General features: G+C 34.7%; 202 protein-coding genes, 2 tRNA genes, 2 other RNA genes and 1 pseudogene (2 of these 207 cut by a window edge). 69 read left to right on the top strand and 138 right to left on the bottom strand.

Going from position 1 to position 230,686, the window contains the following annotated elements; all coding sequences use genetic code 11:
• The 25 genes from KF896_12760 to KF896_12880 form a co-directional block, all read right to left on the bottom strand.
• Positions 1–2,376, bottom strand: partial view of a T9SS type A sorting domain-containing protein gene (locus KF896_12760; GenBank protein ID MBX3044578.1) — the beginning only. It extends 4,200 nt beyond the left edge of the window; only the first 2,376 of its 6,576 coding nucleotides appear in the window; the start codon lies at positions 2,374–2,376; the stop codon falls past the left edge of the window.
• Between the two features lie 384 nt (positions 2,377–2,760).
• Positions 2,761–3,834: a hypothetical protein gene (locus tag KF896_12765; GenBank protein MBX3044579.1), complete on the bottom strand. Its 1,074-nt coding sequence runs from the start codon at positions 3,832–3,834 to the stop codon at positions 2,761–2,763.
• 219 nt (positions 3,835–4,053) lie between these two features.
• The gene (locus tag KF896_12770) at positions 4,054–4,869 is read right to left on the bottom strand and encodes a mechanosensitive ion channel (GenBank protein ID MBX3044580.1); all 816 of its coding nucleotides are present in this window, start codon (positions 4,867–4,869) and stop codon (positions 4,054–4,056) included.
• Between the two features lie 140 nt (positions 4,870–5,009).
• Positions 5,010–6,413, bottom strand: a complete 1,404-nt coding sequence (locus KF896_12775) for a c-type cytochrome (protein ID MBX3044581.1) — start codon at positions 6,411–6,413, stop codon at positions 5,010–5,012.
• 33 nt (positions 6,414–6,446) lie between these two features.
• Positions 6,447–7,373, bottom strand: coding sequence for a protoheme IX farnesyltransferase (locus tag KF896_12780; protein ID MBX3044582.1), 927 nt, complete (start codon positions 7,371–7,373; stop codon positions 6,447–6,449).
• Positions 7,348–8,016, bottom strand: coding sequence for a cytochrome c oxidase subunit II (gene coxB / locus KF896_12785; protein MBX3044583.1), 669 nt, complete (start codon positions 8,014–8,016; stop codon positions 7,348–7,350). The genes KF896_12780 and coxB overlap by 26 nt, the downstream gene beginning before the upstream one ends.
• 9 nt (positions 8,017–8,025) lie before the next feature.
• A complete protein-coding gene (locus KF896_12790; protein MBX3044584.1) occupies positions 8,026–8,352 on the bottom strand; it encodes a cytochrome C oxidase subunit IV family protein in 327 nt (108 codons plus the stop codon).
• Between the two features lie 10 nt (positions 8,353–8,362).
• Positions 8,363–8,959 carry a cytochrome c oxidase subunit 3 family protein gene (locus KF896_12795; GenBank protein MBX3044585.1) on the bottom strand — a complete coding sequence of 199 codons (597 nt, stop codon included), beginning with the start codon at positions 8,957–8,959 and terminating at the stop codon, positions 8,363–8,365.
• A 40-nt stretch (positions 8,960–8,999) separates the two neighbouring features.
• Positions 9,000–10,646 carry a cbb3-type cytochrome c oxidase subunit I gene (locus KF896_12800; protein MBX3044586.1) on the bottom strand — a complete coding sequence of 549 codons (1,647 nt, stop codon included), beginning with the start codon at positions 10,644–10,646 and terminating at the stop codon, positions 9,000–9,002.
• Positions 10,639–11,427, bottom strand: coding sequence for an SCO family protein (locus tag KF896_12805; GenBank protein MBX3044587.1), 789 nt, complete (start codon positions 11,425–11,427; stop codon positions 10,639–10,641). The genes KF896_12800 and KF896_12805 overlap by 8 nt, the downstream gene beginning before the upstream one ends.
• A gap of 12 nt (positions 11,428–11,439) precedes the next feature.
• Positions 11,440–12,381, bottom strand: a complete 942-nt coding sequence (locus tag KF896_12810) for a cytochrome c (GenBank protein MBX3044588.1) — start codon at positions 12,379–12,381, stop codon at positions 11,440–11,442.
• Positions 12,382–12,486: 105 nt separating this feature from the next.
• On the bottom strand, positions 12,487–13,584 hold the full coding sequence (locus KF896_12815) for a quinol:cytochrome C oxidoreductase (GenBank protein ID MBX3044589.1): 1,098 nt from the start codon (positions 13,582–13,584) through the stop codon (positions 12,487–12,489).
• A gap of 98 nt (positions 13,585–13,682) precedes the next feature.
• Complete coding sequence (locus tag KF896_12820; GenBank protein ID MBX3044590.1) at positions 13,683–14,825, bottom strand: DUF3341 domain-containing protein; 1,143 nt, start codon at positions 14,823–14,825, stop codon at positions 13,683–13,685.
• A gap of 2 nt (positions 14,826–14,827) precedes the next feature.
• Positions 14,828–16,147: a polysulfide reductase NrfD gene (gene nrfD, locus KF896_12825; protein MBX3044591.1), complete on the bottom strand. Its 1,320-nt coding sequence runs from the start codon at positions 16,145–16,147 to the stop codon at positions 14,828–14,830.
• A 73-nt stretch (positions 16,148–16,220) separates the two neighbouring features.
• A complete protein-coding gene (locus tag KF896_12830; GenBank protein MBX3044592.1) occupies positions 16,221–19,433 on the bottom strand; it encodes a 4Fe-4S dicluster domain-containing protein in 3,213 nt (1,070 codons plus the stop codon).
• Positions 19,434–19,619, bottom strand: coding sequence for a hypothetical protein (locus KF896_12835; protein MBX3044593.1), 186 nt, complete (start codon positions 19,617–19,619; stop codon positions 19,434–19,436). It lies immediately after the preceding gene.
• Between the two features lie 38 nt (positions 19,620–19,657).
• Positions 19,658–20,236 (bottom strand): cytochrome c3 family protein, encoded by a 579-nt coding sequence (locus KF896_12840; protein MBX3044594.1) that lies wholly within the window; start codon positions 20,234–20,236, stop codon positions 19,658–19,660.
• A 316-nt stretch (positions 20,237–20,552) separates the two neighbouring features.
• Positions 20,553–21,266, bottom strand: a complete 714-nt coding sequence (locus KF896_12845; GenBank protein MBX3044595.1) for a sulfite exporter TauE/SafE family protein — start codon at positions 21,264–21,266, stop codon at positions 20,553–20,555.
• A gap of 15 nt (positions 21,267–21,281) precedes the next feature.
• Entirely contained in the window at positions 21,282–21,734 is a 453-nt protein-coding gene (locus KF896_12850; GenBank protein MBX3044596.1) for a FixH family protein, read from the bottom strand.
• Between the two features lie 12 nt (positions 21,735–21,746).
• Complete coding sequence (gene ccoG, locus KF896_12855) at positions 21,747–23,225, bottom strand: cytochrome c oxidase accessory protein CcoG (GenBank protein ID MBX3044597.1); 1,479 nt, start codon at positions 23,223–23,225, stop codon at positions 21,747–21,749.
• A gap of 419 nt (positions 23,226–23,644) precedes the next feature.
• Complete coding sequence (locus KF896_12860; GenBank protein MBX3044598.1) at positions 23,645–24,211, bottom strand: c-type cytochrome; 567 nt, start codon at positions 24,209–24,211, stop codon at positions 23,645–23,647.
• Between the two features lie 2 nt (positions 24,212–24,213).
• On the bottom strand, positions 24,214–24,405 hold the full coding sequence (locus KF896_12865) for a hypothetical protein (protein ID MBX3044599.1): 192 nt from the start codon (positions 24,403–24,405) through the stop codon (positions 24,214–24,216).
• Between the two features lie 12 nt (positions 24,406–24,417).
• On the bottom strand, positions 24,418–26,580 hold the full coding sequence (ccoN, locus tag KF896_12870; protein ID MBX3044600.1) for a cytochrome-c oxidase, cbb3-type subunit I: 2,163 nt from the start codon (positions 26,578–26,580) through the stop codon (positions 24,418–24,420).
• 15 nt (positions 26,581–26,595) lie between these two features.
• Positions 26,596–26,760 carry a cbb3-type cytochrome oxidase assembly protein CcoS gene (gene ccoS / locus KF896_12875; GenBank protein ID MBX3044601.1) on the bottom strand — a complete coding sequence of 55 codons (165 nt, stop codon included), beginning with the start codon at positions 26,758–26,760 and terminating at the stop codon, positions 26,596–26,598.
• A gap of 227 nt (positions 26,761–26,987) precedes the next feature.
• Positions 26,988–27,812 (bottom strand): glutamate racemase, encoded by an 825-nt coding sequence (locus KF896_12880; protein ID MBX3044602.1) that lies wholly within the window; start codon positions 27,810–27,812, stop codon positions 26,988–26,990.
• Between the two features lie 170 nt (positions 27,813–27,982).
• Here KF896_12880 and KF896_12885 point away from each other — a divergent pair, with 170 nt between their 5' ends.
• The 4 genes from KF896_12885 to trpS all read left to right on the top strand — a co-directional run bounded on the left by KF896_12885 (position 27,983) and on the right by trpS (position 39,111).
• Positions 27,983–35,506, top strand: a complete 7,524-nt coding sequence (locus KF896_12885) for a T9SS type A sorting domain-containing protein (protein MBX3044603.1) — start codon at positions 27,983–27,985, stop codon at positions 35,504–35,506.
• Between the two features lie 178 nt (positions 35,507–35,684).
• Positions 35,685–36,536 carry an amino acid ABC transporter ATP-binding protein gene (locus tag KF896_12890; GenBank protein ID MBX3044604.1) on the top strand — a complete coding sequence of 284 codons (852 nt, stop codon included), beginning with the start codon at positions 35,685–35,687 and terminating at the stop codon, positions 36,534–36,536.
• Positions 36,521–38,014, top strand: coding sequence for an ABC transporter permease subunit (locus KF896_12895; GenBank protein MBX3044605.1), 1,494 nt, complete (start codon positions 36,521–36,523; stop codon positions 38,012–38,014). The genes KF896_12890 and KF896_12895 overlap by 16 nt, the downstream gene beginning before the upstream one ends.
• A gap of 86 nt (positions 38,015–38,100) precedes the next feature.
• Positions 38,101–39,111: a tryptophan--tRNA ligase gene (trpS, locus tag KF896_12900; GenBank protein ID MBX3044606.1), complete on the top strand. Its 1,011-nt coding sequence runs from the start codon at positions 38,101–38,103 to the stop codon at positions 39,109–39,111.
• On the opposite strand, the gene KF896_12905 is transcribed toward trpS, so the two are convergent.
• The 3 genes from KF896_12905 to KF896_12915 form a co-directional block, all read right to left on the bottom strand.
• Positions 39,112–39,846: an RNA pseudouridine synthase gene (locus KF896_12905; GenBank protein ID MBX3044607.1), complete on the bottom strand. Its 735-nt coding sequence runs from the start codon at positions 39,844–39,846 to the stop codon at positions 39,112–39,114. It abuts the gene before it with no gap.
• Positions 39,836–40,720: a bifunctional 5,10-methylenetetrahydrofolate dehydrogenase/5,10-methenyltetrahydrofolate cyclohydrolase gene (locus KF896_12910; protein MBX3044608.1), complete on the bottom strand. Its 885-nt coding sequence runs from the start codon at positions 40,718–40,720 to the stop codon at positions 39,836–39,838. Before KF896_12910 ends, KF896_12905 begins: the two co-directional genes overlap by 11 nt.
• Before the next feature lie 123 nt (positions 40,721–40,843).
• The gene (locus tag KF896_12915; GenBank protein MBX3044609.1) at positions 40,844–42,121 is read right to left on the bottom strand and encodes an NAD(P)/FAD-dependent oxidoreductase; all 1,278 of its coding nucleotides are present in this window, start codon (positions 42,119–42,121) and stop codon (positions 40,844–40,846) included.
• An 898-nt stretch (positions 42,122–43,019) separates the two neighbouring features.
• Between KF896_12915 and KF896_12920 the strand changes: the two genes are divergently transcribed.
• The 3 genes from KF896_12920 to KF896_12930 all read left to right on the top strand — a co-directional run bounded on the left by KF896_12920 (position 43,020) and on the right by KF896_12930 (position 45,866).
• Positions 43,020–43,778 (top strand): hypothetical protein, encoded by a 759-nt coding sequence (locus KF896_12920; GenBank protein MBX3044610.1) that lies wholly within the window; start codon positions 43,020–43,022, stop codon positions 43,776–43,778.
• Between the two features lie 15 nt (positions 43,779–43,793).
• Complete coding sequence (locus KF896_12925; GenBank protein MBX3044611.1) at positions 43,794–44,291, top strand: T9SS type A sorting domain-containing protein; 498 nt, start codon at positions 43,794–43,796, stop codon at positions 44,289–44,291.
• Between the two features lie 66 nt (positions 44,292–44,357).
• Positions 44,358–45,866 carry a T9SS type A sorting domain-containing protein gene (locus KF896_12930; protein MBX3044612.1) on the top strand — a complete coding sequence of 503 codons (1,509 nt, stop codon included), beginning with the start codon at positions 44,358–44,360 and terminating at the stop codon, positions 45,864–45,866.
• Between the two features lie 131 nt (positions 45,867–45,997).
• On the opposite strand, the gene KF896_12935 is transcribed toward KF896_12930, so the two are convergent.
• The 5 genes from KF896_12935 to KF896_12955 form a co-directional block, all read right to left on the bottom strand.
• Positions 45,998–47,275, bottom strand: coding sequence for an META domain-containing protein (locus KF896_12935; protein MBX3044613.1), 1,278 nt, complete (start codon positions 47,273–47,275; stop codon positions 45,998–46,000).
• A gap of 176 nt (positions 47,276–47,451) precedes the next feature.
• On the bottom strand, positions 47,452–47,913 hold the full coding sequence (gene tnpA, locus KF896_12940) for an IS200/IS605 family transposase (protein MBX3044614.1): 462 nt from the start codon (positions 47,911–47,913) through the stop codon (positions 47,452–47,454).
• Between the two features lie 517 nt (positions 47,914–48,430).
• Entirely contained in the window at positions 48,431–49,615 is a 1,185-nt protein-coding gene (locus KF896_12945) for a hypothetical protein (GenBank protein MBX3044615.1), read from the bottom strand.
• A gap of 8 nt (positions 49,616–49,623) precedes the next feature.
• Complete coding sequence (locus tag KF896_12950) at positions 49,624–50,175, bottom strand: RNA polymerase sigma factor (protein MBX3044616.1); 552 nt, start codon at positions 50,173–50,175, stop codon at positions 49,624–49,626.
• A gap of 343 nt (positions 50,176–50,518) precedes the next feature.
• Positions 50,519–51,853, bottom strand: a complete 1,335-nt coding sequence (locus KF896_12955; GenBank protein ID MBX3044617.1) for a UDP-glucose/GDP-mannose dehydrogenase family protein — start codon at positions 51,851–51,853, stop codon at positions 50,519–50,521.
• A 96-nt stretch (positions 51,854–51,949) separates the two neighbouring features.
• Between KF896_12955 and KF896_12960 the strand changes: the two genes are divergently transcribed.
• The 3 genes from KF896_12960 (at position 51,950) to KF896_12970 (ending at position 55,179) form a co-directional block, all read left to right on the top strand.
• Positions 51,950–52,465 (top strand): hypothetical protein, encoded by a 516-nt coding sequence (locus KF896_12960; protein ID MBX3044618.1) that lies wholly within the window; start codon positions 51,950–51,952, stop codon positions 52,463–52,465.
• Between the two features lie 100 nt (positions 52,466–52,565).
• Positions 52,566–54,827, top strand: a complete 2,262-nt coding sequence (locus KF896_12965) for a TonB-dependent receptor (GenBank protein ID MBX3044619.1) — start codon at positions 52,566–52,568, stop codon at positions 54,825–54,827.
• A gap of 25 nt (positions 54,828–54,852) precedes the next feature.
• The gene (locus tag KF896_12970) at positions 54,853–55,179 is read left to right on the top strand and encodes a heavy-metal-associated domain-containing protein (protein MBX3044620.1); all 327 of its coding nucleotides are present in this window, start codon (positions 54,853–54,855) and stop codon (positions 55,177–55,179) included.
• Between the two features lie 79 nt (positions 55,180–55,258).
• On the opposite strand, the gene KF896_12975 is transcribed toward KF896_12970, so the two are convergent.
• From KF896_12975 to KF896_13055, 17 genes are all read right to left on the bottom strand, one after another.
• Entirely contained in the window at positions 55,259–55,585 is a 327-nt protein-coding gene (locus tag KF896_12975; protein ID MBX3044621.1) for a hypothetical protein, read from the bottom strand.
• A gap of 133 nt (positions 55,586–55,718) precedes the next feature.
• Positions 55,719–56,084 (bottom strand): hypothetical protein, encoded by a 366-nt coding sequence (locus tag KF896_12980; GenBank protein MBX3044622.1) that lies wholly within the window; start codon positions 56,082–56,084, stop codon positions 55,719–55,721.
• Between the two features lie 3 nt (positions 56,085–56,087).
• Complete coding sequence (locus tag KF896_12985; protein MBX3044623.1) at positions 56,088–56,420, bottom strand: DUF5615 family PIN-like protein; 333 nt, start codon at positions 56,418–56,420, stop codon at positions 56,088–56,090.
• Complete coding sequence (locus KF896_12990; protein MBX3044624.1) at positions 56,417–56,641, bottom strand: DUF433 domain-containing protein; 225 nt, start codon at positions 56,639–56,641, stop codon at positions 56,417–56,419. Before KF896_12990 ends, KF896_12985 begins: the two co-directional genes overlap by 4 nt.
• A 52-nt stretch (positions 56,642–56,693) precedes the next feature.
• Complete coding sequence (locus KF896_12995) at positions 56,694–57,341, bottom strand: hypothetical protein (GenBank protein MBX3044625.1); 648 nt, start codon at positions 57,339–57,341, stop codon at positions 56,694–56,696.
• Between the two features lie 198 nt (positions 57,342–57,539).
• Complete coding sequence (locus KF896_13000) at positions 57,540–58,094, bottom strand: hypothetical protein (protein ID MBX3044626.1); 555 nt, start codon at positions 58,092–58,094, stop codon at positions 57,540–57,542.
• Positions 58,078–59,124 (bottom strand): hypothetical protein, encoded by a 1,047-nt coding sequence (locus KF896_13005; GenBank protein ID MBX3044627.1) that lies wholly within the window; start codon positions 59,122–59,124, stop codon positions 58,078–58,080. Before KF896_13005 ends, KF896_13000 begins: the two co-directional genes overlap by 17 nt.
• Positions 59,125–59,205: 81 nt before the next feature.
• Entirely contained in the window at positions 59,206–59,559 is a 354-nt protein-coding gene (locus KF896_13010; GenBank protein MBX3044628.1) for a type II toxin-antitoxin system PemK/MazF family toxin, read from the bottom strand.
• Positions 59,559–59,864, bottom strand: a complete 306-nt coding sequence (locus tag KF896_13015; protein ID MBX3044629.1) for a hypothetical protein — start codon at positions 59,862–59,864, stop codon at positions 59,559–59,561. Before KF896_13015 ends, KF896_13010 begins: the two co-directional genes overlap by 1 nt.
• A gap of 81 nt (positions 59,865–59,945) precedes the next feature.
• Positions 59,946–60,293, bottom strand: coding sequence for a hypothetical protein (locus KF896_13020; GenBank protein MBX3044630.1), 348 nt, complete (start codon positions 60,291–60,293; stop codon positions 59,946–59,948).
• Between the two features lie 107 nt (positions 60,294–60,400).
• On the bottom strand, positions 60,401–60,886 hold the full coding sequence (locus tag KF896_13025) for a hypothetical protein (protein MBX3044631.1): 486 nt from the start codon (positions 60,884–60,886) through the stop codon (positions 60,401–60,403).
• 27 nt (positions 60,887–60,913) lie between these two features.
• Positions 60,914–62,218, bottom strand: a complete 1,305-nt coding sequence (locus tag KF896_13030) for an RHS repeat-associated core domain-containing protein (GenBank protein MBX3044632.1) — start codon at positions 62,216–62,218, stop codon at positions 60,914–60,916.
• Between the two features lie 61 nt (positions 62,219–62,279).
• A complete protein-coding gene (locus KF896_13035) occupies positions 62,280–62,861 on the bottom strand; it encodes a hypothetical protein (protein MBX3044633.1) in 582 nt (193 codons plus the stop codon).
• A gap of 38 nt (positions 62,862–62,899) precedes the next feature.
• On the bottom strand, positions 62,900–63,103 hold the full coding sequence (locus tag KF896_13040; GenBank protein ID MBX3044634.1) for a hypothetical protein: 204 nt from the start codon (positions 63,101–63,103) through the stop codon (positions 62,900–62,902).
• A gap of 35 nt (positions 63,104–63,138) precedes the next feature.
• A complete protein-coding gene (locus tag KF896_13045) occupies positions 63,139–63,465 on the bottom strand; it encodes a type II toxin-antitoxin system RelE/ParE family toxin (GenBank protein MBX3044635.1) in 327 nt (108 codons plus the stop codon).
• A 90-nt stretch (positions 63,466–63,555) separates the two neighbouring features.
• Positions 63,556–63,726 carry a hypothetical protein gene (locus tag KF896_13050; GenBank protein MBX3044636.1) on the bottom strand — a complete coding sequence of 57 codons (171 nt, stop codon included), beginning with the start codon at positions 63,724–63,726 and terminating at the stop codon, positions 63,556–63,558.
• A 9-nt stretch (positions 63,727–63,735) separates the two neighbouring features.
• Entirely contained in the window at positions 63,736–63,888 is a 153-nt protein-coding gene (locus tag KF896_13055; GenBank protein ID MBX3044637.1) for a hypothetical protein, read from the bottom strand.
• A gap of 1,281 nt (positions 63,889–65,169) precedes the next feature.
• On the opposite strand from KF896_13055, the gene KF896_13060 reads away from it, so the two are divergent.
• The 6 genes from KF896_13060 to KF896_13085 are packed head-to-tail and all read left to right on the top strand — an operon-like array spanning position 65,170 to position 72,395.
• Positions 65,170–66,471 (top strand): T9SS type A sorting domain-containing protein, encoded by a 1,302-nt coding sequence (locus KF896_13060; GenBank protein ID MBX3044638.1) that lies wholly within the window; start codon positions 65,170–65,172, stop codon positions 66,469–66,471.
• Between the two features lie 12 nt (positions 66,472–66,483).
• Positions 66,484–67,785, top strand: coding sequence for a T9SS type A sorting domain-containing protein (locus KF896_13065; protein ID MBX3044639.1), 1,302 nt, complete (start codon positions 66,484–66,486; stop codon positions 67,783–67,785).
• A gap of 12 nt (positions 67,786–67,797) precedes the next feature.
• Positions 67,798–69,099: a T9SS type A sorting domain-containing protein gene (locus KF896_13070; protein MBX3044640.1), complete on the top strand. Its 1,302-nt coding sequence runs from the start codon at positions 67,798–67,800 to the stop codon at positions 69,097–69,099.
• Between the two features lie 12 nt (positions 69,100–69,111).
• Positions 69,112–70,413, top strand: a complete 1,302-nt coding sequence (locus KF896_13075) for a T9SS type A sorting domain-containing protein (protein ID MBX3044641.1) — start codon at positions 69,112–69,114, stop codon at positions 70,411–70,413.
• 12 nt (positions 70,414–70,425) lie between these two features.
• A complete protein-coding gene (locus tag KF896_13080) occupies positions 70,426–71,727 on the top strand; it encodes a T9SS type A sorting domain-containing protein (GenBank protein ID MBX3044642.1) in 1,302 nt (433 codons plus the stop codon).
• Positions 71,727–72,395 carry a hypothetical protein gene (locus tag KF896_13085; GenBank protein MBX3044643.1) on the top strand — a complete coding sequence of 223 codons (669 nt, stop codon included), beginning with the start codon at positions 71,727–71,729 and terminating at the stop codon, positions 72,393–72,395. The genes KF896_13080 and KF896_13085 overlap by 1 nt, the downstream gene beginning before the upstream one ends.
• On the opposite strand, the gene ispG is transcribed toward KF896_13085, so the two are convergent.
• The 6 genes and pseudogenes from ispG to KF896_13115 all read right to left on the bottom strand — a co-directional run bounded on the left by ispG (position 72,361) and on the right by KF896_13115 (position 80,335).
• Positions 72,361–73,515: a flavodoxin-dependent (E)-4-hydroxy-3-methylbut-2-enyl-diphosphate synthase gene (ispG, locus tag KF896_13090; GenBank protein MBX3044644.1), complete on the bottom strand. Its 1,155-nt coding sequence runs from the start codon at positions 73,513–73,515 to the stop codon at positions 72,361–72,363. The two genes, KF896_13085 and ispG, sit on opposite strands and share 35 nt — an antisense overlap.
• 359 nt (positions 73,516–73,874) lie before the next feature.
• A pseudogene (locus KF896_13095) lies at positions 73,875–74,519 on the bottom strand (rhomboid family intramembrane serine protease).
• Between the two features lie 219 nt (positions 74,520–74,738).
• The gene (locus KF896_13100) at positions 74,739–76,775 is read right to left on the bottom strand and encodes a cation:proton antiporter (GenBank protein ID MBX3044645.1); all 2,037 of its coding nucleotides are present in this window, start codon (positions 76,773–76,775) and stop codon (positions 74,739–74,741) included.
• Between the two features lies 1 nt (position 76,776).
• On the bottom strand, positions 76,777–79,419 hold the full coding sequence (locus tag KF896_13105) for a patatin-like phospholipase family protein (protein MBX3044646.1): 2,643 nt from the start codon (positions 79,417–79,419) through the stop codon (positions 76,777–76,779).
• Between the two features lie 78 nt (positions 79,420–79,497).
• Positions 79,498–79,776: an acylphosphatase gene (locus KF896_13110; GenBank protein ID MBX3044647.1), complete on the bottom strand. Its 279-nt coding sequence runs from the start codon at positions 79,774–79,776 to the stop codon at positions 79,498–79,500.
• Between the two features lie 7 nt (positions 79,777–79,783).
• Complete coding sequence (locus KF896_13115) at positions 79,784–80,335, bottom strand: DJ-1/PfpI family protein (GenBank protein MBX3044648.1); 552 nt, start codon at positions 80,333–80,335, stop codon at positions 79,784–79,786.
• A 279-nt stretch (positions 80,336–80,614) separates the two neighbouring features.
• Here KF896_13115 and KF896_13120 point away from each other — a divergent pair, with 279 nt between their 5' ends.
• The 5 genes from KF896_13120 (at position 80,615) to KF896_13140 (ending at position 85,353) form a co-directional block, all read left to right on the top strand.
• A complete protein-coding gene (locus KF896_13120; protein MBX3044649.1) occupies positions 80,615–81,322 on the top strand; it encodes an RHS repeat protein in 708 nt (235 codons plus the stop codon).
• A gap of 97 nt (positions 81,323–81,419) precedes the next feature.
• Positions 81,420–82,157: a hypothetical protein gene (locus tag KF896_13125; protein ID MBX3044650.1), complete on the top strand. Its 738-nt coding sequence runs from the start codon at positions 81,420–81,422 to the stop codon at positions 82,155–82,157.
• Complete coding sequence (locus tag KF896_13130; GenBank protein MBX3044651.1) at positions 82,147–83,286, top strand: DUF1624 domain-containing protein; 1,140 nt, start codon at positions 82,147–82,149, stop codon at positions 83,284–83,286. Before KF896_13125 ends, KF896_13130 begins: the two co-directional genes overlap by 11 nt.
• 4 nt (positions 83,287–83,290) lie before the next feature.
• A complete protein-coding gene (locus KF896_13135) occupies positions 83,291–84,475 on the top strand; it encodes a glycosyltransferase (protein ID MBX3044652.1) in 1,185 nt (394 codons plus the stop codon).
• A complete protein-coding gene (locus KF896_13140; GenBank protein MBX3044653.1) occupies positions 84,472–85,353 on the top strand; it encodes a glycosyltransferase in 882 nt (293 codons plus the stop codon). The genes KF896_13135 and KF896_13140 overlap by 4 nt, the downstream gene beginning before the upstream one ends.
• A gap of 123 nt (positions 85,354–85,476) precedes the next feature.
• Here KF896_13140 and KF896_13145 read toward each other — a convergent pair whose 3' ends face one another.
• The 15 genes from KF896_13145 to kdsA all read right to left on the bottom strand — a co-directional run bounded on the left by KF896_13145 (position 85,477) and on the right by kdsA (position 96,689).
• Positions 85,477–87,189, bottom strand: a complete 1,713-nt coding sequence (locus tag KF896_13145) for a tetratricopeptide repeat protein (protein ID MBX3044654.1) — start codon at positions 87,187–87,189, stop codon at positions 85,477–85,479.
• Positions 87,190–87,218: 29 nt separating this feature from the next.
• The gene (locus KF896_13150) at positions 87,219–88,139 is read right to left on the bottom strand and encodes a substrate-binding domain-containing protein (protein ID MBX3044655.1); all 921 of its coding nucleotides are present in this window, start codon (positions 88,137–88,139) and stop codon (positions 87,219–87,221) included.
• Positions 88,129–88,335, bottom strand: a complete 207-nt coding sequence (locus KF896_13155) for a hypothetical protein (GenBank protein ID MBX3044656.1) — start codon at positions 88,333–88,335, stop codon at positions 88,129–88,131. The genes KF896_13150 and KF896_13155 overlap by 11 nt, the downstream gene beginning before the upstream one ends.
• 183 nt (positions 88,336–88,518) lie before the next feature.
• Positions 88,519–89,313, bottom strand: coding sequence for an energy transducer TonB (locus KF896_13160; protein MBX3044657.1), 795 nt, complete (start codon positions 89,311–89,313; stop codon positions 88,519–88,521).
• Between the two features lie 2 nt (positions 89,314–89,315).
• The gene (locus KF896_13165; GenBank protein MBX3044658.1) at positions 89,316–89,879 is read right to left on the bottom strand and encodes a biopolymer transporter ExbD; all 564 of its coding nucleotides are present in this window, start codon (positions 89,877–89,879) and stop codon (positions 89,316–89,318) included.
• A gap of 55 nt (positions 89,880–89,934) precedes the next feature.
• Positions 89,935–90,444 carry a biopolymer transporter ExbD gene (locus KF896_13170; protein ID MBX3044659.1) on the bottom strand — a complete coding sequence of 170 codons (510 nt, stop codon included), beginning with the start codon at positions 90,442–90,444 and terminating at the stop codon, positions 89,935–89,937.
• 35 nt (positions 90,445–90,479) lie between these two features.
• Entirely contained in the window at positions 90,480–91,262 is a 783-nt protein-coding gene (locus KF896_13175) for a MotA/TolQ/ExbB proton channel family protein (GenBank protein MBX3044660.1), read from the bottom strand.
• 46 nt (positions 91,263–91,308) lie between these two features.
• Positions 91,309–91,647 carry an STAS domain-containing protein gene (locus KF896_13180; GenBank protein MBX3044661.1) on the bottom strand — a complete coding sequence of 113 codons (339 nt, stop codon included), beginning with the start codon at positions 91,645–91,647 and terminating at the stop codon, positions 91,309–91,311.
• A 178-nt stretch (positions 91,648–91,825) separates the two neighbouring features.
• Positions 91,826–92,680 (bottom strand): peptide chain release factor N(5)-glutamine methyltransferase, encoded by an 855-nt coding sequence (prmC, locus tag KF896_13185; GenBank protein MBX3044662.1) that lies wholly within the window; start codon positions 92,678–92,680, stop codon positions 91,826–91,828.
• 242 nt (positions 92,681–92,922) lie between these two features.
• Positions 92,923–93,246 (bottom strand): HU family DNA-binding protein, encoded by a 324-nt coding sequence (locus KF896_13190; GenBank protein MBX3044663.1) that lies wholly within the window; start codon positions 93,244–93,246, stop codon positions 92,923–92,925.
• Between the two features lie 220 nt (positions 93,247–93,466).
• Positions 93,467–93,967, bottom strand: a complete 501-nt coding sequence (locus KF896_13195; protein ID MBX3044664.1) for a phosphatidylglycerophosphatase A — start codon at positions 93,965–93,967, stop codon at positions 93,467–93,469.
• A complete protein-coding gene (gene pgsA, locus KF896_13200; GenBank protein MBX3044665.1) occupies positions 93,964–94,536 on the bottom strand; it encodes a CDP-diacylglycerol--glycerol-3-phosphate 3-phosphatidyltransferase in 573 nt (190 codons plus the stop codon). The genes KF896_13195 and pgsA overlap by 4 nt, the downstream gene beginning before the upstream one ends.
• 5 nt (positions 94,537–94,541) lie before the next feature.
• Positions 94,542–95,306 (bottom strand): triose-phosphate isomerase, encoded by a 765-nt coding sequence (gene tpiA, locus KF896_13205; protein ID MBX3044666.1) that lies wholly within the window; start codon positions 95,304–95,306, stop codon positions 94,542–94,544.
• Position 95,307: 1 nt separating this feature from the next.
• A complete protein-coding gene (gene lptC, locus KF896_13210) occupies positions 95,308–95,892 on the bottom strand; it encodes an LPS export ABC transporter periplasmic protein LptC (GenBank protein MBX3044667.1) in 585 nt (194 codons plus the stop codon).
• Entirely contained in the window at positions 95,889–96,689 is an 801-nt protein-coding gene (gene kdsA / locus KF896_13215; protein MBX3044668.1) for a 3-deoxy-8-phosphooctulonate synthase, read from the bottom strand. Before kdsA ends, lptC begins: the two co-directional genes overlap by 4 nt.
• Positions 96,690–96,881: 192 nt before the next feature.
• Here kdsA and KF896_13220 point away from each other — a divergent pair, with 192 nt between their 5' ends.
• Together KF896_13220 and KF896_13225 are read left to right on the top strand one after the other, a co-directional pair.
• Positions 96,882–97,631, top strand: coding sequence for a 2-phosphosulfolactate phosphatase (locus KF896_13220; protein MBX3044669.1), 750 nt, complete (start codon positions 96,882–96,884; stop codon positions 97,629–97,631).
• 640 nt (positions 97,632–98,271) lie between these two features.
• Positions 98,272–100,464: a DNA translocase FtsK gene (locus KF896_13225; GenBank protein ID MBX3044670.1), complete on the top strand. Its 2,193-nt coding sequence runs from the start codon at positions 98,272–98,274 to the stop codon at positions 100,462–100,464.
• A gap of 208 nt (positions 100,465–100,672) precedes the next feature.
• Here the strand turns inward: KF896_13225 and KF896_13230 are convergent, their stop codons facing one another.
• Genes KF896_13230 through KF896_13255 form a run of 6 tightly spaced genes read right to left on the bottom strand, consistent with a single transcriptional unit; the run spans position 100,673 to position 107,152 of the window.
• Positions 100,673–101,905 (bottom strand): ABC transporter permease, encoded by a 1,233-nt coding sequence (locus KF896_13230; protein ID MBX3044671.1) that lies wholly within the window; start codon positions 101,903–101,905, stop codon positions 100,673–100,675.
• 8 nt (positions 101,906–101,913) lie between these two features.
• Positions 101,914–103,119 carry an ABC transporter permease gene (locus KF896_13235; protein MBX3044672.1) on the bottom strand — a complete coding sequence of 402 codons (1,206 nt, stop codon included), beginning with the start codon at positions 103,117–103,119 and terminating at the stop codon, positions 101,914–101,916.
• A gap of 52 nt (positions 103,120–103,171) precedes the next feature.
• Positions 103,172–103,867, bottom strand: coding sequence for an ABC transporter ATP-binding protein (locus KF896_13240; GenBank protein MBX3044673.1), 696 nt, complete (start codon positions 103,865–103,867; stop codon positions 103,172–103,174).
• A 30-nt stretch (positions 103,868–103,897) separates the two neighbouring features.
• Positions 103,898–105,187: an efflux RND transporter periplasmic adaptor subunit gene (locus tag KF896_13245; protein MBX3044674.1), complete on the bottom strand. Its 1,290-nt coding sequence runs from the start codon at positions 105,185–105,187 to the stop codon at positions 103,898–103,900.
• 8 nt (positions 105,188–105,195) lie between these two features.
• Positions 105,196–105,804 (bottom strand): RDD family protein, encoded by a 609-nt coding sequence (locus KF896_13250; protein MBX3044675.1) that lies wholly within the window; start codon positions 105,802–105,804, stop codon positions 105,196–105,198.
• 10 nt (positions 105,805–105,814) lie between these two features.
• The gene (locus KF896_13255; GenBank protein MBX3044676.1) at positions 105,815–107,152 is read right to left on the bottom strand and encodes a TolC family protein; all 1,338 of its coding nucleotides are present in this window, start codon (positions 107,150–107,152) and stop codon (positions 105,815–105,817) included.
• A 253-nt stretch (positions 107,153–107,405) separates the two neighbouring features.
• Between KF896_13255 and KF896_13260 the strand changes: the two genes are divergently transcribed.
• From KF896_13260 to KF896_13270, 3 genes are all read left to right on the top strand, one after another.
• Positions 107,406–108,401 (top strand): dihydroorotate dehydrogenase-like protein, encoded by a 996-nt coding sequence (locus tag KF896_13260; protein ID MBX3044677.1) that lies wholly within the window; start codon positions 107,406–107,408, stop codon positions 108,399–108,401.
• Positions 108,402–108,576: 175 nt separating this feature from the next.
• Positions 108,577–110,616: a T9SS type A sorting domain-containing protein gene (locus KF896_13265; protein ID MBX3044678.1), complete on the top strand. Its 2,040-nt coding sequence runs from the start codon at positions 108,577–108,579 to the stop codon at positions 110,614–110,616.
• Between the two features lie 330 nt (positions 110,617–110,946).
• Positions 110,947–113,481, top strand: a complete 2,535-nt coding sequence (locus tag KF896_13270) for an aryl-sulfate sulfotransferase (GenBank protein ID MBX3044679.1) — start codon at positions 110,947–110,949, stop codon at positions 113,479–113,481.
• Between the two features lie 54 nt (positions 113,482–113,535).
• Here the strand turns inward: KF896_13270 and KF896_13275 are convergent, their stop codons facing one another.
• The 5 genes from KF896_13275 to KF896_13295 form a co-directional block, all read right to left on the bottom strand.
• Complete coding sequence (locus tag KF896_13275; GenBank protein ID MBX3044680.1) at positions 113,536–114,804, bottom strand: tetratricopeptide repeat protein; 1,269 nt, start codon at positions 114,802–114,804, stop codon at positions 113,536–113,538.
• Positions 114,801–115,220: an OsmC family protein gene (locus tag KF896_13280; GenBank protein MBX3044681.1), complete on the bottom strand. Its 420-nt coding sequence runs from the start codon at positions 115,218–115,220 to the stop codon at positions 114,801–114,803. The genes KF896_13275 and KF896_13280 overlap by 4 nt, the downstream gene beginning before the upstream one ends.
• A 92-nt stretch (positions 115,221–115,312) precedes the next feature.
• Positions 115,313–116,086 carry an MBL fold metallo-hydrolase gene (locus KF896_13285; GenBank protein MBX3044682.1) on the bottom strand — a complete coding sequence of 258 codons (774 nt, stop codon included), beginning with the start codon at positions 116,084–116,086 and terminating at the stop codon, positions 115,313–115,315.
• The gene (lipA, locus tag KF896_13290) at positions 116,073–117,017 is read right to left on the bottom strand and encodes a lipoyl synthase (GenBank protein ID MBX3044683.1); all 945 of its coding nucleotides are present in this window, start codon (positions 117,015–117,017) and stop codon (positions 116,073–116,075) included. Before lipA ends, KF896_13285 begins: the two co-directional genes overlap by 14 nt.
• Before the next feature lie 36 nt (positions 117,018–117,053).
• Positions 117,054–117,914 (bottom strand): sigma-70 family RNA polymerase sigma factor, encoded by an 861-nt coding sequence (locus KF896_13295; GenBank protein MBX3044684.1) that lies wholly within the window; start codon positions 117,912–117,914, stop codon positions 117,054–117,056.
• Positions 117,915–118,233: 319 nt separating this feature from the next.
• On the opposite strand from KF896_13295, the gene KF896_13300 reads away from it, so the two are divergent.
• From KF896_13300 to KF896_13325, 6 genes are all read left to right on the top strand, one after another.
• On the top strand, positions 118,234–120,348 hold the full coding sequence (locus tag KF896_13300; GenBank protein ID MBX3044685.1) for a T9SS type A sorting domain-containing protein: 2,115 nt from the start codon (positions 118,234–118,236) through the stop codon (positions 120,346–120,348).
• Between the two features lie 141 nt (positions 120,349–120,489).
• Positions 120,490–122,265: an ABC transporter ATP-binding protein gene (locus KF896_13305; GenBank protein ID MBX3044686.1), complete on the top strand. Its 1,776-nt coding sequence runs from the start codon at positions 120,490–120,492 to the stop codon at positions 122,263–122,265.
• A gap of 58 nt (positions 122,266–122,323) precedes the next feature.
• Positions 122,324–122,688: a transfer-messenger RNA gene (gene ssrA / locus KF896_13310) on the top strand.
• A 343-nt stretch (positions 122,689–123,031) separates the two neighbouring features.
• Positions 123,032–123,169 carry a hypothetical protein gene (locus KF896_13315; GenBank protein ID MBX3044687.1) on the top strand — a complete coding sequence of 46 codons (138 nt, stop codon included), beginning with the start codon at positions 123,032–123,034 and terminating at the stop codon, positions 123,167–123,169.
• 8 nt (positions 123,170–123,177) lie between these two features.
• Positions 123,178–123,630 carry a hypothetical protein gene (locus tag KF896_13320; GenBank protein MBX3044688.1) on the top strand — a complete coding sequence of 151 codons (453 nt, stop codon included), beginning with the start codon at positions 123,178–123,180 and terminating at the stop codon, positions 123,628–123,630.
• Between the two features lie 75 nt (positions 123,631–123,705).
• Positions 123,706–124,491: a C10 family peptidase gene (locus tag KF896_13325; GenBank protein MBX3044689.1), complete on the top strand. Its 786-nt coding sequence runs from the start codon at positions 123,706–123,708 to the stop codon at positions 124,489–124,491.
• 159 nt (positions 124,492–124,650) lie between these two features.
• Here the strand turns inward: KF896_13325 and KF896_13330 are convergent, their stop codons facing one another.
• Entirely contained in the window at positions 124,651–124,830 is a 180-nt protein-coding gene (locus tag KF896_13330) for a hypothetical protein (GenBank protein MBX3044690.1), read from the bottom strand.
• 181 nt (positions 124,831–125,011) lie between these two features.
• Between KF896_13330 and KF896_13335 the strand changes: the two genes are divergently transcribed.
• Positions 125,012–125,212, top strand: a complete 201-nt coding sequence (locus KF896_13335; GenBank protein ID MBX3044691.1) for a DUF2283 domain-containing protein — start codon at positions 125,012–125,014, stop codon at positions 125,210–125,212.
• 152 nt (positions 125,213–125,364) lie between these two features.
• On the opposite strand, the gene rimO is transcribed toward KF896_13335, so the two are convergent.
• On the bottom strand, positions 125,365–126,666 hold the full coding sequence (gene rimO, locus KF896_13340; protein MBX3044692.1) for a 30S ribosomal protein S12 methylthiotransferase RimO: 1,302 nt from the start codon (positions 126,664–126,666) through the stop codon (positions 125,365–125,367).
• A 257-nt stretch (positions 126,667–126,923) separates the two neighbouring features.
• Between rimO and ade the strand changes: the two genes are divergently transcribed.
• A complete protein-coding gene (ade, locus tag KF896_13345) occupies positions 126,924–128,555 on the top strand; it encodes an adenine deaminase (GenBank protein MBX3044693.1) in 1,632 nt (543 codons plus the stop codon).
• A 200-nt stretch (positions 128,556–128,755) separates the two neighbouring features.
• Here the strand turns inward: ade and dnaJ are convergent, their stop codons facing one another.
• From dnaJ to KF896_13365, 4 genes are all read right to left on the bottom strand, one after another.
• On the bottom strand, positions 128,756–129,913 hold the full coding sequence (gene dnaJ / locus KF896_13350; protein MBX3044694.1) for a molecular chaperone DnaJ: 1,158 nt from the start codon (positions 129,911–129,913) through the stop codon (positions 128,756–128,758).
• A gap of 18 nt (positions 129,914–129,931) precedes the next feature.
• Positions 129,932–130,654 (bottom strand): nucleotide exchange factor GrpE, encoded by a 723-nt coding sequence (grpE, locus tag KF896_13355; GenBank protein ID MBX3044695.1) that lies wholly within the window; start codon positions 130,652–130,654, stop codon positions 129,932–129,934.
• A 363-nt stretch (positions 130,655–131,017) separates the two neighbouring features.
• Positions 131,018–131,848, bottom strand: coding sequence for an SDR family oxidoreductase (locus KF896_13360; protein ID MBX3044696.1), 831 nt, complete (start codon positions 131,846–131,848; stop codon positions 131,018–131,020).
• A gap of 17 nt (positions 131,849–131,865) precedes the next feature.
• Entirely contained in the window at positions 131,866–132,678 is an 813-nt protein-coding gene (locus KF896_13365; protein MBX3044697.1) for an SDR family oxidoreductase, read from the bottom strand.
• 464 nt (positions 132,679–133,142) lie between these two features.
• On the opposite strand from KF896_13365, the gene mraZ reads away from it, so the two are divergent.
• The 4 genes from mraZ (at position 133,143) to KF896_13385 (ending at position 135,823) form a co-directional block, all read left to right on the top strand.
• On the top strand, positions 133,143–133,586 hold the full coding sequence (gene mraZ, locus KF896_13370) for a division/cell wall cluster transcriptional repressor MraZ (GenBank protein ID MBX3044698.1): 444 nt from the start codon (positions 133,143–133,145) through the stop codon (positions 133,584–133,586).
• Positions 133,587–134,540, top strand: coding sequence for a 16S rRNA (cytosine(1402)-N(4))-methyltransferase RsmH (rsmH, locus tag KF896_13375; protein MBX3044699.1), 954 nt, complete (start codon positions 133,587–133,589; stop codon positions 134,538–134,540).
• Between the two features lie 214 nt (positions 134,541–134,754).
• Positions 134,755–135,420 (top strand): DJ-1/PfpI family protein, encoded by a 666-nt coding sequence (locus KF896_13380; protein MBX3044700.1) that lies wholly within the window; start codon positions 134,755–134,757, stop codon positions 135,418–135,420.
• Positions 135,421–135,622: 202 nt separating this feature from the next.
• Positions 135,623–135,823 carry a DUF2283 domain-containing protein gene (locus tag KF896_13385; protein ID MBX3044701.1) on the top strand — a complete coding sequence of 67 codons (201 nt, stop codon included), beginning with the start codon at positions 135,623–135,625 and terminating at the stop codon, positions 135,821–135,823.
• A gap of 45 nt (positions 135,824–135,868) precedes the next feature.
• Here the strand turns inward: KF896_13385 and KF896_13390 are convergent, their stop codons facing one another.
• From KF896_13390 to KF896_13405, 4 genes are all read right to left on the bottom strand, one after another.
• Positions 135,869–136,027: a hypothetical protein gene (locus KF896_13390; protein MBX3044702.1), complete on the bottom strand. Its 159-nt coding sequence runs from the start codon at positions 136,025–136,027 to the stop codon at positions 135,869–135,871.
• Complete coding sequence (locus tag KF896_13395; protein ID MBX3044703.1) at positions 136,018–137,946, bottom strand: tetratricopeptide repeat protein; 1,929 nt, start codon at positions 137,944–137,946, stop codon at positions 136,018–136,020. Before KF896_13395 ends, KF896_13390 begins: the two co-directional genes overlap by 10 nt.
• A 584-nt stretch (positions 137,947–138,530) precedes the next feature.
• Positions 138,531–139,778, bottom strand: coding sequence for an Nramp family divalent metal transporter (locus KF896_13400; protein MBX3044704.1), 1,248 nt, complete (start codon positions 139,776–139,778; stop codon positions 138,531–138,533).
• Between the two features lie 6 nt (positions 139,779–139,784).
• Entirely contained in the window at positions 139,785–140,801 is a 1,017-nt protein-coding gene (locus KF896_13405; protein ID MBX3044705.1) for a DUF2851 family protein, read from the bottom strand.
• Positions 140,802–140,907: 106 nt separating this feature from the next.
• Between KF896_13405 and KF896_13410 the strand changes: the two genes are divergently transcribed.
• Entirely contained in the window at positions 140,908–141,096 is a 189-nt protein-coding gene (locus KF896_13410; GenBank protein MBX3044706.1) for a DUF2892 domain-containing protein, read from the top strand.
• A gap of 106 nt (positions 141,097–141,202) precedes the next feature.
• Here the strand turns inward: KF896_13410 and KF896_13415 are convergent, their stop codons facing one another.
• Both KF896_13415 and KF896_13420 read right to left on the bottom strand, forming a co-directional pair.
• Complete coding sequence (locus KF896_13415) at positions 141,203–143,452, bottom strand: S8 family peptidase (protein ID MBX3044707.1); 2,250 nt, start codon at positions 143,450–143,452, stop codon at positions 141,203–141,205.
• A 20-nt stretch (positions 143,453–143,472) separates the two neighbouring features.
• Positions 143,473–143,814: a hypothetical protein gene (locus KF896_13420; protein ID MBX3044708.1), complete on the bottom strand. Its 342-nt coding sequence runs from the start codon at positions 143,812–143,814 to the stop codon at positions 143,473–143,475.
• Positions 143,815–143,977: 163 nt separating this feature from the next.
• Between KF896_13420 and KF896_13425 the strand changes: the two genes are divergently transcribed.
• A complete protein-coding gene (locus KF896_13425; protein MBX3044709.1) occupies positions 143,978–145,333 on the top strand; it encodes an alginate export family protein in 1,356 nt (451 codons plus the stop codon).
• An 88-nt stretch (positions 145,334–145,421) separates the two neighbouring features.
• Here the strand turns inward: KF896_13425 and KF896_13430 are convergent, their stop codons facing one another.
• On the bottom strand, positions 145,422–145,808 hold the full coding sequence (locus tag KF896_13430; protein MBX3044710.1) for a DUF302 domain-containing protein: 387 nt from the start codon (positions 145,806–145,808) through the stop codon (positions 145,422–145,424).
• 250 nt (positions 145,809–146,058) lie between these two features.
• Between KF896_13430 and KF896_13435 the strand changes: the two genes are divergently transcribed.
• A complete protein-coding gene (locus KF896_13435) occupies positions 146,059–146,385 on the top strand; it encodes an ATP-dependent Clp protease adaptor ClpS (GenBank protein ID MBX3044711.1) in 327 nt (108 codons plus the stop codon).
• A 5-nt stretch (positions 146,386–146,390) separates the two neighbouring features.
• On the opposite strand, the gene lysA is transcribed toward KF896_13435, so the two are convergent.
• The 4 genes from lysA to prmA all read right to left on the bottom strand — a co-directional run bounded on the left by lysA (position 146,391) and on the right by prmA (position 150,824).
• A complete protein-coding gene (gene lysA, locus KF896_13440; protein MBX3044712.1) occupies positions 146,391–147,614 on the bottom strand; it encodes a diaminopimelate decarboxylase in 1,224 nt (407 codons plus the stop codon).
• A 3-nt stretch (positions 147,615–147,617) separates the two neighbouring features.
• Positions 147,618–148,994, bottom strand: coding sequence for a lysine-sensitive aspartokinase 3 (gene lysC, locus KF896_13445; protein ID MBX3044713.1), 1,377 nt, complete (start codon positions 148,992–148,994; stop codon positions 147,618–147,620).
• 65 nt (positions 148,995–149,059) lie between these two features.
• On the bottom strand, positions 149,060–149,971 hold the full coding sequence (locus KF896_13450) for a hypothetical protein (GenBank protein MBX3044714.1): 912 nt from the start codon (positions 149,969–149,971) through the stop codon (positions 149,060–149,062).
• Positions 149,964–150,824 carry a 50S ribosomal protein L11 methyltransferase gene (prmA, locus tag KF896_13455; GenBank protein MBX3044715.1) on the bottom strand — a complete coding sequence of 287 codons (861 nt, stop codon included), beginning with the start codon at positions 150,822–150,824 and terminating at the stop codon, positions 149,964–149,966. The genes KF896_13450 and prmA overlap by 8 nt, the downstream gene beginning before the upstream one ends.
• A gap of 86 nt (positions 150,825–150,910) precedes the next feature.
• Between prmA and KF896_13460 the strand changes: the two genes are divergently transcribed.
• From KF896_13460 to KF896_13470, 3 genes are all read left to right on the top strand, one after another.
• On the top strand, positions 150,911–151,438 hold the full coding sequence (locus tag KF896_13460; GenBank protein MBX3044716.1) for an HAD-IIIA family hydrolase: 528 nt from the start codon (positions 150,911–150,913) through the stop codon (positions 151,436–151,438).
• A gap of 14 nt (positions 151,439–151,452) precedes the next feature.
• The gene (locus tag KF896_13465) at positions 151,453–151,866 is read left to right on the top strand and encodes a YtxH domain-containing protein (protein ID MBX3044717.1); all 414 of its coding nucleotides are present in this window, start codon (positions 151,453–151,455) and stop codon (positions 151,864–151,866) included.
• Positions 151,867–152,031: 165 nt separating this feature from the next.
• Entirely contained in the window at positions 152,032–152,502 is a 471-nt protein-coding gene (locus KF896_13470) for a hypothetical protein (GenBank protein ID MBX3044718.1), read from the top strand.
• A 50-nt stretch (positions 152,503–152,552) separates the two neighbouring features.
• On the opposite strand, the gene KF896_13475 is transcribed toward KF896_13470, so the two are convergent.
• From KF896_13475 to KF896_13485, 3 genes are all read right to left on the bottom strand, one after another.
• Positions 152,553–153,023 carry a hypothetical protein gene (locus tag KF896_13475; GenBank protein MBX3044719.1) on the bottom strand — a complete coding sequence of 157 codons (471 nt, stop codon included), beginning with the start codon at positions 153,021–153,023 and terminating at the stop codon, positions 152,553–152,555.
• 127 nt (positions 153,024–153,150) lie between these two features.
• Positions 153,151–153,930, bottom strand: coding sequence for an ABC transporter permease (locus KF896_13480; protein MBX3044720.1), 780 nt, complete (start codon positions 153,928–153,930; stop codon positions 153,151–153,153).
• Between the two features lie 69 nt (positions 153,931–153,999).
• On the bottom strand, positions 154,000–155,232 hold the full coding sequence (locus KF896_13485) for a response regulator (GenBank protein MBX3044721.1): 1,233 nt from the start codon (positions 155,230–155,232) through the stop codon (positions 154,000–154,002).
• Between the two features lie 196 nt (positions 155,233–155,428).
• On the opposite strand from KF896_13485, the gene KF896_13490 reads away from it, so the two are divergent.
• Genes KF896_13490 through pbpC form a run of 5 tightly spaced genes read left to right on the top strand, consistent with a single transcriptional unit; the run spans position 155,429 to position 161,083 of the window.
• Positions 155,429–156,268, top strand: coding sequence for a 2,3,4,5-tetrahydropyridine-2,6-dicarboxylate N-succinyltransferase (locus KF896_13490; GenBank protein ID MBX3044722.1), 840 nt, complete (start codon positions 155,429–155,431; stop codon positions 156,266–156,268).
• A 6-nt stretch (positions 156,269–156,274) separates the two neighbouring features.
• Positions 156,275–156,541 carry a hypothetical protein gene (locus tag KF896_13495; GenBank protein MBX3044723.1) on the top strand — a complete coding sequence of 89 codons (267 nt, stop codon included), beginning with the start codon at positions 156,275–156,277 and terminating at the stop codon, positions 156,539–156,541.
• The gene (amrB, locus tag KF896_13500) at positions 156,513–157,754 is read left to right on the top strand and encodes an AmmeMemoRadiSam system protein B (GenBank protein ID MBX3044724.1); all 1,242 of its coding nucleotides are present in this window, start codon (positions 156,513–156,515) and stop codon (positions 157,752–157,754) included. The genes KF896_13495 and amrB overlap by 29 nt, the downstream gene beginning before the upstream one ends.
• Before the next feature lie 22 nt (positions 157,755–157,776).
• Positions 157,777–158,769, top strand: coding sequence for a YhdH/YhfP family quinone oxidoreductase (locus KF896_13505; protein ID MBX3044725.1), 993 nt, complete (start codon positions 157,777–157,779; stop codon positions 158,767–158,769).
• Positions 158,770–158,776: 7 nt separating this feature from the next.
• Positions 158,777–161,083, top strand: coding sequence for a penicillin-binding protein 1C (gene pbpC / locus KF896_13510; GenBank protein ID MBX3044726.1), 2,307 nt, complete (start codon positions 158,777–158,779; stop codon positions 161,081–161,083).
• On the opposite strand, the gene hpnE is transcribed toward pbpC, so the two are convergent.
• From hpnE to KF896_13555, 9 genes are all read right to left on the bottom strand, one after another.
• On the bottom strand, positions 161,070–162,407 hold the full coding sequence (hpnE, locus tag KF896_13515; GenBank protein MBX3044727.1) for a hydroxysqualene dehydroxylase HpnE: 1,338 nt from the start codon (positions 162,405–162,407) through the stop codon (positions 161,070–161,072). The two genes, pbpC and hpnE, sit on opposite strands and share 14 nt — an antisense overlap.
• A 6-nt stretch (positions 162,408–162,413) precedes the next feature.
• Entirely contained in the window at positions 162,414–164,648 is a 2,235-nt protein-coding gene (gene pnp / locus KF896_13520) for a polyribonucleotide nucleotidyltransferase (GenBank protein ID MBX3044728.1), read from the bottom strand.
• 82 nt (positions 164,649–164,730) lie between these two features.
• Positions 164,731–164,997 (bottom strand): 30S ribosomal protein S15, encoded by a 267-nt coding sequence (rpsO, locus tag KF896_13525; GenBank protein MBX3044729.1) that lies wholly within the window; start codon positions 164,995–164,997, stop codon positions 164,731–164,733.
• Between the two features lie 98 nt (positions 164,998–165,095).
• Positions 165,096–165,248, bottom strand: coding sequence for a YqaE/Pmp3 family membrane protein (locus tag KF896_13530; protein MBX3044730.1), 153 nt, complete (start codon positions 165,246–165,248; stop codon positions 165,096–165,098).
• A 47-nt stretch (positions 165,249–165,295) separates the two neighbouring features.
• Complete coding sequence (gene dnaE, locus KF896_13535; protein ID MBX3044731.1) at positions 165,296–168,766, bottom strand: DNA polymerase III subunit alpha; 3,471 nt, start codon at positions 168,764–168,766, stop codon at positions 165,296–165,298.
• A gap of 428 nt (positions 168,767–169,194) precedes the next feature.
• Positions 169,195–170,499, bottom strand: coding sequence for a TolC family protein (locus tag KF896_13540; protein MBX3044732.1), 1,305 nt, complete (start codon positions 170,497–170,499; stop codon positions 169,195–169,197).
• 6 nt (positions 170,500–170,505) lie between these two features.
• A complete protein-coding gene (locus KF896_13545) occupies positions 170,506–173,700 on the bottom strand; it encodes an efflux RND transporter permease subunit (protein ID MBX3044733.1) in 3,195 nt (1,064 codons plus the stop codon).
• 7 nt (positions 173,701–173,707) lie between these two features.
• On the bottom strand, positions 173,708–174,817 hold the full coding sequence (locus KF896_13550; GenBank protein MBX3044734.1) for an HlyD family efflux transporter periplasmic adaptor subunit: 1,110 nt from the start codon (positions 174,815–174,817) through the stop codon (positions 173,708–173,710).
• A 151-nt stretch (positions 174,818–174,968) separates the two neighbouring features.
• Complete coding sequence (locus KF896_13555; GenBank protein ID MBX3044735.1) at positions 174,969–175,451, bottom strand: MarR family transcriptional regulator; 483 nt, start codon at positions 175,449–175,451, stop codon at positions 174,969–174,971.
• Positions 175,452–175,706: 255 nt separating this feature from the next.
• On the opposite strand from KF896_13555, the gene KF896_13560 reads away from it, so the two are divergent.
• Positions 175,707–176,396, top strand: coding sequence for a uracil-DNA glycosylase (locus KF896_13560; GenBank protein MBX3044736.1), 690 nt, complete (start codon positions 175,707–175,709; stop codon positions 176,394–176,396).
• A gap of 4 nt (positions 176,397–176,400) precedes the next feature.
• Here KF896_13560 and KF896_13565 read toward each other — a convergent pair whose 3' ends face one another.
• On the bottom strand, positions 176,401–177,255 hold the full coding sequence (locus tag KF896_13565; GenBank protein MBX3044737.1) for a DUF4249 family protein: 855 nt from the start codon (positions 177,253–177,255) through the stop codon (positions 176,401–176,403).
• Between the two features lie 9 nt (positions 177,256–177,264).
• Positions 177,265–179,556 carry a TonB-dependent receptor gene (locus tag KF896_13570; protein MBX3044738.1) on the bottom strand — a complete coding sequence of 764 codons (2,292 nt, stop codon included), beginning with the start codon at positions 179,554–179,556 and terminating at the stop codon, positions 177,265–177,267.
• 558 nt (positions 179,557–180,114) lie between these two features.
• Here KF896_13570 and KF896_13575 point away from each other — a divergent pair.
• Complete coding sequence (locus KF896_13575) at positions 180,115–186,276, top strand: immunoglobulin domain-containing protein (protein ID MBX3044739.1); 6,162 nt, start codon at positions 180,115–180,117, stop codon at positions 186,274–186,276.
• A 63-nt stretch (positions 186,277–186,339) separates the two neighbouring features.
• Here KF896_13575 and KF896_13580 read toward each other — a convergent pair whose 3' ends face one another.
• Positions 186,340–186,819, bottom strand: a complete 480-nt coding sequence (locus KF896_13580; GenBank protein MBX3044740.1) for a hypothetical protein — start codon at positions 186,817–186,819, stop codon at positions 186,340–186,342.
• A gap of 161 nt (positions 186,820–186,980) precedes the next feature.
• Between KF896_13580 and KF896_13585 the strand changes: the two genes are divergently transcribed.
• Together KF896_13585 and KF896_13590 are read left to right on the top strand one after the other, a co-directional pair.
• Positions 186,981–187,769 carry a T9SS type A sorting domain-containing protein gene (locus KF896_13585; protein ID MBX3044741.1) on the top strand — a complete coding sequence of 263 codons (789 nt, stop codon included), beginning with the start codon at positions 186,981–186,983 and terminating at the stop codon, positions 187,767–187,769.
• Between the two features lie 33 nt (positions 187,770–187,802).
• The gene (locus KF896_13590; protein MBX3044742.1) at positions 187,803–189,860 is read left to right on the top strand and encodes an acetate--CoA ligase family protein; all 2,058 of its coding nucleotides are present in this window, start codon (positions 187,803–187,805) and stop codon (positions 189,858–189,860) included.
• A 646-nt stretch (positions 189,861–190,506) separates the two neighbouring features.
• On the opposite strand, the gene KF896_13595 is transcribed toward KF896_13590, so the two are convergent.
• The 4 genes from KF896_13595 to KF896_13610 all read right to left on the bottom strand — a co-directional run bounded on the left by KF896_13595 (position 190,507) and on the right by KF896_13610 (position 193,801).
• Positions 190,507–191,523 carry a hypothetical protein gene (locus KF896_13595; protein ID MBX3044743.1) on the bottom strand — a complete coding sequence of 339 codons (1,017 nt, stop codon included), beginning with the start codon at positions 191,521–191,523 and terminating at the stop codon, positions 190,507–190,509.
• A gap of 65 nt (positions 191,524–191,588) precedes the next feature.
• Complete coding sequence (locus KF896_13600; protein ID MBX3044744.1) at positions 191,589–192,635, bottom strand: flippase-like domain-containing protein; 1,047 nt, start codon at positions 192,633–192,635, stop codon at positions 191,589–191,591.
• A 122-nt stretch (positions 192,636–192,757) separates the two neighbouring features.
• Positions 192,758–193,177 carry a hypothetical protein gene (locus tag KF896_13605; GenBank protein ID MBX3044745.1) on the bottom strand — a complete coding sequence of 140 codons (420 nt, stop codon included), beginning with the start codon at positions 193,175–193,177 and terminating at the stop codon, positions 192,758–192,760.
• Positions 193,178–193,420: 243 nt separating this feature from the next.
• Positions 193,421–193,801: a VOC family protein gene (locus tag KF896_13610; protein MBX3044746.1), complete on the bottom strand. Its 381-nt coding sequence runs from the start codon at positions 193,799–193,801 to the stop codon at positions 193,421–193,423.
• Positions 193,802–194,078: 277 nt separating this feature from the next.
• Between KF896_13610 and KF896_13615 the strand changes: the two genes are divergently transcribed.
• From KF896_13615 to KF896_13625, 3 genes are read left to right on the top strand one after another with little or no spacing between them, the layout of a single operon-like run.
• Positions 194,079–195,113, top strand: a complete 1,035-nt coding sequence (locus KF896_13615) for a D-alanine--D-alanine ligase (protein ID MBX3044747.1) — start codon at positions 194,079–194,081, stop codon at positions 195,111–195,113.
• Positions 195,114–195,141: 28 nt separating this feature from the next.
• Positions 195,142–196,134: an adenosine kinase gene (locus KF896_13620; GenBank protein ID MBX3044748.1), complete on the top strand. Its 993-nt coding sequence runs from the start codon at positions 195,142–195,144 to the stop codon at positions 196,132–196,134.
• Between the two features lie 9 nt (positions 196,135–196,143).
• Positions 196,144–197,478: a hypothetical protein gene (locus KF896_13625; protein ID MBX3044749.1), complete on the top strand. Its 1,335-nt coding sequence runs from the start codon at positions 196,144–196,146 to the stop codon at positions 197,476–197,478.
• A 122-nt stretch (positions 197,479–197,600) separates the two neighbouring features.
• Here KF896_13625 and KF896_13630 read toward each other — a convergent pair whose 3' ends face one another.
• Positions 197,601–198,200 carry a M15 family metallopeptidase gene (locus tag KF896_13630; GenBank protein ID MBX3044750.1) on the bottom strand — a complete coding sequence of 200 codons (600 nt, stop codon included), beginning with the start codon at positions 198,198–198,200 and terminating at the stop codon, positions 197,601–197,603.
• A 212-nt stretch (positions 198,201–198,412) separates the two neighbouring features.
• Here KF896_13630 and KF896_13635 point away from each other — a divergent pair, with 212 nt between their 5' ends.
• The 4 genes from KF896_13635 to KF896_13650 all read left to right on the top strand — a co-directional run bounded on the left by KF896_13635 (position 198,413) and on the right by KF896_13650 (position 203,830).
• The gene (locus KF896_13635; GenBank protein MBX3044751.1) at positions 198,413–201,589 is read left to right on the top strand and encodes a hypothetical protein; all 3,177 of its coding nucleotides are present in this window, start codon (positions 198,413–198,415) and stop codon (positions 201,587–201,589) included.
• Positions 201,586–202,230: a response regulator transcription factor gene (locus tag KF896_13640; protein MBX3044752.1), complete on the top strand. Its 645-nt coding sequence runs from the start codon at positions 201,586–201,588 to the stop codon at positions 202,228–202,230. The genes KF896_13635 and KF896_13640 overlap by 4 nt, the downstream gene beginning before the upstream one ends.
• Positions 202,231–202,302: 72 nt before the next feature.
• On the top strand, positions 202,303–202,761 hold the full coding sequence (locus tag KF896_13645; GenBank protein ID MBX3044753.1) for a hypothetical protein: 459 nt from the start codon (positions 202,303–202,305) through the stop codon (positions 202,759–202,761).
• Between the two features lie 79 nt (positions 202,762–202,840).
• Complete coding sequence (locus tag KF896_13650; GenBank protein MBX3044754.1) at positions 202,841–203,830, top strand: hypothetical protein; 990 nt, start codon at positions 202,841–202,843, stop codon at positions 203,828–203,830.
• 46 nt (positions 203,831–203,876) lie between these two features.
• Here KF896_13650 and KF896_13655 read toward each other — a convergent pair.
• Positions 203,877–203,950: transfer RNA gene (locus KF896_13655), tRNA-Arg, on the bottom strand.
• A gap of 111 nt (positions 203,951–204,061) precedes the next feature.
• Between KF896_13655 and ffs the strand changes: the two genes are divergently transcribed.
• The 6 genes from ffs (at position 204,062) to KF896_13685 (ending at position 208,835) form a co-directional block, all read left to right on the top strand.
• Positions 204,062–204,158: signal recognition particle sRNA small type (gene ffs, locus KF896_13660), an RNA gene on the top strand.
• A gap of 119 nt (positions 204,159–204,277) precedes the next feature.
• Positions 204,278–205,171 carry a 4-hydroxy-tetrahydrodipicolinate synthase gene (gene dapA / locus KF896_13665; GenBank protein ID MBX3044755.1) on the top strand — a complete coding sequence of 298 codons (894 nt, stop codon included), beginning with the start codon at positions 204,278–204,280 and terminating at the stop codon, positions 205,169–205,171.
• 16 nt (positions 205,172–205,187) lie between these two features.
• On the top strand, positions 205,188–206,441 hold the full coding sequence (locus tag KF896_13670; protein MBX3044756.1) for a serine/threonine-protein phosphatase: 1,254 nt from the start codon (positions 205,188–205,190) through the stop codon (positions 206,439–206,441).
• A gap of 22 nt (positions 206,442–206,463) precedes the next feature.
• On the top strand, positions 206,464–208,239 hold the full coding sequence (gene aspS, locus KF896_13675; GenBank protein ID MBX3044757.1) for an aspartate--tRNA ligase: 1,776 nt from the start codon (positions 206,464–206,466) through the stop codon (positions 208,237–208,239).
• 50 nt (positions 208,240–208,289) lie between these two features.
• Complete coding sequence (locus KF896_13680; protein MBX3044758.1) at positions 208,290–208,664, top strand: STAS domain-containing protein; 375 nt, start codon at positions 208,290–208,292, stop codon at positions 208,662–208,664.
• Positions 208,665–208,752: 88 nt separating this feature from the next.
• Positions 208,753–208,835 (top strand) — tRNA-Leu (locus KF896_13685).
• A 61-nt stretch (positions 208,836–208,896) separates the two neighbouring features.
• Here KF896_13685 and KF896_13690 read toward each other — a convergent pair.
• Positions 208,897–209,763, bottom strand: a complete 867-nt coding sequence (locus KF896_13690; protein MBX3044759.1) for a hypothetical protein — start codon at positions 209,761–209,763, stop codon at positions 208,897–208,899.
• 392 nt (positions 209,764–210,155) lie between these two features.
• Here KF896_13690 and KF896_13695 point away from each other — a divergent pair, with 392 nt between their 5' ends.
• Both KF896_13695 and KF896_13700 read left to right on the top strand, forming a co-directional pair.
• Positions 210,156–210,401, top strand: a complete 246-nt coding sequence (locus KF896_13695; protein MBX3044760.1) for a type II toxin-antitoxin system RelE/ParE family toxin — start codon at positions 210,156–210,158, stop codon at positions 210,399–210,401.
• A gap of 114 nt (positions 210,402–210,515) precedes the next feature.
• Positions 210,516–210,722 carry a hypothetical protein gene (locus KF896_13700; GenBank protein ID MBX3044761.1) on the top strand — a complete coding sequence of 69 codons (207 nt, stop codon included), beginning with the start codon at positions 210,516–210,518 and terminating at the stop codon, positions 210,720–210,722.
• A gap of 74 nt (positions 210,723–210,796) precedes the next feature.
• On the opposite strand, the gene rocD is transcribed toward KF896_13700, so the two are convergent.
• The 7 genes from rocD to KF896_13735 all read right to left on the bottom strand — a co-directional run bounded on the left by rocD (position 210,797) and on the right by KF896_13735 (position 217,128).
• Positions 210,797–211,999 carry an ornithine--oxo-acid transaminase gene (rocD, locus tag KF896_13705; protein ID MBX3044762.1) on the bottom strand — a complete coding sequence of 401 codons (1,203 nt, stop codon included), beginning with the start codon at positions 211,997–211,999 and terminating at the stop codon, positions 210,797–210,799.
• A 29-nt stretch (positions 212,000–212,028) separates the two neighbouring features.
• A complete protein-coding gene (gene pyrB, locus KF896_13710) occupies positions 212,029–212,946 on the bottom strand; it encodes an aspartate carbamoyltransferase (protein ID MBX3044763.1) in 918 nt (305 codons plus the stop codon).
• 281 nt (positions 212,947–213,227) lie between these two features.
• Complete coding sequence (locus KF896_13715) at positions 213,228–213,569, bottom strand: GIY-YIG nuclease family protein (protein MBX3044764.1); 342 nt, start codon at positions 213,567–213,569, stop codon at positions 213,228–213,230.
• Positions 213,570–213,836: 267 nt separating this feature from the next.
• Positions 213,837–214,778: a carbamate kinase gene (locus tag KF896_13720; GenBank protein ID MBX3044765.1), complete on the bottom strand. Its 942-nt coding sequence runs from the start codon at positions 214,776–214,778 to the stop codon at positions 213,837–213,839.
• 1 nt (position 214,779) lies between these two features.
• Positions 214,780–215,700, bottom strand: a complete 921-nt coding sequence (gene argF / locus KF896_13725; GenBank protein MBX3044766.1) for an ornithine carbamoyltransferase — start codon at positions 215,698–215,700, stop codon at positions 214,780–214,782.
• Between the two features lie 94 nt (positions 215,701–215,794).
• Positions 215,795–215,938, bottom strand: coding sequence for a hypothetical protein (locus KF896_13730; GenBank protein MBX3044767.1), 144 nt, complete (start codon positions 215,936–215,938; stop codon positions 215,795–215,797).
• Positions 215,939–216,312: 374 nt separating this feature from the next.
• Entirely contained in the window at positions 216,313–217,128 is an 816-nt protein-coding gene (locus tag KF896_13735) for a tetratricopeptide repeat protein (GenBank protein MBX3044768.1), read from the bottom strand.
• A 97-nt stretch (positions 217,129–217,225) separates the two neighbouring features.
• Between KF896_13735 and KF896_13740 the strand changes: the two genes are divergently transcribed.
• Positions 217,226–217,606 carry a Rid family detoxifying hydrolase gene (locus tag KF896_13740; protein ID MBX3044769.1) on the top strand — a complete coding sequence of 127 codons (381 nt, stop codon included), beginning with the start codon at positions 217,226–217,228 and terminating at the stop codon, positions 217,604–217,606.
• A gap of 3 nt (positions 217,607–217,609) precedes the next feature.
• Here the strand turns inward: KF896_13740 and KF896_13745 are convergent, their stop codons facing one another.
• From KF896_13745 to KF896_13790, 10 genes are all read right to left on the bottom strand, one after another.
• Entirely contained in the window at positions 217,610–218,188 is a 579-nt protein-coding gene (locus KF896_13745) for a DUF1579 family protein (protein ID MBX3044770.1), read from the bottom strand.
• A gap of 23 nt (positions 218,189–218,211) precedes the next feature.
• On the bottom strand, positions 218,212–219,261 hold the full coding sequence (locus KF896_13750; GenBank protein MBX3044771.1) for an AI-2E family transporter: 1,050 nt from the start codon (positions 219,259–219,261) through the stop codon (positions 218,212–218,214).
• 10 nt (positions 219,262–219,271) lie between these two features.
• Complete coding sequence (gene alaS / locus KF896_13755; protein MBX3044772.1) at positions 219,272–221,815, bottom strand: alanine--tRNA ligase; 2,544 nt, start codon at positions 221,813–221,815, stop codon at positions 219,272–219,274.
• Between the two features lie 580 nt (positions 221,816–222,395).
• The gene (locus tag KF896_13760; GenBank protein ID MBX3044773.1) at positions 222,396–223,175 is read right to left on the bottom strand and encodes a VOC family protein; all 780 of its coding nucleotides are present in this window, start codon (positions 223,173–223,175) and stop codon (positions 222,396–222,398) included.
• Between the two features lie 81 nt (positions 223,176–223,256).
• Complete coding sequence (locus KF896_13765) at positions 223,257–223,943, bottom strand: alpha/beta hydrolase (protein MBX3044774.1); 687 nt, start codon at positions 223,941–223,943, stop codon at positions 223,257–223,259.
• A 2-nt stretch (positions 223,944–223,945) separates the two neighbouring features.
• Positions 223,946–225,202, bottom strand: a complete 1,257-nt coding sequence (locus tag KF896_13770; GenBank protein ID MBX3044775.1) for an SO_0444 family Cu/Zn efflux transporter — start codon at positions 225,200–225,202, stop codon at positions 223,946–223,948.
• 126 nt (positions 225,203–225,328) lie between these two features.
• On the bottom strand, positions 225,329–225,928 hold the full coding sequence (gene purN, locus KF896_13775; GenBank protein ID MBX3044776.1) for a phosphoribosylglycinamide formyltransferase: 600 nt from the start codon (positions 225,926–225,928) through the stop codon (positions 225,329–225,331).
• A gap of 120 nt (positions 225,929–226,048) precedes the next feature.
• Complete coding sequence (locus KF896_13780) at positions 226,049–227,431, bottom strand: sigma-54-dependent Fis family transcriptional regulator (protein MBX3044777.1); 1,383 nt, start codon at positions 227,429–227,431, stop codon at positions 226,049–226,051.
• Complete coding sequence (locus KF896_13785) at positions 227,428–229,404, bottom strand: PAS domain S-box protein (GenBank protein ID MBX3044778.1); 1,977 nt, start codon at positions 229,402–229,404, stop codon at positions 227,428–227,430. Before KF896_13785 ends, KF896_13780 begins: the two co-directional genes overlap by 4 nt.
• A 341-nt stretch (positions 229,405–229,745) precedes the next feature.
• Positions 229,746–230,686, bottom strand: the 3' portion of a protein-coding gene (locus tag KF896_13790; protein ID MBX3044779.1) for a hypothetical protein. It continues 181 nt past the right edge of the window; the window shows 941 of its 1,122 coding nt (coding positions 182–1,122); its start codon lies off the right edge, out of view; the stop codon is at positions 229,746–229,748.

The raw sequence follows: 230,686 nt of genomic DNA on the forward strand, positions 1-230,686 counted from the left end.
CATACTTGCATCAGCGAAATCAGCATCACCAATATTATCAATTGAGCTATACCACATTCCTGTTTCGCCAAGAATTGGAACACTGCCAAAAAGATTTGTAGTCAAACCGCAAACATTCTGGTCAAATCCTGCATCAGCAGGTGTAGGTGCTTCGCCTAAACCAAAAGATATGTCATCTGAATTTGACTCGCAAATACCGTTTGGATCTGAAACAGTCCATAGTAAAGTATAGTCACCATAAGAATCTGTCTCAAAAGTAGCGTCAGGGTATGTAGCATTATCAAAGTAATATTCAGCATCTTCAGGTGCTGATGTTACTGTCCACATGCCTGTACCGACTGTCGGTGGAGTTGCATTTAAAAATACAACTAAGTCACCACAATCATATTCTTCATAAGCTGCTACGGCGTCACTTATTTCAGGACTCCATGTAACAGTGACTTCATCATAAGTTTCAGGACATATAGTTCCTTCAAAGAACCACTCATCATATTCAGGATAGATAGTCCAAACAAATACATAAGTACCTTCTCCACCTTCAGGGATAGTTACTTCAGTATTTGGATCTTCATAATCTTCAAAAATAGCGTCATAAGAACCCGGACCAGAAATTTGTTCCCATTCTCCATATCCAATTTCAGGTGTATTAGCGTTTAAGAATACAGAAACATTGCCGCAAACTTCGATATCTTCGCCTGCATCAGCAACTGTTGGCGCTTCTTCGAAAATAACCATTATAGCTGCATAATTAGCATCATTGTATTCAATATCATATTCTTCATCATAGTAAATGTCATCGCAAGCACCACCTGAGCTAACACTCCAAATGAAATAATATAATCCATATCCAGGAACAGTTACAGTAACTTCAGGAGAATTTGCATTAGGTGAAAATGTAACATCTCCATCAATTTCACTTTCGAAATATGGAACTGCTACCCATGTTCCTGTACCTGAAGTAGGTGCTACAGCTTCAAGGTCTATAGTTAAGCTGTTACAAACTCCTGCAAAACCAAAAGGTGGACCCTCTTGAAACTCTTCATCGAACCAACCTGTTAAAATCTCAGCTTCTGAAGGTGGTTCAGTAAGTGTTATAGTAACATCATCAAAAGTAGGATTACATCCGTTTTGAGTAATTGTCCAACGGAATACATAAGTTCCGTAAGCATCTAATTCTATTTCATCATTGTATGCTAGCTCTTCCAAATCAACATCAGTTAAAGAAGAACCTGAAGGTTTAGAGATAATAGTCCAGGTACCTGTTGCCGGTGATGGATCATTACCTTCCATATCTACAAAATATTCTGTATAGTCGCACAAGTCCTGGTCAGGACCTGCATTAGCAATCGGACCATTTTGATAAGCATCAACAATAAATTCTACTCTGTTTCCAGATTCTAAACCTGTTTTATTGCTTACTGCGGCAATCCAGAATGATGTTTCGCCAGCTGCAGTTGGTGTCAAGTTAAGTGATAAATAAGCAAAGCCACCAAAATAAGCAGTACCGCCGATTTCAGCGTCATAAGCTCTGAATTTATGCTGGTCAGTACCATTACCCGGATTTGGTCCGGTAGGTGTTAAAATATGCGTATTTGTAAGACAAACTTCTGCAGATGTATACGGCAAAGTAGCATCCTGCGGTAAAGTCGTAACAGGTGCACCATTTCTCCATGCACTCTTTCCACCATTGAGAGTACTACGCACTCTGTAGTAATAAGTTGTGTTTGGCGTAATGTCTGTTGGGGGAGCATCTTCAATATCAAAATCATTAATATCGCCTATATCAAGATTAGTGTACCAAACTAATCCTGTAGCAAAAGTACTTGATAAAGATGCAGTTAATTCAAATCCATCCCAGTCACCTGATGGAGGATTAGTCCAATTCATTCTGAAAGAAGTGAAAGTAACATTATCAGCAAATACTGAAGCCGGTCTTTCAGGAAGCGTAGTGAAAGAGCGAGGATTATTGGTTACATCAGATAAGTTGTACCCATCTCCGTCAAATTCAAAAGCTTTTACGGTATATTCCGTACCGGGCTGAAGCCCTGTAATTGTTACAATTCTACCCGTACCGGTAGCCGAAAAAACAACTCTGGTATCAGAGCTTATTATTTCAGCTGAGCCAAAGTTTGCGTTTGCAGGTGAATAGAAATCATCAACATCAGTTGGGTTATCTGATATAGAATTTCCTTCTTCAATTACAATAATTCTACCATCACCATTACCTCTTGTACCAACAATAACTCTCACCGAAGTGGCAGCTATGTTACTAAAAGAGATGTTACTGGATTGGGTGGAAGGCTGCGCAAACAACTCTGCTGATGAAAGCATGACTAATAATAAGCCTGCTGTCAATATCGAGAGTAAACGTTGCATAATATAATACCTTTAAAAAAGTTAAACATTTATGTTAGTTAAAAAAAATCTATTTGTTTCACTTGTTCTTAACATATCCGAAATAATATTTTTCAGACATACTAAAATACAAATATATATTCAAATGACAAAATAATTTTTCAAATTCAGTAATTTTATTCAAAAATAATAAGTATAAATACCTAATTTCACACTAAATTCTCTACAGTCTGCGGCACTTCATGTACGCATGACTATACCCTTGTGTCACACTGAGAGAAGTCGAAGTGTGCTCTTTAGTCTTCGACTACGCTAAGACTGACATAAAATATCATAACATCAACCAAGTGTCACACTGAGAGAAGTCGAAGTGTGCTCAGACTGACAAATAACTTATCAAGCAATCTACAAATTGACAATGAACACTTCAGAATAATTAGATTCAAAATATTGGTTAGCAGATTTTATGCGTATATAATACGTTCTCTTTTGCTCCAATTCATCAAACTCAAATGCAGATAATTCTCCTACATCAATAGTGCCGTAAATTTCTTCAGGCTCCACAAAATCCTCATCCAGAGCTAACTCGATAATATAAGTACTTGCGGATTTGACTTTCTCCCACTCCACAACTATCTTTTGACTTCCGCCCTTTTGAGATTCAGCTTTTTTTTGTACTTTCACATTTTTTGGAGTTTCGAGAGTTGTTGCAATGCGTGCTGCATTAGCGAGCTTAGTAACTTGCGGGTTGTAATGAGTGCTTTTACCTTTACCGTTAAACTCATAAGAAGTAACATAATAATATGTTCCGGGCTCTAATCCGCTAACTTTGACAGACTTCTCATTATCATTTCCGGAATAAACAACAAACACTCCGCTTGAAGGTTCAAATCCTTGACCAAATGTACTGTTTGCAGTATATTCGGAGGCATTCGACGGAATAAAATCATTCGGAGAGCGACTAACAGTAAAAAGCGTTTTTTCTCCCGAGCCTGCCCGAGCATAAATATCAATCGAATTGTGAGTCTGATTTGACCACATTATTTTCTGGGCTTGCCTTTCGGGCATTTCGGCAAGAGTAGTGTGAGATACTTCAAATATCTTTTTGAAACTGTTTTTTTCCTTTTTATACAATATGAAATCATAGATTTGGTCAGGCTTAAGGTTGATTATGTTGAAATCTCCGGAGACTTTGCCCGAAAAAAATACTACATTGCCCTCACCTGTTATCGCAACAGAATCTGCTGAACTGTAGCTCAATGATGGTATATATGAAATATTTTGGGGAGGAACTGAAGCATATTCCGCTGATTTAACCACACCAATATATTCACTATTATTGCTTATTTGCATTGTTATATTTACACTTATGGAATTTTCCAGATGATTGGTTATTTTTACTGATTCATTCTGAGAAGAATAATTGCAGTAAAAAATAATCAAAATAGCTATGGTGACGACAGAAATATTTTTTATCATAATTAAATAGAAAATAGAATAAAAACAAGTCTATTAAAGTATCAGCTACTATAATATTGGATAAAATCTTTCCACAAATTCAAATTGAGTAATAATTAAGCATTATTAACAATAATTAATTAATATACGTAGCATTTAAAAAACACTACGTATTTATACTTAGTAATTAATACTTATTAGTGTGTTTTCTGTTAATAATTTGAATGAAAATCGCAAATTTTATTTAGAATTTTTAACATGTACATCCATTTGTGGAAATGGAATATTAAGTCCTTCCTTGCCAAATGTTTTGTAAATATTATCATTCATATCAAAGAAAACACCCCAGTAATCCGGGGAGTTCACCCAAGCCCTCACAGTAAAATTAACAGAGCTGTTAGCAAGAGCCGAAACAGCCACGAAAGGCTCCGGATCACCAAGAATTCGGGTATCTGCCTGACAGAGCTCAAGTATAACCTTTTTAGCTTTGTCTGTATCATCACCATAAGCTATGCCAAAAGTCCAGTCAACTCTTCGAATCGGTTCTTTTGTAAAATTAATCAATGAAGAAGTTGATAGTCCTCCGTTAGGAATAATAACAGTCCTGTTATCAACTGTTAAAATATAAGTACTAAATATTTGAATTTCCTTTACCGTCCCTAAAAAACCTTGGGTTTCGATGAAATCACCGACTTTAAAAGGCTTAAGAATAAGCAAAATTACTCCCCCTGCAAAATTCTGCAAAGTACCGGAAAGTGCCATTCCAATTGCTAAACCGGCAGCTCCGAGCATAGCAATGAAAGAAGTCATTTCCACACCTAACATACTAAGTACACTGACAATCAATAGTACTTTAAGCAATATATTGATTATACCTTTCAGAAATGGTTTTAAAGAAATGTCAAGGTTTTGGTTATCAAGGAACCTTTCTGTTGCTTTTGTCAAAATTACAACTACTTTCAATCCGATAAATAATACGACAATAGCACCAACTAACTTCGGTCCATATTCAATAACAATATCAGTTAATTTGATTAATATTTGGTCTGTATCCACTTTTCTCTCCTGTTATTTTATAAATATGAATAAAATATTACGAATAAATCATTCAATTATTTATTAATTCTCTATATTCAAAAAAAAACGAGGCAAAAACAATTGGTATTTGCCTCGTTTAAAATAATATAAAAGTAAATTTATTTTGATAAATAAGCAGTTACCGAATCAGCAGGAGCTTGGCTTTCATCTTTTTTATCACTGTATTTATCTAATAAATATTCAGTTACAGCAGTTACTTCAGCAGGTGTCAATCCCTGATTTGGCATCGGGGGCCATTTAGGATTAACCGGAACAGGATTACCGATAAATCTTGCCAGAGCCGCTTTAGGGTCTTCCTGGGCTAAATATTTAGCCATTATATTTTTATGAGCAGGTGCTGTGGGTGAATCTTCATCACGATGGCAAGCCATACAACGATTGTAAACTTCAGCTCCATCAACCGTTACAGTTGCAACACCCATAGAAGCTAAAAACTCTTCTTTGTGGATTTTGTATTCCTCATTTAGTACCAGTACATGCTCATGATTAGCAACACTGAAAGCAAGTTTTTCCTTAATTCCAAGCAAAGCAAAAGCAACTAAGAATATGAAAAATGCATATTTCGATAATTGAACATTCTTAGTTTTCAGTATTCCATAAACTGCATGTAAAACAGCGAAAATGGCAATTATACCCAATAGACTGCTTGCAAAAAACCATGGGCTGACTGAAGTCTTAGGAGTAGTGAAAATTCCTATTAAAAAGAATACCGGTAATATTATAAGGGTAACAATGCTCAACCATAAGTTGAAATTCTTTGCATACTCAGTATAATCTTCAGAATCTTTATTTTTGTCAGCATCCCAGTAATATTTCCGAAAAATAAAAGAAATTCCGGCTAAAGCTATTGATGCAATTAAAAATTGGAAAAATCCTAATATAGTCTTCCACGAAATAAGAATCGTTAAAATGCTACTGCCTTCCCAAGCGGCTTTATCAGTTGTGAGAGCAATTGCTCCAATAAAGAACCACATAGCAAATGACATCAGTATAATACCCCATGTTCCTGCAGAGCTTTTCAGCTCTCTTGCAGTAGTATTAATTTCATCAATTTCGGCGATCGTAGATTCAGGAACTTTACCAGTTATTTGCTCTTTAATATTAGAAAAAATACTGCTTAAGTGTAGTGAACTTTTATAATTAAACAAAGTCACCATACCTGCAATATACAGCACAAGAGCAACAAGTAAATATGAAACAACACCGACATCGGTCTTATGCAAAAGCTGAGCATAAATGAAAATTATGGACAGGAAAGAAACAATGCCTAATCCATAACCATAAGATTTTTTATCAGTAGCAACATCAGCGTAATCTTTAGTCATAAATGAAAAGTGATTATAGCCTTTAGCCTTGCCTCTGAAATATACCGACATAATCATACTTCCGTATAGTGCACCGGTATAAATAAAAAATATGGAAAGCCCAAGCATCAAAAAATAATTCAGCAGTACCAAATTATATTCGGGCTGTGGTATAACTAACTTGTCCAATAATTCCATATTATTAAGCCTCTCTCTGTAAATTTAATTTTCTTAATATACAAACTGATCAATTGATAATAAAGTAACCACAACTAAAACGTAAAGATTTATGTCAAGGAATGCAAGTTTAAAATTGAATCTTTCATCAAATTCAACAACAAGTGGTTTAGTTCTCCATATAAGAACAAAACCGGCAAATAACAATAAAAGATTTGTCAATAAATTATGCGTCAGTCCAAAAAGCGGAATCAGCATACAGCTTGCTGCCAATGCAACCACCCAAACATAAGTAATTCGTTTCAATTGAGTACTGTTAAAATACTTACTTAGTGTCGGAAAACCGGCTCTGCGGTAATCAACATCATACATTAAAAGCAAAAACCAAAAGTGTGGAATCTGCCAAACAAAGAAGAACATACCCAAAGCAAAAAGTTTCGGGTCAGTAATCATACCTCCTGCTGCAGCCCAGCCAATAGCAGGTGGCATAGCGCCAACAATTGCTCCCGGCATAATTGCAAATGCACTTACTCTCTTAAGTGGAGTATAAATTGCATTATAAGATATTAATGCTCCAATACCAAGCAAGAAAGCTGTGAAATTTGAAAAATACCAAATTAATGCTAAACCGGATAGAGACATTGCTATAACAGTAATAAGCGCAAAAGCAGAAGTAATTTTTCTGGTTGGAAGCGGACGGTTTTTAGTTCTAACCATCATTGAATCAGTATCAATTTCCTGATAATGGTTAAGCGCTGCCGAACCGCATGATAATATAAAGATACCGGCAAGTATTGGTACAATATTCCAATCAAGACCATTTCCGGCTAAAATATAACCAACAAGTCCTGAAATTGCAACAAAGAATGTAATTCTTACTTTTGAAAGCTCAGAAATAATTGAGAAGTAGCTTTTTAAACTATCCATCAAACTAATATTTGCAGTATGGGATAATTTATTTGGCATCAGCTTCCTTTGCATTATTTTCATCCAATTTTGCAGGCTCACCTTTAGCGGGTTCATCCAACTGACTAACCCATTGGTCAAAGGCATAATCCTCAAGTACATGAAGTTTTGTGTACATCATAGAGTGATTTAAACCACAATACTCTGCGCAAGCAACATCATAGCTGCCGGTTGATTTTGGAGTAAGAATCATATAGTGGTTCTTTCCACCAATAACATCCTCTTTCAATCGGAATGCAGGAACATAAAAGCTATGGTTAACATCTCTTGAAGTTAGAATTAATTTCGTCTTACGGCTAAGAGGAACATATAATGTATCAGTCTTTTTGCCGTTTGGATATTCAAAATTCCATCCCCACATAAATGCAAAGACTTTCACCTCATAAGCGTCATCCACATCAGCTCTGAGAGTTTGATAACCTTCAAAACCATACCAGAACATAACCATAACAAGTATTGTAGGTATAACAATCCAAATCACTTCCAAAATAACATTGCCGTGAATCTGCTCTGCAACAGGATGTCTTTTTCTATTGTAGCGATATACAAAATAAATCATCGCTACAGTAATTCCAATTAATAAAACTACTGATATACCGACTATAATCAGCATTACTAAGTCAACTGAATCGGCATAATTTGATGCTGAATTAAACATTTGCTAACCTCATCTGTAAAATACGTCAAAACCTGTCAAAACAAATACTACCAAAAGGACAAGTATGACAAGTATCAGAAAAATTTTAAAAAGCAGATCGTCAAACTTAATGTGCATAAAATAATTGATTACAAATGAGCTTTTAATAGCTGCAATCAACATTGCTACAAAAAGAGTGTACTCCCCTAAGTCAATACCTGCTACTGCTACAGTGATAACAGTCAGCGAAATTAAAATAAGCCATATCATCAAGTTCATGCCATATCTTGGGTCATGAGCATGTGCTATTTTTCCGTCATCTGCATGCGAATCGTGATTATGTGCGTGTTCAGACATTATCTACCTCTTAGTGTAACAAGTAAAATAAGGGGAATAAAAATATCCAGATAAGATCCACCAAGTGCCAGTATAAACCGGCATTTTCGAGTGGAACGAATCTATCGGGACGTACTTTTTTTCGTTTGAGCTGTATAAGCATGGCTGTCAGAAGTCCTACTCCAATTATGACGTGAAGCCCGTGAAGACCGGTCATGGTATAGTAAAGTCCAAAGAAAATTATCTCACCCTGAGATTTTTCCATTAAAGCCGGACCTTTTGGATAAATACCATGAGAAATCTTTTCAGACCATTCAAAATATTTAACGACCATAAATCCGAGAGCGAAGGCAATTGTTGAGATTAGCCAAAAGATTGAGCCTTTGACATTCTTTCTCTGTAGGGCAACAATTGATAAAACCATAGTCAAGCTTGATGTAAGAAGTATAATTGTATTAACACCTCCCATATAAACTTTCAATTCTTTTGCAGCTAACTGAAACTGCTGTATATATTCAACCCGATATGCCATATATAAAATGAACATACCGCCAAACAGCAATAATTCAGTAAACAGGAACAGCCACATCCCCATTTTTGCACCATAGTCATCGCGATGCACGTGCACAAGCCCTTCGGCATGTGCTGCATCAACTGTATGTGTAGTATTACTCACCCTTCATTACCTCCTCATAATGTTCATATTCATAAGGACCATATTTAACTGTAGGAATTTTATCAAAATTTAGTAGCGGTGGCGGGGACGGAACAGTCCATTCCAAAGTCATACCTCCCCAAGGGTTTGCAGATGCTTTTGCACCACGGCGAAGTCCAATAGCAAGATTTGTAAACATTAGCAAAATTCCTGCTATCAATACCCATGAACCAACAGTTGCAAACTGATGCAAACTCTGGAACTCGGGAAGATAATCGTAATATCTTCTCGGCATACCCATATATCCAAGTATAAAGAAGGTAAAATATAACATATTGAAACCTACAACCATAATTGCAAGTGCAATATTTGCTATTTTTGTATTATACATTCTACCGAACATCTTTGGAAACCAGTAATGCAAACCTGCAAAGAAAATAAATATCGTTCCACCGAACATTACATAATGAAAGTGAGCAACTACGAAATATGTATCATGAAGATGTACATCTGTAGCAAGTGCGCCCAGTACCAATCCTGTTAGTCCACCAATAGAAAAAAGGAAGATGAAAGCCATTACATATAAGAAAGGTGTTTCCGGTTTTATAGATGCCTTGTGCATTGTGGCCACCCAATTGAATATTTTTACCCCGGAAGGCAGTGCCACAATAAATGTCAGAAAGGAATAAATCCATCTGGCTTCATCACTCATACCCGATGTGAACATGTGGTGTCCCCATACAAGAGTACCAACAAATGCAATAGCAATTGAGGATACCGCAATTGCACCATATCCGAAAATAGTCTTTCTACAGAAAGTCGGTATAATTTCCGATACTACACCCATCGCAGGAAGTATCATAATATATACAGCCGGATGGGAATATATCCAGAATAAGTGCTGGAATAATATTGGATCACCACCGAGAGCAGGGTCAAATACACCAATACCAAAAGCTCTCTCTAGGATAACAAGAATAATTGTTATACCAATTACCGGTGTACCGATAATCTGAATCCAAGCTGTTGAATAAAGTGCCCATATAAATAGAGGAAGTTTAAAGAAACTCATTCCTGGAGCTCTCAATCTGTGAACAGTTGTAACAAAGTTTAAACCGGTCAAAATTGATGAAAATCCGAGAATAAATGCTGCTAAGAGCGGTAATATAACTTCTGTTCCGGTTCTTAAACTGTATGGAGCGTAGAATGTCCATCCTGTATCAATAGGACCTCCTCCAACAAATAAGGAAACTACAGCCATCAAACCGCCAATGGTATAAAGATACCACGATGTCAAATTAAGTTTGGGAAACGAAACGTCTTCGGCACCTATTTGAATAGGCAGAAAAAAGTTTCCAAAACCTGCCGGAATACCCGGAATTATCACGAGGAAAATCATTATTATGCCATGCAGGGTAAAGAGTGCATTATAAGTTTGCGGACCCATAATATCACGACCTGTGGACCATAATTCGAGACGCATAAAGAAACCAAGCGTCATGCCTATAAGGAAGAAAGTAATCATTGAAAAAAGGTACATAAGCCCAATTCTCTTGTGGTCAACAGAAAGAAGCCAGCCAAATATACCTGAAAATTTGCCCTTATAGTTATAAAAATCAACATAATTGCCGTTTCCGGCTACTGCTGAGTGGTCAGCCATTATTAACTCCTGAATTTGTTTTCTTTCTACCTTTTACAAGTAAAACCACAAAGAAGATGCCGACCCCGAGAAATATTGCAGTACCTGCAACTTTGTTGAAATTGAAAACGTACTTTTTTCCATCAGGATCATAACTAAAACAATAAGCAAGCAATTTAGTAATTGGCGGTGAAGCTATACCTTTGCTTGCTTCAATAATTGCCATTTTAAAATCAAAAGGTAAGTAACTCGTACCAAGCAAGTAACGGGTTATTTTACCTTCAGGGGAAATCATAATCAAAGCGCCGCTATGGATAAAATCATCTTTACCGTCTGATTTGTATCTAAATCCGACAGCATCAGTAATTTTAGCAACATTAGCACTATCGCCAACCATGAAAAGCCAATCTTCTTTATCAATAGCTCGTTCCATTGCATTCAGATAATTATTTTTCCATCGGGCAGCAACATCATAAGTTTCTCTTGGGTCAAAACTGATAGCAAGTACCTGATAATCTTTACCGGGCTTTATATCTGCCTTGTCAATCACTTCTCCCAAACTTGTCAGCAGTGGGCTACAAATTCCGGGACAGTGGTAATAAACTAAAGCAAGAACTGTCGGCTTATTGATAATATCACCAAGCTTACGTACATCACCTTCTGAATTTCGGAATTCCAAATCCATAGGTAACATCTGACCTAATTTTTTTTCATGTTCAATACCAATTTCAACGGGCTTATCTTCTTTAGCCGTTAATAATGTGATATTTAGAAGAATGAAAATTGTGAAAATTTTAATCATTATTTATCTTATCTAAATCTGAGAAAAAGTTCTTAATAAAAACTCGTGCATCTTTGCAATTTCACTTGAGTTAAGTCTCAAAACGCTTGCTTTTGCACCATTTGTATTTATATTGGATGCCAATTCACCGGCTAAAGCTTTAGAACTTGACCTCCATGAATCGCTTCTTAGAAGCGAAATAATCAGCTTGCGATTATCAATAGAATGTTCAAGAATTAGTTTAGCACCTGGTTCATTACGATAAAAAATCAAATTTTTCTCAATTTGACCCGCTTTTTCATTTACTGCTTTAAAATCATTTTCAACAGCAGCTTTTGCGTTACTGACAGGAATCTGGTTTGATGTTTCTTTGCCTTCACTAAGCCTGTAAGCAAGATCAAGGGCTTCAAGCTCGCTATCCGAATCTTTAGGAAAATCATTCATTAAAGAATGGATATAATGTATGAGTGCAAATCTATCCAAAACCGGGAGATAATCATAGGCAACCATACCACCACCGGCAATACCTTCTTCGAGTGTTTTCCACATTCCGGATATATTAGAGCCGTTTTTCCAGCCGTCATTTTGCTTGAAATTTCGTGGTACAGGATTCAAACCTTTTCCGGCTATTCCATTACCTTCACCATTATCACCATGGCAGGAAGAACAGTTTGCTTTATATAATTCCTCACCTTTTTTGACAAGCTCAGGAGTAGATTGGCTAACAACTTTGACATCCACACCTTCCATAATTGAACCGCTTTTCATTACCAATGGCTCTGCCACAGTATCTCTTTGCAATACAACAGGTTTAAGACTGTTTTTGTATGCCCAGTCAAGATTGTATACCCAATAAAGACCGCCAATAATTATCAAAACAGCAAAATAAGGATATACTATACCGAAAAGTCTCATAGGATTCTTCGGTAAATTCTCATATTTTATTTCATCTTCCGGTCTATTAATATTATTCATTTGATTACCTAATTTACATTAGCTTAACTAAAATTTAACCAATATTCAATTATTCAATAGTATTGACGAAAATGTCTGCAATTTAATGAGCATTTTCGCTAAATATTACAAGTGAAATTCCAAACTTCTTTTAAATTTCGGATCACCAACAGGCATTAAATTACGATTCTTTGACAATAGACCAAGTATCAGTAATATACTACCTACAACAAGAAATGGTGCTGATAATTCAGTAAGTCCGAAAACAGGAGCTTCTGCACCGCTACGTTTAGCATATTCGGGCATAATCATCCAGTATAAATCGTAATAATGAGCAAGGAATACCCAAACTGCAATAATTTTTAATCTGAAAGGATTGCTCTTGGATGGTCTTGTTACAAGAGCCAAGTAAGGAATACCGAATCTGATAAAAATTAAACCCAAAGAAAGAATCAACCAGCCGCCTTCACTTCTATCCATGTACCAAAGGGTTTCATCAGGAATATTTGCATACCAAATAAGTAAAAACTGGCTGAATGCAATATATGCCCAGAAATTTGTAAAGGCAAACATCAGACCACCGAGATTATAATAGTGGTCTTCTGTTATATATTTACTTAAGTAACCATTCTCTTTGAGAGTAATCACAACAAAAGTAAGAACAGCAAGTGTAGCAAGTAATGAGCCTGCAAAGTAATATACACCAAAAATAGTCGAAAACCATTTCGGCTCCAAGCTCATCATCCAGTCCATTCCAATTACAGTAATTGATATTGCAAAAATTGGAAAAAAGATTGCTGAAATCTTAGCTGAGGTTTTCGATGATTTTGGATTTTTGTTTGTATCCTGTTTAAATGAGCGGAATGTAAACAAGAAAAAGAAAACAGCCATTAATGCAAAAATTGCTACATTTCTAATAATAAAAAATGATTCATTCAAATATGGAGCTTTACCTTTTACATACTTATCAGCATTTAAAACTTCAGGATTCATCCATGTAAATATCTGGTCGAGATTTAAAAAGAGAGGAATAGCTATAATCGGCACAATGAAAACAACACCTGCCAATATTTCAGTTATGCGTCTGAAAGGAACACTCCAATCAGCTCCTACAATATGCTCCAATGCAACAAAAAAGAGTGCACCAAAACCAACACTGAATAGCCATAAGAACACAATTATCAAATTATATGATGCTCTGACCGAATCATTTGCAAATCCGATTCCGACTAAACCTATACCAATTGCAAGTAATGCAAGACCAATCAATAATACTTTAGCCGGTAGAGCTTTCTTTTCATATAAAACTAAATTTTGAGTACTCATTTCATATCCTCCTCAGTTGCATTCATAGCTCTTTGTAAAGCTCTAATATATGTAACAATCTGCCAGCGTTCTTTTTCTGTAATCTGCTGAGAGTAAGCAGGCATAGTATTTTGTCCGACGGTAATAATGTGGAACAATCTGCCATCCTTCCAATTCCTGACTTTATCAGTATGTAAACTCGGAGGATTTGGGAATTGTCCGTTTAATCTTGCATTGCCATTTCCATAATAATCATGGCATGGGCTGCAATAAGTATTATATTTAACTTTTCCAATTTCGAGATTTTCATCATTGACATCCAATGGATTTACCATCATCTTTTCGGCTAAATCAACACTGTCAGCATATAAATAAGGCATATTGTTCTTAGCAACTGTTCCGGAAACCGGTTCTCTCATTGAAAATCCATCTTTGAAGAAATCACTCGGTGACTGAGCCGCAATTCTTTGCTGCTTCATCATCCAGTTGAACGGCTCCATAAACATAAGTTTATTCAAAGCAAAATAAGTCAATGCCGATACTGTAATGGCAATAATTGCAAGTCCGGTCAAAAATTTTGGGTCGAAAAGATTAGGTTTAAATGCCAATTCCTCTTCGTCATAATATATCGGCTCGACACTTGCAGCACCAATTCGCTCGAAAAACGCTTTAACTTCATCAAAATTAAAATTCGGGTCATCGGATTCGATCACAGCGCCGTATTTATCTGAAGATACCTGCTTCATATAAGGTGTATCATGCAAAGGATGACTGTTATTCGGAAATCTGAAGAAAATAATAATCATCGCTGAAACTGTTCCGACCGAAGCCAATAATACCGTAACTTCAAAAGTAACAGGTATAAAAGCGGGCAATGGAAACAGAGGTTTACCACCGATATTATTGGGATAGCTTTCAACCATAGTACCATACATAAGAAGTAATGCCAGAATAGCACCTGTAACACCTAAAGCAAAAGCAAAATATCCAAGCGGTGAGCGTTTGACTTTCATAGCACCATCCATTCCGTGAACAGGATATGGAGTATGAATATCAAATTTTTTGTAACCAGCTTTGACAATTTCCTTAGCCGCATTCATTATTTCATCCGGCGTATTAAAAATTGCTGAGATTGAGTGTAAAATTTTATTATTATTCATAATTAGTGTCCCTCACCTGAATGATGTTCAAGACCATGATGAGTTGGCTGTGCACCTTCGACTACAGCCTTTACTTCAGCAATTGAAACTACAGGCATTGTACGTGTGAATATCAGTAGCAAAGTAAAGAACCAGCCAAAACTTCCGATTAAAATACCTATGTCATAAATTGTTGGAGTATAGTAAGCCCAACTTGATGGTAAATAATCACGCGATAAAGAAGTTACAGTGATTACAAATCTTTCAAACCACATACCAACATTAACAAATACTGCGATTACAAACATAAATGGTATATTTGTGCGGAGCTTTTTTATCCAGAAAAACTGCGGAGCAATAACATTACAGCTAACCATTATCCAGTATGCCCATGCATAAGGACCAAAAGCACGGTTAACGAAAGCAAAAGATTCAACTTCGTGTCCGCTATACCATGCGATAAAGAATTCCATACCATAAGCATAGCCCACCATCAGTCCCGTGAGTATAATAATTTTATTCATTTTTTCGAGTGTATCAAGAGTTATGATATGCTCTAAATCATATACTTTTCTGATAATTATAAGTGCATTTTGTACCATTGCAAAACCGGAGAACACAGCACCTGCCACAAAGTATGGCGGGAAGATTGTTGTGTGCCAACCTGGCATAATCGAAACAGCAAAGTCAAAAGATACAATTGTATGTACTGAAAGTACAAGAGGAGTTGCAAATCCGGCAAGCACAAGATACATCATTTCATAATGTGACCAGTGACGATTTGAAAATCTCCAACCAAGACTTAATACAGAATATATTGTCTTTTTGACTTTTTCAACGATTGTTGAATTAGCAAGGCGATCTCTCATTGTTGCAAAGTCAGGTACAAGCCCTATATACCAGAAAACAAAAGATACAGTAAAATATGTCGAAACCGCAAACACGTCCCAAAGAAGAGGAGAAGTAAAATTCACCCAAAGTGCATGCTGATTTGGATAAGGGAACAAGTACCCTGCAAGCCAGGGGCGACCAACGTGAATAAGTGGGAATATACCTGCAGTCATAACAGCAAAAATTGTCATACCCTCAGCAAATCGAGCTATACCTGTTCTCCATTTCTGGCGGAACAAGAAAAGTATCGCTGAAATAAGTGTACCGGCATGACCAATACCGACCCAAAATACAAAGTTGATAATCGCAAATCCCCAACCAACCGGATTATTAACACCCCACATACCCAATCCACGGTAAAATGACATACCAAGAGCTGCAGCACCTATACCAAGCATGGAAAGAGTTAGAGTAATTGCAACCCAAAATCTTTTATCGGGTAGATTATCCATTGGTTTAATAATAGATGCGTCAATGGATTTTAATGTAGGTCTTCCCTGTATTACAGAGGGTTCATGAGTTAATTCAATGCTCACCGTGTTTTTCCTCCGCTACAATATTTCTCAATTTTGATATATAAGTTACGTTAGGTTTAACGCTGATAGTTTCAAGGACATGATACCCAAGTGGATGCTCTCGCAATTTTGAAACTTTAGATTCAGGGTCATTCATATCGCCGAAAGTAATAGCTGACGCAGGACAAGCATCCTGACAAGCGGTAACAACATCGGTACCTTTAATCTTGCGTCCCTGTTTTGATGCTTCAGTTCTTGCTTCCTGAATTCTTTGAGTACAGAAAGTACATTTTTCCATTACGCCGCGTGAGCGAACAGTTACTTCAGGATTATGGAGCAGTTCCAATGTATCCTTGCGATAATAACCATCAGCAAAATCATTTCTGAAATCAAAGAAGTTATATCTTCTTACCTTGTAAGGACAGTTGTTTGCACAATAACGGGTACCAACGCATCTATTGTAAGTCATTTGATTCAAGCCGTCAGGGCTGTGAGTGGTTGCAACAACCGGACATACATTTTCGCAAGGAGCGTTATCACAATGCTGACATAACATTGGCTGGAAGCTTGTGATTGGTTCATCAGGGGTACCACTGAAATAAGTATCAATTCTCATCCAGTGCATTTCACGCCCTTTGGAGGCTTCTTCTTTTCCGACGATTGGAATATTATTTTCAACATTACAAGCTGTAACACAGGAGCCGCAAGCAGTACATTTGTTAAGGTCAATAGCCATAGCCCATTTTACATCTGTATAAACTTTGTCCGGTGTAATTGAATGGGTTTTGTACTCATGATGCCCTAACAAGTGTATTTTTTCAGATTTTAGTGCTTTTTTGTAAGCTTCCTCATCACCTGCATGCTCAGCTTTCAATCTTACTTTTGCAGCTGTATATTTCTGCTTGAATTCCTTATAGAAAGGAACTGTATATTCGTTAATTATATGACGTTTGAAATGGAAATCCTTGACATAGTCTTCATCAAGAGCATGATGTTCCTGGGTGGATACAAGTTCATAGGTTCCTTCAGTTTTTGTTACTGATGCACCTGTATAAATCCATGGTGAGACTCCACCTTTTGCAGACAAAAGCAATCCGGCATTAAAACCGATATTTTTGCCAACATCTCCGATAGTAGTCCTGCCGTATCCCAAGTCAACAGCAATAACTTTTTCTGCCATACCGGGCTGAATCATAACCGGTAGTTTCAAAGTCTTACCATTTACAGAAACTTCGACCATATCGGCATTGCGATTATGTTCATCTTCGCCGTAAGTTACATTAAGCTCTTTAGCGGTCGCAGGGGACATCATTGCATAATTATCCCAGACAGTTTTTGTTACAGGATTGGGAACTTCCTGAAGCCAGCCGTTATTAGCAAATCTTCCGTCCCCGATATAATATGACGGCTTAAGAATTACAGTAAATCCTTGTTTTGAAAAAGCAAATTTATTTGATACCACAGAATTAAAATTAAATGACAATTCTCCGGTATTTTCATATTGAATTGTTGCAATTCCATCATGAAGACAGGCAAACCAGAATTCTCTGAAACCGGCTACTGCGTTACTCATAGGATATATTACAGTTTCCCAGTGATTCATCAAGAATTTATGATAAATATCTTGCGAGTATAAAAGCGGGTCATCGTTCATCCAGTTGAGAAGTACAGCTTCCTTCTGTCTTGTATCATGAATAGGAGCAATTACAGGTTGTTGAAGACTGAAAATCCCGGTTCTCTGGTTGAAATCTCCCCATGATTCAAGAGCATGATTTATTGGAATAATGTATTGATTAGCTTCACATGATTCATTTGCTGATTCAACCATTGAAATTATCGTTGGTGCTTTTTTGTAAGCATCTGCATATCCTAAATCAGTTGGAAAATGATAAACCGGATTAGAATCAAAATGAATCAATACTGATATATTGCCGGAATTGAGACCACTAACCAAATTATTCAGTTCATCATTGGTACTGATTGGTCTCTGAAGCTCTTCATTATGATTGAAATCATAAATATTTCTGACTGAACCCAAAACTTCATTAAGAAGATTAACAGCCACATGAACTTGTTTTGGTTGAAGAATTCCGGCTACGGCAAGAGTTTTACTACCATGTGCCATAATATCTTTCAAAAGCTCATCAAGAACTTTTTGGTTGATACCATTTTGCTGAGCAAAATTCTTTAAATTATATCCTGAAAGTACGGAAGCAAGTGACTCATTTGAATAAGCAGATTTTCCTTTCGAATTAATTTCTGCGGCAATACTCATTATAAAAGCGTAATGATTCTCGGGAGTCAATCTGATTCGATAATCAGACATAGCTCCTGTTAGAGAATAATTGCCTTCAATCTGATATAATTTATTAAATCCTTCGGGATTGTCCATATCACGTCTTGAGCTGAATTGAGCAATCTGCTCAACAACATTGCCTTCAGAACCGAGGAAATCACATTCAAAAGACAGAATCACATCAGCTTCATTCCATTTTGTAGAGGGAATTGAACTTGAGCCGTAGGAATCAACCCAAGCCTGACGCTTTTGCGAATCATTAATCTGGTCATAAGAATAAATTTTAGCAGTAGGATATTTTTGCACAAAATCATTAAACAGCTTATTTTGAGTCGGAGAAGTTACCGAATGTGTAACAATCGCAATCTCTTTGCCATCCTGAGCAGCTTTTTTTAATTTTTCTACAATTTGATTATCAACCTTTTCCCAATCTGAGCGTGGCATATCATCTTTGTATAAAACCAGCTTACTGTCAGATTTTTTTATGGGAAATCTTAGACGGCTTGGGTCATACAAATCAAGAATAGCTGCCTGGTCAATAGTCGAGATTTTACCCTTTCCTACGGGATGCTCAGGATTACCGTCAATTTTGATTGGTCTTCCCTCACGGGTTTTGACAAGAACACCTGTGCCATTATTAAGAGAGGTGGCATAATGATTTGCCTGACCATAAGTAATGCTCGCAGGCTTTTTGTTATAGGTAATAATTTCGCCTTTGTCGTAATAATCGGAGCAGGCAGTTGCGGCAAGTGCTGTAGAAGCACCCATCAATGCAATGAATTTTCTTCTGGATTTATCCGGAAGTGCATTTACATCAAAATCATCCGTAACGCCTTTCACGAATTCGTGATGGGCTGATTCAACAGATGAAGGCTTTTGATTATACTGGTTTAAGCTTTTCCAGAATTTTGGTTTAGTATTTTCCATCTACTTATCACTCCGTTTGGTACGTGGAACAGCAAGAGGATGAATTATTACTTTTGGCTTATTTCCGATTTCGGAAGAAGTACCATCATTTCCGGCTAAAAGCTTAAACGGAACAAACTGGCTAGCAAATGCACCAACTGCACCTGCCCCAATAAGTCCGAAAAACTTTCTACGGTTTTGCTTCATAACTCTATTCATTTATTTCTTGATAAATTTCTTATTTCTTAACGATGACAAGCATTACAATTGTCAGGACCTTTCTGGGTAAACTCCCGGTTAGGCTGTGGAATAATTGTTGTTTCAGGGTTTCTATGGCAATCAAGACAACTTGCCATCGTAAATGACCTTACCTGACTTACAACTTCCATCTCCCGAACATCGCCATGGCAGTTTGCACAATCAATACCCTTAGTGACGTGAGATGCATGATTGAAATATGCATATTCAGGTACCCGGTGAATTCGTTTCCATGGAATTGGTTCTTCGTTTTTGTAATACTCGGTGAGTTTGATAATCTCGGGCTTATCTGTACGTGCAACTGTATGACAATTCATACAAATGCTTGCAGCAGGTATGCTGGCGTGGCGTGTTTTGGTAACACTTGTGTGACAATATTGGCAATCTATAGCCATATCGCCTGCATGAAGTTTATGCGAAAATTTAATCGGTTGCTCGGGTGCATACCCAACACCGTCTCGCTCAGGTTTTGCAATAAAATAGGTCAGAGCAAATGACATAAGTATTACAAATACCGTTACAGGTAGTTTTACCTTGAGTGCGTAATCCAGTATCTTTTTTTTCACTTTCTGCCTGTAAAAAGTTTCTAATTTAGTTTAATAATTATTTTTCGATTTGAAATACACTAAGCAAAATTAAGTTAAGTAATATGTATCGAATTCGTTAAAATTATATTTTACGAACTTGTGCATTTATGTAAGAAATATGCATATATGTACAAATGTAAAAATAACTTTTTTTAAAATTGCATTGCGTATCATTGCAAAATAACACTTAATTTTATTTTACACAACACTAATTATTATGTTATTTTTTTTATTGTAAGTAAAGTATGCTAATCTAATTTTACTATCTATATGTAAAATAAACTATCTAAAGTAATCAATGACAGCACTCAGGTACTTGTTCACTAATTACCTGATCTGTAAGTTTTGGACTGATATAAGGAATTCCAAGTGAAAGTCCGCGTAAAATCATTAAAACAGCAACAATTGCAACACCATAGGGAATTGCTTTTGTTAATTTATTTCTGAGACTAATTGTAAGAAGATTTTTTGAAAAATAAAGCAAAGCCATCATTGGAACAGTACCGACACCGAAAGCAGCCATATAAAGTCCTGCAGTCAATACACCATCTGCAGCAAAAGAACCTGCAAGGGCGATGTAAACCAGCCCGCAAGGGAGTAATCCGTTTAGTAATCCAAGTGTAAAAAGTGACAATATGCTTTTAGCTTTAAAAAATTCCTGAAACTTACTTTTAAGTCTTCCGACAATCTTACCAAAGAATCTCATGTCATTAACACCTTGATAATACTTTCGTGGGATTATCAAAAAAAGTAGCATCAAAAAGCCTGTAGCGATAGATACATATTCCTGAAAACCCGCAAGACGAAGGGGGGCTCCAACAAATCCAAGAAGAATCCCCATAGCCGTATATGTAGCAACTCTTCCAAAATTATAAACAAGACTTTCAGCTGCTACTCCGGCTTTTGTGGTGCTTCGGTGCGGAATTGCAATAGCAATTGGTCCGCACATTCCAAGACAATGGAAGCTGCCCAATATACCGAGTGCAAATCCTGCTCCTACTTCAATCATTTTTTCATCCGAAAATTAATTAATTACAAGAACCTGTTCATTATAATATGTCGTATCACCGACTGCCCAATCAACCTTAACTCTCCACATTCCCTTTTCAAGATTAGACGAGCCGACAACCTGAAAACCTGATTCATCCGGTTTTACAGGTAAAGTAAAATCAAGTTTTTTATCAGAAGGTCTGAAAAAAGTGATTTCACCGCTTATATCTCCTTGGTCAACACTTTTTGGATATGAAAACCGAACATAACTATCTGATGATTCTATAGACAGAGGTTCAGGTAATTTACCGGCTCTATCCATTTTATCTATTACATTCTGATATTTCAATTCCTTTTCATAATAATTTTCATCAACAAGTTCCACCCTGTTGAATCTGGTGAAAATTACAAACCCAACAAGAACAAGCACAAAAGATATATAAAATATCGCTATACTGTTACCCCAATGTAATTTGAATTTTGCCATAAAAATCTCCTATTATTTCATTCCGGGGGCAGGTCCGGTAAAGCCCGTTTTAACATTTTGAATCAGTTCGCCATTTGAATAAACGCCGATTTTAACATCATTTCTCGAGCCTTTTACAAAGCTCCTTGGTATTTCAAGTATAAATGTTGCATCTGTATATGTCTCTGAGCCTACATAAATACTATCTTTTCCTATTAGTTTGATACTTCCATCAGGAATTTCCAAAACCCTAAGCTCAATAGGCATAGGATTAAATGTTTTATTTATTATCGTAGCAGTATATACATTGGCAATCATGTCATTTTCAGTTACCTGATAAAGTGAACCCTTAGCTCTTAAAATAGTCGCTTCCACATCGGTTCGGTTAGCAATTAAGGTAGCAGATATACCAATAAGCAATGATAAAGCTAATGTATATAAAATTATTCTTGGTGTAATTTTAAATTTTTTGCCTTCATCAAGTAAATTCTGTGAAGCATATTTGATTAAGCTCTTTGGCTTATTGACTTTATCCATTACTTCATCACAAGCATCTATACAAGCAGTGCAATTCACACATTCAAGCTGAGTGCCATTACGGATATCAATACCCGTCGGACAAACTCTTACGCACGCACCACAATCAACACAATCCCCTTGGTCAGATGCTCCCTTTTTGAATTTTCCACGCGGTTCTCCCCTCTTAAAGTCATAGGCTACGACAATAGAGTTTTTGTCCAAAAGAACAGATTGTAATCTTCCATAAGGGCAAACAAATGTACATGCCTGCTCTCTAAACCAGGAAAATACAAAATAAAATAGTCCCGAGAATATCAGAAGTGCCACAAATGTCGAGCCATGCTGAAAAGGTCCGTCAGTTATCAGCATACCCAATTTGTCAACACCAACAACATAGGCTAAAAATATATTACTAATTATAAATGACAGGGCAATAAAAATTGAATGCTTAAGCCCGCGTTTGAAAATTTTTTCACTTGTCCAATCGCTATTGGCAAGTTTCATTTGTTGCTTATAGTCGCCTTCAATCCAATACTCAACTTTTCTGAAAACCATCTCCATAAATATGGTCTGCGGGCACGCCCATCCGCACCATATCCTGCCAAAAACCGCAGTAAACAATACTACAAAAATTACTATTGCAAGAAATGATATTGCAAAAATATGAAAATCCTGGGGCCAGAAAACTACACCAAAAAGAATAAACTTCCTTTGCAAAACATCAAGTAAGATGAATGGGTTTCCATTTATTTTGATAAATGGTGTTACAACCATAAGAGCCAAAAGAACAACAGCAACTACAGCCCTCCATTTATGAAACTTGCCCTTAGGTTTTTTCGGATGAATCCAAATCCTGTTACCTTTCTTATCAATATTCGAAACTCTGTCCCTGAAAGAAACACCGGTTTCGGTTATGAGTTTATCAGTATCCGAAAAAACTTCTTCGTTACTGCCTTTTATTTTTAGCTCCTTATAAGAACCTTCATTATCCATAAAAACACCTGAATCACACTGCCTTTGGCAGAAAAAATCTAAAAATCACAATTTCTATTGTATCAACCATACATCGTTTCTAACAAGCCAATTCTATCAAATTATAAATTTTACAAAAAATTCAGTTATCTAAATCTATCACATCTAGTATTTATTTAATTCTTTGAACTTTACCACATTTCGACTTCGCTCAATGTGACACTTGGTTGTTGTTATGATATCTTTTGTCAGTCTGAGCGTAGTCGAAGACTAAAGATTACATTTCGAATTCGCTCAATCTGACAAAATGTGTCATTGATTAAATGTTTCAGTGATTTCCAAATCAATGCGACAAATCATGTCATATATCATCTTTGCACTTTGAGTGATTTCAACCTAAATTTAAAAAGAACAAAAATTACTTTTCTTTTCCTAACAAATCAATTTTCCCAAACAGTTCCCTGAGGAGCCTTAGGATTTGGCGGATTAGTACCTGTCAATGTTAGAATATAACTGGAAACCATCTGAATCTCTTCAGGTTTAAGAAGCGGTTTCCATGATATCATACCCTTTTCCGGAACACCATTAATCACTACATTCATCACATTTTGAATTCCACCGCCGTGAATATAATAATTATCAGTCAGGTTAGGACCAATTCCACCTTCGCCGAAGGCACCGTGACAAGAAACACAATTAGTCTTATAAATTTGCTCGCCGGTTGCAAGACTTTCTTTATCATTTAAAACTTCAAACGATACATTAGCCCACATTTGGTTCATTTTCATAGCAATTTTTTCATACTCTTCAGAGCTCATTTTAAATTCTGCGGCATATTCAGCTTCCTGCCCCTGTCCCATACCGGTCATGTGATAATAAAACATATATATTACACTCCAAATCACAGTCAAAATAAACAGACCAACCCACCACCTTGGTAGTGGATTGTCATACTCTAAGATACCATCATAATTATGGTCTAAAATTTTATCTTGTTCTTGCGACATATTTATTCTCCCTTATTAAATTTTAATTGTAGTTCATCACTTTCCAAAGGCAAGTTACCCATGTAACTAACAAATTTTTTATCTAATCTGAATACCATAAATAATACAGATACAAAAAAGATAAAAAAGAACAGCATTGTTATTATAGGATAAATTTCTATACCCTGAAGTTGCGAAAAAATATTTCTAAACATAGTCTCTCTCTCCTATTTCATTGTAGAAGTTTCACCTTTAATATCTATACCCAATCTCTGAAGGTAAGCTATCAAAGCAATTATTTGTTTATCGGGAGTAGTAGTAATGCCTGCAGTAGCAAGCTCGTCAGTAATTTCCTGTGCCTGAGTAACAACATCAGCATTAGCATATTTGTCATAGTCATCAGGATAAGGAACATTTAATATCATCATAGTTCGGATTTTTGATGCAATCGTAGAAATATCGTAAGCATCCTCCAGAAGCCATGGATATCTTGGCATAATTGAACCCGGCGATATGGATTGCGGGTCATACATGTGCTGATAATGCCACGCATTCGGATACTTACCTCCTACTCTGTGTAGGTCAGGACCTGTACGCTTGGAGCCCCACTGGAATGGATAGTCATACACAAATTCGCCTGCTTTTGAATATTCACCATATCTCTCAGTTTCAGAACGGAATGGTCTGATAAGTTGAGAGTGACAAGTATAGCATCCTTCAGCAATGTAAATATCCCGACCGATTAGCTCAAGAGGAGTATAAGGTTTTACACTTGCAATTGTCGGTACATTTGATTTTATAACCTGCAAAGGAATAATTTCAAAAAGTCCACCAATCAAAACTACAATTAATGTTGCAATTATGAAAGGCACAGGCTTACCTTCTAGCCATCTGTGATTTGGCTTGTCTTTGCCCGGGTCATGAAGTGGAGCTGCTTTTACAGTTTCAAAAGCAACGAATGTACCCATCTTAGCTGTTTTAAGTAAATTCCAAACCATAATAATTGAACCGGTAAGGAATAACAATCCACCGAAAGAGCGAATCAAATACATTGGTACCAAATGGGTTACTGTTTCGAGGAAATTTCTGTAAAGCAAGAAACCTTCCGGTGAGAATTGTTTCCACATCAAACCTTGAGTAATGCCTGCCCAGTATACCGGAATAGCATATACTAAAATACCGATTGTACTAATCCAAAAGTGCATATTTGCAAGTTTCTTCGAGTAAATTTTAGTATTCCATAGTTTTGGAACAATCCAGTATAAAATAGCAAAAGTAAGCATACCATTCCAACCCAATGCACCAACGTGAACGTGTGCAATCGTCCAGTCAGTAAAGTGCGAAAGTGCATTCACTGATTTTATCGAAAGCATAGGTCCTTCAAAAGTCGCCATACCATAAGCAGTAATAGCAACAACCATGAATTTCAAAATCGGTTCTTCGCGGACTTTATCCCAAACGCCTCTTAGTGTTAGAAGCCCGTTTATCATGCCGCCCCACGATGGAGCTATAAGCATAATCGAAAATACTGTGCCAAGTGACTGAGCCCAGTCTGGAAGTGAAGAATAAAGTAAATGATGTGGTCCCGCCCAAATATATAAAAATATTAAAGACCAGAAGTGAATAATTGACAATTTGTAAGAATATACCGGTCTGTCGGCAGCTTTTGGCAGGAAGTAATACATTAATCCTAAAAACGGAGTTGTAAGGAAGAATGCAACTGCATTATGACCATACCACCATTGGACAAGAGCATCTTGTACACCAGCATAAATCGGGTAACTGTGCAAAAATCCAGTTGGAATAGCAAGTGAATTTACAACATGAAGCACTGTAACAGTAACCCATGAAGCAATATAAAACCAAATAGCCACATACATATGTTTTTCACGGCGTTTGATGAGTGTCATAAACATATTGACGCCAAAAACAATCCAAACAATTGCGATAGCAACGTCTATGGGCCAAATCAATTCAGCATATTCTTTGCCTTGTGTAAGTCCGAGAGGGAAAGTAATTGCAGCTGAAACAATAATAAGTTGCCAGCCCCAGAAATGAATTTTACTGAGAAGTGTACTCCACATTGCTGCTTTAAGTAGTCGGGGCATGGAATAATATATTCCAAGAAATATTGCATTTCCAACGAATGCAAAAATCACTGCATTAGTATGCAATGGTCTTAATCTGCCAAAAGAAAGCCAGGATATTCCTAAATCAAACCATGGAATATACGCCGGTGCATATAATTGAATTGCAATAATCAATCCTACCAGAAAGCCGACAACCCCCCATAGAACTGTTGCCCATGTGAAAAGTCTGACAATATTATTGTCATAACTGAAAGTATCGAGCTGAGTGCCTTGATTATTCACAGTATCACTTTGTGCCATTATAAATCCGGTTATTTATTTAACATTTGTTATTTTTTGTTCTTTCTCATCATTAAGTATTCTCATTGAAGGTGTAAAAGTATCTTCAAACTGGTCGCTGCGAATTGCCCATAAAAAAGCTATCAAGAAAATAATTGCTACTGACAAACTCGCCGCCATTAATACTATTATTACACTCATAATTTATACTTAGCTTATCTTATTTAATTTTTTAGAATTTACTAAAACATCATTTTTAAAAATTCACTTAAAGGCAAGTTTGAATGTAATAAAAAATCCTAATATTTCTATGCAGTAATTTAGAAATATTAAAAAAAAATGCATTTTTTTTTAATATCTTAAAATTTTTATTAAAAAAATGTATCTCCGACAGTGATAGTCTTATTTATAAATTTATAATTTAATTTTCAAAGACATATTAATTCGGGTTTATCAATCTCAATTCCGAGAAAATTTTTAGCTAATTCATAAAAATTTGACGGTAAATCTGTGATAAAAAAATTTATTCTTGGTTTATTGATAAACTCAATTCCGGGTTCTATCAATAATTTGTTCTCCGCAAGTAATCTTAATGCAGATACTGAGGCATGTTCACCGGAATCAATCAATGTAACATCCTTCAAAATTTCACTAATCAAATGTGATATAAGCGGATAATGAGTACATCCCAAAACAAGAGTATCCACATCCTCATCTTTCATAATTTTCAGATAATCTTCTGCAATTAATTTCGCAGCATTATGTCTGAGCATACCTTCTTCCACGATTGGTACAAAAAGCGGGCATGCCTGAGTAAACACCTGAATTTCGTTACTATTATCAATATAATTGATTTGATCAGGATATGCATTGCTTGTAATTGTAGCACGAGTTCCGATAATACCAATTTTACCGTTTCGAGTAGCTCTCAAAGCTGCATTGGCAGCCGGCTCAATCATTCCGATTACAGGAATTTCTCCGGCTACACTTTTTACCGCCTCCAATGCTACAGCTGAAACAGTATTGCAGGCTACTATGATAATTTTTACACCTTTCGACAGTAAAAATTCTGTAGATTCACCGGCATATTGTTCGACGGTCTTACGAGATTTATTTCCATAAGGTACTCTTGCTGTATCACCTAAATATATATAATTTTCAGCCGGTAGAAAACGAATAAACTGCTTCAGTACGCTTAATCCGCCTATACCTGAATCAAATACTCCTATCGGACTCTGCTTGGTTAATTCCATTTGATATAATTCAATAATTTAATTTAGCAATATGATATATTCAAAAATAAATTAATTTATCCAAAAAATCAAATATTAAAAATTGGTTTACGATACAATATTTACAATAATTTTACTACTTAAAAATATGTAAGTAACAAAATATACATAATTTTATTGGAGTTTACGGTATGAAAAATCCATACAGAATATTTTGGAGTATGGTAATATTTTTTGGAATGAATACTCTTGCTTTTTCACAAATTTGGCCCAATGGTGAAGACAAATTTAAAACTGATATTAACAAGAGATATAATTTCTATGAAATTCAGGAATCTTTCAACAAATATTGGGAGGGTAAAGAAATCAACCTCCAAACTCCAAAAAATCAGCGTGGCGGCTGGATGCAGTTCAAGAGATGGGAATGGTTCTGGGAGCAAAGAACATTTCCTGATGGAAATTTTCCCGACCCGATGCATACTTACAATGAGTTGATGAAACTACGAAATCAAAAATCAAGTGACAATGAGATTTTACAAGGCTCAGACTGGGAAAATATTGGACCCGAGACAAATACAGGTGGATATAATGGACTTGGCAGACTTAACTGTATAGAGGAAGATCCTGATTATGATGGCACTACTAACCGAACAATTTGGGTAGGGTCAGCAAGTGGCGGACTTTGGAAAACTACTGATGACGGTGCTACATGGACAACTAAAACTGACAAACTACCCTCGCTCGGAATAAGCGGAATATGTATCAATCCAAGCAACAAAAATATTATGTATATCGCTACCGGCGACGGTGATGTAGCTGACACTTACAGCGTTGGAGTACTTAAATCAACTGATGGAGGCGAAAACTGGAATACGACAGGACTCAACTGGACTATTCAAAATAACAGAGTCATTCGTAAGCTCATAATGCACCCTTCAAATTACGATATACTATATGCAGCTACTTCAATCGGGATATTCAAAACCACAAACGGTGGCAATAGCTGGACACAAATGAGCATTAGTCTTACCTACTCTTCCGGTTTTTGGGATATCGAATTCAAACCGGGAGACCCAAATACACTTTATGCAACAAGTACTTGGGAAATAGTAAGAACAACTAACGCAGGAACCAACTGGAGTATACTAACAAGCGGACTTCCATCAGCAAATGCAAATACTTACAGGGCTGAACTTACCGTATCAGCTCATGATGCAAATTATATTTATGCGGTATATGGTTATTATAACTGGGGTGGCGGTACAAGTGCAAATAATTATGGATTGTATGGAGTTTACAGAAGTACAAACAGTGGTACAAATTGGACTACCTTAAGTAACTGGGATAATGACCAGATAAATTTATTAGGCTGGGAAAGTAGTGCTGCAGATTCAGGTGGACAAGCTTTCTATGATTTAGATATTGTAGCCAGTCCTACAGATAAAAATGTTGTATTCATCGGTGGTGTAAATGTTTGGCGAACAACAAATTCAGGTTCCTCATGGTCTTGTGTGGCTCATTGGTATGGGCAAGGAGGAAGACCGGAAGTACATGCCGACCATCATCATCTGAGATTTGCAGGAACATCCAACAGACTATATTCAGGTCATGACGGAGGAATTGACAGAACTACCAATAATGGTTCATCATGGACCTGGCTTGGCTCTGGCTTGAAAATAACGCAATTTTACAGGCTTGGTGTTTCTCAGACAAATTCAAATTTTGTAATTGCAGGCTCACAGGATAATGGAACAAAACTGAAAAAAAATGCTGAATGGTTTGATGTAATCGGTGGAGATGGAATGGAATGTATAATTGATTATACCGATACCAATTATATGTGGGGAGCATTATATTACGGACAAATGAGACGCTCGACAAATGCAGGCAAAAACTGGTCAGGACTAAACAGACCTGAAACTAATGGCGCATGGGTTACTCCTTACGTGTTGCACCCTACGAATCCTCAAATAATGTATGCAGGTTACAGAAATGTATGGGTATCAACTAACAGAGGCACCAACTGGAGTTCTTTATCATCGTTTTCAAACGGAAGTCTGACATTGCTTCACGTTGCTCCATCTAACACCAACCACATTTATGCCGGCTATGGAAGCATCTTGAACCGAACAACAAATGGAGGTACCAACTGGTCATCAATTACACTTCCAACTTCAAGAAGTATTACATATATGGCTATTCATCCGGATAACCCAAATAGAATTTGGGCAACTTTTTCAGGATATACAAGCGGACAAAAAGTTTATTATTCTACCAATGGCGGTACAAGCTGGACAAATATAACAGGAAATTTACCAAACATACCTGTTAATACTATTGTATATCAGAAAAACAGAGATAACCGTGTATATGTGGGAACCGATTTAGGTGTATTCTATCGTGACGATAAAACAACTAACTGGATTGAATATAACCAAAGCCTTCCGAATGTTATTGTAAATGAACTTGAAATTCACCAAGCAGATGGTATTTTATTTGCGGCTACTTATGGAAGAGGAGTATGGAAAGTACAACTGCCGGGAGAGTATTTTACCTTAATTGCACCTACCTTAAACCACCCTCTGAATAATTCAACGAATATTCCTATTGCTGATACATTGAAATGGCAATCTGTTCAGGGAGCTGAAACATATCAGGTACAGGTTTCTATTAATTCATCGTTTGGAACAACTATAATTGATACATCTGTTACTGATACAACTTATTTTCTTTCTAATGCTTCTTTGAATTATTCAACAAATTATTACTGGAGAGTTAGAGCCAAGAGCACAGGACAGGACGGTCCATGGTCTAGTACTTGGTTATTTACAACTGAACAGGTACCTCTTGTAGCACCGGTTCTTACAAATCCTTCAGATAACGCTACAAATATTGATTTGAATATCAATCTCACATGGAATGCAGTACAGGGAGCGCAAGGTTATCAAATTCAGGTATCTCATACTTCAAATTTCGATAATCCATTTACTGATTTGATTTTAGGTAATATTTATCTGGCACTTCTAAGCATTAATCCTGAATACTCTACAACATATTACTGGAGAGTAAGGGCGCAGCGAGGACTTGAAAATGGTCCTTGGGCTAATCACCGACAGTTTACTACAAAACCCATACCGCTTGTAGCACCTGAACTGGTTTCACCGGCAGATAATGCATCAGATGTGACAATTTCTTCAGCATTGAGCTGGAATTCGGTTGCAGGAGCAGATAATTACACTATTCAAATTTCACCGAATTCAAGTTTTAATGAATTATATGCGAATATTACTCAATCAGGTTTAAATTATTCTATTTCTAATTTCAGTCCCGACTATTCCACAGAATATCACTGGAGAGTAAGGTCAAAAAGGGGCAGTGAAGATGGTCCATGGTCAGAAAGCAGAATGTTTATTACTGAACCTATTCCTCTCGTCGCTCCTGCACTAACAAATCCGGCAGACAATGATGATGATGTTGCATTGGATGAAAATCTCGCTTGGAACAGCGTTCAGGGAGCAGATAATTATCAAATTCAAATTGCTCTTAGTTCAAGCTTTTCATCTACACTTGCGGATGTTAATCAATCAGGACAATCGTATTCATTAAGTAATATTTCGCCTGATTACTCTACAGAATATTTCTGGAGAGTCCGAGCTAAACGAGGAAGCGAAAATGGTCCATGGGCTTCTTACAGGCAATTCACTACTATGCCGATTCCACTTGTTGCTCCTGTGCTGACAGCTCCTGATAATAATGCTACTGATGTTCAATTATCAGCAATATTGAGCTGGAATTCTGTTCAGGGAGCCGACAATTATCAGGTTCAGGTTTCATTAAATTCAAATTTCACTACAACGCTTGCAAATGTTACTCAAACAGGACTTAATTATGCAATATCAAATTATAGTCCTGAATATTCTACCACCTATTACTGGCGTGTGCGACCAAAACGAGGTAGCGAAGACGGACCTTGGGCAACTTACAGACAATTTACTACAATGGCAATTCCGTTGGTTGCACCTATTCTCAATAATCCAAACGATAATTCAACCAATATTCCATTGAACGAAAATCTCGCTTGGAACAGCGTTCAGGGAGCAGATAATTATCAAATTCAAATTGCTCTTAGTTCAAGCTTCTCATCTACACTTGCGGATGTTAATCAATCAGGACAATCGTATTCATTAAGTAATATTTCGCCTGATTACTCTACGGAATATTTCTGGAGAGTCCGAGCTAAACGAGGAAGCGAAAATGGTCCATGGGCTTCTTACAGGCAATTCACTACTATGCCGATTCCACTTGTTGCTCCTGTGCTGACAGCTCCTGATAATAATGCTACTGATGTTCAATTATCAGCAATATTGAGCTGGAATTCTGTTCAGGGAGCCGACAATTATCAGGTTCAGGTTTCATTAAATTCAAATTTCACTACAACGCTTGCAAATGTTACTCAAACAGGACTTAATTATGCAATATCAAATTATAGTCCTGAATATTCTACCACCTATTACTGGCGTGTGCGACCAAAACGAGGTAGCGAAGACGGACCTTGGGCAACTTACAGACAATTTACTACAATGGCAATTCCGTTGGTTGCACCTATTCTCAATAATCCAAACGATAATTCAACCAACATTCCATTGGATGAAAATCTCGCTTGGAACAGCGTTCAGGGAGCAGATAATTATCAAATTCAAATTGCTCTTAGTTCAAGCTTCTCATCTACACTTGCGGATGCCACTCAATCAGGACAATCGTATTCATTAAGTAATATTTCGCCTGATTACTCTACGGAATATTTCTGGAGAGTCCGAGCTAAACGAGGAAGCGAAAATGGTCCCTGGGCTTCCTACAGGCAATTCACTACTATGCCTGTACCACTTGTAGCTCCTGTGCTGACGGCTCCTGATAATAATGCCACAAAAGTAATGCTCGATGCAGACTTAACCTGGCAAAGTGTAAGCGGCGCAGAGTCTTACGAGTTGCAATTATCAAGGTTCAGCAATTTCAGCTCACATGTTATTAACAGTAATGTTGGAAATGTTTTATTATTTGATTTAGGGTCAGTATCAATGAACTTCAATACCCTCTATTACTGGAGAGTCAGAGCCATTCGCGGTAGCGATTCAGGACCATATTCCACGACTTATACATTCACAACTCGTCAGGTACTGCAAACCCCTGCTTCTTTGTATCCACCTCATCAGTCAAAGAATATTATGAACTCAGAGATTGCAAGGTGGTCTGAAGTCGAAGATGCAGAAAAATATCATGTTCAATTTGCGACAAGTTCAAATTTTTCAACAATTTTGTACGAAAATGCAAATTTGACAGATACAATGGTCGCAATTAGTTTACTTAATCTAAATATAAATCAGAATGTTATCTGGAGAGTAAGAGCAATAAATTCACTTGAAAATAGTAATTGGAGCACTCTCAGAACATTCTCAGCATATCCTTCTTCAGCATCTTGTGATGCTAAGGCTCTCGTTTGTGGTCCATATATATCAGATGTTACTTTTGGAACTTTGCAGTATCAAAGTGGTTGTGACTGGGGTTATGCAGATAATTATGCTTCACAAACTCTCAATGTAAACAAAAAGCAAACCTACCAGTTTTCAGCAAGTGGAACAAACACAACTGCCAATTCTTTATTCAAACTTTGGATAGACTGGAATGGAGATAATGATTTTGACGATGAAGGAGAGTCTTTAGCAATCATCGGCACACCAGGCTCTGGTCCATTTACGGCGAATATAACAGTTCCTTCATCGGCAATAACAGGCAAAGTAAGAGCAAGAATGGCTATCAGCAATGATAATATTAGCAGTTATTGTGGCATTATCCAAAATGGTGAATTTGAAGATTTCGCTTTGAATATTGCTCCTGCTTTTGTTGTGGCTCCGGATTTAATCTCTCCCCTCAATAATGCAAAAGATATTAAGCTTACAGCGGAGTTTGTTTGGGATGCTATTGAGGATGCACTGAGTTACAACATTCAAATTTCAGATGATCAACAATTTAATAATATTGTTTACCAAACAAACACAGCCTCAACTTCGGTTACACTTTCAAGTGGGATATTATCTTACCGCAAAACTTACTATTGGAGAGTAAATACAGTTGGAAGTCAGAATACAAGTGATTATTCTACTGCAAGAAAATTCGATTCAGAAAAAAGTGTACCCGATGACTGGACTTATATTTCTGATTCAGAAATAAGCAGTGTAGTAAGAGTTCCTATTGGTGCAGATATAAAAATTGGAAATCGTGATATAGATAAAGGTGATGCTATTGGACTCTTTTTTGATGATAATGGTACTCTAAAATGTTCAGGATATGGTATCTGGAATAATGAAACTCTGGATATTACAGTTTGGGGCGATGACACCAAAACTTCTGAAAAAGACGGTTATGATGATGATGAAGCCTACAAATTCAAGACTTGGGATTCACAGTTGGATTTAGTGTATCCTTCAACTGCAAAATTCGAATCAGGTCCAGAAGTATTCCAAAATGATTCTTTAAGCATACTTAGCTCACTTGAATCATCAATAAAATATCAAACTATTAGCTTAAGTTCGGGTTGGAATCTAATTTCCTCATATATTACACCGATAAATGCTTCTATGACAGATGTGTGGAATGATATAAAAGATGACGTTGTTATTGTTAAAGACGGTCTTGGCAAAACATATCTACCGGCATTTGATATAAACGGAATAGGAAATTGGAAACTATTCGATGGTTATCAAGTGTATATGTCTGTCGAAAATGACATTGTTATTGGAGGAAATCAGGCTATTCCTGAAAATGAAGATATTGAGCTTTCTTCGGGTTGGAGTTTGATTTCATACTTGCGTAATTCAAATATGAATGCTGTAACTGCATTCGCCACTCTTACAAACAGCAATAGTCTTGTTATAGCAAAAGACAACTTCGGAAGAACATATATTCCTATGTTTAATATTAATGGCATCGGAAATCTGCTTCCCGGTCAAGGATATCAGGTTTATTTGAGTAGCGCCGCGACACTTACTTATCCTGCAAATCAGCAGGGCAGAATTGCCCCTTTAAATAATTTTACAAATACTGCTGCCGATATCTTGGAGCCAGCTATCTCAAATACAGGTGATAATATGACAATTATTCTGGAGCTTGATAAATTCAACAGCAGGTTTGATATAGGAGTTTTCAATCAAGATAATTTGCTTGCAGGTAGCGCTAAAGTCATTGACAACCGCGCTTACATAACTGTTTGGAATTTCGACAAAAATAACAATTCCGAACATAAATATTTTGAATTGCGTGCTTATGATAAGCTGAAGCATACATATATGAATATAAATCTTGAATCGGTGAAGGACTTATTCAGTAATTCAGATGTAGATATAATCACTTACAGAACAAATTTTGTTTACTTTGCAAAAGGCAGTATTGATTTCGATTTTTCTTCGCCATCAATATCAGCTTATCCTAACCCATTTAATGATAAGTGTGAAATTGCTGTATTTTTACCTGAACCGAGAAATATAGAGCTTATACTATATAATTCAGCCGGCAAGGAAGTTTACAAAATTAATCATTCAGTATCAAGTTCAGGCTTATATAATTTCATAATTGAAGCCGGGATATTATCATCAGGTGAATACCTCGTAGTTGTTAATTACGGAAGTAAAACTTTGTCAGAAAAGATTATCTTAAGTAGATAAAATATCAGATATGCTTATTTTATTTGGGCTGGATATCAAAACAAATTATTGTTATGTAATTCAGCCCTTTTGCATAATTTTGCAGTTTTTGATTAATAATAGAAATAAAATAATTTTAATTTGTTATAATTTATTAAATTTGCTAATATTATTTATACAGATTTAACAACATATTTTAATGACTGATAATTCGAGCAATGGAATAATTTTAGAGGCTGCAAATGTGAAAAAATATTTCGGCGAAGAGTATGTTTTGCAAGGAATTGAACTTCAAGCCCAAAAGGGTGAGATAATATCAATTATTGGAAGGTCGGGTTGCGGTAAGACAACTTTTCTTCGTTGCATTAATTGTCTGAATATTATGAGTGAAGGAGAGATTCGTATAGGAGAAATTACTTTAAAAAGTGAAGAATTTAATAATGAGAAAGTCCATGACGATGCAAAAAAATCAAGTAAAGATAATTATCTGAAAGACTCTCTGCAATTTATTACAAATGATGAAATTCGTTCAAAAGTATTGAAAATCAGACAAAATGTTGGATTTTTATTTCAGAATCTAAATCTTTTTCCACATCTTTCAGTGATTGAAAATGTAATCCTTCCGCTAGAAAAGGTTTTGGGATATTCCTATGATAGAGCAAGGGCTGAAAGTGAATATTTACTCGACAAAGTTGATATGAAAATGATGGCTGAACGAAACTCTTCCAAAATATCAGGTGGTCAGGCTCAGAGGGTCGCCATAGCAAGGGCTTTAGCTGTAAATCCTGATATTATGCTCTATGACGAGCCAACTTCAGCATTAGACCCTGAGCTTGTTCTTGATTTTATAGAGATTGTAAGACAACTCAAAAAAGAAGGAATGACGCAAATTATTGTTACTCATTCACTTGGTTTGGCAAGGAATGTATCCGAAACAATTGCATATATGGATAAAGGTATAATTGTAGAAAAAGGTTCGCCAGATGATTTATTCCAAAATCCAAAAGATGAAAGAACTAAAGATTATATAAGCAAATTGCTATTAAATTGAAAAGAATAATCTACATATTAGTATTATTAATAACAACATCTTCCCTAAATGCAGAGAAGCTGAAATGGGCTGCTGATGCTGAAGGAAATGCTCCATATATTTTTCAGGACCCGCTTACTCCTGATCACCTCATGGGATTTGAAGTTGATTTTATTGATGCCCTTTCAAAATTAATGAATGTAACTCCTGAATTCATTCAAAATCAATGGGATGGTCTTATTCCCGGACTTTACCGGGGAGATTACGATATAGCTGTAAATGGGCTTGAAATTACAGAAGACAGAAAATCTGCAATACACTTTTCAAAACCATATTACGTAACTTATGAGCAGATAGTAACATTAAGCAAAAATCCCGATTATAAATCACTTATTGACTTGAGGAACAAAAAAGTAGGTGCTTTGAAAAACTCGCTTGCGGAAAGAATCCTTCTCTCAGAGCCTGCAATTAAAACACTTACTTATGAAGGTGAGGTCAATGCATTCGAAGATTTAAAGAACGGACGGCTTGACGCTGTACTTGTAGATGCTCCAATTGCTCTTTATTATGCTTCATGGAATTCTGATATGAAACTTACCGGACAACCAATCGGCAAAGTACTTTATGGAGCAGCATTCAGACTTAATGATATTGAGCTTTTAAGCAGAGTAAATAATGCTATTGATTTGATGATAGAAAGCGGTATTTTGAGAGAAATACTTGAAAGATGGAATCTTTGGAATCCACTGATGGCTGAATATACAGATGATTTTGAAGAATCGGAAACAAAACATGACAAGTATGATTATTATATACAGATACAAATCAAAGAAATCAGTTTAGAACAAAGACTCGTCCGCTATCTTACTTTTATGCCGATGATAGCAAGAGCGGCATTAATGACAGTTCAGATTTCAGTTCTTTCTATGATACTTGCGATTGTTTTGGGGCTTTTTATTGTAATTATCAGGCTTTATGCTCCGGTTCCTTTCAGCTCTCTGGCAATAGCTTTTGTGGAGTTTATGCGTGGTACACCTTTATTAATTCAACTATTTTTCATTTTTTATGCCTTGCCATCAATTGGAATAATGCTCTCACCTTTTCTTGCTGCTGTTTTGGGCTTGGGTTTAAATTATGCCGCTTACGAAGCCGAAAATTACAGAGCAGGTTTTAATTCAGTCCCAAGAGGACAAATGGAAGCCGCTCTTGCACTCGGAATGAAAAGGCGTCAGGCTTTGAGATTTGTAATTCTGCCTCAGGCATTCAGAATCGTTCTTCCTCCTGTAACCAATGATTTTATATCACTTCTCAAAGATTCTTCACTTGTTTCGGTTATTACGCTTGTAGAACTGACTAAGCTCTATAATCAGCTTTCAGCAACATATTTTGATTATATCGGAACAGGAATTCTGATTGCAGCGGTTTATTTATTGCTTGGATTGCCTTTTGTTAAGATATCACGCACTCTTGAAAACCGTCTGTTAAACAGAAACAACTGATATTTCGGAAATAATATCGAATTTACACAAAATCAGGATATTTATCGTTATTACGCTTTTAATTATTCAACTTGATACATTCAATTATGGAAAATCCAACAGATAAAAGAAAAGTCATACTTAGTGGTGTCACACCTTCAGGCATTCTTACAATGGGACATCTTGCCGGTGCACTTACAAATTGGGTAAAACTTCAGGAGCAATTCGATTGCTACTTCATGATCGCTGACCTTCATGCAATAACTGTTCGCCAAAATCCTGCCGACTTAAGAAAAAGAACTCTTGAAACTGCAGCTATGTTTATTGCTGTAGGTATTGATCCGGAAAGGAGCACCTTATTTATACAATCTCACGTTCCGGAACACGCTCAGCTTACATGGGTGCTCAATACTTTTACCGGTATGGGCGAATGTAGCCGTATGACTCAGTTTAAAGATAAATCCCAGCAACATTCAGAAAATATCAATGTCGGACTTTTCGATTATCCTGTTCTTATGGCTTCTGATATTTTGCTTTATCAGGCTGACCTTGTACCTGTGGGCGAAGATCAGAAGCAGCATCTTGAACTGACAAGAAATCTTGCTCAGCGTTTTAACCATAATTATTCAGATACTTTCATCGTCCCTGATCCATATATTCCTAAAGTCGGAGCCAGGATAATGAGTCTTCAGACTCCTGAGAAAAAAATGTCAAAGTCAGATTCAAACCAAAATTCGATTCTATTTCTTACTGACAGCGATGAAGTTATCAAAAATAAAATTAAGCGTTCGGTAACTGATTCAGGTTCTGAAATCAAGTACTCACCTGAAGACAAGCCCGGAGTTTCAAACCTGATTACACTTATGCACCTTGCTACAAACCAAAGTATTAAGGAAATTGAACAGAATTTTCAGGATAAAGGATACGGCGATTTCAAGCCTGCAGTGGCTGACGCTGTGGCTGATTATCTCAAACCAATAAGAGAAAAATATAATGAACTGATGAGTGACAAAGACCAGCTCATTGATATTTTAAAAACAGGCGACGAAACTGCCCGTCGCACAGCCTCGAAAACTCTCAGAAAGGTTTACAAAAAAGTCGGATTCGTTCAGTTTTAATCAGGCGTATTTGCGAAGCAATTTAATTAATACATCGAAATCCTTTGGATATTCAGATTCAAGTTTCATTTCCGCACCATCGGGATGGATAAATTTCATATACTTAGAATGTAGAGTAAGCCTGTTTATGACAGGCTTTTCTGTTTCATTCTTTTGCAAATTGAATTTTCTCTTAATTGAAGAGAGATAAAATTCCTTGACACCAGAATACATTTCATCAATGAGCAAAGGATAGCCTGTTGTACTACAGTGAACTCTGATTTGATGCTGCCTTCCAGTAATAAGATTACATTCTAAAAGAGTAGCCAATCGAAATTTCTCTTTCGGTCGAACAACAGTTATAGCATATTTACCGCGAGCTGACGGAACCATCCCACCTTTTCCGTTGGGATTTGCCATAATAGGAATGTCAATTTCCAATTCATCATGATTGAAAACACCACGAACTACCGCGTGATAGACTTTTGTAAGAGAATGTTCCATAAACTGCTCATTGAGAAATTTATGTGCTTCAGCATCCTTTGCGAAAATTATCAGTCCGCTTGTTTCCTTATCAATTCTATGCACAACAAAAATTGAGGGATAGACAGATTCCAAAATTCTGACTATACTTTTCGCCATACGGTCAAACCTATCGGGAAGTGTTAACATTCCGGCAGGCTTGTTCAGAGCGATAATTCTCTCGTCTTCATAAATTACATCTATTCCGTAGCTTTCAAGTGTTTTATGAGGCATAACGTCCTATGGCTGAATCGTAAGTATTTGACATAAGCATTGCAATTGTCATAGGTCCTACTCCTTTTGGTACAGGAGTTATTAAGTGCGATTTTGGAGCAACTGTTTCAAATTCTACATCACCAACCACTTTATAGCCCTTAGGCTTGCTTGGGTCATCAACACGGTTTATACCGACATCAATGACAACAACACCTTCTTTGACCATATCACCTTTGATAAACTCAGCAACTCCGATAGCAGCAACCAAAATGTCTGCCTGTTTAGTAAACACACTTAAATCCGGAGCAGCAGAATGGCAAAGAGTAACAACAGCATTAGCATTTGGAGATTTCTGAAGCATCAGATTTGCTATTGGTTTGCCGACAATATTACTTCTTCCGATTACTACAGCGTGTTTTCCTTTGAGATTTATTTCATATCTTTTGAATAATTCCATAATACCTGCCGGTGTGCATGGAACAAATCCCGGAAGACCGAGCATAAGTTTGCCGGCATTAACAGGATGGAAACCATCAACATCTTTATCCGGTGAAATTGAATTTAAGACTTTAAATTCGTTAATCTGTTTTGGAAGTGGGAGCTGAACTAAAATCCCATGAATTTCAGGGTTATGATTCCAATTGAAAATTATCCCAAGCACCTCTTCTTCACTTGCTGAATCAGGCAATCGCTCAATAATTGAATGAAAGCCAATTTCGCCACAAGCCTTGAATTTCATATTAACATAAATTTCCGATGCCGGATTATTGCCAACCAGCAATAGAGCCAATCCGGGCTTGATGCCTTTTTCGGAGAAAAGTATTTCCGATTTTACTTTAAGTTCCGACCTTATTTGGGCGGCTACTGCACTACCATCAATGATATTTGACATTTTATTTACATTCTGTTCAAAAATAATATTCACAAAAATAACAAACTTATTTCAAATATTAGAATAATTGCTGTAAATTATATTTTTTTTTAAACAGGCTCCCATCACTTACTGAATTATAATTTAATTTACTAAAGGATTTTGATTATCCGGCTTTTTACTGTAAACTATCAATCTTGCTCCCGGACGGTTTGTGACATAATACCAAATCCACTCAATCATAACGCGAAAACGATTTCTAAAGTCAATTAGAAAAAATACATGTATGAATGACCACATCAGCCATGCAAAGAGCCCCTTAAATTTCAGTGATCCAACCATTGCAACGGCTTTTGCTTTACCTATGGTTGCCATACTACCCTTGTCAAAATATGTGAACGGCTTTCGTTCTTTTTTGGCTAAAGATTTTGAGATGATTGCTGCAACATACTTTGCTTGTTGAATAGCAGCAGGTGCTATACCCGGAGTTTCCTTTCCATCGGGATTAATATGTTTTGCTGCATCGCCAATTAAAAAGACCCTGTCATTTCCGGTTATTGATAAATCCGGTTCAACGATAACTCTGCCGGAGCGGTCAAGCTCCACACCCAAGGTTTTAAGTATTGGTGAAGCTGAATTTCCGGCTGCCCAGATTATATTGTTAGTTTCAATTTTCTTGTCTCCAGCCATGACATAATCTTCAGCAACTTTATTTATTCGAACTCCGTTTAAAACTTCAACCCCAATTGATTGCAATGCAGACTTAGTGTAATTGGAAAGCTCGTTAGGATAAGATGCAAGTAAATTCTCACCTGATTCAACAAGTATAACCCTTATATCACTTTTTTTAATAATTGGAAAATCACGAAGCATAGTATTCCGTGCTATTTCGGCAATTGCACCTGCCATTTCCACGCCTGTAGGACCTCCGCCAACAATTACAAAAGTCAGATATTTGTGTGCCTTAGAAGTATGATAATACCTTTCAGCAAGTTCAAATGAATATAGTATATTTTCTCTGATTTTAAGTGCATCACTCAGACTTTTTAACCCCGGAGCGTAGTTTTCCCATTCATCATTACCAAAATATGAATGTCTTGAGCCGGGAGCAACTATCAGATAATCATACTCCAAACTGCCACTAATCATAATTACTTTTCGCTTGATGGTATCAATTGACAATACCTCATTCATAATAATATTCACATTTTTATATTTACTCAAAACAGAGCGGATTGGCACAGCAATTTCACCCGGGGATAAAGCCGATGAAGCTACCTGATATAATAATGGCTGAAATAAATGGTGATTATTCTTATCTATCAAATAAACCTGAACTTTACTTTTACTAAGACTTTTTGCCGCTTGAATCCCCCCGAAACCACCACCGATGATAACAACTCTTGGAATTGAAGTCTGCATTTGATTTTGTTCCTGAATTCACAATAATTAATATATGCTAAGAATATTATGTTATAATATTATTGTATATATTTTATAATACTATAATATATTTTGTAGAACGCTAAAATTATTGTCACTACTCAGGTGAAGAATATATTAGTGTATCTCACAAATTAATTTATGAAATTTCATTTCTTCCAAGCACTATTTATAATCCGCGAAATCTTTTAATCAGAATAATCCGCGATTCAGACAATAATTGGGAAAAAGGTGGAGAAATTTTCTGATAGTGAAAAAAATTCGTTTGCACATTATTTAAAAATTACTTATTTTAGTAAAAAGATAATGGTAACTAAGAAAAAATATGATTTTGATAGGTAAATATCATAAAATTTATAGTAACATTGCCCTATCTCTTGGGGCAAATATATATCTTTTTGCCATTTTGTTATCTGCATATTTCAAACGCTTTATCTCTCCTTTATTACTTCAGCAGAAAAAGAATTTTTGTTTAATAAATTTTGTCTCAACGAATTCTCAACGAATTCTCAACGAATTCTCAACGAATTCTCAACGAATTCTCAACGAATTCTCAACGAATTCTCAACGAATTCTCAACGAATTCTCAACGAATTCTCAACGAAAAGTATTTTCACAAAATTAAAATTTTTATTTTATTTGAGGAGCTTAAAATTCCCGGAATTACGATTTAGCGGCAGATAAGATTTACAAAATATAAATCATTTCTGTCGCAAAATTGGATGATGCTGGACTTAGGCATAATTATTTATGAGTCTTTATTTGTTTTCACTTCAACGTCTTAAGTTATGATTTATATATATAAAAATAAGAAATTTAAAAATGTTGAGGTAGATGTAGTTTTTATAATTTTTAAAAAATATTTAAAGGATTCACAATGTATAAATTAGAATTTATCAAATTAAAAAAAATATTATATAGTTTATTTTTCATAGTAATTGGATTTGCTTCAACTATTAACTTAGTAAAATCTCAGGATATAAATTGTACTGAATGGGATGCGAACTGCGATGATCCAGGAGGTTGGCAGTCATCTTTTAAAGATATAGAAGCTGATGGCTTTCCAGGATGCAGTCTGCGAGTAAATTATAAATGGAGGCAATGTATCGGACAAACGCCTCATACAACTCAATGGGTTATTGAAAGTGTTTTTATATTAAATGGGACAAGCTGTACAAATTTAATTTTATGGCTTACAAACAATGGTACTGGAATTACAAGTAATAATATCAGTGAATTAAAAAGGAGTATAATCAGACAGATAAGCCTTATTAATTTTATTGCCTGGTATGATAATGCTATACCCGCCATAAAAGCACAAGTGGAATGCGGAACCGGTTATCATGTTAAAACAACATATTATCAAAAAGTATGTGCAAAAGTATGCTTTTCTTCATTTGATATCGGTGGTGAACTTATATATAGTCTTGTTGAAGTCCCATGTATTGATTCACAAGGATGTTGCGGAATTACATATAAATATTGTATGTTGAATGGAGTGCCTCAGATAACTACAGAAGTTACCGGACATGAAATTAACTGTTACGTTTCACCTTTTCCGGACCCAAGTGGTTGTCCTATAAATACTGTTGACCAGGAAATCATTGATTGTCATGATAATTGTGTATCAGAATAATACGGGATTAATTAAATGAAAAATATAATTATTTTTATCATATTTATATTCTGCTTTTGTAAATCTGTAATGAATAGTCAGGAATTAAGCGCTGTTCTTACAAATTCAAAAGGAGAAGTTTTCAAGACGTATAATTCAGGAAAAAACTGGACTCAAGTTTTACCTGATAATTTAACTGCTGTACTAACGCGATCTAACGGAGAGAAAATTATTACTGAAAATACCGGTAAAAGTTGGAAACTTCTTAGGGAATCAACAACTGACATAGGTTATCCAATTTCTCTTTCTCCAAATCCAGCTTATGAAAAAATCACGATTGAACTACCGGCTATTTCTAAAAATTCTGAAATTATCATAGTCAGCCTACTTGGAAAGATAATGTGCAGATTGTCAACGAACAATTCTTCAACAATGATGTTGGATGTTAAACATTACCCTGATGGTATTTATTTTGTTAAAATCATGCAGGACAATAATTTACTTGGTTTAAATAGATTTATTAAGTCAAGATAATTTTTTGGGAGTGGTTTAATCTTTGAATTAAACCACTCAATTATTTTTTAATTTAAAAGGTGTATTATGAAATTTATCTTAACAGTGTTTATAATTGTTATTTTGAACATATTCAAAATATTTTCTCAGGATATTATTTCCGAAAATAATTACGATGTTTCTTTTGAATTCCCGAATGCATTATCAAAAAATGTTTTTTTTTCGAGTTTTTCCTATTACCAATGTATCAAAACCAATGATAACGGGTTATTATTCGTATTTGATAATTATTTCAATTATATAAATAATAATACTTTATCTGAGCTAACATTTCCATCAATAGCAAAAATTGATAATGAGCTAAATTTTCAATGGTTGACAGAGTTAAGAGGTTCAAATAATATTGTAAATTATTCTTTAAATTCAAAAGATGAAAATATTGAATTATATGGAAGTATCTGTACAAGGGGAGGTGCTGAAAATGGATGGGACGGGTGCTATCCTGTAGTTTTAGAACTTGACAAATTTGGCAATAAGAAATCGGAAAAATTTAATCTTAGCAGTTATAGTCTTAATCATTCAAGTACTAAATTTTGGATAATCGGAGATTATTTAAATACAATATATAGTGACGGGGAAAGAATGCTTCATGATATAATCAATAAAGATACTTACGAGTTAACCAAAAGAGATACTATTTTTAGTGACCCAAAAAATAATGAAAATAAGATAGATGTTTCTTATAATGTTAATGAATGGCAATTTATTGACGAAGAGAACATCATACTACATGGTAATACTATTAGATTTGAACAAGGAATTAAAATGCAAGGTTTTGCAATGATATACAACAAGTCTGAAAAATCATATAAATTTATAGAAAATGAGTTATTTGATTCCGAAGAATCTACATCATTTGTGTTTGTTAATGAGACCAAAATAATATTATATAGTAGGTCATACATTATCATTTTAGACAGAGAAACATTATCAGAAATAAGTTCTGTTGCGACAGTAAATCTTGGCATTCCAAATTCACAGCATTCTGGATTAAGATCAATTGATATTACAGAGCAGAACGAATTAATACTAAGTATTACAAACTACAATGCCAAAGATATTTATTATTCAGTTATCAAGACTGATATTGATTTTAATGTTATCTGGCGGAATGACTTTATAAATGATTGTCACTTAAGTTCATTAACAAGAATAAGAGCCCTGCCAAATGGGATTATAGCATTTGCTACAGTATGTAATGATTCACTCAAATTAAAAATTATTAAGGATAACACAGTAGGGGTTTCAGAAGAAATAAATCACAGCGGCAAATTATTGATTTCACCTAATCCCGCAAGTGATTTTATTACAATCAGTTTTAAAACTTCGGAAGTTTTGGAAACTTCCGAAGTTTCTTCTGTGCAAATATTCGATATGCTTGGTTTGGAGGTAGCACAGACGCCCTCGTCTGTGAATAATATGAAAAATACTCAGACGGGGGCGTCTGAGCTACTAAGAATTGATGTATCTCATCTGCAACCGGGCGTATATTTAATTCGCTTAGGCAACAGAATTGAAAAGTTTGTTAAGATGTAACATAGTTAAAAGTTAAATGTTATTGAGTTGAAAGTTAAATCCGTCTTCGCAACAAAGGGCTTCAGCCCTTTGCGATGGTAGGTGAAGCCAAATAAAGTTGCGCCACACTTGTGAGGTGTGGCACATTCTTCTTACTTCTTCCTGAAATACAAAACCGTATATTTGGGATGGTTGGTTACAATTGTTAGGTTAGTTTCACTTAGGTTATACTGATATGCGGAGCTTAAAGCCGATGTGTATTGAAGTTCCAAATCATCTCCACAATAAGCTTCTGTAATCACCATATCCTTAAATGATAAGTTATTATCTGATATTGAGTACATAAAACCGTAATTATTACAATTCAAGCGTCCGCTGCCGGTGTTTGAACCATCAAATTTCATAGTGTATTTGTTATTGTTTTTATATTCGGGTGTGAAGAATGCTTCCATTGCTCCAATAGAATATCCAAACCACTCCCAAGAAGTACTCTGCAATATGCTTTCAGATTCACCTAAATGAATTTCCTCTGTGTCGGCAAATTCGATTGGTTCATTTCGCTTTTCAAGTTTGACGATATGTACCGGATAACCGATATCATCTGTGCCGATATATGGAATATAATATTTGGAATAAACCGTAATTTTGCCATCTTTCAGCTCAATAGCCGGAATTAGTATGTAATTGCTACCGCTTGAGCTTGAGCCGTAATGTGCGATAATCACCATATCTTTGCTGTAGTCAATATCACCGATAGTAACAGGTATTTCATTACCGTTTCCGTCATAATTGTATGAACGCACTTTCGATAAAAATTCTGATTCATCTGCTTTACTTTTCAGAACTGTAAAAATTTTGTTTTCGGAAACAATTCCATGTGATTTATTGAAAATCGTTGTAAATGGTAGTAATTGGCTATCATCTTCTACTTCTTTCACAATTTTTGTTTCTGCAAATTCGACTGCACCCTCAGTTCTTTTAACAGCTACAATATGTATAGGGTAGCCAATGGACAAATCGCCAACTTCAGGATGAAATTCCCTTGATTCAACAAATAATTTATCCTGATTATTAACTATTCTTGTTATCTCAAAAGTAATACTGCTACTTGGCTTAGCACCTCTTGACATACATATCAACATGTCTTTTGAAAAATCAATTTGATTTACTCTAAATTTCAAATCTGAAAATTTTTCGTAATTAGCCATATCTTCAATAAAACTATTCATAAAAGTATTAAATTCTGATTTTGACCTAAATACAAAATTTACAGGTTCTTCAAACCGAAAACTATGGTTACCTTTGAACAATGTTTCAAAAGTAGTTTCCTGTGTCATTTTAAGATTATCATCTAATCCCACAGGGTCTTTGCATGCTCCTAAAAAAAGTAAGGTAAGCATTGCAACAGTCAAAAATATTTTCTTTTTCATTTTAATAATCTCCTGAATTATTTTTAAAATTTATTTTCTCGAAATTTAGTTACGAAGTAGCGTACCATTAATAGCAATAACAATTACTAAATTGTTTTAGCAGCGTAGCTGCATACCATTAATAGCATAATAAAACACGAATTCGGCGTAGCTACATAGTAGCGATCCCAAAAACATCAATCAAAAAAATCAAATAAATATTCTTCCTTGTAAACAATACTAAACTTCTCCAAAAACTCGACATATTCTTCTTTAAACGTCTTCTTCTTGTGATGCAGTTCCTGATTCAAAATGTACTTAACAACTGCATCAATCTGACTTATTGAGTATGAAAACGCACCATAGCCTACTTGCCATGAAAATTTTCCTCGCACCCATTTCATATCATTGATATGTTTAGATGACCCTGCCTTAATATCACGCATCAAATCAGATAATTTAATATCAGGGTTTAGGGATAATAATATATGAACATGATCTGGCATACAATAAATTGCTAATAATTTTTGATTTCTGTTTGACACAATACCTGTAATATATTTTTCCAATTCATTCCTAAAATTTTTTGTTATCAAGTTGTCTCTGCTACTAACGGAGAAGACAACCTGAATGTAAATTTGTGTGTATGTATTAGCCATAATTTTATTCCATTTTTAAAAAAAGGTCGCTACTACGTAGCTAAATAAAGACAATGTTTGAATTTTACATTCTATTAATTGGTCGCTACTACGTAGCTTTAGATAATTTAATGCAATCTTCTATTAATAGTTCGCAACTACGTTGCTTTTCCTTTGAATCATGTCGTATGTTATTAATAGTTCACAACTACGTTGCTTTATTCTTTGAATCACATCGTATGCTATTAATGGTTCACAACTACGTTGCTTTTTCCCTTGAATAACATCGTATGCTATTAATAGTTCGCAACTACGTTGCTTTTTTCTTTGAATCACAACGTATGCTATTAATAGTTCGCAACTACGTTGCTTTTTTCTTTGAATCACAACGTATGCTATTAATAGTTCGCAACTACGTTGCTTTAACATTCTTAATAGCAGCGTAGCTGCGTACCATTAATAGCAATAAAATTTACCAAATTGTTTTAGCTACGTAGTAGCGTACCAAAAACTCCTATTCATAGAACAATACAATCTATTAAAATCTATAACTTATGCCATAATTAAATCCGAATTTAGGTGAATTAAATATTGTGCCTTTGTAACTGTAAGTCATATTGCTGAGCTCACTGCTAATATTTAACATAAAATTATCACTAATCCGATAGCCCGCTCCTACCATCAGGCAGGAGACAGCACCAACCTCATTGCCACCGACAGAAACCTGTGCAAATGGTATGACCGGACTATCGGTATCATAATGATAAGCAAGATTTACTGATAAAGTCGTAAAGTTAGGTTGCTGCTCAATTATTGTATATTGATTTAATTCATCAAAGAAATCAAATTTCTGAAAAAATGTCTCTCGTCTTAAATCAGCACCTAAAGAAATTCCACTTTCGAAGTTGTATTTAATATCAATTGTCATATTGTGAAAATCAGCAAATTTTGAAGGTGTGATTGTAGCTGCCGGAATATTCCAGTATTGCGAATTTCTAATCTCAATACTAAGAGGCAAACCACTAATAATATCATCTGAGATTTGATTATATACGTTTTGTTCAATATGAACAAAATTATTTAAATGATTTGTTCTTTCAGATATATTAATATTCACTGCTTCATCTAACAAATACTGACTCTTAGAAATATTAATATAACTATTATCATTTTTTTCAAAATTGTGTGTAATAGAATTTTCTTTTCTCGTTTTCTCCTCCCTTGCTGTTGAAATCATACTAATTGATTTTGTGTCATTTGAATTTAAGTTTAATTTCTCAATTGTTGAATTTTCAGACTTATTTTTGACTGAATCAGGCATAACCCAAGATTCAACATTTGAACTGATAAGGGGTACTTTATTCATATCTGATTCTTTTTGAAATTTATATCCGGAAATATCAGAAATTCCAAATATCAATAATGCTGTTAAAATCGAAGCTGCAATTGGCATAAAAACAGGTGAAGATTTGATTGTTTGAAGTAGCCCAATAAAACCGCCGTTAAAACTTGTAATAACAACAGCTCCAAAAATCTTATCAGTGCTTGACTGGGGAATATAATAACCTTTTGAAATTGCAGAACTGGAGCGGTTAAGTGATAAAAGCTGCCTGAAGTCTTGTCTTAGTTCATCATTAGATGCAATTTCAAAAAATAAATCTTTTTCCTGTAATTCGGCAAGATTACCATCCAATAATTCATTTATTAATTCAAACTTTTCCATTTTTTTGCCTATTTAGATAAATCTTTCAAATATGGTTGCAGAATTTCAATAATTTTTCGTTTCGCTCTTAGTGTTCGTACTTTAGCGTTGTCTGCAGTAATACCAAGTTTTTCACCAATCTCGTTATATGATAGTCCTTCAAATTCACGCATCATGAAGCATTCCTTGTAAAGAGGTTCAAGTAAGTCCATAGATGATAAAATCAGTTCAATCATCTCATTTTTACCAATTTTATCATCATTTTCGCACAACATAGATTCATCAATTTCAATATTTCTTTTTTTTGTTCTTATATAATTCAGACACAAATTTTTCGACAAAGTAAGCAAGTATGCCTGAATATTCTGAATTTCCTTTTTTTGCGCGACATCAAAGAACTTAATGAATGTATCCTGAAAAATATCTTCAGCTGCATCGGCATCCTTTATGTAAGTTCCAATAAACCCATGAATCAAGCGACTATACCGCAAATAAATTTCTTTAAATGCTTCATCGCGGCTTTTTCGTTTGCCTTTCATCAATTCAATAAGTTCAATGTCGCTGTAATTTTTCAAATTCATAAAATTATTTTGTTTACTTTCTACTATATAGACACATTAACTTGAAAAAAGGAACAAATATTTTTTTAATAAACATAATTTCCTGAAATACTGTTTTAAAAAGTGAGATGTCTTACCTAATAAAATTTACTATATTGCAATTAGTTGCAAATATTTTTATTTATTAAATTAATTACAAAGTCGCATAATAATAATTGTTTCATATTTTTAATTGCTTATTCATGGAACTAAAATAATCAAAATTAAATATATAAAACAAATCCCGACTAATAATGGTAGCCGGGATATCTGTTTCATTTAACACCAAATTCTATCTTAACATTATTAATATTAAATTTTCAAACTAATCAACATATTTTCTGCCAATGCTGTAATAACTAAATCCTTCGGCTTCCATTTCTTCGATTGTAAATAGATTTCTACCGTCAAAAATGATATTATTCTTCAGAGATGATTTAATTTTCTCAAAATCGGGATTTCTAAATACTGTCCATTCGGTTACAATAATAAGCGCCTCAGCATTATCAACGCAATCATACATATTTTTATGATATGAAATTCTATCTCCGAAAATTAATTTGGTATTATCCATAGCTTCAGGGTCGTATGCATGAATTTCAGCACCTGCTTCGAGTAATCTTTCGATGATTCTGAAAGCCGGAGCTTCACGCGTATCGTCAGTATTCGGCTTGAATGCAAGTCCCCAAATGGCAAACTTTTTACCTCGCAGGTCAGTTCCAAATTTCTCTATAACGAGCTCAGCAAAACGTGCAATCTGATTCTCATTGACTCTATGAGCAGCTTCAACTATGCTTAGCGGTGTGCCTGCAGATTCAGCAGAGTACATTATTGCTCTTACATCTTTGGGAAAACATGAACCTCCATAGCCAACACCTGCAAATAAAAATCTCTTGCCAATTCTGGTATCAGAGCCGATACCAAGACGTATTGAATCAATATCGGCACCTACTTTTTCGCAGTATGCCGATAAATCGTTCATAAATGATATTTTGGTCGCAAGGAATGCATTTGCCGCATATTTCGTGACTTCAGCACTCTTTTCGTCCATAATGTAAATTGGATTTCCACTTCTGACGAAAGGCTTGTATAAATCCCGCATAACTTCAGCAGCTTTGAGATTACTTGTACCAACAACAATTCTGTCAGGCTTCATAGCATCTTCGACAGCAAAACCTTCTCTCAAAAACTCTGGATTGGATACAACGGAAACATTATTACCTGCTATAGCGTTATCAAAAATATCCTGGACAATTTTGGAAGTTCCGACAGGAACAGTGCTTTTGTTTACAACAATTTTTTCTGCTTTTGGATCCGTAGTTTTTAAGATTTCAGCTATATCTGCGGCTACTTTCTTGACGTGCTGCAAATCAGCTGAGCCATCTTCGCTTGGAGGAGTTGGAAGGCATAGGAAAATTATATTGCAATTATCAACAGCCTGCTTCAAATCAGTAGTAAAATAAAGTCTTTCATCACGAATATTGCTTTCAAGCATATTGCTAAGTCCCGGTTCATAAATAGGACATACCCCTTGTTTGAGCTTCTCTACTTTATTTTCGTCAATATCCACACAATAAACATAATTTCCGGTTGCGGCAAAACAAGTCCCCGAAACCAGACCAACATATCCTGTACCAATAACACCAATATTATAAGCCATTTTAAATCCTCATTTTAATCAAAATCAATACTTTAGAATATTCAAAAATAAGAAAATTTGAAATAAATTTCGTTAATTTTCGTATTTTTGTACATAATGAAAAGGTTATTTATAAATATCGTGTCATTTTCAATGATGATTGTAATGTTTTTTGCAGTCATGGGATTGCAATTGCATTATCATACTTGCGGAAAAACAGGAGAACGAACCTTTGAAATTATCGAAACTCCACATTGTGCATGCGAAACTGAATCAGTTGTTCATACTGAATCCTGCTGTCATAGTGGTGAATCAAATCATAATTCATGCTCATCGAACAAAATCAATGAACAATCCGGACTTTCAATTAGCTCAGTTGGATGTTGTCAGGATGAGATTTATGAATACACTCTCAAATCAGCATATTTAGGATCCATAGCAAAACAAATAAATATTCAAACAAATATACAATTTATTCATCATTTTAACAGCATAAAGCTTAAATATGATGAATATCTTTATAAATTGAATAAAACCAAAGAAATACTGCTTCTGCCCCGTGACATTGTCCTTGAAATAATCAGGATAATTCACTGCTCCGATAATCGCGGCAGCATACCGCTATCACTTTAATATTACCTCAAATCAAGGTATAAATCATTAATTCTGAATAAATTCAGAGTTATTCTTTGTATCATTTTTAGTTTTTTTAGAATATAAATCAGGTATTAAAGTGAAAAATTATATTATAACAATAGCGATGTTAATTTTCTTAGTATCAAACAGCTTTTCACAAGAAAATCTGAAGGGCAATGTGTTTGGATTAGATGAAAATGACAAAAAATCTCCATTAGTCAGAGCAAGTGTTCAGTGGCTTAACACAGGTAAAGGCGTTCTAACCGGCAAAAATGGAGAATTTTCATTACAAAAAATAAAAAGTACAAATAAATTAGTTGTCAGTTTTGTTGGTTATAAGACTGATACGTTAACAATTAGTTCAAATAGTCTTAGTGTCGAAATCAATCTTAAGCAAAGTCTTTCAACCGATGAAATTCGAGTCGAAGCCGAGGCTCCGCAAGCACTTATTTCAACATCATCAGTAGTAAATTCAGTAACAATTACTGAGGGTGGTTTACAAAAAGCCGCTTGCTGTAACCTTGCTGAGAGTTTCGTCACAAATGCAGCTGCAGATGTCGAATATTCAGATGCTATGTCCGGTGCAAGACAAATTATGCTTTTAGGTCTGAAAGGAACATATACACAATTACAAGCTGAAAATGTTCCTTCAATGCGCGGGCTTGCAACAGCATTCGGGCTTGGGTATGTACCCGGACCATGGATGGAATCTATTTCTATTTCAAAAGGTACATCTTCTGTTGTAAACGGATTTGAATCAATTACAGGTCAAATAAATGTGGAATTTAAAAAGCCTGAGAACAATAACCCCACTCATTTCAATGTTTATGGTGACCACCTTGGCAGAATGGAAGTAAACTCCTACGGCAACTTTGATGTAAACGAAAAACTAAGCACAATGATGCTTGTTCATGCAAATACTCATCAGTGGTATCATGACTTGAATAATGACAGTTTTATAGACCATCCTCAGGTCAATCAGGTTAATTTAATGAATCGCTGGAAGTATATCGGTGAGACGGTGGAATCAGTTACAGCTGCTAACTTTGTTTACGAAGACAGACAGGCAGGACAGCGGGAATTCCTGTTCAATAACGATCGAAACTACTACGGTATGGATATTCAGACTACAAGACTGAATGCATTTACTAAAAACGGCTTTCTTCTTGATGGTGAACGAGGTTCGAGTATCGGTACCATTCTAAGTTTTACTCATCACAATCAAGAGTCTTTTTATGGAATAAATACATTCAACGCTCAGCATAATTCAATGTATGCTAATGTGCTTTTTGCGACAGGCTTTTTTAAAGAATCTCATGACCATAATCACCATGAAGATGAGGATGATTGTGGTCATGAACCGGAAATATGGCACAAACTAACTGCAGGTGCGAGTTTTCAGTATGATAATTATTTCCATACTTTAAATGGAACTAATGGCTTTATAAATGAATATATTCCCGGAGTTTTTACTGAATATTCATTTATTGGAATCAAAGATGTAGTTCTGACGGGTGGTTTGAGAGCAGATTACCATAATCAATACGGTGAATTTTTTACACCAAGATTTCACGCCAAATACAGCCCTGATGACTTATTTACTCTAAGACTTTCTGCAGGGCGGGGCTCAAGGACACCCTATGCAATTGCAGAGAATTCATTTGTACTGGCAAGCTCAAGAGAAATTATTATGCTTGAAGATATCTTACGTGAGGAAGCAAATTCCTACGGCATATCATTTACTTCGCAATTCGATTTTCTGAACACATATTTTACTTTCAATGCCGATTTCTTCAGAACTGAATTTGTAAATCAATTAATTGTAGATATGGACAGAAATGCACAATCAATATATTTTTATAATCTCGATGGTGAATCATTCTCGAATAGCTTTCAGGTGGATTTGATTGCCGAACTTACTGACAACTTGATTATCTCAACTGCTTACAGATTTAATGAAGTTAAGATGACTATGAATGGCGAACTTCTGGATAAGCCATTTCAAAATTTTCACAAAGGGTTTTTCAACATTGCATACAGTACTGCAAATCAGGGATGGTCTTTTGATATGACAGTTGAATATAATGGTGGGGGCAGAATTCCTCATACACACATGAACCCCGAACAATACAGACTGCCAACAAGTTTCGATGCGTTTTATATGGTTCATGGACATATTACTAAAAGGCTTGATGCTTTGGAACTTTATCTTGGAGCTGAGAATATATTCGATTTCGTTCAGGCTAACCCTATTATTGCTGCGAATGACCCATTTGGCAACTATTTTGACAGTTCGATGATATGGGGACCTATTATCGGAAGGAAAATATATATCGGCGCAAGATATAATATTAAATAATTTTTCAAATTAAGGATAAAATAAAATGAAGTATATATTTGTAATATTAAGCATAATTGTTTTGACATATATAGCAGATTCGCAGGAAATCAAATCAACTATTGAAATCAAAACCTCTGCTATCTGTGAGCATTGCAAAGAAAATATAGAAAAGGCGCTAAATAAAGTAGCCGGAGTGGAAAAATCGAATCTTGATTTGGATACAAAAGTTGCAACCGTCAAATATGACAGCACAAGAACTAATGTTGATGAACTAAGAAATGCAATATCTAAAGCGGGATATAACGCAGATGATGTTAAACGTGACGGTAGAGCATACAAACGCTTACCAAAATGCTGCAAAGCAGATTAATTTTGTAACTAATAAAAAAAGCAATGGGGCTGTCACATAATTAAAAGTGCAGCCCCATTAATATTTAGAAACATCTATATTAGTTGTTAATAGGCTTGATTTCAGCTGTCTTAACTTCTTTAGTTTCCTGATTTGCAGCTTCTAATTTTGCATCTTTCTTGCTTGAGCAGCATTCAGATTTCACAGAAGCAGTCTTAGTAGTTGAGCAGCATTCTGACTTTGCAGAAGCAGTTTTAGCAGTCGAGCAGCATTCGCCTGATTTTTCGCCCTTAGCTGAAGTTTTCTTCATTTCGGTTGAGCATTCAGATTTTGCTGATGTTTTAGTCTTATCGCAAGCGATAGCTTCAGTTACAGTAAAAGCAAAAACAAATGCCAATGCTACTGCTAATATTTTTAATACATTCATGTTACAGAACTCCTTTTAATTAAGAAAAATAAAGTGTACACATTATAAGACTTAGTATAGGAATTTTTATTTTATTATAACAGAATTATTTTTTAGTTTCAAATACTAATTATTATAGAAAGCTATAAACATACTACTCTTTCATAGTTGAAACTCGAAAGCCGGTCAGGAATCTTAAAGGACCATTGATAAATTTTGGAGTAAGAACTATTCTTGCTTCGGGGCTAAATTCCAAATATGAAACCACTGCGTCCATTTTATTCTCAAGTGTAACAAATGTAGTTCTGCCCGTATTCTGGTCACGGGACTGATAAGTATTGCTTAAAGTCGAAACACAGCTTCTATCAGCAGGGAAGGCACTCCACAGCAGGTCAGGCGTGGTGAAACGACCCGTTTCGTTGTCGTACATACGGAAGCCCATCATCTGCAAATCGGATTCTGAATCATAAATACTGCCGTCGAAGTTATCACGGTTCATAGTGCCAGCTGATGTCCACAAAAACTATAATATTTCGAGAATACCAAAATCATCATTATTTCCAAATTCGATTATTGAATCAATATTATTTTGGATTAATTCTGCTAAGTGTATTTTACTGATGTTTCCAGTACGAATCCATACTACTTTTGGTGGATAATTATAATATGTAACAAAATTTCGAAAGTCTGAATCGTATGTTAATATTGTATAATTATTAATTTTAGCATATCTCCAAATTTCAAAGTCGCTTAATCTATTAGTAGATATACTGGTTATATGTTTAACATCTTCAAAATATTTTTCGATAAACTTTATTATCCTCCATGATATATTTTCATCAAGCAATACTTTCATACTGCATAAGCCACAATTCGTTCATTAAAGCTTGCATATTGAAGGCATGCTTTTATGTCATCAGATTTTAATTGTGGAAAATCCTCAATAATTTCTGAAATACACATATTATCTGCCAACATGCTTAATATATCTGATACTGATATTCTTGTACCTTTTATTACTGGTTTTCCAAACCTGATATCTGGTTTAATTTCAATATGATTATTATAATTTAACATACTAATATCCTTCAAAAATGTTTGAATATTAGAAGTATTAAACAAACAAATATTATAACAAGTTAAGAATTAAAATACCATTAATTATGATTTTTTCGATAACTTGATATATGATAGACGGATATATTATTATGTTTATCTCCTTCTCGGGTGCCAATCCCGTCGGGTCTCGATAAGTGAGAGGTGAGTTGTACGCATAATGGTAAGGCGTATGCGATGGGAAGGCAGACCACAGCAGGTCGGGCGTGGTGAAACGACCTGTTTCGTTGTCATACATACGGAAGCCCATCATCTGCAAATCAGATTCTGCATCATACGTGCTACCGTCGAAGTTATCTCGGTTCATAGTGCCTGCTGATGTCCACAAAGTATCACCAAATGGTTTATAATCAAAGTGTAAAGCATCAAAAGCCGTGCCATTCTGACGTACAACAAGCCGGACAGAGCCGTTATTTTCCGTGAAATTCACTTCTTTTGTCCCGTCGTGATGGTACAGCAGTTCACCACCTGCCCGGTAGCGATGCGCCCCAAGATATACTTTTCTCTCAGGTCCCATTCCAACATCCGCAGACGTCTGAAAACCTTTGTACTGCACAATCTCCTCTCCAAAAGCACCGGTCATATAGTACTCCCAAAGATGAGCGAATACTTTAATTCCTTCATCATCAATATCACCATCCCCATGCGGACTTGTAAGCAATCGCTTCTGCTCACGCACTCCGGAATGGTTATACTTATAGCCCCATGTCCATTTGTATTCGCTGTAAGATTCATCCTGTTGTATTTTTTCCTTAAAACTTGAACAAATTTCCGAAATATTGCTTTTTGTGTATTCTGTTAATCGTCCTGCTGTGTTGTAGGAGTATGAATAATTTCTGAATAAATAATTATTTTTCTTTTATGGTTTTTTTTTATCCAATAATTTCAGTAGATTCAAATATTCTTTACCTAGTAATTCATCATTTTTAATAAATGAAATTTTCTTATCCTTATAAGCCAATACTCCAAAATCTTCAAACTTAAGAATTTCATTAATTCTAATTTTAGAGGTAGTTTCCATTTTTTGTAAAAGTCCACTATTTAAAAATAGACTATCAGGTATGAAAATCCACAAAGTATAAATTGTATTTGAATCAACCAAAAACCAATTCATGGAATTAAGCCCACCTTCATACCAAATACTTCTAACGGTTGTATTGGTATTAAATGGTAAATATATACTTTTTAATGAATCATATAACTCTCTTAAAGTATATGTTCTATTTTCAGGCTTGTGAAAAGTTATATTTTCATATTCAATGCTGTTTTTTATAAAATCTAAATGATACTTCATCATATAGTTTACTATTCTTATTGAGTCATCTCCTACATATGCAAATTCTTCACATTTTAAGCAATTGGATGAAATTACAAAGAAATAAATAACCAACATAATTTTACTTAATTTTTCCATACCTTATTCCTGATTTTATTTGGTTAATCAAATATTGTAAAATGCTAAAAGCAGAATTGTAATCTCCATTAAGAAAATATGCGTCCATCCTATGATACTTACCATCCGGTCCTGTTACTGTCCAATTTTTCCAATTCGTACGGGAAAAATTGTTATTATACCATGACTGAAACAAACCAGCATCATAAATATGACCGTATGTCGTAACAGGTGATTTATAAATAGTTGTACAAAAGACTACAAATTGCATTTCAGCATTAAAAGGTCTTTTTCCCAATAAATAATCTCCGACACCAACACCAATCCAATTAAAGTCCATCGGTTCTAATGGTTGATTAGAAAAATGAATATGGTCAAAAGCAACAAATTCTTCATTCAATGGATTATAATCATCCCATCTAACTTGCATATTGTGTTTATCAAATCCAATCAATAATTTTCCAGCTCTGATATTTCCAGTTTCAATATTTCGATAAATCGGGAATCCTACTTCTTTATCAAAACTCTTTCCTGCAGAAATCATTTCTTGCCTTCTGTCAACGGTTTGAGAAAATAGATAATGTGGATTGAGTCCACCTCCAAAACCACCACCCGAACTAATCATTGGTCCACCAGTCGGTCCAACATTAAGACTTTGTGCTTGTAAGGATTGAAACATTGAAGTAAGTGCATTATCTCCTGCGACCATCATTCTACTACCTCCAACACCACTTCCACCATCTCCCAAATCATCAGGTGCACTACCTTCATCAGCTGGTCTAGCACCATTGGAAGATTCTGGTTGAGGTGAATCCGCAACAGCTCCATTATCAACTTCAATTTTTTGTCTTGCTAAGATTTCGCTACCACATTCAGCAAGTTCGTTGCTCATCAACTCCTCTCGTTCTTTCTCCTTCTCAGGTGCCAGTCCAGACGGATCGCGATAAGTCAGCGGTGAGTTGTACGCATAGTGGCAAACAAATTGATAATGGATAATTGACAGTTGACAATTATTTGTTATGATTAGCACAATATTTTTATTTGATTTCATTTTCAATTGTCAATTGTTAATTGTAAATTAGATAAGTACTACTTGTTTGATAAATAACAATATAAATCAATTCAAAATATTTTAAAGGCCTATACAAAAACCTACTGCATTTACTATTTCTACGACGTCATCAACAGCCAATTTACCTATTATTTTTTTTATCCTCGTTTTACTTACAGTTCGGATTTGATAACAATTGACTGTGCTAACCTTATCTAAATGATTAGTTTCGTCAGGTAAAATTTTGTATAGCCAAGAAATTCTTGAAAAATCTTCTTTCCAGCCAGTGATTGGCAATACGATAAATAAGTCCAGATTATTTGAAAAGTTTCGGTTGATAACAACAGCCGGTCTCAATTTTTGGATTTCATTTCCTTCTGTTGGGTCAAAATTTACAAGCCAAATTTCTCCTCGTTGTGGATTTGACTCCTTCATCACTCAATTCCATCATCTAATTGGGGTAAATCGGTCAATTCTTTGTTGCTTTTCAATACTTTTTCAGCGAATACAATTTGTTGATTCCAGTAAAATTCCTGCATATCGGGAGATAATTTTCTAATTTCAGAAGGTTTAAGTTCTTTGCTAAATTCATCATTAATTATCTCAGTTATCAGTTCTGAAGCTGATTTATTCTTTGCTTTAGCTAAAAATTTAAACTTTTCCCTGTCTTCTAAGTTAACACGAAAAGAAAGGAATACTTCTTTTTGATTTTCTACTATTTTGCCTTTTATTGCTTCCATATTTATATAAGTCCTTATGATATACATAATAGACTTTCACATAATATTAATATTGTGCATAATATTAATTTTGCGCACAGTCTATTCTATTTCATGAAAATGAACTTCTTTACCATCTTTGTAAACCCCCTGAATTGGATATCTTGTCATAGTAAACTTCTTATTGTACAATAGTGTTACTTTTCTACCCTTGTTTTTCTCTAAAAAGCTTACAACAGCAATGTAAGCAGGCGTATTATTAAAGAAGTAATTACTCACCTCTGCATCATAAAATTTTGAATTTTTAATAATACTATCCATTGCTTCAGGATTGTTTATTATTTTATTTAATAACTCAATCTTAGCATTACTATTATCGAATAAGTGGACATTTATTGCTTGGCATCCTCCAAGTAAAGCAATAAATATTATTACTACAGATTTCTTCACCATTACCTCCTTGGCTTATTATTTAACAACCTTAACCAATTTACTCGTTTTTCAGCAAAGATTTCTCTGCTATTAGATGTGATAATAGCTCAATAATAATATAATTATTAGTACAATCTATCTAATTGCTCTTTTGTCCATTCTCTTAAGCCTATAAAACACCATTTAGTGTCACGAAACTCAAAACTAATCATTAATACATTATCACCATCATCTACTAAATCTGATTCACCATCTTCATAAATAAATGAAATTTCGTGATAGTAAATATCTTTTCCATTTTCATAAACATTTTCAACCGGATATTCTGTGATTGTAAACTTCTTGTTATATAATAAACTTCCTTTTTTTCTTTGATTTTTCTTTAAAAATTCTACGACGTTGTTGTAGTTTGAAGTATTCTTAAAAAAATAATCACTTAAAACAGCATGGTAAAATTTTGAATTTTTAATAATACTATCCATTGCTTCAGGATTGTTAATTATTGTATTAAATAACTCAATCTTAGCATTACTACTGTCAAATAAGTGAACATTTATTGCTTGACATCCTCCAAGCAAAAGAACAATTAAAGTTAATACAGACTTTTTCATCATAACCTCAAAAATTACTAAACTCCATTAAGGATAAATAGATCTTGGCTTATTACTTAAAAATCGTAACCAATTTACGCGTCTTTCAGCAAAAATTTCTTTAGCTACATCTCCGATTATACCGCTATGATCATACAATTCTCTCCCATAATTTAGTAAATCCAGTTCGTGTGCAACTTCATGTGCAAAGGTGTCCCACACTTGAAGACGTGAGCCACGACCAAATTCATTAGTATACCTATAATCCTTATCACCACCATCCTTAAACACTTCTTTTGCTAATCTAAAAGTTGCAGAATTGTCCCCATGTGATGTGTGTAAGCCTGCTAAATGAGTAAAATTCTTACCATTTTCTGAATTATGGAATTTAGCAATTTTTGCTCCACTCTCAATAATTATATTATAATTTCCCCCCATCATTGGGTCAAAATAGGAAATGTCAGCACTCAGAATTTTCATTGCAGATGCTTTTAGATTATTCATATATCCATCCATAGTTTCTTTTATTTTAAATAAATGTTTACCATCAGACTTATCTACTGCTATTGATACCGGCATATTTAATACTTTTTTATCAACAGTAATTTGTAAAGTATAATTAAAGAATACACCTGCGGGTTTTCCATCAAATCCCATACTTATTGAAACACCATTAAAGGAGTAGGATGCACTTGCTGTTCTAGCACTAATATAAATAAGTTTATCAACTTCATCTCTACGTCCATCAGGTATAGCAGATGGCGAATAAACACTTGAGCTCTTTATAGCAGAAATAAATGCTGCATAAATAAGGTTACCAATAATTAAATCGTTAAGTGTAATCATATGTTGCAACTCCTCTCGTTCTTTCTCCTTCTCGGGTGCCAGTCCAGTCGGATCTCGATAAGTGAGAGGTGAGTTGAAGGCATAGTGGTATGGAGTTTGAGCAGGGAAGGCACTCCACAGCAGGTCAGGCGTGGTGAAGCGACCAGTTTCATTATCGTACATACGGAAACCCATCATCTGCAAATCCGATTCTGCATCATACGTACTGCCATTGAAGTTGTCACGATTCATAGTGCCTGCTGAAGTCCACAAAGTATCACCAAATGGTTTGTAATCAAAGTGTAAAGTATCAAAAGCCGTGCCATTCTGACGTACCACAAGACGAACAGAGCCGTTATTATCCGTAAAAGCCACCTCTTTTGTCCCGTCGTGATGGTACAGCAGTTCACCACCTGCCCGGTAGCGATAAGCCCCAAGATATACTTTTCTCTCCGGTCCCATTCCAACTTCCGCCGTCGTCTGAAAGCCCTTGTATTGCACAATTTCCTCTCCAAATGCACCGGTCATATAATACTCCCAAAGATGAGCAAGTGTATCAGAAATATATAGAATAACATGATCTTAAATCCTATTTACATGCTTCAGGAAAATATTTTTCATAATATAGCATACCTTCTTTAGCTAAATCAGAGCTATCTCTTAAATAGTAATTTTTTAGTTTGTTATGTCTTACCTTAACATTTAATATTACTGCATCTAATGCAAAACTATCTTTCTTCAACATAATATCTAATGCTAAAGAATCATTTTCTTCTTTGAAAATATCTTTACGATTAACAAGACATCCTTTTAGTTCGATAGCAGTGGAATCATCCTTTTTAAAAAAAAACGAAAAACTTGTTCTTGTAAAATAGTGCTCAGGTTTTAGTTTTTCATTATATGAATAAGTTCTTGATTCTAATAATTCAAATTTACATGACATATCTTTAACAATAAATTCTAATGTTTTGTTAGCATATTTTGATGTATCAAAATCTTGATAATACTTATATCCTTCCCATACCTCATAATAAAAATCAGGTGTTAAACAGTCATTGCGTAAATTTCCAGAATAATTGTTTATTAATATCATTGGTTGCATATTTCCTGAGTGTGAATTCAAATTGACCATCAGAAATATCAAAATTGCGGATATAACTATTATTTTCATACAACTTTATAATTCTTTCATTTAAAATAAAAAGTTAGCTATACAGCTAATTCTTCAATATACTTTCTGAGCTTAGCAGTTCGCCTCTTGATAGTACTTAAGGAACTTTGTTTAGTTATTGCCTCGTCAACTGAATCAAGCAGAAGTTCTAATTTCAGTTTTTCTTTAGCAATTAAATATTTTGCTTTAAGTACAGGGTCTTGCAACCTTTCATCTCGATATTTTTCATATTGAGTTATCACATTTATTCCTCCTTTGATAAATGATACTTTTTCAATTAGCTCGCCTTTTCAATTTCATTGATTGGTGTTCTCTGCGTTTTCTTGATAAATCCATTTGTAAAATATATTTTCTTTCCTTTAACAAAAAAATATAAACACCGAGAAATTCTATTAAAGTGTTTTACTCTTAACTCGAAAATTCCATCTTTCAAACTTTTCGATAATTTTTCGGGTATTCTATTATTATTATTCAGCATTTCTATCAAAATATCAATTGATGCATAAACTTCAACTTCTTCATCATCATTGAGAATCTCAAGGAATTGTTTAAAGGGATATTTCCCTTCATACTCAACATATTCTGCACTATACTTATCACTCACTGATATTCACATTTTATAATAATAATCATTACAAATAAACGCTTCATAATTTGTAAAATTTTATTTACAAACCACTTTAATTTGATATCTTCAAAAGTAAACGGCTAAGCCGCTTGGGTCTCTGTAGGTCAGGGGTGAGTTATACGCATAGTGGCGAAATAATTGACAATGGATAATTGAAAATGAGCTTCGCAGGTCTCCACTTCGTTCCGGCTGACAATTATTTGATATGATAAGCACTATATTTTTATCTGGTTTCATTGTCAATTTTCAATTTTCAATTTTATTAGTGCTACCGTCGAAGTTATCACGGTTCATAGTGCCTGCTGAAGTCCACAAAGTATCACCAAATGGTTTATAATCGTAGTCCACCGGATTTCTGCTTACCGACATGTTCGGTGACGGTTCGATAATTAAAGCCATCTCACTTATCTACGAATTCTCAATAAATGATTTACAAAATTATCTAAATTAATCCAATTAAGCAAGAAAATAATTATAATATTAAGCAAACTGAAACATTAATCGTTTATTCGCTACTGATTAACTATTCATCAAGTAAATACCTGCGTTTCAAACAGTTCTTGCTTGCAATTGATTTGTATTCTGATGACAGGTAATTATCAAATATCCTTCTAAAACCGCAATAGAATGGATTTTGGAAGTCATTATTTTAAGTAGCTTGACAAAATTATCCGAATGCTTTCTCCAGTGCAGGTCTTGAGCAGTATATTAATCAAGGTACTATTAAACTATTAAAATAATATTTATTCACCCACAATGACTTCTTCGTATATTATTCAACATCATACAGATAATTTCAAAAATTGTTGGAAATATATATAGTAACGTAACATTAATTAAAAAAAGTTTTTTTTATTTAATTAAATATTGTTAACTTACAATCGGCGACTGCACAAATTTAAAAAAAATTCCTGAGGTGGCTTATGACATAACAAACCGCTTGAATTGCACCCCGAAATGATGCGATGATATCCTCTTGCTTTTATGGCTTCCTGCCGAAAAGTTGCGTATTTGTTCTTTATTTAACCAGCGTCTGGCAGAAAAGTATTCAGTTTCAAAATAATACAGCTAAATGTCACACTGAGTCCTTCGACTTCGCTCAGGATAAACTTAGTCGAAGTGTGCTATTACATCAATTTAGAAGCATAATGAACACATTTCGACTTCGCTCAATGTGACACGACTCGCTCTATGTGACACTGGGTTGTTGTTATGATATGTTTTGTCAGTCTGAGCGTAGTCGAAGACTAAAGAGTACATTTCGACTTCGCTCAATGTGACACTGGGTTGTTGTTATGATATGTTTTGTCAGTCTGAGCGTAGTCGAAGACTAAAGAGTACATTTCGACTTCGCTCAATGTGACACTGGGTTGTTGTTATGATATGTTTTGTCAGTCTGAGCGTAGTCGAAGACTAAAGAGTACATTTCGACTTCGCTCAATGTGACACTGGGTTGTTGTTATGATATGTTTTGTCAGTCTGAGCGTAGTCGAAGACTAAAGAGTACATTTCGACTTCGCTCAATGTGACACTGGGTTGTTGTTATGATATGTTTTGTCAGTCTGAGCGTAGTCGAAGACTAAAGAGTACATTTCGACTTCGCTCAATGTGACAAAAAACAATTTAATTTTACTTTTCTGCCAGACACAAACTAATTTTCAAAATTAAAGGAGTCTTTTTATGAATTTTACAAACAGAATTTTTAACATCAGAATAGCATTATTTGCAGTTCTGTTAATCGTGGCGGGGTATTTATCGCCGCCTGCAAATGCCGAGGAGGATGAATGGAAATTTTTCCTCAATGACAGACCCGAGTTATGGGATGGCTACCTCGCTAGTTGCTTCATCGAAGATGGTGAGTATATGTGGGTTGGTACTAACCGCCAATTGGTATTCAAAATCTTTAAGGAAACATTGGAAGCTGTTGATACTCTAAATTTTTCTGCGGCTGATATGGCTTATGACAGAGAAGGGAATATCTGGATGGTTGGCTCAGGTCTTAAAAAATTAGTTGGTGACACTCTAATTGGCTGGGACCAAAACAACTATCAGGAAATAGGTTTACCGGGACCATCTATCCATCATATTAGTGTTGACAGTACCGGAATTTTTTGGCTTGGATTTGACGGTGAAGGATTAGTACGATTTGATGGTGAATCATGTATTTTATATGATGAAACTAATGCTCCATTTAAAAGAGTACATCCTTTTCAGGTTGCAATTAATTCAATAGCAGTTGACAAAAATAATAATGTGTGGGTTACAGCCGCAGGTGTATCAGGTGTAATAAAATATGATCATCAGAATTGGACTGTATATGATAGTACGAATACTTCATTAAGAGCATATTATTATGGTATTATTGTAATTGACAAAAAAAACCATATCTGGGCTGGCTCTACAATAGGTCTTTACAAATATGACGGTACTGATTGGTATCTTTATAATGATGACAATTCTCAAATTAAAGGTATTGTTGACAAAATGGCTTTCGATAATGACAATAATCTTTGGTGTTCTACAAATAATCACATTGGTTTAGTCAATTATGATGGTATTAAATGGAGGGTATTTAATCAGTCAAATTCTCCGATTCATGGTAATCGAATTTTTAGAATTTATATTGACAATAAGCAGAATGTTTGGTTAGCAGTTACACATGAAGTAATAAATGGAGAAGTATGGAAACAAAGAGGTGTAAATATTTACAGAAAGGGAGGAGTGATGCTGAATATTAATGACGGAGTCAGATATAATCCACACGTCAACATTTTTCCAAATCCTGTTAGTGATTTTCTTACAATTAATTCTGAAGTTGAATACAATACTTATGAAATAATTGATTTGAGAGGTGTTTCAGTAGTTTCCGGCTCATTCAATTCTGATTATTCAATTAATGTCAGTTCATTGGTATCAGGTACTTACTGCCTGAGATTAATAAACGGACAAAGTTTTAATACAGTATTTTTTATAAAAAATTAAAGGAGTCTTTTTATGAATTTTACAAACAGAATTTTTAACATCAGAATAGCATTATTTGCAGTTCTGTTAATCGTGGCGGGGTATTTATCGCCGCCTGCAAATGCCGAGGAGGATGAATGGAAATTTTTCCTCAATGACAGACCCGGATTATGGGATGGATATCAAGTTAGGTGCTTCATCGAAGATGGTGAGTATATGTGGGTTGGTACTAACCGCCAATTGGTATTCAAAATCTTTAAGGAAACATTGGAAGCAGTTGATACTCTAAATTTTTCTGCGGCTAATATGGCTTATGACAGAGAAGGGAATATCTGGATGGTTGGTTCAGGTCTAAAAAAATTAGTTGGCGATACATTAATTGGATGGGACCAAAATAACTATAAGGAAATAGGTTTACCGGGACCATATCCCAGTTATATAAGTGTAGACAGTACCGGAATTTTTTGGCTTGGATTTAACGGAGAAGGATTAGTACGATTTGATGGTGAATCATGTATTGTATATGATGATACGAATGCACCTTTTAAAAAACATCATCTTGGAGGAGTAATTATATATTCAATTGTAGTTGATAAAAATAATAACATTTGGGTAACTACTGCATTGGTAAACGGTATTATGAAATTCGACCATAAAGAATGGACTGTTTATGATAGTACTAACACAGTTATAAAAAACGTTCCTTTCAAAGGCTTAGAGATTGATAAAAATAACAACATTTGGGCTGGCTCTACAATAGGTCTTTACAAATATGACGGTACTGATTGGTATCTTTATAATGATGACAATTCTCAAATTAATGGTCTTGTTGACAAAATCGCTTTCGATAATGACAATAATCTTTGGTTTTCTACAAATAATCATATTGGTCTAGTCAATTATGATGGTATTAACTGGAGGGTATTTAATCAGTCAAATTCTCCGATTCATGGTAATCGAATTTTTAGAATTTATATTGATAAAAAGCAGAATGTTTGGTTCCAAGTTACTCATGATCCCGAATCAGGAGAAGTCTGGAAAGGTCAAGGTGTAAATATTTACAGAAAAGGTGGAGTAATACTAAATATTGATGAAAGAATTAAAGGTATTTATCAGGTTAACACTTTTCCAAATCCGGTTTATGATTTTCTTACAATTAATTCTGAAGTTGAATACAATACTTATGAAATAATTGATTTGAGAGGTGTTTCTGTAGTTTCCGGCTCATTCAATTCTGATTATTCAATTAATGTCAGTTCATTGGTATCAGGTACTTACTGCCTGAGATTAATAAACGGACAAAGTTTTAATACAGTATTTTTTATAAAAAATTAAAGGAGTCTTTTTATGAATTTTACAAACAGAATTTTTAACATCAGAATAGCATTATTTGCAGTTCTGTTAATCGTGGCGGGGTATTTATCGCCGCCTGCAAATGCCGAGGAGGATGAATGGAAATTTTTCCTCAATGACAGACCCGAGTTATGGGATGGCTACCTCGCTAGTTGCTTCATCGAAGATGGTGAGTATATGTGGGTTGGTACTAACCGCCAATTGGTATTCAAAATCTTTAAGGAAACTCTGGAAGCTGTTGATACTCTAAATTTTTCTGCGGCTGATATGGCTTATGACAGAGAAGGGAATATCTGGATGGTTGGCTCAGGTCTAAAAAAATTAGTTGGCGACACTTTAATTGGCTGGGACCAAAACAACTTTCAGGAAATTGGCTTACCGGGACCATATCCCAGTTATATAAGTGTAGACAGTACCGGAATTTTTTGGCTTGGATTTAACGGTGAAGGATTAGTACGATTTGATGGAGAATCATGTATTGTATATGATGATACGAATGCACCTTTTAAAAAACATCATCTTGGAGGAGTAATTATATATTCAATTGTAGTTGATAAAAATAATAACATTTGGGTAACTACTGCATTGGTAAACGGTATTATGAAATTCGACCATAAAGAATGGACTGTTTATGATAGTACTAACACAGTTATAAAAAACGTTCCTTTCAAAGGCTTAGAGATTGATAAAAATAACAACATTTGGGCTGGCTCTACAATAGGTCTTTACAAATATGACGGTACTGATTGGTATCTTTATAATGATGACAATTCTCAAATTAATGGTCTTGTTGACAAAATCGCTTTCGATAATGACAATAATCTTTGGTTTTCTACAAATAATCATATTGGTCTAGTCAATTATGATGGTATTAACTGGAGGGTATTTAATCAGTCAAATTCTCCGATTCATGGTAATCGAATTTTTAGAATTTATATTGATAAAAAGCAGAATGTTTGGTTCCAAGTTACTCATGATCCCGAATCAGGAGAAGTCTGGAAAGGTCAAGGTGTAAATATTTACAGAAAAGGTGGAGTAATACTAAATATTGATGAAAGAATTAAAGGTATTTATCAGGTTAACACTTTTCCAAATCCGGTTTATGATTTTCTTACAATTAATTCTGAAGTTGAATACAATACTTATGAAATAATTGATTTGAGAGGTGTTTCTGTAGTTTCCGGCTCATTCAATTCTGATAATTCAATTAATGTCAGTTCATTGGTTTCAGGTACATACTGCCTGAGATTAATTTACGGACAGAGTTTTAATACAGTATTTTTTATCAAAAATTAAAGGAGTCTTTTTATGAATTTTAGAAACAGAATTTTTAACATCAGAATAGCATTATGTGCAGTTCTGTTAATCGTGGCGGGGTATTTATCGCCGCCTGCAAATGCCGCAGAGGATGAATGGAAATTCTTCCTCAATGACAGACCCGAGTTATGGGATGGCTACCGCGCTAATTGCTTCATCGAAGATGGTGAGTATATGTGGGTTGGTACTAACCGCCAATTGGTATTCAAAATCTTTAAAGAAACATTGGAAGCAGTTGATACTCTAAATTTTTCTGCTGCTGATATGGCTTATGACAGAGAAGGGAATATCTGGATGGGTGGCTCAGGTCTTAAAAAATTAGTTGGTGACACTCTAATTGGCTGGGACCAAAATAACTATCAGGAAATAGGTTTACCGCGACCATCTATCCATCATATTAGTGTTGACAGTACCGGAATTTTTTGGCTTGGATTTAACGGAGAAGGATTAGTACGATTTGATGGTGAATCATGTATTTTATATGATGAAACTAATGCTCCATTTAAAAGAGTACATCCCTTTCAGGTTACAATTAATTCAATAGCAGTTGACAAAAATAATAATGTGTGGGTTACAGCCGCAGGTGTATCAGGTGTAATAAAATATGATCATCAGAATTGGACTGTATATGATAGTACGAATACTTCATTAACAGCTTATTCTTATCCAAAATTAACTGTTGATAATTTAAATAATCTGTGGGTAAGTTCATCCAAAGGGTTATACAAATTTGATGGTACAACATGGGAATACTTCGACATAACGAAAATTGGAGTTAAAGATCCCATTCTAAATGTGGTTGTTGATAAAGAAAACAATGTATGGTGCTCAACAGGTCATTCTACAGGTTTAATAAAATTCGATGGGATTGAATGGACAATCTTTAATCAGTTAAATTCACCAATTCACGGCAATCAGGTTTTAAGAATTTATGTTGATAAGAAACAGAATGTTTGGATTCAAGTTACACATATACCCGAATCAGGAGAAGTATGGAAACAAAGAGGTGTAAATATTTATAGGAAAGGTGGAGTAATACTGAATATTGATGATAGATTCAGACATAATCCACAAATCAACATTTTTCCAAATCCTGTTATTGATTTTCTTACAATTAATTCTAAAGTTGAATACAATACTTATGAAATAATTGATTTGAGAGGTGTTTCTGTAGTTTCCGGCTCATTCAATTCTGATTATTCAATTAATGTCAGTTCATTGGTATCAGGTACTTACTGCCTGAGATTAATAAACGGACAAAGTTTTAATACAGTATTTTTTATAAAAAATTAAAGGAGTCTTTTTATGAATTTTACAAACAGAATTTTTAACATCAGAATAGCATTATTTGCAGTTCTGTTAATCGTGGCGGGGTATTTATCGCCGCCTGCAAATGCCGAGGAGGATGAATGGAAATTTTTCCTCAATGACAGACCCGAGTTATGGGATGGCTACCTCGCTAGTTGCTTCATCGAAGATGGTGAGTATATGTGGGTTGGTACTAACCGCCAATTGGTATTCAAAATCTTTAAGGAAACTCTGGAAGCTGTTGATACTCTAAATTTTTCTGCGGCTGATATGGCTTATGACAGAGAAGGGAATATCTGGATGGTTGGCTCAGGTCTAAAAAAATTAGTTGGCGACACTTTAATTGGCTGGGACCAAAACAACTTTCAGGAAATTGGCTTACCGGGACCATATCCCAGTTATATAAGTGTAGACAGTACCGGAATTTTTTGGCTTGGATTTAACGGTGAAGGATTAGTACGATTTGATGGAGAATCATGTATGTTGTTTGATGAAACTAATGCTCCTTTCAAACGATTACATCCCTTTCAGGTTACAATTAATTCAATAGCAGTTGACAAAAATAATAATATTTGGATTACAGCAGTTGGAGTTCCTGGTTTGATTAAATATGACCATCAGAATTGGACTGTTTATGATAGTACGAATACGTCATTAAGAGCTAATTCTTATCCAATTATTGTAGTTGACAAAAAAAACCATATCTGGGCTGGCTCTACATTCGGGCTTTACAAATTTGATGGTACAACATGGGAATACTTCGACATAACGAAAATTGGAGTTAAAGATCCTATTCTAAATGTGGTTGTTGATAAAGAAAACAATGTATGGTGCTCAACAGGTCATTCTACAGGTTTAATAAAATTCGATGGGATTGAATGGACAATATTTAATCAGTTAAATTCACCAATTCACGGCAATCAGGTTTTAAGAATTTATGTTGATAAGAAACAGAATGTTTGGATTCAAGTTACACATATACCCGAATCAGGAGAAGTATGGAAACAAAGAGGTGTAAACATCTATAGAAAAGGTGGAGTCATTCTTAATGTTGATGAAAATCATAGTTTAATTTCTCAAAAAATAGTTTTTCCAAATCCGGTAAATGATATTTTGACCATCATTTCAGAGATTGATTACAATTTCTACGAAGTTATAGACCTAAAAGGTTTTATAATTTTATCAGACAAATTTGATTTTAATAAATCAATTGATGTCAGTTCTCTTAATTCAGGTACTTATTGCCTACGACTAAATAATGATTTCATTTCTAAAACAGTATTTTTTATAAAAAATTAATGAGGTTATTTTATGAAAAACGATTTAACAAAAATCGGCTTAATAACAGTTTTAACACTGACTGTTTTTTTATATCTTTTCAGTATTCCAAATCTCAATGGATACGTAATGGTAGTTTTGAGAATCATAAAGACACAACTTATCCAAATGGCTTAAGTGGTCCGGATGATTATGATTATAATAAACTTATGGAATGTATTGGTTTTTGCCATAGTTACCCTGCTGATTGGCCTCCTTCTTTGATATCGAGTTATCCAGACAGTGCTTATAACTGCGATTATTATATTGGACAACCCTTTGAAAACGGTGGCTGGTATTGGGCAACAAAGTATGCCTCACCGGACTATTTCCATAGGGGTGGCAGTTCTACAGCAAAAGTACCGTATGTGAGTGTGCATGGCTACACCACTTATCCAAATATTAATCACAATCTATGGGAAAAGCGCTACCCTCACCCGGTAGTGGATAGCGCCTATATCGGATTGAGACTTGTGCCTTCATATCTCGATGCAAACCAATTAGAACCAAATTTTCAGTACTATAAAGAATATGTTCAATCATCGCTGAAAGCTCCACTCGGACCGGGTGCATACCGTGTTTCTTTTTATGTTAGTCGCTCAAAATATAGTAAAATCAGCTTTCAGGGACAAAGGCATGAATTTCTTTAAGAAGTTCAGTAACTATGTCTTCCTCAGGCACATATCTTAGTGGTACACCTTTTCTGAATAAAAGTCCTTTACCTTTTGCTGCAGCCACACCCAAATCGGCTTCACGTGCTTCACCGGGACCATTTACAGCACAACCGAGAATTGACACAGTCATAGGCTTTTTGATATCCTTAACAGCATCTTCAATTTGCTCAGTAATTTTGAATAAATCCACATCAAGTCTTCCGCAAGTCGGGCATGAAATAATTTCTACATTCCGCTGGGCATAACCCAAAGTCCGAAGAATTTCCTTGCCCACTTCCACTTCCCTTTCGGGTTCATCAGTCAGTGATACGCGAATAGTATCTCCAATTCCTTCGGCAAGCAGTGTACCAATACCTACTGCTGATTTGATTGTGCCGACCCGAATTCTGCCGGCTTCTGTCACACCTAAATGCAGCGGGAAATCAGTTCTTTCGGCAATAAGTCTGTAAGCCTCAATCATAAGCGGAACAGAAGTAGATTTAACTGAAATAATCAAATCCTCAAATCCAAATTCCTGCGAAATCTGAACATGCTTCATAGCAGACTCAAATAACGCTTCAGCTGTTGGATAGCCATGTTTATCAAGAATTTCTTTTTCAAGCGAGCCGGAATTTACACCAATTCTAATAGGAATATTTCTTTCCTTAGCTGCCGAGAGAACTTTCTGAATTCTCTCAACCTTCCCGATATTACCCGGATTTATTCTCACTTTCGCAACACCTGCTTCAATAGCTTTCAAGGCAAACATATAATTGAAATGTATATCTGCAACAATCGGCACATTCACACGCCTGACAATCTCACCAATTGCTTCCGAAGCTTCCTTATTATTTACGGTAACGCGGACAATATCCACACCGGCTTCCTCGCAACGTTTGATTTGAGCAACCGTCGCCTCAATATCGGAAGTTTTTGTTTTGGACATTGTCTGAACCGAAACCGGCGCCCCACCACCAATTGGTATGCCGCCTATCATAACCTGTCTGGACTTTCTCCTCGGATATCTGTCAGCTGCTCTGACGATATCATCTTTACTATGTCCATTGCCGCTTCCATTTATAATCGGCAATTCCAAACCATTATTAATCAAATCCATAATCTCACTAATTTCAGTTAAATAAATTAAAGTTTTTTGCTCAATTCAGTAAGGATAAATTTCTCTCTTTCAGTTAAATTTTGATAACCTGAAGCAGAAATTTTGTCCAGTATAATATCAATCTTAACTTGCGTAATTTCTTCCCCATCAATTACATACTTCTTTGAATGAGTTTCTTGTTTGTATTCAACAGGTGTTTCCTTTACAGTTGTCCATTTTGCCTGAAAAATCGGTGCTTTGGGACGCGAATAATTGCTTTCACCATAACCTCCAATCGTTCCACCAGTATTGAAACTATTATCATAATATTGTCCCCCGGAAACCCAGGAAACAAGTTTTTCAAAACCAATCTGACGACCAAACTTAAGCATAATAAGTCCTGTCAGAGCACCTCCAAGATGTGCAAAGTGAGCAACACCACTTACTCCGCTCACTCCGTTGATAAGCTCCAATCCTGCAAATATCATTACAAAATATTTTGCAGGAACAGGAATAAACAGCGGAAACATAAAAATCGGACGGTTCGGATAAGTTAATGCAAATGCCAGCAAAATTCCGTAAACAGCTCCCGAAGCTCCAATAGTAGGTCTTACTTCTCCAAAAAACGGAGTTATCATCATGTGAATTATCGCTGCACCGATTCCGGCAAGCAAATAGTAAAGAATAAATCTTTTGCCACCCCATTTATTTTCAAGCTCACTACCGAACATCCATAATGCAAACATATTCATTAGCAAGTGCCAGAAATCAGCATGCATAAACTGATAAGAAATAACTTGCCATGGATAAAACTGATAATCAGCAGCAAAAGGAATTAAATTATCAAAATTAATCTGCCAGAGTGCAAAATATTGTATGAATACTCTTCCAAGCGGAACTCCGCCGAAAGTTAAAGTTCCAATAAAAAAGTGCTGCAATAAAAATATTGCAACATTTGCAATTAATAAAGTCTTTATAACAGGTGGAAACATTTTGCCACCACCTAAATTTCCAAATCTACTCATAAATTATTCATTCTTTTATTTGTGTGATGGTATAGACGAGAATATTTACTTTGAATTGCTAATTGAGAAATATCTAGTTATTAGCATAAATAGTTCGTGAAAGATTAATCTTGATCAGACAATTTGTTAATTTTAAGGTTCTTTTAGCTCACAAATTGATTTTTGGTGCTGCCACAAAGGCAAAATGACTCTTTTGTGGCAGGAAATGTATTAAATTTTTTATGTCGAAATTTTATCATAAAATTTTCTTATATCCTCTGTTTTTCCAAGTACATAAAGTATATCGTCTTTAAGGATTTGCGTATTCTGGTCAATTCTTTCTAAAAATTCCTCGTTTCTTCTGATAGCAATAATATTAACTCCAAATCTATTACGTACATCTATTTCTGAAAGACTTTTACCAAGTAAAGAACTGCCCGTTTTTTGGACAGTAAGTATAACAATATTCAGATTCGGTAATTTAAAATCATTAGCAATATCTCTTGATTTATTAAGCTGACTGAAAATATTATAATTATCCTGCCTGATTTTTTCCGTGATTTCTTCAATTGAATCTATTGGCACAAGATATTTATGCAACACAAGCGAAAAAATTTCAATAGAAGTTTCAAATTCTTCAGGAATTACTTCATCAGCTCCGATTTTCATGTGCTCTTCAATATCATTAATAAATCTTGTACGAACGATGATATGAACAGACTTGGTTAATGCTCTTATGCCGGCAATAACTCTGTTAATTGCAGCAGTATCAGAAATTGCAACAACAACTACCCGTGCATTTTCAATATGTACCTGCTCAAGTATATGCGGACTAATTCCATCACCATAGATAATTCTCTCACCTTTTTCAAGTTCATTCTTTACTGTGTTGGCATTCATCTCAAGAATGATGTAGGGAATATCAAGATGTTTTGCGGCTCTTGCTACATTTCTGCCATTAAGTCCATAACCTATTATGACAATATGGTCTTCCAAATGTTCCACAATATCGTCAATATTTTCTTTTGAAGCAGGTGTGTTTCGTAGTTGAGATATTTTTTGAGGAATTTGTGTTCTGATAATAAAATTACAAATAGCATCACTTTTTGTAATTAGAAATGGAGTTAGTGCCATTGTCAGTATTGATACAGCTATAAAATACTGGTAGTACTCACCGGAAAGCAGTCCGGCACTTACGCCGCTCTGCGATAAAATAAATGCAAATTCTCCGACCTGAAAAAGCAAAAGTCCTGTTAAGATTACCGTTCTTGTTGGAAATCCGAGAATAAGTGCTGCTAAACCCGCAATTGCAAATTTCATCACAGCTACTGCAATTGTCAAACCAAGAATTATCAATATATGCTCAAACAAAAATTCAAGATTTAGAAGCATACCTATCGAAACGAAGAAGAAGCTCGTAAATACCTCCCTGAATGGCAGGATATTACCTGTTGCCTGATGACTGTAATCCGATTCTGAAATTATAAGTCCTGCCATAAATGCACCCAATGCAAGCGATAACCCTGCCTGATTGGTAAGCCATGCAGTTGATACACAAATAACGACAATTGTAAGTATGAACAACTCCTGACTTTTAGTTTTTGCAACTTCATAAAGAAGTCTTGGTACCAAATATCTCGCACTTAAAATTAAAATAATAACAATTATGATTACTTTTGCAGCAAGCAAAATTAATTCTTTTGTAACATTGTCAGATTGTCCGGCTATTATCGGAGTGAATAAAATCATCGGCACAACAATAATATCCTGAAATATCAAAATTGCTATTGATATTTTTCCGTGAGGACTATTCATTATACCTCTTTCCTGCACCATTTTCAGAACAATTGCGGTACTGCTTAATGAAAACAAAAAGCCAAAAAATACAGCATTTGCAATCTCAAAATTGAATATTATAAGCAGAAGGGCAGTTATAATAATTGTGCCTCCCACCTGAACCAAACCACCTAAGAGTACAGTCCGTTTGATTGCCGATAAACTTGCAAGAGAAAACTCCAGACCTATTATAAAAAGCAGCAGAATAATTCCGATTTCTGCCATCATTTCAATTTCGGTCGTGCCGCTCTGAATGTTTAAAGCAGATGGACCAATTATTATTCCAGTTATCAGAAAACCTAATATTGAAGGAATATTTAATTTCTTACAAATAAGAACTACAATAACAGATGCCCCAAGAATTACGAAAATATCGTAAAGCAGAGGAATTTCTACTGCGGCTCCAAGTAAAGTAAAATAATTATGTAGAAAATTTTCCATATTATAGCAAATTAATTCCAATTACAAAATAAAATTCGGTCGGTCCAAATTTAATATCATTGGGATTTTGTGTAAAATAAAAACTTTTACCCAAAGAAAAGCGAGCCGGACCAAGCGGAGTATCAAACGCTAAGCCGGAGCCGGCACCATGCATAAGTCCTGCTAACTTGATATCATCAGGATTAAGCCAAACAGCTCCGATATCATAGCGACCATATAAATAAGTATCAAAATAAAAATCAAAAGGCAATTTGTAAAGATAACTCATACTTCCGCTAAAAATCTGCCTTCCGCGATGCTCCTCTTCTCTCATACCAAAGAAACTCCACTCACTTCCCAGCGTAAAAAATTCCAAAAAAGGTGTTGTAATATCTGCCATGCCAAAAAGAAGTGATGGTGTAATAGTCAAATTGCCAATATTGAAATGGCTTAAGTATTGAAATTTTGCTTTTGAAAAACCCGGATTATCTCCATCCTGAATGATGCTTGATTCCAATGAAATCTCAATCAGTCTTCCATTGGTTGCAAAATACGGACGATTGCGACTGTCAAAAAGTGTCCCAAATTTTGCAGTAGTTAAGCGGTTAAAACCCTGCATAGTATTTTCTTGTCCTATATAATATCTTTGAAACTCATGCCTTAATTCCAAAAACAACCTGCCATTTTTTTCGAGCTGAGTACCGAACAATGACTTGACTCCGGCTCTTTCAGAAAAAATATTAAATTCTCGTGTATTGCCAAAACGCTTACCAAAGCGGGTTTCATCTATTGTATATTCATACATATCGCGATTGACATAATATAAATTTAATCCTGAGCTGAATTTAGATTTAAAAATCCTTGTATTCTCCAAATTTAAACTCGTTTGAAAATAGGATGAAGAAAACACTCCCCTAAGAGTAATTCTGGCACCATAATTATTGAAGTTTTCTTGCACGAAATCAACGCCGGCTTGAGCGTTCCGCTCATTATCAATTCTACCTCCTAATCTCAAGGTTTGATCCGGAGCAGGCTCAGTTCTCACGTTAATATTAATACCATTTTCGGAATTAATTTCAGGAATAATTTCTACATTTTCAAACAAAAGAGTTCCATTCAAATTATCAATTGATTGTAGCAAATCTTTAGCTGTTGCTGTATCTCCTACTGCAAATTCAAGTTCTCGCATTATTAGAAAATCTTTTAAGTTACCATTTCCAGAAAAATGTACTGAATCAATTCTTCCAAGATTACATTTGATATTAATAATACCCTTAGAATTTGTCAATTCTTTAAACGAAGCAAACGAATATCCTTCACTATGCAGATATCTGAGGATTGACTCCTTAAATCCTTCAATTATATCGGGCTTTGCAGGTAAATTAAGGAATTTTTCCGTTAGTCTTTGAAGATTGTCTGAAATGTGGTTTGGCAGATTGCAGTTTATTTTGCTTATTATGTCAAAACTATCTGCATAAACTGTAATAGTATTTTCATTTATATGAATTTTAAAATTTGAGTAATAATCTTCATCAATCATATAAAGATAAAGTATTAATTTGGACAATTCCTTCTTGTTTTCGATTGAAGGAAATACTTCTTCAAGATAATTCCTGTGCAGTTCTGTGAATCCATCATATTTAACAATAAATATATTTTCTTCATTTGGTAAATACACATCATCAATTATTTGCGATATTTTTTTGTAAATTACATCCGTAATTTTACGGCGAATTTCATTTAAACTTTTTTCAAATGATTTCTTTCCAAGCAACACCAAATTATTGATATCATTAAAATTATCATTTGAATAATTTCCCAATTCAGGACGGATGACAACATCGGCATTCATTTCATTTTCAGCTATAAACTTTTCCATAGCAATTGAAAGAACCTGATCAGCAATAGCCCAGGCAGAGCTGAGTTCATTAGCATCGTAAATTGGTGATGTAGTATTGACTGCAATAACAAGCTCGGGCTTGAACTCCATTGCTTGTTTAACCGGCAAATTTGAAAGTATTCCACCATCTACCAAAATCATAGAGTCCATTCTAATAGGTGAATATCTCAGTGGAATTGTAGCACTTGCCCGAACGGCTTTAGACAGGTTACCATTATTAAGGGAAGCAGATTTCCCCGAAACCAAATCCGTTGCAACAGCACGAAATGGAATTTTTAATTTATTAAAATCAGTTACAGGTTGATATGTACCATACCACAATAGCTCTTGAAGAAATTTATCGAAAGCTGTACCTTCTGTTGCTGCTTCCGGAACTACAAAGTTGAATTTATTGAATTTTAAGGTAATGAGACTTCTGTCATAAATCTGCTTTTGGTCTATAAACAACTGCTTTCTTATGTGCGAATTTGATAGAGCTGCAGCTTCCTTCCAATTTGCTGAACTTAGGATACTCTCAAGCTCATCAGGTGTGTAGCCACTTGCATAAAGCCCTCCAACTATAGCACCTATACTTGTTCCAACTAAGTAGTCAAATTTGATACCATTCTGCTGAAATCCCTGAAGAACTCCAATTTGAGCTAAGCCCCTTGCCCCACCACCACTAAGTACCAAAGCAGTTTTAGGCAGCAGACTGTCACGATGCGGAAGTTCAAAAAAAACTTCTGATTTAACTCTGCTACTAAATAGAATAAAACTAATAAACAAGATAAAAAATCTTGTAAAATTTATATGACAAAATTTTGATATTATAATATTATTTTTCAATTTTAAAATGACCGCAAATTACCTGATTGAGAAATTATCAAAAACTTCAAATTCAATAAGATATTTTAAATGCTTGTCAATTATACCGGACCTTGGAGGTCCTTTTGAAGCTATTTGGAATATTAGTTGAATCTGTTCATGAGTTCCGACTGCATATATAAATACTGAACCATCAGGCATATTCCTGACATAACCCTTAAGTCCAATCGAAATAGCATTCTTGTAAACATAATGTCTGAAACCTACACCCTGAACTAATCCATGTATAGTTATTTCGGCGCATTTCACATCGTCCATTCTCTTATTATCTCCCAAACATAATATCATCTGCTACTTTTTCAGCGACAGATTTTCCGAATAATTTATCAATAAGCTCAAGCGAAAACTCAAAAGCAGTACCTGCACCACGACTTGTAATAAAATTATTGCTTACAACAACAGTACCCTCAGAGTAATGTCCGTGTGTAAACTTATCTTTTACTGCCGGATGAGATGTGATATGGACATCATTTGAGAGGAGTCCAAACCTGTCAAATATCAAAGGCGCAGCACAAATCGCAGCTAAATATGCTCTGCCTTTATTTGTTTCAATTATCTCCCGCAAACGAGTACATTCCAGAAGATTTTCAACTCCTTTCATACCTCCGGGAATAGCAATCATATCAAATTCGTAATCATCCTTGATCCTGTCAATCAGAATATCTGACTTTATTTTAACATTACGTGAGCATTTCGCTGTATCAGAAATTCCGGCGATTGTTACTTGAGCACCCGCTCGCCTAAGCATATCAATTATAATTACAGCTTCCATTTCTTCAGTTCCGTCTGCAATCGGAACAAGTACTAATTTGTTCATACCCTTCTCACAATAATAAATTTAAAATTATCTTTCAGAATTATTACATAAATAATACTTATTCAGCTAATTATCAAATTTAATTATAAAAAGCTTAAGTATTTTTGTTATTTTTTTATCACCTCTTACCATTTTGTTTAAAATAGCTTCATATTTTATAATAAAAATTAAAAATAATTTGGTTATTTGCAATATTATAGTTAATTTTCAGATTATAAAAGTGCATTGTATAAATATTTTTTAAAAATTTTGACTACAAAATTCAAATATTGCATAATTTTGTCTCTGGCTTTGTTAATAGCTGGATGCGACGGAGTTGTTAATCCTGTATCAAGTCCTTCGCTTATAATTAAAAGTCTTTCAAAATGGAAAGTTGACACTCTATCAGATGTAAAACTTTCCAGAGTTATGTATAAAGAATTTGATATTAGTGGCAATGTTATAATTCAGGAAGACTTCTCTGATGACGGAATAATCATTTCTAAATCAACTTATTCTTACGAAACGAATGTCGGAGTTGAGTTTAAAAGCACATTTGATGAAACCGGAGAAAAAAAATCCGAAAAAAAAGTAGAATATGAGTATGACAAAAACAGGCGTGTTATCAGGCAAACTAATTATAATACAAACGGTTCAGTTGAGAATGTTTTCACTTTCACTTATGATGAATTTGGTAATGTAATCAAAAGAACAATGACTAATGGCAGTTCTGTTGACGATAATCTCAACATTGATTATAGTTACAGCCAAACCGGTGAACTTATCGAAAAAGTTACAAAAAACGATGCAGGCAACCTCTCAAGAGACAGTATTTCTTATATTTCAACTTTAAGAGTGGTCAATATTTTCAAATTTAATTCACAAGGATTATTGACTAATATAATAACATATCATTATAATTCACTTGGCAATATTACTGAAGAATATATATATACCGGTGAGAGAAAGTTATTGAAGAAGTTTATCTACGAATACGTTTTTTTCTAAAATAAAGTTTTTTTTGTGCTTTAGTTACCAAAATTATGGTTAAGACGTTTCTTTAGTGGAATGTCTTATTTTTTTTATTATCTTCGAAAATTTAATATTGCAATATCGCATTTTAATATATTTAATTTTAGCACTTCTTACCCTGAGTTGCTCACACTCAGGCAAGAAGGATTATACCAAAAGGCCCTTAAGAATTTTATTCATAGGCAATAGTCTCACTCATTACAACAGTGGTCTTGACAACATGATGAAAAAGCTTTTTGAACAGTCACAACCGGAAATGCTGATATATTCCGAAAAAGTAGCACCTGGTGGAGAAAGACTTTCGGGACATTTTTCAAAGGGCAAGGCACTAAAGAAAATTCGTGAAAAAAAATGGGACATAGTCGTTCTTCAGGAATATAGCAATGGTCCTATTGTTAACACAGAGGATTTTTATAAATATTCCAAATTATTTGTAAACGAGATTCGCCGCAATGGTGCAAACGCTATATTTTATATGACTTTCAGCTACAAAGACAACCCCGAAATGGGACCGATAATATCGAAATCCTATATGACAGTAGCATCAGAATTGGGATGCGATGTTGTACCGGTTGGTATTGCCTGGCAAAAAGTGATTTCTCAAAAACCTGAAATGGAAATGTATACTGATTTTAAGCACCCAAGCCCGAATGGGACATATCTGGCGGCTTGCGTTTTCTATAGCTTTCTAACCGGTCAGTCCGCATCTAATTCGCATTTCATAAATAATCTTGATGCTGAGGATGCAGCTTATTTACAGGATGTAGCATGGAAAACTGTATCAGAATGGAAGGATTTTGATGCAAAATAATCAAACTACAACATTAGACCACAGCAAGCAATCCAGCAGACTTCTGTTTATTGATGTTATGCGTGCATATGCAATCCTTATGATGATACAGGGGCATTGGGTTGATGCAATGATAGAACCTGCACTCCGAGACAGCTCCAATTGGATTTTTGCTTGGTGGGACCATATGCGGGGAATTACAGCACCTGTGTTTTTCTTTTCTTCGGGAACTATTTTTTCATACTTACTACTAAGAAAAAAACTACCAATTGCTGAAAATGATCGATTTTTCAAAGGTATCAAAAGAGTATTCCTACTCCTGCTGATTGGCTATTTACTTAGATTTAATCCAAGTATGCTTTTTGATTTGGATAATTTCAGCTTTACTAAATATTCAAATTCATTTGCCGTTGATGCTTTGCATTGTATAGCATTCGGACTGGGACTTGTCATCATCAGCTATTTATTACATAAAATTACAAGAGTATATATTTGGATTTACTTCTTTATTTTTGCATTTATGTCATTTTATTTGTATCCTGAATTCAGATTTTTCGACTGGTTGAATATTTTCCCGCTGCCAATAGCAAATTATTTTACAAAAGAGTATGGCTCCGGCTTTCCAATAGTGCCATGGGCTGGATTTGTGCTTTGGGGAGCTTTGCTTGGATATTTGCTTTCCAAGCGGGTAAATATAGCATTTAACAGAATTTTTGCCCTTGTTATGCTTGCACTTGGATTATTACTCAGATATTACAGCGGTTCGATGCTCGATTTTCTCTTTAATATCACAGGAGATTCAAATTTTCATTATTTGCTTCATCACAACTTTTTATACTTTCATCTTGGAAATACGTTTATAGTTTTAGGCATTCTTGCATTAATTTCAAATTATATCAAAATACCGCCAATTCTGTCATCCGTCGGTAAGAAAACAATGATGATTTACGTAATTCATATTTTTGTTATTTACGGTACAGCTTATAATCATGGTTTTCAATATTATATTGGAAAATCTCAAAATTACACAGAAGTTATTATATCAGCAATCGGAATTGTATTATTTTTCATTTTACTTGTTTATGTTTGGGAAAAAGTAGAGAAATTACTTGTGATTAAATATCCAAAATATTTCGGAAAAAAGTTATAATTATATGGGATTAGTCGGGAAGAAAATATTATATGTCTGGAAAAGCCGATTCCCATGGGATATTCGCATTGATAAAGTATGCAGTTGCCTTGCTGATACCGGAGCGAATACTACTTTACTTGCCCTTCATAATGAAGAAGAAAAAGAAAGAGAAAATTATAAAAATTTCAACATTATAAGGAAGGGAAAGGGATTGAGTGGAATCAAAACTCTGCCTGTTCCATTTAATCCATTTTGGTACAATGCTGTTTTGGAATCTGCTAAAGAGATTCAAGCAGATTTGATAATAGTCCGTGAGATTATGATAGCAGAGCAATCTGCAAAAGCCGCCCAAAAGCTTGGAATTCCTGTAATTATGGATATGGCGGAAAATTATCCTGCACTAATGAGACTTTGGAGAAAATACCGCACAGGAATCCTTAACCGCTTTCTATTTCATTTTTTAGGTGTAGCTGAATGGACTGAAAAATTATCTGTAAAGCTGATGGATGGGATCATTGTTGTCTGCGAAGAGCAAATTCAAAGGCTGAATTCAACTTATAATTTCCCAGCCGAAAAGATTTCCGTTGTGCACAATACACCACCAAGATCGTTTGGAGATTATTCACATAAATCAAAAAATGATAAAAATAAAATTGCAATCTGTCATCATGGTTACCTAACTGATGAGAAAAAAATTACACCGTTTTTAAAATCTTTACTTTTAATAAACAAGCATCATACAAAATTCAATTTCGTAATTGCAGGTACAGGTGAATCACTTGATGAACTTATTCAAATTCATCAATCAGCAAGTGCTCCAAAAAATATAATATTTTCAGGAGCTTATGATTATACTTCACTACCTGAAATCATTTCTAATTGTGATTTTGGAGTACTTCCTTACGAGCATAATGATTTCAACAACTTCACAATTCACAATAAAATATTTGATTATTTTGCTTTCGGTAAGCCTGTAATAGTTTCGGATGTGCATCCTTTGAAGCGAATAATTGAGGAAACCGGTGCAGGAATTGTAGTAGATTTCAGAAATATTGATTCTGCTGCTGAAACTATTTCGCAAATTGATACATTAGATTACTCAAGAATGTCCGAAAATGCCAAAAGTGCATTTAATAACAAATATAACTGGGATTACGATTCTCAAATTTTAATTGATTTTATAAATAAATTTCTGAATAAAATATGAACATAAGTGCAGCTATAGTTACATACAACAGATTAGACTTTCTAAAAAAGCTGATAATTGCTCTAAACAATCAATCCCGAAAACCTGATAGAATTATAGTAGTAAACAACTCCTCAACTGACGGTACTTCTGAATTTCTTGAAACTTGCGACGGAATAGAAGTCATAACACAGCCAAATTGGGGAAGCTCAGGCGGGCAATTTACATCAGCAAAATATTGCTACGAAACCGGCTCTGAATGGATTTGGCTTATGGATGATGATGTCATTCCGAGAACGGATGCACTCAAAAATTTGCTTGCCGCTATTGACGAAAATCGTATTCACGTGCCTCTCAGGCTTAATCCGGACGGAAAAGTAAATCAGGGCGATACATTGGAGCTGAATTATTCAAATCCATTCAAAAGTATCTGGAAAAGGATAATTGATGCTGAAATTCCAACCGAAAGAATAATCCCTGCTGAAGGGATAACATTTGAAGGACCGCTCTTTCATCGGAATTTAATCACCGATATCGGACTGCCAGAATTTGGATTCTTTATCTATGCCGATGATACTGATTTTTTTTCTCGTGCAGTTAAAAAAGGATACAAGAGTTTCATTATCTCAAACGCTGTTTCGGACAGACTGCTTCCTGTGGGCGAACTTGGCAGGTTCGATTGGAAAACATATTATATGATAAGAAATCAGATTGCCCTCGATGTACTCAATGCACCTTTTGAAGTAAGAGTTATGAGACCATTTGGCTACCTTATTTCGTGGCTTAGTCGCGCTAAAGGATTATCCGAGTACAAAACAGTATTAAAAGCATTTTTTGATGGCTATTTTTATAAAAAGCATGACAAAAATATTGAATTTGATTTGAAAATTAATGGATGAGTTTACTTCATTTACTTAATATCAATAAAAATTAAACCCACAATCATAAAAAAAATGTCACTCTGAGCTTTAGCTTCAAAATGACATTTTTTCAAATTCAAATTTCAGAACTTTATTCAGCAACTATTGACATTGACCTGCATCTTCGAGAGATTTCAAATTTTTAGATGCACTGGCATTTTTTGGATCGAGCTTTAATACTTTTCTGTAATTTGTGCATGCCAGTTTTCCGTTGCTTAAATTATGATAAGCAATAGCAGCATAAAGATAAGCAAAAGGTTCATTTTCGTAAACTTTCGCCCAGTCTTCAGCAATTTTTGCCACTTCATTGAATTTCTTCATATCCAAATACATACCGGCTAATTTACTGTAAGCCTGAGTAAGAACAAAACCATTATTAGCAGTATCTCCTTTAGCAATTTCTATAGTACTTTTAAAAATGCTGTCAGCTGCATTGAAATTTTCGAGCGAAGCAAACGCATCGGCAAGTGATATTCTGGAAAATAAGAATTCGTTGTTGGCTTCAATTGATTTTTGCAAAGGTTCAATTGCTCCCTGAGCATCACCGGACTGAATATGCGATAAACCCAAATAATAATATACTATATGCTGATATTCGTCTGTACAAGCTCCAACATTAATTCTTTTGTTTAGTACAGCTATTGATTTGTCATAAATTTTCAATTTTTGATATAGGATACCCATTTGATTCATAATTCTGCAACTTGCTTCCGGGTCAACTTCCACAGCTTTTTCCCAAATTTCAAGTGCTTTCAGAGTATCATCAAGCAGTAAATGAGCTTGTCCCCAACGTTGAATATCAATTGCCGGTAAAGCTGTATCTTGCGAAATAAATTCAAACTGTTTAACTGCTTTGTCATATTGCTTTGTATCAAATAAGCACAATGCTTTTAAATAATTTGCTTGTTTACGAACTGAGTCAATCTCGCCTGCTACAATATCAAGGTGCTTAATAGCAGAATCACAGGCACCAATTTTCTCAAGTGATTGAGCTAAATACCATCTGCCAAGTGAGCCGGAAGGACGCAGTATTACAAAATTATTTAATGATTTAGCTGCATTTCCATATTGACCACCAAAGAATAGCAAACGACCTTGCTCATAGAATGCACGTGCATTATTTGGGTCTTGTTGAGTAATTTTGTTCCACTCGTCAAGAGAGCGGTTATAGAGTTCATTCATCAATTCCTGGTCAGTTTCCTGATTTCCAAGCCTGAAATATGCAATAGCAAGCTTTACGCGGGCATCTACATTTTTGTCATCAAGAAGAAGAGCTTCTTCAAAATTCATTCTTGCAAGCTCAAAAACTCGCTGACGAAGATATAAATCCCCTAAAGCAATGAATGCGGCAGGTGACTTCTTGTCAAGTTCACGTGCCTGAGTAATTAACATTTCTGCTCTATTAAGTGAATCTGTACGCAAATAAGCATTGGCTAATTCAAGATATACAGATTGATCTTTTTGATTTTTTTTGACACCTTCGATAAGAAACTCGATAGCTTCATTGTGCTTCCCTGACATAGATAATGCTCTGCCATATTTATTGAGGGCATTGATATTCTTTTTATCTGAATTATACGCTTTCTGGTAGGCATCATAAGCTTCATTCAATCTATCCATTTCTATAAAAACATCGCCGGCAAGCAGCAATATTTCAACATCTTTTGGATTTTCTTTTACTGCATCCACAGCATAATTCACAGCACTTTCGTAATCACGTGCAGATACGGCTTCTTTCATCTTGTTTGCTGATTGCGTAAATGCATCAACTGTTGCAAAAATTAAAATTGCCAGTAATACTAATTTAAATTTCATCTTTTAACTATACCTTTTAATAAATGTTATTATTTTTCTTGTCTAAGTTTGAATTTGGCATATTCAGGAACTATGCCTTTATCCAATAAATACTTCTGTACAACTGCCTCTTTGGAAAGATATGAAGCAAACCAAAAAAATGGGGCAGTTTTATTATCTTCTTTAATATAAACTCTGATTTTGGAAATATAAGGATACTTTCCCTGTACGATAAATCCCTGATGAACTACCTGCGGAAAAATCCTTGTTCCATTTTGATTAATAAAACCAATTTGAAGCATTTTGAAATCACTGTTTCCATAAATTTGGGATAAATATCCAATTCCTATTACATTGGAACTTTGAGATACATAATCCATAACCGAGTCAATTCCATTAAAGGTATTGATATATTTTATTAACTCATTGCCCTTTAGTACTAAATTTTGCAGATTTGCAAATTCTGAGGAATTTGTAATATTTGATGCAAATTCAGGTTCTTTATTTAAAACAGGGAAATAGTCGATTAATTTTTTTCTGCCGCTGAGCACTCCAACAAGTTGCTTGTCGTTTAAAGTATCGAGCGGAAAATCATTTTTGACAAAGAAAACAAGAGCATCAGAAGCGATTATCATCTCAGGTCTGTCAACATCGTATGCTTTCATCAATGAATCTTCGTCTTTAAGGAATGACCTTGCAGTTATAATTGCATCGGTTTCTCCTGAAAGAAGAAGAGCCATTGCTCGGCGGGCGTGCAGGACTTCTAATTCAAGTTCTATTTTCGGATAGGCATTTGTATATAATGTAAAGGCAGAATCCATCAGCCCGTAAAGTGATTCATCACAGACTACATTAATTTTACCCGCGTTAATTGAGCCGTATCTCTCTCCTGCCATCTCCTCACGCTCGACATTACAGGATAGAAGGGATGTCAAAGTTAGCAACATTATTATGAACTTTTCAGTTTTCATCATCTTCCTCATCTAAAAATTTGTATCTTTTCTCTTGAGAGTAATACATAGTAAGACGATATAAACCAAAAAGTATAAACACTGACCCGAAAACAATTCTCATTTGAGTGTCAAAATCTTCTAAAATGACACCAGTGGCGATTAAAATTCCCAGAACGACAATCAAACCGCGTATAGAGTAATTAATGATTCGCATCAGCATATTTTCAACTTTATTAAAATGTAAAGAGGTATTACAATGCCTGATTTTCCAATTTTATTATAACTTACATCAATGCACTAAAGCATTTTTCTGTTAAAGTCATTTCAAAATGGCAGTAAGCCACTGTAATACCTCTTAATATTATTTAAATAGATAACATACAAACTTTGATAAATTTTATCTTAGCCTGAAAGTTATCGGAATACTAACCCAGCAAGTAATTGGTTGTCCATTCTGAATAGCAGGTGTAAACAGACCATAATCATTAACAGCTTTAATTGCGGCATCGTTGAGCATGACATTATCAGAATCTTCTATAACAGAGCGGCGGACTTTACCGTCAGCACCAACAAGAACTCTGACAATTACTCTTCCCTCAATACCGGCACGTCGAGCCATATCAGGATAAACAATACTTTTCTGCAATTTGGCAAGGTCAACCTGTGGGTCTTTTTCAACAGCGATGAAGGCATCAATATCAGGCTCTTCTTCAACTTGCTTTTTGATTTCCACTCTTGCGTTTCTATCCAAATCAATATTACCTGCAAATCCACCAAGGTCAATACCATCACCGCCGACCGATGACGCACGGGATAGCTCGTCCATTTTCGCAAATTCTTTCATATCTGCAGAAATCTGGGCATCAGGTACAGCGATTGGAGTACCTGCGCGCGAAGCAGGACCTGTTTCGTAAATCATCTGTGGAGGAGGTGCAGCTTCTAAAGCCTCAGCATCCTGCGGTGGAAGATTTTCGAGACTGAGTTTGACAATTGGAGCCATAAGAGGTACCGCATTTCGTGCAGCCTCCTGACTCTTTGAGATAAAATAATACGCTAAAAGTAACAATATTACAATTGAAGCAGTAATTATGAATCCTTTATAGGTATTCTTTTCAATCCACGCTTTAAGTTCTACGGCACCATAACCGGATGGCGTAGGGATTTCTACTGCGATATTTGCTGATTTTGACATAATTATAACTCCGCTATTTTTGCTATTTCGTCTTCATTCATAGGAGCAATCGTAAATCTGCGTTCTCTTTCAGTAGGATTACCGTTCTCATCAATTTTCTTAGCAACTTCAGCAGTTATAGCAATTTCAGCAAGGTTCAATTCATCAAGAATGCTTACAACAGTACCATAACTTGCATTTTCAGATGGCTTGAGAGCGGTAATTAATTTATTCATTACATCAGGCTTAAGATTTTCCCTTTCGGCAAGACCTTTTAGCTGTTTAAGCTCAATTTCAGTCGGGTCTTCCTGCCCGTGGGCATAGAAAAGCTTATTATCATCCCTGACAAAAATCGTAAGAAGCATTGACTCGCCAACTTCGATTTCTGTTTTTTCAGGTGGTACCGACATCTCCATAGTTTGAGGAGTAGCCATTGTAGTTGTAAACATAAAGAAAGTCAAAAGCAGGAATGTAATATCCACAAGTGGAGTCATATCCAAGTGGAAACCTACTCTTTTTAGTTTCTTTCGTTTACTGGCTTTGCCTCTTTTAGATCTTTCAACTTTAAGTTGACCACCACCGGCCATTTTATTATCTCCTTAATTATATTTTAATCATAAGACGATTAAATCAATAAATTAGTTACTGTTTTTTCTCGGTTACATAGTCAAATTTTGTAGCAAAATTACTTCTTAGTACATCCATAGCATCACTTATCCATTTGAAGCGAAGTTTTTTATCGGCATCAATTGCAAATTTTGTTTCAGGACGAATCCTTTTTGTATTTTCAATTAATGCATCAAGTACTTCAAGCGAAACTTGAAGCTGAGCTTTTCCTTTTAGCTCTTCAGGCACCGCTGCAGTAGCAGCCCAGATTTGCTCTCTATCAGCTTCATTAGCAACTTCATAGTAATAAGTAGTATCTGTAGTAACCGAATCAACAGCTATTTTTATAATCGCAACATCACGGTCCGGTACTTTGGAAGTATCGGCAGTAACTTGTGGTCTTTCAATTACGAATTTCTGCTCACTTTCAGCTTGTGACTTAAATTTTGCAGTAAACATAAAGAAGGTCAACAGCAAGAAAGTGATGTCCACAAGCGGGGTCATATCAATTACAAACCCCGTTCTTTTTGGTTTATTTTTAGGCACAGAGTCATCTCCTTCTGTGTTAAGTTATGCAAAATTTAGCTTTTAATTCTTACAGTGAAAATCTGAGTAATACTTAAAATCGCTTCGTCAATCATATAAACAAAAGAGTCAACTTTAGTTGTGAAGTAGTTGTAAGCTACGATTGATATGATAGCGCCTAGGAGACCACCTGCAGTATTATAAAGTGCTTCAGAGATACCAATCGAAAGCTGAATAGCTGATACAGTACCGGAAACGGCAAGTGCCTGGAATGCACGAATCATACCAAGTGTTGTACCAAGAAGACCTACAAGTACAGCAACAGATGCAATAGTTGATAGAATTACAAGGTTCTTTTCAAGAAGAGGTGTTTCGAGGTTCATAGATTCGTCAATAGCTCTCTGAACTTCAGAAACTTTTTTCTCACCCGGAAACTCAGGGTCATTCTCAATTTCTTTAAATCTGATAATTGCTGACCTAAGGACATTAGCCATAGAGCCGCGTTGTTTATCACATTCGGCAAGTGCTGCTTCCAAATCTCCTTTTGCAAGAAGGTTAGTAACATTTTTTATGAAGTTGGCAGGGTTTCCTTTACCTTTGGCTTTACCTATTGAGAAGGAACGCTCAAATGTAAATGTTATAGAGATTAGCACGAAAGACAACAAAAGACCTACAAGAGGACCACCGGTATATATTGTACCGTATATATTGCCATTCTTTGGCTCATGCTTGATTTCGGGATCATTAAAATTGTCAGGATTACCTAACACAAAGAAATAAATCATGTACGCTACAAAAAGCGAAAGTGCTATCACTATAGCATTAAATAAGTTTTTCATAGAAACAAACTCCGTTTAGAAAAAAAAAATATTTGGTTTCAAAAAATTAAAAAAGTTTCTTAGCATCTTCAAGAGTATCTGCAATTGTAAATACAAGTGTAAGCTTGGTTATTACAAAAATATTTTCTATTGATTTACTGACATTACAAAGGATAATTTTTCCTCCGCGTTTAGTAAAATTTGCATGGGAGGAAATAAGCACCCCAAGTGCTGTCGAATTAAGATAAGTAACATTATCAAGATTGATAATCAAACTGTTATGATTAGCTTCTGATAAGTTTTGCAAGTGCTGCTTTAATTCATCTGTTTCTGCACCGCCTATAAATTGCCCTTTCAGGTGAAGGATTGCTCCACCCATTTGCTCTTCCAATCTAACTTGTGACATATTCAACTCCTAAAAAAAAATATAATTTTTCAATTTTGAAAATTAACTAACTTCAAAATTAGTAAATTTTTGTCAATTATCATATTACAAAAATACTTTCAATATATTTTATGGCAAAGAAATATTTGTTATCTTATAAAATACTTTACTTATTTCGTTGTAAAATATTATAATTTAACTATTTCTTAACACAACCTTCTACAATTCTCAAGTGTCCTGCAAAATCCTTATGAAATTGCAAATCATAATCAGCTTCAAATATTTCTTGTATATCAGCAGCCTGATTATAAGCAATCTCCAAATAGAATCTGCCATCTGATGTCATCATATCTTTAAAAACTTCAGCAAACTTCCTGTAAAAAAGTAATCCGTCACCATCATCAGTCAAAGCCACTCTTGGTTCGTAAAACAACTCTCTTTCATCACTCTGTTCAAATTCTTTTTTTGAAATGTACGGAGGATTTGATACTAAGACACACCAATTACCTGAAAAGTTACAATTTGTTAAGAAATCTTTTTTTTCAAATCTTATGTTCTTTACACCATTTTTAACGGCATTATGCTTTGCGACTGCAATGGCACTATCTGATACATCAATTCCAAGAACTTCGGAGTCATCCAAAAATTTTGCCAGAGAAATAGCAATCGCTCCGGAACCTGTTCCAATATCTAAAATTTTAAGTGGTTTTTTATTATTGTGATTCTGCAAAATCAAACTAACAAGCTCTTCAGTCTCGGGTCTTGGTATAAGTACATTTTCATTAACATTAATTTCCAAACCCATAAAAGAAGTAGAGCCAAGAATATATTGGAGAGGTTCATGCTTTGATCTTCTTATGACCATTTCTCTGATTTTAGAAAGTTCATCCGGCTGAAGGGGCAAATCATATCTTGTGTAAAGGTTCACTCTATCGCAATTAAGTGCTTTGCCTAAAATCAGTTCGATATTCAATCTTGGTGATTCAATGTCTTTATTGGCAAAATAATCTTTACCCCAATTGATAATATCTATTATTTTCCAAATCTTTTCCAAATGATTTGATTTACTTTATTTTCAAATTTATATAATATTTGTTATACGATTTTTAGGTATTATAATTGTTAATGTTTTATTTTTTTATTTGAAATAAATTTATGGGATGAATCATTTCGCTTTTTGAAATAAAAAAAATGAAAATATTTAAAACTCAACAAAGTGGGTAAGTACAATATTATAATATAAAAAAGGCTGATGCATTTACGCAACAGCCCTTATAAAGTTCTGAAATAAATAACTTATTTCTTCTTAGCCGCTTTTTTCTTAGCAGCCGGTTTTTTAGCAGCAACAGGGTTTACAGATTCTGCAAGGGCTTTGCCGGGTTTAAACTTGGCAACTTTCTTAGCAGCGATTTGGATACTAGCACCTGTTTGAGGATTCTTACCGGTTCTAGCCTGTCTTTCGAAAACTGAAAATGAACCAAAACCAACTAAGGTAACATTTCCACCACCTGCCAATTCTCCTGAAATGGCGTCAATGGTTGCTTTGATTGCTTTTTCAGCTTCGACTTTCTTTAAGCCTGAGCCTTCTGCAACTGCGTTAATAAGATCTTGTTTGTTCATAGCCATAAGCACTCTCCTGATAGTGAATGAAACAAATTATGTTAATAAAAAAAACTAAATTAAGGCATTTCGATTTAATAAATTTCAGCAAAAATCTGTCATAATTTCAAATCTATTTGTATTTATTGTAGTTACGCACAAATTTCAAACGTGAAATTAATAAATTTTCTAAATATACACAATATTTTTTTGCATTTTTTTATTTTTTTTGCAGTTTTTTTTAAATTATTTCAAAAAAAGTCAGAAAAAAGGGAGAAATTCGGTATCCCAACTGCAAAAGTTGTAAAATTACCATCGTAAACACACCTGCAAGGACATCATCTAAAAGTACAAATATTGCACCTTTTTTTTCATTAAGTTTGTTAATTGGATATGGTTTTAAAATGTCGAAAATCCTGAATAAAATAAATGCAGAAATCACCCAAAACGGACTGATTATAATAAAAGGATTTGCAAATGGTATCATCATTCCGATTACTTCATCAATTACTATTGATGAATGGTCATTTCCTTTCAGTATCTCATACCTTTTAATTGGATTTATTGAAATCCCAAATAAGAGCACTAACAAAATAACCGCTGCCTGCCAAATTAAATATTCCGGCAGGAATAAAATCAATAAACCGCCCATACTTCCAAAAGTTCCAGGAGCATACTTGATTTTACCAACATAGAAGAACGTTACAAGCAACTCTTCGGTAATATTTTTATATTTTGTCAAAACGGTCGTTTGTTTTGTTTGGAATAATCAATCAAAGTCCACAAAGTAAGTACTACTATAACCATCATTGAATAATAAACAAAATCTGAATATAGAAAAGCAACAAGATTTTCTGGATTAAAACCATTCATCGGGCAATTTATAAATGTAATAGTTAGTAGAATAACAAAAATAAATATCATCTGAATAAAAGTTTTAATTTTTGCAGGTTTGGAAGTAGTAATTGACTGATTTCCTGATTGCGGCATAAAACGCATAGCGGTTGTAAGAATATCGCGGAATATGATTATTAATACCATCCAGAGAGGAACTATACTGAGCACAGCAAAAGCAAGAAATGCCGCACCGGTAAGGAATTTATCTGCAAGAGGATCGAAAAACTTTCCAAATCGCGAGATTGCTTTCATTCTTCGAGCAAACCAGCCATCCAGATAATCGGAAATGGCACCAATTATAAATAATGGTAATGATAAACATATCAAAGTTGGATTCTCCGAAATTAACATTAGGAAAAATATCGGAGAAATCACAATTCTGAGCAAGCTCAAAATATTTGGAAGTTGCTTCATAATAATTAACTGTTTTCTTCAGATGATTTAATTATTGAGTAGAATGCTTCTGCTTTAAGACTTGCCCCACCGATAAGTCCGCCATCAACGTCTTCTAACGCAAGAAGCTCACCGGAATTCTTGTCATTCATACTACCACCGTATAAAATTCTGATTGATGCCGGCTTATGTCCATAATTATCAAGAATAAACTTTCTGATTTTTGAATGAGCATCACCTGCCTGTTCAGTAGTTGCAGAAACTCCGGTACCAATAGCCCACACAGGCTCATAAGCAATGACTACTGAAGCTAAATCATCTTCAGATAAATCGTTATATGCACCCCTTATTTGCCTTTCGAGAATGTCATAAGTCTTGCCGGCATTTCTTTCTTCAATAGTCTCACCAATACAAATGATTGGAGTAATACCACCTGATAGTGCTGCTTTTAATTTAAAATTCACAGTTTCATCTGTTTCATAATAGTAAGTTCGCCTTTCTGAGTGACCAATAATTACATAGCTGCAACCGACAGATTTGAGCATATCAATCGAAATTTCTCCGGTATATGCTCCTGATGTGTGAAAATCGCAATTCTGTCCGCCGACTTTGATAGAACTTCCTTCTGATTCAGAAACTGCGATTTGCAAATTTGTAAAAGGCGGACAAACCAGAATTTCTGATTTCAATTCCTGATTTCCAATTAATTCTTTAATTGATTTTATAAGATTTCCGGTACTTTGAATGTCCGTATTCATTTTCCAGTTTCCCGCAATTAGATTTCTTCTCATATTAATTATTCCTGTAACTGATTCCACTAACTCTATTAATTTTATAATTTTCAAGATTCTGGTCAGACTCAAAGCCATAACCTGTAATTATTTCATTTCTTGTTGATATTTTGACGAATTCATTCGAATATATCTTCTGTGTTCTATTATTCCACTCAAGTATCTGGGTTTCGAGTTTATTTCCGGTGCTGTCAGATATTACAACGACATTTCCGCGTGCAAGCATATTTTTGGTAACATCATCAATTCTGGCGCTGTCAGCTATCAGATTGCTGATTCTTGCCCCTGAAAATCTGGAGTAGAAATCAACATTAACCATATCATCTAAAAATGTTTCCTGATTATCTTGGAAAACTCTGCCTTTTTTTGCTTTTAATTTAGCTTTCGTATATCCTGAATCAACAAAAAGTACTTCAATATCAGTACCGGACTGGTCAGGCTCAGGGAAAACATAAGTAGAATCAACCGGCTTTGCGATTTTTGAATCAAAAATATCGCAAGATGTAACTGATGCTAATATCCACATCACAAAAAGAGATATGAAAACTATTTTTAAATATTTAATATGATGCTTAAATTCTATCATTGATTTTTAAAGAAATTATGTATTCGAAGAATAGAGTCAATAAAATCACCTGCTTTGTCGAGCGGAAGCTGTGTAGCAGAATCGCTCAAAGCATTCTTAGGGTCGGGATGTGTTTCAAAAAATATCCCGTCAACACCAACAGCAAGCGCCGCTCTGGTGAGTTTTTCGATAAATTTGGGACTTCCGCCGGACTGCTCCCCGATTGAAGGCTTTTGAACCGAATGAGTAGCATCAAATATGACCGGATAACCTGACTCAGCCATAATTACAAGCCCACGATAATCTACAACTAAATCGTGGTAGCCGAAAGTAGTACCTCGCTCAGTAAGCCAAATTTTCTCATTACCTGTGGATTTTACTTTTGCAGCAGCTTTGTGCATATCTTCGGGTGCCATAAATTGCCCTTTTTTGATATTCACAAATTTTCCTGTATCACCCGCTGTAAGAAGTATATCGGTCTGACGTGCCAGAAATGCAGGAATTTGAAGACAATCTACATATTTAGCTGCGATTTTAGCTTCTTCAGCAGAATGAATATCAGTCAATGTCCTAAGATTATATTTTTCTGCCGCAGACTTAATCCAGCTCAGTGCCCGTAAGTCTCCCATACCGGATATCGAATTAATGCTCGAACGGTTTGCTTTTCGGTATGATGCTTTAAAATAAAATTCAATACCTGCATTCTGAGTGAGTGAGGCAAGTGTTTCCGCTGTCTCATTAATTACAATTTCGGATTCCGCAAGACAAGGTCCGGCAATAATAATTATTTTATCCAATATGTTTTTTTCCGAATTCAGTTTTCAATACAATCAAAAATAAAACTTTTTTTGCAATTATTACGGTATTCGATATGAGATTTCAATTATTTGCAGTTCTATTTGAAAAAAAATTATTAAGTTTATATGCAGCAAAAAATACATTTTGAAAAATCTGTATTTTGAAACGATAAAAATTATGTCAAAAATAATAAGATAAAGAGGAAAACAGCAATGTCAGTTTTGATAGATGCTTATCTAACACCATTTTTTCCCGAGCACGAAAGCTTGTTCGAAGATGCGGCAGTTGTAATGATTGACGTTTTGAGAGCAAGTTCGACCGTAGCTTATGCTCTCCAAAGCGGAGCAAAAGAAATTGTACCTGTGGACGGATTGGATAAAGCAGTAAAAATATTCAGTGGATTAAGTAAGGAAGTCAGGTTTTTAGGTGGAGAACGAAATGGTGAAAAGCCCTCCGGATTCGATGCAGGCAACTCACCTTTTGAATATTCTCCCGAAAAAGTCAAGGGAAGAAGTGTCATTCTCACAACTTCCAATGGAACAAGGATTTTTCAAAAAGCCAAACAAGCAAAATTACGACTGATAGGCTCATTAGTGAATCATAAAGCAACTTTGAATCATCTTATTAATGAATATTTAATTAATAGTGACATAACCAAGAAAGTAATATTTCTTTGTGCGGGCAATGACGGAAGGCTTTCTTACGAGGATATGCTTTGCGCCGGTGCATTCATAGCTGAATTAACAAAAATATTGCCGGATTTCAAAATTTCAGACCCGGCTATGGCATCAATGCAACTTTACAACATCCATAAGAATGATTTGAAAAGTTTTCTGAGTACAAGAGACCACTCTCAACGTCTTAAAGAACTCAAACTTTTTCATGATTTAGATTTTTGCTTGTCAATGGATGTGTGCCACGTTGTTGCTATAGCAGAAAGTGCAAGCATTAGAAAATATTAAGTTACACCCGATACGACGAATTAAACCAAAATTAAAATAATTAAGTAATTAACACATTTATAATTCAGAATATTAACTAATTTATTTGAAGTTAAATATGAAGTCCAACAAAAGTAAAAGTGAAAAGCCAAGAGTTTACGATAAGCAATACAAAGTAATGTCAATATTACTTTTTTTCTTTGCAGTGCTGCTACTTCTGGCTCTTATTTCCTATACTCATAAAGATGATGAGAATGCCCGAGTTTCTCTTATGGAACTTTTCGGATTGCTTACCGGTGACCCTATTGTTGAGGCAAAGGCAGCAACAACACGCAACTGGTTAGGGCTTTTCGGAGCCTGGATTTCATATATAATCTATAATAAAACTGTTGGATTTGCATTTTTACCAGCGCCGCTTTTTTTAATTGCATGGACAAGATACATCTTTACGGGAAATAAAGTGTCTGATATTTTAATTAAATATACTACAGTATATCTAATTATGACAGTTCTCTTTTCGGCAATGATGGGCTCAATGATGACATTTGAAAATTTCTCCGGATTATCTCGTGAATGGAGTGGCTCTATAGGGCAATTTCTGGCAGCAGTATTTTCAGGATTATTAGGTTCGGTCGGTGCTGTGATATTATTTATCTGCGGAATGCTCATTACTTTATACCTTGGAACTGATATTAAGTTTGAAACAATTTATCAGAATATTATGGAATTTTTAGGGAAAGCAAAGTCCGGTATCACTGAAGCATTTGGTGACGACTCAGATAATGAGAATGATGAAAGCCAAACTGATGGTCATAATATTTCCAATGCAAAAAAAGTTAATGTTGACAGCAAAGTTGTTCAAACAACACAAGTTACTGCTCAAGCCAATACTGAGCCTGCTCGAGATATTCAGAGAAAACCTACGGTTATAATTAACAGAGCAACTATTAAGGATAGTGAAAACCAACAAAATCCATTTCAAAATATCAAGATCAAAAAAGTTGATGATAATCAGGAACCAATTTCTGAAATAGTGCCTGAAATAAAACCTGAAATTAATTCTGATGAGACTATTAAAGAGGTTGAAATTCCGGAATTTAAACCCAATTTCAAAAATATCAAGGAAAAAAGTTTCACAAGTCTTGATGAAATAGAAGAGGATAAATCAAAAAGTGAAACAGTTTTAATTGAGCCAATGCAGATTCAAGATGAAAATTCTACAAACCTGACTCTAAACAGCGAAAATTCCTTCATTGACAGTAAATTAAGCGATGAGGATATCTCTGAAAATACAAAACAATTAAATATTACACTCAATCGCTCCAAGACAATCGAAAAAGAACCGGTAAATTTGATTGGGACTGCTGTACTCGACGAGGAAATTAATTATAAATTCCCCGGTACTGAATTTCTGAATACAGAAAAAGCTAAATCATTTGTTGATGAAGCAGAACTTGAGATGAATGCACGGATATTGCAGGAGAAGCTCGAAACATTTAAAATTTTCATCGAAAATTTAAGTGTTACTCCCGGTCCTGTGGTAACTCAGTATGAGTTTGTACCGGCTGCCGGTATCAAAATCAGCAAAATTGAAAGTCTGAGCGATGACCTTGCAATGGCACTCAAAGCAAAAGGCATCAGAATAATTGCACCAATTCCCGGCAAAGGCACTATCGGAGTTGAAATTCCGAATGCAAATCCTTCGATTGTTCGTTTCGGTGAAACTGTTGAATCTCCAAAATTCAAAAATTCAGATTTCAAACTTCCGCTTGTAATGGGGAAAACTATTTCCGGCGATACTTACATAATTGATCTTGCCAAGATGCCGCACCTATTGATAGCAGGCTCCACAGGTTCCGGTAAATCAGTGGGTATCAATACAATTATTAGTTCTCTTGTCTATAAATTACACCCCAGTGAGCTGAAATTTGTAATGATTGACCCTAAGAAAGTCGAGCTTCAGTCTTACAGTAAGCTTAAAAATCACTACATGGCTGCTTCACCTGAGGTCCATGACACAATTGTTACTAAACCTGAAGATGCCGTAACAATTTTGAAAGCAGCAGTCGCCGAAATGGAAATTCGTTATGACATCCTTGCATCAGTTCGCCAGAGAAATATTGCCGACTATAATATAAAAGTGCGTCTTGGCGCTTTTAATGATAATAAGGATATGTCACATAAACCTATGCCATATATTGTCGTAATAATAGACGAGCTTGCTGACCTTATGCTTGTTGCATCGAAGGAAATTGAAGAGCCTATTACAAGGCTTGCCCAAATGGCACGCGCTGTTGGCATACATCTTGTTGTAGCCACTCAAAGGCCATCTGTTGACGTTATAACAGGTGTAATTAAAGCAAATTTCCCTGCAAGAATTGCTTATCTTGTAGCTTCTAAAATTGATTCAAGAACCATTCTTGATATGCAGGGTGCCGAACAGCTTCTTGGGCAGGGCGATATGTTATGCCTGCCTCCCGGTTCTCCAAAACCAGTTAGAATTCAAAATTCATTCATCAGCACTGATGAAGTGGAGGCTTTGTGTGACTTTATCGGTGACCAGAAGGGATATTCCGAACCGTATTACCTGCCAAGCATAAACGAAAAGTCGGAATCTGCCGGTTACTATGACCCTGAAGATCGTGACCCACTTTTTGAAGAGGCTGCAAGACTGATGGTACAGCATCAGCAGGGCTCTGTATCTCTTATTCAAAGGCGGCTTAAGGTTGGATACGCCAGAGCAGGAAGGATAGTTGACGAACTTGAAAGAGCCGGAATCATCGGTCCATTCGACGGTAGTAAAGCAAGGCTTGTATTAATTGATAACTTGGCTGATTTAGATAGAATTTTATAGCACTATAAACGGAATGAAATTATATGAAGCAATAAAGTAGCAACAATTATACGGTAATTAAATCACTGTGACATTCTAAGCATTTAATGAAATTTTCAATTATTTCTGGATTTATTTGCTTTTTCTGGTCTGTTATATTATAAAAATTTTCTACAAAAAGATTTATTATTCTACAAACCCAGTCATCTCTGATTAATACAATTCTGTTTTATTCATATCTCAGTGCATCTATCGGGTCTAAATTAGCAGCTTTCCATGCGGGGTAAGCACCAAAGACCACACCCAATACTGTACATATTACAATGCTGAATATTATCCAGTCAACAGGTATTGTTATGCTGAGTCCCAGCAAATTGCTGAATAATGCCGCCAAACCAAGTCCCATTCCAATTCCAATGAACCCTCCTATCTGGCTTAATGTAATTGTTTCGGTAATAAACTGTGACATAATCCAGAATTTCCTTGCTCCGAGTGCTTTTCTTATGCCGATTTCGCGAGTTCTTTCCTTGATTGTAACAAGCATTATGTTCATAATACCAATACCTGCGGCTATTAGGGCAATTATTCCTGATACAAAGCCAAATATTGATAAAAAACCGGTTATACTTTCGAATTGCAATGCAAGCGATTCGTTAGTTTCAAGCTCAAAACTATTCATTTCCCAGGGCTGCACATCGCGAATCCCACGAAGAATACCTATTGCTTCATCTATTACTGTTCGTAATTCATCTTTGCTTCCGGCTTTGACATTTATGTTAAGTGATTCTTCCCATCTTTCGGAGTAATATTTTAAAAATTGTGTCAGCGGAATAATTACATAATTATCCTGGCTTTTTCCAAGAATTGCACCTTTTGCTTCTGTTATGCCAACTACAGTATATTTCTGCTTGCCGATAATGATATCTTTTCCTATCGCATTACCACCGGGAAAGAGTAAAATCGAAATATCATTTCCGATAATTACAACATTTCTGTTAAAATCAATATCACCTGAATAAAATGACCTGCCATCAGCAATATTAATATTATTAGTAATGAAATAATCAGCATCTGTTCCAATAAGTGAAACATCAGGGTTAGACTCACTATTCATATATTTTATAGTATGTCCAGTTGATGTCGAATTGGCACTGATTGCAAAAGCAGATGTCATTTGTTTTTTGAAATCCTCTGCCTGACGATAAGTTAGTGGTTTACGGTTGCGGTACATTCTCCATGCATTACCACCAAGTTGAATTTTAGGTACTCTGAAAACTGAAAAAGTATTTTCGCCAAGTTCAGCCATTTGATCACTTACTGTTGTATTGATAGACCTTACAAGTCCCATTGCAACAATTATTGCAAACACTCCTATTGCGATACTTAGCAAAGTAAGCCCTGCACGGAGTTTATTTACTCTGATTGAATCTAATGCTATTAATATACTTTCGTAAAAATTCATTTAATTTCCTATTCAAATCTTAATGCTTCGACCGGGTCAAGATTTGCTGCTCGTATAGCAGGGATTAACCCCGCAAGAATACCAACAAATAATGAAACAAGCGATGCTATAATCAAAAGCTCAAGCGGTAAATACGGTTTTAGAAATTCAGCTTGGGGCTGATATTTCGGAACTATTGTTGCCACAGCATATACAATTCCACTACAGAATATCAGTGATATAAATGCACCCATTAAACAAAGAGCAGCAGCTTCAGAAATTACCTGAAATAATATCGAACGTTTTTTGGCACCAATTGCCTTACGGATACCAATTTCTTTTGTTCTCTCAGCAACCGACACAAACATTATATTCATTATCCCAATAATTCCGACCAAAAAGGACAAAACAGTCATCCCGATTCCAACACCCCATACGTATAATTTGATTGTTGCAGTCTGACTTTCGAATGCTTTTGTTTCGTTGATTGAAAAATCATCTTCAGCAAGTGGGTCAACATTGCGAATACTTCTCATAATTCCACGCGACTCGGCTCTTACTTCATCAAGCATATCTTCAGAGCCTGCTTTCACTCCAATTGACACGCTACGTCTAATCTTGCCGAATATTTGTATAAATGAACCCAATGGCATAAACGCCTGATTATCAATAAAATCGAAGAAACTTGTTCCCTGCTTTTTGATAACTCCAATAACCGTAAATTTATTCCCCTGAATTTTGATTTCCTTTCCAACTGCATCGCCATTAGGAAAAATTGTTTCGGAGACTTTACTGCCGATTACGACAACATTAGCTTTAGTATCTTCCTCAAATTTTGTAAAATGTCTTCCGTTAGATGTTTCTCCTGCGGGAGTCAAGCCATGATAATACGTAGTTCCGATAATTGAAATTCCACTGTAATTATTGCTTCCATACTTGATAGTACCAGCCCAGTCACGTATTGAGGGAAAAATAATTTCAGCTGAATTTACAGTATTCATAAACTGTTCTGCTTGCTCGAGAGTTATATTTTTTCGATTGCGAATTTCTTTCCAGTTTTTGCCGCCAGCCCAATCCCATTTATCAAGGTAAACCATATCCACCCCAATAATCCTGAATGTATCATCCATAGCAGATTGCAAACCGGACAAAACCCAGCCCATAAGTATAACTGTCGAAATTCCAATCAAGACACCAAGAGAAGCAAGAAATGATCTTACTTTATTGGATTTCATTGAATCCAAAGCCAGTTTTACGTTTTCATATATTTCGGAAAATGTCATAATTTTAGTTGTAGCTTACCTGATTTGGATTGATAGTATCACTTTCTATAAGTCCGTCTCTTAGTCTGATAATTCTATTAGCGTGAAGAGCAATTTCTTCTTCATGTGTTACAATTATTATTGTATTGCCTGCTACCCACAAATCGTTAAAGAGTTTCATTATTTCTTCACCTGTTTTTGAATCAAGATTTCCGGTTGGTTCGTCAGCTAAAATTATCGATGGATTAGTTACAAGAGCCCTTGCAACAGCGACTCTCTGTCTTTGTCCACCTGAAAGCTCATTTGGTTTGTGTGTAATTCTGTCTCCCAACCCAACATCTTCCAATGTCTTCTTTGCCTTTTCATATCTTAGTGAGCTCGAAACTCCTGCATAAACCAGCGGAAGCTCGACATTTTTGACTGCTGTGGCTCGGGGAAGAAGATTGAAAGTCTGAAAAACAAATCCAATTTCCTTATTGCGTATTTCAGCTAAATCATTATCATCCATATTTGAGACATCTTCATTTGTGAAGAAATAATGACCGCTTGTTGGAGTATCCAGGCAGCCGAGAATATTCATAAGAGTAGATTTACCCGAGCCGGAAGGTCCCATTATTGCTACGTACTCATTTTTTTTAATGTCAAGAGTAACATCACGAAGAGCATAGACTTTCTCTGCGCCCATATCGTATATTTTTGCAATATTCTTTATATCAATTATAACATTATTGTCATTCATAGTAATTTTTTCTTACTTTCTTGGAAATTTTTTGGTTGATAAAGTATCAATTGTTATTTTAGCACCATCAGTCAAATCCTTGCTAACAGCCAAATAGCTACCTGAAATAATCTCATCGCTATCGCTGAGACCTGAAGTAATTTCAATAAAACCTTTATCACTAATGCCGGTCTCGACCTGCACCATTTTTGCTGTACTATTATTATTTACAAAAACGACAGATGGCGGTCTTGAATATTTCTGAGATTTAATTTCAGCAGTTTTTTGTCCCGGACCCGAGCCGTTATTTTTATCTACATCGGGTGCTCTGTCAGCCTGTACATCTCTGACTGTTACTGCCTGAAGAGGAACTGCTATTACGTTATAACGTGTTTCGGTATGTATATCTACATTTGAGCTCATTCCCGGGCGTAATCTTGGTTCATTATCAATTAATCTTACTTTTACTTCAAAGTTGATTACCTGATCTTGTGTACCAAGAAGACTTGATTTTGCAGAATGCCCAATTTCATAAACTGAACCCATGACTTTTACATCATCAAGAGCATCAATTTCAATATATGCGGTATCACCTTTTTTAACAAGAATAATATCATTCTCGTCCACATCTACAACTGCATTCATCACAGATAAATCAGAAACTCTCATAAGCTCAGTACCAGCCATCATCCCTGTACCAACGACTTTCTCACCAATTTCAACTGAAAGCAAAGTAATAACACCGTCAATAGGTGAATAAATTGAAGCTCGGTCGCGTTCACTTTCAATTTGACCAAGCTGAGCAAGTGATGCCTGATAACGCGATAATGCCGCTTGATATGAGCTGATTGCTCTTGAAGCAGTAGCTTTAGCAGTTTCAAATTCCTGCTTGGAAATGAATTCTTTTTTATAAAGTTCAGCAATTCGCTTCATATCAGATTCTGCACGTTCTTTTTCAGCTTCGGTTATACTGATTTCCATTTTTGAGGCATCGGCTGCAGCCCTCATTTGCTTAAGCTGAGGCTCTATAAGATCAGGCTTGATTCGTACAAGTAACTGCCCTTTTTTTACATTATCGCCTTCTTTAACTCCCAAGAAAATTATTTCTCCTGATACCTGAGAGCTGATTTTTACCTCAGTCTCCGGCTGAATCTTGCCTATAGCTGAAACTGTCTGAGTTATAGTCTTTTTAGAAACCTTAGTGGTTGTAACACTTATAGCTTCATTCTTCTTGCCGGACATAAAGAATGATATTCCCACCACAGCGATAATTATAATGCCTAAGGTAATCCAAAGTCCTGTTCTTTTCTTTTTCTTTGCCATTTTAAAATTTATTCCTGATTAATATTATTATTGTCAATTAATTCATTTGTATAATAGACAGCAGTAGCAGAAAGCATATCATGAAATCCCTGTGAACGTCTTCCTATTGTAAACAAAAATCCAATATATATTACAAACTGCAAAAAGTCGCCTGCAAGGTCAATTACTAAAATTGAAACAGCAGAACCTATTAATGCAAATACTACGCCTATATTTTTGAGTATATATCTTGCAAATAGCTTAGTAAACGGCGCCGGATATCGGTCATCACTGCCTATTCTAATACTCAGAAGCAATTTTCCAAGGCTTGCACCAAGAAATAACTCGCTTGAAAAATAGAGTAATGTAATAACACCTGCTATAGGAACAACTCCTAAGGCTACATCCATAAGCTCTTGCTTATTAAATGTTTTCCAAATATTCATAGAGGCATCCATAAGCTCATCAGCCTGCCCTGTTGCAAATATGGCGATTGTAATTAGTAATGAAATTAGCACATAATCAATTATATAAGCTGCTAACCTTCTTAAAAAACCGACTCTATATTCGTACGGATCCGGCTCAGAATAATCTGGTACAAAATCCGCAAAATTTCTTGTATTCATTTCGTTTGCCATTATTTCTCCTTTACCTCATATTTCCTGTAGCGAACTCTACTTCTCTCATTGCTGCTAAATAGTTATATACGGCTGTAATTCTATTAATTTGTGATGTTATAAATTGCATATTTGCAAGAGTGTAATCTGTTATGTTTGCTGCTCCCTGACGGAAACGCTCAGAAGTTACTTCAAAATTCTTTTCTGATGCTTTTAGTGATCTTTCAGATATTTCAAGTTGCTTTTCAGCAGCTTCCAAGTTTAAAAGTGAATTCTGAACTGCCTGCTTAATGGCTAATTCTATTCTTTGTTTTTGGATTTCTGCCTGACTAACCTGAAGTTTTGCATTTTGGATTTGGAGATTTGTCCTGAAATTATCAAATATTGGCATCGAAAGCGAAAGCCCGGCAAATGCCCTTCCAAATTCCGAAAATTTTTCAAATTCAAAATGATTCCATCTCCAGCCGCCGGAAGCAGATATTTGCGGTATATAGCCGGAATTTGCTATTGTTATTTGAGATTTTGATGCTTCTAATGCAAGTTCGCTTGCTTTTAAATCACTTCTGTTTTCGAGAGCAATTTTCATTGCGGATTGCAAAGTGCCAGTACGTCTGCGAAATATTTCTATATCAAGTGGGTCAATTGTAGTAGGCAGGCTTGATTCAAGAAATTCTGATTCAAAATCAGGGTTAATTCCCATTGTTGACATCAGCGTGGTTTTGGAGATATTTAGTCTGTTTTCTGCATCAATAATTTCGATTTCTCTGTTTCCCAGTTCAGCTTCCTGTGAATAAACCACATTTACAGGTATGAATCCGGCATCATACTGCGCCCTGATTCTATCCAGCTCCTGCCTGCCCTGATTGAAATTTTCTTTTCTGATTTTTACAAGCTGAGAATTGCGAATGACATCAACATATTGCAAGTATACAGTAAATCTGACTTGTTGAATTGTTTGATCAAGACTTAATTGATTTGCGCTCAGTTGATCTTGGGCTCTTGAATAATTAGCTTCACGGGCAAATCCGTCAAATATGCTGATTCCGGCTCCTGCATTCATAAAATATGAATTAGGGTTTGTTCCCGGTGTTTCTATAATTACTCCACCGACATTTACTGAACGCTGCCCCTCGGGATTAAGAATCCTCTGATAACCCATATTAAAATCAATCTGAGGTAGATAAGCTCCAAATGCCTGAGTTATATCTGCTCCTGATGTGGCAACCTGTGCTTCGCTGAGTATGACATCAAAATTCATTCGGGTAGCGATATCAAGGCATTCCTGCAAGGTATAAGTTTTTCTGACGCCCTGTTGTGCAGTTAGATTCCCGAAACTAATTATCACTAACAATAATACTATTTTTTTCATTTACAAAATCCTGACAAAAATCTAAAGTCTTTCTCATTTTTTTATACGAGACTTTATTAACAAAAGTTACAAAATATTTAAAAATATTTAATATTAACGATTTTGAAGCCTAAAAATTTATCAATTGATAATTTATCATATTAAAATGGCAAAATGTTATAATTAATTATAAAAAAAGGATTCTTTTTCATATTTTTGTTTTTTTGAAATTATTACAATTTGATTATTTCTTTTTTAATACAAAGGTATAAATATGGCTGACTTATCAACAAAGTACTTAGGATTGAGATTAAGAAGTCCTATAATAGCTGCAAGTTCAGGTATGACACGTACATCTCACCTGCTTCAGGAACTCGAAAAAAAAGGCGTGGGTGCTGTAATCCTTAAATCAATTTTCGAAGAGGAAATTACCGCCGAGCTAAATGCACAAATGGCAAATTCCAACAGACCATCAACAATTTACCCTGAAATCTATGATGCTTTCGATTATTCTGATATGGAAGACAGCGTCTCGAAATATCTTTTCCTTATCGAAGAAGCTAAACGCACTCTTACTATTCCTGTAATTGGCAGCGTAAATTGTGTTTCATCTCATGAATGGACTTTATTTGCCAAACGAATCGAAGAAGCAGGTGCCGATGCTTTAGAGCTTAATATGTTTATTTTGCCTTCCGATTTCAATCGTACAGGTGAAGACAACGAAAAAGTTTATTTCGAGGTTATTGAGAAAGTGAAAAAAGTGGTTTCTATACCGGTTTCACTTAAAATTAGCTACTACTTTTCAAATCTTGGCAGTATGATTCAGAGACTTTCCAATACAGGTATTGATGGATTAGTTCTATTCAATCGCTTCTTCAGCCCCGATATTGATATTGACAATTTGAAAATCGTACCGACAAATATTTACAGTACACCTGCTGAGCTTTCTATTTCATTGCGATGGATTGCAATTATGGCTCAGCGTGTTGGTTGTGATTTAGCCGCTTCTACAGGTGTTCACGACGGATCTGCTGTCGTCAAGCAATTGCTCGCAGGTGCTAATGCAGTTCAGGTCGCATCTACACTTTACAAAAACGGTTTTGACAAAATTACTGAAATGAATAATTTCCTTACTGAATGGATGGAAGAACATAATTATTCTACAATTGATGATTTCCGTGGCAAAATGTCCCAAGCTTCAACTAAGAATCCTGCCGCTTATGAGCGCGTTCAGTTTATGATGCACTTTGCAGGTAAGGGCGTGAATTAAAAAAAATATAAATTCTCACTATAAAAGTGGTTTCGTCTAATAAATTATTAGCGACACCACTTTTTTTTAAACTTTTTTTGGTAAAAGTGTGACAAAATGCATTTTGATTTGTCTTACTGTTATGTGATTATGCAATTTTGAAAATAGTTTTTTAAAATTTATAGAGGGTTTCAAGATGAAAAGTTTTGTACTAAGTTTATTGCTTATTATTTTCACGGCAACAGTTGCCGAATCGCAACTTGTCAATAAATGGGAATCAATTGACAACACAACAAGAAATTATACTTATCAAATGCGTACAAAAATTATGGATGCACTCGATAAAGACAAGTTGATTTCTTTTGATAGTGATGTTGCAAATACCGGATGGTTTGTCAAATATACTACAGATGGAGGCAAGACATTTGATAAAATACTGCAAACCACAAGTTTTCAATACGATTTTCACTCATTGTCATTTCCGGCTGACGAACATTTTTATATTGTAGGTGATTCAACCGAATATCTTACAATGGTAGGGTTTAATGATTATTACAAAAGAACTGCGATACTATTTTCCAGTTTTGACGGTGGTAAGAATTGGAATTATTTCAAGTTTGATTCAAATTCAACTATTAGAAATATTGATATGGCTTCCGCAAAATTAGGTTTGGCATCAAAAATGACCGTTGGAAACTACTACAATAATACTGTAATCAGTTATGGCGACACGCTTTTATGGACAGATGACGGATTTCAAACAATTCAAAAAATAACATTGCCCGTTGAAAATATGCTTGTTGCCTCAATCAAAATGTTTGATGAAGATAATTTTGTAATTCTTGTGCAAAAAAGTTCCCAATCAATTAGAAAATATATCAAAACAAGCGACAGAGGCAAAACTTGGGTAGATTTTGCAGATGCTCAAAGTACAAGAATTATCGAATTTGTTGACCAAAATACTGCTTTCAGAGTTGATGACAGACGTAAAGAATCTAATCCCGACCAATGGGAAACATTAATATCCAAAACAACAGATGGTGGCAATAGCTGGCTCGGGCTTTTTACGCCAACTGATGAAAAATGGACTGATTACAGAGCCCTTACAATATCCTGCGCCGATGAAAACAATATACTTATCGGCGGATTATACAGTATGATTTATAAAAGTACAGATGGTGGCATAACATGGCTTAAGCATAATTTACCAAACGGAGTAGATGGCGGTATTGATATGGAGTATGATGCTGTAAGAGAAGTCATGTATCTGGAAAAAGATGTGGCTTATGCAATTGCAGCAAGGTTGATGTTCAAAATGGGAACTGAGATGAATTTAATGAGACCTTACCTCTTTGCTCACAGTAACAGAGTATCACCAATTGATTTAAAAGTGAGCTGGACTTCTGTCGAAGGTGCATTAAGTTACCGCTATCAGTTAGCAAAAGCAACATCGAATAATGTCTATAGCTATGAGGTATTTAATAATCCTGTCTTAGATACCATTGTTGACAGTCTCGAAATAATGCTGCCTGATCTTGATTATGACCAATGCTACTATGCTCGAGTAAAAGCATTAGGCGAGGGAATAGAAAGCGACTGGTTTATAAGGGCAAGTCATTTCTGTACTTTTGTTGATAATAATTTTGTTATTCCACCAAAATTTATCAAACCGCTTTCAGGTGAACGAATCAAAACAAGTGAAATTGAATTTATCTGGACATCTGTTTCAGGTGCCGAACTCTACGAATTTCAGCTTAATAATATGCCATACTTTCAATCAAATTTATTGTCTGATGAAACTACGACAGACACAAGCATAACTATTCCAACTCCTTCTTATGAAAATACCGACTTTGTAGCAAGAGTCAGAGTAAACGATGGCAAAATTATTTCTGAATGGAGATACTTGACCTTCAGATTAGCCGACCCATTAAGCATAAATGTAAGTATAAGCGAATCAGGAATCGAAATTTTCCCCAATCCCGCAAGCGATTTCATCACAATAAATATGGAAAGCATTAGAGCTTGCTCCAATGGAAATAACAATGGGGCAAGCCCCATTGCTTCCATTGAAATATTCGATATGCTCGGTTTAGAAGTAATGAACGTAGGGACAGGGCTTGAACTGTCCACTCTAAGAATTGATATATCCCACTTGCCCGCAGGCATGTATTTCATTAAAATTATTGGAAGCAATGGAGCTTGCTCTATTGTTGAGAAATTTGTGAAGTTGTAGAAATACCGTAGGGGCAGGTTCGGAACCTGCCCCTACTTTATATATTAATCCGTGAAATCATTTAATCCGAAAAATCTGCGATTCTGACGGGAATGCTGAATATATTCTCGTACCAAGACTAATGTATCCTCACAATGATAAAGTGTTTAATTATTTCAGAAATTATTTTTGACATCACTTAATTGAAATCATCAGCTCTTTAAAATTCTGGATAAATTTACATTTTAAAATGCAAACAACATTAATAATGAAATTATTATTTGTTTATTAACAAATAATTAAATATTTTTGTATAAATAATGAATTGATATTAACAAAATGGAGGCTGTTATGTTTCAACATTTACACAGAATAATAACTTTTGTTGTTATTTTTACCTTTTCAACCCAATTACTATTATTATCATCTGAGTTAAAACAAGAAGATAAAAGACCATTCAACAAAGTCAAAAACCCAATTTTATTGAATTTGCCAGATGACTTTCCCGAAATGATTATTGATACAGTAAATAATCCAGCTAATGGAAATATCCTAATGGAATGCTTTCAGGTATCATCGCCGGACGCTAATTATATTATGATACTTGACAATGAGGGAAATGTAGTTTGGTATGATAAGCCTGAGAATCAAGGGATTGATTTCAAAGTTCAACCTAATGGCAGGTATTCTTATGCTTCCAGAGTTGAGATTGGAGACAAGTATCAGGCTGGACCACTAACAGTTCAGAATCTGTATGTACAGCATATGATTATGAATGAAGAAAAGCAAATTATTGATTCAGTTCAAATGCAAAATGAGTATCTGGCAGATATTCACGAATTTAGAATTTTACCTAATGGCAATTATTTACTAATTGCTTATGAAAGAGTGCCAATTGATATGAGCGAAGTAATTCCCGGGGGTGATCCAAATGCTACAATAGTTGGTACAGTTATTCAAGAATTGGACAAAAACAAAGAATGTGTTTATCAGTGGCGCAGTCTGGATTTTATTCCGGTTTTAGCTACTAAGGATGATGTAAGAAAAGCAATATTTGAGCATGTTCATGGAAATTCATTATTTATGGATAGAGACGGGCATGTGATATCAACATTCCCTACTACTTTTGAAATTGTAAAAATTGATATGATTACCGGAGAGTTGATTTGGAGGCTCGGTGGCGACAATAGCGATTTTGAAATTACAGGCGAAAATGAAATTGATAAGCCATATTATTTCCGAATGCAGCATGACGCAAAAATACTTCCAAACGGAAATTTGCTTTTTTACGACAATGCTGTTCAGAAGACATCAGGATGGAGTTCCCGTGCAGTTGAATACTCAATTGATGAAGCAGGAAAGACTGCCCACCTTGTATGGGAGTACAAGCACAATCCTCCAATTTCTGCATTTGCGATGGGCTCAGCTCAGAGATTAGATAATGGTAATACCTTGATTAACTGGGGTCTTATGTTCACCGGATTAAGCAAAGGTTTGACCGAAGTTACACCAGATAAAGATAAAGTATTTGAATTGACACTTCCGAAATTAAATTTCAGTTACAGAGCCCAAAAAATAGAACTTCCTGCCTGCCAGCCTATTGCAAGTGTTGACCGGTTTGAAATGATGAAAGGCAATACATATAAGTTTGATATCGGAGACAATAAAACAGGGATAGAAATTTATTTCAAAGAACTTGATGCATTTTTATATAATATGATGAGTGTCAAAAAATATAATTGTGCTCCTTTAGATCCTGAATTTGAAGGCGAGGCTCCTGTTCTGCTTGATGGTCGCTATTTTCTTGAGCCACAATTGATATATTCATTTACCAGTGAAGTCAGATTCGATTTGAACTCTATAGCTCCACATATTTCAGCCGATAAATTAATTGTTTTTTCGCGAGACAAGGAAGGTGAAGGTATATTTATACCTCATGAAACCCGAGTTGATGCTGCAAATAATAAATTGATAGCCAATACTTCAAAATTTGGAGAGTATGTTATTGGATTCTTACGTGATGCTGAGTTTATTCTCGAGCCAAGACTGATGTATCCTCACAATGATAAAGTATTTAATAATGGAGATACTGTAAGAATAGTTTGGTCTTCAACCGGAAGATTTGATGATTTCCAAATTCAAATATCCAATGATAATAGTTTTTCAGAAATTATTTTTGACAGCGTGCAAGTGAAATCATCTGTGCTATACAAAGCTGATTTTGAAGAGAATAAAGAGTACTTTTGGAGAGTAAAAACAAGTTATCGTGATTTGGAAAGTGGTTGGTCGTCAACAGGAAAATTTAGTTTTTTTGCACCATTCTTGTCAATAAATTATCCTGCCGGTGGTGAGATTCTAAAGAAAGATACTACCGTAAAAATCAGCTGGAATACTAACAGTTCAGACTCGTTGTCTCTTGAACTATTGTTGGACGGAAGTCAGGAAGCTCTGATATCCGAAGGTATTTTCAGCCATTTTAATGCTATGAACTGGAAAATTCCAAATACATTACCTAACGGAGTGAATTATACTGTAAAAATAACTGATAAAATCTCCGGTATAACCACTGAAAGTAATTCATTTGCAATTCAGGGCGCTGTTAGTGTTGATGAAAATACAAACGAACTTCAAGCCGATTTTAGAATAACACCGAATCCGGCTAACGAATATGTGCAGATTTATTTCAACCTACCAAACGCCGAGTATTTGAATATTGCAATTTATGATGTCATGGGCTTCAAGCAGCAGACAATATTAAATACAAATTTAAATGAAGGTGCTTACAGCTTACCAATAAATATAACCAATTATCCAGCAGGTGTATATTATTGCATTCTTAAAACAAGTAATTATACATTAACTCAAAAAATAGTTGTAATTAGGTAATTGAATTGAAAATCTGATTTGAGAGGTTATTCTTGGAGAGTAGCCTCTATTTTTTTATTCTCTCGAAGAACGCTTAAGAGATTCCACTTCCTTCATAACACTCTCGACATAGCGGGCGTAGGAATGGTCATTTTTTGCAAGAGTGATAAATTTATCATAGTCTTTCAGGGCAGCATCAATATTACCTAAATTTTTATATGCTCTACCACGATTATAAAATGTCTGTAATGAGTTCGGGTCTTGCTTTATAGCTTGTGAGAAATCTTTGATTGCTAAATCATATTTCCCTAAATTGAAATAACAGTTGCCACGACTGAAATAAAAGTCTGAACTTTCAGAAATTGCAAGTAATGCTGAGAAATCTTCAACGGCTTTATCATACTTTTTGGCTTCGTAAAGTATATTTGCCCTGTTGTTTAGTGCTTCAACATCTGCAGGAGCCAAACGAAGTACATTGTCATAATCTGATATTGCTTTCTCAATTTCGTCCATTTCGTAGTAAATTAACCCACGATTGAAATATGCTATCTTATTTTCTTCAAGACTTAAAACGTTTGTATAATCATTTAAAGCAAGCCTGTCATCACCTAATGCCTGATAGGATAAGGCGCGGTTAAATAAAGCATTGATATTGTTATTGTCTTGCTTAATTACGTATGAGTAATCATCAATTGCTTCTTCAAAATGCCCTGTTTTTTGCTTAATTGGTCCGCGAAGTTTGTAAGCATCAGTAAATTGCGGATTGATTTTGATTGCTTCATTTAAATCTTTTAAAGCATCTACCAAATTTTCAATCTCGTAATAGCTCATAGCACGACTGTAAAAAGCTCTTGCATTCTTAGGGTCAATCGCAATGATGATGCTGAAATCCTTGATAGCGTCCAAATGTCTTCCAAGCTCAGCATAAAATATTCCCCGACTGTAGTATAATGAAGTATTTTTTGAATCAATGTCAAGTGCCTTGGAAAAATCACTCATTGCACGGTCGAAATTTTTCATTCTTGCGAAAGTATTGGCTCTGTTGATGAGTGCATCTGGCTTTTCGATTCCGAGTCTGATTGAATTGGAGAAATCTTTTATCGCTTCTTCGAAATTATCAAGTTGGTAATTCACAGTTCCGCGAGCATTGAAAAATTCTGAAATTGTGCTGTCAATAGCAATCAGGGCATTTAGTTCTGAAAGAGCATCTTCAAATTGACTATCGTTATATTTATTCAAAGCGGACTGATAAAGAGAATCAATATTGATTTCATCACTTCTTAATTCTGAATTGCAAAGCAAAAAAAATGTTGAAAAAATCAATATGTAGTAAGTCTTAATCAATTTTCAGTCTCCGGTTCAATAAATTTGTGCACAATTTCAACTTCACTTGAAAGGCTTCTTGAAACAGGACAAGTTTTGACAACATTTTTCAGAATTGCCATTTCTTTTTCGTCGAATTTTCTTGCAAGAAAGAAATCAAGTTCAATTTTTGAAATTCTGCGGTATGGCTCATTTACCATGTGTTTGTAAGCAGAAATTTTTAAATTGCCTATATCAAATCCTGAATTCTTAGCTCTGATTGCCATAATTGTGGCAATGCATGAGCCAATCGAAGCAACAGTCAAATCAGTAGGTGATATAAATTCACCTTTACCTTGATTATCAGTGGGTGCGTCAGTAATAAAAGTCTGTCCTGAAGGCGTATGTGTTACCTTGCAATGCAGATCTCCTGTATATTCTATATCAATTTGAACCATCTTTTTTAATCTCTCATCTTTTAAGTCATATACCAACTAATTAATTATAAATTTATTGTTAATATTTAAAGAGCGATATAAATTAATTTATGTTACAGCTCAAATTTTGTGCCATCATAAGCAATAAATACATTTTCAGGCAAATTATTTTCTGTATCCTGATGCAAAATATGATGAGAGATGTGTGTCAAATATGCTTTTTCTGGTTTTAGTATGTCAATTATATCAAGTGCTTCATTGACTGAAAAGTGAGTAGGATGAGGAGTGAATCTCAGTCCGTCTATGACCAGAACTTTAAGTCCTTTGAGCTGCTCCAGTGATTCTGGGGGAATATAATTTGTATCAGTGCAATAAGCAAAATCACCAATTCTAAATCCAAGAACCTCGAGATTGCCATGAAACATACTGATTGGTATAAAATTTATATCACCAATATTGAATGAATTTCCGGAAATCTCAAAAATATAAATCATAGGAACTCCGCCACCAAGCTGCTCCGGTGGAGAGAAAGCATATTGATATATTCGCTGCAGATGACATAATGTATTTTCAGTTGCATATATCGGAAGAGGCTTATCCATCACAAAATTAAATGCTCTGATATCATCAAATCCACCGATATGGTCAAAATGATGATGAGTAAATACAACTCCATCAAGTTTTTTTACATTATAATTTAGCATCTGTTGGCGAAAATCAGAAGATGTATCTATTACAACGTTTGTTTTTTCTGATTCTATGAGCAGAGAGCATCGAAGTCTTTTATCTCTTGGGTCAACTGATAAACAAACAGGGCATTCGCAACCAATGGTTGGAACGCCCGTCGAAGTACCTGAGCCCAATATAGTAAATCTATTTTTGGGCATTAACTTTTAAATGTTCATGTGCGTGATAAGAGCTTCTTACAAGTGGACCGGACTCTACATGAGGAATTCCCATCAATTCACCAATACGCTTAAATTCTTTGAACTGCTCAGGTGTGACGAATCTGTCTACAGGAGAATGGTTAACAGATGGCTGAAGATACTGACCAATTGTCATAATATCAAGTTTTATTTTCACTAAATCTTCCATTAAAGTAAAGACTTCATCATCAGTTTCCCCAATTCCAACCATAATACCTGATTTTGTCTTCATTCCTCTACTTTTGCAATATTCCAGAACATCGAGCGAACGCTGATATTTAGCCTGTGGTCTGATTTTTTTGTATAATCTCGGAACCGTTTCGATATTGTGATTGAGTATTTCAGGATTTGAGTTGATTACTCTGTCAAGACAAATTAAATCACCCTTGAAGTCGGGAATCAGAACCTCAACAGTTATTCCCGGATTTAATTCTTTCACTCGTAAAACAGTATCAGCCCAAATTGTAGAACCCTGATCTTTAAGTTCATCACGATTAACAGAAGTAATAACTGTATGTTTTAATCCCATTTTTTTTACTGCCATAGCAACATCCATCGGTTCATGGCGGTTAACAGTCTCGGGAATGCCTGTTTTAACAGCGCAAAAACTACATGAACGAGTACAGGTATCACCCAAAATCATAAATGTTGCTGTTCCGTGACCCCAACATTCACCGATATTCGGGCAATTAGCTTCTTCACAAACAGTATGCAGGGATTTCGAGCGCATAAGTTTTTGAATATTTTGGAAAGAATCACCACCGGGAGCTTTTACTTTAAGCCATTCGGGTCTTGTCCCGATTGTAGTTTTTAGCTCAGGATTATTTCGTTTAGCTTTTTTGTTATGCGGTTTGAAATTTTGATTTACTTCGAGAAGTTCAGTATTAGATATATCGTAAACAGTATTATGCACTTTTTTCCTTTAAAATTAACCTAAATATGTTCTTAAAGACTTTGACCTTGATGCATGACGCAGACGTCTGATAGCCTTTTCCTTAATTTGCCTTACGCGTTCACGTGTAAGATTGAATTTTTCGCCGATTTCTTCGAGAGTAAGAGTTTGACCGTCAAGTCCGAAATATAATTTAATAACTTCAGCTTCCCTTTGAGAAAGAGTAGTCAATACCTGCTGCACTTCCACTCGGAGAGACTCTCTGATAAGTTCAGAATCAGGTGGTGGCTGCATTTCATTTGGTAATACGTCAAGAAGTCTGTTGTCTTCGCCCTGAACAAATGGAGCATCTACGGATAGGTGGCGTCCTGAAATCTTAATTGTTTCAGAAATTTCATTAATGCTCATATTCAACTGCTCGGCAAGTTCAGCAGCAGTAGGCTCACGTTCGAATTCCTGCTCGAGTTCCGAGAATTTTTTCCCAATTTTGTTAAGAGCACCTACACGGTTTAGGGGCAGACGAACAATTCTTGACTGCTCAGCAAGAGCCTGAAGAATTGACTGACGAATCCACCAAACAGCATAAGAGATGAACTTAAATCCGCGTGTCTCATCAAACCTCTTGGCAGCTTTGATTAAGCCTAAGTTCCCTTCATTTATAAGGTCACCAAGAGAAAGACCCTGATTTTGGTACTGTTTTGCAACAGAAACCACGAATCTCAAATTAGCTTTTACGAGTCTCTCCAAAGCTCTGATGCCTTCTCCACTTCCTCGCTTAATTGCCTGGGCTAACTCAACCTCATTTTCAGGAGTAAGCAGTTCAACTCTTCCAATCTCCTGTAAATATTTGTCAAGCGACTGACTTTCGCGGTTTGTATATTGTTTAGTAATTCTCATTCAATAACCTTAGATTTCATTTTGCTCAAAATTATTAACATAAAAACGTTAATTTTATATTAATATTTGATTTTCATAGTCAATAAAATTCATTACTATTCAAAAGGTGAAATTTTGGAAAAAATTTCAATATTTAGTCAGGAAAAAATAATTTGTAACTTTTTGAGCAATTAATGTGTCTATGATTTATACAGATTTGCAAAAATAATTTTTTTATGTATGAAAAAGCAGTTAAATTTGTTTTTTGAAAAAGATGTAAAATAAAAAAAGTTAATTTATTGTTAATTTACAAATATTGTAAAAATTTTGGAGATTTAAAATGAGAAACGTGTACTTGTTATTAGTACTTGCAATGATGCTCCCAATGAGCATATTCGCTGATATAGCAGATTTCAATGCTGCTATAAATAAACCACATCAAATGATTGATGTTAGTGAAGTTACAGTCACTCCAAGTGATGTTGTAAATGTCAAAATCGGAGACTATCCGGCTCCTCAAATGGCATTTAATGTTTTGACCCAAAATACAGAATATTTTTGGCAGTCATATTGGGGTGGTGTTACTCCTATAGCTTACGAACCTAAGTCAGGCACTTTAGTGTATATATCCACTGACAGAGAAAGAGTAGAATTAGAAGGTGGTGCAGTAACTACTCATGCTCATGTATATTTACACTTCTCGAATGATGGTGGAAAGTCATGGACAAATGAAAGAGTTTACACATTGGAAGATGCTATGTTGTTTTTCCCTTCTGTAGCAGTTCTTAACCCAACCGGAACAACTAATCCGATAGATTTTAAATATGTTGTTACCGTTACAGCATTCCTTCCTGAAGAAGGTCCTCAGGGCTTGATTTACCGTGGTAGAGGAAATTATTATCTCTATTTCTATGGTGGCGGTTGGGATCAATTAGAATTTCAACAGCAACTTGCACCTCAGAGCAATAACCCCGGTGGTGGACAGCAGTGGAATGTGAACAACCAGCGTATGGCTGCTGTATCAAGTGCTAAAGGAGATCATTTCTATGTTTATGGAACTTTATCACCTCAGGACGGCTACCAGTATGGTGCTTATGGTATTGCATATATTGATTTCACTGGTGATGCTAATCCTGCATCACAAATTCCTGAAGCTTGGAATTTAAATCAATTCCGTAGAGCAGAGCAGCTTACAAGCTCTTGGAATGCTCCTATGAGATTGGATGTTGACGTAGAAGGTAATGTTTATGCGTTCTTCTTTAATATGTTCGCAGATAACGAAAATTACAGATGCCCTGCATTCTCAAAATCAACCGACAACGGCAGAACTTGGTCAGAGCTTGTTAGAATGCCTGAAGGTTTGATTAATGATTTTGTGTCAGCTTATAATGCTAATGTTCAGTTGGGTATTAACTCTTATCCATACACAGATTGGGATGTTGTAGTTACCGGAGTAGATGAATTCTCAATGTTCCAAAGATATGTAACAGCAGAGGGAGCAGCTGCAGAAACTGCAAACTGGAATGGCCATATAGTTGAATTTTCTTACAAAAATAATAACTGGCAACCTGTTAAAAGAGTTGGAGATTATTTTGTATTCCAGAATGGAAATCAATACCCACCTGTTGCAATACAAATCAATACTGAAAATGACCCAATTTTCTCCGATGAATTTGTGGCTAACTTCAGATATCAGGAATTGCAAGCAGCTAAAACTGCTGACGGCAATGATATTGTTGTAAAATGGATTAATTATCCTGCTGACAACATTGCTGTTCTTGCTACACCACATCAGCTCTATAATAACTTTATGGAAACTGTTGATACACTTATGACTACTGATATCATGATAGCAACTCGTGGTGTTAATGAAAATCAATGGGGACAATATAATATCACTCAGGACTTGTGGTATAATAAAGGTACTTATATTCCTGATGTAGTTCCATCAGCAAGCATAATTCCTGTAATTGAAACAATTACTCAACAAATCACAAACCCTGAAAACGTTAGAGTTAACTATCCTTACTTTACTCAGAATATCATTGGTGACAGAACTCAAGGTACTATAATTTCAGGTACTTTATATACTGTTGCAATAGCTATTTTTGACTCTGAAAACCCTTCAGTTGTTCGCAACGATAACCTGCAACGCCCTGGTGGATTAGTTGGTGTTTCTGTTTTAGAACAGATGCCTTTTGCATTGGAAAATATTTCTCCAAACCCTGCAAATGACGTTGCATATGTTAACTTTACATTAGAAAATGCTGCAAACGTTAGAATTGACATCGTTAATTCAATGGGTCAAAGTGTTAAAACTGTAAACTTGAATAATGTTCAGGCTGGTCCTCATACAGTTGATGTAATTACAAATCAATTGCCTGCAGGTGCTTACTTCTATACCATTACAGTTAATGGAAAATCACAAACTAAATTATTAAATGTTGTTCGTTAATATTTATTAGTTGGTTTAGTTTAAAATTTGAACAGGGTTGTTTTTAAAACAACCCTGTTTTTTTTATCTTAAAAATGATAACCCGAATAAATTCGTCTTTATTTAATCAAAACTAAATTTCAAAAATAAAATCAATTAAATATGCGTGGCGATGCTTTCGGCTCTGAATATAAATCTATTGACTATAAATTAATCAAGCGACTAATCAAATTTTTAAAGCCGTATAAAAAGTTAGTTTTTATGGCGGTATTTTTTACATTGTTTGTTGCTGCACTCGGACCTCTAAGACCATATTTGAATAAGGTAGCAATTGATGACTATATCTCAGCAAGTGATAATTTAGGCTTGCTCAAAATGATTGTTATTATATTTGTTTTGCTTGTTATAACAGGTGCTCTCAGAGTTGGAATGACATACATAATGCAGTGGGTGGGTCAGAGTGTGCTAAACGATATCAGAACAAAACTTTTCGAGCATATTCAAAAACTATCATTGTCATATTATGACAAAAATCCTGTGGGAAGACTCGTTACACGCGTCACGAATGATGTTGAAGTCCTGAATCAGCTTTTTTCATCCGGCTTAGTGATGATGCTTGCAGATATAATGCTAATATTCTGGATTGTCGGATTTATGTTTTATACTAATACAGAGCTTGCTCTTCTGGCTCTTACAGTATTACCACTGCTTCTTTTGGTGACAACATTTTTTCGAAAAAAAGTAAGAGTTCTATTCAGAGATTTGCGAACGGAAGTATCTAAAATGAATACATTTCTCAATGAATTTATCTCCGGAATCACCACTGTCAAACTTTTTACTCAAGAAAGAAGATTATCCGAAGACTTTAATCAAATCAATTTAAGAACCCGTGAACTCAATATACGTACAATATTTTATTATGCTGTATTCTATCCGGCTGTCGAAATGATTAGTGCTATAGCTCTCGGATTGATACTTTGGTATGCCGGTGGAAACATTCTAAGTGGAGTTATGACAGTTGGTATGCTGATAGCGTTTATTCAGTATGCTGAAATGTTCTTCAGACCAGTCAGAGACCTTAGCGAAAAATATACTACGCTTCAAAATGCAATGGCATCAAGTGAAAGAATTTTCTCGCTCCTTGATACTGAAGAGTTCCTTCTTGATAATCCTGATGCTCTGAATATAGATGAAATCAAGGATAATATCGTATTTGATAATGTTTCCTTTACTTATGATGACGAAAAATGGGTTCTTAAAAATATTAATTTTGAAATTAAAAAAGGTGAAACAATCGCAATTGTTGGTGCTACAGGCTCCGGAAAAACTTCTCTCATCAACCTTTTGTGCAGGTTTTATGACTACCAAAAAGGAAAAATTCTGATTGATGGAAAAGATATCCGAAATATCACCCAGAAATCACTCAGAGAAAAAATTGCAATAGTAATGCAGGACGTCTTCCTTTTCTCAAGAACTGTATCTGAAAATATTTCGCTTGGTAATGAGGAAATCAAAACAGATGATATCCGAAATGCAGCGAAAGCCCTCGGTGCATTGAATTTCATAGAAAATCTTCCCGATAAGTTTTCAACTGAAGTGTCAGAACGCGGACAGACTCTTTCTGCAGGACAAGTTCAGCTTATATCATTCTGCCGCGCCTATGCAGCAAATCCCGAACTACTTATACTTGATGAGGCAACATCAAATATTGATACAGAAACCGAAAAATTAATTGAAAAATCACTCGAAATCCTTCTCAAAGACAGAACTTCAATTGTAATAGCTCACAGACTTTCAACAATACAAAGGGCTGACAGGATAATCGTCCTACACAAAGGTGAAATACGCGAAATCGGCTCACACGAGGAACTTCTGGCAAAACAAGGACTCTATTCAAAACTCTATCAATTACAGTACAAAGAGACCTTTGCAGCTTAAATTCTTAACTGAAATTTTAAAATATTTTGATGTATTATGCGTATTAAGTTGGACTATTGGGGATGTAACGGATTCGACGGGGTGTCGGATTGTTGACGTCGCATGTCGTGCTCAATCGGTGGTGCACGTAAATACAACCGGTATTGCAATAAATGCAGAAAACAACTACGCTTTAGCTGCCTAATTAAATTACGCAGCTCATCTTACAGAGAATGTGCCTGTTCATTTTCTGTCGGGTGTCGCAAACTGACAGGATAACTCGGAGGGGTGTACTTGACCAAAGAGTGAGATCTCTAAAGTAATCGGATTCGGATGCCTGTTTGTCGGCTAACCCAAATCTTAAAAAATCAAAGACAAACTAAACATGTAGTGGCTCAGCGTGAAGCTCTTCGGACGCGGGTTCGACTCCCGCCATCTCCACAAACCAAACTTGAAAACCCTGACTGTGTCGGGGTTTTGTGTTTAAGAAGATGAAAATTGTATCAACTCATGATCCTTTCTCTCTAATTTTCCATGCAATTATTCAAATCAATATTCGTATGTTTGCATTATTGTAATATTAGTTTATATTTTATAAATATTATGCCTTCATTTTGATTTGATTTAAAGGATAATGTAAGTATAATTGATAAAGCCCAAAAAGGCGAACTGACAAGCGAAGGAAGTAATGTTATTATTTTATAAATATTTAGGAGATTTGCAGATGAAAACCAAAAAGCAATATTGGTTCATATAATTAGCTATTCTTGGACTAATTATCGGGCTTATGAATACAATTTTTATTAAACCTGAAGATGTTGGAACTTGGAGGAATTATATCGGCTACGGCTTTCTTTTACTTGCAATTGTCAATACGCTATTAATAATCAAACATCTTTTTATTAAAGAAAAATCTGAAAAGTGAGAGACATCATGTTTTCTGATTATATTCCTTTTATTCTTATGCCATTTATTTGGTGGGGTGTAAGATATAAGTTAAAAAAGGAGGATAAATATACTCCATTTAAGAGAAAAACTTTGTTTATTGGAATAGTTTCTTTCTTTTTAACTGAAATTGCAAGGAGCTTCTATGGACCCTACATTTATAAGAATGATATTTTTGATTATTACTTAGCTGATACTCTTGGTAATTCTTTAGGGACAGTAACAGCAATTTTTATGGTTTTGTCATTATCCGGGAAAAGTACAAAAAAGGATTGGAAAATAATGGCTATAATTATTTCTGGATTAGTCGGCTATGAGTGTTTGAATTTTATAACGGGCTATCCTTTTGATTTTAGAGATGTATTAGCTACTTTAATTTTTGGAGGAATTTCTATTGCTGTTTATTTTCAATTGCTTCAAAAATATAAAAAAAATCACTGATTAAAATTTAAAAGATGCATACATCATTTTTTGTGTGAAACTTAATACTAAAAAGAGGAAATAGAGAAATTTATTATGAAAAAATATATCTATATAATAGTTATAATAGTTGGTTTTTTGATTATTTTAGAGATGATTGCTAGGTATTTGACTAGTCCAAATATTATCGAAGTGCCAGAAAGTAGGAGTTATTTATTAAATACAAGTTGGAATCAAATAGAAGAATATTCAAAATATGTTGAATACGACCAAGATGCAGGTTGTTGGGGTGTTGCAATAGCACAAATCGCACATTACCATAAACTTAACCCAAGAGGGAATATTAGCTATTTAACTTCTAATGGAGATAGTATTAGGGTTAATCTAAATGATTTTGATTTCCAACATCATAAGTTTGTTTCTTCTATTAATGAAAATACATCAAATGAATCCAAATATCAGGTTGCCAAATACATCTATTACATTGCATCGCTTATATACACCAATTACGGTTCTTCAGGTTATATTGAAACTGAAACGATGATGGATAGAATCGAAAAACATTTAGGTTTTTCGGTCAACTTTTATGAATATAGTAAAGAAGACTTTTTATCAGCAAAGACAGAAATTAAAAGATTGATTACCGAAGAAATTGATAATAAACGACCATTGATGTTCTATTTTGATAATGGAGATGATTTTGGGCATGCTGTAGTAATTGACGGATATACAAATGTTGATAATTTATTTCTCGTCCACTTGAATCAAGGTTTGGGTGGTAAACATAATGGGTGGTATAATCCATTCAAGAAGATTTACGGCTTACGTAATGACTTAACAAACAGATTTTTAATTTCATTTAAGCCTACATTTGACAATTAAAATTAGATAATAAATTTGATGAAAACAGCACACAAGATTGTAAAGGGGAAATGAATTTTTTTCTATGGGATGAAATTATATAATATCTTTATTCCTCTTCATCTTTCGGTAACAAACTCCCGGTTTCATTTAGAGGTCTCAGTGTTGTATCAATCTGCTTCATCTCGGGAATTTCATTTTTTGAATTTTATTATATGCCTCACTTCCTTCGTTTCCACTTGCTTTCAATGCTTGGAGTGCTAACTTTTGTTTTACAACTAATTGTTCTGTTTCTTGGCGTGCTGATAGGAAAGATTCGGCAAGTTTTCGGGCTTCTTTGTCAAACTTAGTTGCATCCATTTCTTTAAGTACTTTTCAATGAAAAATAATGATGTGGCTAAATCGTTTTGTTGATTGAGGTAAACGGTATGAAATATACAAAATATTTTGAATTTACAAAATTTAGACCGGATAGATCTGAGATTAAAGAAGAATGGATAGCCAAAGCTTTTTTTGACCGTTCATTTAAGGAGAAATTATAATGCAAATCAAATATTTTCAAGATACCGACACATTATTGATAACTTTCAATGATAATTTGATTTATGAAACAAAGGATATTAATGAAAATACTCTTGTTGAACTCGATGAAAACGGCAATGTGGTAAGCATGACTTTTGAACATGCAAAAAGTATTGCTAATATCGATGATATTTCATATCAACAATTAGCGATGGTTTAATTCTAACGATTTCCAGCCCTTCCACCGAAGGGCTTTCCCTTTATATCAAAATGCTTGGACAAGTAAATCTTTACAGGTATTGAATGGTAAAGTTTAGGGTGCAGGGATATTAGTATTCATTAACAAAAGCCAAATATCCGATAATTTTTTGCCTAAACAGCCTCACCAAATAAATCGTATTCTTCAGCTTTTGAAATCATAACGTTAACAAAATCACCATTGTTGAGTTTGCTATTTGAATCAAAATAAACCAGATTGTCAACATCAGGAGCGTCCTGTTCGGTTCTACCAAAATAATGACTTTCATTTTGTCCGTCAACCATTACTTTGAATGTCTTGCCAACTTTTGCATTATTTTTTTTGAGTGAAATATTTTGCTGAAGAAGCATAAGTTCGCCTCGTCTTTCTTCTTTGACTTTCTCGGGTATTGGATCCCCCAACGGATATGCAGATGTGCCTTCTTCGTGAGAGTAAGTGAAAACACCAACGCGGTCTAACTGCTGCCTTTCTATGAAATCCATAAGCATTTTGAAATCGGCATCAGTTTCGTTCGGATAGCCAACAATAAAGGTTGAACGCAGAGTCACATTCGGAATTTTTTCGCGAATAGTATCAAGCAAAGATTCAATTTTTCTGAGCTTGATTCCACGTTTCATAGACCTTAGCACTTTGTCAGAAGCGTGCTGAAGTGGCATATCAATATAGTTGCAGATTTTGGGGCTGCTTGCTATAACATCAAGAATATCAACAGGGAATTGTCTTGGATAAGCATACATCAATCGAATCCATTCGAGCTTTTCAATATTTGAAATTCGCTCGAGAAGTGATGATAAAGTTTGTTTTTTTGTGGCATCTTTTCCATAATAAGTACTGTCCTGAGCAATCAATACCAACTCTTTGGTTCCTCTGTTAGCGAGACCGGCAGCTTCACTTACAAGTTTATCTTCGGGCTCGGTGATGTGTTTTCCACGCATCAGCGGTATTGCACAAAACGAGCATTTTTGATTGCACCCTTCTGAAATTTTCAGATATGCATAATGTTTAGGAGTAAATAGCATTCTCTCACCTGTGAGAGTATATTTCTGGTCACCTGAAAGAATTTTTAATATTTTCTTATCAGAATTAATACCCAGGAAAAAATCAACATTCGGAATCTGCGAACTTAATTCTTTGTTGTATCTTTCAGAAAGGCAACCGGTTACAATAAGTTTCTTTAGTTTTCCTTTGCGACGCTGCTCAGCTGCTTCAAGAATTACCTGAACATTTTCTTCTTTTGCAGATTTTATAAAGCCGCAAGTATTGATTACCATTGCATCAGCATTATTTGCATCTGTAAATTCAAAACCATTTGAAGCTAAAAGTCCGCTGAAACGCTCAGAATCAACTAAGTTTTTTGCACAACCCAGTGTTATAACCGAGATTTTATTTATATTATTATTTTTTGATTTGCTCATTTTAATAATTTGATTTTTTGGAATAATTATATATTAACGTAAATTGTATCAAAATATTCTGTATTATTTAATTTCTTTATATTTGAATTTTATAAATCACCAAAGATTTTTTTACAAAAGGACAAATAATTTATCAAAACATCAAAATTTCATTGTTTGAAAAAGAAATTACTTAAATAATCTTTATAATAAAACACATGCAGTTGGATTTTCGTCTAATAAATACATAATAATGAACAATCAAATAAGGAAATAAAATGAAGCGATTTGAAATTAATGGTAATATTGTTGATGTCGTGGCAAGAAGAATATTTGCAGGAAAAATTATTGTTGATGACGGATTCATTGAATCAATAGAAGAAACCGACGAAGTATATAGTAATTACATAATGCCCGGATTTGTAGATGCACACGTGCATATCGAAAGTTCCATGATGATTCCTTCTGAATTTGCTCGTCTTGCCGTACTGCATGGAACAGTTGCTACAGTATCTGACCCTCACGAAATTGCTAATGTGTGTGGAATGGAAGGTATTCGTTTTATGATTGATAATGGTAAACGCGTGCCTTTTAAATTTTACTTCGGTGCACCCTCCTGCGTTCCAGCTACTACTTTTGAAACTGCCGGGGCAACAATAACACCCGATAATATTAGAGAACTCTTGAGCGACCCCGACATTAAATATCTCAGCGAAATGATGAATTTTCCGGGAGTTCTGTACGAATTTCCTGATGTGATGGAGAAAATTAAAATTGCACACGATTTGGGTAAAAAAGTTGATGGACACGCTCCCGGATTACGTGGTGAGCAAGCAAAGAAATATATTTCAGCTGGCATCTCGACTGACCATGAGTGTTTTTCTTTAGATGAAGCACTCGAAAAAATTTCATACGGCATGAAAATTATTATACGCGAAGGTACTGCCGCTAAGAATTTCGAAACACTTAATTCACTTCTCACATCACATCCTGATATGTGTATGCTTTGCAGTGATGACAAGCATCCTGACGATTTAGTTATAAGCCATATAAATAAAATTGTTAGCCGCGCAATCGAAAAAGGACATAATTTGTTCGATGTGCTGAGATCAGCAACTTTCAATCCTGTCAAGCACTACAATCTTGAAGTCGGCTTGCTTCAGAAAGGTGACCCTGCTGATTTCATTATAGTCAATAATTTATCAGAATTTATTGCAGAGAAGACCTATATCAATGGTGATTTAGTCGCATTGTCAGGTAAAACATTCATAGAACCGGTAGAAACAAGCGACATTAATTTTTTTAAGGCAAACACGAAAAGTCCTGAAGATTTCAAAGTTCCTGCCAATAACATCGAAATGCTCAATGTCATTGAGGCAATTGACGGTGAGCTTGTTACCCGTAAATCACATCAAACCCCTAAAATTCAAAATGGATATATAATAACTGATATTGAAAATGATATTTTAAAAATTGCGGTTGTAAACCGTTATGATGATGTCCCTCCTTCGCTTGCTTTTATTCGAAATTTTGGCTTGAAAAATGGTGCAATTGCATCAAGTGTCGGTCATGATTCGCATAATGTTATTGCAGTCGGGACAAGCGATGATTCACTCTGCAAGGCTGTAAATGCCGTAATTGAAAACAAGGGGGGCCTGTCTGCTGTATCTGATGATTTTGTATTCACTCTTCCTCTTCCTGTAGCAGGTCTGATGAGCGCCGAAGACGGAAGAATTATAGCAGAAAAATATCACAAAATTGACCTTGTTGCCAAGGAATTAGGAAGTACGCTTCACTCGCCGTATATGACACTTTCGTTTATGGCTTTGCTTGTAATTCCGAGTATTAAACTAAGCGACAAGGGGCTTTTTGACGGTGACAAATTTGAGTTTATTCCGGTAGGAAATTAATTGTTTCTTTCTCATAATTCATTAAGTCATCTTTATACAAAATAGAAAAGTATAACTCAAAATATATGAAATTCTTTTTTGAAAAATAGAGAGAAATCTAAGAATCTAGAATTAGTTTGAAGAAGTTCTTAGATTTCTCTCGTTAAATATTATGACGCTATCTCAACAGTATAATCATTTTAGATATTATCAATAATCTGTTAAAACAAATCTTTAATTTTATCAAAAAAATCTTTTTCTTTTTTATGGTGCTTACTATCGGGTTGAATATTATTAGATTCAGCAAGCTCTTCAAGAATTTCCTTTTCGCGGATACTTAATTTTTTGGGCACATGTACCGTTATAATTACAATCTGATCGCCTTTTTGATAAGAATTCAGAACAGGAATACCTTTATCTCGCAATCTTATAACAGCTCCATTCTGAGTTCCTGCTTCAATTTTCACCATTTCATTGCCGAAAAGTGTAGGAACTTCAATCTCGTCACCAAGAGCAGCAGCAGGAAAACTAACTTTTAGTGAATAAATAATATCATTACCGTCACGTCGGAATTCTGGATGCCTTTTTTCTTCAATGATTATGATTAAATCTCCCTCAGGACCGCCCATTTTGCCGGCGTGTCCTTTCCCACGCATAGGAATATAATTCCCTTCTTCGACACCGGCAGGAATTGTAACTTTAATCTTTTCCTCATCCATCACACGCGACTCACCATTGCATGCAGGGCATTTATCAACTATTATCTCACCTGTACCGCGGCAGCTTTGACAAGCAGAAATATTGACAAACTGACCAAAAATGGAGCGGGATACCTGTCGAACTTCACCTGTACCATTGCAATGTGAACAAGACTTTTTGCCGGTTCCTGATTTTGCTCCGGTAGCACCACAATCCTTACACTCTACATAATGCTTGATTTTTATAGTTTTAGTAACACCTTCAGCAATTTCTTCAAGTGATAAAGGTAGCTTTATTCGGATGTCTGCGCCGGGCTCGCCTGAATGTCGCTGTCTTGAGCGTCCACCACCCATATTAAAGAACTCGTCGAATACACTGCCACGTCCACCAAAAACATCACCAAAAGATGAAAATATATCATTAATATTTGAGTATGTGTGATAATCCTGACCGCCTCGTAAGCCCTCATGTCCATAGCGGTCATAACGTGCACGTTTATCGGTATTGCTGAGCACTTCATAAGCTTCAGCGGCTTCTTTAAAAAGATTTTCGGCGTCAGGATTGTCTGGATTCTTGTCGGGATGATATTTTAATGCTAATTTTCTGTAACTTGATTTAATTTCATCCTGTGACGCTCCTTTACTTAATCCAAGTACTTCGTAGTAATCTCTTTTAGACATTTTATTTTAGTTTTCCTCTTAGTTATTTGAAATACCGGATGAAGTAATAACCTTTGCGTGTTTCAGAACTTTATCCCTGTAAATATATCCATTCTGAAGTGTCTGCAAAACAGTACCTTCGGGCTTGTCTGAAGGTGCCATCATCAAAGCTTCATGGTAATGTACATCAAATTCTGTATCTTCATTAAATTCCATTTGTTTAACTCCTGCTTCATCAAATAGCTTTTTTGTTTTGTTATAAATCAATTCCAAACCTTTTATCACTGAATCAGTATTTTCAGCGCTGGTTGAGCTATTAATCGCAGCAGTTAGGTCATCGAGAATTTCTACAAATGAAGCTAGCAACTTTTCGTTTGCATATTCAATTAAATCTGATTTTTCTTTGATGCTGCGTTTGCGGAAATTCTCAAGTTCAGCAGTTTTTCTTAATGATAATTCTTTTAACTCAGTATTTTCTTTTTGTAAGTTTTCCATATTTGAGTTCGCTTGTTGTAATTCAGAACTTAAAAACTCAATTCGTGTCTGCATTTCGAGAAAAGCTGAGTCATCAAGTGAATTATCAACTCTCGACTCATTAACTGAATTTTCAGTAACCTGCTCATCAATTGAATCACTTTCAGAATCGCTTATAGGAATATTTTTAGTCTTATCATTCTTAACATAAGTTTCATAAATATCTTTTATTTTATTTGAAGTTGTTCGGCGCAGAGGTTTCTGCTGATTTAAATTATTGTCTTCCATTTTTATCTCATGGTTAATTTTACATTATATAATTGACTATTGACGAAATTTTGTTAATAAAATTATTTTTACAATTTATATTTAGTTGATTTGTAACAGTATTTGATTAGAATTTATTTTTTTAAAATAGTTTTTGTTAATAGGACACAAAAATATGAAACCAAAAATGTTTCTATCTTAAAGAATTTATATATTAATTGAATTAATCTCTGAGAATTAGGTATCATAAAAGAAATCATCAATCCCGGATATAACCATAAAGAAATATAATTTCAAACTCATGCCCCTTAATTTCACTAAAAAAAACGCCGACAAAAAAATCGGCGAATTTGAATTAAAGGAACTACTAAAGAATTATGATTATTAATTTTCACTTTCTGCGTTATAGTAATCGGGAAGGTATGTAAATATTCCTTGTCCACCATCAACATTGATTACCTGACCGGTAATCCAGTCGGACTCTTCACCAGCCAATATACCGATAACTTTTGAAGCATCTTCGGGAACAGTATTTCTTTGGAATGGATTATGCTCTTTAGCAAATCGAAGCATTTTTCCGAAATCAGGAATTTTTGAAGATGCAGGAGTAGCAGTTGCTCCAGCCATAATGGAGTTAGCAGTAATTCCATAAGGGGCAAGCTCGAAAGCAAGCTGACGAATCAATGATTCGATTGCTGCTTTTGCCACTGATACTGGACCGTATTTGTTTGTAGCTACTCTTGCACCGTTACTCGACATAGCAAAAATGCGACTATGTTTACCAAATAATTTGGCATGGAATAAATCTTGCACCCAATAAAGCAAGCTATTTGCCATTACATTTACAGACATCTCAAGTTTTTTTTGATTAATTTGCTTTTCGGGATTTTCGTCAATAAACGGACCTAAAGCACCAAAAGCAACTGAATGCATAAATACGCCAAGTACAGAATTATCATTTCTAAGGGATAAAATTTTAGAAATACTATCAATTACATTATTTCTGTTAGTTTCATCAGCAATATTAGTATTGAAAAATTGAGAATGAACACCAATGGCTTCAATTTCCTGTCTCAATTCTTCGGCTTTTATCTTTGCAGAACCCAGATCCAGATGTGCACCGTAAATATTATAACCTCTGCGGGCAAGTTCCAAAGCCGTAGCTTTTCCAAATCCGCTTGATATGCCAAGAATTAGAGCATTATTCCTATTCATAAAACCACACCTGATTATTAATGTGTCTCAATAAAATTCATGATACTTTCACCACCGTCAACTCCAAGGACTTGTCCTGTTATCCAATAGAATTTCTCATCTGCCAAAAGTGCAATTGCTTTGGCGACATCCTCAGGGACAGTGTTTCTTCCGAATGGATTATGTTCTTTTGCATGAGCCAGCATTTTACCAAATCCCGGAATTTTATTGCTTGCAGGTGTATCAGTCAAGCCTGCAAGAATTGCATTTGCAGTGATTTTATAAGGTGCAAGCTCAATTGCAATCTGCCTGATGTATGCTTCAAGGGCACATTTTGCTGCTGATATAGCTCCGTAATTATTCATTGCACGTGTATTTCCGATGCTTGTCAGTCCGAAAATTCTGGAATTTTCAGCCAGTAAATTACTGACAAATAAGTCCTGAACCCAATAAACAAGGCTGTTTGCCATTACATCCATTGTCATTTCGATTTGGCGCTTGTTGACTGCATTATCAGGATTTTTGTCAAATAGAGGTTTGATAGCTCCAAAAGCGAGTGAATGTATCAATACACGAAGGACATTATTCTCGCCGTTATCGAAATCATTTTTTATGTAATCAATAATTTCCTTGCGAACTGAATCATCAGCTCCATTTGCGTTAAAGAACTTTGCCTTTACACCCAAAGCTTCCAGTTCCTGTCTCAACTCCTCAGCTTTAACTTTATTTGAGCCTAAATCCAGATGAACTCCGATAATATTGTAGCCCATACCTGCAAGTTCGATAGCACAGGATTTGCCAAATCCACTTGATACACCAAGAATCAGGGCATAGAGGTTGCGTTTTTCCATAGTAATAATTATAATAATTGTAAAAAATAAAAAAGTTTTTCTGAAATTGCATAATTACAGAATTTAAAATTACGCAATTTTTTTAACTAAGTAAAATGAAATTTTCATATTTTTGATTTATTAAATAGTTTAGAATAAATTTGAAGTATTTGATGTGATAATATTTCATTTCTTTTTCGATTTTTTATATTTGCAAAAATTATAACACCCACTTTTTACCACATTTCAATATTAGCAACATTAATATGCATTAAATCTGATAAAACAAGCATTTTTAAATTTTGCCAAGAACAAAATTAGTTCAATAAGTTTTTCATTTGTAAAAAAATTTGACAAAAATTGACAATTTATAAAAAAAAGTTTGCTGTTTGTGGTAAAAGTGTTACTTTAGGTGTGAGAAAGTGGGTAGAAATGGGAAATGATTTCCCAAATTTACCAAATATTTTTATAATCAGGCATTTACAATGGCATTTTTCAAAGGACAGGAAACCTACTCGATTGACAGCAAAGGCAGAGTGAATATACCTGCCAAGATGCGAAAGAGTATTTCCCCCGAAGCCAATGATACTTTCACGGTTACAAGGGGGCAGGAAGAGTGCATTGTAGCTTATCCGCTTGATGAATGGAAAAAATACGAAGAAAAGTTTGTAGAGTTAAATCAGTATGATTCAAAAAACAGATTTTTCTTAAGAAAATTACTGATGTGGAGTGAAGAAGTAAATCTCGACGGACAGCAGAGAATATCACTCCCCAAAAAATTGCTTGATTTTGCAGGTATTGAAAATAAGGTGGTAATCGTAGGAATGGTTGACCACATCGAATTTTGGAATCCTGAAAAATTTGATGAGTATTTAAGCAGATTTGATGAATCTTATGAAGATGTAGCGGCAAATGTTATGGTTAAGTAAATGAGTAAAAAGCACAAACCGGCTAAGCCCCATAAGAGCGAATATGCTCCTGCGGAATACGATTATCACTTGCCGGTGATGCTTGATGAATGTATAGATTTTCTAGTTCTTTCAAATAAAGGCATTTATATAGATGGTACACTCGGCGGCGGTGGGCATGCAGAGCGGATATTATCTAAACTCAGTTCCGGGGGGAATTTGGTTGTGTTTGATAAAGATCCGGGTGCAATAGCACATTGTAAGAGGAAGTTCAATGATTTATTATTGGAAAAATCCGCCCCGAATGTAACATTCTATAATGAGTGCTTTAGTGCTATCTGCAGCAAAGCTGAGTATGATGGACTGATAAACGGAGTATTGCTTGATTTGGGCGTTTCCTCAAGGCAGCTTGACTCTGATTCAGTCGGTTTAAGCTATCGCTTCGATTCCCGTCTTGATATGAGGTTCGGAAAAGAGGGCGTTACGGCTTATGACATAATCAACAAAGCGGAGCCGGCAGATATCAAGAGGATTCTTTACCAGTATGGTGAAGAACCCAAGGCAGGGCTTATTGCACGGCGTATTGAAGAAAGGCGCCGTGCGATTCCTCTTGAGACCACTACCGACCTGAAAAATCTAATCGAGGAACTTGTCTCTCCCATTCAATTATTCAAAACTCTTTCGCGTGTATTTCAGGCATTTCGTATTGCAGTTAATAACGAACTTGAAGTACTTGAAAAAGCACTCCCATGCTTTATTAAAATGCTCGCACCGGGGGGTAGAATTGTCATAATGAGTTATCACTCACTTGAAGACAGAATAGTTAAAAATATTTTCCGCGATTTTGCAAGGCCTAACGATGGTGAGCCAATTCTGAAAATCCTAACCAATAAACCAATTGAAGCAAGCGAAGGTGAAATTATCAGAAATCCCCGCGCCCGTAGTGCTAAATTACGTGTTGCGGAGAGAACTTGAACCCATTTTTTGTCTTCAATATGTATTAAAGAAGTAATGACTAAAAATTCAACCCGACAACTCGAAGTAGTAGGATGAATATCAAACAATTACCAATCGGCATTTCTTCATTCAAATAGGAAATTATTCAGAAATATTTATGGTGGTGTGATGCGTATTATGTATTTTTGCAGTATTATAGTAATCTGATTTTTGATAATAGAATAATGAGGTCATGATGTATATTTTAGGTTTGTTCATCCTTGCTTTTTCTGTTTTAACTACAATTGATGCAGCCTCAAAACCTGCTGATAAAAAACTTAGAGTTGGAATTTTGGTTTATGATGATGTTTATTTACTTGACTTTACAGGTCCACTCGAAGTGTTTTTTGATACTGAACTTGAAGATGGAAGCAAGGGGTTTGAGGTGTTTTTGGTGGCTCCGGAAAATAAGAACATCAGGGCTCATACCGGAACATTAATTTCGCCTGATTATAATATTGATAATTGCCCACCAATAGATATATTGGTTGTTCCTGGTGGGAACTTGAATTTATCAAATCAAAATCCAAAAGTTTCTGATTTTATTCTTAAAACTGAAAAGCAATGCCAAATATTGATGTCTGTATGTACAGGTGCTTTCATACTTGCCGATTTGGGGATTTTGAATGGTAAAGAAGCAACAACATGGTATGGAGCGAAACAGAATTTACAGAAGAAATACCCTGAAATTAGAATATCCGATAGTAGGTTCACAGATAACGGAAAGATAATTACTACAGCCGGAATTTCTGCAGGTATTGACGGAAGTTTGTATGTTGTAGGCAGAATTTTTGGAGAAGCAATTATGAAGAAGACAGCAAAATATCTTGAATGGGAACTAAAAGATAGTACCAATTGAAAAAATAAAAGATTAATTTCTTGAATTGATAATTTCTTATTTTTAAGATATTGAATTGTTAGTTGATAATTAATAAATATTATACCTTCATTTTGATTCGATTACAATGATATTGTAAGTAAAATTGTCAAAGCCCAAAAAGGCGAACTGATAAGCTAAGGAAGTAATTAAATTAATTTATATAATTTTAGGAGATTATATAATGCAAATCAAATATTTTCAAGATACAGACACATTATTGATAATCTTCAATAATAATTTGATTTATGAAACAAAAGATATTAATGATAATACACTTGTTGAACTCGATGAAAATGGTAATGTAGTAAGTATGACTTTTGAACATGCAAAAAGTATTGCCAATATCAATGATATTTCTTATCAACAATTAGCAATTGCATGATTCTGATATTAACCAGCCCTTCCCCCAGAAGGGCTTTTCTACTTTTTATAAAAGCCAGGATGCTAACTTTTCTTTTGCAACAAATTCTTTTCTTTCTTGAAGTGCATTCAGGTAAGATTTTCGTGTAATTGTAAACCCGAGAGACCAAATATTTTGCGATTCAATTCTTGTAAATCCCTTACTTTGAAATGTTTTTAATAACATAATTCTTTGATATAGTCATTAGCAAAACTAATTCCCATAGACAGAGCTTTTTTCAAGTCTTTACAAGCAAGTTCCTTCTCATCCAACGATAAATAAGCAAGGCCCCGTTTGAAGTAAAAATTTGCTCTATTTGAATTAAGTTCAATTGCTTTATTATAATCATCAATAGCAAGTTTAAAATCGTTTTCAAAAGAATTTGCACATCCTCTGAAAAAATATGCTGTATGCGAATTTGGATCAATACTAATAGCTTTATCAAAGTCTTCAATTGAATCAGAAAATCTTTTTAATGATATTTTAGTATTACCCCTGCCTAAATATGCTTTAAATAGATTTGGATTCAAATCTATAGCTTTCGAATAATCATCCAAAGCCCCTTGGAAATCACCAATATCGAACTTTGCATCACCCCTATTTGTAAATGCTAAAACAAAATCAGGTCGAATTTCGATTGCTTTATCAAAGTCTTGGATAGCACCTTGATAATCTTTTGAATCCAACTTTACTGATCCGATATTGTTATATGCTAAATGAGTATCATAATTAAACTCAATTACTTTTTCCCAATTCCAAATTGCACCACTTAAGTCTCCTAATTGATGTTTAATATTACCTCGTGTATGATAAACCCCTGGCAAATTTGGATCTAATTCAATTGCTCTGTTAAAATCTGCTAATGCTCCAGAATTATCGCCTAAACTTCTTTTTGATTGTCCACGTAAAAAGAAGGACATAGTATCAATTGGATTTATCTCAATAGCTTTGTTGAAGTTATGAGTCGCGGCTTGAAAATCACCTAACTCATAATTTATCATGCCTTTAAATCTATATGCGATGTAAAAGTTCGGCTCTAATTCGATTAATTTATCTAAATCGTAAATAGCATTATGCTTCATATTTAATATATGATAAGTTTTGGCTCTGTTGTAATAGGAATTAATATTATCAGGATTTATCTCAATTGCTTTGTTCAAGTCATCAAGTGCTTCTTGGTATTCACCAATTTCAAACTTAGCAGCTCCACGATTGGCGTATCCCATAGAAAAATTTACATCAAGCGCTATTACTTTGTCATAATCAATAATTGCGTCAAGATAATCTTCTAATTTAAATTTTAGATATCCTCTGTTATAATATGTCAAGTAATAATTTGGGTCTAATTCAATCGCTTGATTATAATCATTCATAGCGTCTTGATATTTACCTAATTCACTTTTAGCATTCCCAAGATTTATGTAAACTCCTGGATTGACAAAATTTAATTTAATTGCTCTCTCAAAGTCTTCAATAGCACCTTGATGGTCTTTCAACTCACTTTTAACATTACCACGATTGTAAATTGCAGAAGAAAATTCAGGGTTGATTTCTAAAGCTTTGTTAAAGTCAAATAAAGCATCTTCAAATTGCCCAATCTCACTTTTTGCATTGCCACGATTGTTATAAAAATCAATCTCATTAGGGTCTAATTCAATAGCTTTATTGTAATTTTCAATAGCAGTAACAAAATCTCCCAAATCAGATAAAACATTACCTAAATTGTAGTAAGCTAAAATATCTTTCGGTTTAAGTTCAATAGCTTTTTTAAAATCCTTTATCGCTTCTTCAAATTCTCCCATTACATACTTAGCACTTCCTCGATTATGAAATGCCTGAGCAAAATTTGAATATAATTCAATCGCCTTTGTATAGTCTGCGATTGCATCCTGATAGAAGCCCATAAAATACTTAACATTACCTTTAACGAACAATAATTCGGCTTGAATGTAATCCTGTTCGATTGATTTATTTAACTCTTGCTTAATATCCTGATAAACACTTGATTTTGACTTTGAAAAGCCACTCTTAAAATGATTCAAAGTGGTTTTGCTTAATGTTAAGTTAGATATCAGCATTAAGAAAATTACTGTTAATATTTTCATTACTATCATACGACTTCATTTTTTTTTAATTAGAAAAGTAGATTTACAAAAATAGCAGTTTTATGTAAAAAATCAATAAATAATAAAATAAATTTTCAAAATCCTAATTAAAAGTAATCATAAAATTGGGGTTAGCTTTCGTAATTAACGAACCCTAAAGTTCTGAAATAAAGTTATCTATATACTGCAAGAAAATAAATTATAAATATTTGATTCTATATTACTTTTGTGCAGTTTTTATCCCGATAGTTGAGTAAAAATTGAGAATGAGAAAAAAATAAATTGACCTACTTATTCATCCGATGATTGCGATTAATCGGTTGAATGTTAGGTATCTGCAGGCAGGAGTATATTGCATCAGAATAACTTGTAGCAATGGAGCTTGCTCCATTGTTGATAAATTTGTGAAGTTGAACGAATTAAAAAAAATTACCGAAAAATAATTCGTTAATTTTTATTTATGAATAATTAATTTGTTAATAAATTATATTCATTGATTTTAAAAAAAGGTTTTAAATGTCATATTTTATTGTTTTCTTATTGAATCACATCAAGTGTAATTTAAAACTCATACTTTAAAAATATTAAAGCACAAATAATGACCACAGATAAATAAAGCTGAAGCCTGACAAGAAAATAATACCTGCAATTGCCAGCAATTTCAACCATAATTTTGGTCTGTAGCTATCTGGAAAATCCTTCGCTGTTACAGTCTTATAGTTAATCACTGCAAAAACCGGAGCAGCAAGAAATGAAATAACAGTTGCCAAATCTATCATCATTTTTAGATTATGAATCAAAAAACTGACTATTATTAATGCTACAGCAGACATAGAAAGAGTTAAAATCTCGTGCAAACGAACTGTTTCATGTGTTTTCTCCCGCAAGGAAAGAAATATAGCACTTGTTATTGATCGCGGATAAGCATCAACAACTGTAAGTAGCGAACTAAAAATTGTTATAAATGCCACTGGAGCTAAAATTACTTTACTCCAATTTCCTAACAATGTGGCATAAATATCAATAAGCTGTTTGGAAAATTCCGTACCGTTAGACGAAAAGCCGATGCCGGTTCCGAACATTGCCCTCGCTCCAAGTACGAGAAAAAATACAGCCAAAACAGTGGTTATAATATATCCGATATGAAAATCAATCAATGATTCTTTTAGAGTTGGGATATATTTCTTCTGCTTTTGCCTTCCGACAGACCATAAAGATGTCCATACAGATGCTTCGATCGGTGTTGGCATCCATCCCATAAGTGCAATTATGAAAAGTATTGATGAACGCTCAAAAATTTCCGGCGAATTGAATCCTTCAATTGGCGAATTATTAACTGATAGCGACATAAAAAAAGCAATTGTAGTAAAAATTCCAAGCATAAATACCATAAATTTCATTGCTCCATCAAGCAAAGGATATTTACCGATAAGAAGAATCAATATACATAAAGTTACTAATCCTATACTTAAATATAAGGGTTGCACTGCACTACCAATAATATATCCAAGAAGTCCGCTTGCACCTAATGCAAGAGCAGCAAGATTGATAATTCCTGTAATAATTGAAATAATCAGAAAGCTCCAAATAGCCCATGAGCCAAGTTCCTGATAACCCTGCAATAGTGTTTTGTTCTTAGCTGATGTATATCTGTAGCTGAATTCAAAAAAAGGATATTTGAATAAATTCACAAGTAAAATGACAATTATTAATGAATATCCGTAGTCAGCTCCGGCTCTTGTGGATTGTATAAGGTGTGAACCTCCTATGGCTGCACCGGCAAATAAAATACCCGGACCAATTGTTTTGACAATACCTTTTAAATCTCTCATAATAATTTAATTCGATTCAATATCAAGTGGTAATCTTCCTAATTTATAAAAAGATAAAATTTCAGCAAAGCCATATTCCTTAAGTGCTTCCGAAGCAACATTATTACGGGATCCAAATTCCCTGATGTATTCGAGCATTCCTTGTTGCTGCCAAAGAAAGTTCTGAGGAAGGTCAGGAAATTTCCTTTTGAGCATACCATATTGATTAAGGCATGGAATAGACCAGTACCATACAAAAAGATTGATTCTTGCTTCATCATCAGCTATTGCAAGAGCTATCGGCAAAATAGAATTAATCAACAATTCGCGTCTCAAATGAGCTCCTTCTCCTGTAAGTGTCTTTTTAACAAGTCGCAGCAATGCTTCCTGAACATCAATTTGGTCATTTGATTGAAGAGACTCCAAAAATTCCATAGCATAGGAGTTCAATATATCTTCTACTAATTTTGCAAGCCTATCCGGATCATATTTGTGGCGATTTCTCTTCTTTTCATATCGGTCAATATAGCTTGAAGTCATCATCGAAAGAGTAATTTTCAAACTATTTTCGATTAATAATTTACTTGCTTCACTTGTTTTCCTTAGAAGCCTGTGAAGAGCAAAATTTTGAAGTTCTTCAGCCGAAAAAACAGATTCCGGAGATTTAGATTCTAACTTTAATATTTTGTTTGATAGGCTGCTGTAATCCAAAACTAATGTTTCAAATTTATTTTCAATTGTAGTATCAATTTCTAAAACAATATGCAGGATTACATTTTTATAAGCAACATCATCATCGTGTTTATGATTTATCCAGTCGGAGCTTTTCTTATGAATTTCAGCATCACCGATAATTAAATAACCGTTTAGCAGCACTGCAATATCCATCAGGTCAGGACCTGCGTGTACGTTGATTCTACCCGGAGATATAATTTGAAGCCTTTTGCCTGATTCTGTTTTGTATATACGTGAAGGCTCGGAAATATAAAAGTGTATTTCCTTTTGTATAAGCGTTTCACTAATATTCAAAATTGCTTTTTCCATCAATGCAAATATAATTATGTTTATCAAATTAATCAAAATAAATTATAAATTGTTGCGACTTTATCTATATGAATAAGTAGTTATATTAATTAATAAGGTTTGAATTATGAAGAAGAATGTCGGCAAAGTGGATATGATAATCAGGCTTGTAGCAGGATCTGCAATCGCAATTTGGGGTATAATATCAGGAAGCTGGCTTGGACTAATAGCAATTGTTCCGATTGCAACTGCTCTTACGGGTTTCTGCCCTGCATTTACACTGTTTGGAATTAGTACTTGTAAAATTAAAGAATAAAAATAATTACATATTTCAAACTAAGTATAAGTAAATTTAAGTAGTTTTCTATCAATAGCTCCATTCCACCGATTATTGAACCGATGGAATGGAGAAATTATTTATGTTATTTTACTGCAAACCTGAATTTTGCCGGTTTATTGTTATAAATACATTCAACGTTATAAACACCTGTTGGAAGATTATTTACGTCAAGAATAATATGAGTAGAATTTCCGGAACTAAATGATTGGAATCCGGAGTTACTAATAACTTTCTGTCCATTTATATTATACACATTCAGCACAGGATTTTCAATAATCTCATCAATTTCAAAATTGATAATACTTTGGGCAGGGTTTGGATAAACCCTTGTATCATCTATCATAACATAGTTAACACCGGTTGAGCTTAATATATAATTGATTGCACCCTGAACATCAATTTTACCATATCCGAAAGCAATATTAGGTTCATCTCCTGTATATTGGTCTTTCATTGCAGTAGCTTCAAGTACTTTTTCAATATCTGAAAATGTCAGATTAGGTTTTACCTGAAGCATGAGTGCAACTGCTCCAGATACATGAGGTGCAGACATACTTGTTCCGCTTAAACCAGTTAGCAAATCGCCTTCAAGAACAGTCTGGTCAGAAGTACGGCTGTCCTTTGATTTTGCAGCGAATATCACCTGCCCTGGACCTGAAATTATTGGAGATAATCTCAAATCACGTCTTGGACCTATCGAAGAAAAAGATGATAAGCTTCCAATTGCCCAATCTCTGTTATGCTGAGTTTGATTTTTATCAACCCATGAATTCCTTGAAATAAAAGAGGCAACACTAATTATACTGTCACCATCACCAGGAGTTCCAATTGTCATTAAAACGTCACCTGAGAAATAGTAATCACCATAGAGAGGCATAAACGGAAAACCGTCCGGCATAGGAATCCCTGCCCAAATATCTACAGAACCATCTTCAACTATATCAAGAGCCAAAGACCAGATGAAATTATCAACGATAATTCCCTCTTGTCCTCCATTATGAATCTGAATCATAAGATTTCCGTCACCATTAATATTGAGCTCATTAGTATGCATATAAGTCAAAAAGCCAAGTGGAGTTCCGCTATTGCTAAAAATCATCTGATTTTCTACCGGATTATTGAAATTAAGCTCACTTTCAGATACAATTTCAATTCCAGATTCAGATATTCCGTATGCAATAAGTTTTGCAGAGCCAATTATACCGCTTGTGTACCATAAATCTCCTGCGGTGAGGAAAAAATTGGGAATGTCCGGACAAAAATTTTCAAAAATATCACAAACATTTATTGGATAAATTGGAAATTCTACCTTATCGCCAGCACTTACATAATCTCCTGCGTGTATTGGCATTTCTCCGTTATTTCCTGCTGAAGCAACTATAATTCTACCTTCACCGGTAAGTGATGAGAGCGCTGTTGCAAGTAAACCTTTACCATCGTGAGGTCCGATTGGTGAACCAAGACTTAGATTTACTACAGAAGGACGTCCCAAAATAGCCGCTTGCTCAAAGATGTAGTAACAACCATTAATAATATCGAAATCTGAAAATGTATCTTCACCTTCACGATAACCTTTCACAATAATCAAATCTGAATTATAAGCAACACCCCTAAACCTTTCATCAGCATTGCCATTACCTGCAGCCGTACCTGCCACATGAGTACCATGACCATCTTCGTCAATTTGTTTAACAGAATTTGGGTTATTATCAATATCAACTTTTGAATATTCTTTCCCATATCCAAAGCTTTCAGGACCGTCTTGTGCAGGATCTGAGATATCCCAAAGTTTGAGAATTCTTGTACCATTATCATTTTTAAAATCAGGATGAGTTATGTCAATTCCTGTATCAAAGATACCAACTATTACTCCCTCACCTGCCAGAATTTGAGGTAATCCTCCATCATTTGCAGCTACTCTTTTTGCATTGATCAGGTCAAGACTTTTATCCATATTCAGAGAATAAAGACTTGATAACTCAGCTGAAGTGACAGAATTAAGGTTTAATACTTCTGAAACTTTGTCGGCAGGTAGCTTAACAGCTATAACATCACCAGCTTTTACAGAAATTGTTCCACCTGATTTTTGAATAAAATCAGTGGCATCATTAGAATTTATTTTAATAAGCATATTAACAAAGAGTCTTTCGTTAACAATGCTGTATGGATACTCGGGTTTATATGTACTTAGAAACTCTGCACCGCTTTTTTTGTAATGCTCAGTCGGTTGAAGTTTGATTTTAGAAGAAGCTGAAATCTTGTTAGCAAAATCAGCATAAGAGATACTGTAAGTTAAAATTACAGCTAAAAGAGTAATAAAATATTTATTCATAGAAACACCCTATAAATTAGTTAGATGGAAGACTTTTTATTAATTTCGATAGATTTGATAAAGTGTAATTTCAAAATTTCACGTACTGCATCAGGCTTGGCTTTAGCTGTCAATATTTTACCGGTAACTGCAAATATTTTGACATTTTTTTCCTCAATCGAGATTTTATAATCATCGTTAAGTTCGTCACTCAATAAAATTACTATATCCATTTCATTTGGGATTTCTTTGGATTCTTCATTTAAAAGAATAATTTTTGACTGAGCATCAAGTTTATTCAAAGCAACATCATTATTATCAGTTGATTTACATGATACAATCAAAAAACTTATTAAAATTACATATAATGCAAATAAATTCATAACATTACCTAAAAATATTATTAACAATTTCTTAACACGTTAGACAAATATAATTATTTAAAAAAATTTAAAAATAATCAATACAATAAAAAAAATAATCAGACATATTTATCCTTTTTTATTATTTTTGAATAAATTGTATTTTTAATAATAGGATTATTTTATGAAATTTATAAACACTATTCTTACTTTTTTAATTGTATGTACAACAATTAGTATAACAGATTATACATTTGTTTCAGCTCAGGCTGACTCTTTCACACCTACTGTGAAAGTTGGGGGGCAGGTCAGATATCGTGGAGAAATAGATATGCGATTCTTTGATATGAACGCCAAGCCACTATTTATAAATATGCTGAGAACAAGACTTGATGCAAAAGCATTTGTTTCACCAAATATCTCAGCATTTATTCAGTTTCAGGATTCACGTAATTTCGGAGAAACAAATTCCAGAGCTTGGCGTGGAACTTTGGACGGTTCTTCAGATAACATTGATTTACATCAGGGTTATGTAGAATTTAACGACCTTGGAATAGAGAATCTGACAGTTCGGGTGGGTAGGATGATGTTTAATCTCAATAATGAGAGATTAATCGGAAGTCTCGACTGGCATAATATAGGGCGTGGGTTCGATGGTGGTTTTGCTGCATATAAATTTGCAGACGGATGGCAAGCAAGAGCATTTGGATTTGTACTTGGTTCGCAGGAACTTTTAATGACAAGTTCCGCTCCTCAAATTCCTAAAATGCTTGGAGGTTTTGACTTCAATATTCCGTACATCCCTTCTATGAACGCATTTATTTATTATGACCAGAATGACAGAGCAATTTCAGGTCTTGGTCCCGGCATAGTATCGAGTATGCCGAAACTTTCGAGATATACTATCGGCTTCTATACTAAGAATGAATCAGAAGGATTTATTTGGGAGCTTGAATCAGCATTTCAATCAGGTTCAATTGACACATTGCCAAGACTTGCAAATAACACAAGCAGCGATATAAGTGCATATATGGTTTCAGCATTTGGTGGCTGGAAAAAAGGGAACTTTACAATTGGAGGCGGTTTGGACTTAATGACTGGCGATAACCCTGAAACAGATGAATTTGAAGGTTTTGATCATCTTTTTTCAACTATCCATAAATTCTATGGCGGAATGGATTTATTCCCATTTTCGGTATTACCGAATGCAGGTATAAGACCTGCTCCTGAAGGTACAAATAAAGGCATTTTAATGCCAAATGTCCGACTGACCTGGTCGCCTGACAGCCGCTGGAAACTTGATGCCCATATTATGAACTTACGAACTTTTTCACCATATAAATTTGAAGATACAGACTTATTTAGTCTCGGCACTGAAATTGATTTGGTGGCTACCTGCAACGTTGCAAAAGGCGTGTCGGCACAGTTTGGTTCATCTTTCTTCTTACCCGGAGAAATTTTAGAGAAAACCAACGGGTCAAAGGGTATGGGAACTGACCCGGCATATTGGGGCTACACGATGATTATAGTGAATTTCTAAATTTATCAAATACTGAACGAAGAGAATAAAGTCCACATTATTCTCTTCGTTCGGAACTATTATCAATAAAATCCAATTAAACTTTTGGCTATTCGCTAACTTCTTTAAGTATATTTTCCATATCACGGAATGCATCTGTCATAACTTCCTGAATTATACCTCCGGCTTGCCCGGCCATTGCTTCAGCATTCATTCTCGAAAAATATGTTTTTCCATCTGATTTTTCATAAACGGAAATTCTGCATGGCATTGTGTTTGAAGCAATTCTCTCATCGTCTTGAGATAATATTTTGTAAGCATGGTTTGGATTGCATGTTTCAATTACTTTCACGCTTCTAACATCTTTACCATTTTTTTTCATAGTTTCCTGCAAATCATGAACTGTTATTACTTTCCAGCCATTTTCAGCTATAAGCGTGCTGATTTGCTCTACAGTTTCTTCAAAATTAAGCTTACTGCGATTTTCGATAAACATTTTTGACTCTCCTGATTGTGCAAAATTATTAAATACTTGTAAAAATAATCCAAAAAATAGAATTACTATAAATTTCATTTATTTCTCCTTTATATTACCAAATAGCAATATTGACGACTAAAGTATATTTTAATGTAAATTAAATTAAAAAAGTCTGAAAGAAGAAATTTTCAAAATTCTTTAGCAATATTTTTTTAGAAAATTTGTTATTACATATAAAAATGAAAATCACTAAAATATTGAATATTCTATGATTGATAAAGATTTAAATTTTCTTAAAAATATTGATTTGACAAACACTTCAACTTTAGAAGAGGTTGATGAAGAGATTGATGTAACAGATGATATAGTAAATGCCTGTAAAGTTCTTTTATTTAATGATGAGTGGCATACTTTTGATGAAGTAATATATCAGATAATAAAGGCAGTCAGATGCACTTATCATCATGCTGAGACGCTTACATATGAGGTACACGAGAAAGGAAAGGCACTTGTATTTTCAGGCGATTTGTCAGAGTGCCTCAAAGTTAGTGGCGTGCTCGAAGAAATCGCCCTTCATACACAAATTGAAATGTAAATAATTTATATTTCGTAATATCTTATCATATCATCGAAAGTTTCTCTTCTTCGTATAAGCTCGACTTTAGATCCACTGACCATAATTTCAGCAGGTCTTGGGCGATTGTTATAATTTGATGACATTACAAATCCATAAGCTCCGGTATCTCTGATTATTACGTAATCTCCTTCTTCGACAGCAGGAAGAAATATATTCTTTGCAAAAATATCTGAATTTTCGCAAATCTGACCGCATAAATTTACATTCCATTCAGGGATATCTTTTCCGTAAACATAGGTTCTGTGTTTTGCGCCATAGAGAGCAGGTCTTATAAGGGTACTCATACCTGCATCCACACCAACAAAATGTTTGTATGAGTGCTTGATACCTGTTACTTTTGAAATAAGCCATCCTGCATTACCAATTAAATATCTGCCCGGTTCCATAAGAAGTTCAGGCTGTCCAAATCCATATTTTTCACACTTTTCGATGAAAATCTCAGTTACAAGCTTTGCTGTTAATTCTATATCGAGAGACTGGTCATCGTCTTCGTAAGGAATACCAAAACCACCACCAATATCCACATACTCAGGAACAGTGCCAAGTTTCTCAAAAATACCTGCTGCTATCATCATCAGCTTTTCCACTACCTGAGCAAAATAATATGGCTCTAAATTATTCGAGCCTGTCATCATGTGAATACCAAATCGCGTAAAACCCTTATCTTTCGCATTTTGATAAGCATGATATGCCTTTTCATAAGGTACACCGAATTTAGCATCTGTACCGCCTGTTGTAATTCCTTCGTAACCACCTTTACCAATTCCTGGATTGATTCTGAAAGAAATGATTTCAGGTTTATACATTTTAATCATTCTGTCAAATGATGTAACATCATCAAGATTTACTTTGATATTATAATCAGTCATATAGCTGAAATCGCTGAGACTTTCGTAGTTTCCGGTATATAATATTCTTTCATCAGGAAATCCTGTACGTTTTGCAAGTAAAAGTTCGAACGGAGATGAGCAGTCAGCTCCGCATCCAATATCATTGAAAACTTGCAATACATTAATATTGCTGTTAGCTTTAACACTAAAATGAACTTTAGTTTTTTCGTAATATTTTTTAAAACTTGATAGCAGTTTATTGTAGTTGTCCTGAATTATATTTTTATCATATACATAAAGCGGTGTGCCATAGTCGAGTGCAAGTTCTTTTATATCGAAATTACCTATTTTTTCCATAATTTAATTATCCTCATTTAATTTAACAAATAAATCAGGTAGATTTTCATTTTCAAAAAATTCTTTGTGAAGTAGTTTTACTGATTTTTCTAAATCCTTTTCAGAAACAACAATACTGAGATTGATTTCTGAAGCTCCCATACTTATCATATAAATATTTACACCATTTAAAGCAACAAAAAACCTTGAAGCTATTCCTGCAGTATCTCTTATTCCTTCGCCTACCACGGAAATTATTGCTCTTCCTTTGTAAACATCAGTAGTTGCAAAGTGACTTAAATCTTTTATAATATTATCAAGATTGCCATCATTATCAATTGTAAGAGATATACTTACCTCAGAAGTAGTCACCAGGTCTACAGAAGTTTCATTCAAGAGAAAGACATCAAACACTTTAGCCAAAAAACCGTAAGCTCCCAACATTCGATTTGAAGTAACATTTATAATTGTAATATTTTTTCTGAATGCAATTGCTTTAATGATATTAGAATATGGAGAATCTTCAGTGATTAAGGTTCCATTTCCATTCGGCTTGAATGAATTAAGTACATAAACCGGAATTTTAGCATTAATTGCAGGATAAATTGTCTTTGGATGCAGTACTTTGGCTCCAAAATAAGCAAGTTCTGCAGCTTCCAGATATGAAATTTCCCGGAGAAGCATTGCATTTTGAATCATTCTTGGGTCAGAAGTCAATATTCCATCAACATCTGTCCATATTTCAAGAACATCAGCTCCGAGCGACTGAGCTATAATTGCTGCTGAGTAATCAGATCCACCTCGCCCGAGAGTTGTCTGATTACCGTTTTTATCTTCAGCAATGAATCCACCGCAGATAGCTACATCAAATTTTGATGTTTTATCAAGAAAATTATTTACCTGCTTGTTTGTCTGTTCAATATCAACTTCTGCATTTGTGAAATTGCTGTCAGTTTGGATTAATTTCCCTGAATCAATATGAATTACATTATCTATAATATTTTTTGCATATTCAGCTACAATAAAAGAAGATAAAATCTCTCCCGATGCTAAAATCATATCCTTTGATTTGGAGGAAACTTCGCCTATGATATCCAGAGCGTAAACTATTTTGCTCAAATTATCACAGACAGTATTGATTTTATGTGCTACATTAATAGTAATTCCTAAGTCATCGGAAGCTAATAAATGTCGCATTTTTATGCTACCAATTATATCATTTGCGGTATCATATTGATGCATATGGATAGAATCAATCAACTCAACCAGACTATTAGTAATGCCTGCAAATGCAGATACAACTACAATTGACTGCTTCCTGCGTGATTTAACTATTGATACGGTTCTTTTGATGGCTTCAGCATCTTTGACTGATGTGCCACCAAACTTCATTACTATCATAAACTTTATAAATTCTTAATTTGTAAATTAGAATAAACTACAAAAATAATCAATTCAAGTCAATTTCAGAAATGTTTGTTAAAATAATCTACAAGGATGCCGTATCTCAATCCTTTTGAGCTGACAACTATTTCCTGTATTTTAAAATATCTTACTATTGTCCTCATAATAAGTGATCCGGCAAGAATCAAGTCGGCTCTTCTCGGATGAACGCCGAATTTTTTAATTATATCCTCTACTGTACAACTATGATACAGTTCAAAAATTCGTTCGATTTCTTCATCGGTTAAGATATGCCGGTCAACTTTATCCACTTCGTGGTCTGCAAGCCCAAGAGCAGTTGTTGCAAGTGTAGTTGCGGTTCCTGCCACAGCATATACTTTTTCAATTTTTTCGAAAGATTTTATTTCAGAAAGCATATACAGAAGTTCTTGTTCAGCAATTTCGATACTGGAATCTTCGGGAGGATGAGAAGAAGAAAAAAATCTCTCAGTCATCCTCACAGCTCCCATCTGAAGGCTGAATTTATCATGAATTGCTCGATTTTGACCAAGAATTAGTTCAGTGCTGCCACCACCTATATCAATCACAAGTGCTTTACTATCGCAAGTTACTGTACCCAAATAGCTAAGCTCAGCCTCTCTGATACCGGGAATCACCTGAATCTCTGTTCCAAGAGATTTATTCAGAGCTTTGATTGCCTGATTTGAATTTTGAGCATCTCGAAGTGCTGATGTACCGACTGCAAGTATTTTTTTTACATTCAGCTTATCACAGATTTGTTTATTTTCTGCAAGAATTTCTGCCGTTCTTTCAATTGCATTTTCACTTATTATACCGGTTTTATCCAGTGATTCTCCTAATCTTGCCACAGCAAAATTTTCTTTAATTTTTTTTATTCTTTTATTTTGATATTCAGCAATAAGCATCAATACAGTATTTGTTCCAATATCAATTCCGGCAACTCTCTCAATCATTTTTGTCTCCAATTTTGAAGTGGAATGCAGCCCATTCATCTTCAGTAAGTTTATTTATAAGCTTTAAATTGTGCTTTTCAGCTTCTTTTAATAGAATTTTTTCATCATAAATCATAATGCCGGAAATCAACAAATCTCCATCATGCTTTTCGATAGATTTTTTGAATTTTTCTAATGATGGTACAGCCAAATTTAAAAATATATTTGCAGCTATACCATTAGTATCATACAGGTTAGAAGAATCAATATCAGCAAGTTCAAGGCTAATATTACTTTTGACATTATTTTTTTCGATATTTTCAACAGCATTTTCTATAGACCATTCATTATTATCAAAAGCATAAATGCTTTTAGCGCCGAGCTTTGATGCAAGTATTGCAAGAACACCCGTACCAGTTCCGACATCAATCCAGTCAGAGCCGGGCATGACAAGATTTTCCATTAGTTTACACATTAATCTTGTCGTTGTATGGTGACCTGTACCGAAACTCATTTTCGGGTCAATTATGATTTTGATTTCATTATTAAATTCACTAGCGTGATGAGTCGGGGTTATAACAATTTTTTCTGACACAATAACAGGTTGAACGTGCCGCTCCCATTCTTCGTTCCAGTTTTTATCGGAAATTTTTTCAATTGATATTATTTCAGATTCGATACCCAATTCATTCAGTGAATTTAGAATATCATCTGTATCAAGCTTTTCAAATTCTGCTATATCAAATGTAACTGTAAGTTCATCAATGCCTTCTTCGATACCGCAAAAGTCATAATCCTGAAATACAGCCATGGATAAATCAAAGTATTCTTCCAATATTTTGATTTTAATGTTAATATAATCATGTTTTACCAATTTTCCATCCAATAATTTTAAGTCTAATACTTTTATATAATTAGTTGTGTGCTAAAATAAGAAATAATTTTCAGTTAATTTTATAAATGGTTAAAGACGCCCTTATATCGCAAAAATTATCAAAGATTAAACTTCTTGCTATGGACGTAGATGGTACATTGACAGATTCTGCTATGTATTACTCCCAAAATGGCGAAGAGCTTAAAAGATTTACAACACGCGATGGTATGGGTATCACGCTTCTTCATAAGGCAGGTATCAAAACCGCAATTATCACAAGCGAAAATTCAGCTATAGTATCAGCTAGAGCAAAAAAATTATCAATCGGACATGTTATATTGGGTTCGAAGGATAAATCATCTGCAATCAGGCAGATATCCGCTGATACACAAATTTCTCTTGATGAAATTGCATTTATAGGTGATGATGTCAATGATGAGCATATAATGAAACTTGTTGGAGTTTCGGCTTGCCCATCGGATGCAGTAGAGGTTATTTTAAAAACAGCTGATATAATATGTAGTAAAAAAGGCGGTTACGGTGCAGTCAGAGAGTTTTCAGAAATGATACTGAGGGCACAGGACAAACCGATTTATATTCAAGAACAATGGTAATGGAGGATTTAGATATGACAAATTCAAATGAACAAGGAAATTTCGCACGCGGTTTTATTATCGGTGCAGTTGCAGGCGGGTTAGCAGGTGCAATAGCTGCATTGCTTATGGCTCCTAAAACAGGTGCAGAACTTCGCAAGGATATAGCTGACACATCAGTTGACTTGTATGACAAAGCTCAGGACTATTTTAAACATGTTGAAGAAGATGTTGCAAATATGGTCAGTGAAGGTAGAAATAAGGCTTCAACAATTTATGATAGCGCCAAAACTAAAGCTGAAGGTTTGCTTCACGATGCTGAAAATGTATTGAAAGATGCAAGATTTAAAGCTTCGCAAACTAAAGAGCAAATTCAGAATCGTATTGACCATATTAGAGATGCGGCTAAAGCCGGTGGCGATGCTTTCAAAGAAGAGCTTAATTCATAATTAATTTCTGTAAGACTGCTCTTTCGATTTTTTAGTCAAAATGAGCGAAGACAAATTCTGCTACAAGTCGTATTTCTTCTTCGCTCAATGTTGACTAATCTAAAATTATTTTATTAAGATGCAGCTATTTTTTTGAATATTAACCCTATAAGGAGTTGGTTTATAATGATTATTGCAATTCAAGTATTAGGCATAATTGCACTCCTTTCATTTATTTTTTTGGCGTTTGTAGCAGTTTCGGCTTTATCACAAATGAAACAAACCGTTGAAAATGCTGACAAAAAAATAGACAAGTTGACACGAGATTTTGAGGAAATCAAGTCCAGAACAAATTTAGCACTTGAGTCTGTTATTGAGCTTAAATCTGAACTGAGCACAACCCTAACAGGAATAAATGTAATCAGCACAAAAATTTTAGGCTCAATTGATAATTTTAATGATATGAGCATTCAAATAACTTCATCTATTAATTCATTGCATCAAACCGGAAGCAAAATTGTTGATTTAATAGAACCTATGGAAACTGTCATACAATCAGCATTTGTAAAAGTTATGCCTTCATTAAATGCTGCATCAAGATTAATCTCTGCAATATCTAAAGGCTTTAATGCATTTTCCGGAAAAATTAAATCCTGATAAATAAAAAAACAGCAAGATGTTTTAACTTGTCTTGCTGTTTTTATTACTTAATCTCCTTTGAAAAAATACTCGCTTAAGTCATCAAATTTAATATTAGTTACAATCCAATCTTTTTCTGGGGATTTATAAAAAGTGAATATCCATCTCACAGGAAAATTTCCGTGAAGACCAAGATATCTCAATCTGATGTAAGATGAAGTAGCTATTTCTGCGCTTACAGCCTCATAACCGCTCAACTTACCGTAAATATTAAATGCTCTGTTGGTTTGAGAATGAAGATTATCTAAATCTGCTTTTTGGCGACTTATCGGACTTGAAGAAAGAATATTGTCATAAGCTTTTTTGACATCATCTTTCATAAGCTGTCCAAAAAATACTTCTACACGCGTTTTCAAAATTTGAGGGACTTCAAGAAATGAAGTTGGTTCTTTTGCTCTTTGGGCTGAAGGAAGTCCGTCCTGAGCATTTACCAGAGTAAAACTCAAAAGACATAATAAAAATATGTATAAAAATTTCATTTTAATATTCTTTGTTATTATGGGTAAAAATAATTATGTAAAATTACTAAAAAAATAATTAAATAAAAAATATTATCGTTATTATTTAATAGTGTATTTGATTTTTTTAATCAATAAATAATTAAAGTTACCAAAGATATCCGAATAAGGCATCAATAATCAGTATTGCAGCTGCAGAAAGAGTAAAGGAACGTACAGTACTTTTACCAACACCTTCAGCACCACCCGTAGTAGAAAAACCTACATGGACACCAATTAAAGCTGTAACACTTCCAAACACCAGTGATTTAGTCAATCCAAGCATAATATCCTCAACAGCGAAAAATCGCTGCACAGAATCAAAAAATATCCAAAAACTGAAGTCAAATTTAATTGATGTCAGCACATAACCGCCAATAAGTGCAACCACATTTGAAAAAACAGCAAGCACAGGCATCATAATCAAAGTTGCAATTGCTCGTGGCATACCGAGATAACGATTTCTGTCAATAGCCATCATTTCGATTGCATCAATCTGCTCGGTAACTTGCATCGTACCAAGCTGTGCAGCCATTGAGGCGCCTACTCTGCCGGCTATTACAAGTGCAGTCAATACAGGAGTAAGTTCGGTAAATACCACTGTAGCAATTGAACTGCCTATAAATGGCTTGGCAATGCCTACTAAATTAAATTTATCAAAAAGGTTTGTTGCTTGAAGTGCAGCAATAGCACCGGTAAATGATCCGATTAATATCACAAGTGGAAGGGAATCAGAACCGACAATTGCCATCTGGTCAATTACAAGTTTTCTGTCCTTAATAACACGCGGAAAATATCTGGTGACTCTGGCTGCAAGTAATATAATCTGACCAAATTCACGGAAAAAATTTAATACTTTCCTTCCAACAAAAGCAAATATATTTAGCATTTAGTTATGGATACTTTAAAAAAATAGTAACGCTGAATGTGCAATAGTATTGATTTGTAATGTAAATAATTACTTGGAGGGGGATATTGGTATTGATTCAATTTTAATAAAAATATGCCCCAAATATGCCTCAGCCGATTTAGCTTCCTGAATTTTTTTGATTGCATCATCGTCAAGTTTTGCACCCTCGTTTAAAAGTTTTAATCCGGACACTGTAACTATGCTTCTTGAAGTTATCATTCCTTTGGAAAGAACAAAAGGATTGACAACCGCTTCTGTTGCTCTTTTTGCCTGATTTGAAAGGGTGTTGAGATAACCAAGATATTGCTCGTAAAAAGCCAGTACCCTGAAATCATAAACACGATTAATCTCGCCCCACATCAAAGGAATAATTTTATCAACATTCCTTGGGTTCCTGGCATAATAAGATTCAAAATCAATAGCTGCTCTTAAAATTCTTGAGCCAAGAGGAATTGCCCAAGCCTTTACTTTTTCAGGAATGCCCGAACCATCGAAATTTTCATAAACGCTTCTTAATATTTTCTGAACATCTTCGAAACCGCGAAAACCTGTAAAGAGCTTATCAACAAACTCAACATAGTTCGCCATAATTTGATTCTGAACAATTCCATTTATCATAACCGGCATTTCTACATACTTATCTCTGAACAAGCCCTTAGGCAAATAACATAGCTCGGCTGCTTTGATAATTGCAGCTATCTCTTCTTCATCATTTGTAAGCTGTTTGGCTATGAACTTACAAGCTGATACTATTCTTGCAATTTCACTATCCTTCTCACCTGTGCGTACAGATTGAATATACTGAAAAAATTCCTGTAGCCTTTGAGCTAAAGGTTCGAATTCAGCTAATAAATTATTATAATCTTCTTCAAGTTTGGCATTTTTATTTTGAAGGTTTAAGAACCTGGATGTATTCTTGAGCTTTAAAATAAACTGGTCCAATGATACCGGTTTTTGCATAAAATCATCTACGCCGGTTTGAACAGACTTAACGAGAATTTCGCGATCAGTGTTAGCAGACATCATTATAAAATATGTATCTCTAAGACCTTCAACACTTCTGATTTTCTTTAGAAGTTGAAGACCATTAATACCCTGAATATCATACTCACAAATTATTACTGCATCAAGCTTTTCTTTCTCCAATGATTTATATGCTGAAAAGCCATCATTAAAGCGTTTAACATACATTGTTGGAAATACTTTTGTAATAAGACTTTGTAAAATTTCAGAAGTCTGCTCGGAATCATCTATTATATAAAATACTAATCTTTTGCTCATATTGTGTGCCGGAAAAGATATAATCAAAAAAAACAAAATTACGTAGAAAACAACTTACAAAATTAAGTATAATTACGGATATATTCAAATTATAACTTTATTTTTTTCATAAATTATATTATTGATTCCATATTGCATTTTGAATAAAACATAATTTAATAAAAATAGTCTTTAATATTTTTTAATTAAAATGAATATGAATAACGAAGTATTAATTGCTCAAATCGAAAAACTCTATAACAAGCAAACTGAGTTGTCACAACCTCAGATAGAGTATCTAATCAAAAGTTTTATCAATAGTCTTAATAATGGTGAAATCAGGGCTGCCGAGCCGGATGGAAACGGAAACTGGACTGTAAATTTATGGGTAAAGCAAGGTATATTGCTGATATTCAGATATAGCAGTATGGTGGATATGTCCCTTGGCTCAATGAAATTCTTCGACAAAGAGGCTCTGACTTTAAGAGATTTCACGCTTGATGATGGTGTAAGAATTGTGCCCGGTGGCTCCGGAATTCGTTCGGGTGCTTATATTGCTCCCGGTGTAATTTGTATGCCTCCAATGTATATAAATATTGGATCTTATGTAGATAAAGGCTCGATGATAGACTCTCACGCTTTGGTCGGCACTTGCGCCCAGATTGGCAAAAATGTGCATATTTCCGCTGCTGCACAGGTTGGTGGTGTGCTCGAACCGGCAGGGGCTAGACCCGTGATTATCGAAGACAACGTTATGATTGGTGGTAATTGCGGCATTTATGAAGGTGTAATGGTTCGGGAAAGAGCCGTTTTAGGCTCAGGTGTTATTCTCACTGCATCAACAAAAGTTTATGATTTGGTTAATGAAACTGTGATTACTTCAACTCCCGATAATCCTCTTGTGATTCCTCCTTCAGCGGTTGTGGTGCCCGGAGCAAGGACGATAAATTCAGATTTCGGTAAAGAGAATGGTTTATCAATTTCCACTCCGGTGATTGTTAAATACCGTGACGATAAAACCGATGCAAGAACTGCATTGAACTTCGACTTAAGGTAATATTATATGTTAAATGAATATAAAAATATTGATGTTTCCAAAACATTGAGCATTCAGGAAAATTTAAGAAAATCAATTGTTGTAACAACCGGTTCATCATTAATTGCAGCATTTATTTTCTTGTTTGTATATGTAATTACTAAAAATATTTGGATGCTTTCTCTTGGAATTATTTTAGCTATATCGGGATTTGCATTTATGTTTGTAATCAAAAATCTACAGAAAAAATATGCTGATATTTTGAATGATGAAAAGGGCAGCAGAAATGCCTGAGGAATTAATTCCCACACTTCGGAATAATTTACAGCTCCTCTTGATGGAGGAGGATGGACAAAGATTTGTGTTGATGAATGACAATCATGGATATGCCGAAGATGAAATTGCCGTTTCAATTGAGTTTTATAATCTTTTAATTTCACTCGGCGGCAAAACAAAATATTCTGATTTGGGTGAGAAACTGAAAATTAATGACTTAATGATTCTAAATCAAATCTTACAAAATATTAAAGATCTCGACGAAATGGGTTTTTTAAACAGCTCATCATTCAAAATCAAAAAAAGTCAAATTGACCAAGGGTATTTTGAGCTTGTTGACAGACCCTATGTATGCGCTCAAAATTCTTATCCCGAAGATGTCGGTGAGTTAAATAATTTTCTTGCTCAAATTTTCAATTCTACAAATTCTGAATCATCCAAATCAAATAGCTCTGCAATCATAGTACCTCATATAGATTTAAAACTAAGCGATATTTGCAGTAAAATTTATTCATCAGGATATCATTCGGCAAGAGAAACCGATTTCGACTTACTGGTAGTTCTTGGAACAGCTCACTATGATTCATCTGATTTACTTATGCCGACAAAGAAAAACTATAAAACTCCACTTGGAACTGCAAAAACTGATACTGATATTCTCGAACTTTGGGAAAGTCATTTAGGTGATAAATTGCCATATAATGACCTGGCACATAAGCCTGAACATTCGATTGAATATCAAATTCTGCTAAGTCAGTATTATTTTATAAATCGCAATTTTACAGTTCTTCCAATTCTTGTTGGTTCTTTTGGTGAGTTTGTTTATTACAACTCTGTACCTGAAAGTTCTGAAGATTTCAGAAAATTAATAAGTTCGCTAAAACTTGCAATTGAGGAATCCGGCAGAAAGGCATTATTTATAGCAAGTGTTGATTTTGCTCATATTGGCAGAAAGTTCGGTGATGATTATGATGCAGAGCCAATACTTGATTCATTGAAAAATGAAGACAAAATATTGATTGATGCATTGACCAATTTAGACAAACACCGCTTTTTTCGTAAAATTTCTGAAGATAATGACAAATACAGAATTTGCGGAACATCACCTATATACAGCCTGATGAGTCTTAAGGATTTCAAAAGATGCGAATTCCTTGATTATGCTCAGTGGAATGAAACTCAGACTAAATCAGCAGTATCTTTTGCTTCATTAGCATTATTTGATGATTAAAATTTTATAAGGATTAGTTAATATGATTAAATTTCAAGCATTAGTAGTTGAAGAAATTGAAGATGGCAAATTCATTCGCTCAGTAAAGGAAAAAGAAATCAGCAGCATACCTGAAAATCATCTGTTAATTAAGGTAAAATATTCATCACTGAACTATAAAGATGCACTCTCAGCCCGTGGACACAAAGGAATATCAAGAAATTATCCTCACACCCCTGGAATTGATGCTGCCGGCATTATTGCTGAAAGTAAATCAGATATTTTTAAAAGTGGTGATGAAGTAATTGTTACTGGCTATGACTTAGGTATGAATACAAATGGTGGTTTCGGACAGTACATAGTTGTACCGGCTGATTGGGCTGTAAGGCTTCCTAAAGGCTTATCACTTGAGGAATCTATGATTTACGGTACGGCAGGATTTACTGCCGCAATTTGTATCTATGAACTGCAAAAGCATGATATAACACCTGAAAAGGGCAAAATTCTTGTTACCGGTGCAACAGGAGGAGTCGGCTCGATGGCTGTAGGGTTGCTCGCAAATTTAGGCTATGAAGTTACTGCATCAACAGGGAAAGCAGAGCATCACGATTTTTTAAAATCCTTAGGAGCAACAGAAATTATTTCAAGAGAGATGATTGACGATAATTCCGGAAGACCACTACTTTCAGGAAAATGGATTGGAGCGGTTGATAATGTTGGTGGAAATACTCTTGCAACTGTTATCAAATCTATAGGTCAGCATGGGTGTATATGTGTACTTGGAAATGTTGCAGGCGACAAATTTACAAGCACTGTATATCCTTTTTTACTTCGTGGAATAATACTCGCAGGTATTGACTCAGCTTCAAGACCGATGGAATTACGGAAAATTCTTTGGGAAAAATTAGCAGGAGATTGGAAATTTCATAAACTTAATGATACTTACAAAATTGTGACTTTAGATAAAATCAATGATGAAATTGATAATATTTTAAAAGGTGAACAAGTAGGAAGAGTTGTACTAAATCTTTGGTAATTATACGATGAAAATTAAGATAAAATTATTACTCAGATTTTTTTTTATTACAATTGGAGTAATGATTTGTTCTTTTTTGGTTCTTGACAAAATTTTTCCTGTTGATACAACTATCAAATACTCAAAGACTATAAAGTCGAGAGAAGGAATTATTCTTTCATCATTTTTAAGCAGTGATGATAAATGGCGTTATTACTTCAAAACAAATGAAATATCCGAATATTTCAAAAAGAGTATCATTTTCAAAGAAGATAAATACTTTTATTATCATGCAGGTGTAAATCCTGTTTCCATTATAAGGTCATTTTCTAATAATTTGAAAAGTGGTAAAATCACATCAGGTGCCTCGACAATAACAATGCAAACTGCCAGACTTCTTGAACCTAAAAAAAGAACATATATAAATAAAATTATTGAAATTTTCAGAGCTTTTCAACTTGAACTTCATTATTCAAAGGATGATATATTAGAAATTTATTTAAACAAAATTCCTTTTGGAAGTAATATTGAGGGTGTTGGAGCCGCTTCGGTCTTATATTTTGGCAGGAATCCGGATAAACTTAGTCTTGCTCAGGCTACAGGGCTTGCGGTCATACCAAATAATCCCAATAAATTAAATATCAAAATTGAGGGGAATTCAATAAACACAGAAAAAAATAATCTACTTAAAAAACATAAGTCTAATAAACTATTTTCTGCAGATATTGTTGACGACGCTATAAATGAATTCATAAAACCGGAAAAGCTACAATCACCTGTTTTGGCAAGGCATCTAAGTTTCAGAGCTGCTAAAGAATTTGCGGCAAGAAGGAATATTGAAACAACTATCAATTATACTATTCAATCAAGATTTGAAGATATTATCAAAGGATATGTCACGGAAATTGCTAGATTTGGTATAATGAATGCAAGTGCCTACCTTATAGATAATTCTACAGGCGAAGTATTAGCATATATAGGCTCAAATGATTTCAACTCCGAATATTCAGGGCAGGTTGACGGTGTGACATCAATTCGATCTCCCGGTAGTACACTTAAACCTTTCCTCTATGCTTTCGCAGTGGATAAAGGCATGATTACACCCAAGCTTTCTCTATTAGATGTCCCAATTTTAAACTCTGAATATTCTCCCGATAATTTTGACGGACTTTTCAGAGGAAGAGTAACAGCTGAATCCGCATTGGCATTATCATTGAATGTTCCTGCTGTAAATCTTCTGAATGAATATGGCTTATCAAATTATATCAATCAAAGGACTCAATTTGAGTTTAAATCAATTTCAAAATTTAGACGAAAATTGGGTTTATCATTAATTTTGGGTGGAGGCGGTGTAACGCTTGAAGAGCTTTGTAATGCATACTCATCACTTGCTTCTGACGGGTTTTTCAGAAAATCTTATTACACCTTATCAAAAAGCAATATAAAGCCTAAAAGGTTGATAAGTCCTGAAGCGGCATACCTGATCAGCGAAATTCTCACCAAACATTCAAGACCTGATATGCCGGCACACTTCAGAACTAAGAAAGGTTTGCCGAAAATCGCATGGAAAACAGGTACATCTCAGGGGCGGAGAGATGGCTGGGCTATTGGTTACAATAAATTATACACTCTTGGGGTTTGGACAGGCAACTTCTCAGGAAAGCCGAATTCTATGATTTCGGGAGCTGACATTGCTGTTCCGATGCTTTTTGAATTATTTAGCACACTTCCGCATCAGGTTACTGAACAAATTTTTAGCAAACCATCAAATATTGATGAGCGTTTGGTTGATGCTGTAACCGGACTTTTACCTTCAGAATTATCTGATAAAATCACGACTGATTATTATATACCTGAAGTATCATTAAGCAAGAAAACTGATCATCTTGTGAAAATTTGGGTATCAAATGATGAGAGAATTTCATACTGTTCGGATTGCATGCCATCCGAGAATATCAAATCACAAATCTACGAAATTTATCCGATTGAACTAAAATTATATTATAATTCAATTAATTTCAAAACGCAATTTATACCTCCTCATAATCCTGATTGCACTGCCTTCCAGCCGGGTATGAATCCATTAATTACAAGCCCACTTAAAAATTCAGAGTATATTCTGGAGAAAGATTCTAATGATGGAATTCCTCTTAAAGCAGGTCTGGATAAGGATGCAGGCAAATCATATTGGTTTGTAAACGGTAAGTTCCTTGAAAGTACTAATTCTAATCAATCTACAATTTGGAAACCTGAAGTTAGTGGTAAATATTCCATTACTTGTATTGATGACAGAGGTCGTTCAAATGATGTGAAAATATCTGTTAAGATATATTAAGATTGTCAATTATCATTTCTGCAGCAATTTTTCCGCTTAGTGATGCACCTTCAATTGTAGCAGGTAGTTTGGTATTTGTCCAGTCACCTGCGAGGAAAAAATTATTAATGTGAGTTTTAGCAAAAGGTCGAATTTTTTCAGACTCAGGATCTGCTATAAAAGTAGCAAATTTTTCGGTAATAATTCGATAATGTAATATGTTACTCTGAGAAAAATCAGGAAACAGCTTTTTTATATCCTCAGTGATCATTTCAATTACTTCGCCCTGTTTTAATTTTGATAATTCAAATGCCGAACTGACTGTGATAGAATATGAGAATGGATAAGTTTTTGAAAGCCCTTCTTTAATTAATTTGTTACGGTTAAATATCCATTGAATATCTGTTCCTAAAGCCGATATGAAATCCTCTGAAAAAATTTCCACATCAGTCCAAATATATGCAGATAATATTGGAGAGTATTTAAACTTTTCAAGATAGGCAAATGAAGGTTTCAGCTCTTCAGGTAAAATTTTAAAAAGTGAAAATGGCTGTAATGCTGAAATGATATAATCTGCCTGATAATTTTCTCCGTTTGTGGTTGTCACTGAAAGAGTTGATTCATTTGAAAAATAAATTTTATCAATCTTTTTCGAGGTAAATATTTCTACACCTTGCGATTTTAGTTTATTTATTAAGGGCTCCAATAAATATTTAAAATCTGATTTTGGGAGAATTAATTTTGAGTTATCAAGGTTTTCTATGAAAGCACGTTTAAGTATTTTAACCAAAATTTCTGCCGATGCTATTTTAATCGGACAGTTCATCGTTGCAATAATGAAAGGTTCCCAAAATCTTATTATAGCTTCATCAGTTTGATTGTATTTTTTAAGAAAACTCAGGCAAGTCAAATTTTCAATATCATTAATTTGATTATTCTCGATTTTGCGAATTAGTTTTATGATATTAATTTTTGAATTTATACTCAAACCGCCAAGCATAAGAAAACCAAGAATAAATCCTGCTTTTCCGGGAAGAAAACCTGCAAAAAGTCTGGATTTATTTTGATTTGTATCATAATAAACAACTTCAAGAGATTTTTGGATATTGAGTAAATTTAGAGTATCGCATTCTTTAATCAGCTCAAGGAAAGTATGATATGCCGTCATAAGCGCATGCTGACCATTATCAATCATATCGCCAGATTTAGAATCAAAAAGGGCAGTTAACCTGCCCCCTAAATTATTTACAGCTTCAAAAATTTTGACCTGAAATCCTGCTTTAGAGAGATTAAATGCCGCTGTTATTCCGGCAATACCACCTCCTACAATAAGCACAGATTTCATATCAGTTTACCTTCTGTCGCCTCTTCTGTCACGGTCGCGACCGCCTCTGTCATTTCTGCCACGGTCGTTTCTGTCTCTGTCACGATTGTCAGAATCAGGTCTTGGAGTCCATTCTCTTTCTTCCGGCATACCGGCAGGACGTTCAAGAAGTGCCTTGCGACTTAGTCTGTATTTTCCGTCACGTGTAATTTCAAGTAATTTTACTTCGAATTTATCACCTGCTTTTACAACATCGGAAACATTTTCAATTCTCTCGTGAGCTACTTGAGAAATGTGAAGTAAACCTTGAGTTTTTGGCAAAAATTCCATCAGAGCACCAAGTCCTTCGCGAACTTCTTTGACGGTTGCCATATATATTTCACCTTCCTGTGGTTTTTTGGTCAGACCTCTGATAACAGCAATTGCCTGTTCGCTTGCTTCTTTACTTGCAGAAGCAACAAGCACAGTACCATCATCTTCGATATTGATTTCCACTCCATAATCCTTACAGATGCCGCGAATAGTCTCACCACCGCTGCCAATTACTGCACCAATTGTATCTTGTGGAATTTGAATAGATGTAAATCTAGGAGCGAATTCGGAAATGTCTTCACGTTGGGCATTTAATGTTTCGTTCATTATACCGAGTATATGCATTCTGCCTTTAAGAGCCTGCTCAAGAGCCTCAGCCATGATACTTGTTGAAAGGCCTTCTATTTTGATATCCATTTGACAAGCTGTAATACCGTCAGCAGTACCTGTAACTTTGAAGTCCATATCGCCTAGAAAATCTTCATCACCAAGAATATCGCTGAGCACAGCTACTTTTTCATCTTCTTTTATCAAGCCCATTGCAATTCCGGCAACCGGCTTTTTAAGTGGTACGCCGGCATCGAATAATGCAAGAGTACCTGCACAGACAGTAGCCATAGATGATGAGCCGTTTGATTCAAGTATATCTGAAACGATACGTATTGTATAAGGGAATTCAGTTGCTTCGGGCATCATTCCTTTCAAAGCTCTCCATGCAAGATTTCCATGACCAACTTCACGTCTGCTAACTCCCATTCTGCCAACTTCACCGGTCGAAAATGGCGGGAAATTGTAATGCAGGAGGAAACGCTCAGTGTACATAGGCAGTAAGCCTTCAATCATCTGTTCATCACGGTTTGTACCTAATGTAACAGATGTCAGACTCTGAGTTTCACCTCTTGTAAATAATGCAGAGCCGTGATTTCTTGGTAGTAATCCAACTTCGCAGGCAATCGGTCTGATGTCGCGGGTTGTTCTTCCGTCAAGACGTTTGCCTTCTTCGAGAATCATATTTCTCATATATTTTTTCTCGAGACTGCTTACGATTTTTCCGGTAATTTTTTCAAGTCTGGGTGCCCATTCTTCATTTTCGCCGTGAACTTCAGTAGCTTTTACAAGAGCTTGTTCTAAAATAGCGGAGCGTTGCTCATTGCGTTCTTCTTTGGTCGAAACATTATGCACATAAGAATGAAGTACTTCATGAATTTCATTCTGTATCAGTTCTTCAATTCCTTCAGGTATTGAATCAATTATTAATTCGCGCTTAACCGGAGCACCATCTTCGATTAACATTCTTTGTAATGCATTTAATTCTTTGACTTTATTATGACCGAATTCCAAAGCAGCAATAAATTCTCCTTCAGAAATTTCTTTCGATTCACCTTCAACCATTAAAATGGCGGAATCACTTCCGGCTACAGTAATATCAATATCTGAAAGTTTTAATAATTCATAAGATGGATTTGCAACAAATTCACCATCAATTCTTCCGACCTTTACTTCAGAAATTGGTCCGTTGAATGGTATATCGGAAATGAGTAAAGCGGCAGAAGCTCCTACAGCGCCAAGCGTATCAGGATCTACTCCGGGATCGGCAGAGAATACATTAGCAATAAGTTGTGTCTCGTAAGTCCAGCCTTTAGGAATGAGTGGACGAATAGGTCTGTCAATCAATCTGGCTGAAAGTACTTCTTTGTCAGTAGGTCTACCTTCTCTTTTGAGAAAACCACCCGGGATTTTACCTGCGGCTGATGTTTTTTCGCGATATTCCACCTGCAATGGCAGGAAGTCAATATCTGTCTTCGGCGTTTCGGCGGCTGTCGCAGTTACTAAAACCATTGTATCTTCGCATCTTACCATTACGGCACCATTTGCGAATTTTGCGAATTTACCCACTTCAAGTGAGTATTCTTTACCGTCGAAATTAATCGAAACTTTTTTGTGTTGCATATTACTTCTTCATTATTACATTAAATTTCAAACAAAAAACGGCGTCAGAAACGCCGCTTACTCATTAAATGATATTTGTTTATTACTTTCTTAGTGACAATGCCACCAACACTTCACGATAGCGTGTTATGTCGTTATTGGCAAGGTAGGTAAGCAATCTTCGACGCTTTGAAACAAGCTTAATGAGACCGCGGCGGCCATGGTGGTCTTTTTTGTGCGTATCAAGGTGTCCTGTCAGATAATTAATGCGTGTAGTCAGCATTGAAATCTGTACTTCGGAACGACCGGTGTCAGCACCGCTTGTACCAAATCTTTTTATTGCTTCTAACTTTTGATCTTTAGTAATCATTTATTACTACTCCAAATAAAAAATTTTGCAGAATTACGAACTTTAAAAATAACACTTTTTTACGAAATAAAAAAATATTTTGTGCATAATTACATTATTTAATCACGATTTACTATCACTAATGCTCCTATTACTCCAGGAATCCAACCCGCTATTGTAAGGAGAGTTACAATAATTATGGAACCACATCCTTTATCAATAACTGCTAAAGGTGGAAATATTATACACAATATAACTCTGATAATGCTCATATATTATTATTGAAGTAACGAATTAAATATCAATATATTATATGATATTACAATTCAAATTGCACTCTGTGATTACCAAATAATTTGCAAAGCATTTGAGTTGTATGCATATCAAGCGGTAAATTTGCATCCATTGAATAATATGTTTTCTTTACAGTTTTGTCTTTGCTTGAAACGTAGCATTTTAGTCTGACGGTTTTTCCATTTGAATTAAGCAAATCCTTCTTAACAGTTTCGAGGTTTGAAAGGTCGTTTTCATCAAGATTTATCCACAATTTGTAACCTTTGATTCCTGAATTAATTAAATTATCAACAGGCTGAATATCATTGACTACAATTTTGATAACATCATCTTTTTCGCTAAGTTTTCCACTTACATAGACAATTGCATCTTCTTTAATTAAATGTTTGAATTTTGAATAAGTATCAGACCAGATTAGCAGTTCAGCTTTTCCGCTGAAATCTTCAACAAAGCAAAATGCAATTTCATTTTCTTTCTTATCCCGTCTTATGCGTAATTCAGAAAGCATTCCGCATATTTTTATCTCTGAGGGTGCATCGTCAACACTTAAAGTCAAATCAATATTTGAGAAAGACCTGACAAAAGGCGAATATTCATTCAAAGGATGTCCGCTAACATAGAAATTCAGTATTTCTTTTTCGCGTTCAAGTCTTTCTCTTTCGTCCCATTCAGTAACATCCGGTACTGAAGGCTCTGAAATAATTGAATCATCAACCTCACCTAAAAATAAGCTATCGGTAAAACTGCTGTCGTCTCCCTGCATCTTTTTACCGAAATTCAGGGCAACATCTATTGATTCGAATAAAGCTCTCCGCTTTCCGTTTTCAATTAAATCAAAAGCCCCAGACAAAACAAGTGCTTCGAGTGTCCTTTTGTTGACTAAATGACTATTTACTCTTGCTATGAAATCAAAGAATGATTTGAAAGGTTTGCTTTCTCTAATTTCAACAATACTATCAACAGCAGCAATACCTACATTTTTGATACCTGCAAGACCAAAATAAATAGTATCGCCTTCAGCTGTAAATTTTGCAAATGAGCGGTTAACATCAGGTGGATACACTTTCAACCCATATTTTTTGGCTTCATATACGAGTCTGACTATTTTTTCCTGTGAATTCAATTCTGCAGTCATATTTGCAGCTAAAAATTCTGCAGGATAATATGTTTTAAGCCATGCAGTCTGAAAAGCGATATATGAGTAAGCTACTGAGTGCGATTTATTAAAACCATAATTAGCAAATTTATAAATTAAATCAAATATTTCTAATGCGAGCTTTTCACTTATACCTTTTTTAGCTGCACCTTCAATGAATGCAGGTTTCATCTTATCCATTTCGGATTCTTTCTTCTTACCCATTGCTCGCCTGAGAATGTCTGCTTGTCCAAGAGTAAAATCGCCGATTATCTGAACAAGCTGCATCACTTGTTCCTGATAAACAATGATTCCGTAAGTAGCCTTTAGTGGCTTTTCCATTAGTGGATGAAGATATTCAACCGGCTTACGACCGTGTTTTCTGTCAATGAAATCCGGTATGTTCGCCATTGGACCAGGACGATAAAGGGCATTCATTGCTGTTAACTCTTCGAGATTATGAGGCTTGAGCTGTTTAAGGTATTCCTGCATACCACCTGATTCAAACTGAAATATACCGAGGGTTTCCCCATTGGATATTAAGTCATAGGTTTTCTTGTCAAGAAAATCAATTTTATCAATGTCAATTTTTTTGTTATGGTTTCTTTGAATCATCTCGAGAGTATTATCAATTATTGATAGAGTTCTAAGTCCGAGAAAATCCATTTTTAACAGACCAATTGACTCCAGGTCGCCCATACTGTATTGTGTTGCTATTTCTGAAGGACCATCTTTTCCTTTTGACGGTGACTGATAGACCGGAACATAATCAGTAATATCACCCGGAGTTATAACAACTCCGGCTGCGTGAATTCCTGTATGTCTGAATTTGCCCTCAAGCAGAAGGGAATAATTTATTAATTCTTTGATTCTATCATCATTTGACTCACTGACCCATTTTAGATCAGGTAGCAATATCGCATCTTTGAGGGGTTTTACTTTTCCCTGCTCTACCGGAATTTTCTTAGTGATATTTTTTATAGTGTTCAGCTCAATACCTAAAACTCTTCCTACATCAGTCAATACAGCTTTGCTTGAAAGTTTTCCGAAAGTAATAATTTGTGCTACAGCTTCTTCACCGTATTTATATTTTACATAATTGATTACAAGTTCACGTTTTTCATCATTAAAATCAATATCAATATCGGGCATTGTATATCTTTCAGGATTCAGAAATCTCTCAAACAGCAAATCGTATGGAAGTGGGTCAATATTCGTTATACCAAGACAATATGCAACTATGCTACCAACAGCAGATCCTCTACCGGGTCCGACACTACAACCAAGTCGCTTAGCCGCATCAATGAAATCCCATACAATCAGAAAATAACCCGGAAAGCCCATTGAATTAATAACGCCAAGCTCGTACTCGACCCTTTCAATAATTTCATCAGTCACATTGTCATATTTTGTATAAAGCCCCTTATAAGTAAGTTCTTTAAGATACTCTTCAAGATTTTCGGATTTTGATTCTGCTGGTATTGGGAAATCAGGCATAATTGTTTTAGTGTCAAGCTTTACATCACATTTGTCTGCTATTTCGAGAGTATTTTCGATAGCTCCCGGATACTTTCCAAAAAGATCAATCATTTGTTCCGTTGACTTGAAATAATATTCAGGTGTGCCGTATCGAAGTTTGAGTAAATCAATTTTATCAGTGCCTGATGCATCGCGGATATTTAGTAAAACATTATGGGCATAAGCATGATTAGGTTTCAAATAATGAATATCATTAGAACATATCATCTTAATGCCAAGCTCACCGGCAATTTTGGGTGCTTTTTCAAGAATTATGGGGTCATTTTCAAGATTATGATTCTGAAGCTCTATGTAAAAGTCATCTCCAAATAAATCTTTATAATACTTAGCTTCAGAGTATGCACGTTCATAATCGCCATCTATGATATGAGCATTTACCATGCTACCCATGCATGCAGTAGAACAAATCAGCCCTTCGTGATATTTCTCAAGTAGTTCTTTATCAATTCTAGGCCTGTAATAAAAACCTTCGGTATGTGCATAAGAAGTAAGCTTCATTAGGTTTCTATAACCAACATTGTTTTTTGCAATAAAAAGGATATGAAAATAATTTCTTTTTTTACCACCGGGAGATTTTCTGTCGGCATTCTTATCAAATCTGGAGCCATTAGCAATGTATGCTTCCATCCCCAATAAAGGCTTGACATTATATTTCTTAGCCATATTGTAAAATTCCACAGTGCCGAACATAACGCCGTGGTCAGTCAGTGCTACAGCCGGCTGTGAATTTTCTGCGGCTGCTTTGACCAATTCTTCAGGTGTCGCTGCTGCATCAAGAAGCGAATAATGAGTGTGATTATGTAGATGTACGAAGTTTGACATTTTAGATTTTTTATTATCATTTTTGCTGAATTCAATATTATAAAAGTAGAAAAAATTTGGCTAATATTTTGATAAAATTAGTTAGAAGTTTTCCACAAAGTTTTAAAGCAGTGCTCGTGCAGTTTGCAATGTTATAAGTATTAGAAATAAAATGATATGAAAATGCAAAGCAGAATAAGTAACTTGAAATAGATATAAGGTCAAGGTTCTGTTTTTGGGCAAATATTCACAGTTAAGTTACATCAGTACTTATTGTGATTCATCTTTTGTTATATTTTAAAATCTGAAAGAGTTTAAATAGGATCAATATACAGAGTATATCGCTTGGTTTCAATTGATGATTAATAATTACCCAAAACCAAAAAAACTTTTTTCAATTATTCTCTACGATAATTATACTGACTTTCTGAGTATTTCGTTTTTTATAATCAATAATTCAAAGTTCCGGTTAAAATATTTAATTCAATTTCGCTTAATTTTGCATCCAACATTGATTCGTTAATTCGCATTTTAGAACGGTTTAAATTTAGCTGTGCCTCCCGAAGTTCGAGCGAAGTTATTTGGCCTAAGTCGAATAAATCCAAACTGCGTTGATAATTAAGTTCAGCAGCACCCAAATTGGCAATATCCATATCCAAAATTGCTTTCTTTTCCACAAGTGCTTCATAGTTATTGATGACAGCCATATCTATTTGATTACGAAGCATTTCAATTGAAATAGAATTCATCTCAGACATTAGTTTAGTATTTTGAGCTTGAATATTTGTTCTCATGCCATCAAAGATATTCCAGGATAAATTTACCCCGGTGCCAAGTCCGTAGTTTTGATTAACCAAAAGAAACCCTGCATCAGCATCAGTTCGATTGTATGAGTATGAAGCAGTCAGATTGACTTTTGGCATATAGTTTGTCTTTATCAGCTCATAATCCAACTCAGTAATTTCCTTATTCTTGAGTGCCTGTAGGATTGAATTATTTGATTTCTGAGCTAAATTTCTTAAATCTTCTATAGATTTTTCCTGATAAAATTCAATATCTGCACCAATATCATACCCGCTGCCGCTGACTTTTTCGCCCATAAGATAAATTAACATTCTCAAAGAATTTTTGTAATTCAATTCAGTTCTTTTGTAATTTGTGCTATCGGTATTCAAATCAACCTTTGCCCGCAAAAGTTCCAAAGAATTCGAAGCGCCGTATTCTTTTCTGTCCTCAATTCTTTTCATTCTGCGATAGCTCAATTCTATACTTTCATTCATAACATCGAGATTTTTTTTGAGTAGAAGAGAATTATAATATGTTCGTGCAATCTCTTTAACAGTATTCTCCACAGATATTTTCAATTCTACATCGCTTCTGGATTTCAATGTTTTCAGTCGCTCATAGGAAATAAACATACCCATATCGTCTAAAATTGTCCACGAAAGCTGAACTCCACCATTTACAGTTTTGGCTACATTTCCAGCTTGCTCTATTCTTTGACCTGTCAGCAGAACTAAATACAAATCTGTATTTGCATAATTGTATCCTGCTACTAAATCAACTTTCGGAAGCATTCCTGCATTTCCGGGTGCTACATTATTCTTTGCAATTTGATTGCTTGTTTGAGCAATTCGTATCGAATAATTATTTAAAAGTGCCTTTTCCACAGCTTCTTTCAATGTAATATTTCCCTGCGAAAATGCATTTCCAAAGAATAAAATCAATAATATAATTAAAATTAAATGTCTCATAATTTATTAATCCAAATAATATTTAATTCTCAATTCTTCTTTTACAGCCGGTTCAAGCTCCTCTCTTTCGGGCTTTTTGCCAGTCCAAATCCACGCTGCAAGTCGCTTGAAATCATTGAGAAATACAAGTAATACCGGTAAAAATACCAATACGAAAAATGAACCTATCATAAGTCCGTAGGCTACAGATATCGCCATTGGAATGAGAAATTTTGCCTGAAGACTTTTTTCGGCAAGCAGTGGCAAAAGCCCTAAAACCGTAGTTCCTGTTGTAAGTAATATTGGTCTAAACCTGTTTATTCCAGAACCAACGAGAGCTTCCCTGTAGGACATGCCGGCTTTGAGATAACCGTTGAAAGTATTTATATAAACAATTGAATTATTTACAATTACACCAATTAAAGCAATCATTCCGTATATTGACATAATATTGACAGGAGTGCTTTGAAAATAATGTCCCCATACAGCTCCGATTATTCCAAGCGGAAGCAATGCCAAAACAATGAATGCCTGAGAAAATGACCTGAAACTTAAAACTATTAAAAAGAACATCATAATAAATGCTATACTAAGACCTGTTCTTGCTGTGCTTGCCATTTTCATTACTTCCCTCTTTTGACCTGATTCAGTTTGGGATACACTTGGGTATTTAGCTAAAACCGGCATAAGGAATTCAGTATTAATTCTCTCAAGCACAGGTGGAACTTCGGCATTTTGGTCAACCATATCAGCTTCGATAGTTATTTCCCGCTTTCCGTCAATATGATTTATTACTGTTTTACCACGCTTAATTGAGTAATCTGCAATTTCAGTCAAAGGATAGCTGTTGCCATTTGGCAGCTTAATTCTCATATCCTCCCAATTACGGATAGTTGAGCGATCTTCCGGAGAATATTTTACCCAAACTTTGATTTCGTCGTTGCCTCTCTGAAGTCTTTGGACTTCGTCACCAAAGAAACCCTGTCTGACTTGACGGGCAACTTCAAAATTGCTAAGTCCTAACAAAAATGCTTTCTCTTTGAGTTTAATATTTATTTCTCTAAGCCCAAGAACATCGTTATCAGAAACATTTGCAATTTCACTTATATTTGATAATTCATCTTTTAGGTAATTCTTGACAGCATCAAGATCTTCAAGGTCGGGACTGAGAAGCGAAATTGATATTGCCTTGCCGAATATTGAGCCTCCTCCGAAAAGCAAAGTTTCAGCTTCGTAAATAGGACCGACTTTTTCCCGAATCAAATTTGATATTTTGAAAGACTCCAGATTTCTTTCCTCACCATTTAGAAGAATTACCTTTAAAGTCGCATCATTGGAATTTCCGGCATCACTAACAACTCCCATTGGACCACGGAATGAAGCGGGACCGGTACCAATATTTTTTACAACAGTAGTAATTACTTGTTTCTTGTCTTCTCTGTTTGCTGTGAGCTCTTCATTAACCTCCCAGACAGCCCGTTCTATTCTGTCAGCAATTTCTTCAGTGATTCCCTCTCGGGTACCCGCAGGTAAAGATAATTTTACTTCAAAATTATCGCCGTCTATAAAAGGAAAAAATGTAAATTTAATATGACCACCTGCAAATCCACCGACTGTAATAATTGTCAAGGAAAACATTATTGCCAGAGCAATTAATTTATGGTCAATTAAAAAATTAAGTGACTTTTTATAAAGGACGTCTCGTGGGTAAGTGAGTAAACTATCGAGAAAAAGTCTGATTTTATTATGCTTTCTTTCCCTCAATGCTTTAGAGTGTGCCAGGTGAGCAGGCAGAATGAGAGCAGCTTCGATGAGCGAAAATATCAAAGCAAAAATTACCACAAAACCCATATCTTTCATTCCGGCACCGGAGCGACCATCCATAAAGAAAAATGGTGTAAACATTGCCACAGTAGTCAGGACTGAAAATACTACTGAAGGCAAAACCTCCATAACACCATTAATAGCCGCCTTGAAGGGCTTCATACCTTTTTCGTAATTTTGATATATCTGCTCGGCGATTACAACCCCATCATCAACAAGAATACCAACTACTACAATACAACCGAATAATGAAATGACATTAATTGTAATACCTGTCATATATCCGATTAAAAACATTCCCATAAATGAGAATGGTATACTCAAAGCTACCCATAAAGCTAATCTTAAATTCAGAAACAGTGCAAGACCCAATATAACAAGTATTGCACCCTGACTACCGTTTGTGAGTAGTGTATCAATTCGTTTGGTTAGCGATTCAGTAAAATCGTCAATAACTATAGCTTGATAATCAGTATTTTTTTTATTAAAATCTTCAACATATTTTTTTGCAGCGGCTGTAATATCAAGAATATTTTCGCCTTTAATCTTGTTAACATTGAAAATTACTGCACGCTTTCCATTTATATAACTTTTATTAGGAGATTCTTCCCATGAATTATCTATCCTTGCAACATCACGTAATCTTACTAATCTGCCGTCCTGCATAGATTTTACAACGATATCCTGAAGTCCTTCAGCGTAATAGTTCTTTTGCTTCATTCTGATTAGGATTTCTTCATCGTCTGTTTTTACAGAGCCGGCAGTAAGCTCAATATTGGCAGTTCTTAATGCTCGTGTTATATCGTCAAAGGTTATATCGTAGCTGCGCATTGCAAATTCATTGACATAAGCAACAATATTCTCAGCAGGATATCCACTAATAGTAACTTGGGATAAACCCGGAATCGAGCGTAAATCATCTTCAACTCGTTTGGAAATTGATTTTAAAGAATTTAAATCATCAATTCCGAAAATTCCGAAACTGATAGCAAATTCGACTGCAGGTGCTTTAGCAACAACCGGTGGCTCCATTCCGACAGGAAATGAATTGATTCGGTCAACTGCATTTTTGACATCAAGCAAAACTTCATCTGTATTATAAGAGCGAAAGACTTCAATACCCATACTTCCGATATTTTCTCTCGAATTGCTTGAATAACGGTCAATTCCCTGAATCCCTTTCAGATTGTCTTCAATTTTTTGTATCACACCCTGTTCAATTTCTTCAGGTGAAGCGCCCGGATAAATTATACTTATACTTATCATATTACTGTCAAGCTCTGAGAAAAACGATGTTTTCATATTCATAAGAGCAAGAAAACCGAACAGAAGTATAAGTATTTTTACAACATAAGCCCAAACAGGATATTTTATAAAATAGGTTAGTAATGATTTCATAATTACCTTAATTAACTTTTTCTATTTTCATACCGATAGTAGGACTAACAAGTGGCTCGCTAATGATTTCTGTTCCATCAGCAATGCCACTAATATAAGCAAACTCAGAGCCAAGAGCAAGTATATCAATATCAGCTTTGCCTAATTTACCATTTTCATAAGTGTAAATGTATGAATTGTTTATAATAGACTTCCTTGGAATTTTTATTGAATTTGGAATGACCTTCCCTTCAATTTCTGCTTTGAGGTACATTCCGTCACTTAGATTTGAGCCGGTTAACTGAACATAATACCTGATAGTTTGAGTAGCAGGGTCCATACTTGAAGATTTCCTGATTATCGAACCGTTAATATTTCCTGTTTCAGTCGAAATTTTTACTTTATTACCGACATTGATTAGCTCAGCATCTTGCGGATTTAAAGAAATTTCAAGTTCATAGCTTCCACCACCGGCAAATTCTCCAAGCTTTTGTCCGGGTCTGACCAAAGTTCCTGTTTCAATAAGCGACTGTGTAACCGTTCCGTCGAATGGTGCTCTTATTTGGTATTTATTTAGCCTTACTTCCATATTTTTAATTGTAAAATACTGGCTGAGTATCCTTCTTGAAGCAAGGAAAAATTTTTCTTTACTGCTGTTGTATTCAGGCAAATCCGGTAGTGGTTTATAAATATCTATTTTTTCTATGAAATTTGACCATTTATTAAATGCATCCGGAAAGTCTGACTTGATATCAGGCATTGACATCGCTAAAATATTCAGATACTCACTTTTTTGAGCCATAAGCTGAAGATTTGATTCCTCATCCTCAATATTAATTATAATATCACCTTTTCGAAAAAAATTGCCTACCTTGAACTTAGCAGTTTCAGGTTTCATCGTACCTTGCACTTCTGAGAAAATTTCAATAGAATTCCTGGGATTTAGCCTGCCATTTGTTTCCAAAGAAAACTGATTATCATCAAATTTTGCTGTAATTATCTTGACATACTTTGCTGCCTCGATATTTAAGGGCGCTGGTTCTTTACCTTTTTTGGAGGTCATTGCTTTGAATGATACAAATCCAATGGCGATTATCAATAAAAAACCTACGATGCTAATAATTAGTTGTCGTTTCATATTTCAATTATTTTAAAAATTATTAATTAGTTGTATATGCAACCATATATATTGAATTTATAAATATTTATCATCTTATAATCTATTATTTTCTGATTTTACTGTGTGTAGTTTACTTTCCAAAAGAAATATAAAATCAACCTGATAATTTTCAACTTTCATCAATCAGATTATTATGAATTTTAGTTAGCACCGATTTCAAATTTACCAATTCTTCATCTGAAAGTCCTTCGGATGCCTTCTTGTTCAAATTCAGAACCATTGGTGTCAACTTGTCACGTAGCTCCTTACCGCTATTAGTAAGGTAAACATATTTATTCCTTTTATCCTGCAGGTCAGGAACTCTTATTAGCAGGTTTTTCTTTTCCATATTGTCAATCAGTCTTGTTATAGTCGTCTTTTCTTTGTAAACCAATTCTGTCAGCTCGTTCTGTCTTCTTCCGTCCTTCATCCATAACATCATTAATATCAGCCATTGAGAGTGGGTAATGTCATAACCGTTTTCCTGAAAAATTCTGGTTAGTGAGTTTCGCATTGAATTAGATACATATCCAATAAAAAAACCCACCGAGCAATGAAGTTTCATCAGCTCAATACCTATATTATCAGAGCAATTATTTGCAATTTGATTCATTTTGATTGTTGTATTTGCAACTATTTTCTAATGACGAATTTTTAAAATATTATTATAATTTACAAAAAGATTTTTTCAAATCAAATGTTAAGTGTAATTTTGTGAGAGTATGTTTAACAAATAATAAAAAAGAAATTGAGTACTATTATAGATAAAGCATTAGCTTATTTGGAATTTCAAAAAGAATCATTTGGAAATGAATTATTGATTGAATTATCTGCAAGTAAAACAGAACCCACTTGCAAACAGGAAGAAATTAACACTACTCGTATTAAACTAAAATCTGAAGTCATTGATTTTGATAAAAATTCATTAATTCAAAGTTCTCTGTCAGAAGTTGAAGATAAAGTTATAAGTATTGATGAGACCTGGCAAAAATCACAATCATTAGATGAATTATACTCCAAAATTCACAAGTGTACTGAATGCAAACTCGGATCCACAAGGAAAAGTTTTGTATTTGGCTCGGGGAATCCTGATTCAGATATATTAATAATTGGCGAAGCTCCCGGAGCTGATGAGGATGAGCAGGGATTGCCTTTTGTTGGTAGAGCCGGACAGCTTTTGACTAAGATACTTGAAGCAATTAAATTGAGTAGAGAGGAAGTATATATTGCAAATATTGTCAAATGCAGACCTCCCGGAAACCGCAGACCGGAAACTATTGAAGTTGATACCTGTGAGCCATATCTTAAGAAACAGATTGAAATAATAAAGCCCCTGTTTATATTATCTCTGGGGCTTACTTCAGTTGATACTTTACTTAAAACAAAACATAAAATGGCTGATATTCGTGGAAAACTTCAGGATTATCACGGTATCAAAATGCTTGTAACTTACCATCCTGCTGCTCTTTTGAGAAATCCACACTGGAAGAAGCACGTATGGGAAGACGTCAAATATTTCCGCTCACTTTATGATGACTTTCTTAAAACCAAAAAATAGCTTATTATGGCTGATTCTTACGAAGAAAGAAGTCATATCTGAGCGCTGAAGCAGAGCCAAAATAGCCGATTGCACCATCCACACTGGTAAGCAAGGGATCTGCATCTCCGCGCCCCTGAGCTTGTAAAAACCACCGCAAGAGGTTCCAGTCAGGAACATATATGGTTATTCTATGCTTTCCGAACCAACGAAATGCATTCCAAATAATTGGAGTTCTTGTGTTTGGTATTGGAAAAATTGTTACCGGCTCTCTGAATCTGTCGGGATTGCCAAATGGTCTGTAAATTCTACGATTTGGCTCATCTGTTGGTGGATTCAAATATATACCGTAATTCAGTGTATCAAGATTTTCGATGCTAATTAGGTAGAAATCATATCCGGGAGCTCGTTGCCAGGATATACTGTCGCTTTCTCCTAAGTTCAAAGTGTCAAGTGGAAATTGCAAAGTATCGCTGGCAGGTCTGTAGTTCCATTGGGTTGTTGGTGGTGTAAATGTAGTACCTGTAATAAATTTTCCATTATTAAGAGTAATTTCAAGCTTGTAATTTACACCCGATTTTACTTTGTAAGTTGTATCATCAAAGTAATAACCAACTCCGCCATCTTCACGTGTTCTGAACTTTAATTGAAATTCACGCTCGTCACCAATGATTTTTACATTTGCATCCCTAACCATTGAAGAGTCAAAATCGAAAATGCTGTTTAAAGGTTGTGTTTTCATTAATGTTATATTTTGAATCGGGTCATCAACGATTAAAAGCCCTTCTACAACAAAATCTTCTATATAATCAGTAGGCACAGGGTCTTCGCATGATATAACTAGCAAACTGATTACTATTATAAATAATAACTTTTTCATTTTTTTCTCCTAAAATCTAATTTCGAGTGATACAGTTGGTAAAATCGGAATTAGTCTTACGTCTTCTACAAATGTATTTTCTTCCTGCGTATTATAAAACCGTACTAAAATATCCCTACGGCTGTAAACATTGTAAATATCTATAATTGCTTTCGATTCAAGTCCCCACATATCAAAACTATAAGTAGCTGTAAGATTTAGCTGATGTGATGGTGGAAGTCTTAATCCAAATCTTTGGGATGGAACAATTTTTCCTCTTCCTCTTACCTGTCCTGGGAGTACAGTCTGGAACCGTGAGGTTGCTCCTGTATAAGACTGGCCTGTCTGATAGAAGAATGACGCACCAAAATCCCAGGAATCATTGTGGTCATAATTTACTACTACTTTAAAATCATGAGTTCTGTCATATCTGGGTCTGAATGCTTCACCATTATTTATACTGTCGAATCTTGAAGAAATAAAACCTAATGCATAACCAACCCATCCGTTAACTTTACCGAATCTCTTCTGAACAAATACCTCAGCTCCCCATGCTGTTGCATCGCCGATATAGAATACATCCCCAACGTTTGCACCTTGAAGGGCATTGGTATTAAGCTCACTTACATTTGTCAGGTCCTTATAATAGAAATCAAAATTCAAAGTATGGCGTGGTATCGGCTCTGTCTCTATGCTTATAATATAATGTGTGGCATTGCTTGCAGGTACAGTGTTGTCTGTCGGAAGCCATGTATCAAAAAATGAAAAGTTTGGTTGAGTTGCAAGTCGAAGATTCTGATGAAATATTCCCCAAGCACCTTTAATTGCAATTTTATCGGTAAGTCTGTATCTTGCTGATATTCTTGGGTCATAAGTAATTAAATCGCTTAATTCCCAATAATTCACTCTTAAACCAGCCTGCAAGGAAAGCAATGCTGTAATTGACCATTTCATTTGTCCGAAAACTGCTGTTTGAAAATCTTTTATTTGCAAATTTGTGCTTCCGCCACTCGAACCTTGTGCAGTTGAATCTGTATCACCTGTGAAATTCTGCAAATATCCGAAATTATACCATGATGATTCTACTCCGAATTTAGCTGTTAAGTCTTCTGATGCAAACCACTCTGTATTAATTTTTATAGTATAATCTTCGATTGTATTATCTATCAAAAATTCGTAACCGGATTGGTCACCGTAAATGTTATTAAAGTATTTACTGTAGCTGGCATTCATTGTAGAGAATAGTTTCTCATTGAATATATGTGTCCATTTACCTGAAATTAACCTATTGCCTAAATCCAGTCCAACAGCAAGTCCAAAATTAGAAAATTCGAGATTATCATTACTCAAAAATCCACTAATCGAAACTTTATCATTTGGTCCGAAATCCTGAGTGATTTTTCCGTTCAAATCATAAAAACCGAAGTCAGGAATAGGTGTCTCAGGGTCTTCAGGAATTAATTGCTTTACTAAATCAAAGTAAGTTCGCCTTCCTGAAACAAACCAAGAGCCATTTCCGATTGGTCCCTGAAGCCCGACTCTTGATGATATTACACCAATCGAAGCAACACCTTCAAATTCCTTTCTGTTGCCATCATTTTGTGTGATATTGAGAACAGCCGAAAGTCTTCCGCCATATTCTGCATCGAAACCTCCTTTAACAAGTTCAACATCTTTGATTGCATCAGTGTTGAAGGTGGAAATGAATCCGAACAAGTGTGTGGGATTATAGACCGTCGAGCCGTCAAGAAGCACTAAATTCTGGTCAGGTGAGCCGCCACGAACGAATAAACCACTCGAAAGCTGTGATGACGTCAGAACGCCGGGAAGGTATTGAAGCGTTCTAAAAATATCGGACTCACCACCAACGCGAATATTTTTGATTGTTTGCACCGGAACATTAACTTTGCTTATGCTGATTTGTCTTTTCTCCACATCACGCTCGGCTTCAACATAAATATCTTCCTGCATAAATGAGCCCTGATTGAGCTCAAACTCCTCGCGCAAAACCTGACCTGCTTTAAGTTCGATTTTTTTCTGAAACTTATCGTAACCAAGGAATGAAACCGATACATTATAAGTGCCGGGTGGAATATTATTTATAGTAAAGTAACCGGACTTATTACTGCGTGTGCCAAATTTCGTATCAATTAAAAAAACTGTGGCACCTACAAGTGTTTCGCCTGTTTTCTTATCCTTTACAAAACCGTTCAAGCCGGAATTGTCTTTACTTGCAATCATATTTTCTGCTGTATTCTTTCCCAAACTCATCACGAACATACCAATTATCAACAGCAGAAATCTTAACATTTTCAATGACATCAAATAAAATCCATATTTATAAAAAAAATAAAAAATTATTCCATATAACACATAGACGAATAAAATTAATATTTACCTTATTCATAATTCAAATTTTAAATTAATGAACTGAATTTAATAAATGAAAGCATCATACACCATATAGCTCAATTGGAACTCAAGAATAATGTTGCTTTTGCAAAGATTTATTCATCAATATAATTCTCAGCTTTATTAAAATTTAATGAAGCAAATATGAATACGCTATGATAGCGGTATTAATATGTATATTTAAAGTCAATAAAATAGCAATAGCAACATTAAATAAATTTTATAAATATTAATAATTGATAAAATAAAAAATCAAAAATAAAGTTATTTAAAAAAATATATTATTATAAGTATATATTTTATTTGGTATTAATCTAAATTTTATTTATTTTTGGAACTAATAGAATATTGTATTTTTAAATAGTATTTTATGTATCTAATATACAAATAAAAATACACTGAATTTATTTTAGCTTAGTAAATATGTAATTAATAGATAAATAATGTATAATAATAGGGTTTAATACTATGAGAATCTTTACTAAATCGCTTGCAATTTTAGCGGTTATGTTTTTCAGCCTGAATGTTTACGGGCAAGTCGAAATTGAAGGCACAAACTATGCAAGGTTATCCTTAGCATTTAATGCCATTAATGCAGGTACGCACACCGGTGATATCGAAGTCTTAATTACTGACGATTTCACTGAAACTACTACAGCTGTTCTAAATGCATCAGGAGAAGGTAGTGCTGATTATGAGTCAGTTATTATTTATCCAACAGATGAGTATACTATTCAAGGCAACCTGACTAATGGTATAATACAGCTATCAGGTGCAGACAATGTTACAATTGACGGCAGAGCAAATTTAAGCGGTTCGTCAATTGATTTAACTATTCAAAACAATGCCACATCAGGTGCTGTTATAAGAATTGACAGACTCGTTTCAGGATCAGGTAACCCTGCTGAAAACAATACTGTAAGATATTGCAATATTAGACATAGTGGAAAAACAGGAAGTCGTTACGGTATTACATTCGGTACAAGTACAAGTTACACAGGAACTGCTTCTCATGAAGGTAATAGAGTTGAATACTGTAACTTCAGTAATATGTATTATGGTATTCGTTCCTATAGTAGCAGTGCTGATAAAGCCGAAAGCTTAATAATCAATAACAACTATTTTGGCAGTTCAACACTTACAGAAAGTTTGGGATACATGACCTTGTATCTGTATTATGTTAATGATGCTAAAGTTTACGAAAACACATTTGAATATCTAAACCATACAGGAACTATGTATGTAATGTATGTATATTATTGTGATGATGTTGAGATATTCGATAATTCAATTAAAAATATTGATCATCCTTCTTCAATTTACATCTTACGTAAACAATCTTCTCCAAATGCAAAAGTTTATGGTAATACTGTAGAAAATGTAAAAGCAAACAGCACATTCTATGGTTTCTATACCTCATCTTCTTCAAGTACTGAATTTACGGATAATGTATTTAAAAATATTATCAATAATGGTACATTCTATAGTTTCTATTTGAGCTCATGCGGTACATCTAAAATTAATAATAACAGTATAGAAGATGTACAGACTTCAAATGGAACTTTGTATAATTTGTATATGTCATCTTGTGCAAGCAGTGAAGTGATTGGTAATTATGTGGATGGTGCTACTGCAACTACATATTTATATAATGTATATGCAACAAGTTGCGCCAGTACAAAGTTTCACAATAATAACTTTAATGACCTGAATTCTGTTGGTGGTAGTACAACCAGTGCTCATGGATTTTATATATTAAGTTCCAACAGCTCTGAATTTATAAATAATTCGATTTCAAATGTTAGAACTACTCAGGTTACAACAAGTACTTTGTACAATCCATTTGGGATTTTTATTAACTCGGGAACCGGATATAAAATTTGGTATAATAGTGTCTATTTAACCGGAAAACAACACGAAGTTAATACTTCATCATCAATGAGTGCCTGTCTGATGATATACAACTCTTCTACAAACTCACTTGATATCAGAAATAATAACTTTTATAATGAATTAGAAGGAAGACCTGGTTCAAAAATGTATTCAATTTACATGACCAGTACTAATAATAGAAACAGTTCTACTATTGATTATAACAACTATTATGTAGCAGGACAGCATGGTGTACTCGGATATTTAGCAGGTGACAGAACTACACTATCAGCTTGGCAGTCAATCAGCCAGCAGGATGTTAATTCTATAAGCATTGATCCTGATTTTAATTCATCTTCAGTTTTGGCTCCATTTCTGAACTCCGCTGTATTAGGCAAAGGGACTCCAATCAATACAGTTTCTACAGATATTATGGGCGAAAGTCGTTCAAGTACAGCTCCAACTATTGGTGCTTACGAAACTGCGGATGATATTGTAGGTCCTCAGATTGATTACGAACCGTTGTTGACTACAACAAGCACAAATAACAGAACTCTGGTTGCAACTATAACTGACCGTACAGGTGTTGATGTCGGAGCTTCTTCACCAAGATTATATTATAGAACAACATCAACTAATAATACTTTCAATAGTAATTCATCAACAACTTCTGGATGGAAATATTCTGAAGCTGAATCTATCGTTGGAAATCAGTTTACATTTACATTAGATTATGGCAAATTGAATGATGGTGCTGATGTTGGTGATGAAATTGAATATTTCCTGATTGCTAAAGATGTTTCATCAAGAGAGAACGTTTCATATTCTTCAGGCAAATTTACCAGTGAACCAACTACAACTAATCTGAATTCTGATAATTTTCCTGTAACAGGAGCTGAATCATATAGATTGGCACTGGGATTTTCAGGTAATTACACTATCGGTAGTAATCAGACTTATACATCTCTTACCAAACCGGAAGGTATATTTAAAGCATTAATGGATAATGTTGTAGATGGAGACGTATTTTTAAACATATCTTCTAATCTTAACGAAACAGGAGAAATTCAATTAGGTAGTTTGACTTATGCTCCCAATGGTCCATATAAAATCTATATCAGACCTAATTCTGATACTAAACGCACTATTTCAGGTGAAATTGGTGGAGCATTAATTAGATTGATTGGCGTGAATAATGTTGAAATAGACGGCAGTTATGATGGTGAAGGACGTTATCTTAAATTTGAGAATACCGCTACCAATTCTACTACAACATATCGTGCAACTATAATGGTTGGTAGTAATTCAGGGCAGGGTGGTAATGATATAACTATCAAGAACTGTGAAATTACAAGTGGAAACAGATTGAACTATTCATTTGGTATTATCACAAGTGATGGAGCTATAACCACAAGCACAAGTAGCCCAGGTATTACTAACCTTCTTATTAAAAATAATCATATTTACAACAGTACTTATGGTATTTATGCTGCAGGTCAGACTGCTATCGGAACTACAACACTAAATAATCTTATAATTGAAGATAATTTAGTTGGCGATGATGATGCTAATAACAGTATTTTAAGCTATGGCATTGAGGTGAGATATGCTCCATATGCACAGATTCGAAGAAACAAAATCTGGAATTTTAATGGAGGTTCTAACAATACTAACTATGTTATTGGCATAAGGATTTACAGCACAGGTAATGTGCCAACATATATTGACGGTAATGATATTTATGGAATGAACTATCAGGGTACATCCATTTGCTTTGCAAACGGTATCTGGATAGCAACAGGTAATTATAATGAAATAACTAATAATAAAATTGCTGATATTCTAACAACAAATTATACTTACACATCACCTACAAGTTATCAGGCGGCAGGCATTAGAGTGCAGGGAAGCTTTACCAAAATACTACACAATACCATTATTATGCAAGGTCAGATGAAGTATTACTCAAACTCAACCAACTACGGTGGTTTTGCGGCAAATATCTTCTTTACAAGTTCGTATTCAGGTAATGATGTAAGAGGAAATATTTTGCACAATTCAGTAACTAAGGCTTCTAATGCAACCTGGCATCCACAAGCATATTGTATTTGGTATTACACAACTGCAAATATTGGTCCATACTTTACTCTGTTAGACCATAACGTATATTCAGTTGGTAATGGAGCTAAAATAGGTGGTAATGGTACAACTACTATACCTCATCCATATCAGATGTTTACGCTCAATCAGTGGCAATCATATACAAATAAAGACTGGAATTCAAAAACAGGAATGCCTGAATTTGTTGATACAAAAGAGGACTTGCACATAAATGGCAGCAGCATTGGAAATTCATTCTATATGTATGGTGGAATTCCTGAGATTACTTATGATGGCGATGGCGAAATGAGAAATGCAACTACTTACTACGGTGCTGACGAAGTAAATGCCATATTTGAACTTGCTGAAGATACAAAAATTGCTCCAAGCAATGCAGTTCATTGCGTTGAAGATGTAGTTACTATTTCAGCTAATCCCGATGTAACAGGTTTTGGTGATGGCGTTGAGCGTTCAGGTTTATCGGCAATTGACATCAATTGGTACAAAAATGGCGAATTGATTTCCGGTGCAAAAAGCAAAAATCTTACATTTAATCCTGTTAAAATGAGCGATTCTGCAAGATACTTTGCTACAGGTACATTTATGGGTAAAACTGTAACAAGCACTGAAACTTTACTCAAAGTTGAAACACCAATGTCTATTTCATATCAGCCACCAACATCAGATGTATGTACAACATCTCCTGAACTCACTTTGCTTGCTGAAGCAACCGGAACTATTCTTGGTTATCAGTGGGAATTTATGAAGAAAGGAACTATGAATTGGGTTGATGTACAGGGAGCAACAAGTAATGTATTAGAATTAGTAATTACAAACGACTTGGTTGGTGATTACAGATTACGAGTAATGGGTCCGGGCAACTGTGGTCCTGCTACAATCTGGACACAACCTGCTATGGTTACAATATCAGAACCACTTCACAGTGTTAACTTACATCAAATTGAAAAAAGTGAAGGCAAAAACTTATATTACACTTGCGTAGATGAAGATATTACTCTTAGCGTAACAGATGAGGGAACTGTTTTTGGTTATGTATGGCAAAAAGATGCAGGCAATGGTTTTGTTGACTTATCCCTTGCACAGTATCCTACAGCACGTAATCCTGTATTAAGAATCAATGGTTCAACACCTGCTGAAAGCGGAATTTACCGTTGTCTTGTATTGGGTTCAGCATCCTGCGGTACTGCAGAAGTATTATCACAGGAAGTTGACATAAGAATCTGGCCTTACTTCAGCTTAGACCAGCAGCCGGAAAGCAAAACACTTTGTGAAGGCGAAAATTCATTTATCAGAATTAACATCTCAGGTATAGTTTACAGTTACCAGTGGTTCAAAGATGGTGTAATGTTAACTTCAGAAGACAGTCCTTATTATGATAAACCGGTATTTTATTTAACTGATTCTAAGTTTGAAGATGGTGGTGTTTACCAATGCCGCGTTCAGGCAGAAGACTGTTTTGGTTTTCTCGATTTCATGTCTGAAGAAGCATCAATATATGTTTCAACAGGCACTGAAATAACAGTTCCTCCAATGACTCAGGCAGTTGTTCCTGGTAGCGATGTTACTTTCAGAGTAAGAGCTCACGTCAATGGTACTCCTGAAGGATATGTTCCTGAAATTCAATGGTACAAAGGCAACCAACCACTCGTGGAAGGTGGAAGATTTATCGGTACAAAATCAGACAGACTAAGCATTGCAAATGTTCAGGATAGCGACTTTGGTGAAAACTATCGTGTTATAGTAACAGGTCACTGTGGAAGCGACGAAGCTTCGTTTTTCGGATTAATCAAAGGCGAAGTTATCATTACTCAGCAACCTGTTGGAGCTGATGCATGCGAAGATGATATGATTATTCTTAGTGTCTCAGCTGAAACAAGCGTTCCCGGTGGATTTGTTACATACCAATGGTACAAAGAAGGTATCGCCATTATGGATGGTGATGGAATTATGGGAAGTCAGTCTGCTGAACTTATGATAGCTCCGGCAAAACCAAATAATTCAGGCAACTATCATGTAGAAGTTAAGCCGGGTAATTCGGATATAGGTATCCTCTCTGATGAAGTATCTGTTACAATTGATCCTAAGCCGAAATTTACATCACAACCTGATGCTAATGTTACTATTGAAACAGGTGGTGTACTTGCACTTACAGTAGAAGTTGAAGGTATCGAACTTGAATACCAGTGGTATTTCGATGGTACAGCCATTGAAGGAGAAGATACTAATACACTTATGATTTATGATGTTACTGAAGACAACACAGGTAATTACTGGGTGGAAGTTACAAACAGATGCGGTACAGTTCAGTCAGTTATTTCTGAAGTGATTGTAACCAGCGGTGCTTCAACTGTTACAGAAGTATCCGAAAACGGCTTCATACTTGGTAATGCTGTACCAAACCCTGTGAATGCAACAGCGAATCTTGAGTTCATTGTCCCTGCTGAATCACAAGTAAAAATCACACTCGTAAATGACTTAGGTGCTGAAATAGCAGTACTTACTGACGCTACATTGTCATCCGGAACACACAACTTAAGCATCAACACTGAATCACTGAATTTAACTTCAGGAGTTTACAGTGTGGTACTTAAATCATCCGGAACTATGCTGACACAAAGAATAGTCGTAGTCAGATAGTAGAAATTGTTCACCTTTAAAATATAACTGGTAACCCCTTAAAAAAGGGTTGCCGGTTTTTTTTTAGTTATCATGTCCCGTCCAGTCTCCCCAATAATTGATTTCAATTAATTTTGAAAATCTGTCACGAGCAACAGCAACAGAAACTGTCCTTTTGTTTGTAGCCCAGTGAGTTATACTGTAATTCCACTTAGGATGATATCCTTCCTGCTGGTGAAGCATTATGGTTTTTCCTGTGCTGTCCTCAATTCCAATCCGGCAATTACTCCATTCACCTGATGGAATATTTACATAAAAATACTCGGTCTGTCCTGGTGCAATTTTCTTACCCTTAATAATATTATCTGACCAGAGTCCTTTTGGAATTGTATCGCCTACTTTTCCCATAGGTTGCATTTCTATTGCTGTAACAGAATACCACGAGCCTGATACATTTTCAAACTTTACGTGAAGATTTCCGGTTGATCCCGGGCTTGTAGTTTCATTGCAGGAGATTGTTAAAAATACTGCAACAGAGAACATAACAAATAGATGCCATTTCATTCTTATACCTTTTGAATTTTAAACAAAAAAGACAATTCAAAATTAATCTAAATATTAATATTTACCAAATTGTTTAACAAATATTCGTTAAAACTTTTAAATTTCATTAAATAATCGTATTTTTATAAATTATAATTATTAATTATTTAAAAAAAAATAATATGAAAAACTACATATACATATTTTTGTTTATTTTTGCAATTCCAATAATTGCAGCTGAAGATTTTTACTCCCTTTCAGCTAAGAAAATTAATGGTGATACACTTCATTTTTCTGAGCTACGTGGCAAAAAGCTTATGATAGTTAATGTTGCATCACTCTGTGGCTATACATATCAATATGCCGAGTTGCAGAAATTATACGAAGAATTCGGAGGCGATAATTTTGAAATTATAGCATTTCCGGCAAATAATTTCTCTAATCAGGAGCCCGGAACAGATGAGGATATTGAGGATTTCTGCAAAGAAAACTATAATGTTACTTTTACAATGATGTCCAAAATCTCAGTAAAAGGATTTGACAAACACTCTGTTTATCAGTGGCTTACAGATGGTTCTATTAATGGTCAGGTTTATCAGGAGGTTATGTGGAATTTCCAAAAATACTGTATAACAGAAGAAGGTAAAATTTGGAAAATATTCAGCTCTCAAACTTCACCACTTCATAATGATATCAAAACATGGCTTAAGCAAAATGTAAGTATTGCAGAAAATAATGATTTAAACGAAATAATTGCAGTCTATCCAAATCCTGCTAATGATTTTATAATGATTGATGCGATTGATACCAATGATGACGTTATTATTTATAATACTTTGGGGATTGAACAGTTAAGACTCAATAGTCCGGATGCAACAAATGGCGTTCATTCAATTAATATATCTGCTTTACCGGCAGGGACATATATTATCAGAATCGGGAATCAATCTAAAATATTTGTCAAAATTTAATAAAGATAATGAAATATAATAATTGGAAATATTATGGTAGTTAATGAGTTAATAAACCCAAAAAGTATAGTAATTGTAGGTGGCTCGAATGATATCGAAAAGCCCGGCGGAAAAATTCTGAAAAATATAATTGACGGAAACTATCGTGGGCAATTATCAGTTGTCAATCCTAAGGAAACAATTGTACAGGGTGTTAAGTGTTTTGCTGATGTTAAAGATATTGATGATGCAGAACTTGCAATTATTGCAATACCTTCCCGAATGACACTTGATACAATCAAAACCTTAGCTTACGAAAAATCCACAAAAGCATTCATAATACTTTCTGCAGGATTTAGTGAATTCGGAGAAGCCGGAAAACTATTAGAGCAGGAGATTGTTAAAGTAGTTGAAAGTGTGGGCGGCTCGCTTATTGGTCCAAACTGTATCGGGATTGTTACTCATAGTTACAAAGGTGTATTTGCCGGATTAATTCCACAATTAAGCAATAAGGGCTGTGATTTGGTATCCGGCTCAGGCGCAACAATTTGCTTTATATTGGAAATGGCTGTTCCCCGCGGACTAATGTTCAACAGTATTTTTTCTGTTGGAAACAGTGCTCAAATCGGTGTCGAAGAAGTGCTTGAATACTGGGATGATACTTTCGACCCGAAAACTTCATCCAAAGTCAAATTGTTCTATATAGAACAAATTCATAATCCCGATAAACTGCTTAAGCATTGCCGCTCATTAATTAAGAAAGGATGCCGTATTGCAGCTATCAAAGCCGGAACAACTGAAGCCGGCTCACGGGCTGTTTCATCTCATACCGGAGCATTAGCAGGCTCAGATACTGCTGTCGAGGCATTATTCCGCAAAGCCGGCATAATTCGATGCTACTCACGCCAGGAGCTTGTTTATGTTGGTGGAGTTCTACTTCATAAACCTCTCACCGGAAAAAATATTGCAGTCATTACTCATGCAGGTGGATCGGGTGTTATGCTTACCGATACTCTGGCTAAAGGCGGTTTAAGTATACCAAAAATCGAAGGTCCAGCCGCAGAAGAACTGCTTGCGCAGCTTTATCACGGATCATCTGTATCAAATCCGATAGATTTTCTTGCTACAGGAAATGCTGACCAACTCGGTACAATTCTGGAATATGTTGACCGTGAATTTCATAATATTGATGCCTCTGTAGTGATTTTCGGAACTACCGGAATGTTCGATGTAACTGGAGTGTATGATGTTCTCCATGAGAAAATGAAATGGTGCAAAAAGCCTATTTATCCATGTCTGCCATCTGTTGTTCAAGCGGAAAAAGCCGTAAAACACTTCCTTTCGCTTGGTAGAATTGACTTCACTGATGAAGTTGCACTTGGTTCAGCGCTTTCGAAGATTTATAATACTGCTCCACCTGCTGATGAATATACTCTACCTGAAGTTGATAAAAAAATAATAAGAGAAGTTATTGATAATTCAGATGACGGCTACTTATCTCCTGAGAAAATTCAGAAATTGCTTGATGCAGTTGGAATCCCGAGAGTAAAAGAATTGATTGCTGAATCAAAAGAAGATGCTCTCAAAAAAGCTTCAGAGCTTGGATTTCCTTTAGTATTGAAAGTTGTCGGTCCGATTCATAAAACTGATGTCGGTGGAGTCGTACTCAATGTTCGGCATCCTGATATAGTGGCGGCTGAATTCGACCGAATGATGCAGATTCCCGATGCTACCGGAATTATGCTTCAGCAGATGCTTAGCGGTACTGAACTTTTTGTGGGAGCAAAGCATGAAGAAGATTTCGGGCATATTGTACTTCTTGGTCTTGGAGGCATATTTATCGAAGTGCTTAAAGATATTTCCTCTGCACTTGCACCTGTAAGCAGAGTTGAAGCTTTGAAAATGATGTCCGAGCTGAAATCTTACAAACTTCTTGAAGGAGTGCGTAAACGTGAAGGTGTAAATAAGGAAATATTTGCAGAAATTTTGGAAAGATTATCAGCTCTGCTTGATGCAGCACCGGAAATTATGGAATTAGACCTGAATCCGCTTCTTGGGAAGTCTGATTCAATTATAGCTGTGGATGGAAGAATCAGGATTGAAAAAAAATAATTGTGGAAAACAAGGATACCGCCGACATTTTGATATCGGCGGTTTAAAATAATCAAATTAAGCCATTTATTAACTTTGGAAAATACAGCTGAAACATAATAGCGGCTGAATTTACCAATTAATGTTGCCTGATAAGTATTACAAAATAATTTTCATAAATAAATGAAATTGAAAAGTATATGCCAGCCATCAAATTAGATCAATCACCTGAATTTATGTCCATTGAGCCATTGTCAGATTGAATTTTACTTACTCCATAAGTTTCATACTTTGTTAGTATCGTTTCTAAAATATTTATGTGATACTTAATCATTTTAAATATTAAGGAATGATAGATCTCTATTATGATCAGCTCTATGACTTATTGTTTAGCCTGTTGATTTGCTGATTTTTTATCCATATTCATAATTAATTCGTAATTGACAGGAAATTCCTCTACCAAACGAAAAATTCCAATAATTGCAGTTATATCCGAAATTAGGAAAAAGAACATTTTTATGATACAATTCATCTTCAATATTCATTGTCAGTCTGATTCATTGGATTTGTTATGCAGAAACCTTCGATTTAATTCAGACTGACAATTGGTTATTTTAGCTATTGTAACTATCAGACAAACATAATTAGAAAACAGACAATATTATATTTATTTTCTGTAAATAATTGGTTCGCAATTGCATTGAATACTAACGATCTTCTTGCCTTCCTCTGCTGATTCAAGAGAGGAGTAGTGACCAATCACAACTGCGTGCATCACGATACCGTTTACTTCTTTTTCTACAACTTGCGTCCTTAGTCTGCGAACTAAGAATTTATTTTTTTCTGATTCTGCAGTATTAGAATCTTTATAAATTCCGACCTGCAAACCAAAAAACTCAGGTTCCTTAGGCGAATCGTGAGATGTATTAAGATTTGGAATTTCCTCAATTTTTGTAACACTCTGATTTCCATTTAGGTTTGGATTAGTTTTTGGTTTAACAGGCGTTTCTGTAATATCACTTTTTTTTGTCCCTGTATCAGTCATTGATTTTTCAAATTTTGAGATATTAGAATTATCAGATTTAGAATTTTCCGGCAGTTTCTTAACATTATCTTTCAAATCAATTGTTGCTGCAATTTCATCAGGATTAATTACGTCAGGTTTGGATGAAGTAGCAGGTTTGTTCATATTTTCCGGATGAATCTTTTGTAAATTATTTTGATTACGTTCACTTGTAGCAGAAACAGTCTTCATATTCTTTCTTGAAAGTGCAACTGCAGAGCGTACTACATCGGAAGCAGGACCTATAAAAGGTGAAGCAGGGTATCTACCTCTAAAATTTGCAAGCTCCGCCTGCGATTTGATTGTATCGCCTAAAACAGCATAGAATTGAATTATTCTCCAGTATGCATGGTCAGCCCAAGCACTCTCAGGATATTTTTGAATGATGCCTTTATAGACATCAAGAGCAAGAAAAGCATCTTCGAGAATTGTACCGTGAAGTAGTTTCACGCCCGGGTCATCAGGATATTTTGCCAATAAATCAGGAATTACAGCCCTAACCTCATCAATTCTGCCATATGCAACAAGTCTTAAATTTTTGTTAACTTCGTCTTTCTGTGAAAATAAAATACCAGTGTTCAATATTATTATTGAAAATAAGAGAGATTTTACGATTTTCATAACTTTTACCTTAAATTTACTTTATGCCTGTTACAAAAAAACACAATTATATTTAAATATACAAATTATGTAGTTTTTAATTCTATGTTGTTATTGTTTTCGTTGTTATTTGATAAATCATCAGGTATTTTGGTAATCCTTTCTCTAATCAGAAATATACCGCCTACAGTTAGTTGTATAAAGAGTGAACTTGCGTGATTGATTGTTGCATAAGCAAGTGCCATTTCTTCTTGAATGCCATACAGTCCCATCATAGCGTACATTATCAGTGAGTGCATCACCCCAATTCCGCTTGGTGTTGGTGCAATAGTAACGCCAATTCCACTTACAATTACCAAAAACAAGGCATCACCGATTGATACATCAATCGTTTGACTAAATGGAAAACAGAAAAACATTAAATACATCGGAAGTGCGTAGCAAAGCCAAATCAAAAGCGATTCAGCTATTAGTCTGATATATGAACGAGGATTTTTAATTACTGAAAAACCAAGTCTGAATTTGGCGAAAATATCTAAAATTCTGTCATGTATTTTTGTAGAAAATGGTTTTACAATAAATTTTAATGCAAAGTTTATAAAAGGAGGATAAAAACTAAAAAAGAGTATAAAAAGAACAAATACAGAGAACATTAATATTTTTTGAGGGTCAACACCCGGAAGCATGTTAGCAATTTTGTCTCTTGCTATAATAAATGCAATAGCAAAAAGAAATCCGAGTGTAAAAACATCAATAACCCGCTCGACCACAATCGTTGCAAATACACTTGATTTAGATACATTCTCACGCTTTGCATAAACATAGGGTCTGACAAACTCACCAAGACGAGGATAAATCGAATTGAAGAAATAACCAACCATGACTGCAGAAAACAGGTTTATAGTTGAACCGGGGTTCATTATGGGTTTAAGAATTGTACGCCAACGCAAAGCTCTTACATAATGAGATGCAATGATAATAGGTAAAGACAGAAACACCCAAAGATAATTTGCTGTTCGGATTGATTCCCAAAGCATGCTCATATTAATATCTTTAAGTGCAAAATAAAATGACACTACGACAAGTGCCAAAGTAAGTAGCCACTTTAATGCTGTACAGATACCTTTATTCATTTACTAATATATGTAATCAAAAAAAGCATTAACGAATTTAACTTAGAATTCATGCAATTTTTTTAAATATTCTATATACAATAAAGTCGTTATCACTTTTAAAAGTTAGCTGAGAGTTATATTCAACCCGTAGCACGAATTCCTATAAGATTCCCCTGATTGTCAAGGAATGTCGCTTTGCTACCCAATAATGGGTGAAATACTGTAGGTTGAGATATCACTACTCCACCATTTGCTGCTACATTTTGGAGAACAGCATTAAGTTGAGGTTGATTATCTACTTCAAAATAGTGCATTGCTGCATCATTGCAAGGATTACAAGGAGTATAAGAATCTCCGCATTCTACGAGCACACCATTATTCAGTTGTGCAGGACCATTTGATATAACAATTCCAAATTTCTGCCCATTGATAGTAGTTTCATCAATTGTTACACCAAATACTGCTGTATAGAAAGGTGCTGCTTCGGCAATTCTGCGTACAGGCATTTCGAACCAGGCAATTACATTTCGACCCGGATCATTTATAATTCCAACTGACATAAAGCACTCCAAAATATAATTAATAATAAAATTTACGTCAAGACTTTGACCTTAATATTAAAACGATAGTAAGAAATAATATTTTTAAAATTTTGAAATAATTTAACATTTTCTCAAATTATTCTAATCTTTTGTATTATAGTTTAGTTACAGAAAAAAGAAAAAAAGAATGCTACATCAGATAGTATCTTATTATAGCACATATTTGATGTAAAAAAAAATGTTTAAATATTTTTAATAATTTTAGTTGATTATTACTCCAAATTTATTCTTTTTATTATCCTCACAAATTGCAAATTCAGAATTTAATATTGGATGATTTCTTGGAGGCATAGTAATAATTACACCACCATTCTTAGGAACTTTACTAAGTATATCATCAAATTGAAGCTTTGTACTTGCTTGAAAATATTGAATTGAAGAGCAAGGGAGAGGTTCAGGATATTCTGCCAAAACCCCACAAGAATCAATTCCATTCGGAGTTCTAATTTGAATAGTACCGAATGTCCTTCCATCAACACATTTTTCAACAATATTAAATCCAAAAACATTTTCATAAAATGCCTTAACTTCACTTAACCTGCGTATCGGCATTTCAAACCAGGCAATTACATTTCGACCCATAAAGCACTCCAAAATACTATTAATAAATATTTTAAAGCCATGACTTTGGCTTTTTCGATTTAACGAATTCGGATGATATTAATTATTATAATAAAAAATAATTTTCAACTTTTCGGGATTCATTAATTATCAATCTTACTAGTTGCTTACAATATTATTTGTAAGCATCCAAAGTTTAAATGAAGATATCAAAAAAATATCAATTCGCTCATATTATTTGAAAAATGCTTATTTTTGTATTCTAATTATTATATTAAATTTAATTTGAATAATTAATATGAAAATAGCAGTTATTTTTGGCGGAATTTCAACAGAGAGAAATGTTGCTATAACAGGTGGCAGATCGGTAATTGAAGCGCTCAGAGGTCTTGGATACGATGTAATGCCATGCGACCCTGCTTTCGGTGCTGAATTTTTTGAGCAATCAGAAAATTTATTTTCGGATATGTCTCAATTCAATGATATTGAAGAAATCCAGAATTATGACCCAAGAAATTATATCAATGCAATCAATTCAAGTCATTTTGATGAAATTGATGCCGCATTTATAGTTCTGCATGGTAAATATGGTGAAGATGGACTCATTCAGTCTTTGCTTGAATTCAGGGGAATTCCCTATACCGGAAGTAAAGTCAAAGCAAGCAGTTTATCATCTGATAAATCAGCTTCCAAGTATGCTTTTGCGTCCTCGGGCGTACTGACACCACCATGGATTTTGGTTTCGCGTGAAGATGTTAAAAATGAGAACTTATCTCGGGAAATCAGGAATCAATTTGGTAAAGAACTTGTAATCAAGCCTAATGACCAAGGTTCAACAATTGGTCTTACTATAGTAGAAACAGGCAATCTTGATGATATTGAGCGCGGTCTTGAGCTTGCTTCCAAGTATTCTAATGATATTCTGATTGAGAAATATATTGCAGGAAGAGAGCTTACTGTCGGAATAGTAGGCGATGATGCACTTCCGATCATAGAAATTGATATTGAAGATGGTTTCTATGATTACGAACATAAATATACAAAAGGTAAAACAAATTATATTTGTCCTGCAGAAATAAGTGAAGACATAGCTGAATTTACTCAATCAATGGCTCTTGCTGCCTATCATTCTCTTGGTTGCTCGGGATTTGGAAGAGTTGATTTCAGGCTTGATGACGAAGGTCAGCCTTTCTGCCTTGAAGTCAATACTATACCGGGATTTACAGCTCAGAGTCTGGTACCTATGGCGGCGAAACTTGTCGGAACAGAATTTCCTGAACTTTGCAAAAAATTGATTGATATTGCAATTGAAGACTTTAATAAACGTAAATAAATAATTGTTTAAAAAAAATAAAATTTGAATGAAAGATATTGAACTATGCGGATTAGGCAATGGCCTCGTTGATTTACAATTTTTAGTCAGTGATGAAGATTTGATTAAATCCGATCTTCAGAAAGGGGCTATGGTATTAATAGATGTTGAGAAGAGAAATAGATTAGTTAAAGATTTTTCTCATCTTGAATTTCACAAAGTCAGTGGTGGCTCTGCAGCAAATACTATTATATCATTTGCACAGCTTGGTGGCAAAGGAGCCTATAAAACAGTTCTCGGTAATGATGATTTCGGCGATTTTTATGCCCGCGAATTTCACGATCTTGGAATTGTACTGAACGCTGAACATATTGAGACTGCACCGACCGGTATATGCGTGATTTTCATAACACCTGATTCAGAAAGAACGCTTTACACTTGTCTTGCTGCAACAGCCGAATTCAGCTCCAAGAATATAGATGAAGATATTATTACTCGCTCTCAGTGGCTATATATCGAAGGATACAAGTTTTCAGAGCCACATAGTACTGAAGCAATTTATAAAGCTGTAGAAATTGCCAAAAAGCATGATACAAAGATTGCTGTAACATTTTCTGATACTTTTGTTACTGAACTTTTCAGAGATGGACTAATGAAGGTCGTAGAAGCCTCCGACCTTGTATTCTGCAATGAGGGAGAAGCAAAATCTTTTACTAAATCTGACAGCCGCGAAGAATCATTCAAAATACTCTGCGATATGGTTCCGAATGTTGCAGTAACTTATGGCAGCGAAGGCTCTAAGATTAAGTGGGATGGTAAGATTTATGATATTCCTTCGTTCAAAGTCAAACCAATTGATACAACCGGTGCAGGCGACAGCTATGCAGGAGCGTTTATGTATGGAATTATAAAGCATGGAGATGCAGCAATAGCCGGTAAGTTAGCCTCAAACATTTCTTCACGAATTGTTGCTCAAATGGGACCACGTGCAAAGTTTGATATGCAAAATGCTTTAATCGAAATTTTATCCGATTTGAAATAGAAGTTATTTATGAAAAATTCTCTTTTTTTAATATTATTTTTTTTATTTTTATCGTCAAATATTTTTGCTCAATCGGGAATTAAATTTCCTGAGCTTGCAAAAAGAATTGACCCTTATTTCGATATAGCATTAATCGAAGACCTCCGGAAGCAATTACCTCAGGGAGCAGATTTCAATATTTGGGGCTACGATGTAGGCGATTTCTCGGGTGATGGATATAACGATGTAGCAATGTCAATCAGACTAAGTGGCGACCGTTCACGGAGGATGCATGTATATTTATTTGCAGATATTGACGGTTTTCTTCAAAAAGTTGGACAATTTACATATAATTTCCTTGAGTTGCCTCTGGAAATAGGAGTGGTTATTCGCGGCGGAAAATGTTTCGTAACAAAAAAGAACAAACAGTACGACTGGATAATGGATGCATATTCATTTGATAACGGTGCTCTATTAAAAAGCGAAACATTTGCTACAAGAAGAGTTGGGGATTTCACTTATGAAAAAGTACGAAACTATGTGGACTTATTCGGAACAGACAAATACATCCGCACACGTAATGGCGAGGAAATGTTTTACAGAAAATATCTTATGCTCCCCTCCTACTCAAGAGGAAGAATGATTTACAAAGGTTATCAGGCAGAATTATACTCTGATTATGTTGACTATGTACATGCAGGAGCTTATTACTGGAAGGGCGAGACTGACTGCTCTTTCAGAGTGGCATCCTCTCATGATGATAATTTCCTGTATTTTACAATTGATGTAGCTGATGATATAGTTGTACCTCAGAATTGTGATACTTGCATTACCGATATGGTTGATATATGGTTTGATGTTAATATTGCCGGCGTTGATAATAGATTTGCTGAGTATCAAAAGGATGGAATAATAACATTCAGAACATCAGCTGAAAGCGGTATTTATCGCCTATCAATTAATCCCGGGAATTATCTCGAAAAGGAAGCGTGGGTTAAAATTGCTACAAGTGATGACGTAACACCTCTTCAAAGAGCTGAATCCAAAAATATTAAAGCAGTTTCTAACCTCACTGATAAAGGTTATGTGATTAAAGTGAGGGTTCCATTTGCTTTTCTTGGATATGCTACTAATCCTGTATCCGAAAATGAAGCAGTTGAATTTGGTTGTACTTTTGTTGTTACTGATTACGATAATGAATTTCGTCCTGAAGAAAAAACTGAATTATCTTCGTCTGTATTTTCACCATTTGACCCATCAAGCTATGGCTCACTTGTTCTTGTACCTCAAAACCAATGGTATGGAGAATCTGTTAATATTTATACAGAAGATATTATTAAAGGGCTTATGGAATATGGATTCTGAGTTTGAGAATAAATTAATAATATTAAAGAATACATAATTTACCCCAAAAATTGCTTGAACCTGAGTATTACAAGCGAAACACCGAAAATTATTCAAACAGACTCATAATGTATCAAATATGTTTATGGTTTGTCAAAATGGTGATAATCTTTAAGAGAGGTCCAGTCACCACCCCATCTCCAGCCTTTTGATTTTAAAAATATCACTACTTTCGAATTTGAAGACAAAGTGCCCGGTTCGTTGGGATTATATTTGGCTCCTTTGGGTGAAATTCTTCCATCGCTGTATATTACGGGGTTTTGTCGTGGGTTTATATCAATTGCTCTGCCGCTTGCATGATTCGAAAGACGTTGTGTTCCTGCTATAAATCTGTAGTTAAATGCAGAAGTATTGTTACTTTTCATAGATTCGTCATCACTCCAGTCATATTTTACAATCGGAACAACCTTATGAATGGGGAATTTCTCCTCTTTCAATATTTCAAATGCCTGACGGACATCATCTTCAACAGCTTGATTTATTACAAGTTGACCTCTCGTAAGTGAACCGCTGAAATTATAATATTCGACATCAAGTAATATTAATGAATCAATGATATTTTTTGGAGCTTTTGTTCCTGCAATTGAAGAATCAAATGTCATTTCAGAGTCTGAGTATAGGGATGATTTAACTGCAAATAATCCTAAAGATAAGATTGCAACCAAAGAAAATATGTATTTCATAAAATTATAATTACAAAGTTATTAATATAATGATGAAGTTAATACACTAGTTTTATTTTTAATTAAAATACTTATTTTTTATTATAAGATTTTACATTATTTTTGCAGAATTAGTAAAAAGAAATTCTAATGATTTTATTATAAATATTGACAGAATAGAAATTAAGATATTTGACAGATATAAAGTTATTTTATTAATATCAGCAACATTTTTGTTGTTGATAATTGCTTATTCTTCTCAAGGATTTGATGGAAGACCCCACTATTCATCTATTACAGTAGACAACGGGCTTTCTCAAAATTCTGTGCTTTCCTTATATCAGGATGAGAATGGATTCATTTGGGCTGCTACATCTGACGGACTCAACCGATTTGACGGTTATGAAATTAAAATATTCAGACATTCAGGTAAAGATAGCTTTTCAATTAAAAACAATTTTATCAACAATATTTTTCATAGTAATTATAATGGATTCTGGCTTGCTACTGATGATGGAATCAGCTTCTATGATGATTTAAGCGGAAAATTTTATAATTATCTGTCAGGATATAAAGTTTTACAAGGAGTAGAGGTAAATAAATCAATTTTATGTCTGACAATTTTGAGTGATAATTTTTATAAAGTTTTCAAGTTTGATGTTTTGAAAAATCAACTTTCTGAAATTGATGAAATTAATAATTCTTCAAATAGAACACTTTCATATAAAATAAAAAAGGACTTCCGAAACAGGATATGGATATTTGATAGTAAGTCAGTCTATCAGTATTTTGAAAATGGAGATGTCAAAAGATATCAGGTTGAACTTTCTAATAATGAATTATTAAAAGACTTTGAAGTATCCGGTAATGGTAAAATATTTGTAGCTACTAAGGATGAGATAATTCAGCTTGACGAAAATATGGATATGTTACAAAAATTGGATTGGTTTGTACCTAATAAAGATATTCGCTCTATAAGTTCCAATTTCGATAATCTTTTTGTATTCCATGACTTTACTAATGAATTGACTTTACTGAATTTGAATAAGAAGAAATCTCATCAGTTTTATCCTCCTAAAGAAAATCAGCTATTATATAAAGTCGCCTTAAGATGTATGTATATTGATAAAAGCGGTATAGTTTGGCTCGGCACTGAAGGAGGCGGAATCGCAATTATTAATTTAAAAAGAAATTTGTTTAATTTGCTTGCTCATAATCCAAATAATTTGAACTCGCTAAGTGTAAATTTCCCCAAAGGTCTGACAATTGATGCCGGTGATAATTTGTGGATTACGACAATTAAGGGCGGTATAAACAAGTATGATATTAAAAATAAAAAGTGGAGTTTATTCTCACCAAATTCAAAAGGTATATATTATTTACCCTCAATTTCCTATCAATCAATATTGGAAGATTTGGAAGGTACAATTTGGGCTGCCGGCGAAAATACTATTGATACATTTAACTTAAAAGAAGGCAAATTCATTAATTTCATTAAAAATGCAAACTCCGATTTTTTACACCTTGATTTTGATGGAAATATCTGGTTTAGAGACAAATATTTCATCAGGAAATATAATAAATCCAATAAAAGTTTTTCAAGTATTGATGAATTAGCAGATATTCCGGACGAATTAAAAAGAAGCAAGATTTTTACTTTCATCAATACTCAAAATAAAAATCTTTGGTTTGGCACAGATATTGGATTAATTAAAATTGATTTGAATACAAAGTCTTTAAAAAAATACAGCAGAAATGACGAAGGAAATTCACTGAGCAATAACTATGTACTTTCCTTATTCAGTGATTCTAAAAACAGGCTCTGGGTTACAACACGTGATGGACTAAATATTTACCGTCCCGATACTGACGACTTTTTCAAAATAGGAGAAAAGGAAGGTTTAGCAAATACTTTCATCTATGGAATTCTTGAAGATATAAACTCTCATTACTGGATATCAAGCAATAAGGGTTTATCAAAATTGATTTTATCAGACGAATTTAATTTGATAATTCAAAATTTTACAAAGGATGATGGTCTGCAATCCAATGAATTCAATACCAATTCTTTTGCAAAATCCAAAAATGGCTATCTGTTTTTTGGTGGTATTGGTGGAATTACATATTTTCATCCTGATTCAATTATTATCAATGAAGTTATTCCTGATATTGTTATAACAAAAATAAATCTATTTGATATGCCTCTTCAAATAAATAATAATTACCACGAAGTAACTAACCTAGTACTTAATTATTTTGAGAATACCTTATCTTTTGAGTTCTCTGGACTGGAATTTACAAACACATCAAATAATCAGTATGCATATTTTATGGTTGGTGTAGATACCGGTTGGGTATATTCAGGTGAAAAAAGGTTCGCAAGATATGCTAATCTCAAGCCGGGCAAGTATCTTTTCAAAGTAAAGGCATCAAATAATCATGGATTATGGAATGAAAAAGGCAAATCAATTCAAATAGAAATTACCCCTCCATTTTGGTCAACAATTGAGTTTAAGGTCTTATCTGCAATACTATTAATAATACTGGTCACTCTTGCTTATAAAATCAGAATGAAGAGTGTACAAAATAGAAATATTTACCTTGAAAATGCAATATCCGAACGTACTGATGAGTTGAAAAGAAAAAATCAACAGCTTCAGGATCAATCTGATGAAATTATTTCAATAAATGAATCCCTTGAAGAAAGAGTAAGGGAAAGAACACTTCAGCTTGAAGAAGCAAATCATAAATTGCAAGAAATTTTAAAAGAAATATCTGAAAGTAAAACCGACTCACTTAAGTCAATTATAAAAACTCAGGAAGATGAACGCTCAAGATTCGCCAAAGATTTGCATGATGGAGCAAGTCAATATTTAACTTTTTTGAAATTTAACATCAATAACGTACTCTCCAAACTCGATGATGGAGATATAAAAGAAAACCTGAAAGAACAGGTCAAGCTGATTGATAATATTGTCAAAGAATTAAGACAGTTTGCATACGCTTTGATGCCTCCTGTTCTCGAAAGAATAGGTCTAAAAGCAGCAATAGAAGAACTTGTAGAAATATACAAATCTTCCACTAATGTCAAATTTGAATATTATCTACAAGATAAACAAAAACCCCTTTCAAAATATTATAAAATTCAAGTTTATAGAGTGGTACAAGAAATTATAAACAATGCTGTCAAGCATTCCAATTGTACAAGAATAAGCATTCAGCTATTGACATATCCGTCAAATATTCTTATTATTATTGAAGACAACGGTAAAGGTTTCAAGGTAGATTCAGTCAAAAGCGGTATGGGACTAAAAAATATTTATAGTAGATTAGCCTTGATAAATGGAAAAATTGATATAGATTCACAGATTAATCACGGGACAACAATTACTATTGAGGTGCCTAATTGAATGACAAAGTAAAAATATTTATTGTTGATGACCATAAAATGATTCTTGACGGCTTGATCCATATGCTGAGTAAATACCAGGAATTTGAAGTTATCGGTACTTCACTCACTGGACAGGATGCTATAAAAGCTGCAAATCTTAACGGTATTATTGATATTTTTATAACTGATATAAACCTACCGGATTTAGATGGACTTGTGCTTATAAATACACTAAAACATTCTTATCCTGAATCAAAATTTATTGTACTTTCGATGCATAATAATAAAACAATTATCAGAAGTGCTTTCCAGAAAGGAATCATGGGTTATGTACTCAAAAATTCCGGTGAAGAGGATTTGGTTGAGGCTATAAGATTTGCATTAGAAGACAAAAAGTTTGTGTCAAAGGAGGCACTTAGTAACCTGATTGATTCTTTTGCCGAAAATGATATTGACAATGAAAATAATATACTTACAGACCGGGAAACAACTATAGCCAAACTAACTTCTAAAGGCTTAACTTCGGCAGAAATAGCATCAGTACTATTTATTTCCCCACGAACCGTCGAAACTCACAGAAGAAATATTATGCATAAACTTGGATTTAAAAATCAAGGTGAATTAATTAAATATGCAATAGAATCAGCATGGATTGATTAATTTTGTTACAAAATCAATATAATTTCGTTTAATACGATAATGATAATATAGGTTTAATTAATGGGTAATAATATGAAATATTTGTTTTTAGTTATAATGCTATTTAATATTGGGCTTGTTGCAGTAGCTGATGAGATAAAAAACGATGAAGCAGTAAAACCACCAAAACCGGCAAACTTGCCCGAAATGAGACTGCATCCGGACTTTATTTTCAAGTTATACTATGATGAAGACAGTCAGTTCGAACTAAATGAAGAAAGTTATAAGAAAATGTGGGTTGTGGCTGAATATCTCATGGCAAATCCTGATAGAAGCGTTCAGCTTAGAGTTTGGCAACATGAACATGAAGAACCAAATACTACAGATAAAAGACGAGATTTCATCAAGGATTTGTTGATAAAAATTGGGGTTAATCCTAATCGTGTTATGGCAAAAACAGAAAGACCTCTAATACCACAGGATGTGAGTGATATATTCACACCCGAAGAGCTTAAGGAAGCCAAACGGGTTGACGTTAAAATTATTAGATAATTCAACTAATATTAATTGTATCATACAATTAATAATGTAAATAACGTCAATTTATTTTTATAAATTATTAATTTCATCAATGCTGGAATCAATTCGCCGGATTTGGCACCCTGAACGATATCACGGCTCTAAGAAAAGGGATAATTTTTTTGAAGGTTGGTACTATAAGAATGTTAGTATTGACGGAAGTAGCATTTTATCTATTATTCCCGGTATATTCAAATCAAAAGATAAATCCAAAGAGCATGCCTTCATTCAGTTTATTGATGGACAAACTCTTGAAACTCACTATATAAAATTTAATGTCAGTGAATTTAAATTTGATATTAATGAATTTAATATTCGAATAGGAAACTGCCATTTTTCTGAGAATAGAGTTTTTATAGATATTGAGCGTGAAGATTTCAGAGCTTTTGGAGAATTAAACTTCAAAGGCTTAAGAAAATGGATTTCAACAAGATTCTCCCCCGGTGTAATGGGATGGTACTCATTTGTGCCTTTTATGGAGTGCAATCACGGCATAGTCAGCTTAAACCATCGTAGTCGTGGCAAAATATTGATTAATAAAAATATCTATTTATTTACTTTTGGCAGAGGCTACATCGAAAAAGACTGGGGAAAGTCATTTCCAAGTTCATATATATGGATGCAGTCTAACAGCTTCGAGATAGAGAATGTTTCTTTCTTTAGTTCAATTGCACGTATCCCTTGGTTTGGCAGCCATTTCCGTGGATTTATCTGCGGTTTGATGGTAGATGACCATTTGTATAAATTTGCAACATATACCGGCGCCAAAATTAGTAATATCAAAGTAAGCGAAAATCATATTCAATATGAAATAAAAGACAGATCGCTCATTCTGAAAATTAATGCCAAGAAAAACGAGGGAGGCAAATTACTTGCTCCATACAATAATCAAATGCTCGAAGGCAGAGTTCATGAAACTTTACTTTCTGAAATTGATGTAGAATTGCTTCAGGTATCTAAAAAAGGTATCCGCGAAATATTCAAAGGAAAAGGAATGTTTGCCGGTCTTGAAGTAGTTGGCAATATGGCAGAAATTATATAAAAAAGCCTCTCCGTAAATATTTATTTATCGGTGAGGCTTAAGGTTGTACGCCCGAGTGGATTCGAACCACTGGCCCTCAGCTTAGAAGGCTGATGCTCTATCCAGCTGAGCTACGAGCGCGACTAATTAAGAATACAAAAATAATACTTTTTTTTAATTTGACCAAATTATTTTAAATATATTTTTGCTATCTCGCAAAAATTTGTTACTTTTGTAGTTCATAAAATTAGGGATCAGGCCCCATACGGCTAAGACAGCCCAACTCCGTCAGATCCGGAAGGAAGCAGCGGCAAGCATGTTCTTAGGGTGTATGGTAAGCCTGGTCTTCTTTTTTTTACTCAAATCCAACAATTTTCTTTTAAAATAACTTTAAAACAGTTAAATTGCTTAATTATATTTTGTAATTTTGAAAAAACTTTTTTGTAAAATACTTTTCAGGGCAGGAAAATGATAGATGCTACACTCAAAGGTACTATCACAGCGATAGTAACACCATTTAAAAATGATTTGTCAATTGATTTTGATGCTTTTGAAAAACTTGTGAATTTTCAGATTGATTCAGGGATTGAGGGCATTGTTGTATGCGGCTCAACCGGTGAATCAGCTACCTTATCTTCAAAAGAAAAGCTTTCGCTTATTATTAAAGCTGTTGAAATTGCAAACGGAAGAACAGCAATTATCGCCGGAACCGGCTCAAATGATACTGCAGCGTCAATTGATATGACTCTTCTTGCTAAAGAAAGCGGAGCTGATGGTGTACTGCTTGTAGCACCCTATTATAATAAACCATCGCAAGAAGGCTTATTTAATCATTATCTCGCTATATCTGAAGCCGTTGATATTCCACAAATAATTTATAATGTTCCTGGTAGAGCCGGAATCAATATCAGCGCAGAAACTCAACTCAAAATTGCTGAAAACTGCAAAAATGTAATTGCTACAAAAGAAGCATCAGGTGATTTGGAACAAATGGCTGAAATTATGAAATATGCACCTGAAGGATTTGTATTATTCTGTGGAGATGACGCTCTTGCTCTGCCTTCTGTTTCAATTGGCTCTTCCGGAGTTATTTCTGTCATATCCAATTACGTACCTAAAGAATTCGGAGATTTAATTCGATTGGCACTAAGCGGTAATTTTCTGCAAGCTAAGGAGTTGCATTATAAATTATTAGATCTAATGCAGATTAATTTTATTGAATCTAATCCGGTTCCGGCTAAAGCCATATTAAACCTGATGGGTAAACTCGAAAATAATGTAAGACTTCCGCTAACTCCAATAACTGCAGTTAGTATGAAAAAAATTAAAACGGCATTACTAAATGTCGGTATTATAAAATAATATTCAGGTGCGACTGATGTACGCCTTAGAAAGTATGAATCAAAGAGAAATCTATAAACTGGTTGAAAATATCACTTCAGGTGAATATCAAAACGAGCTTGATTTTTTAAAAAATTTAGTTGAAGAAGTAGTTAATCAAAAAGAATTTCAGATTGTCGGTGGTAGAATCTGGCAGTTAAATGAAGATGATTTATCTTATACAATTCGTTATCAATACGGAAATGTTCAGAAAATTCCGGACGATTATACCCTATTTGTTAAAGACCAGCCCGTTCTTGCTGAATTGTTTGAAAAACGAACCACTCTTAACAGAGAAAATGACCCTGTATTAAAATCTAAAGGGATATTAGTTTATTCTGTTACAGGTGCAGGTGAAATTGTCAAGCTCAAATCAGGAAAATTTTATAAATTTGTTCTTGGGTTTAATGCAAATGAAATCCTGCAATCATTTTTTGAAACACTGAATATTATCAGTAGTGTTGCTACAATTACAATGCGCAGTTTTGGAACAGAAGAGCAGAAAAAAATGCAACGGGACATAATTAAAGCATCAGAAATTCAGAGAAATCTGCTTCCGGAACATTATCAGGAATTTCACGATTACAAAATTTATGGAGTTTGTATTCCGGATAGTGCCGTCGGTGGTGACTATTTCGATTATCTGCACAACAACGCTGAAGAAGAAGAAAGTTTTGGTATAGTAATAAGTGATGCTGCAAGTAAAGGACTCCCTGCAGCGATTCAGGCGCTTTTTGTTTCAGGAGCAATCAGGATGGCACAAGCTTTCAGCCCGAAAATATCCACTATGTTTTCAAGGCTGAATACACTAATTTTCGAAACATTCCCTTATGAAAGATTTGTTACGCTGTTTTATTGCGAACTTATGCCAACTTCAAATAGACTTGTACTTTATGCCAATGCTGGTCATTGCTCTCCGATTTATTACAGAGTTGAAAAAGACGAAGTATTTGCTTTAGAGCCAACAGGCGGTCTTTTGGGTCTTGTTCATCATCAAAAATTTAATGTTGAGAATATTGTTATGAGACCGGGCGATATCTTGGCATTATTTACAGACGGAATTAACGAAGCTCAAGATGAAAACGGAATTGCTTACAGCGATAATCGTATTATCGAAATGATAAAGTTACATAAAAATAAATCAGCTAAAGAGATTGCATTATTAATTATTGAAGATGTACAAAAATACGCTGCTCGTGGTAATTATAATGATGACCGAACTTTAATTATTGTAAAACGGGATGCAGTTTGATTCTTACCAGAATGGAGAAAAAATGATATTTAAAAAAAGAAGTGTTAATTGTGGTCAGCTAAAGACCGAAGATGTTGATAGAAAAGTTGTCCTCAATGGATGGGCATCTACTGTAAGAGATTTAGGCGGATTAATATTTGTTGATGTTAGAGATCGGTTCGGTATTACTCAAGCAGTTTTCGAACCTGAGAAAAACCCCGTACTTGCCGAAAAGGCAAAAGATATAAAAACAGAATATGTTGTATGGATAGAAGGCACAGTCAGACTTCGCTCAAATCCAAACAAAAACATTCCTACAGGATTAATTGAAGTTGTTGCTGAAGACTTTGCTATTATCAATAAAGCAGATTTGCCACCATTCCCAATTGAAGACGGAATCGAAACTAGTGAAGAAATCAAACTTAAATACAGATATCTTGATTTGAGAAGACCTGAGCTTCAGAGGAACTTCATTATCAGAAATCAACTTTATCAGATTGTACATCGTTATTACAACGAAAATAACTTTCTTGAAGTTGAAACTCCGGTATTGATGAAATCTACACCCGAAGGAGCGAGAGATTTCCTTGTACCGAGCAGAATTAACAAGGGAAAATTTTATGCATTGCCTCAGTCTCCGCAGATTTTTAAGCAAATATTAATGATGTCGGGATTTGATCGGTATATGCAGATTGTAAAGTGCTTTCGGGATGAGGACTTACGTTCTGATCGCCAGCCTGAATTTACCCAAGTGGATGTCGAAATGTCATTTATTGACCGCGAGGATATTCTTGAAGTTACTGAGAAGCTTTTTGCAAGAGTTTGGAAAGAAGTCCTCAATATTGATATAGAGCTTCCAATCCGGCGAATGAGTTACGAAACTGCTATGAACAATTATGGCTCGGATAAGCCTGATTTAAGATTCGATATGAAAATATCACACTTGAATGATGGTTTAAAAAGTTGCGATTTCAAAGTATTTAAAGATATTATAGAGTCAAATGGTTTAATAGGTGCAATTTGTGTAAAAGGTGGAGCTGAATTATCCAGAAAACATCTTGACGAACTTACTGAATTTGCCAAGAAATATGGTGCAAAAGGACTCGCCTGGATTAAATATATAGATGGAGATATTAATTCCCCTATTGCAAAATTCCTCACAGATGAGGAAAAAGATTTTATTCGTCAAACTTGCGGAGCTGAAAATGGCGATTTGATATTGATTTCATCGGATAAGAAAAACCGTGCACTGACAATTTTAGGAGCTTTACGTCTGGAGGTTGCATCAAGAATTGGTATTCTTGATAAGGTTAAAGGCAAATATGAGTTCCTTTGGGTACTTGATTTTCCATTATTTGAATATGACGATGAGACAGGACGTTACTACGCAATGCATCATCCATTTACATCACCTATGGAGGAAGATTTGCATCTTTTGGATACCGATCCATCGAAAGTCAGAGCAAAGGCTTACGATATAGTTTGTAACGGAGCTGAAATTGGTGGAGGAAGCATAAGAATACATGACAATCAGGTACAAAAAGTTATGTTCGACAAGTTGGGGCTGTCAGAATCTGAAATAGAAGAAAAATTTGGATTTTTGATTAAAGCTCTCAAGTTCGGTGCTCCACCACACGGCGGAATTGCTTTAGGGCTTGACCGTATGGTTATGATACTTGCCGGAACTGATAATATCCGTGATGTAATTGCATTTCCTAAAACTACAAGCGGACTATCGCTAATGGATGGTTCACCATCTGAAGTTGATATTTCTCAATTAAATGAATTAGGTGTTGATTTAATCAAAAAAAATAACTAATTTGCATTATTATTTTATGTAAATTTTTTTTAACTTTTTTGGAATTTGTCATGAGCGAACAATTAAACATTAAAAACACTGATGACGGCTACACTGTTCTGGAATTAAACGGTCGCTTGGTACCGGGAACAGAACCTGAAATATCTGATGTATTGAAACAAACTGTTGATGATTTATGCGGCGAAGGCAAAATAAAAATATTAATTGACCTTCGAAACGTTGACTACATGGCTTCAAATGCTATTGGTGCATTGATGACTATGTATAATTCAGTTATGAATGCAGGCGGAAGACTTGTACTATGGAGACCAAAAACATATCTTCATGACAGTCTGAAACTTGTTCGTGTTGACAAGCTTCTAACTATTACAAATAATTTTAATGAAGCTATGGCTTATCTCGGTATTGAGATAAACGAAGAATAATTTGAAAATTATTTATATCTAATATTTGAACTTAATATTTACACCAAAAATATGAGCGAAATTTCGTATTTTTGCAATCTGTAATTATGCCCGGATGGCGAAATTGGCAGACGCGCTACATTCAGGTTGTAGTGAGCTCAGCTCGTGCAGGTTCAAGTCCTGTTCCGGGTACTTAATTAAACGTCACACCTAATCAAAGTTGCGACGTTTTTTTTATGAATCATTATCATATTTAAAATTTGAACCTGTATTCCAAATTCGCGATAAAACTTCTGGTTAAACCATCCGGTCGTTCCTTTCTAATTACAAAGGGCATTCCAAGATTAAGCTGTATTATATTGCTACTATTTAACTCATAATCTAAAAAGATGTTTCCATTTAATGTAAGTCCCTTAGAATCAGCAATTTCTTGTTCAATACCTGATTCATTGGTGAATTTGTCATTATACAGATGATAAATTGGTAAAATGCTTGGAGTCACTCTAATTTTTTCGCTCAATGAAACAGGATAAGAAACACGCAATAAAACATCGCCACTTCGTTTGAATTGATTTGTAGATTGAAACTCCCTCAATTTTGAATTAGTTGGATACTTTTCGGCTAAGAATTGGTTATTGTTTTGTGTCAAGGGCTGTTGCAAGGCTGCAACTATTTGGATTTTATTTAATTCATAACCAATTCCCAAGATTAAGTCATATGTCCCTAAACTTGCCTGATAGTCCATTGGTAAGGGTAGATTGTTTAACGTGATATTGGATTGTGAGAGTGGAATTTTTGTACCTAATGTCAATATTATTTTCTCATTAGCTTTGTAGTTGATATTTAAAAAAGCATCAGAAAGACCGAATTTGGAAATATCATTACCATTTTGAGCAATTGAAGTTAATTTAATGTCAAACCCAAACTTATTATTTATTTGCTTGTTATATTCAATATAATTCCCCAGAGCAGATATTGAATAATCAGCATTTCCATAAGATATTCCAAATTTAATCTGATTGCTTGTCTGATTTAGGTTGCCCTCATCATTAGGTTTAAAACTATTCATAGTGCAAACCCCTGCATCACTGCATCCTTGACTATAAGAATTATAAGTCATTAAAAGTACAAGACTTACAAAAATAAATGTTAATTTTAATGTTGTCATATTATATTATATTATATTATATTATATTATATTATATTAATTTAATTATTACAAATATTTTACTTTCTGCTCTTCAAAAGCAACCAATAACAAACTTATTTTTCACACAAAAATTCTCTTAATAATTGATTTACAAAATTAACTAATTCCCACCATTTCACCAAACAAAAAAAATGCCCGCTCTATTAATAGAACAGGCATTATATACATTTATTTGAATAATATTTACTAATCCAGTGACTTCACTACTTTTTCTTTTTTTTCAAATCTTATAGTAACTTATTCAAACAATTAATTTTGCAAACTACCGTTTATAAAGTGTTTATTTTTTTAAAGGTACAAATGTGAATGATGAATTCCAAGTTGAATTTTTTGAACTTGAAAGTGGCAATGTACCTTTTTTAAAATTCTTGAATTCACTAACAAAGATTGAACGAGCTGAGGTATTAGCTAATATTGAAGAATTTAGGATAATTAAAAGTAAGAATGAATTAGTGCCAAGCCAACTAAGTAAATTTCTTAAAGATGGTATCTTTGAATTACGTGTTAAACATCAGACACGAATAACTCGTTCATTATACTTTTTTTAAAAAGATAAAAAATTGTTTTTACTAATGGATTTGTTAAGAAAACTGAAAAAACTCCGAATGATGAGATAGAAAAAGCATTGAAGTACAAAAGTTTGTATCTAAAAAGGTAATACTATGAAAAGAAGTAATTATGAAGAATATTTAGAAGAACAGATGAAAGACCTTGAATTTAGAGCTTATTATGCACTTGCCAGAGAGAAGGCACATCTTGAGTTTTCAATTGAGCAGTTGAAGGAGAAAATTGAGAGTAATACCGCTAAAAGTATTATTATCAGGGATTTGAATAAAATTTCAAAGTACATTCGTCATATAGCTATGTAATATCTTCATCACCCCAAAAAAAATGCCCGCTCTATTAATAGAACAGGCATTTTATTCATTTATTTGAATAATAATTACTTATCCAGTGACTTCACAACTTTTTCGATTTTTTCGATAGCCCAGTCAATCTCACCTTTTGTGATAACTAGAGGTGGAGCAAATCGGATGATATTCACGTGTGTTTCTTTGCAGAGGATGCCTTCTTCTTTGAGCATTTCGCAATATGGACGTGCTTTGGTTTTCAGCACGAAGCCAATCCATAAGCCGCGACCACGAACGAAATCTATCATCGGGCTGTCAATTGCACGTAGTTTTGACATAAAATATTCACCCAATTCATTTGAGCGTTCAATCAGATTTTCTTCTTCCAAAACTTCAAGAGCGCGAACTGCGACGGCGGCGCCAAGTGGATTTCCACCGAAAGTAGAACCATGCTCACCCGGATGAATCACAAGCATCACTTTTTTGTCCGCAAGAACTGCTGAAACCGGATAATAACCACCTGAAAGAGCTTTTCCGATAATAACCATATCAGGACGAACACCTTCATAATAATGTGCAAAAAGTTTGCCTGAGCGACCAAGACCAGCCTGAATTTCATCACAAATGAAAAGTACATTATTCTCACGACAGATTTTCTCAACTTCTTTGAGGTAGCCGTCAGGAGGAATCACAACTCCACCCTCGCCCTGAATCGGTTCAATTAATACTGCAGCGGTATTTGGAGTAATTTTTGAACGTAAATCTTCGGCGTTGCCGTATTCGTGCATCGGGAATGCTTCAGTGCAATATGGTCCAAATCCTTTGTTAGAGCTTGGGTCATCAGAAAATCCAACGATAGTTGAAGTTCTTCCATGGAAATTACCTGTTGCAACAATAATTTCAGCTTTATTTTCTTCGATTCCTTTAACATCATAAGCCCAGCGACGTGCAAGTTTAATTGCTGTTTCGACTGCTTCAGCACCGGAATTCATAGGAAGCGACATTTCATAGCCGGTCATTTCGTTAAGTTTCTTGTACAATCTTGGCAATTGGTCATTACGGAAAGCACGGCTTGTAAGTGTTACTTTAGTTGCCTGCTCAACAAATGTCCTGAAAATTTTCGGATTGCAATGTCCCTGATTTACCGCTGAATATGCGGCTAAACAATCTAAATATCTTTTACCTTCAACATCGGTTACCCAGCAACCTTCTGCTTTTTCAACAACTACATCCAGTGGATGATAATTATGGGCGCCGAATTCGTTTTCTATGTTTATAAAATCCTGAGTTTTCATAGTATTTTCCTATTAATAAATTTATAAAATCAATTTTCGTCAAAAAGCATAGTAAGCAATGCCATTCTGACATAAAGTCCGTTTTTAGTCTGACGGAAATAAGCAGCACGCGGGTCATTATCCACTTCATTGCTGATTTCGACTGAGCGTGGGAGAGGGTGCATAATTATCGCATCATACTTCATAGTTTGCAATACCTTTGTATCAATATTGAAAGCAGAAAAATCAATATTTTTTGATTGTAATCTTTCTTTATCAATACGTGTTTGATAAACAACATCCACCTTACTGATAATTCCTTTTGTGGAATTAGCAAGTTCATAACTGATATTGCGTTTATCAAGATATTCAAGTATGTCCGGTTTCATCTGCATCTCATCGGGAGCGATAAAATACAGCTTAGTCCTTTCGTATTTAGCCAGTAGATAAGCAAGCGAGCGTGCAGTTCTTCCATTATCCAAAGCACCAATGAACGCTACTGATAATCCATCAAGAGTTTTGCACTCATTGTGAATTGTATATAAATCAAGAAGTGCCTGAGTCGGATGCTGACCGCCGGAGCCATCGCCGGCATTAATTATTGGTACTTCAGAAACCGCAGCAGCACGTTTTGCACCGCCTTCCTCAATATGGCGAAGGACAATAGCATCGCAATAGCTACCGATAATTCTAATCGTATCTTCAATAACCTCGCCCTGAATTTCAGAAGAAAATTCAGAAGCATGCTCAGTTGAAAGCACTTTGCCGCCAAGACGATACATAGCCGATGCAAATGAAAAACTTGTACGTGTTGAGGGCTTATAGAACAGATTAGCCATTACTTTATTGCCATAATCCATAGTGCCGCCACGAGCAACAATTTTCTTCATAAGCTCAGTTCTTTCAAACAGTTCATTAATCTTTGGAACTGTAAACTGCTGGCTTTCGATAATATGTTTTAAATTCATTTTTTTTTACTTTTATTTAATTACAAATCTTTAGCAATTATTCAATATGTTATTGATAATTCTTCGTGTCACATTGAGCGAAGTCGAAATGTGTTCCAATTTCGCTTGTCACATTGAGTCCTTCGACTCCGCTCAGGATAAACTTAGTGAAAATGTGCTGAAAATCTTCCTGTCAGACTGAGCGAAGTCGAAGTCTGTTTTTGCCTTTCTTCACACTTCGACTTCGCTCAGTGTGACATTTTACTGAATTATTTTGAAACTGAATACGTTTTTGCCAGACTTTAACTACCTAATTTCTCTTTCAAATCAGTAATATCTCTTTTGTAGCTCGAAGTTTCATTTTGACATCTTGATAATTCTTTTAATAAATCAAAGTCGCCATTAATTAAAGCAAGTTTTTTCTTTCTTGACCAACCTTTTATTTGCTTTTCAGCTCTCAAAGCATCGTCAATATTTGAAAAATGTTGAGAAAATACAATTCTAACAGGTCTTCTGAAATAAGTATAAGAATCTATATCAACTCCGAAGTTATGTTCTGCTATTCTTTTTTCAATATTACTGGTAACACCTGAATAAAAAGATAAATCATTGCATTCAACAATATAGACATAGTAATTTTTCATATATTTTATCTCAAATAAAATTCAAATTAAAACACATTTTGACTTCACTGCCAATGACACGACTTGTAAGCATTAGTAAAATAATACAGTTAGATTTGTTCACATTTCGACTTCGCTCAATGTGACAAATCCGCATCAGTGAAAGCACATTCTATGACATTAACCAATACACACTTCGACTAAGTTTATCCTGAGCGAAGTCGAAGGACTCAGTGTGACAATCTTTCTTTCATCAATTACATATTTTCAAAGAACGTTATCTTCATACTACGGAACTATATGTGTTCCTGCTTTACCTTCGAGAGCATCCATCAGGTATTCATAAGAAGTTATGATTGCATGCTTTCCACCATTACGGATAAATCTTATGACTGATTCAACTTTAGGTCCCATACTTCCTGCCGGAAAATGACCATCATCGTAATATTTTTGAAGTTCATCTGCTGTAACTTTATCCAAACCAATTTGATTTGGCTTTTTGAAATTCAGATAAACTTTGTCAGCATCTGTACTGATGATGAAAGCATCAACTCCGAGGTTATAAGCAAGAAGTGCAGATGAACGGTCTTTATCAATCACAGCTTCCGAGCCGATAATATCACCTTCGGGAGTCTTGATTACCGGAATTCCACCACCGCCGAGTGCAACAACAACAGCATCCAATCCGATTATTTTCTTGATTATTTCAAGCTGTAAAACTTCCATTGGGTCAGGGGATGCAACTACTCTGCGGTATCCGCGTGAAGCATCTTCAACAACATTCCAGCCCAGCGACTTTTGCTTCTGCTCTGCGATTTCTTTGGTATAAAATGGACCAATCGGTTTTGACGGATTCTGAAAAGCAGCGTCATTTTCGTCAACTGCCACCATTGTGGGAATTGTAGTAACAAGCTTTTCCACTCCGAGATTTTTTAACTGTTTTTCGAGAGCGCGGTGCATAATATAACCGATTTCACTCTGGGTTGTGGCAACACACATATCCAAAGTATGTGTGTAAACCTCTCCCGAAGCCCTTTCAGAACGCAAAAGTGCAGCACCGGCTTGTGGACCGTTGCCGTGAGTAACGACAACGTGCCAGCCGTTTTTAATCATAAGAGCTATGCTTTTGGCAGTTTCATTTGCATTGTGTAGCTGCTCTTCAATCGTGCCGCGTTCACCGGCACGAATTAAAGAATTGCCACCAACTGCTATTAAAGCTGTCTTGAACATATTAGTCCTGTTTCAACAATTTGTACATAATTGCTTTTTGAGCATGAAGACGGTTTTCAGCTTCAGGGAACACATAAGAGTTTGGTGCATCAATCACGCCATCTGTTACTTCATCGCCGCGGTGAGCCGGCAAGCAGTGTAAGAAAATCGCATCGTCTTTAGCTGCTGCCATAAGATTTTCATTTACCTGATATGGTAAGAAAATTCTTCTTCTTTCTGCAGCTTCAGCTTCCTGTCCCATAGATGCCCAAACGTCAGTATATATAGCATCTGCACCCTTAACTGCTTCAAACGGGTCATGAACTACTTCGATTTTTGCACCGGTAAGTTTTGCATCTTCTACCGCTTGATTATAAGCCATCATATTCGGCTCATAACCTCTTGGGCATGAAATAGTTACATTAACACCAAGACGGGCGCCTGCATCCATAAGTGAATGAGCAACATTATTGCCATCGCCAACATAAGTTAGTTTCAAACCTTCGAGTTTGCCTTTTACTTCAAGTATTGTAAGGTAATCTGCCATTGCCTGGCATGGGTGTGAGTAATCTGTAAGACCATTGATAATCGGAATTTTAGCATATTTTGACATATTTTCAACAATATCATGACCGAAAGTACGAATCATAATACCCTGAACCATTCTTTCTAAATTCTTCGCAACATCATAAACTGATTCACGCTTGCCAAGGTTGATTTCAGCGGGTGATAAATAGAGTGAATATCCGCCAAGCTGCTGGATACCTACATCAAATGTAGTACGGGTACGAAGCGATGGTTTTTCAAAAATCAATGCCATAGTTTCGCCTTCCAATGCTTTGGAATATTTTTTTCTATCTTTTTTCATATCGCGTGCAATTTCAAAAGTTTCGTGGATTTCTTCAGTTGTGAAATCGCGAACCATCAAAAAATCTCTTTTCATTTTCTTTCTCCTAAAAATAAATAACTGTTAATAAATTATATATAATAAATACAAAAATTGCTTAAATTAAATCAAAGAGTTCAATTTAGAGGACTTAAACAGGTGCGTCTGTAGTATAATGCTTAAACTGGTTGATTTTACTTGAGCGAGACTTAGGTAAATTCAGACCAAAGAGATAGACATCCGCTATTTGCGAATCTTCATAGATTAACATCATATTGACAGATTGTCTTATCATAAAAAATATAATTCTTATTATTAATTAATACAAAAATAAGCAATTTAAACAATTTAAAAAAATTAATTTGAATATTTGTTGATATGATGTGTCAATAATTTTACTTTTTATGAGATTATTATGCAAGATAATAATTGTAATAATTATTAAAACTTTTTTTCTCAAATCACAAAATTTTTAGCATACATTATTAGTACAAATAAAATAATTATGAATATGAATTGAAATATAATATCAAAAAGCACAGAGTAAAGAATAAGATTGCAGATTTCTGATATAAAACTTCTTTTCTATGCACGATATCTGTCAAAACTACGAAAATGCCGTACCGGTCTCGTTTTATGAGGCAAACAAAACTACGTAAAAATTTATAGCTATTTACAATTTTCGTTTATTATTGTGTAAGCGTCTGTTATACCAAGTTCTCCTGCTTTCGACCAATCATTGCATGCACCGATTTTATCACCAAGCTCGACTTTAGAAAATGCTCTGTTGTAATAAGCCAAACCCAAATTTGGTTGTAATTCGATTGCTTTAGAGTAGCTTTGGACAGAAGCCATGTAATCACCCAGTTCAGAATAACATACACCCATGTTTATATAAGCTTCCGCAAAATTTGGGTCTAATTTGACAACTTTTTCATAATATTCAATAGCTTTCTCATACTCAGAAACAACCACATATACAGCACCCATCTCAAAGTATGCTTGTGTATTTACGGGATTTAGCTCCAAAGCACGCTTTAAATCATTTTCTGCTACTGTCAGACTGTCAATATTTGAATAATAAGTAGCTCTCATAACAAAAGCTGAGTCGTTTGAAGGATTAATTTCAATAGTTTTGCTGATATCTGAAATTGCATTATTAATATCGCCTGAATAAAATCTTGATAAACTCCTGAAATAATAAGCAAGTTCAGCTTTTGGGTTTAATTCAATTGCTTTGTCAAAATCGCTTAGAGCCGCCTGAAAATTATTATTCATAAAATGAGCTCTGCCCTTTAATGTCCAGATTATGTAAGATTTTTCATTCAATTCTATTGCTTTTTCCAATTCCTGAACTGCCTCATCGTACTTTTCAACTTTCATTTTGACCTCAGCCGTACGGATATAAGTGTCAGCTGATTCGCCACAAGAAATCATAAAAATTGCAATTAATAAAAAAACAGCCTGAATATTTACAAATCTCATCTTTTTCTCCCTATATTCAAAATTATGTTATATTTTTAAAAATGATTTCTGATTAATTTGAAAAATATTATTTATAAACGATTAAAAATGGATTATTATGGAATTAAGATCAATATTTACAGAATCCGCACCCAAACCTGCTGGTCATTACTCACAGGCTATAGTACACAATGGATTGATTTATATAGCAGGAATTCTTCCTGTCCATCCAAAAGATGGAAGTATTGTTAAAAAAGATATAAAAAAATCTGTAATTCAGGTTTTTGATAATCTTAAAGCTGTTTTGGGTGAAGCAGGTTCTGATTTTAGTAAAATGCTAAAAATTACTGTATATATCAGTAATATTGATGATTGGGGCGAAATTAATAAGATTTATGCTGAAATAATGGGCGATTCTAAACCTGCAAGAACCGTAATTGAGGTTGCAAGACTACATCATGATGTAATACTGGAAATTGATGGAATAGCAGCTGTTTGAAAATCAATCAGCTAGTTTAAAATTCTTGATTTCTAATATTTTAATTTCATTTCCATTACTTATTTCGTAATGCTGAAATGTAAATTCGTTATCATCATCATATCTCAATATTATTTTGAAATCATCGGGATTAATTTCTTTATATGGATATGAACCTTCGAAAACAAGAGATTTTTCTTCGGCTACAAATTTGCCGTTTGCACGAATAGAATAAGTTTCAATATTAGAATATTGAATTAAGTCATATTTCTCTTTAACTCCGTCATAACCAATGATGATTTTTCTTTTTGCAGTGTCAGCACCGAATACAAGGAATGAATTTATTTCAAGATAACGCTCATCAAGTACAATTTTATTAATTGAACTGCCGGTACCTTTTTCAGATTTTGCATCATCGGGAGTGAAAAAGAAAATCTGCCTGAAATTCCCCGAAAATGCTTTAAGAATATCGTGATAATGAGTAGTCTGAATAGCTTTCGCTGCATAACGCAAATCGTTGTAATCGTCAAACTTCAAATCTTTTGAAGCTGTTAGAGTAATTGTAAAAATAAGAATAAAAAATATAATAATTTTGTTTATCAAATGATTACCTCAATTGTAATTTATTAAGTATGTTTTTCCTTAACAGGGTAGCCCATTAATCTCGCAAAGAAACTAAACCCCGGCGATCTTTCAAGAATTATTTTCATTATAACAAGCAAAGGAACAGATAATATCATCCCGGGTATACCCCAGATATAACCCCAGAATACTAAACCGAAAAGCACAGTTAAAGTATTAATTCTCAATCTGTTGCCCATAATGATAGGTTCAATTATATTTCCCATTATAAACTGCAAAGCGATAAGCAAAATAGCTAAAATAGCAATGTCAGTAATTGAATCAATCTGTATAATGCCCATCAATATCGGTAGTATTGTACCTATAATAGAACCAATATTTGGAATAAAATTCAATAAAAATGCTAAAAAGCCCCAAAATACTGCAAACTTAATACTAAATGCCATACAAATTGTGAAAGTCAATAAACCTGTAAATATGCTTATCAGTACTTTTATCCACATATATGAAAATATTGAGTGACGAATATTCTCATATTCTTTTAGTAAATTTACACCTTGATCACCACCAACAAAGCTGAGATACTGCTCATAATTTGCCATTCCGGCAAGTAGCATTACATAATAAAGTGAGAAGAAAAGAAATGACCCGAAGAATGAACCAAGTCCGCTTGCAAATCCGGAAAGTGCTTCAGGAATTCCACCTTCACCAAACGATTTATAAATTTCACTTACGAGCAATGTGGAATCAACTTTTGTATTAAATGTATCGTTTGTCCATATTAGTAGATTATCTAATTTCAAAAGTAGCCGTGAAAGCAGATAATTCTGCTCATCAACTATTTGGGCAATTGTATTACTGATTATCAATCCGATTACGAATAATACAGCAAGCGAAAGTATTGAAAATGTAGGAAGTATCAGCCATTTAGGCAGCCCTTTTTTGAGAAGAAAATTTATCAAGGGCTGCACTAAAATAGCAATCAACATTGCAAGTACAAGTGGCAATATAATAGCAGACAGCAGATTCAACAAATAAAACATTGTAACAGCCGCAAAGAAAATCAAAATATTTTTAACAGTTGTATCTTGCATTTTATATCAATTAATTATAATTTTTTACCATTTCAGGAAATATTTTTATCAAATTCGGAAGCTTATCGACATCTTTTCCACCGGCTGTTGCAAGATGCGGCTTACCGCCACCGCCACCGCCCAATTCTTTGGCAGCAATGCCAATTAACTTTCCGGCAGGATACTTATCTTTTATGTCATCAGTTGCCACACATACCATTTGTGCTTTTCCTTCTATTTCAGCAGCTAAAAGACCAATGCCTGATTTTCCTAATTCATTTCTTAAGCTGTCGCCTAAATTTCTCAGTTCATCAAGATTTTCGGCGTCCACAATACTACATACAATTTTTATACCATTATACAAAATTCCTGTTTGAATTAAATTACTCAGTTCTCCGCTTTTATCTGCGAGCTTAAGCTCTGAAATCTCTTTCTCAAGTTGTTTGATTCTATGATTAAGTTCTTCTTTTGCTTTCTCAGATTCAAGAATTTTATCACTCAAATCATGAATATACTCATTAACAGCATCTCCGGTTATAGCTTCAATTCTTCTCACACCCGCTGCAACTGAACTTTCTGAGATAATTTTAAACAATGCTATCTCCGCAGTATTAGATACGTGTGTACCGCCACAAAGTTCCATTGAGAATTTCGGGTCCATTGTAACTACTCTGACAGTATCGCCATATTTATCACCGAAAAACATTTTGATTTTAGAGATTTCACGAGCTTTTTCGAGTTCTTTTTCCTCTATGGAAATATTAATATTTTCTAAAATTTTGCTATTGACAATATTCTCAATTTCTTTAATTTGTTCAGGTTTTACTTTTTCAAAATGATTAAAATCGAACCTTAAATAATCCGGTGCAACAAGCGAGCCTGCCTGCTGAACATGATTGCCCAGCAATTCTCGAAGCGCTTCGTGCATTAGGTGAGTAGCTGAGTGATTTCGCATAATGTTTTTTCGACGCTTGCTGTCAACTTTCAATAATGCTATTGTGCCAATTAAATTTTCAATATCTCTATCACAAATATGAAAAATAGTGTTACCAATTTTACGCATGTCAAGAACATTATACACTTCTCCGGCAAGTGTAGCAGTTCCTGTATCTGAAATCTGTCCACCAGACTCAGCATAAAAAGGCGTTTCGGCTGTAACAAGAAGATTGTCTTTTACAAATAGCACCTCTGATTCAGCTTCTATATTTGAATATCCGATAAACTTGCAATCAAATTTTACATTCGGAAGCTCAACTTCCTCAGCGGCACTTTTTCTGGATGCTCTCGAACGCTCTTTCTGTTGCTTCATTAATTCATCAAAACCGGCTTTGTCAATTGTCAGATTTTTCTCTCTTGCAAGAAGCTCTGTCAGATCATAAGGAAAGCCATAAGTATCATAAAGTAAAAATGCATCGGCACCTGATACTATATTATATCCGGAAGATATTGTATCATTTGATTTTTCTTCAAAAATCTCAATACCTCGGTCAAGGGTCTGAAGAAAACTCTCTTCTTCACCTTTGATGATTCTCTCTATTGTAGGCATCTGCTCCTTGATTTCAGGAAACACATCAGCCATAATATTTTCGAGTATTGGCAGAAGTTTGTAAATCACAGGTTGTCTAAATCCAAGATTGCGGGCAAACCTGCAGCCTCGCCTTAATATTCTGCGTAAAACATAGCCGCGTCCCTCATTTCCTGGAAGTGCACCATCAGCGATTGCAAATGAAAGAGTACGCACATGGTCAGCGATTACACGCATCGCAATTGAATCGGGGTCAGTAAGTCCGCCATCATACTTCTTGCCGCTTAATTTTGCAATTTCGTTAATTAGAGGCATAAAAACATCAGTATCATAATTGGATTCTTTACCCTGAATTACTGCACAAATTCTCTCAAAACCCATTCCTGTATCAACATGAGTAGATGAAAGAGGCTCAAGTTCACCTGAATTTTTTCTGTTATATTGAATAAATACAAGGTTCCATATTTCAATTACTTCCGGTACTCCTGCATTCACAAGTTTTCCTCCTGATAAATCCGGTGTTCTGTCGAAATGAACTTCACTACACGGACCACAGGGACCTGTCTCCCCCATTTCCCAGAAATTATCCTTTTCTGCAAATCGGTGAATTTGCGATTCAGGCAGATAATTCTTCCAGATTTCGAAGGCTTCATCATCAGTTTTATAAACAGTTGCGTGAAGACGCTCAACGGGCAAACCCCAAACCTTAGTAAGCAGCTCCCATGCGAAATCTATTGCTTCAATTTTATAATAATCACCAAAACTCCAGTTGCCAAGCATCTCAAAAAATGTGTGATGATATGTATCCACACCCACTTCTTCTAAATCATTATGCTTTCCGCTTACTCTGATGCACTTTTGGGTATCCGCGGCACGTACATAATCGCGGCTGCCGACTCCTAAAAAAACATCCTTAAACTGATTCATTCCGGCATTAGTAAAAAGTAAAGTCGGGTCTCCGTGTGGAATTACCGGAGCACTTGGTATAATTCTATGTTGCTTTTCTTTAAAAAAATCAAGAAATGACTGCCTAATTTCCTGCGATGTCATATTTATTGTCCTGTATGCAATTTATTCGTAAAAATAATAATTAAATAAAGATGATTTTATTCAATCTTTATTTTAGAATAAGTACTAATTTTATTGTTTTAATATTTGAATATAATTGCTATTTAATAAAATTGCAAGATTAGCGTTAATATAGAAGTTCACTTAGTAGTGTTGAGTTTAACTTATGGGTATGCGGGAATAGAAATCTGCCGATATTTAATATGGGTAGAAATAATTAATTCTTTGATATTATTTTAAAAAGTACTCATATTAATTTATATGATTTAAATAGATTGCCCCTAACTTGGTAGTTAAGCACCAAGCGAGCCGATTCCATTTCCTGCAACAATTTTTAAAGATTCCGACTAAAATCAGTGATTTATAAATTTAATTGTAAAAGGCGAACATAATAGCTCGCCTTTGCTTTATTTGGTTATTATTATTACTAAACTACTACCTCATCCCCACCTTAATTACAAATTAATTTATCTGAATTAGAAAAAAATATTTCGAATTAATAAACCAATCTCACTTTTATAAATTACCACATAAAAATAATGGGGCTGAATATTAATAACACTTATACAGGCATTTCGAGTAGTCCAAGAGCACCACCTTGTGGATCCTGGATTACAGCAAAATAGCCGACATCTTCAACAAATAATTTTTGCATAAGGACTTTACCGTTCATCTCCTCAGTAACTGAAAGCGCTTTATCAATGTCTCTGACTCCAAAATATGGAAGCCAGTGAGCAGGAATATCCTTCATCTCTTCAGTCATTTCGTACATTCCTGCAACCATCATTTCATCTAAATTAAATAATGTATAAAGATTCTTTCCCATAGGTGAAGTTGTTGACGACCACCCAAAAGTCTTTTCATAAAAGGGTATAGCATTTTCACGATTAAAACATCCCTCTTCGAACCAGCAGACTGAGCCTGTTTCACCATAGTATGCAAATCCCTGCATATTCATTGCCTGCCAAATGCCTACATAAGCACCTTCAGGGTCCTGAAGAATTGCCATGTATCCTTCATCCATCACTTGCATTGGCGGCATCACAACTTTGCCAGCATTTCGTTCTGCTTTGACGCAAGTCGCAGCTGCATCATCAACAGCGATGTAGCTTGTCCAGAAAGGAGGCATATTCATATCTGCCTGCTCTTTCGGCATAAGACTCAATGCCGCAACAGGCTGACCTTTGAGATTGAGCATTGTATAAACCATGTCTTCACCGACAGGAACATCCATAGTTTCCCATCCGAAAACTTTGCTGTAAAATATTTTTGCACCGACAGGATCGGTGGTTGCTAAATCGAGCCAACAAAAAGTGGCATTCTGATTTGTATAAGTGCCCATTTTTTAAAACTCCAAAATAATGATGAATAAATAAATGAATAATATTGTATAGATATATATTATACAATATTTAATTTTACGTTAGCCTTGAAAAAATGTTTCAATTTCATAAATAAGTCTTTCAAAATTTATTTTATCAATTGGGTGTTCTGTATCCGGAAGTACTGCGAAACTTGCCTTGTTTAAATTTCTAAATGCATCATAACTTTCAACTATACTTACCATTTTGTCTCGGTCACCGACTGAAATTCTCACGTGATTGCATATTTCAGCTAATTTTGATTTGTTTATTAAAGGATTATTCCCAATATTAATAATCATTCGGGCAGTTTTTTCAAGGAGTTGAGTCCAGCACTCACCATGAAGCGATTTTAAATATTCAGCAAATTTGGGCACTTTATCAATGATTTTTTGGGGATTAAGCATTTTGGATTCAATAGCAGCAGACTCAGGAGTCCAATCGAATTTTGTTGCAAGCGTCATTATATTTGAAAGATTTTCAGGATATTTTGAAGCATAATTTAATGCAACATATCCGCCCATGCTGTATCCAAATACATCAGCTCCAAATAATGATTCTTCTGATATGAAATTATGCAAATCCTCAGTGAATTGCTCTATACTTAATTCGCCTTCAAATTCCGAGCGGCTGCCATGTCCGGAAAAATCAAATTTGTAAACACCGAAATTGGATTTAAGTCTTTGCTCAATTGGCTCGAATTGCACAGCAGCGCCGATAGCACCATGTAAAAGTATTATATTATTCATATTTATTTAACTATTTTATATCCTACATCATTTATTTCTTTTTCAAATTCATTCATATCAAACTTACCTTTTACGTATGCCAGACCTTCATCAAGCCTTATATTTATTTCATCAATCCCCTTTATTTTAAGTGCTGTACTGCTAACTGTCGAAACGCAGTGGTTACAGGTCATACCCGAAATCATTATTTTTTGAATACCATCATCAATAATTTCAGGTCTCTTATTATTGAAATATTTGGAAAAATATTTTCTGTAAAATGACATTATAATCATCACAAAAAATACAATCCCTAATATGAGCTTCATATCATCAGAGAAAAACATATCCGAGTGTTCGTGGCTGTGATGATTATGAATAATGGAGCCTTCACCCCACAAATAATATACAAAATCAAGTAAATATCCCATCATTATTGACAGAACTGCAATAGCTGTCAGATAAAGCATAGTTACTTTTTTCCCGAGAGATTTTGATATTATTGTAATGCTTGCAGCATTTGTAGCAGGACCGACTGCGAGAAATACAAATGCAACACCTGGGCTGAATCCTTTCATCAGAAGTGCCATTGCAATTGGAATTGATGCTGTTGCACAGACATACATAGGCGCTCCGATTAGTATCATCAGAAGCATTCCAAGAATACCTGAATTGAATCCGGTTTCGGCAAAATAATCATTTGGGATAAAATATGCAATCAATCCGGCAATAATTACACCTGCTACAAATTGCACCGATATATCATCAAGAAACTCGACGAAAGAATAATTAAGTGTTTTTTTTATTTTCTCTTTTGTCGAAATCACTTTTTGAGTTTCAACTGTCCTGACCGCTTCAAATTGAGTCAATCCGATAAATTTCGGCTTTGCAGTGCTTTCCTTATCCTCATCTGAAATCAATCTTACAGCCAAGCCACCGAAAATCCCCATAACTAAAGCAGCGAAAGGTCTGAATATTGCAAAAAGTGGTCCAAGCATACCATAAGTAGCAATAATAGAGTCAATTCCGGTTTGTGGTGTGGAGATAAGGAACGATACAGTAGCCCCTTTTGAAGCTCCACTTTTGGACATATAAACTGCTGTAGGCACAACTCCGCACGAGCACAAAGGGAGTGGAATGCCAAATAAGGATGCTTTTAGTACCGACCAAAAGTTATTTTTTCCAATTTGCCTGGAAATTAAATCTTTACTGACAAAGTAGTTTAATAATGCTACAAAAATCAATCCTAATATAATATATGGCGACATTTCAAGAAACATTAAAACTATTTCCCGAAATATCCCGCTTGTTAATTCAAACATTTTGTGATTTATACTATTTAATATTAAAAAAATACTTCATTAAAGTAGTATGAGCAATTAAATTATTTTGCAAAACTAATTATTTTAAGTAATTATTTCTTCTTTTTCAAGTAATTCGATTACATTCGGATACAACTTATGCTCAGCTTTCAACACCCTTTCAGCAAGTGTTTCGGGGCTGTCATCGGCTAATACAACTACTTCCTTTTGAAGCAATATCCTGCCACGGTCGTATTCGCTTTCAACCAAATGAACAGTAGCCCCGCTAATTTTATTACCTGCTTCGATAACTGCTTTATGAACATTTATTCCATACATACCTTCACCACCAAATTTAGGAAGTAGTGCAGGATGAATGTTTAGCACTCTTCCATTCATTCGAGCGATAACTTCAGAAGGCAGTTTTTTCATATATCCAGCCAAAACAATCAAATCAATTTTGAATTTTTCTAAAATTTCTATAATAAATTTTGCTCTTTCATTATCATCAGGATGAGTTACAGAGCTGACATGATAAACCAGCAAGCCGAAAGCTGCAGCTTTTTCACAAGCTCCTGATTTGGAATTATTCGTAATCAGTACAGCAGGATTTGATTTTAATCTACCGTCTTTAATTGCATCAAGAATTGCTTGCATATTACTTCCGCCATGTGAAGCAAAAAAAGCTATGTTGAATGTTTTCATATTTGATTCAGATATAATTAGTAAAATAATATTGTTAAATTTTGCTTACATTGAAATACAATTACATGAATTGCAGTTCTAATATCATTAACTTTACCTACGAGTCAGTCACAGCAATATTTATTTAATCCCATATTTGGATATTTTGTACCTGATTGTACGCTCGCTTATATTAAGCATTTCTGCAGCTTTTACCTGATTGCCGCCTGATATTTCAAGAGCTTTATGAATAAGTGATGATTCAAGTTGCTCAACTTTCAGATTCAAATCTCCCAGCTCAAAGCATGAATCATCTGTAGTTTCTGAAGATTTGATGTTTGACGCAACAATTTCTCTTGGCAGGTCATCAATTGTAATAATATTTCTTCTTGAAATTACAACAGCTCTCTGAATGATATTTTCAAGTTCGCGAATATTTCCGGGATAATCGTATTTCATCAGCAAATCAATTGCCTCTTTATCCACTCCGCTTATTTGTCTGCCATTAATTTCAGAATATTTATGAAGGAAATATTCAATTAATGGTTTGATGTCAGAGCGACGTTTTCTGAGTGGTGGAATTTCTATTGTAACCACGTTCAATCTGTAAAGCAAATCTTCACGAAATTCCTTATTTGAAATCATTTCCTCAAGATTTCGATTAGTAGCCGATACAATTCTAACATTTGTTTTGATAGTTTTCTCACCACCGAGCCGTTCGATTTCGCCAAATTGTAGTGCTCGCAGCATCTTGACCTGCACAGCCAAAGGTATATCGCCAACTTCATCAATAAATAATGTTCCGGTATCTGCTTGCTCAAATTTGCCGATTCTGGTTTTCACAGCACCGGTAAATGCTCCTTTTTCGTTTCCGAAAAGTTCGCTTTCAAACAAAGTTTCGGGAAGTGCGGCACAATTAACTACTACAAACGGATTTGCTTGTCTGTTGCTTGCATCGTGAATAGCGCGTGCGATAAGTTCTTTGCCCGTTCCGCTTTCGCCTCTTATCAATACACTTGCTTTTGAATCTGCAACTCTCGAAGCAATACTCAGCACTTCTTCCATTGCAGAGCCACTATATATAATTGAGCTGAATGATACTGCATTTATGCTTGAACTTATATTATCAAGCAGACTTTTATTATCATCAAGCACATTTATTTTGTCTTCAGTTTTGGCAATCAACTCAAGGACGTGGCTTAGTTCAATTGGTTTCTGGATAAAGTCGGTGGCACCATATTTCATCAAATCAACTGCATCATCAATTTCGCCATAAGCAGTAGATATTATTACTGTAATCTCAGGATTAATTTCCTTGACTTCAGTCAGAAGTTCTTTGCCGGTTTTGCCGGGCATTTTCAAGTCCGAAATAATTAAATCAATCTGATTATTTTTAAAAAAACTCACGGCTGAATCAACATCAGCAAAATCAAATACTTTATATCCTTTTTTTTCAAGAAATCCTTTAATCGGAATTCTTTGATTATCTTCATCATCTACGAGTATTATTTTAAAATTTTTCATGCTTTTTTTAACACAACAAAAAATGTTGTTCCTGTACTATTTGATTCAAAATATATTTTACCATCGTGCTCTTCAATAATTTTATTCACAATTCCGAGTCCAAGACCCGTTCCTTTGCTTTTAGTAGTGAAATATATATCAAAAATTTTATCCTTTATTTCGTCATTTATTCCGGCGCCAGAGTCCGATATGGTTACAATCCAATCCTGAACGCTATCCTTAATTTGTATAAGAATTTCACTATTTTCATTTGAAGCATCTAAAGCATTTTGAATTAAATTTATAAATACCTGCTGAATTTTATCTTTATCAATATTTGCAAATATATTATTTTCTGACTTATAATTGATGCTGATACTTTTTTCTAAAGCTGATGATTGTAAAAGATTAACTGCATTGATTACAGGAATATTCAAATCATCTTTTTTGATACTCATTTTACTTATTTTTGAAAATTCTAAAAATTGAGAGATAATTTTGTCAATTCTTTTAATTTCCTGCCGAACTGTATGCACAAGTTCAAAATAATGCTCTTTGTCCTGATTCGGTTCAAATTCAAACTCAAGCCGTTGTGCAATTACATTTATTGCATTCATAGGGTTCCGAATTTCATGTGCTACACCGGCAGCAAGCGTAGCTGTTGCTTTTAGCTTTTCGTTTCTTTGTTTTATTTCTTCGGCTTGTTTAATTTGCGTTATATCACGTATGACAGCAATTGAAATATATGGCTCTTCATTTGAATCAATTATAGCTGACGTACTGTAAGCAAGAATTAATTTATCCCCATTTTGTCTTGTATGTTCTATTTCATTATATCCAAAAGATTTTCCTGCAAGAATTGATTCTGACAGATTTAAAAATCCAATGTCGAAAATGAAATCAATCTTTTTCCCTAAATCAATTTTTCCAAATAGTGATTCTGATTTATGATTATACAAAATAATATTCTGATTCTTATCAATTCCGATAACACCTTCATTAATATTTGAAAGTAAAATACTTGTATAATCAAGCATTTGCTTATACTCTTCGCGTAGCTTGATATGTCTTGAACGCTGATATATAAAGGCACTAGTACCAAATGCTATAAGGAAAAGCCCAAGAGAAAGCACTATTGTTCGCCTTGTATTACTTTGATTTATAGCTCTTACTTTATCTAAAGACAGTCCAAGCCGCAAGTACAAATCATCATCTTCATTTTCGATTTTGATAACAGATTCAAGTATTTTCTTTTCATTGTAATCAACAATTCTGCTGAATTTGGAATTGGTTTCATTGAGATTTTGCATTTCTGCATCACTATCAACAGTTGACAATGGCAGAATAGTATGTGTAGCGGCAATCAATCCGATTTCATCCTGCAGGGCAACATATTCAATCTCAGGGTTATCGCTGAAATCATTGATGAGTTTTCCAATGCCTATTGATTTCCTTAGGTCAAGTAGCTTTGATTCATCTATTCCTCCTACAATCAAACTTTTCTTGTCGTGAAATTCTCCGCCAACAATGTAATATAAATTTCCTTTGACTTCATGAACGCCCAAATCCAGCCAGAAATACACCTCTTCACTTACATATCTCAAATATTCATTTAAGCGCTCATCCAAGTCATCAAGCGATTTAACATCAAGGTTACTGACTACTCCATACCTATCCAAAAGAAACAGGAAATCTAAATCATACATTTCTGCAAATTCCTGCATTTGCTTTTTTGTAAATCTCTTGTGGGTATTCAAATGGTCAGCAAGTGATGAGGCAGCAACAAGTGAATTGACGATTTCATCACGAATAATTTCATTGGTTTTTATATTGTTTTCGATTGATTGCTTGAGTGCATATATCATATTCTCAGATTCTGAACGACTCATATCAAACAAATAATCTTTTGTCTCGTTCAGCTCAAAATAGGAAAATACTGCAACCGAAATTGCCAATACAAAAGCTGAAATTGATATTAAATAAATTCTTTTCAATATTATATTAGTTCATTTTCAAAAATATCATATTTTAAAACTATAAAGGTCAGTTCAATATGATTATTGTTTATTGTCTGGCAGAAAAGTAATTCATTTGGAAAATATATTACTACAAGTCAAACTGAGCGAAGCGTAAAGCCATGTTTTTGTACAGACTTCGACTACGCTCAGTCTGACAAATTGTGTCATCGTTTATATTTTTTAATTTTAGTGATCTCCACCTTAGTGTGACCACTTCTTGAATAATACTAATCTGTCTGACAATATTTACAAAAATAAAAAATATTTTCCTAATTAAAGGAAAATATTATTATTGGTAATTTATTTGTTCATTTATATCAAATGCCAAGCTCTATGCCGAGAATTATGAAATTGCCTTTATAATTCATCATATCAAAGTTTGAAGAGTTGTAAAAATTATAATAATCTAAAATAATTTTCATATTATTCAATAAACTTTTTTCAAAATTTATTCTCCTTTCAAAACTTATTCCGAAATTGATACTTTTATCCTTTCTTACTTCATAATCATCATCAAACATATTTACTTCGTAATTATATTCTTTATCGGATAATGAATATGAAACAGTGCTTTTAATATCAAACGGCAAAATATGAGTCAGTTTTAATGAGTAAGTTGAATTTACAAAGCTGAATGGGTCATCAAAGAATTCACTGTCACCTGCGAAATCATAGCCGATATAATTTACAGGAGTATCGTAATAATTCAGAGCGTTACTTCCTTCATACTGAACACTTATTCCTGTTGATTCTATTATATTTTGTGCAATCTGCACGGAATATCTTAACTGTAATGCCGAACTTCCGAAATTAGTTTGAACCCTGCCGCCTCTTGTAAATGTCATATCAGCTGCATCATCGGGGATTGAGTAATAAAACTTTGTGTGAAGATTTGAGCTAAGCTTAATTGCTGTTTTTGTTTGAAAAGACTTATTTAGTGTGATACCACTTGAATTTTCAATAAAATCAAGTTCATTAAGCAAGTTAAATGTTTTGTACTTGAAATCTGAATTTAAATTAAGTATAAAACCTTCATCAATTAAACGGGTATAGCCGATTCCTGCAAAATACTGTCTTGTATCCGAGTTGTCATCTAAATTAACTGCCTGACGCATCAGGAGAGTGCCGTAAATACTAAGAGATGCGTTCTCATCTGAATTTGTGTATCCCGAATATCCGGTACCAAGAAATGCAGATAAATAATTCCTTTCAGAGAAGTTGAAATATTGAGCAATTCCGGCTCCACCCCATAAATTAA

This window comes from Ignavibacteriota bacterium, from assembly GCA_019637995.1.
In the GTDB taxonomy this organism is placed as follows: Bacteria; Bacteroidota; Ignavibacteria; order Kapaibacteriales; family UBA2268; genus JANJTB01.

Excerpts from the sequence above, each read along its gene's own strand:
- KF896_12765 (MBX3044579.1), bottom strand. The coding sequence starts at position 3,834 with ATGATAAAAAATATTTCTGTCGTCACCATAGCTATTTTGATTATTTTT.
- KF896_12775 (MBX3044581.1), bottom strand. The coding sequence starts at position 6,413 with ATGGAATTATTGGACAAGTTAGTTATACCACAGCCCGAATATAATTTG.
- KF896_12780 (MBX3044582.1), bottom strand. The coding sequence starts at position 7,373 with ATGCAAAGGAAGCTGATGCCAAATAAATTATCCCATACTGCAAATATT.
- coxB (MBX3044583.1), bottom strand. The coding sequence starts at position 8,016 with ATGTTTAATTCAGCATCAAATTATGCCGATTCAGTTGACTTAGTAATG.
- KF896_12790 (MBX3044584.1), bottom strand. The coding sequence starts at position 8,352 with ATGTCTGAACACGCACATAATCACGATTCGCATGCAGATGACGGAAAA.
- KF896_12800 (MBX3044586.1), bottom strand. The coding sequence starts at position 10,646 with ATGGCTGACCACTCAGCAGTAGCCGGAAACGGCAATTATGTTGATTTT.
- KF896_12805 (MBX3044587.1), bottom strand. The coding sequence starts at position 11,427 with ATGATTAAAATTTTCACAATTTTCATTCTTCTAAATATCACATTATTA.
- KF896_12810 (MBX3044588.1), bottom strand. The coding sequence starts at position 12,381 with ATGAATAATATTAATAGACCGGAAGATGAAATAAAATATGAGAATTTA.
- KF896_12820 (MBX3044590.1), bottom strand. The coding sequence starts at position 14,825 with ATGAATAATAATAAAATTTTACACTCAATCTCAGCAATTTTTAATACG.
- nrfD (MBX3044591.1), bottom strand. The coding sequence starts at position 16,147 with ATGGATAATCTACCCGATAAAAGATTTTGGGTTGCAATTACTCTAACT.
- KF896_12830 (MBX3044592.1), bottom strand. The coding sequence starts at position 19,433 with ATGGAAAATACTAAACCAAAATTCTGGAAAAGCTTAAACCAGTATAAT.
- KF896_12835 (MBX3044593.1), bottom strand. The coding sequence starts at position 19,619 with ATGAAGCAAAACCGTAGAAAGTTTTTCGGACTTATTGGGGCAGGTGCA.
- KF896_12845 (MBX3044595.1), bottom strand. The coding sequence starts at position 21,266 with ATGATTGAAGTAGGAGCAGGATTTGCACTCGGTATATTGGGCAGCTTC.
- KF896_12850 (MBX3044596.1), bottom strand. The coding sequence starts at position 21,734 with ATGGCAAAATTCAAATTACATTGGGGTAACAGTATAGCGATATTTTAT.
- ccoG (MBX3044597.1), bottom strand. The coding sequence starts at position 23,225 with ATGGATAATGAAGGTTCTTATAAGGAGCTAAAAATAAAAGGCAGTAAC.
- KF896_12860 (MBX3044598.1), bottom strand. The coding sequence starts at position 24,211 with ATGTCGCAAGAACAAGATAAAATTTTAGACCATAATTATGATGGTATC.
- KF896_12865 (MBX3044599.1), bottom strand. The coding sequence starts at position 24,405 with ATGTTTAGAAATATTTTTTCGCAACTTCAGGGTATAGAAATTTATCCT.
- ccoN (MBX3044600.1), bottom strand. The coding sequence starts at position 26,580 with ATGGCACAAAGTGATACTGTGAATAATCAAGGCACTCAGCTCGATACT.
- ccoS (MBX3044601.1), bottom strand. The coding sequence starts at position 26,760 with ATGAGTGTAATAATAGTATTAATGGCGGCGAGTTTGTCAGTAGCAATT.
- KF896_12880 (MBX3044602.1), bottom strand. The coding sequence starts at position 27,812 with ATGGAATTAACCAAGCAGAGTCCGATAGGAGTATTTGATTCAGGTATA.
- KF896_12885 (MBX3044603.1), top strand. The coding sequence starts at position 27,983 with ATGAAAAATCCATACAGAATATTTTGGAGTATGGTAATATTTTTTGGA.
- KF896_12890 (MBX3044604.1), top strand. The coding sequence starts at position 35,685 with ATGACTGATAATTCGAGCAATGGAATAATTTTAGAGGCTGCAAATGTG.
- trpS (MBX3044606.1), top strand. The coding sequence starts at position 38,101 with ATGGAAAATCCAACAGATAAAAGAAAAGTCATACTTAGTGGTGTCACA.
- KF896_12905 (MBX3044607.1), bottom strand. The coding sequence starts at position 39,846 with ATGCCTCATAAAACACTTGAAAGCTACGGAATAGATGTAATTTATGAA.
- KF896_12910 (MBX3044608.1), bottom strand. The coding sequence starts at position 40,720 with ATGTCAAATATCATTGATGGTAGTGCAGTAGCCGCCCAAATAAGGTCG.
- KF896_12915 (MBX3044609.1), bottom strand. The coding sequence starts at position 42,121 with ATGCAGACTTCAATTCCAAGAGTTGTTATCATCGGTGGTGGTTTCGGG.
- KF896_12920 (MBX3044610.1), top strand. The coding sequence starts at position 43,020 with ATGTATAAATTAGAATTTATCAAATTAAAAAAAATATTATATAGTTTA.
- KF896_12925 (MBX3044611.1), top strand. The coding sequence starts at position 43,794 with ATGAAAAATATAATTATTTTTATCATATTTATATTCTGCTTTTGTAAA.
- KF896_12930 (MBX3044612.1), top strand. The coding sequence starts at position 44,358 with ATGAAATTTATCTTAACAGTGTTTATAATTGTTATTTTGAACATATTC.
- KF896_12935 (MBX3044613.1), bottom strand. The coding sequence starts at position 47,275 with ATGAAAAAGAAAATATTTTTGACTGTTGCAATGCTTACCTTACTTTTT.
- tnpA (MBX3044614.1), bottom strand. The coding sequence starts at position 47,913 with ATGGCTAATACATACACACAAATTTACATTCAGGTTGTCTTCTCCGTT.
- KF896_12945 (MBX3044615.1), bottom strand. The coding sequence starts at position 49,615 with ATGGAAAAGTTTGAATTAATAAATGAATTATTGGATGGTAATCTTGCC.
- KF896_12950 (MBX3044616.1), bottom strand. The coding sequence starts at position 50,175 with ATGAATTTGAAAAATTACAGCGACATTGAACTTATTGAATTGATGAAA.
- KF896_12955 (MBX3044617.1), bottom strand. The coding sequence starts at position 51,853 with ATGGCTTATAATATTGGTGTTATTGGTACAGGATATGTTGGTCTGGTT.
- KF896_12960 (MBX3044618.1), top strand. The coding sequence starts at position 51,950 with ATGAAAAGGTTATTTATAAATATCGTGTCATTTTCAATGATGATTGTA.
- KF896_12970 (MBX3044620.1), top strand. The coding sequence starts at position 54,853 with ATGAAGTATATATTTGTAATATTAAGCATAATTGTTTTGACATATATA.
- KF896_12975 (MBX3044621.1), bottom strand. The coding sequence starts at position 55,585 with ATGAATGTATTAAAAATATTAGCAGTAGCATTGGCATTTGTTTTTGCT.
- KF896_12985 (MBX3044623.1), bottom strand. The coding sequence starts at position 56,420 with ATGAAAGTATTGCTTGATGAAAATATATCATGGAGGATAATAAAGTTT.
- KF896_12990 (MBX3044624.1), bottom strand. The coding sequence starts at position 56,641 with ATGTTAAATTATAATAATCATATTGAAATTAAACCAGATATCAGGTTT.
- KF896_13000 (MBX3044626.1), bottom strand. The coding sequence starts at position 58,094 with ATGGAAAAATTAAGTAAAATTATGTTGGTTATTTATTTCTTTGTAATT.
- KF896_13005 (MBX3044627.1), bottom strand. The coding sequence starts at position 59,124 with ATGAAATCAAATAAAAATATTGTGCTAATCATAACAAATAATTGTCAA.
- KF896_13010 (MBX3044628.1), bottom strand. The coding sequence starts at position 59,559 with ATGAAGGAGTCAAATCCACAACGAGGAGAAATTTGGCTTGTAAATTTT.
- KF896_13015 (MBX3044629.1), bottom strand. The coding sequence starts at position 59,864 with ATGGAAGCAATAAAAGGCAAAATAGTAGAAAATCAAAAAGAAGTATTC.
- KF896_13025 (MBX3044631.1), bottom strand. The coding sequence starts at position 60,886 with ATGAAAAAGTCTGTATTAACTTTAATTGTTCTTTTGCTTGGAGGATGT.
- KF896_13030 (MBX3044632.1), bottom strand. The coding sequence starts at position 62,218 with ATGACCGGTGCATTTGGAGAGGAAATTGTGCAATACAAGGGCTTTCAG.
- KF896_13035 (MBX3044633.1), bottom strand. The coding sequence starts at position 62,861 with ATGAAAATAATAGTTATATCCGCAATTTTGATATTTCTGATGGTCAAT.
- KF896_13050 (MBX3044636.1), bottom strand. The coding sequence starts at position 63,726 with ATGAAACCAGATAAAAATATAGTGCTTATCATATCAAATAATTGTCAG.
- KF896_13055 (MBX3044637.1), bottom strand. The coding sequence starts at position 63,888 with ATGGCTTTAATTATCGAACCGTCACCGAACATGTCGGTAAGCAGAAAT.
- KF896_13060 (MBX3044638.1), top strand. The coding sequence starts at position 65,170 with ATGAATTTTACAAACAGAATTTTTAACATCAGAATAGCATTATTTGCA.
- KF896_13065 (MBX3044639.1), top strand. The coding sequence starts at position 66,484 with ATGAATTTTACAAACAGAATTTTTAACATCAGAATAGCATTATTTGCA.
- KF896_13070 (MBX3044640.1), top strand. The coding sequence starts at position 67,798 with ATGAATTTTACAAACAGAATTTTTAACATCAGAATAGCATTATTTGCA.
- KF896_13075 (MBX3044641.1), top strand. The coding sequence starts at position 69,112 with ATGAATTTTAGAAACAGAATTTTTAACATCAGAATAGCATTATGTGCA.
- KF896_13080 (MBX3044642.1), top strand. The coding sequence starts at position 70,426 with ATGAATTTTACAAACAGAATTTTTAACATCAGAATAGCATTATTTGCA.
- KF896_13085 (MBX3044643.1), top strand. The coding sequence starts at position 71,727 with ATGAGGTTATTTTATGAAAAACGATTTAACAAAAATCGGCTTAATAAC.
- ispG (MBX3044644.1), bottom strand. The coding sequence starts at position 73,515 with ATGGATTTGATTAATAATGGTTTGGAATTGCCGATTATAAATGGAAGC.
- KF896_13100 (MBX3044645.1), bottom strand. The coding sequence starts at position 76,775 with ATGGAAAATTTTCTACATAATTATTTTACTTTACTTGGAGCCGCAGTA.
- KF896_13110 (MBX3044647.1), bottom strand. The coding sequence starts at position 79,776 with ATGGACGATGTGAAATGCGCCGAAATAACTATACATGGATTAGTTCAG.
- KF896_13115 (MBX3044648.1), bottom strand. The coding sequence starts at position 80,335 with ATGAACAAATTAGTACTTGTTCCGATTGCAGACGGAACTGAAGAAATG.
- KF896_13130 (MBX3044651.1), top strand. The coding sequence starts at position 82,147 with ATGCAAAATAATCAAACTACAACATTAGACCACAGCAAGCAATCCAGC.
- KF896_13135 (MBX3044652.1), top strand. The coding sequence starts at position 83,291 with ATGGGATTAGTCGGGAAGAAAATATTATATGTCTGGAAAAGCCGATTC.
- KF896_13140 (MBX3044653.1), top strand. The coding sequence starts at position 84,472 with ATGAACATAAGTGCAGCTATAGTTACATACAACAGATTAGACTTTCTA.
- KF896_13145 (MBX3044654.1), bottom strand. The coding sequence starts at position 87,189 with ATGAAATTTAAATTAGTATTACTGGCAATTTTAATTTTTGCAACAGTT.
- KF896_13150 (MBX3044655.1), bottom strand. The coding sequence starts at position 88,139 with ATGAAAACTGAAAAGTTCATAATAATGTTGCTAACTTTGACATCCCTT.
- KF896_13155 (MBX3044656.1), bottom strand. The coding sequence starts at position 88,335 with ATGCGAATCATTAATTACTCTATACGCGGTTTGATTGTCGTTCTGGGA.
- KF896_13160 (MBX3044657.1), bottom strand. The coding sequence starts at position 89,313 with ATGTCAAAATCAGCAAATATCGCAGTAGAAATCCCTACGCCATCCGGT.
- KF896_13165 (MBX3044658.1), bottom strand. The coding sequence starts at position 89,879 with ATGGCCGGTGGTGGTCAACTTAAAGTTGAAAGATCTAAAAGAGGCAAA.
- KF896_13175 (MBX3044660.1), bottom strand. The coding sequence starts at position 91,262 with ATGAAAAACTTATTTAATGCTATAGTGATAGCACTTTCGCTTTTTGTA.
- KF896_13180 (MBX3044661.1), bottom strand. The coding sequence starts at position 91,647 with ATGTCACAAGTTAGATTGGAAGAGCAAATGGGTGGAGCAATCCTTCAC.
- KF896_13190 (MBX3044663.1), bottom strand. The coding sequence starts at position 93,246 with ATGAACAAACAAGATCTTATTAACGCAGTTGCAGAAGGCTCAGGCTTA.
- pgsA (MBX3044665.1), bottom strand. The coding sequence starts at position 94,536 with ATGAAGCAACTTCCAAATATTTTGAGCTTGCTCAGAATTGTGATTTCT.
- tpiA (MBX3044666.1), bottom strand. The coding sequence starts at position 95,306 with ATGAGAAGAAATCTAATTGCGGGAAACTGGAAAATGAATACGGACATT.
- lptC (MBX3044667.1), bottom strand. The coding sequence starts at position 95,892 with ATGATAGAATTTAAGCATCATATTAAATATTTAAAAATAGTTTTCATA.
- KF896_13220 (MBX3044669.1), top strand. The coding sequence starts at position 96,882 with ATGTCAGTTTTGATAGATGCTTATCTAACACCATTTTTTCCCGAGCAC.
- KF896_13225 (MBX3044670.1), top strand. The coding sequence starts at position 98,272 with ATGCTCATTACTTTATACCTTGGAACTGATATTAAGTTTGAAACAATT.
- KF896_13230 (MBX3044671.1), bottom strand. The coding sequence starts at position 101,905 with ATGAATTTTTACGAAAGTATATTAATAGCATTAGATTCAATCAGAGTA.
- KF896_13235 (MBX3044672.1), bottom strand. The coding sequence starts at position 103,119 with ATGAAATCCAATAAAGTAAGATCATTTCTTGCTTCTCTTGGTGTCTTG.
- KF896_13245 (MBX3044674.1), bottom strand. The coding sequence starts at position 105,187 with ATGGCAAAGAAAAAGAAAAGAACAGGACTTTGGATTACCTTAGGCATT.
- KF896_13250 (MBX3044675.1), bottom strand. The coding sequence starts at position 105,804 with ATGGCAAACGAAATGAATACAAGAAATTTTGCGGATTTTGTACCAGAT.
- KF896_13255 (MBX3044676.1), bottom strand. The coding sequence starts at position 107,152 with ATGAAAAAAATAGTATTATTGTTAGTGATAATTAGTTTCGGGAATCTA.
- KF896_13260 (MBX3044677.1), top strand. The coding sequence starts at position 107,406 with ATGGCTGACTTATCAACAAAGTACTTAGGATTGAGATTAAGAAGTCCT.
- KF896_13265 (MBX3044678.1), top strand. The coding sequence starts at position 108,577 with ATGAAAAGTTTTGTACTAAGTTTATTGCTTATTATTTTCACGGCAACA.
- KF896_13270 (MBX3044679.1), top strand. The coding sequence starts at position 110,947 with ATGTTTCAACATTTACACAGAATAATAACTTTTGTTGTTATTTTTACC.
- KF896_13280 (MBX3044681.1), bottom strand. The coding sequence starts at position 115,220 with ATGGTTCAAATTGATATAGAATATACAGGAGATCTGCATTGCAAGGTA.
- KF896_13285 (MBX3044682.1), bottom strand. The coding sequence starts at position 116,086 with ATGCCCAAAAATAGATTTACTATATTGGGCTCAGGTACTTCGACGGGC.
- KF896_13295 (MBX3044684.1), bottom strand. The coding sequence starts at position 117,914 with ATGAGAATTACTAAACAATATACAAACCGCGAAAGTCAGTCGCTTGAC.
- KF896_13300 (MBX3044685.1), top strand. The coding sequence starts at position 118,234 with ATGAGAAACGTGTACTTGTTATTAGTACTTGCAATGATGCTCCCAATG.
- KF896_13305 (MBX3044686.1), top strand. The coding sequence starts at position 120,490 with ATGCGTGGCGATGCTTTCGGCTCTGAATATAAATCTATTGACTATAAA.
- KF896_13315 (MBX3044687.1), top strand. The coding sequence starts at position 123,032 with ATGAATACAATTTTTATTAAACCTGAAGATGTTGGAACTTGGAGGAAT.
- KF896_13320 (MBX3044688.1), top strand. The coding sequence starts at position 123,178 with ATGTTTTCTGATTATATTCCTTTTATTCTTATGCCATTTATTTGGTGG.
- KF896_13325 (MBX3044689.1), top strand. The coding sequence starts at position 123,706 with ATGAAAAAATATATCTATATAATAGTTATAATAGTTGGTTTTTTGATT.
- KF896_13330 (MBX3044690.1), bottom strand. The coding sequence starts at position 124,830 with ATGGATGCAACTAAGTTTGACAAAGAAGCCCGAAAACTTGCCGAATCT.
- KF896_13335 (MBX3044691.1), top strand. The coding sequence starts at position 125,012 with ATGCAAATCAAATATTTTCAAGATACCGACACATTATTGATAACTTTC.
- rimO (MBX3044692.1), bottom strand. The coding sequence starts at position 126,666 with ATGAGCAAATCAAAAAATAATAATATAAATAAAATCTCGGTTATAACA.
- ade (MBX3044693.1), top strand. The coding sequence starts at position 126,924 with ATGAAGCGATTTGAAATTAATGGTAATATTGTTGATGTCGTGGCAAGA.
- dnaJ (MBX3044694.1), bottom strand. The coding sequence starts at position 129,913 with ATGTCTAAAAGAGATTACTACGAAGTACTTGGATTAAGTAAAGGAGCG.
- grpE (MBX3044695.1), bottom strand. The coding sequence starts at position 130,654 with ATGGAAGACAATAATTTAAATCAGCAGAAACCTCTGCGCCGAACAACT.
- KF896_13360 (MBX3044696.1), bottom strand. The coding sequence starts at position 131,848 with ATGAATAGGAATAATGCTCTAATTCTTGGCATATCAAGCGGATTTGGA.
- KF896_13365 (MBX3044697.1), bottom strand. The coding sequence starts at position 132,678 with ATGGAAAAACGCAACCTCTATGCCCTGATTCTTGGTGTATCAAGTGGA.
- mraZ (MBX3044698.1), top strand. The coding sequence starts at position 133,143 with ATGGCATTTTTCAAAGGACAGGAAACCTACTCGATTGACAGCAAAGGC.
- rsmH (MBX3044699.1), top strand. The coding sequence starts at position 133,587 with ATGAGTAAAAAGCACAAACCGGCTAAGCCCCATAAGAGCGAATATGCT.
- KF896_13380 (MBX3044700.1), top strand. The coding sequence starts at position 134,755 with ATGATGTATATTTTAGGTTTGTTCATCCTTGCTTTTTCTGTTTTAACT.
- KF896_13385 (MBX3044701.1), top strand. The coding sequence starts at position 135,623 with ATGCAAATCAAATATTTTCAAGATACAGACACATTATTGATAATCTTC.
- KF896_13390 (MBX3044702.1), bottom strand. The coding sequence starts at position 136,027 with ATGTTATTAAAAACATTTCAAAGTAAGGGATTTACAAGAATTGAATCG.
- KF896_13395 (MBX3044703.1), bottom strand. The coding sequence starts at position 137,946 with ATGAAAATATTAACAGTAATTTTCTTAATGCTGATATCTAACTTAACA.
- KF896_13400 (MBX3044704.1), bottom strand. The coding sequence starts at position 139,778 with ATGAGAGATTTAAAAGGTATTGTCAAAACAATTGGTCCGGGTATTTTA.
- KF896_13405 (MBX3044705.1), bottom strand. The coding sequence starts at position 140,801 with ATGGAAAAAGCAATTTTGAATATTAGTGAAACGCTTATACAAAAGGAA.
- KF896_13410 (MBX3044706.1), top strand. The coding sequence starts at position 140,908 with ATGAAGAAGAATGTCGGCAAAGTGGATATGATAATCAGGCTTGTAGCA.
- KF896_13415 (MBX3044707.1), bottom strand. The coding sequence starts at position 143,452 with ATGAATAAATATTTTATTACTCTTTTAGCTGTAATTTTAACTTACAGT.
- KF896_13420 (MBX3044708.1), bottom strand. The coding sequence starts at position 143,814 with ATGAATTTATTTGCATTATATGTAATTTTAATAAGTTTTTTGATTGTA.
- KF896_13425 (MBX3044709.1), top strand. The coding sequence starts at position 143,978 with ATGAAATTTATAAACACTATTCTTACTTTTTTAATTGTATGTACAACA.
- KF896_13430 (MBX3044710.1), bottom strand. The coding sequence starts at position 145,808 with ATGTTTATCGAAAATCGCAGTAAGCTTAATTTTGAAGAAACTGTAGAG.
- KF896_13435 (MBX3044711.1), top strand. The coding sequence starts at position 146,059 with ATGATTGATAAAGATTTAAATTTTCTTAAAAATATTGATTTGACAAAC.
- lysA (MBX3044712.1), bottom strand. The coding sequence starts at position 147,614 with ATGGAAAAAATAGGTAATTTCGATATAAAAGAACTTGCACTCGACTAT.
- lysC (MBX3044713.1), bottom strand. The coding sequence starts at position 148,994 with ATGATAGTAATGAAGTTTGGTGGCACATCAGTCAAAGATGCTGAAGCC.
- KF896_13450 (MBX3044714.1), bottom strand. The coding sequence starts at position 149,971 with ATGATTGAGAGAGTTGCCGGAATTGATATTGGAACAAATACTGTATTG.
- KF896_13460 (MBX3044716.1), top strand. The coding sequence starts at position 150,911 with ATGGTTAAAGACGCCCTTATATCGCAAAAATTATCAAAGATTAAACTT.
- KF896_13465 (MBX3044717.1), top strand. The coding sequence starts at position 151,453 with ATGACAAATTCAAATGAACAAGGAAATTTCGCACGCGGTTTTATTATC.
- KF896_13470 (MBX3044718.1), top strand. The coding sequence starts at position 152,032 with ATGATTATTGCAATTCAAGTATTAGGCATAATTGCACTCCTTTCATTT.
- KF896_13475 (MBX3044719.1), bottom strand. The coding sequence starts at position 153,023 with ATGAAATTTTTATACATATTTTTATTATGTCTTTTGAGTTTTACTCTG.
- KF896_13480 (MBX3044720.1), bottom strand. The coding sequence starts at position 153,930 with ATGCTAAATATATTTGCTTTTGTTGGAAGGAAAGTATTAAATTTTTTC.
- KF896_13485 (MBX3044721.1), bottom strand. The coding sequence starts at position 155,232 with ATGAGCAAAAGATTAGTATTTTATATAATAGATGATTCCGAGCAGACT.
- KF896_13490 (MBX3044722.1), top strand. The coding sequence starts at position 155,429 with ATGAATAACGAAGTATTAATTGCTCAAATCGAAAAACTCTATAACAAG.
- KF896_13495 (MBX3044723.1), top strand. The coding sequence starts at position 156,275 with ATGTTAAATGAATATAAAAATATTGATGTTTCCAAAACATTGAGCATT.
- amrB (MBX3044724.1), top strand. The coding sequence starts at position 156,513 with ATGATGAAAAGGGCAGCAGAAATGCCTGAGGAATTAATTCCCACACTT.
- KF896_13505 (MBX3044725.1), top strand. The coding sequence starts at position 157,777 with ATGATTAAATTTCAAGCATTAGTAGTTGAAGAAATTGAAGATGGCAAA.
- pbpC (MBX3044726.1), top strand. The coding sequence starts at position 158,777 with ATGAAAATTAAGATAAAATTATTACTCAGATTTTTTTTTATTACAATT.
- hpnE (MBX3044727.1), bottom strand. The coding sequence starts at position 162,407 with ATGAAATCTGTGCTTATTGTAGGAGGTGGTATTGCCGGAATAACAGCG.
- pnp (MBX3044728.1), bottom strand. The coding sequence starts at position 164,648 with ATGCAACACAAAAAAGTTTCGATTAATTTCGACGGTAAAGAATACTCA.
- rpsO (MBX3044729.1), bottom strand. The coding sequence starts at position 164,997 with ATGATTACTAAAGATCAAAAGTTAGAAGCAATAAAAAGATTTGGTACA.
- KF896_13530 (MBX3044730.1), bottom strand. The coding sequence starts at position 165,248 with ATGAGCATTATCAGAGTTATATTGTGTATAATATTTCCACCTTTAGCA.
- dnaE (MBX3044731.1), bottom strand. The coding sequence starts at position 168,766 with ATGTCAAACTTCGTACATCTACATAATCACACTCATTATTCGCTTCTT.
- KF896_13540 (MBX3044732.1), bottom strand. The coding sequence starts at position 170,499 with ATGAGACATTTAATTTTAATTATATTATTGATTTTATTCTTTGGAAAT.
- KF896_13545 (MBX3044733.1), bottom strand. The coding sequence starts at position 173,700 with ATGAAATCATTACTAACCTATTTTATAAAATATCCTGTTTGGGCTTAT.
- KF896_13550 (MBX3044734.1), bottom strand. The coding sequence starts at position 174,817 with ATGAAACGACAACTAATTATTAGCATCGTAGGTTTTTTATTGATAATC.
- KF896_13555 (MBX3044735.1), bottom strand. The coding sequence starts at position 175,451 with ATGAATCAAATTGCAAATAATTGCTCTGATAATATAGGTATTGAGCTG.
- KF896_13565 (MBX3044737.1), bottom strand. The coding sequence starts at position 177,255 with ATGAAAAAGTTATTATTTATAATAGTAATCAGTTTGCTAGTTATATCA.
- KF896_13570 (MBX3044738.1), bottom strand. The coding sequence starts at position 179,556 with ATGTCATTGAAAATGTTAAGATTTCTGCTGTTGATAATTGGTATGTTC.
- KF896_13575 (MBX3044739.1), top strand. The coding sequence starts at position 180,115 with ATGAGAATCTTTACTAAATCGCTTGCAATTTTAGCGGTTATGTTTTTC.
- KF896_13580 (MBX3044740.1), bottom strand. The coding sequence starts at position 186,819 with ATGAAATGGCATCTATTTGTTATGTTCTCTGTTGCAGTATTTTTAACA.
- KF896_13585 (MBX3044741.1), top strand. The coding sequence starts at position 186,981 with ATGAAAAACTACATATACATATTTTTGTTTATTTTTGCAATTCCAATA.
- KF896_13590 (MBX3044742.1), top strand. The coding sequence starts at position 187,803 with ATGGTAGTTAATGAGTTAATAAACCCAAAAAGTATAGTAATTGTAGGT.
- KF896_13595 (MBX3044743.1), bottom strand. The coding sequence starts at position 191,523 with ATGAAAATCGTAAAATCTCTCTTATTTTCAATAATAATATTGAACACT.
- KF896_13600 (MBX3044744.1), bottom strand. The coding sequence starts at position 192,635 with ATGAATAAAGGTATCTGTACAGCATTAAAGTGGCTACTTACTTTGGCA.
- KF896_13605 (MBX3044745.1), bottom strand. The coding sequence starts at position 193,177 with ATGTCAGTTGGAATTATAAATGATCCGGGTCGAAATGTAATTGCCTGG.
- KF896_13610 (MBX3044746.1), bottom strand. The coding sequence starts at position 193,801 with ATGGGTCGAAATGTAATTGCCTGGTTTGAAATGCCGATACGCAGGTTA.
- KF896_13615 (MBX3044747.1), top strand. The coding sequence starts at position 194,079 with ATGAAAATAGCAGTTATTTTTGGCGGAATTTCAACAGAGAGAAATGTT.
- KF896_13620 (MBX3044748.1), top strand. The coding sequence starts at position 195,142 with ATGAAAGATATTGAACTATGCGGATTAGGCAATGGCCTCGTTGATTTA.
- KF896_13625 (MBX3044749.1), top strand. The coding sequence starts at position 196,144 with ATGAAAAATTCTCTTTTTTTAATATTATTTTTTTTATTTTTATCGTCA.
- KF896_13630 (MBX3044750.1), bottom strand. The coding sequence starts at position 198,200 with ATGAAATACATATTTTCTTTGGTTGCAATCTTATCTTTAGGATTATTT.
- KF896_13645 (MBX3044753.1), top strand. The coding sequence starts at position 202,303 with ATGAAATATTTGTTTTTAGTTATAATGCTATTTAATATTGGGCTTGTT.
- KF896_13650 (MBX3044754.1), top strand. The coding sequence starts at position 202,841 with ATGCTGGAATCAATTCGCCGGATTTGGCACCCTGAACGATATCACGGC.
- dapA (MBX3044755.1), top strand. The coding sequence starts at position 204,278 with ATGATAGATGCTACACTCAAAGGTACTATCACAGCGATAGTAACACCA.
- KF896_13670 (MBX3044756.1), top strand. The coding sequence starts at position 205,188 with ATGTACGCCTTAGAAAGTATGAATCAAAGAGAAATCTATAAACTGGTT.
- aspS (MBX3044757.1), top strand. The coding sequence starts at position 206,464 with ATGATATTTAAAAAAAGAAGTGTTAATTGTGGTCAGCTAAAGACCGAA.
- KF896_13680 (MBX3044758.1), top strand. The coding sequence starts at position 208,290 with ATGAGCGAACAATTAAACATTAAAAACACTGATGACGGCTACACTGTT.
- KF896_13690 (MBX3044759.1), bottom strand. The coding sequence starts at position 209,763 with ATGACTTATAATTCTTATAGTCAAGGATGCAGTGATGCAGGGGTTTGC.
- KF896_13700 (MBX3044761.1), top strand. The coding sequence starts at position 210,516 with ATGAAAAGAAGTAATTATGAAGAATATTTAGAAGAACAGATGAAAGAC.
- rocD (MBX3044762.1), bottom strand. The coding sequence starts at position 211,999 with ATGAAAACTCAGGATTTTATAAACATAGAAAACGAATTCGGCGCCCAT.
- pyrB (MBX3044763.1), bottom strand. The coding sequence starts at position 212,946 with ATGAATTTAAAACATATTATCGAAAGCCAGCAGTTTACAGTTCCAAAG.
- KF896_13715 (MBX3044764.1), bottom strand. The coding sequence starts at position 213,569 with ATGAAAAATTACTATGTCTATATTGTTGAATGCAATGATTTATCTTTT.
- KF896_13720 (MBX3044765.1), bottom strand. The coding sequence starts at position 214,778 with ATGTTCAAGACAGCTTTAATAGCAGTTGGTGGCAATTCTTTAATTCGT.
- argF (MBX3044766.1), bottom strand. The coding sequence starts at position 215,700 with ATGAAAAGAGATTTTTTGATGGTTCGCGATTTCACAACTGAAGAAATC.
- KF896_13730 (MBX3044767.1), bottom strand. The coding sequence starts at position 215,938 with ATGATAAGACAATCTGTCAATATGATGTTAATCTATGAAGATTCGCAA.
- KF896_13735 (MBX3044768.1), bottom strand. The coding sequence starts at position 217,128 with ATGAGATTTGTAAATATTCAGGCTGTTTTTTTATTAATTGCAATTTTT.
- KF896_13740 (MBX3044769.1), top strand. The coding sequence starts at position 217,226 with ATGGAATTAAGATCAATATTTACAGAATCCGCACCCAAACCTGCTGGT.
- KF896_13750 (MBX3044771.1), bottom strand. The coding sequence starts at position 219,261 with ATGCAAGATACAACTGTTAAAAATATTTTGATTTTCTTTGCGGCTGTT.
- alaS (MBX3044772.1), bottom strand. The coding sequence starts at position 221,815 with ATGACATCGCAGGAAATTAGGCAGTCATTTCTTGATTTTTTTAAAGAA.
- KF896_13760 (MBX3044773.1), bottom strand. The coding sequence starts at position 223,175 with ATGGGCACTTATACAAATCAGAATGCCACTTTTTGTTGGCTCGATTTA.
- KF896_13765 (MBX3044774.1), bottom strand. The coding sequence starts at position 223,943 with ATGAATAATATAATACTTTTACATGGTGCTATCGGCGCTGCTGTGCAA.
- KF896_13770 (MBX3044775.1), bottom strand. The coding sequence starts at position 225,202 with ATGTTTCTTGAAATGTCGCCATATATTATATTAGGATTGATTTTTGTA.
- purN (MBX3044776.1), bottom strand. The coding sequence starts at position 225,928 with ATGAAAACATTCAACATAGCTTTTTTTGCTTCACATGGCGGAAGTAAT.
- KF896_13780 (MBX3044777.1), bottom strand. The coding sequence starts at position 227,431 with ATGAAAAATTTTAAAATAATACTCGTAGATGATGAAGATAATCAAAGA.